Origin of the sequence: Roseomonas populi (genome assembly GCF_024594815.1) — a bacterium.
Lineage (GTDB): Bacteria > Pseudomonadota > Alphaproteobacteria > Acetobacterales > Acetobacteraceae > Roseomonas > Roseomonas populi.
Window position 1 is genome coordinate 1 of the sequence record NZ_JANJOU010000003.1, and the last position, 216804, is coordinate 216804.

The window sequence follows — 216804 nt, forward strand, 5'->3', positions numbered from 1 at the left end:
TTACTTCTGGATGCTGGCGACGACGCCGGCGCCGACGGTGCGGCCGCCCTCGCGGATGGCGAAGCGCAGGCCCTGGTCCATGGCGATCGGGGCGATGAGCTCCACGTCCATGGCGACGTTGTCGCCCGGCATCACCATCTCCACGCCCTCGGGCAGCTTCACCACGCCCGTCACGTCGGTCGTGCGGAAGTAGAACTGCGGCCGGTAGTTCGTGAAGAACGGCGTGTGGCGACCGCCCTCCTCCTTCGTCAGGATGTAGGCCTCGGCCTTGAACTGCGTGTGCGGCGTGATCGCGCCGGGCTTGGACAGAACCTGCCCGCGCTCCACGTCCTCGCGCTTCGTGCCGCGCAGCAGCGCGCCGATGTTGTCGCCCGCCTCGCCGCTGTCCAGCAGCTTGCGGAACATCTCGACGCCCGTCACCGTCGTCTTCACGGTGTCCTTCAGGCCGACGATCTCGACTTCCTCGCCCACCTTGACGATGCCGCGCTCAACGCGGCCGGTCACCACGGTGCCGCGGCCGGAGATCGAGAACACGTCCTCGATCGGCATCAGGAACGGCAGGTCCTTCGGGCGCTCCGGCTGCGGGATATAGGCGTCCACCGCCTCCATCAGCTTCAGGATCGCCTGCTCGCCGATCTCGGGCTGCTTGTCCTCGAGGGCCATCAGCGCGGAGCCGTGGATGATCGGGATGTCGTCGCCCGGGAACTGGTAGGAGGAGAGGAGCTCGCGCACCTCCATCTCGACCAGCTCCAGCAGGTCGGGGTCGGCCATGTCGACCTTGTTCAGGAACACCACCAGCGCCGGCACGCCGACCTGGCGGGCCAGCAGGATGTGCTCGCGCGTCTGCGGCATCGGGCCGTCGGCCGCCGAGACCACCAGGATCGCGCCGTCCATCTGCGCCGCACCCGTGATCATGTTCTTCACGTAGTCGGCGTGGCCGGGGCAGTCCACGTGCGCGTAGTGGCGGTTGGCCGTCTCGTACTCGACATGCGCCGTCGAGATCGTGATGCCGCGCGCGCGCTCCTCGGGCGCCTTGTCGATCTGGTCGTACGCCGTGAACGACGCACCACCCGACTTCGCCAGAACCTTCGTGATCGCCGCCGTCAGGGACGTCTTGCCGTGGTCAACGTGACCAATCGTCCCGATGTTGCAGTGCGGCTTGTTCCGCTCGAACTTCGCCTTCGCCATTGTCGTGCCTCTGCCCGGATGGGTCTTCTATGGGTTACCAGCGGTAGTGGCTGAAAGCCTTGTTGGCTTCGGCCATCCGGTGAGTGTCTTCGCGCTTCTTCACGGCAGAGCCGCGGTTGTTCGCCGCATCCATCAGCTCGGCGGAGAGACGATCCTCCATCGTGTGCTCGCCACGCTTGCGGGCGGATTCGATGATCCAGCGGATCGCGAGGGCCTGCCGGCGTTCCGGGCGAACCTCGACGGGCACCTGGTAGGTGGCGCCGCCAACGCGACGGGAGCGCACCTCGACGGCCGGCTTCACGTTGTCCATTGCCTCGTGGAACAGGCGCAGCGGATCGCTATTGGCACCGCCACGCTTCTTCAGCGTGTCCATGGCGCCATAGACGATGCCTTCGGCGATGCTCTTCTTGCCGTCGTACATCAGCACATTCATGAAACGGCTGAGCACGAGATCCCCAAACTTCGGATCCGGCAGGACCTCGCGCTTCTCTGCGCGGTGACGACGCGACATCTCTCAGTTCCTCACTTCGGCCGCTTGGCGCCGTACAGCGAACGGCGCTGGCGCCGCTTGGCGATGCCCTGGGTGTCGAGCACGCCGCGCAGGATGTGGTAGCGAACGCCCGGAAGGTCCTTCACGCGGCCACCGCGGATCAGGACGACCGAGTGCTCCTGAAGGTTGTGACCCTCGCCGGGGATGTAGGACACCACCTCGTAGCCATTCGTTAGGCGCACCTTGGCGACCTTACGAAGAGCCGAGTTCGGCTTCTTCGGCGTGGTGGTGTAGACGCGCGTGCAAACGCCGCGCTTCTGGGGGCAGCTCTGCAGGGCCGGCACCTTGTTGCGGCTCGGCTTCGGCTCGCGCCCCTGCGCGATAAGCTGGTTGATCGTCGGCATGACGCCCCTTCGTGACCCTTCTACGTCCGACTTCATTCCAAGCGAAGGCGCCCGCCTGACCGCGCATGCGGCCCTGCGGGCTACTTCTCCGTCCCCGGCCTGACCCGCCCATTGAACCCGGTCTCGTTGGACCGTGTCCTTCTTGGAAGGCGGTGGCTACGGCGACGCTGAATGTCGTCGTCCAAACCCGTTCGAACCCGTGACTCAACCCAGGGGGCGATGCCGGTAGGTCCGTAGAGGGGCGGACACCTACCCCCCCTGCCCCCATGAGTCAAGCATATTACGCAAAGTGAGTCGGGCGGGGCCGGGATACCATCCCTGCCCCGCCCGATGCCGGTCCGGCCGCCCAGAAGGGCGGCCGGATTCAACGCGGTTACAGGTACTTACTCGGCGGCCTGCTGCTCGCCACCGGGCAGGGCCGGCTGGCCGGCGGGCAGGCGCCCCTTGTCCCGCTGGGCCGCCAGGGACCGCAGGCGGTTCATCACGGAGCCCGTGCCCGCCGGGATCAGGCGCCCGACGATCACGTTCTCCTTCAGGCCCTCCAGGCGGTCGACCTTGCCGGCCACGGCCGCCTCCGTGAGCACCCGGGTCGTCTCCTGGAAGGAGGCGGCCGAGATGAAGGAGTTGGTCTGCAGGCTCGCCTTGGTGATGCCCTGGAGCACCGGCTCGGCCCGGGCGGGCCGCTCCTTCAGCGCCAGCCGCTTCTCGTTCTCGATGTCGAACTCGATGCGGTCCACCTGCTCACCGATCAGGTAGGTCGTGTCGCCCGGCTCGATGATCTCGACCTTCTGCAGCATCTGGCGAACGATCACCTCGATGTGCTTGTCGTTAATCTTCACGCCCTGCAGCCGATAGACGTCCTGGATCTCGTTCACGAGGTAGTTCGCGAGAGCCTCGACGCCCAGCACGCGCAGGATGTCGTGCGGCACGCGCGGGCCGTCCACCAGCGGGTCACCGGCGCGGACATAGTCGCCCTCCTGGACGGAGACGTGCTTGCCCTTGGGCACCAGGTACTCGCGGGAGGCCGGCTGCTCGTCGCCGACAGCCTCGGGCACCACCACGATGCGGCGCTTGGCCTTATAGTCCTTGCCGAACTCCACCCGCCCATCGATGTCGCTGATGATGGCGGCGTCCTTAGGCCGGCGCGCCTCGAACAGCTCCGCCACGCGCGGCAGACCGCCCGTGATGTCGCGGGTCTTGGACGACTCGCGCGGCAGGCGGGCGATGATGTCGCCAGCATGGACTGTGGCGCCGTTCTCCACGTTCAGGATCGAGGCCGGCTGCAGCGCGAACTGCGCCACGACCTTCCCGCCCTCGCGGAGCACGATGCTCGGACGGAGGTTGGCGTTCTTCGCCCGCTCCACCGGCTCGCGCACCACCTTGGAGGACAGGCCCGTCACCGGGTCCGTCTCCTCGTAAAGGGTGAAGCCCTCGATTAGGTCCGTGTACTCCACCGTGCCGGCGCGATCGATGATGATCGGCAGGGTGAAGGGGTCCCACTCCGCCAGCTTCTGGGCGCGGGTCACCTCCGCCGTGTCGGCGATCAGCAGCCGCGCACCGTAGGGCACGCGGTAGCGGGCGCGCTCGCGGCCCTGCGCATCGCTCAGCACGATCTCGCAGTTGCGGCTCATCACGATCGAGACGCCCTCGGAGTTCGTGACGACCTGCTTGTTCAGCACCTTCGCGGTGCCGTCGCCGGTCGCCTCGACATGCGCCTGCTCGGCCGAGCGCTGCGCCGCGCCACCGATGTGGAAGGTGCGCATGGTCAGCTGCGTGCCCGGCTCGCCGATGGACTGGGCGGCGATGACGCCGACAGCCTCACCGGTGTTCACCGGCGTGCCGCGGGCAAGGTCGCGCCCGTAGCACATGCCGCAGACGCCCTGCCGCGCGTCGCAGGTCAGGACGGAGCGGATATAAACCTCCTCCACCCCGGCCTTCTCGACGGCGTCGGCCATCACCTCGTCCACGAGCGAGTCCCGCGCCGCGACGACCTCGCCGGTCTCCGGGTTGGTCACCTCGCGCTGGATCGTGCGACCCAGGATGCGCTCGGAGAGGGACGAGACGACCTCGCCCCCGTCCATCACGGCGCGAACCGTGATGCCGCGCTCCGTGCCGCAATCCCGGTCCACGATGATGCAGTCCTGCGCCACGTCCACCAGGCGGCGGGTCAGGTAGCCCGAGTTCGCGGTCTTCAGCGCCGTGTCCGCCAGGCCCTTGCGGGCGCCGTGGGTGGAGTTGAAGTACTCGAGGACGGTCAGGCCTTCCTTGAAGTTCGAGATGATCGGCTGCTCGATGATTTCGCCCGAGGGCTTGGCCATCAGGCCGCGCATCCCGGCCAGCTGGCGCATCTGCGCCGGCGACCCACGCGCACCGGAGTGGGACATCATCCAGACGGAGTTCGTCTGCTTGCCCATCTCCTGGCGGGAGATCTCCTTCATCATGGCGCCCGCCACCTCTTCCGTGGCGCGCGACCAGGCATCGACGACCTTGTTGTACCGCTCGCCGGCGGTGATGAGGCCGTCGAGGTACTGCTGCTCGAACTCCTTCACCTCGCCCTTGGTGCGGTCAATCATCTCGGCCTTGGAGGCCGGGATCATCATATCGTCCTTGCCGAAGGAGATGCCGGCCTTCGCCGCGTTGCGGAAGCCCAGCCCCATCAGGCGGTCGGCGAAGATCACCGACTCCTTCTGGCCGCAGTGGCGGTACACCGCGTCGATCACGTCGGAGATGCTGCGCTTCGTCAGCTGCCGGTTGATGATCGCGTAGGGCACGTTCGGGTGATGGGGCAGCAGCGTGCCCATCATCAGGCGGCCCGGCGTGGTGATCACGGTCTCGCGGGCGGGCTGACCGTCCCTGAAGCCCGGCACGGCGGCCAGGATCGCGGTGTGCAGCGTGACAGCGCCAGCGGCCAGCGCCTGCTCCACCTCACCCAGCCCGTCGAACACGGTCGGGCGGAAGGAGAGCGCCGCCTTCTCGTCCTCGTTCAGCTGGTCGGCGGACTTGCCGGCGGTGCCAGCGATCAGGGCGCGCTTGGCCTCGATCTCGGCCTTGTCCTGCCGGAACTCCGGCGTCTCCAGGCTGAGGTAGTAGAGGCCCAGCACGATGTCCTGGGACGGCACGATGATCGGCTTGCCGTTCGCGGGGCTGAGGATGTTGTTCGTGGACATCATCAGCACGCGCGCCTCCAGCTGGGCCTCAAGGCTCAGCGGGACATGCACGGCCATCTGGTCGCCGTCGAAGTCCGCGTTGAAGGCGGTGCAGACCAGCGGGTGCAGCTGGATCGCCTTGCCCTCGACGAGGATCGGCTCGAAGGCCTGGATGCCCAGGCGGTGCAGCGTCGGCGCCCGGTTCAGCATCACCGGGTGTTCGCGGATCACCTCCTCGAGGATGTCCCACACCTCGGGACGCTCCTTCTCCACCATCCGCTTCGCGGCCTTGATGGTGGTGGCGTGGCCGTACTTCTCGAGCTTCGAGTAGATGAAGGGCTTGAACAGCTCCAGCGCCATCTTCTTCGGCAGGCCGCACTGGTGCAGCTTCAGCTCGGGACCCACCACGATGACCGAACGGCCCGAGTAGTCCACGCGCTTGCCGAGCAGGTTCTGGCGGAACCGGCCCTGCTTGCCCTTCAGCATGTCGGAGAGCGACTTCAGCGGGCGCTTGTTGGCGCCCGTGATCGCGCGGCCCCGGCGGCCGTTGTCGAACAGCGCGTCCACGGCCTCCTGCAGCATGCGCTTCTCGTTGCGCACGATGATGTCCGGCGCGCGCAGCTCGATCAGCCGCTTCAGGCGGTTGTTGCGGTTGATGACGCGGCGGTACAGGTCGTTCAGGTCGGAGGTCGCGAAGCGGCCGCCGTCCAGCGGGACCAGCGGGCGCAGCTCGGGCGGGATCACCGGGACGACGTCCAGGATCATCCACTCCGGGCGCGCGCCGCCCTCGTTGAAGCTCTCGATGAGCTTCAGCCGCTTCACCAGCTTCTTGCGCTTGGCCTCGGAGGTGGTCTCCTTCAGCTCCGCGCGCAGCCGGGCGCTCTCCTTGTCCAGCTCGATGCCGGTCAGCATCGTCTTCACCGCCTCGGCGCCGATGCCGACAGTGAAGGCGTCCTCGCCGAACTCATCCATCTTGGACTGGTAGGCGTCCTCAGTCAGCAGCTGGTGCAGCTTGAGGTCGGTCAGGCCCGGCTCGAGAACCACGTAGCTCTCGAAATACAGGACCTTCTCCAGCTCCTTCAGCGACATGTCGACCATCAGGCCGACGCGGCTGGGCAGGGACTTCATGAACCAGATGTGCGCGACGGGAGAGGCGAGCTCGATGTGGCCCATGCGCTCGCGGCGCACCTTGGCCAGCGTCACCTCGACACCGCACTTCTCGCAGATGATGCCGCGGAACTTCATCCGCTTGTACTTGCCGCACAGGCACTCGTAGTCCTTGATCGGACCGAAGATGCGCGCGCAGAAAAGCCCGTCCCGCTCCGGCTTGAAGGTGCGGTAGTTGATCGTCTCGGGCTTCTTGATCTCGCCATAGGACCAGGAACGGATCTGCTCCGGGGAGGCGATGGTGATCTTGATCTGATCGAAGGTGACGGCCTGGCCGGTCTGGCCAAGGATCTTCATCAGCTCGTTCATGGGGCCTTCCTTCTAAGTCCAGCCTGCCACGCTCTCGCGCGGCGAAATCAGCGGCCGGCCCCGCTGGGAAGGGGCCGGCGCGATCCTTGTCAGACCTTAGCCGCGGTTCTCGAGGTCCACGTTCAGGCCAAGGGACTTCAGCTCCTTGGTCAGAACGTTGAAGCTCTCGGGGATGCCGGCCTCGAAGCTGTCCTGGTCGCGGACGATCGCCTCGTAGACCTTGGTGCGGCCGGACACGTCGTCCGACTTCACCGTCAGCATCTCCTGCAGCGTGTAGGCGGCGCCGTAAGCCTCCAGCGCCCAGACCTCCATCTCGCCGAAGCGCTGGCCGCCGAACTGCGCCTTGCCGCCCAGCGGCTGCTGGGTGACGAGCGAGTAGGGGCCGATGGAGCGGGCGTGGATCTTGTCGTCCACCAGGTGGTGCAGCTTCAGCATGTAGATGTAGCCGACGGTGACCTTGCGCTCGAACAGCTCGCCTGTGCGCCCGTCCACCAGCTGCATCTGGCCGGAGGTGTCCAGGCCTGCCTTCTCCAGCAGCCCCTCAATGTCCGAGATGCGGGCGCCGTCGAAGACCGGCGTCGCGATCGGCACGCCGCCGCGCAGGTTCTCGCCGAGCTCGAGCAGCTGGTCCTCGCTCATGTTGACGATGTCACGGTCCGTGATCTCGTCCCCATAGACCTCGCGCAGCTTCTCGATCAGCGCGTCCCGGGCGGCGCCGGCGCGGCGGTAGTCCTCGACCACCTCGCCGATCTGCTTGCCGATGTTCGCGCAGGCCCAGCCCAGGTGCGTCTCGAGGATCTGCCCGATGTTCATGCGCGAGGGCACGCCCAGCGGGTTCAGCACGAGGTCCACCGGCTGGCCGCTCTCGAGGAACGGCATGTCCTCGATCGGCACCACGCGGGAGACGACGCCCTTGTTCCCGTGACGACCGGCCATTTTGTCGCCCGGCTGCAGCTTGCGCTTCACCGCCACGAACACCTTGACCATCTTCATCACGCCGGGCGGCAGCTCGTCGCCGCGCTGCAGCTTCTCGACCTTGCTCTCGAAGCGCTTCTGCAGCCGCTCCACCGCCGCGTCGAACTCGCGCTTCAGCGCCTCGAGCTGCGCCTGGGCCGCGTCGTCGGACACGGAGATCTGGCGCCAGGTCATGCGGTTGAACTCGCCCAGCACCTCGTCGGTGATGACCGTGCCCTGCTTCACGCCCTTGAAGCCGCCGCCCGCCTTGCGGTTCAGCAGGATCTCGCGCAGCCGCCCCGTGAAGGAGCGCTCCTGGATGGCCCGCTCGTCGTCGCGGTCCTTCGCCAGGCGCTCGATCTCGGCGCGCTCGATCGCCATGGCGCGCTCGTCCTTGTCCACGCCGCGGCGGGAGAAGACGCGCACGTCCACGATCGTGCCGGAGACGCCCGGCGGCAGGCGCAGCGACGTGTCGCGCACGTCGGAGGCCTTCTCGCCGAAGATGGCGCGGAGAAGCTTCTCCTCCGGCGTCATCGGGCTCTCGCCCTTCGGCGTCACCTTGCCGACCAGGATGTCGCCCGGCTGCACCTCGGCGCCGATGTAGACGATGCCGGCCTCGTCGAGGTTGCGCAGCGCCTCCTCACCCACGTTCGGGATGTCGCGGGTGATCTCCTCCTGGCCCAGCTTAGTGTCGCGGGCGGAAACCTCGAACTCGTCGATGTGGATCGACGTGAACACGTCATCCTGGGCGATGCGCTCGCTGATCAGGATGGAGTCCTCGAAGTTGTACCCGTTCCACGGCATGAACGCGACGAGCGCATTCCGGCCCAGAGCCAGCTCGCCCAGCTCCGTGGAGGGACCGTCGGCAATGATGTCGCCGGCGCCCACCTCGTCGCCCACGCGGACCAGCGGGCGCTGGTTGATGCAGGTGGACTGGTTGGAGCGCTGGAACTTCCGCAGGCGGTAGATGTCCACGCCCTGGGTCGTGCCGTCCTCACCGGTGGCGCGCACCACGATGCGCGCGCCGTCGATGCTGTCCACCACGCCGTCGCGGCGCGCCACGATGCTGGCGCCGGAGTCCCGCGCCACCGCGGCCTCCATGCCCGTGCCCACGAGCGGGGCGTCGGACTTCACCAGCGGCACGGCCTGCCGCATCATGTTGGACCCCATCAGCGCGCGGTTGGCATCGTCGTTCTCAAGGAACGGGATCAGCGCCGCGGCAACGGAAACCAGCTGCTTCGGCGAGATGTCGATCGCCGTCACCTCCTCCGGCTTCACCAGCCGGAAGTCACCGGACTGGCGCACGGAGACCAGCTCGGAACGGAACTCGCCCGTCTCGCGGTCCACCTCGGCATCAGCCTGGGCGACGACGAGCTTCTCCTCCTCCATGGCGGAGAGGTAGCGCGGCTCGCCCGTGATCTTGCCGTCCTTCACCATCTGGTACGGCGTCTCGATGAAGCCGTACTTGTTCACCTTGGCGAAGGTGGCGAGGCTGTTGATCAGGCCGATGTTCGGACCTTCCGGCGTCTCGATCGGGCAGATGCGGCCGTAATGCGTCGGGTGCACGTCGCGCACCTCGAAGCCGGCGCGCTCGCGCGTCAGGCCGCCCGGGCCAAGCGCCGAGAGGCGGCGCTTGTGCGTCACCTCGGACAGCGGGTTGGTCTGGTCCATGAACTGGGACAGCTGGGAGGAGCCGAAGAACTCGCGCACCGCGGCCGCCGCCGGCTTGGCGTTAATGAGGTCCGTCGGCATCACCGTGTCGATGTCGACCGAACCCATCCGCTCCTTGATGGCGCGCTCCATGCGGAGCAGGCCGACGCGGTACTGGTTCTCCATCAGCTCGCCAACCGAGCGCACCCGGCGGTTGCCGAGATTGTCGATGTCGTCGATCTGCCCCTTGCCGTCCTTCAGCTCCAGCAGGGTCTTCACAGTCGCCAGGATGTCCTGCTTGCGCAGGGTCCGCAGCGTGTCCGGCGCCTCCTCCAGCGTGAAGCCCAGGCGCATGTTCATCTTCACGCGGCCGACTGCGGAGAGGTCGTAGCGCTCGCCGTCGAAGAACAGGCCGCGGAACAGCGTCTCGGCCGTCTCCGGGGTCGGCGGCTCGCCCGGGCGCATCACGCGGTAGATATCCATCAGCGCGTCGTCGCGGCTGGTGTTCTTGTCCACCGCCAGCGTGTTGCGCATCCAGGGGCCGACCGTGGAGTCGATCGCCAGGGTCGGCAGCCGGTCGTAACCAGCAGCCTCAATGGCGGCCAGCTTCGCCTCGGTCAGCTCCTCGCCCGCCTCGGCGTGGATCTCGCCGGTGGACATGTCCACCAGGTCCTCAGCAACGAAGCGGCCCAGCAGGTCGGTGCGGGAGACGAGCACCTCCTTCGTGCCCTCCTCCGCGATCTTGCGGGCGGCGCGCGGGTTGAGCTTCGTGTCCTTGGCGGCGACCACCTGGCCGGTGGCGGCATCCACCAGGTCCTCGGTCAGCTTCAGGCCGCGGAAGGCGTCCGGCTCATAGGGGCGCGACCAGCCCTGCTTGCCGTGCGCGAACAGCACCTGGTTGTAGAAGGTGCCGAGGATCTCCTGCGCGTCCATGCCGCGCACCTCGCCCGGCTCCAGCGGCATGTCGCGCTCGGCGCGCTTCGCCTCCGTATCCGAGGAGTCCAGGGCATAGAGCAGCGTCGTCGCCGGCAGCTTCCGCTTCCGGTCGATACGGACGTAGCAGATGTCCTTGGCGTCGAACTCGAAGTCCAGCCAGGAGCCGCGATAGGGGATCACGCGGGCGGCGAAGAGGTACTTGCCCGAGGAGTGCGTCTTGCCCTTGTCGTGGTCGAAGAACACGCCCGGGGAGCGGTGCATCTGGGAGACGATGACGCGCTCGGTCCCGTTGACGATGAAGGTGCCGTTGTCCGTCATGAGCGGGATATCGCCCATGTAGACGCCCTGCTCCTTGATGTCGCGGATGGAGCGGCTGCCCGTGTCCTCGTCGATGTCCCAGACGATCAGGCGCAGATGGGCCTTCAGCGGGGCGGCATAGGTCAGCCCGCGCTGGATGCACTCGTCCACGTCGTACTTCGGCTCCTCGAACTCGTAGCGCACGAATTCCAGGCTGCCGCGGCCGGCGAAGTCGTTGATCGGGAAGACGCTCTTGAAAACCTCCTGCAGGCCGGAGTTGGAGCGCATCTCCGCCGCCACTTCCATCTGCAGGAATGCCTCGTAGGAGGCGCGCTGCACGTCGATGAGGTTCGGCATCGGCGCCACCTCGGGCAGCCGCCCGAAGGACTTGCGGATGCGCTTCCGCCCCGTGAGGCCCCTGCCCTCGAAACCACCCTTCGAGATCGCGTTCATGCCAGCCCTGCGTCCCTTCGTCGTTCGGGGAGACCCGGGCGCCGCCGCGCGCCCCGCCCTCCCCGCATCACCACCGGCCCGCACCTGCGACCCGGCGAAAAGCGGGCGCGGGCGGAAACCCGTAGGTCTCCGCCCGGCCCTTAACCACTCTGTTCCCCCGCCCCGAGAGGCGGGGGATAGCCGACCGAGGTCTTACTTGACCTCGACCTTGGCGCCGTTCTCCTCGAGGACCTTGCGGATCTTCTCCGCCTCGTCCTTGGAAACGCCTTCCTTCACGGTCTTCGGAGCGCCCTCGACCAGGTCCTTGGCCTCCTTCAGGCCCAGGCCGGTGATCGTACGGATCTCCTTGATCACGTTGATCTTCTTGTCGCCGCCGTTGGCGAGAATGACGGTGAACTCCGTCTGCTCCTCAGCGGCCGGGGCAGCAGCCCCACCGCCGGCAGCCGGGGCCGCGGCCACGGCGACGGGCGCCGCGGCGGAAACGCCCCACTTCTCCTCGAGCATCTTGGAGAGCTCAGCGGCCTCCAGGACGGTGAGGGAGGACAGCTCGTCAACGAGCTTCGCGAGATCGGCCATGATGATGTCCTTTGATCTAATGGCTTGACTTGACGTTTGCAACCCCGGGTGCCGCCTTTATGGGCAACCCACCCGGGGATACGGCGTTTCAGGCGGCTTCCGCGCCCTCGGAGGACCCATCCTTGTCGGCATAGGCCTTGAACACCCGCGCCAGCTGCCCGGCCGGAGCCTGCAGCACGCCCGCGATGCGCGTCGCCGGGGTCTGGATCAGACCCAGCAGCTGCGCCCGCAGCGTCTCGAGCGAGGGCAGCTCGGACAGAGCCTTGACGCCGTTGACGTCCAGGGTCTGCGTCCCGATCGCCCCGCCCAGGATCACGAACTTGTCGTTACCCTTGGCGAACTCCACGGCGGTCTTCGCCACGGCCACCGGATCCTTCGACCACGCGAGCGCGGTCGGGCCCTTCAGCAGCGGCGAGATGCCCTGGAAGCGGGTGCCTTCGAGGGCGAGATTGGCCAGCCGGTTCTTCGCGACCTTGTACGTCGCACCGGCCGCCCGCATCCGGCGCCGCAGATCATCCACCGCCGCGACCGTCAGCCCGTTGTTCTGGGCGACGAGCACGAAGGAGGTGTCGGCGAACACCGAACCGAGGGTGGCGACGAACTCGCGCTTCTCCGTACGGTCCATTCCCGTCTCCTACGAAAAGCCGGTGCCTGGTGGAGGGGCCCCGGCCGGTTCACACGGGGGCGACCCTGCAAGGAGCCACCCCGGTTCGCCTGTCAGATGAAAGCCGGAAGCCAAGCCAAGCCCGCCAGGGTAGTCCTGGCAGATCATCGTCTCTGGCACCCCGTCTCCCCGTTGCGGGCTCTCGCCCATTAAGGTCCTACCTTCGCAGAAGGATCGGCCACACCAGGTCTCGGACAGGTCGGGCGGGTTTCCCCGCCCTGCCCGCCCACCCTCGCGGGGTGGGCGAATTTCACGCCCCGGGCCGTAGCCCCGGGCAAAAACTCAGGCGGAGAGGCTCGCCACGTCCACCTTCAGGCCGGGCCCCATGGAGGAGGACACGGCCACCTTCTTCACGTAGGTGCCCTTGGCGCCCGTCGGGCGGGCGCGCTGGATGGCGTCCACGAAGGCCTTGGCGTTCTCGAGCAGCTTGTCGGCCTCGAAGCTCGCCTTGCCGATGCCGGCGTGCACGATACCCGCCTTCTCCGCGCGGAACTCCACCTGGCCGGCCTTGGCGGCCGAGACGGCGCCCTTCACGTCCATGGTAACCGTGCCGAGCTTCGGGTTCGGCATCAGGCCGCGCGGGCCGAGAACCTTACCGAGGCGGCCCACCAGGCCCATCATGTCCGGGGTGGCGATGCAGCGGTCGAAGTCCATCGTGCCGCCCTGGACCGTCTCCATCAGGTCCTCGGCGCCCACGATGTCGGCGCCGGCCGCGCGGGCCTCGTCGGCCTTCGGGCCGCGGGCGAACACGGCCACGCGCACGGTCTTGCCCGTGCCGTTCGGCAGGCCCACGACGCCGCGGACCATCTGGTCGGCGTGGCGCGGGTCGATGCCGAGGTTCATCGAGATCTCGATGGTCTCGTCGAACTTGGCGTTGGCGTTCGCCTTGGCGGTCGCGATGGCCTCGGCCAGCGCGTAGTTCTTGTCGAGGTCAGTGCCCTCGGCGATCTTGCGGAGACGCTTGCCCTGCTTGGCCATCGATCAGCCCTCCACCACGCTCATGCCCATGGCGCGGGCGGAGCCGGCCAGCATCCGAACCGCGGCCTCTTCGGTCTCGCAGTTCATGTCCTTCATCTTCACCTTGGCGATCTCGGCCAGCTGCGTCTTCGTCACGCGGCCGACGACGCCACCCTTGCCCGGGGTCTGGCTGCCCTTCTCGATCTTCGCCGCCTTCAGCAGGAAGTAGGTGTTGGGCGGGGTCTTGGTGATGAAGGAGAAGGTGCGGTCCGAGTAGGCGGTGATCACCACCGGCGTCGGGGTCCCGGGCTCCATGCCCTGGGTGGCCGCGTTGAATTCCTTCACGAACTGCATGATGTTCAGGCCGCGCTGACCCAGCGCCGGGCCCACCGGCGGGGACGGATTCGCCTTGCCCGCGGGGATCTGCAGCTTGATGTAGCCGACGATCTTCTTCGCCATCTCTGGCACCTCTCTCGATCAGAGGCCCGCGGTACCGGCGGCCCGCCCCATAAGTCCGGGGCGCTGGCCTCCCGCGTTCCTGAAAACGCGCGGCGGCCGGGCGGGGAAAACCCCCGGCCCGGCCGGCGCGGGGGCGGCTTATAGGCGGCGCGGCCTCGCGAGTCCAGCAATAGTTTCATCCCCGGGCGGCACGGAGCGGGCAGGAGCTGCCGGCACCCTCGCCCAACCAGGCCCGCTCCGGCCGCTTGTTGTCGGGCCGGTCAAATCACGTCCCGGTTCACGTCCTTGTAAAGGAGGTACTCACAGACCTCGTTCCCCGTCGCGTAGATCTGCTGCGGCACGTAGGGCCCCATCCACACGAAGTCGCCGGTCCAGAGCTCGTGCCAGTCCCGCCCCAGCAGCTGCAGCGCCTGCCCCTGGAGCATGACCATCCCGTGCTCCATCACATGCGTCTCGATGCACCAGAAATGGGCGCCGGGCGCGTAGCACATGATGTTCATCTCGAAGTCCATGGGCATCTCGCGCAGCCCGATGAGGCAGTACCGCCAGCGCGGCCCGCTCTCCTCCTTCAGCGCCGTGTCCCGGTGCCCGACGATGACCTTCGGCCGCGGCACGCCGGCCGCGGGCTGATAGGCCTTGCGGACCCAGATGGCCCGCGCCTCCCCCTCCCCCGCATTCCGCACGGCGTAGGGCACGCCCTGCGGCACATAGACATAGGCGCCCACGCCCAGGGCATGGGTCTCCCCCTCCACCGTCACCTCCAAAGCTCCGGCCTGGACGTAGAGGAAGGCCTGGACCCCCTCGTCCACCGCCCCGGCGCTGCCGGTCCCGGGCGGCAGGATCAGCATCGCCTGGGCGAAGCGCGCACCCATCTGCCGGCTGGTTTGGAAACGCACGACAACGCCCGGCCAGTTCGGCAGCAGGCTGTCCATGATCCCCTCGGGCGGGAAGACGCAGTAGTTCGGCGTCAGCATCGTCCGGTTGTGGCCGATGATGCCGGGCGGAGGGTTCGGAGTGGGAACGCGCATGGACCTGCCTTGAGAGTGATGGGCGTGGGCACCACGCCAGCCCTGTGCCGTCTAGCAAGTCGCCTGCCGCGCGTCCCGCATGAGTGCCCGGAATCGAAAGGGCCGCGCCGGAGAACCGGCGCGGCCCTGAAAGGCAGCGGGGCGTTGCGCCCGGGATCAGGCCTTCTCGACCTGCCCGTACTCCAGCTCCACCGGCGTCGCGCGGCCGAAGATGGAGACGGAGACCTTCACCCGGCCCTTCTCCTCGTCCACTTCCTCCACCACGCCGTTGAAGCTGGTGAAGGGGCCGTCCGCCACGCGCACGTTCTCGCCCACCTCGAAGGTGATGGCGGGGCGGCGCGGCTTCTCCACCGTGTCCTGCACCTGCTGGAGCATCCGCATCGCCTCGCGCTCCGGGATGGGGCTGGGCTTGTTGCGGGCGCCGAGGAAGCCGGTGACCTTCGGCGTGTCCTTGACGAGGTGCCAGGCCTCGTCGGTCATCTCCATCTTCACCAGCACATAGCCCGGGAAGAACTTGCGCTCGGTGTTCACCTTCTGGCCGCGCCGCACCTCGACCACCTCCTCGGAGGGGACCAGCACGTCCTCGATCCGGTCGGCCAGCCCCTTCTGGGCGGCCTGCTCCTTGATCTGCTGGGCGATCTTCTTCTCGAAGCCCGAGTAAACGTGGACCACGTACCACTTTTTGTCGGCCATGGCCGCGAAGCTCCCGATCTTTGGCGCCGCCGCCTCCGGCCGGGGTATCCCTAGGGCCTCCCCTGGGGCATCCCCTGGCCTCCGGCGCGGCGCGGAGAAATTGCCGTCAGGCGAATCCGAACAGCAGGCGCATGCCGGTTTGGATCACCCAGTCCGTCACGAGGAAGAACACCGCCGCCAGCGCCGACAGGGCAAGCACCAGCCCGGTGGTGATCAGCGTTTCCTTGCGGCTCGGCCAGGTGACGCGCCCGATCTCCTGGCGGACATCACGGAAGTAGCCCACAGGATTGAAACCGGCCACGTCAGGCCCCCTCCCGGCGCGGGGCCCTCTGGAGAGGCCCAGGGACGGTCCGGCGCCATGCCGAAAATGGTCATGCGCGGCCCGCCCTGGCAGGGGCGGAGGGTCTCGAACCCCCAACCTCCGGTTTTGGAGACCGGCGCTCTAGCCAATTGAGCTACGCCCCTAAGGCAGGACCGCGCAGGGGGCGTGCCTTACGGCAAGGCGCGCCCGCTGTCGAGAGGGCGTGATCAGCCAACCGCCAAACGATGCCCCGTGGCCCCCAGCGCGGCGCCCCAGGCAACCGGATCGCCGCGCCATCCATGCCCGTCCGTCTCCGTCACGGTGATGGCCTCGATGCCCTCCGGCACCGCATCCGGCGGGTAGTTCACGGCCAGAAGGTGGAAATCTCCGCCCGGCGCCACCCCCTCCAGCGCCTCCCGCAGCCGCGCCAGCGCGGCCGGGTCGTCGCTCTTGTGCCGTTCCCGCACGTAGAGCACCGGCCCCTCCGCCGCGGCCTTCCGCATCCGCCCGGCGAGATTCGCGAATCGCCCGGCCGCTCCGGGGATGTGCTCCTCCCACCCCGCCAGGATCGGCTGCCCCTGGCCCGAGGGGAAATCGTGCTGGTGCAGGATGCCCAGGCGCGCGTTCCGCACGGTCTGGATCACCCCCTTGTCGTCCTTCACCGGCTTGAGCTGGGCGGCGTCGAAGACCCGCGCGGCGTCCAGCCCCTCCTCCAGGCAGGTGATCAGCCCGGCCAGGGGCAGGATGAACCAGTCGAAGGGGTACTTCCCCTCGTGTCCGAAATGCAGGCGCAGGTTGTGCGTCAGGCGGCAGCGGGAGCCGAGGGGGATGACATGGCGGAATTCCATGCTCAGCGCGGCACCCTCTCCATGTAGTCCTGGCACAGCACGCGCAGCACAGCCCGCTGGAAGGAAACCGGGTCGCGCGTGTCGATCCCGTACTGGTTCAGCGCCAGGAACAGGTAGCGCCGGATGAAGCCCGGATCATGCCCCGCCACCGCCGTGGCCAGCGCGGCGGGCGCCGCATCGGGGTCGGCCAGCTCCGTTGCCGCCACCCGGTACTCGGCCTTTCCCGCCGCGACCACGGGCTTCCCGTGCAGCAGCGCCTCGAACCCCACCCCGGAATTGACGGTCAGCACCGCCCGCGCCCGCGAGATGAGCGCGTGGACTGATGCCCGGCTGACCGAGACCGGCCCCTCCGGCAGTGCCTCCAGGAAGCGGCCTACCGCTGGGTCCTTGCAGTGCGGGTGGCGCTTGATCACCACCGGCACGCCGGCCCCCGCCAGGGCCGCGACCATGCGCCTCACCCCATCCAGGTAGGGCGCCTCGAAGAGCTTCAGCGCGATCACCGAATCATTTGGTAGTTGAAGGGGCAGGAAAATGAACCCCTCCCCCTCCACCGGCACGGAGGCGTCCTGCCGGTACTTGGACCGCCCCTCGGCCAGCCAGGGCCGGGTCCGCGTCTCGTGGAAGGCATCCGCGATGGCGGCATCCACCGCCAGCACGTCCCGCCGCTCCAGCCCCGCCAGCTCCGACCAGCCGGAATAGCCCAGCCGGTCGAAGGAGAGCATGTGCGGCAGGGCACCGGCCTTGTAGTGCCAGCGGCCCGTCGCCTTGCCGTTGCTGTGCCAGGTTAGCCGGACCGGCGGCCTCTCCGCATCGCCCCCGGGCAGCGGCTCGTGCGGGGAGTGCAGGAGCAGGGGCGCGTTCGCCTCCGCCAGCACCGGCAACACCCCGTCCCGCAACTGCCGGTATTCCGGCGCCTCCACCCGGTGCGCCATGGTCCAGAGCGGCCGCGTCACCCCCTGCAGGATGCGGATGGCGGGCATGGGGTCCGCCACGCGCCAGGTCTCGCGGACCATCTTGCGGACCACCGGCCAGAAATCCGTCCGCCCCTTCCAGAACACCGCCTCCAGCGCCGCCCCTTCGGGGATCGCCAGCGCGGATTCATCGGTCAGGGGCATGGCGCGCCTCAGTCCCGCGGGGGCGGGTCCTGCACCACCAGGGTGCGGGCCAGCCGGTCGTGCCAGCACTGCCGGCGCGGGTCCCAGAGCATCCAGAGATAGCCCAGCCCCAGCGGAAGGCCGGAGACGATGTAGCCGATGTAGCGGGCCACCAGCCGCGGAAAGGGCGGCATACCCCCCGTATCGGCATCCACGACCCGCAGCCGCATGACCAGCTTGCCCGGCGTTGCCTGCCGCGTGACCCAGAAGAGGAGGATGATGAGCGCGGAGATGAGCTGGAGCAGCAGGTCCGCGCCGGGCGAGAGGTCCTGCCCGCCGCGAAGCCCCTCTCCCATCACGGAGAGGATCAGCCCCAGCGGCAGCATCCAGGCGGCATCGATCAGCTGCGCCGCCACCCGCGGCCAGAACCCGGCCAGCTCCACACCGCGCCCATCGGACATGCCGCCCTCCACCCCGGCTCTTCTCCGTGGCGCGGCGGGGCTTGTCCAGCCCTGCCGTCGGCGCCCTGCGTCGTCAGCCCACCGGCTCCGGCGCTTCCAGCAGGGCGCGCCACGGCCCGGGCCGGGCGGCCAGCTCGGCGGGGGATCCCTGCTCCCGCACCTGCCCCTCGCCCACCACAACGATCCGGTCGAAGCCCCGCAGGGTGGAGAGGCGATGCGCCACCGCGATCACGGTGCGCCCGCGCATCAGCCGCTCCAGCGCCGCCTGCACCGCCTCCTCGGATTCCGTGTCCAGGGCGGAGGTCGCCTCGTCCAGCAGCAGGATCGGCGCGTCCTTCAGCAGGGCGCGGGCGATCGCCAGCCGCTGCCGCTGCCCGCCGGAGAGACGGGCGCCGCGCTGCCCCACCTCCGTCCGGAAGCCCTGCGGCAGCGCCTCGATGAACTCCCGGCAGTGGGCGGCCTCGGCGGCGCGCAGGACCTCCGCATCCGTCGCGTCCGGGCGGCCGTAGCGGATGTTCTCCAGCACGGACCGCTGGAACAGGGAAACATCCTGCGGCACCACCGCCAGCATGGCCGCCAGGCTCGCCTGGGTGGCGCCGGCGATATCCTGCCCGTCGATCAGGATGCGCCCGGATCCCGGCGCCCCAAGCCGCTGCAGCAGCGCCAGCGCCGTGGACTTGCCCGAGCCGGAGCGCCCGACCAGCCCGACCCTCTCCCCCGGCGCGATGGAGAGGTCGAAGTGCCGCAGCACGTGGCCGCTGCCGGGATAGGCGAAGGAGACGTCCTGGAAGGACACGGCCCCGCCCCGCGCACTGATCGGCGCCGCGTCCTCCCGGTCAGCCAGGGCATGCGGCACCAGCAGCGCCCGCACCGCCTCGGACAGGCGCGCGACGTGCTGGGTCAGCTCCACCAGCGCCACAGCCAGATCGCGGGTGCCGTGCAGGATCACGAAGCCCAGGCCGCAGGCCATCACCACGTCGCCCGTGGTCGCCCGCCCGGCCTGCCAGAGCAGCAGCGCCCAGCAGAGCAGCCCCACCGTCAGCGCCACCGTCGCCACGGCATGGGCCAGGCGCAGCTTTTCCAGGTAGCGCAGGCTGCGCTTGCGGGAGGCGACCTCCTGCCCGACCGTCGTGCCGAAGCGCTGGCGCTCCCGGATCGTGGCGCCGAAGGCGCGGACGAGGCCGATGTTCTGCACCACGTCCACCAGTTCCCCATCCACCGCCGCGGCTTTCGCGGCGTAGTCCTGGTGCAGGTCGCGCCCGCGCCCGGCGGCCCAGGTGAGCAGCGCGGCCATCCCGGCGGCGATCGTGAACAGCACCCCGGCCATCACCGGATCCACCCCCGCCAGGAAGGCGATGGCGACGCAGACCGCGACCATGGGCGGCAGCGCGTTCCAGGTGATGGTGGAGAGAACGGTCCAGGCGGCATTGGCGGTGGCGCTGATCCGCCCGGCCATCAGCCCCGGCGAGCGCTCCGCGAAGTAGTCCGGCGCGTGGCCTGAGAGGTGGTGGAACAGGTCCGAGCGCAGGTCGCCCGTAACCCGCGTGAAGCTGTCCGCTGCGATCCAGCCGCCGAGGCGCCAGAGGAGGTTGTCCCCCGCCACGATGGTCCCCAGCACGCCCAGCGCCATCCAGGGGGCGCCGCCCGCCCCGGGCCCGGCCGCGAGCGTGTCCACCAGGTGCTTCACCGCGTATTGCGAGCCCACGGAGCAGCCCACCGCCGCCAGCACGGCCGCCAGAACCACGGCGTGCGCCGCCCGGTGCAACAGCACGTAGCGCAGCAGGAAGGCGATGGGCCTCTCGGCATAGGGCAGCAGCGCCACACGGTCGTCCTGGGATTCGCGTGCAGGAGGGCGGACCAGGCTCTCGGGCCGGGTGGTCCGGGAAGCGCCGAAGACGGTTGCCGACATGCAGAGTCCTTCTCGCCCGGTCCCGACGGAGCCGGGACGCGATCCTTCCGAGAGACGTGCCTTCCCTCCCCTTCCAGCCGCCGCGCGCGGCCGGACCGGCCCTTGCCGGGCCCTGCGGAAGGGCAAAGCGCCTGGAACGGCATCAGTTTCTGGCGGGATTGGGGTGCAACTGCCCCTTTTCAGCCGCATTCCCTGCGTTGGGAGGCAGAAGACAAGAAAAGTTAAGCGGCGGGAGGCGCCCCTTGCAGGAGAAGCCGTGATGCGTATTGCCCAGGTTGCACCGCTGCACGAGGCCGTTCCCCCCAAGCTCTATGGCGGGACAGAGCGGATCGTCTCCTTCCTCACGGAAGCGCTGGTGGAGCGCGGCCACGAGGTCACGCTCTTCGCGACCGCGGACGCGGTGACGAAGGCGAACCTCGTCCCGATGCGCGACAAGGCCCTACGCCTGGACCCCACAGTTAGGGACTGCTGCGCCCCCCACATGCTGATGCTGGAGACGGTGGCGCGCCGGGCGGCGGAGTTCGACGCCATCCACTTCCACCTGGACTACCTGCCCTTCTCCCTCTTCAGCCGGCAATCCGTGCCCTGGGTGACGACGCTGCACGGCCGCCTGGACCTGCCGGAGCTGGAGCCGGTCTTCGACGCCTTCCCGGAGGCGCGGGTGGTCTCCATCTCCGACGCCCAGCGCCGCCCCCTGCCCCGGGCCAACTGGGCCGCCACGATCCACCACGGCCTGCCGCGCGACCTGCTGACGCCCCAGGGGAGCCCATCCGGCGATGGCTCGGATGGATATCTCGCCTTCCTCGGCCGCATCTGCCCGGAGAAGCGGCCTGACCGCGCCATCAAGATCGCGTCCCTCTCCGGCGTGCCGCTGAAGATGGCCGCAAAGGTGGACAAGGTGGACGCCGAGTACTTCGCGAAGGAGATCGAGCCCCTGCTCGGCGGCGCCGACGTCGATTTCGTGGGCGAGATCTGCGACATCCGGAAGCCCGGCTTCCTCTCCGGCGCCCGCGCCCTGCTGCTGCCGATCGACTGGCCTGAACCCTTTGGGCTGGTGATGATCGAGGCAATGGCCTGCGGCACCCCCGTGATCGCCTATCCCGCCGGCTCCGTGCCGGAGGTGGTGGAGGACGGGCTGACGGGCTTCATCGTCCGCAACGAGGAGGAGGCCGCCGCCGCCGTGGCCCGGCTGCCCACCCTGGACCGCGCCCGCATCCGCCGCCGCTTTGAGGAGCGCTTCACCGCCGACCGCATGGCCGCGGACTACGAGGCGCTGTACGAGCGGATGATGACGGAGACCCGCCCGCGCATCCGTCTGGCCGCCGGGGACTGAGGCAGCTCCGGCTCAAGGCCTCACGCCGAAAGGCAGCGCCCTACAGCGTTGCCTCCTGAAGGGGCGGTAGGGCCAGCCGGCCCTCCAGAGCCCGGCCCAGCGCTTCCTCCAGCCCCCAGGGCGCAAGGGTGAAGCGCTGGTGCCGCGCTGCCAGCGGGTCGTCCGCCGGCGGCTCGCCGATAGCCCGAGGATCCACGTCCGTCACGGTGGAGCGGTCAAGGTAATCCCAGCTCGCCCCGGCGCGGGGGTGATGAAAGGTGATGGTCGGCCGCCGCAGCAGCCAGGAAGTGATCATCGCCCCCGTGCCGCGTGTGGTCAGCGCCAGGTCGCAGCGGGCCAGCACCGGCACCTTCCCCGCCGCGGACCGGCCGAAGATCCGCATCTGCTCCGCCAGCGGCACCTCCAGCCCTTCCGTGATGGCGGCAGCCATGGCTTCGATCCGTCCCATCACCTCCTTGTCCTTGGGGGTGGGCGGGCCGGAAAGGGTCCAGCCGTCCCACACCACCTCCAGCTCCAGCCCCGCCGCCGCGCAGGCGGCGCCGAGGCGGCGGAGGACGTAGCGAAAAGCCTCCACCGCGTTCACCACGCGCTGCCGCTCCGCATCCAGCGAGATCATCACTCGGAACCGTCCTGACGGTCCGGGCGGCACGCCCTCGATCAACGGTGCCAGCCGCACCGAGAGCCAGGCCGCGTCCGGATAGCCGCCGAAGCGATAGACGCGATGCGCGTCCAGCCCGGAGAGGAGGACGGTGTCCGTCAGGCGGTCGCTCCCCACGCTCAGCCGGTCCAACGACGCCAGGGTGGGAAAGACCGCGAAGGGGTCCATGGCGCAGAGGTCCGGCGCCACGAGCAGCATCCCGCCCTTCTCCCCGAAGCCGAGGATGGCCGCCTCCTGCTCGTCCAGATAGGCCAGGCTCTGGCGGAGGTAGTGGCTCGGGCGGTTGTCGCCGATCAGAAAGGCCCGGCGCAGCCCGCCCCGCGTGGCCCGGCGGAGCCAGCCCGCCCAGGGCAGCGGGCGGAGCAGGAACCCTTCCAGCACGGTCCGCAGCGTGCCGCGCATGTCCAGCCGGAAATCGGTGAGGACCAGGAAGAGCCGCTCAACCGGGTGGAACAGGCCCACGGGCATGTAGCCGATGGAGACCAGCAGGAGCAGCCGCCCCCCGTCCAGGCAGGGCGTGATCTGGAGGTGCTGGAACGGCACGCTGCCGAGGACCAGCGCCTCCTGCCCCGAAACCGGCGCGGGAATGCTGCGCCCGTCCTCATGCACCAGGAAGGCGGCGTTCAGGGCCTTGTAGCGGGCCATCCAGGTGCGGTGGGCGTAGGCGGCCCGGATCCGCCCGTGCAGCGCCTCGTCCTGGCCATGCGGCCCATCCCCGGGGCCGAGGGGGCCGAAGAGGTCCACCACCTCGCAGGCCGCGGTGAGGGCCGCTGGCCCGTACTTAGGGTCCGGCTCCCGCCCGGGGTAGCGGAAGTGCCGCAGGTCCAGCCCGCAGAGCGCGGCCATGTCGCGCGCCGCCCGCAGCGCCGCATCGCGCCGGGCCTGCCCTGAGAGCGCCGGCGCCGCGGGGATGATCGGGTCGGGGCCGGGTTCCTCCATTCGCGCAAACTGGCAGGAGGGGTGGGAACGGGAAAGGGCGCGCCTCGGCCTGCGCAGAAGGCTTTACTAACCGGCCGCCAGCTCTCCGCACCGCACCCAGGCCCGCCGCATTTCCGGGACGAGGCTGTCGGGCGAGCGGATGCCTCTCCGACGCGTCGCGGACGAGGCCTCCGTCATCGGCCTTCCGGCGGCGGGTGGGTCGGGCGGATATCCAGCCGGGCACCAGCCGCGCGGCGCAGGGCGTCCTCCACGCCCCAGGGAGCGAGGAGGACGCGGTTCCCTCTGTCCTCCCCGGGGGCATCGGCGAGGGCACGGGGGTCGATCTCGTGCGCCGTGGCCTCGTCCAGCTCGACGCGCCGGGCGCCGTTGCGGGCCCAGGTGATGGTCGGGCGGCGCAGCAGCCAGGAGGAGAGCTGGGTGATGACGCCTTGCGCCGAGACGACGAGGTCGCAGCGCAGGATCTCCGGCAGCTTCTCAAGGGGGGAGAGGCCGAAGACGCGCCGCTGCTCCCCGATCGGGGCGTCCAGCCCGTCGAGGATGGCGGCGACGAGGGGTTCGGCACGCCCGGCGACCGTATCCGCCTCCCAGGGGCGCGCGGGGGCTGCCCAGGCATCCCAGACAAGGTCGAGGGCGCTGCCATCCCTCGCGCAGGCCTCGGCCAGGGTGCGCAGAAGGGAGCGGAGGGCTTCCGGCTCGTTCGCGGTGCGGCGGCCATCCGCGTCGAGGGAGATCATGGCGCAGTAGCGCCGCCCCGGCGGGGGCGGCGGGGCGGCGGCGATCAGCGGTGCGAGGCGGCGGCGCAGCCAGGCGGCGTCTGGGTAGAAGTTGGCGCGATAGACGCGGTGCGCGTCGTAGCCGCCCGCGAGCAGCGCGTCGGTGAGGCGGTCCCCGGGGAGGGTGAGGCGGTCGAGCTGGGCGAGAGAGGGAAGCACCGCGAAGGGGTCGAGGGCGCAGAGGTCCGGCGCCGCCACGAGAAGCCCGCCGTCGCGCACGAAGGCGCGGATCGCCGCCTCCTCTCGGTCGAGCCAAGCGAGGCTTTGGCGGATGAAGTGGCCGGGGTGCTGGTCGGCGATGACGAGGGCGCGGCGCAGGCCGGCGCCGGTGGCGCGGCGCATCCAGTCGAGCCAGAGGCCCGGGCGGGAAAGTAGGTGCTCGAGGAGGGTTCGCAGCGCGGCGCGCGGGTCGGGCGCATGGGCGGAGAGGACGAGGAAAAGGCTGTCGGCGGGGTGGTAGAGGCCGACCGGCACGGGGCCGAGGGCGACGAGGAGGAGTGGCCGGTCGCCGTCGAGAAGGAGCGACACCTGATACTGCCCCAGGGGCAGGCTGCCGAGCAGGGCGGCCTCCCCGCCGCTCAGGGGAGCGGGGATGTGCCGGTGCGGGACATGCGCGAGGAAAGCCTCGTTGAGCGCCCGGGCGCGCTCTAGCCAGGCCTTGCGCGCCCAGGCTGCGCGGATGCGGGCACGAAGAGCCGGGTCAGCGCCGTGCGGGCCAGCGCCGGGGCCGAGAGGGCCGAGGACGTCCACCACCTCGCAGGACCCGACCAGGGCGGCGGCGCCGGGCTTCGGGCGGGAAAACTGGCCGGGATCGATGCCGAGAAGGGAGGCGAGACCTTCGGCGGCGTCGCCCGCTACCGCCTTCTCGCGGCGGCGGGCGGCCTCCACGGCGTCGGTCCAGCCCTGCACGAGACCCTGCGGCTCGGCCAGCAGGGCGACGCCGGCGGCGGTGCGCGCGACCGTCGCGGCATCGCCCTCGGGGTCGTGGTGGCGGTGCCGGAGCGTGGCGCGGTGGGCGATCCAGCGGCGGAGATCGAGGCGGGCGGCCTCGCGGAAGGCGCGGGCGTCCCAATGGGGGGCGAGGTCGATTCCGAGGCGCTCCCCGAGCATCGGGAGGAGACGGTCGGGGTCGAGGGCCGTGATGCCGGTGCCAGCATCGGGCAGGCCGTCGCGCCGCATTCCCTCCACCTGGCCCGCGGTTGCGTCGAGCCAGGCGGCGTCTGGGGAGCGCGCGGAGACGGCGGCCTCGGCCATGCGCTCCCCGGGGCGGCGAACGAGGACGTCGACGGACGCGGCGACGCGGCCGACAAGCTGCAAACCGTGCAGCGCGGACCCTTCGGAGAAGAGGAGGCGGCCGGCGGAGCGGTACAGGCGGATCTGCGCGGCGACCGGCAGGGCCTCGGGATGGGCCACGACAACCCCGGCCGCGGCAAGGACGGAGTCGATGAAGGCCTCCCCCGCGATCCTGCCTTCAAGGCTCCGCGGCGTGACGCGCGCGCGGGAGAGGAGGACGGTGCGGCCGGCGAGGTCGGGGTCGGCCGGGCCGGCGACGGCAGCATCCAGCAGGTCGAGATAGGCGGGGTCGGGGGGCGGGCCGTGCATCCGCTCGGCCTGGGGGAGGACGTGGAGGGTGCGGACCGTCACCGGCTCCCGCACGAGAACGACGCGATCGCGCCCGACGCCCCAGGCGTCCAGGATGGCCCAGAAGAAGCCGGGCGGGCTGTCGCCACGCGGATCCGGCGTGAAGAGGAGTGGGAGGCCGGGCCAGCTTCGGGCGGAAGCGAGAATCCGCATGCCGAAATCGACGATCGCGTGGCCGAAATGGAAGCACCAGGGGCCGCACCAGGCGGCTTCCGCGATGGCGGGAAGAGGGCCGGCGGGCGGGTCGGGCGCGGTGTCGTAGGGAGTGGGGTGAAGGCCGCGGCAGTGGCGCGCGTCCACCTGGGCAGCGAAGTCGGGCCAGATCGGGCCGGTCTTCAGCTCGTGGGGCTCGGGCCTCCAGCCCATGGCGGCGGTCGGGGCGACGATGACGTCGCGAAAGCTCGGCATCGCCGGAGATGAGGAGGGGCGGCGGTGCCGCCCCTCCTCGGTCGGATTACTTCTGGATGCTGGCGACGACGCCGGCGCCGACGGTGCGGCCGCCCTCGCGGATGGCGAAGCGCAGGCCCTGGTCCATGGCGATCGGGGCGATGAGCTCCACGTCCATGGCGACGTTGTCGCCCGGCATCACCATCTCCACGCCCTCGGGCAGCTTCACCACGCCCGTCACGTCGGTCGTGCGGAAGTAGAACTGCGGCCGGTAGTTCGTGAAGAACGGCGTGTGGCGACCGCCCTCCTCCTTCGTCAGGATGTAGGCCTCGGCCTTGAACTGCGTGTGCGGCGTGATCGCGCCGGGCTTGGACAGAACCTGCCCGCGCTCCACGTCCTCGCGCTTCGTGCCGCGCAGCAGCGCGCCGATGTTGTCGCCCGCCTCGCCGCTGTCCAGCAGCTTGCGGAACATCTCGACGCCCGTCACCGTCGTCTTCACGGTGTCCTTCAGGCCGACGATCTCGACTTCCTCGCCCACCTTGACGATGCCGCGCTCAACGCGGCCGGTCACCACGGTGCCGCGGCCGGAGATCGAGAACACGTCCTCGATCGGCATCAGGAACGGCAGGTCCTTCGGGCGCTCCGGCTGCGGGATATAGGCGTCCACCGCCTCCATCAGCTTCAGGATCGCCTGCTCGCCGATCTCGGGCTGCTTGTCCTCGAGGGCCATCAGCGCGGAGCCGTGGATGATCGGGATGTCGTCGCCCGGGAACTGGTAGGAGGAGAGGAGCTCGCGCACCTCCATCTCGACCAGCTCCAGCAGGTCGGGGTCGGCCATGTCGACCTTGTTCAGGAACACCACCAGCGCCGGCACGCCGACCTGGCGGGCCAGCAGGATGTGCTCGCGCGTCTGCGGCATCGGGCCGTCGGCCGCCGAGACCACCAGGATCGCGCCGTCCATCTGCGCCGCACCCGTGATCATGTTCTTCACGTAGTCGGCGTGGCCGGGGCAGTCCACGTGCGCGTAGTGGCGGTTGGCCGTCTCGTACTCGACATGCGCCGTCGAGATCGTGATGCCGCGCGCGCGCTCCTCGGGCGCCTTGTCGATCTGGTCGTACGCCGTGAACGACGCACCACCCGACTTCGCCAGAACCTTCGTGATCGCCGCCGTCAGGGACGTCTTGCCGTGGTCAACGTGACCAATCGTCCCGATGTTGCAGTGCGGCTTGTTCCGCTCGAACTTCGCCTTCGCCATTCGCGTCGCGTCCTATCTCTCCGGGGGCCGGGCAGGCCCCCTGCCTGCGGGTGCAGGGCCTGTTGTGATCGCTAGGTGGTGATGAAGGCGGCGCTTTTCAGGCCCCGGGAAGGGCCGGGCCGCCTAGCAGCGCGGTTGGAGCGGGTGACGGGAATCGAACCCGCATTGCCAGCTTGGAAGGCTGGAACTCTACCATTGAGTTACACCCGCCGACCGAACCCGCCGGCCCGGGATGGACCGCCGCGCGCGCACCGCGCCGAACAGGGGGATGGGACACATGGAGGGGGTTGGATTCGAACCAACGTAGGCGCGAGCCAACGGATTTACAGTCCGTCCCCTTTAGCCACTCGGGCACCCCTCCACAGGGTGTCCCCAACCCTGACGGGCGGGAGCCGGGGGACTATCCGAGAAGAGGCGGCCCTGTCAACGCATGTGGATCATGCGCGGTGCGTTCCGTAGGATGCCTTGCGGCGGGCGCCGCGATTTGCAGGATGCCGCCATGTCACCGCCCCGCAGGCCCCACGGCCCCCGTTCTTCCAATGCCTCGGGCAATCCCCCCGGCGGTCCCGGCACCGGCAAGCCCAGCCGCCCCCGCGCCTTCGACGGCAAGCGGGGCTGGAAGGGCGGGGAGCCGCCCGCCCCCGGGGAACGCGCGCCCGGCAAGCCGCCCGTGGCCCCGCGCCAGGCCCGCCCCGGGTCGCGCCCCGAATTCCAGCGGCCAGAGTTCCCGCGGCAGGAGTTCCATCGCGGCGAATCCGGCCCGCCGACACGGCGCGATTCCGCTTCCCCTTCCGCCGGCCGCGGCCGCCCGGATTCGCCGCGCCCGGACCGGCGCGAGGAGGACCGCGCCCCCGCCAACACCCTGTGGCTGCACGGGCTTCACGCGGTGGCGGCGGCCTTGCTGAACCCCCGCCGCCGCCTGCGCCGCCTGCTGCTGACGGCGGATGCCGAGGCCGCGCTGAAGGAGCGCCTGCCGGAAGGCACCTTCGCCGCCCGCAAGCTCCAGCCGGAGCGGGTGGAGGACCGCGCCCGGTTCCACACCTTCCTGCCCGAGGATTCGGTCCACCAGGGCGCCGCCCTGCTGGCGGAGCCCCTGCCCCAGGTGGCGCTGGACGATGCGCTGAAGGCCTCGGACGGCCCCGTGCTGCTGCTGGACCAGGTGACGGACCCGCGTAACGTCGGCGCCATCCTGCGCGCCGCCGCCGCCTTCGGCGCAGCCGCCGTGGTGGTGCAGGACCGCCACGCCCCGCCGGAGACGGGCGCCCTGGCCCGCGCCGCCTCCGGCGCGCTGGAGATCGTGCCGATGGTGCGGGAGGTGAACCTGTCCCGCGCCATCCGCCACCTGCAGGATGGCGGCGCGTGGGTGCTGGGCCTGGCCGGCGAGGCGGGGCGCACCCTGGCCGAGGCGAAGCCGACGGACCGGCGCGTCGGGCTGGTCCTCGGCGCCGAGGGCGGTGGGCTGCGGCGCCTGCAGCGCGAGACCTGCGACGAGCTGGTGCGCCTGCCGATCACGGAGGCAATGGAGAGCCTGAACGTGGCCTCTGCCGCCGCGGTCGCCCTATACGAGTTGCGTCGGGCGTGATTACCGGGCGTTAACCCCCGGCGCCGTAGGTTGGGACCAGCACCCGAGAGGGGCCGTCCCGTGCCAGAAGGGCTTTCCGGAGGAGGAAACCCTTCATGCAGCCCAACTCCCGCCGTTTCGGAGAAGCCGTGGCTGTCCCCGGCGCCTGGCACGACCTGCCGGACGACCTTCAGCTCACCCTCGCCCGCGAGGCGCTGCGGCGCGCGGCGGAAACCCTTGCAGAGCACGCGGAACTCCTGGCCGCGGAGATGGAGAATGGCACCCTGCTGGATCAGGGCGGGCCGGAGGCGCTGCGCCTCTTTGCCGCCGTGGTGCGGGCCACCAACCGGGATGGATTCGCAACTGTTGGGAATGCGTGAACCGTAACCCCACCCGTCCGGCACGCCTGCCCTCCACTTCCTGCATGCATGAAAACCTGGACATGCTGCAATGCAGCATCCACCTTGCGTGTGGGGATAGGGAGGAACAGAAGCAAAAGGTTCTGTCCCATGATGATCGCCTCTGCCTTCGCTCTCGTTGGCTTGGTGGCCGCTCGTATGGCCACCCACATTGTGGTCGGGCACTCCGACGAGATCCGCCACCTGCCGCGCCTCTCGCAGGACGCCTGATCCGAACCGTACCGCGCCCGGGACCTTCCCGGGCGCAGGTCGGCCGATCCCTATCGCAGCACCTTCGAGCGCAGGCCGGCGGAGCGGATGAGCCCGGTCACCTCGCCTGCCCTTAGGGGCGCCGGGCTGAGGAGGACATTCAACAGGGCGGTGAGGATTCCGGCCCTCTTCAGGTCCTGCGTTACCCCATGACCGCTATCCGCGATCACATGAATCTGGGTTCTCGGCGTCGCTACGCCCAGCAGGCGGTGGGCGTGCCTGAGTTCCCACTCATTACCCCCGAACAATGCCACGTACTCCATATCGGCCCGCGCATGTTCCAGGGCGTGCGTGACGGTATGGACCTGTATCGCCGCCCTGTAAGGCTGCCACCGGTGCTCTTCGGGCGGAATGTGGTCGGGATGAACGCTGAACTGAGGCGAGAAGGCGATGGCGCGCCGGCAGCCCGGAATCATGGAAGCGAAATAAAGGGCGCCGAAGCCTCCCATGCTGTTCCCCAGCGTGACCGTGTCCGCCTTCGGCAGGCCCTGGAAGTGGTCCAGCACTGCCTGCCTGATGTCGTTGTACCAGGAGCGTCGCTTGTCCGTGACATAGGTGACCGTCGCGGTCCGGCCGGCAAGGCTCTGGCGCCATTCCTCCACCTGGATACCGCCCATCCCCAGGCCGATGCCCGTGAAGGAGACGACGCGCCGCTCCGGATTGCCGACAGACCGGGTGATCCGCAACGCCTCGTCCTCGACCAGGGTCTCGAAGGGGCTGACCTCTGACGCCATCGATCCTCGCCGCAAGGGGCCAAGATTTAGCCGGCGGGAGGGCTCCGCCGCGCCTGGTCGGGGTAAGAGGTGGTGCCGGGTGAGGGGATCGAACCCCCGACCTTCGGTTTACAAAGACTTACGTCTAGTGGTTGCTAGTACAGTAGCCACTAAGACGCAGCTTAAGTGACGCCAAAATGGACTTGACGCCTTAAAGGCCTTGTGGACTTGATTTGTGGTGCTGGCGCTCGGAATCGAACCGAGGACCGCTCGATTACAAATCGAGTGCTCTGCCAACTGAGCTACGCCAGCCCTGCACCAAATTCTAAGCCATTCCATGGACTTGGGAAGGGGTTAGTGCAACGTACTGCGAGAACGTTACGCTACTGTCTTACAAAACCGCTGCACTACCGCTGTGCTAACCCGGCCCGTACCCGGACATCTCGTCTCCAGGCGGCACTCCACCACGCCCCTCCCCCGCCATCCTGCCCCGTAGGCCTGAATGGCGCGGGCTCGCCGCGGTTAGGTCAGTCTAGCCCGGGATCACGGAGGCGTCATCCCCGCTCCTCGCCACCCGCCGCGACGATTCGGAATCCTGCTGTAACCGGCCGCTGTCCACCCTATGTTCCCGCGGTCATGGATACCCTGCCGCCCGTCCTCTTCCAGCCCATTCGCCGCCCCGCCCCGCAGGGCGGCAAACCGCTGAAGGTCGTCTCCCCCTACGAGCCGGCGGGCGACCAGCCCACGGCCATCGCGGACCTGGTGGAAGGGCTGCGCGCGCGGGGTGAGCGCGACCAGGTGCTGCTCGGCGTCACGGGATCGGGCAAGACCTTCACCATGGCGAAGGTAATCGAGGCGGTGCAGCGCCCGACGCTGATCCTGGCGCCGAACAAGACCCTGGCCGCCCAGCTCTACGGGGAGATGAAGTCCTTCTTCCCCGAGAATGCCGTGGAGTACTTCGTCTCCTACTACGACTACTACCAGCCGGAAGCCTACGTCCCTCGGACCGATACCTACATCGAGAAGGACGCCCAGATTAACGAGCAGATCGACCGGATGCGCCACTCGGCCACCCAGGCGCTGCTCGAGCGGCGGGACGTGGTGATCGTCGCCTCCGTCTCCTGCATCTACGGCATCGGCTCGGTCGAGACCTACGGCAACATGACCGTGAAGCTGGAGGTCGGCGGCAAGATCGACCGCGACGTGCTGGTGAAGGCGCTGGTGGAGCTGCAGTATCGCCGCAACGACACCGCCTTCCAGCGCGGCACCTTCCGCCTGCGCGGCGAGACGGTGGATGTTTGGCCCTCCCACCTCGAGGACCGCGCCTGGCGCATCTCCCTGTTCGGCGACGAGATCGACGGGCTGCGCGAGTTCGACCCGCTGACGGGCGAGGTGGCCGGCGAGATGGAGCGCGTGGCGATCTACGCGAACAGCCACTACGTCACGCCCCGCCCGACGCTGATCCAGGCCATCCGCGACATCAAGATCGAGCTGAAGGAGACGCTGGCCCGCCTGCAATCCGAGGGCAAGCTGCTGGAGGCGCAGCGCCTGGAGCAGCGCACCACCTTCGACATCGAGATGATGGAGACGACCGGCGCCTGCAAAGGCATCGAGAACTACTCCCGCTACCTCTCCGGCCGCGGCCCCGGCCAGCCGCCGCCGACGCTCTTCGAGTACCTGCCGGAAGGCGCCCTGCTGATCGTGGACGAGAGCCACGTCACCGTCGGCCAGATCGGCGGCATGGCGCGCGGCGACTTCGCGCGGAAGTCCGTGCTGGCGGATTTCGGCTTCCGCCTGCCCTCCTGCATGGATAACCGCCCCCTGAAGTTCGAGGAGTGGGAGCAGTTCCGGCCAGACACGCTCTTCGTCTCCGCCACGCCCGGCGCCTGGGAGATGGAGCGCACCGGCGGCACCTTCGCCGAGCAGGTCATCCGCCCCACCGGCCTCATCGACCCGCCCGTGGAGATCCGCCCCGTGGAGGGCCAGGTGGACGACCTGCTGGCCGAGTGCCGCGACGTGATCGCGGCCGGCGGCCGCGTGCTGGCCACCACGCTGACCAAGCGGATGGCCGAGGACCTGACGGAGTACATGACGGAGACGGGCATCAAGGTCCGCTACCTCCACTCCGACGTGGACACGCTGGAGCGGATCGAGATCATCCGCGACCTCCGCCGCGGCGTCTTCGACGTGCTGGTCGGTATCAACCTGCTGCGCGAGGGGCTGGACATCCCGGAGTGCCGGATGGTCGCCATCCTGGACGCCGACAAGGAGGGCTTCCTCCGCTCCACCACCTCCCTCATCCAGACCATCGGCCGCGCCGCGCGCAACGCGGAGGGGCGCGTGATCCTCTACGCCGACCGCATGACGGACAGCATGCGCCGCGCGATTGAGGAGACGGATCGCCGCCGCGCCAAGCAGGTGGCCTACAACACGGAGCACGGCATCACCCCGCAGACCATCCGGCGCGACATCGCGGACGTGCTGCAATCCGTGTACGAGCAGGACTACGTCACGGTGGAGGCGGTGGAGGACGACGCCTCTTCCCACTTCATCGGCCACAACCTGCGCGCCAGCATCTCGGAGCTGGAGCGCCGGATGCGCGCCGCCGCCGCCGACCTGGAGTTCGAGACCGCCGCCCGCCTGCGCGACGAGATCAAGCGGCTGGAGAACCTGGAACTGGGCCTGGACGCCCCTCCCCCCTCCGGGCACGAGGCCCGGAGCAAGGCGGACTGGAAGCCCAAGCCGCTGGGCCCCGGCGGTGGCGGCTACGATCCGGACAAGCGCAGCACCCGCACGGCCTCGCGCGGGGCGCCTCGGCGGAAGAAGGCGGGTTAGTAGGTCATCCCGGTCGGCGCGCTGGGCGTCACGAGCCCGCCGCCGTCGAAGGCGCGCAGACTGGGATCGTCGGAGACGGCCATCACCCCCGTGCCGTAGCCGCCCGAGGAGTAGCCACCCGAGTAGGAGCCCGCCGCCGCCTCCGCCCAGACCCCGTCCATTGCCACCGGCGTGCCGAGGTTCGGCACCACCTTGGCGAGGTAGTTCACCGTCTCGTCCGGCAGGATCATGGCGCCGGAAAGCACGCCCTCCACCCGCAACGGCCCCGCATTGTAGGCGGCCACGAAGCCCGGCGCGCCGAAGCGGTCCGACATCTCCCGGATGTATGCGGCGCCGGCCAGGATGTTGTCGCGGGGGTCGTAGGGGTCGTCCCCCAGCCCGTGCAGGTCGCGCAGCCGCTCATAGGTGCGCGGCATCACCTGCATCAGCCCCATGGCGCCCACGGGCGAGGTGATGGGCAGGCCGTCCGAGCCGTTGATCCGCCCGCCCGTCTCCTGCCGCATGATGGCGCGGACCCAACCCTCCGAGATCTGATAGCGGTTCGCCGCCTCCCGGATATGCGGCCCCCAGGGATCGCCCGGCGGGCCGGGCACGCGATAGCGGCGCCTGGCCGCCTGGGCACGGTAGGCCCGGGCCGCGGCGCGGCTGGCCGCGCGGTCGTCCACCGGCGAGGCGCCGGAGGAGGCATCGTAGCCGGCCTCCGGGGCATAGGCCTGCGGGGCGGGCGCCGGCGTACCCGCGCAGGCGGCGAGCAGGCCGAGGCCGAGAAGCGGGGCGGCGGAGCGAAAGGGGCGGAACCGGACCATGCCCCTATCCTGCCCTATCCAGCGCCGGCCTGCGGCGGCCCCACAGCATCCGGCCGCCGGATGTGGCGGCCGGGCCACACGGGCAGGGTCAGTTGTCCAGCCGCACGTCCGCGTTGCGCGCCACCTCCCGCCACTTGGCGATCTCCGCCCGCACGAAGGCGTTAGCCTCCGCCACCGTCTGCGGCGCGGGCGCCCCGCCCAGCTGCACCACCCGCGCGGCGAAGGCCGGGTCTCGCAGCAGGGCCGTGACGTCGGCGTTCACCCGGTTCACCACCGCCTCCGGCGTGCCAGTGGGCACGGCGATCCCCGCCCAGCCGATCGCCTCATAGCCCGGGATGGCCTCGGCGATGGCGGGCACCTCCGGCAGCTGCGGCGCGCGTGCCGCGGAGGTGACGCCGAGCGCCTTGATCCGGCCCCCGCGGATATGCGGCAGGGCACTCGCCACGCTGTCGAACATCATCGGGATGTTGCCCGCCAGCAGGTCCGCCATGGCCGGCCCGCTGCCGCGATAGGGCACGTGGGTCAGCTTCACCCCGGCCTTGGAGCAGAACAGCTCCGCCGACATGTGCTGGGACGTGCCGGGCCCGCCGCTGCCGTAGGAGATGCCTCCCGGATCCGCCTTTGCCGCCGCGATCAGCCCCGCGATGTCGTTCGGCGCGAAGGAGGGGTGTGCCACGATCATCAGCGGCACGGTGAACATCAGCGTGACGTAGTTGAAGTCCTTCTCCGCGTCGTAGGGCAGGCTGCGGATCACGCTGGGGTTGATCCCGTTCGTCCCTGACGTGGAGGCCACCAGGGTGTAGCCGTCCGGCGCCGCCCGTGCCCCGGCCTCCGTGCCCACCACCCCGGCGCCGCCGGCCCGGTTCTCCACCACCACGCGCTGCGGCCACTTGGCGGAGAGGGCCTCGGCCAGCACGCGCCCGATCGTGTCCGTGGCCTGCCCCGGCGGGAAGGGGATGAGGAGGCGCACGGGCCGCGCGGGCCAAGCCTCCTGCGCCAGGACGGGGCGGAGCGCCGGCAAGGCCAGGGCGGTGCCCAGCAGGCCGCGGCGGGCAATGTGGTTGTTCATGGCGTGGCCTCCCCGTTCGGTGCAGCCGGCCATAGGGCGCCGGAGGGGGCCGGAGCAAGCTATGCCACGCGCATGCCCGATCCGCACAACAATCTTACGGCTGGGGGTGACTGCCGGACAGAAACTCACCCAGTGTCACACCCGCCGGGGAGCGCTGCCCGGGGCTGCAACCCGACCGCGCCGTCCGTCTTTCACCTGCATCGAAGAACGGGGAAGAACGATGCTCGGTCGGGCCTGGCGCCTCACGAAGGACGCCGTTCTCGGCTTCGTGGACCACGAGGCGATGACGCGGGGGGCGGCGATCGCCTGCTACACCCTTTTCTCCATAGCGCCGCTCCTGGTCCTCGCCGTTGCCATCGCTGGCTTCTTCTTCGGCCGGGACACGGTCAGCGAGGCCGTTTCCGCGCAGCTCACCGGTCTCGTCGGGCAGGAAGGCGGCAAGGCCATCGTGGAGGTGATGAAGGGCAGCCAGGAGAGTTCGAGCGGCAAGGGCTTCGCCGCGCTGATCGGCTTCGGCGTCCTCTTCGTCACCGCGTCCGGCGTGTTCGCGGAGTTGCAGGGCGCGCTCAACGTCATCTGGCAGGCGGAAGCGAAGCCCGTCTCCGTCGGCGCCCTGGTGAAGGCGCGCGCCCTCTCCATCGGACTGGTGGGGGCAACGGGCTTCCTTCTCCTCGTCTCCCTCATGGTCAGCGCCCTGCTCTCGGCCTTCGGCTCCTGGCTCACGGGCTTCGTGCCGGCGCTGGAAATCCTGCTGAAGATCGTGAACTTCGTGGTCGGCGTCGGGCTCACCTCGCTGCTCTTCGCCGCGATCTACAAGATCCTGCCGGACCGCCACCTGGCCTGGCGGGACGTGGCAGTGGGTGCCGTCATCACCTCCTTCCTGTTCAGCGTCGGGAAGACGGTGATCGGCTGGTACATCGGCGGCAGTGGCATGACGCAGAGCTACGGCGCGGCCGGCGCGCTGATCGTGGTGCTGGTCTGGGTCTACTACTCCGCCCAGGTCTTCCTGCTCGGCGCCGAGTTCACCCGTGCCTGGGCCGCGCGGGAGGGCGCCTGGAAGGGCCATATGCCCGCGCGCAGCACCCCCGAGCCGATCGGGGCTGACGCGCCCTGAAGCAGGCTGCAGCCTCAGCCGGTGGCTTTGGCCAGGGCTGCGCTCCACCGTCGCTCTGCGTGCGAGAGGTCACCCGACAGATATGGCCGGTCGTTCGGCGACGTACGCCACCCGTCTCCCCGGAACGAAGCCCAGCGTCTCGTAAAAGGCGTGAACCCGCGGATCCGCACGCCCGCTTTGCATCAGGACGTGGTGGCAGTCCTCTGTCCAGGCCCGGGCAAGCGCAGCCGCAACAACCGCCCGCCCATGCCCCCGCCCCTGGAAATTGGGATGTGTGACGACGTTCTCCAGGAAGCCGTGTCGTCGCCCGCCACGGAGGAGGTTGGGTGCGGTGACGAGCATGCAGCTTGCCGCGATGCACCCCGGCCCATCGGACACGAAAACATGGACACCCGGATGCGCCAGGGTTTCTTGCCAGACGCGCTCGGCCGGCGTCCCGGATTCGACGGTGCGACTGACCTCGGATGCCGCGAACAGCGCCAGGAGTGACGAAAGATCGGAGGCAAGAGCCAGGCGTGCGGTGGGCATTCCCGTCATCTCGCTGATGAGGGTACGACCGAAAAGGGTAGATTTTTGTCTGTGTGGCTGAACGGCTTCTGAGGCGCCTTACAGCCGCGGACCGGGCAGACTAGGGCAGCAACACGCTCAGGGCGTCTCCTCACCTCCCTTAGGCGCCACGGGCCAGGCGAACATCAGTTCATGCTTGTTGTGCGCGCCGTGGAACACCGCCCCGCCAGGGATGGCCGCGAAGGCGGCCGCCGTCTCGTGGTCCGTCTCGCCCTGGAACTTGATGGTGACGACAATGTTCTTCGCCGCCCCGGCCTCCATCCAGCGGCGGACCAGTCCCAGCAGCCGCGCCGGGTAGCAGATCACGTCGCTGAACAGCCAGTCCACGGGGAATGGATCCAACCCGAAGGCGCTCTCCCGCCGCACCGTCACCTCAGGCATCGCGGCCACGCGCGGGTCCATCTCGGCCTTGTCCACCGCCGTCACGCGGGCGCCGAGCTCCGCCAGGGCCCAGCTCCACCCGCCCGGCACGGCGCCGAGGTCCAGGCAGTGCTCGCCGGGCTGCGGCCAGCGGCCGATGCGGACCAGTGCCTCCCACAACTTCAGATAGGCCCGGCTGGGCGGTCCCTCACGGTCTTCCACGAAGGCCGGGGCGCCGTTGATGAAGGGGCTGCTCTTGGTCGGGCTCGCCAGCATCCGGTCCGGGGCCAGCAGCGTCCAGCCGCCGAGGTGCGAGGCGGGCGGCAGGGCGGGGAAGGTGATCGGCTTCGGCCGCAGCACCGGCAGGGCATCCCGGATCAGCGCGGCGCGGCGATGGTGCGCCACGTCCAGCAGCCCCCAGTTGCGCTGGATCGCCCGCAGCGCGTCGGCGGCGGCCTTGATGGAGGGCACGGGCATTTCCCGCGGCGCGTCCCAGACATCCAGCGCCCAGGGGGTGGCGTTTGGCCCATCGGGCACCGGATCCGGCGAGAGCGCCAGCGGCCCGTGCCACCCGCCGATGCGGCGCCCGGCGCGGCGGAGGTCTTCTTCCAGCTCCGCCTCAAACCCCTCGGCCGCCAGGTAGGCGGAGCGGATCATGCGCGCTGGAACAGGGCAGAGATCGCCAGCAGCAGCCAGCCCAGCATCAGCAGCATCCCGCCCGTCGGCGCCACCGGCCCGAGGCTGCGGCCCGTGGTGGCCACGTACCAGACGGCCCCGCAGAACAGGATCATCCCGGCCAGGAAGGCCAGCCCTGCTCCGTTAATGGCCCAGCCGCCCCAGCGTTCCGCCAGGATGCCGGCCGCGATCAGCGCCAGCGCGTGCCAGCCCTGCTGGGTCAGGGCGTTGTCGATCATCCGCGTGCGGGCGGGATTGAGGGCGAGCCCATGCGCCGCATAGGCGGAGAGGCCAACGGCGAGCAGCCCGGCCAGGGCGCCGGCCGCGATGAAGAGACGGGACATGCCCGAGGGTTAGCAGAAGCCGGCGCCCATAGGGAGGCACGGCGCTTGCCGGGTAGCGGGCCGCCACCTATCCCAATTGCCTCCCTGCCCCGGAAGATCGACGCCATGATCACCCTCGCCAGCCGCCTGGACACCGTCGCCCCCTCCGCCTCGGTGGTGATGACCCAGCGCTCGCGGGAGCTGGCGGCCTCCGGCGCGAAGGTCATCGCCCTCACCCAGGGCCAGCCGGACTTCCCCACCCCGCCCCACGCCATCGAGGCCGCGAACCGCGCGGCACTGGAAGGGCAGACGAAGTACCCGCCACTGGCCGGCACTGCCCCGATCAAGGAAGCCATCCGCCGCAAGTTCAACCGGGAGAACGGGCTGGACTACGAGCTGGACGAGATCCTCGTCGGCAATGGCGGCAAGCAGATCCTCTACAACGCCATGATGGCCACGCTGAACCCGGGGGACGAGGTGATTATCCCCCGCCCCTTCTGGATCAGCTACGCCGACATGGCCCGCCTCGGTGGCGCCACCCCCGTGCCGGTGGACTGCCCCCAGTCGAACGGCTTCAAGCTGCGGCCGGAGGAGCTGGAAGCCGCCATCACCCCCCGCACCCGCTGGGTGGTGCTGAACTTCCCCAACAACCCCACCGGCGCCGCCTGCACCTGGGCGGAGATGCGCGCCATCGCCGACGTGGTCCTGCGCCACCCGCAGGTGATGGTGCTGAGCGACGACATGTACGAGCACCTGCTCTACGACGGCTTCGAGTTCTGCACGATCGCCCAGGTGGAGCCGGCGCTGCGCGACCGCGTGCTGACGGTGAACGGCGTCTCCAAGACCTACGCCATGACGGGCTGGCGCGTGGGCTATTGCGGCGGCCCGCGCGCCCTCATCAAGGGCATGACGAACATGCAGGGTCAGTCCACCGGCGGCGCCTCCTCCATCGGGCAGGCGGCGGCGGTGGCGGCGCTGGACGGGCCGCAGGACTTCCTGAAGGAGCGGGCGGAGTCCTTCCGCGTGCGCCGGAACCTCGTGGTGGAGATGCTGAACGAGGCGCGGGGCGTCACCTGCCACAAGCCGGAAGGCGCCTTCTACGTCTTCCCCGACATCTCCGGCTGCATCGGCCGCACCACGCCCGGCGGGCGGCGAATCACCACGGACGCGGAGTTCGCCATGGCCCTGCTGGAGGAGGCCCATGTCGGCACCGTCTATGGCGCCGCCTACGGCATGAGCCCGCATGTGCGGATCTCCTACGCCATCAAGCCAGACGACCTGCGGGAGGGCTGCGCGCGGATCCAGGAATTCTGCCAGGGCTTGCGCTGAGGGCTGGCGCATCGCTTGCTTTCCCTCCGGCGGCGGAACCTTCCGCCCGGGCAAGGGGAGAGCGGGGATGGCGAAGCATCGCGCACGGCGCTGGATCGGGGCGGCCCTGGCCGTGGCGGGGTTCGTGCTGCCGATGGCGGCCTCGGCCCAGGTGGCGCCCGGCCCCACCGTTTCTTACGTGCGCTCCAAGGGCTACCTGGATTGCGGCGCCAATCCCGGCTCCGCCGGCTTCGGCGTGCCGGACAGCCGGGGCGAGCACCGGGGCATGGACCCGGATTTCTGCCGCGCCATCGCCACCGCCGTGCTGGGCGACCCTTCCCGGGTCCGCTTCACCGTCCTCACCAGCCAATCGCGCATCCCCTCGCTGCAATCCGGCCAGGTGGACGTGGTGGCGCGCACCTTCACCTGGACCATGGCGCGGGAGGTGTCCTCCGGACTGCAGTTCGGCCCCATCACCTTCCATGACGGCCAGGGCTTCATCGTCCGCCGCGCCGCAGGGATCGAGCGCGCGTCTCAGCTGGAAGGGGCGACGATCTGCGTCTCCGCCGGCTCCACCAACGAGCTGAACCTGGCGGACTGGGCGCGCACCAACCGCATCTCCATCCGCCCCCTGGTGTTCGAAAGCAACGAGGACACCCGCAAGGCCTATGCGTCCGGCCGCTGCGACAGCTACTCGCTGGATGCCAGCCAGCTCGCGGGCTTCCGCACCACCTTTGCGGACCCGAACGAGCACATCATCCTGCCGGACATCATCAGCAAGGAGCCGCTCGCCCCCGCCGTCCGCAAGGGCGATGCCCAGTGGTACGACGTGGTGCGCTGGACGATCTACGCGCTGATCCTGGCCGAGGAGCTGGGCGTGACCCAAGCCAATGCGGAGACGATGCTGGAGAGCCCGAACCCCGATATCCGCCGCCTGCTCGGCGTGACCGGTGATTTCGGCCCCTCCATGAGCCTCGACCGCCGCTGGGCCTACAACGCCATCCGCGCCGTGGGGAACTACGGCGAGATCTTCGAGCGGCACCTCGGCTCGAAGAGCCCCATCGGCCTCCAGCGCGGGTTGAACGCGCTGTGGAACCAGGGCGGCCTGCTCTACGCGCCGCCCATCCGCTAGCGCGCGCCGCGCTTCGCCATCGCGCTGCCCGCCGCGCCCGCAAGGGCCGCGACGGTCAGCGCGCCCAGCAGGGCGCCGGCCATCACATGGGTGGCCAGCACCGCGCCGGCGTGAAGGCCGAGCAGGGTGGTGCGAACGGGCCGGAAGGGGTTGGGCAGCATCACATCCGCCCCCCGGCCATCCGCATCGCCCCGCCCGCGAGGAGAAGCCCGCCCGCCGCGGCCATGCCGAGCGGGACACCAATGCTCAGCCCCGTCAGCGAGAGGGCGATGGAAGCGAAGATGGGCATGCGCGGCACTCCCTTGTCCGCCGCGCATCTGGCCCCGGGGCGGGATTTGGAAAGGGTGCCCCCTCCCCGCCCCTGATCAGAAACTCACCGTCATCAGCAGCCGCACCGTCCGCCCGGGCAGCAGAACCTCGTCCTTTTTGAAGGAGGCGACGTTGCGGATGTCGGAGTCCAGCAGGTTGGTGCCGACCAGGGAGAAGTTCGCGCTCCGCAGGTCGTCCAGCCGCGCCGTGTAGCCGATCCGCGCGTTCAGCAGCTCGTAGCCCTTGGTCGGCGTCTCGTTCTCGCCCACCCGGTTCTGGTTGAAGGCGTGCAGGTAGTCCACGCTGCTCTGCACCCGGCCGTCCCGCCAGAACACGCCGCCGCCCAGCCGGTGGGGAGGGATGCGCGGCAGGTTGCCGCCGCCGCTGGAGAACTGGGCTCGCACAAAGTCGTAACGGCCGGAAACGCCCACACTCCCGTCCCACAGCCGGAACAGGTCCTGCTCCGCCTTCGCCTCCACCCCGTAGAAGCGGGCATCGCGCTGGCCATAGGCGGTCTGCAGGAACTCCCCGTCCCTCCCTGCCGCGCAGGATCCGAACCCTTCGCCGCAGCTGTTGCCGGTCAGCGCCCGGAAGATGAAATCGTCGAAGTGGGAGACGAAGGCGCTCGTGTCGAACCGGAAGGAGCCGGCGGTCCGGGCCAGGCCCAGTTCCGCCGTTGCGGCGGATTCCTTGCGCAGGCTGGGGTCGCCAACGTCGAAGGTGCCGGAGGCGTCGTGTGCCCCGCGGGAGAAGAGCTCGGCGGCACTCGGCGAGCGCTGCACGTACTGCCCGGTCACGCGCGCCTGCACCGCCCAGGGCAGGTCATAGAGGGCACCGAGACTGACGCTGAAGGGCGTGTAGCTGCGGCGGCGCCCGGTATTCTCCAGCTCGGCATCGGGATCGGCCGGCAGGTTGTCCCCGGGGAAGGTCGCGGTTGAGCCGGTGATGCGCGCGAACTCCACCCGCCCGGCGGCCTGTACTCGCAGGCGGGGCGTGAGCGTCAGCTCCTCGAAGAGATACCCGGCGTAGCGGCTGGTGCGGGCGGGCGGCAGATATTCCAGGAACTCCCCGGTGGTACGGAGCCGCTCATGCTCGAGGGAGAGGCCGAAGGTGCCGTTCAGCGGGCCGATGCCGGTATCGACGGGCACATGCTGCAGTTCCAGCCGGGCATCCCAGCTGCGGTTGCGGAACCCGCCATGGACCACCCGGCCGCCCGCCGCCCCGATCTCCTCCTCCGCGCCATGATCATGGTCATGATCGTGGTCGTGGCCGTGTTCCGCCCCGATCTCCTCGTGGTGGTAGGTGGTGAAGCCCAGCCAGCCGCTGATGCGCTGGATCGGCCCGGACCCCGGGCGGTATTCGCCCCGGGTGGACCAGCGCACCTGCTCGGCGTCGATCGCCGTGCGCGCCTCGGCCTCCTCGCCACCGGGGATCTCGTAGAGGCTGCGGAAGTGCGAGACGGAGGTGCCGATGAAGCCCTGGTCGAAGATGTAGCTCAGGCCGGCCGATTTGCCGTCCGTCCGCACGCCGCTGTTCTCCTGCCGGCGGCCGCCGGGGATGCGGTAGTCGCTGTCATAGCGGCCGAACATGTCGAAATGCGCGACCCAGTTGCCCACGCGCACGTCGGTGGTGCCCACCCCGTTCCACCCGCGGGAGCCGCTGTTCCAGCCGCCGGTGATGCGGCCCTGCACGGTGCGGTCCGGAAGCACCGTGGGGATGCGGTTGTTGATGACGTTCACCACGCCGCCGATCGCCTGCGATCCCCAGCGCAGCGCCGCCGGGCCGCGCACCACCTCGATCCGGTCCGCCGAGAGCGGGTCCAGCGGCACGACATGGTCCTCGCCGAAGGCGGAGACGTCGCCGGAGAGGAAGCCGTTCTCCTGCAGCCGGACGCGCACGCCCTCCAGGCCGCGGATGATGGGCCGGCTGGCGCCGGGCGCGAAGGTGCTGGAGGTGATCCCCGGCTCGGTGAACAGCACGTCGCCGAGGGAGCGGGCCGGCTGGACCGCGATCTGCTCCTGCTCCAGCGTCGTCACCGGCAGGAAGCTGCCGAGCTGGTCCGTGCTGATCGGGCTTGCCGTGACCGAGACGGGAGGCAGCACGACGGCCGGCGTGGAAGCGGGCGGCGTGGAAGCCGACGCCGCGTCCTGCGCGGAGACCTGCCGGCCGGTCCCGACACAGGCGAGCGCCGCGACGGTGGCCAGGAGTGCTGCGCGGTGTGAGATCGCCATGGAACCCTCTGCATCCGGTGCCGGCCAGCAGGGCGGTCACCGCGTCAGTTGAAACGTTATAATGTTGCCTTGCCGCGGCAGCCTTCGTCCCAGGTGGTGGGCGGCGCCCGGTCCTGCCGTCGCCCGAGGGCGAACCGCTACCCCTCGCCCCGCATCGCCGGTACCAGGAGGGCGGTGTTGTGGCGGATCAGCGCCTCGTACGTCGCGGCAGGACCGTCGGGCGGGGAGAGGGCGTCGGAGTAGAGCCGCCCGCGCACGCGCACCCCCGCTTCCCGTGCCAAGCGGTCCAGCGTGGTGCCTTCCGCCATGTTCTCCAGGAAGACCGCGGAGATCCCCTCGGCGCGCACCTGCCGGATCAGCCGGGCGACATTGGCGGCCGAAGCGTCGGCATGGGTGCTCACGCCCTGCGGCGCCAGGAAGGTGATGCCGTAGGCGTCGCCGTAGTAACCGAAGGCGTCGTGGCTCGTGATCACCCGGCGCTTGCCTTCGGGCACCGTGCCGATGGCGGCCCGCACCTCGGCATCCAGCGCCGTCAGGCGGGCGGAGAACCCCTCCGCATTGCGGGCGTAGAGCGCGGCGTTCCCCGGATCGGCGGCGGAGAGCCCGGCCGCGATATTGCGGGCGTAGATCCGCGCGTTGCGCGGGTCGCCCCAGGCATGAGGATCGGGCGCGCGGGCCGCTTCGCCCCCCCGGCCGCGCCGGCCCTCGCCGTGCGAATGGCCGTGCCCCCCGGCCTCCGCGGGGCGGGTGGTCACGCCATCGGCCGCCGTCACGGTGGTGCCGCGGAAGCCGGCGGCGCCTGTCAGCCGGTTCAACCAGTCATCGAAGCCCAGCCCGTTGCGGACCAGCAGGGCGGCGCCGCGAAGCCGCTCCGCATCCGAAGGCCGGGGCTGGAAGTCGTGCGCATCCCCGTCGGGCCCGACGAGGACGGAGAGCGCGAGGGGCCGATCCCCCGCGACCTGCCGCACCAGGTCCCCGAGAATGGAGAAGGCCGCCACCACGGGCAGCACCGCTTGTGCGGCGGCCGGGCGGATGGCGGGAAGCGCGAGGACGGCGGCGAGGAACGTGCGGCGCTGCATCGAAATCTCACTACGTTATAACATAACGTAGAGCAGCGCCGACGTGATCTTGCAAGGCCGAAAACGGGACCTACCGATCCCGGCGCCACAACCGGCGAAGTCGCTCCCACCAACCCGGCCCGTCCCGCCGGGCGATGCTGGAATGCGTGGCGTGCGGCCGCCGGGCCGGCGGCGGCAGGGCGCTGGCCACGGTGTGGCGGCCGGCATCCCGCAGCGCGATCAGCCGCTGCTCCAGCGCGATCACCCCTGCCACCGCCTCCGCCGGGTGGGTCGAAGCAAGTTGCTCCGCCGTCGCCGCCGCATCCTCGAAGTTCTCGGCCCGGCGCAGCGCGTCCACCACCCGCACCGTCTGCTCCGTGTCCAGCGGGGGGCCGGCGCGCCACAGCGCGACCGCCTCTCCCCGCCAGGCACGGGCCAGGTCGGGCTTGCGGGCATCGTCCGCCGCCCAGGCCGCCTGCAGGGTCGCCTCCGCCGCTGCGTGCAGCGCCCCCGTCTCCTCCAGCACATAGGCGTAGGCGAGGAAGCGGCGGCTGAGCGGCGGGTGGGTGGAGTCCGCGATCAGGGCGCGAAAGGGCGCGGTGCCCACCGCCTCGATCGCGGCGGGGTGAGCGCGCGCGATCTCCGGCGCCACGTAGCCGCAATGCGGGCACTGCTGCAGCCAGGCGGACATGGTGCCCCGCAAAGGCTCGCCCGGGCGCAGGTCCAGGTCCGGCGCACCTTCGGGCGGCACGGGGCGGAAGCGGGATTGCAGGCTCTCCGTGCCGCAGACGGCGCAGCGCACCTCCGCCATGCGGGACGCGCCCGCGCGCGGGCCGGGCTGGGGGCCGTTGCGGGCGGCGTGGGGGCCAGGGATGGGGCGGGACATGATCCTCCAAAATAGGCGCGCCGGGCCGCCGCGCGAAGAGTATTCCCACGGGAAAACGCCGCGCAGCCCCGTTGCATCCCGCCCGCACCATGCGCCAAACAGGGACTATGCCGCGTGGCGACCTCTTCCCCGACATCGCGCCCTATGAGACGGGCCTGCTGCCCCTGTCCGCCGCCTCGGCGGGCGGGCCCGCGCACGTGATGTACTGGGAGCAGGTGGGCAACCCGCGCGGCCAGCCCGTGCTGTTCCTGCACGGCGGCCCGGGCGCCGGCGCGGGCGCCGTGCACCGCCGCTTCTTCGACCCGCTGCACTGGCGCGTGGTGATCTTCGACCAGCGCGGCGCCGGCCGGTCCCGCCCCCTGGGAGAGCTGCGGGACAACTCCACCCCGAAGCTGGTGGAGGACATCGAGACGCTGCGCCGCTTCCTCGGCATCGACCGCTGGCTGCTCTTCGGCGGCTCCTGGGGATCTACCCTCGCCCTGGCCTACGCGCAGGCGCATCCGGACCGCGTGGCGGGATGCGTGCTGCGCGGCGTGTTCCTGGGGCGGCAGGACGAGGTGGACTGGTTCCTCTACGGCCTGCGCCGCGTCTTCCCCGATGCCTGGGCCGCCTTCGCGGAGCACGTGCCGCCGGAGGAGCGGGGCGACCTCCTCTCCGCCTATCTCCGCCGCCTGACGGACCCGGACCCGGCCATCCACCTCGCCGCCGCCCGGTCCTGGAGCAACTACGAGGGGCTGTGCAGCACCCTGCTGCCGAGCCCGGAGACCGTGGCCTCCTTCGCGCAGGACCGTTCCGCCCTCGGCCTCGCCCGGATCGAGGCGCACTACTTCGCCCACAACCTCTTCCTGCCGCATGACGGGCTGCTGGCCCGCATGGGCCGGCTGGCGCACGTGCCGGCGGAGATCGTGCAGGGCCGCTACGACATGGTCTGCCCACCCACCTCCGCCTTCGAGCTGGCGGAGGCTTGGCCCATGGCACGGCTCACCGTGGTGCCGGATGCCGGCCACTCCGCGCTGGAACCGGGCGTGCGGACCGCGCTGGTAAGCGCCGTGGAGCGGTTCCGCCGGCGCCCACCCGGATTCTGAACGCCGTTCAGGCGGTTCGCCGCAGCCACTCCGAGGCCGTTGCGATGGAGCGCCGCGCGGCCGCCACATGGTCCCGGGCGCGGAGAAAGCCGTGCAGCGTGCCGGGGAAGGTCTCCTCCTCCACCTCCACGCCCGCCTCGCGCAGGGCGCGCACCATGTCCCTGTTCTCGTAGGACAGCACGTCCAGCTCCGCGATGTGCACCAGGCAGGGCGGCAGGCCCCGCAGGTCCGCCCGGATCGGCGCGGCGAAGGGCGAGGCGCGGTCCGCCGGGCGTGGCGCGTAGCAATCCCAGTAGAAGCGCATGCGCTCCGCCGTCAGCCCGTAGCCGTCCGCGAACTCGGCGTAGCTGGGGGTGGCCATGCGGTCGTCGAAGACGCCGTAGTTCAGCAGCAGGCCGCGCAGTGCGATGGCAGGATCGGATTCCCGCAGCAGCAGCGCCGCGCCCAGCGCCAGGTTCGCCCCGGCCGAATCCCCGCCCAGCACGATGCGCGCGGGATCCAGCCCCCACTCCCCGCCATGCGCGGCGATCCACCGCACCACCCCCACCATCTCCTCCAGCGCCTGGGGGAAGACCGCCTCGGGGCTCAGCGCGTAGTCCGGGCCGACAACCGCGCAGCCGGAAGCCTCGGCGTAGCAGCGCATCAGCGGGTCGTGCGTGTCCACGCTGTTCCATACCCAGCCGCCGCCGTGCAGGTAGATCAGCACCGGCAGGGGTGCGTCCGTGCGCGGGCGGTGCAGGCGGCACAGCACCCGGCGGCCATTCGCCAGCACCCACCGGTCGGCACTCTCCGCCATGCGCGGCTCGGGGCTGAACAGCGTCATGTTCAGCGCGTCATTCACGGCGCGGGAGGCGTCCAGCGGGCGCTCCAGCCGCTGCGGCGGGTAGCCGGCGGCGCGCTCGGTCATCATGGCCGTGAAGGCGGCCATCTCGGGGTCCATGCGGGGGTCTTCGGGCATGGCGCCAGTTGAGGCCGGTTCCCGATGCGCCTCAAGGCCCCCTGGAAGCGGCCCCCAAGGCGGGGGCTTTGCCCGGCGCGGGCGGGGCGCTAGGGTGGCGTCGCGTGTCTCCGTAGCTCAGCAGGATAGAGCACGGGATTCCTAATCCCGGGGCCGTGGGTTCGAATCCCGCCGGGGACACCAATGAAAGCCGGGCTTTCCACCCATTGCGGCATTGAGCCCCTTTTCCTGCCCGGACACGCGGGCGCAAGCCTCCACTCGGGACGCCGTCAGTCCGCCAGTCGAAGGCGCCGCAGATGGCCTGACCAAGCGCCGGGCGCTCCGTCCAATCCCGGCCCCACTCATCCGGCACCCACCTGCCAGAGGTGTTTCCCAACTTCGTAGCTCTCTCCCCGCATGTGCCCCTCCACGCCTCCTTCCCCCACGGACTCTGAGGTCATAGGCCAGGGCACAAGCGGGACCGCCTCCGCTCTCGGATGTTGGGCCACCCACCGGCGCATCTGGCCGCCCGGCCCAGCCTCCTGACCGAGGTTGGTGCTGAGCTTCCACCGTTATGGATGCGGCAGGACCAGGCGCCTGCCGTGGTCGGGCCGGAGAGGGGTTCGTCGCTCGGAAGCGCAGGATCGTAATCGGGGCGGTTTGAACGCATTGTGCCGCGGTTACCGGCAACCGCCTTATTTGACGCCGCAGTTCCGCCAAGCTTGATCGGCAGAAACCGAAGCGAGTGTTGCTGCGCGGGAGCGGGGAGAGTGTCTGAGGAGCGTGAGCCATCTGCCTGGTCGGCGGCCGAAGCGGCATTGGCAACCCTCACGCAGATCGTGGAGGACCACGCCCATCGCGCCGAGCTGCTCCGGCGCTGGGACCTGCTGGACCGCGACGAGCGAAGGCGGCTCCTGACACTGACCCGGGCCATGGCTGGGGGCGAGCAGGCGTGATCTCAATCGACTCAGGCTTGTTCAGAGTTTCCTAGGTCGCTTCCCTCCCCGCCCGCGGCTTCCTGGAAGCTGTGGAGCGCTGAGGACGGAAAGGAGAAGCGCCTCGGTGTGGGCAGACACCCTCATGGCCGCCAGCGATAGACGAGGCAGGCAACTACCCGGAGAGGCCAGGGAATGGAGCCCGTCGCCAATCTGTTGCCGAGTGGGCGACGCGGGTACGCCCCCACCGGCTTCTTTCAAACGTTGCCAAAAGCCAATATTATGCTCACATTGGCGTGAGGGGCACATCCGGGAAGGCCATCGTGACAAGACTTTCAGGCCTGGACGGACATGACGGCCGGCACTCGCCCAACTATGCGGCCCTCGGCTTCTTGATCGTTGTCGTCTCGTCCGTAGCGCTCTGGTCGTTGATCTGGGCTCTGATTTCAGCCCTGATTTCGTAGCTCCTCCAGGGTGCCGGACGGCAGGGCGGGCCATACAGCCGACCTCATCAGCCATGCTGCCAGCACTGCCGCCACGCTCCGCGCCGAGGCCAGCCGAGGCCGTTAGTCGCGTCCGCCGTTTTCTCTCTCAACGCTCTCGGACTCTGGCCGGAGCGAGAGCTTTGCCTCTTTCTGATCCAGCTTCTTCTGCTCCTTAGCCTGAGCCTTCGCGGCCTTGTTCCGCTCGCGCTGCATGCGATCCTGGTTGTAGTTCGGCTTTTTCAATGCTGCTTCCTCTCACTTGCGTCGTGCTGACGTGCTGGCCTTCTCAGGCGCACCCGCCCGGCCACCTTCCCCGCCATGAGCTTTATGCCCACGCAGGGGAAAGCGCTCGGGAACCGCCAGGCGGGAAACCGGGTGGACTGCGAGGCATGCTCCTACACCAAAGTTTAGCATCAGCATCATCAAGGGCATGACAATGATTGGCCATGCCCACCAGGATCTCGGGCGGTGCAGAGATTGATCTATTGCGGCGCCTTTGACGGCCAAAGCCGACCGGGCAATCGAGGTCGGCACAACGGTGAATCATAGCCCGCCTGCATCATCACGTCGGACCGCCCCGACCTCGTGCCATAAGCCGTAGCTCAGAAGGCCTGGGCCATGATCCCCAGGGGAACCGAACACGTGTTCAGCCCTGGTCATTGATCGGCTGTCTTCCACCGCCTCTCTCCGCTACCCGGAACGATGCCCACCCCTGCCGTTTCATTCGTCCCATGGATGTAGGGCATCCATCTCCTGCGTTGGAGTTCTCGCACGCACGAGCGCATCTCTTGATCAACGAAGGGCGGCACCCCGCCGCCCCATCCACCCAGGACATGCAGCCATGATCAACCTTCGCACCCTCGCCCTCGCCGCCGCCGTGATCGGTGGTGCGCTGACCTCCGCTCCGGCCTTCGCCGACCAGGACCGTGTGCCCGAGGGCGCCACTGCCTCCGGCCGCTGGGTCGCCGCGGAGGGCCGCACCCCGCTCGCCAGCTCCACCTCCAGCGCGCAGCAGAACTTCCTGGCCCTGAGCGGCGCGACGGGCGGCGCCGGCCAGCACTCGTAAAGAGCCGCGTCAGAGAGAGCCCAGGTTCTTGTCCTGGGGTCTGGGCCTCGATGGCCCGAGAGGGGCTGCCAGAGACATCTGGCGGCCCCTTCCTTCATTCCAGGCTCGGCAAAGCTTGAGATCGTCCCGGCGCTGGGTCAGGCACCACAGTGGATGCCGGAAGAGGTGCTCCACACGCTTACACAAGCCCTCATCCCAATCGAGGAGGGCGCAGGATCCACGAGAGGGCCGGAGGTGGTCCCGCCGCCCTGCCCCTCTCAGCCCAGGACCGAAACCACCGTGCAGCACCAAACCAAATCAGGTCCTTCGCACGGACTGGCCGGACGTGGTGTCGGGAATCCTGACAAGTGATGGCTTGGCTGCCGCACGCCGGGTTCAAGTCACTCGAAACACGAACAAAAAACGGGCGGCACGAGGTTTGCAATGGACGTCAAGCCGGAATGAACCGGTAACGAAAGTACATAGGTAGCAGTGAACCTGATTGAGACACAAGGGAAAAAGAGGAGATGAAGTTATGGCTTCGCGACACCTCGCATTCCTGCCTGCACTGGCCGTTGTCGGACTAGCCCTCGGACCCTCCCCCGCACGAGCCGCGCTCCAGCTCTTCGCGGATGTCGGTGGGACCACGTTCAGCTGCTTCGACAACCAGGCGTGCGACACTAACCCGACCACTGGCGTCCTCTCGCTGGGTAATGCGGTGAACATCAACGGGGTCGTGGTTAACGGCTCGATCCAGACCTCCACAGGAAATCCGGCGACCCCCGGCCTGGTCAACGTCCTGAACAGCTCGGCGCTGACCGTCACCAACACGAACGCCACCTCGACCTCGGCGACGGTCGCGATCAGCGACACGGACTTCACCGGTCCGGCGAACAGCTACTCGACCTCAGGATCGGGGACCTTCCAGGATGCTGTCGGGTCCTTGATCACCCTCAACTGGTTCAACGACGCGAACAACGCCCAGGGGGCGGACAGCGCCACCGACACCCCAGGCACCCTGGTCGACACCTTCACCTACAACGTGACCCGCGTCGCTGACTCCTTTGCCCACAGCGAGACGGGTGCGGCTTCCGATCCCGGCGCCTTCTCCATGACGCTGCAGTTCCTCTACACGCTGACACCGGGCGGCCAGCTGCTCAGCCGTGGCATGACCGAGTTGAAGCCCCGCGTCGTGCCCGTGCCGGAACCGGCCTCGCTCTCCCTGATGGGGGTCGGCCTGCTCGCACTGGGTCTCATGGCCCGCAGGCGGATGGTCTGACCTCCGCCCTGTCCTTCGAGGCTGAAGGCGACGCCCCTCTCCGGGCGCCGCCTTCCCGTCAGGCGGAACCGTCCACGGCCGGCCTCTGATGCCGGCGGAACAGCGGAGCCATCGCGCGAGCCGCCGTTGATCCGCATCACCTCGACAACACCACCGCAGGTCGCGGGACGCCGGCCGCGGACGCTCAGCCGCGCTCATTCGGAACACGGCGGCACTTTCCTCATTGTGCGAGGTGCAACCCGGGAGTTTCCTTACCGCTAAGGAACATCCCATCCCCGGCGGCTCAAAAGATGCCATACGCCCCAGCAACGCCCGGACAGGTGGAACTGATCCGGACGCGCGGTCCGCTCAGTGGACCGTCCTTCCGGTATCGCGGCGCTACGATCCATGCGGATCCGGCGGGCACGGTGTTCCAGGTCGCCCTGCCCGGTCTCCCGCTCGATGGATGGAGGGACCGCTGCACCATCTGGGACGTGATCGCGCTGGTGGATCACTCCCTGCGCATTGCCGGTGAAAAGGGAATTGCCCCTGCTTCCGTGGCCGGGCCTTTCCCCGCACCGCCCCACGAACCGGCACGGCCGTAGAGCCCTGCCGCCCCCTCAGCCTTCCCCGCGCCGGCCCGGCGTGTATCTTGCCGGCCATGCCGTGGAGAGCGCACCTGGAGGATTTGACCGACCGCGCGGGCGTCCGACTGGGGCGGGCGCTGGACGCGTTGATCGACGTGGTCGGGTCTGATCGTCAAACATCCCTCATGGTGCTGGGGCTGACCCTTCTGGGCATGCTGATCCTGACGGCGAAGAGCTTCTACCGGTTGCTGACCCTGTAGGGGCGCGCCACGCCCGCCCGGCACATGGGTTTGTCAGCAGTTCCTGCCCCGGCCCACTGCGCTCTGCCGGCCAGCGTTCAGCACAGCCGGTATCCGCGGAGCGCAGCACCGGGGAATGCCCGCATAGGCCCAGCCCAGGTCCCTGCTGCCGCGCGGCGCTAGTACGGCCTGCGCCGCGCCGCCCAGACCAGCGGCGCCACGGAAAGGATGATGCTGGAAACGAGCGCGCCGACAGCCATCAGGCCGCTCGACGAGATCTGGAGCTCGGCCCTGGCGGATACGTGCTGGCCGAGCTGCAGATCGACCTTGGCCAGGTGCTTCCGTCCTTCCGTCTCGTCCATCCCGCTGGGCCTCCCGTTGTGGCGCGGGATGAACGCCGGAGGCGGACGGACTTTGCGTCTCTCCGACGCCTCACTGCTCGCCAGAGTCCGGAATCGGCGCATCCCGCGGTGGTGACCGGAGGGAGCGCGATCGTGATCCTGCCTCGCCCGTCCATTCCCTATCTCTGCCCCCCGGCCCGATCAGGGGCGACCCCCGGCACGAGCGGGAGCGCAGCGATTGGCGGACCGCGATCGCGGCGCCGGAACCGCAGGGGATTGGCTATTGGAGGAGAACTGGATTTGAGGGGACTGCGTATCCTGCTGGCCTGCGTCGCCGGGCTTCTTGCCCTGCCGGATTCCACGATGGCAGCCGATGCGCACCGCGCGCACCCCCGCCTGGAGCGCCAGCGGCATCACCAGGCAGCGCACAAGGGGGAGCACCGGGAGGCCCGCCACCGCGCCCACCATCGAACGGCCCGCCTCCATCCCCGCCGCGCCCAGGCGCGGGCCGCGGGGCACACGCAGCGGGGCCATGCCTCGGTCTATGCCCGTAGCCTCGCCGGCCGACGGATGGCGGATGGCAGCCGCTTCGACCCCGGCGCCAGCATCGTCGCGAGCCGAACCCTGCCGCTGGGAAGCCACGCCCGGGTGACGAACCTGCGGAACGGCAGGAGCGTCATCGTCCAGGTGCGCGACCGCGGTCCCCACAGGGGCCGCCGCATCGTGGATCTCAGCCCCGGCGTCGCGTCCCGACTGGGCATGGCGGGCGGAACGGCGCCCGTCACCGTCACGCCGCTGCTCCTTGCATCCCGGGCGGAAGCGGCCCCCGCGAGACGGCGATAGGCCCGTCCGGCCAGGGCTGGCGGCTATTCTGTCGGGGGGGCTTGCCCCTCGCCGTCATCCGCCTGGCCCAGCCTCTTCTCGAAGGCCGCCGCCAAACGCGCCCGCACGGCGATGGCGTCCACCGGCTCGCCCTCAATGGGCGCCTCGGCGAGGCACTCGCTCAGTTGCGCCCGCAACCGTGCGAGGATCTCGTCCCTGCGCTCGGGCGGCGTATCGGCCAGCATTCGGTCCAGCACCTGCCCGATGATGGCGTCCAGGTCGGACGTGTCGGTTGGTGTCGTATCTTCAGGGCTCATGGAGATACGATCTTCTGTTCTGGAATTTGGTGAACGCTTCTTCGGTGGCCTTGGCCGCACCTGGCCCGCGCCGGACCGGCCGATCGCAGTTCACATCTTCAGCCTGACGCGCGCGCGCCGGCCCGGATAGTCAGGTTTCATGCTTACAGCTGACTTTCGTCCTGCTCATGATCCGGAGGACACCAGAGCCACCGCCGGAGATGCAGAACTGCCGGCGGGGCGGCCCCGCCGGCAGTACGCACTTCGGACGTCCGCGCCGAACAGCCCCGAGGCGGGCGCCCTACTTGCCCGCCGGGGCATCTGGCGGGGTCGCCACCGTAACGTCCGCGCCCGTCCCGGGCTGCATGGGATGGGTGCATCCCCGGCCGGAAACATCGTCGCGCGGGCTGGCACGGCGACGGAAGGCGGTTACTCTCCCCACCGCCCTCAGGAAGGGCGCCCCGACCGATCGACTGCGGCCAGAGCCGGCGAGGAACATTCCTGTCCATGCAAGACGCGCCACCTAACCCTCCGGACCTCTCGCCGCTGAGGCGCTTCCGGCCGGGCGACCCGGTGCCGCGCTTTCACGCGGTGAACGACCGCAATCCCCGCTACGCCTTCGATAGCGTTGCCGGGCGCTACGTGATCCTGGCCTTCCTCGGTTCCGTCAGGGCCCATGCCCAGACCGAGGCGGCCTGGGGGGCGCTGCGCTCCGCCCAGGCGGAGGGCCTGCTGGACGACGACCGGGCCTGCGCCTTCGTCGTCACCGCCGACCCGCCCCCGCCGGAGGGAGGGGCGGGCGGGGCCGGTGCCGTCCGCGACCACTACCCGGGCTTGCGGGTGTTCCGGGACCGCGATTTCGCCATCAGCCGCCTCTTCGGCGCCTGCGTGCCGGATGGCGAGGCGCGGGTGAGCTACCACGGCTTCGCACTCCTGCTGGATCCCGCGCTGCGCGTGCTGGCCGCCGCCCCCCTGCCCGGGATGGCCGACCTGCTGGGCCAGCTGCGATCGCTCCCGCCACCGGACCGGCACGCCGGCGCCAACATGATCGCGCCGGTGCTAACTCTGCCCCGGGTGCTGGACCCTGAGTTCTGCCGGGAGCTGATTGCCCTCTACGAACGGCATGGCGGCCAGGAGAGCGGCTTCATGCGCGAGGTGAACGGGCGCACGGTCGGGATGCTCGACGCCTCTCACAAGCGCCGGCGCGACCACGAGATCGCGGAGGAGCCCCTGCGCGCCGCCCTGCGCGCCCAGATTCAGCGCCGCCTGCTGCCCGAGATCGAGAGGGCCTTCCAGTACAAGGCCACGCGCATCGAGCGCTACATCGTCGCCTGCTACGACGCGGCGGATGGCGGCCATTTCCGGGCGCACCGGGACAACACCACCAGGGGCACGGCGCACCGGCGCTTCGCGGTGACTATGAACCTGAACGACGACTTCGACGGCGGGGAGCTGTGGTTCCCGGAATTCGGCCGGCAGCGCTACCGCCCGCCCGTGGGCGGCGCGGTGGTGTTCTCCTGCTCCCTCCTGCATGAGGCAACGCGAGTGACGCGCGGTACCCGATACGCCACCTTGCCCTTCCTCTACGACGAGGAAGCGGCGCGGATCCGGGCGGAAAACGTCGCGTTCCTCGGCGAGTCAGCTGGCGCCGAGCAGAGGGCCTGAACACCCCGCGCCGGGCGCGGTGCGGGCGCCCGGGCCGCGATCACATCTCCTTGGCTTCGCATTAGTTATACGGGCGGGCGCATTCCGGCCGGGGATTCCATCGGTCTAACCTCCCGCGCAAATGGCAGGGGGACGGACCCATTTCCACGACGACCCGGCGCGCCCGCGCCACGCTGAGCCTCGTCGCCACCACCGTGCTGCTGCCGCTGGCCGTGCTGGGCCTGGGCCTTTGGGAAGCCAGCCGCGCCGAGGCGGACCTGGCGGCCACCGAGCTGAATCGCGCCCGCGCTGCCAAGGCCGTCTCCCTGCTCGAATCGCGCCCCGCCCCGGCGAATGGCCGCCCTGACTTCGGCGCGCAGTTCCGCCGCAACGGGCAGACCTATGCCGGCCCCCTCGCCTTGGACCAGGCGCGGGACGCGCTGGGCGACGCCGAGCGAGCCGTCACCCTCTCCCACATTCGCGGCCACCTGCCGCCGCTGGTGATGCTGGCAGGCGGCCTCGCCGCCGCGCTCTCGGTCACCGTGCTGCTGGCGGCGGCGTTGCTCGGCAGGGCCGGCCGTGCCTCGCGCGAGGCCCTGCTGCGCGGCTTCTCCCTTGCACGGCGCGCCCTGCCCGGGGTGCTCGGCGCGCAGGTGGTGCTGTTCGCCCTCGGCGTCGTCGGCATCACGGGGTTCGAGGCGCTAGGCATCCTGGAGGCGGACAACCTCTCCTCCGGGGGTGCGAAGCTGCTCGGCATCCTCGCCCTCGTGATCGGCGCCAGCCTCTGGATCGCGGGCAAGGCCGTGTTCCAGCTCCGGCGGGCGCTGGACCTCTTCGCCCCCGATCCGCTGCCGATCCTCGGCCGCCCCGTCACGCCCGATGAGGCGCCAGGCCTGTGGCGTTTGCTGGACGACCTGGCCGGGCGCTTGGGCGCCCTGCGGCCAGATAATGTGGTGGTGGGCCTGACCGGCGGCTTCTTCGTCAGCTCCGGCCCGAAGGTGCTGGAACCCGGCGGCGCGGCGCTGGGCGGCCGAACCCTCTACCTCCCCCTGCCCTACCTGCCCCTGCTGCGAGAGGACGAGGTGGCGACGATCATCGGGCACGAGCTGGCGCACTTCTCCGGCGGGGACACGGAATACAGCCTGCGCTTCGTGCCGATCTACGCCGGCGTCTCCCGCTCGCTGGACGCGGTGGTGACGGCAGGGGCGGACGTGAACGGCTCCGTCTCGCCCCTGATCCGGCCAGCACTGAACCTGGGCATCTTCGTAATGGACCAGTTCCACCACGCCGTTCGGCACTGGAGCCGGTTGCGTGAATTCGCGGCCGACGCGGCAGGGGCCAGCGTCACCTCGGCAGATGCCTCAGCGCGGGCCCTGCTGCGGACCTCCGCGATCCATCCGCGCATCGAGGCCGTGCTGGACGCCGCCGCCGAGGCGCCCGCCTCCGCCCCGCCCGACCTGGTGGACGCCACCCTCCGCCTCGCCGCCGAGCAGGGGCTGGACGATCCCGCCAAGCACCTGGAGGAGGAGCAGCCCCACCCCACCGACACCCACCCGCCCACGCGCCAGCGCATCGCGGCCCTGGGCCGGGAACCGGATGCCGCCCTGCTGGCCGAGGCCGCCGCGCCGCCGCCGCCGCCGTCGCCCGGGGCGATGTCGCGCCTCTCCGCCCTCTTCGCCGCCCCGGAGGCGCTGTGCCGAGCGGCGACGGAGGATTTTCTGGCCGTTGTCCGCAGCAACGCCCTGGCCCGGCGGAACGCGCTGGAGGCCGCCGCCGCCGGCGTCGCGCCCGATGCGACGGTGCTGGGCGAGAACACGCGCGGCGGCGGGATATTCCTCCTCTGCTTCGGCGGGATTCTCGCGGTGGCAATCCTCTTCGTCATGGCCGTTGACGTGCCGGGCTTCGGCCCGACGGAGAAGGGGATCGTCTGCGGCTCCGCGGGCGTCCTCGCGCTTGTCTTCCTCGTCGCGGGCTACCTCATGCTGCGCCGGCACGACCGCACCTTCCTGGTGCTGCGGCCGGAGGCGCTGGAGATCCCCGGCCTGGACCGCCCCATCGCCTGGGCCGACGTGGCGGACCTGGACATGACCATGGACCGCGGCTCCATCATCACCCGAATGCTGCTCCCGCCGCAGGCCCCCTTCCCCACCCGCCTTCCCGGCGCCGGGCGCCGTGTGAAGCTGGACACGAAGCAGCGCATCGTCACTCTCCGATCCGGCCTGCCGTGCGGCATGAAGCCGGAGGGACTGGCGGAGCTGATCGGCCGCTACAGGCAGGCCGACCTCGCCCGGCGCCTGCTGGCCGAGGAGAGGGCCGCTGACCAGAACGAAGCCGCACATGTAACCGGCGTGTGACTTTGCGCTTCTATCGCCGAAGCTAGGATCGCCGCATGCAAACCCAGACCGAATCCCCGCCGCAGCTCACCTTGCCTCCGCAGGGCGGCGGCTGGCGGGAAACCTTCTTCTCCTTTCTCGGCACGCTGATGTTCGGCGCCATGCTCGTCGCGCTCTCGATCTACACCGTGCCCAACCTGATCACGGACTGGCAGGTGCGCGGCGTGGCGGAACCGGTGGCCGAGGGCCGCGTCACGGACGGCTCCTGCAGCTCCCGCCTCATGCTCAACATCTGCGACGCGACCCTCTCGATTATGACGAAATCGGGCCGCGTCACGCGCGACGTGAACTACATCTTCGCCGACGTGCATTCCGGCGACTACTCCGTGGCCGTCCTCGCCGACCCCGCGCACCCGGAACTGGCGACGACGGATATGGGGCTGAACATGCTATGGAACCGCACCATCACCCTGCTGGTCGGGGGCGGCATCCTGCTGGCACTGACGGTGGCGCCGATCATCGCCCTGTTCCGCCGCATGCGCGCCCGACGGGAGGCGGCGGCGGCCTGACGGTCCGCCGTTGACCCCCTCGACCCCGCATGGCACGCCGGGGCCCATGCCCCAGCTCCAGGCCGCCCAGATCCCGGTCACGCCCTTCCAGCAGAACTGCGCCCTGATCTGGGACGTGGAGACGGGGCGCGGGACGGTGATCGACCCCGGGGGCGACGTGCCGCAGATCCTGGCCGCGCTGGACAAGGCCGGGTTCACGGTGGAGCGCATCCTCCTCACCCACGGCCACCTGGACCATGCCGGCGGCGCGGCCGAGCTGAAGCGGGAGTTGGAGGCGCGCCAGGGCGGGCCCGTGCCGATCGAGGGCCCGGACAGCCGCGACGCCTTCCTGCTGGAAGGGCTGACCGAGCAGGGCGCCCGCTTCGGCATCGAGGGGATGGAGAGCGTGACGCCCGACCGCTGGCTGACGGAGGGCGAGACGATCTCCATCGCCGGGCAGGACTTCGCGGTGCTGCACTGCCCCGGGCACACGCCGGGGCACCTGGCCTTCGTAGCCACCGAGCTCGGCTTCGCGGTGGTGGGGGACGTGCTGTTCCGCGGCTCCGTCGGCCGCACGGACTTCCCTTATGGGGACCACGCTGCCCTGATCGCCGCCATCAAGGACAAGCTGCTGCCGCTGGGCGATGGGATCCGCTTCCTCTGCGGCCACGGCCCGGGTTCCAGCTTCGGCGAGGAGCGCCGGTCCAATCCATTCCTCAACGGCCGGGGCTGACCATGTCCGACGTAACCGACAACACTGCCCGCCAGCGCTTCGAGCTGGACGTCGGCGTGGGCGAACCCGCCTTCATCGCCTACGAGCGCGACGGCGGGACGATCACCCTCGTCCACACGATCGTGCCGGAGGCCGCATCGGGCCAGGGCGCGGGATCGCGGCTGGTCCGCGGCGCGCTGGCGATAATCCGGGTGCAGGGGCTGCGCGTGGTGCCCCAGTGCTCCTTCGTCGCCGCCTACATGGAGAGGCACCCGGAGGAGCGCGACCTGCTGGCCTGACACGGCGTTGAAGGGGCGACACCAACCCGCTTCAAGGAGCTCCTCCCGATGCAGGACATCACGCCCGAGGCACGGGACCGCCTGCAGGAGATCGCCGCCCGCCACGGCGTGAGCACCGATGCCGCCACCACCCTTCTGCGCGCCCTGGCCGCCGGCGGTGGCACGATGGCGCAGTTCAGCCATCCCGAACTTGGCGGCATGGGCCAGTGGTCCCGCGGCGGGATGGTCATGGTCGGCGACATGTTCAACAACGCCCTGGCGGCGCGCGTGGACGCTCTCTGCACCGAACTTTCGGCCCTTTTCGGCGGCGATGGCCCCTGGCGGGCGGGCAGCACCTCCTCGTCCTGGTGGCCCGCCGATCTCGGCAGCCCGGCCTGGAGCGGCGCGCAGAACGACATGCGCTACGCCTACTTCCCCGCCATCCACCGGCTGGCCGTTCAGGTCGGCGGGCAGGTGACGCTCTATGATACACAGGGCCACCGGGTCGGCGGCGTCTCTCAGCAGCAGGGCGGCAGCCAGGTCCTGAGCCTCTCCTCGGACCGCGGCACCATCCGGCTGGAAGATCTGCAGCGGGTGGAAGCGGCCGCGGGTGCGCCCAAGGCGCCCGCCAGCCCCCCGTCCGATACCCCCGCAGCCCCCGCGCAGGCCGGCGACCCGCTCGCCTTGATCGAGCGGCTGGCCGAGTTGCACGGGAAAGGCATCCTCTCGGACGAGGAGTTCGCTGCGAAGAAGGCGGAGTTGCTGCGCCGCATCTAGGGTGTTGCAACAGATCGGAACGGCCCGCGTTGCACCGCACGCAATCCCTCCTCTGAAGGCCCGGCGCATGCGGCTGTTCAAGTGCCAGAACTGCGAGCAACTCCTCTACTTCGAGAACACCCATTGCGAGCGGTGCAAGTACCGCCTCGGCTACCTGCCGGACGGCGCCGTGCTCTCCGCGCTGGAGCCGGAGGGCGACGGCTGGAAGCCCCTCGCCGCCCCTGACACGCAGCGCCGCTTCTGCGCCAACGCGGAATTCGACGTCTGCAACTGGACCATCCCCGCCGATTCGCCGGACACCTACTGTGCGGCCTGTCGGCACAACCACCTCATCCCCGACACCACGGTGACCGAGAACATGCAGCGCTGGCGCCTGCTGGAACTCGCCAAGCACCGCCTGTTCTACACCCTCGTCCGCTTCTGCCTTCCCATGCCCACCCGCAACGAGGATGCGGAGGGGCTTTCCTTCGACTTCCTGGCGGACTCCCCCGATCCCAACGGCCCGAAGGTGATGACCGGCCACGACAACGGCCTGATTACCATCGCACTGAAGGAAGCGGACGACGCCGAGCGCGAAAGGATGCGGAAGAACATGGGCGAGCCCTACCGCACCCTGCTCGGCCATTTCCGCCACGAGGTCGGCCACTACTTCTGGGACAGGCTGGTCCGCGACGGCGGACAGTTGGAGGCCTGCCGCGCCGTGTTCGGCGACGACAGCCAGGACTACGGCGCCGCGCTGCAGGCCCACTACAACAGCGGCCCGCCGCCGAACTGGCAGGAGAACTACGTCAGCGCCTACGCCACCACCCACCCGTGGGAGGATTTCGCGGAGACCTGGGCGCACTACCTGCACATCGTGGACACGCTGGAAACCGCGGCCTCCTTCGGCCTCAGCGTGAAGCCCAGGATCGACAAGGCCGGCGACCTGCACGCCGTGATCGACTTCGATCCCTACAAGGAGCCGGACTTCCAGCGCATCATCGATGACTGGCTGCCCCTCTCCTTCGCGGTGAACAGCCTGAACCGCAGCATGGGCCACCAGGACCTCTATCCGTTCGTGCTGTCCCCCGTGGTGATCAAGAAGCTGGAGTTCATCCACGGCCTGGTCCGGAATGCCGGCGTGCCGGCCTGATCGGCTCGCACCCTTGGCCCGAGGGGGCACCTGGACCTGCATCGGGCTGCCGTGGGGACAGACCTGAGACGTGGCGCTGATGACCAGGGCTTGATCCTGCCCTTGCAGTCGCCTCGGGTCATCGACCCGAGGCGCATCGTCAGCGACGTTCAGGCCAACTGATAGAAGAGGATGATGATGAGGGGTCCCGGGAGAGGAGGAATTCCATCTTCCTCTCCCGGGGATGTCCCTTCATTCAAGGATCAAGCGCCATCCCGCCGCAGGTCCAGGCTCCGCGGCGCCTCGCGCGAGACCTCCAGCGGCGGCTCCCCCATCGGCCCCGGCGTGTGCCCGAAAGGCTGGAACCGGATGCGCCGCCGTGCCTCCGCCTCGTTCGCGTTGACAGGCAGCGTCTCGTAGTTCCGCCCGCCGGGGTGGGAGACGTGGTGCGTCAACCCGCCCAGGCTGCGGCCGGTCCAGCGGTCGTAGATGTCGAACACCAGCGGCGACTGCGCGCGCACCGTCGGGTGCAGGGAGGAGGGCGGGTTCCACGCCTTGAAGCGCACCCCCGCCACGTACTCGCCCTGGCGCTCCGTCGGTGTCAGCGGCACGGCGCGACCGTTGCAGGAGAGGACGAGGCGCTCCTCCACCCAGCCCGTGACCTTCGCCTGCACGCGCTCGGTGGAGCTGTCCACGTAGCGCACGGTGCCGCCGGCGGCGGGTTCCTCGCCCAGAACGTGCCAGGGCTCCAGCGCGTGGCGGACCTCCAGCCCCGTGCCGCGGACGGAGACCTCGCCGATTTGCGGGAAGCGGAACTCCAGGAACGGGGCGAACCAGGCGGGGTCCAGCGGGCAGCCCAGCATGGCCAGCTCGTCCAGCACGTCGTGGAAATCCTGCGCCACGTAGTGCGGCAGCATGAACTCGTCGTGCAGCCGCGTGCCCCAGCGCACCAGGCGGCGGTCATAGGGCGTATCCCAGAAGGTCGCGATGGCGGAGCGTAGCAGCAGCACCTGCACCGCCGACATGCGCGCGTGCGGCGGCATCTCCGCCGCGCGCCACTCCACCAGGCCGAGGCGGCCGGAGCTGCTCTCGGGCGCGTAGAGCTTATCGACGCAGAACTCCGTCCGGTGGGTGTTGCCCGTCATGTCCACCAGCAGGTTGCGGAACAGGCGGTCCACCAGCCAGGGCGGCGTCTCCACGCCGGGCTGAATGCGGGAGAAGGCGACCTCCAGCTCCGCCACGCTGTCCATCCGCGCCTCGTCCACGCGCGGGTGCTGGCTGGTGGGGCCGATGAACAGGCCGGCGAACATGTAGGAAAGGCTGGGATGGTTGTGCCAGAAGCCCAGCAGGGACTTCAGCAGGTCCGGCCGGCGCAGGAAGGGGCTCTCGGCCGGCGTCGCCCCGCCCATCACCACGTGGTTGCCGCCGCCCGTGCCGACATGGCGGCCGTCCAGCATGAACTTTTCGGAGGCCAGGCCGACCTGCCGCGCCTCCTCGTACAGCTCCTCCGTCCGCTGCACGCCCTCTGCCCAAGAGGCGTAGGGATGCACGTTCACCTCGATCACGCCCGGATCGGGGGTGACGGAGAAGCTCATCAGCCCCGGATCGCGCGGCGGCAGGTAGCCCTCCAGGATCACCTTGCGCCCGGTCTCCTTCGCCGTCGCCTCCACGGCGGCGGCGAGATCCAGCCAGTCCACCGCCTCATAGAGCGGCGGGAAGAAGACGTGGATGATCCCGCCACGCGCCTCCACCGTCAGCGCGGTACGGACCACGTCCGGGTCGCTCTTACCCACCTCCGGCGGGCTCTGCGGCACCGGCCGGAAGCCCTCCGCCCCGCCGGCATAGCTGGTGCCGTTGCCGGAGCCGGGCACGCGCTGGAAGGCCTGGTAGGGCGGCAGCGGCGCACCCGCCACGCCATCCGGCGGCGCGTGGTGCAGGCCGGGCGCGGGGTGGTTGCCCATGGGGCGTGCCAGGGCAGGGTGCGGCGGCAGCGGGGCGCGTGGCGCGAAGGGATCGGGCTCCACGTCGAAGTTATTTGCCGCGTCCGTCTCCGACATCCAGGGCAGGCTCTGAAGCGGCAGGCGGAAGCCGATGGCGCTGTCCCCGGGCACGAGGAAGAGGTGCTCGCCCCGCAGGAACCAGCGGCCGGATTGCCAGCGCCGCACCCCGTCGCGGAACACGCGGCGGATCGGCAGCACGCTGCCCACGGAAGCGGAAAGCCCCCCGCCGTAAACGCGCGCCAGCCGCGCCCGCTCCAACGGGTCGCGCAGCTTCGCGTCCTCCACCACCACGTTGGCGGGCAGGCGGTGCTCCCGCCACAGGTAGTAGTGGATGTCCTCATAGGCCGGGGTCACCAGCCCAGGGTCCACCTGCAGCCGCTCCGCCAGCGAGGCGGCGAAGCGCGCCGCGTCATCCGCCGTGGCGTTGTCCCTGTCGTCGTCGGAGGCCAGCAGGGACGGATCGCGCCACACCGGCTCCCCGTCCTTGCGCCAATGGCAGAGCAGCGCCCAGCGCGGCAACTGCTCGCCCGGGTAGTGTTTGCCCACCGCATATTGGAGGGCCGCCCCCGGCGCCCAGCGATCGGCCAGGCGGCGCAGCAGGCGGCCGGCATAGGCGCGCTTGGTCGGGCCCAGGGCGTCGGTGTTCCACTCCGCCGCGTCCATGTTGTCCGCGGCGATGAAGGTGGGCTCGCCGCCCATGGTCAGGCGGATGCCGCCCGCCGCCAGCTTGCGGTCCACCTCCCGCCCCTGGGCGAGGATCGCCTGCCACTGGGCTTCCGTGTAGGGCTTGGTGACGCGCGGCGTCTCCACCACCCGCTTCACGTGCATCTCGAAGCCGAACTCGGTTTCGGCCGGCTCCACCATGCCGGAGATGGGCGCGGCGGAGGAAGGCTCCGGCGTCGCCGCCAGCGGGATATGCCCCTCGCCCGTCAGCAGGCCGGAGGTCGGGTCCAGGCCGATCCAGCCGGCGCCGGGCAGGTAAACCTCGGCCCAGGCGTGCAGGTCGGTGAAGTCCTCCGTCGGGCCCTGCGGCCCCTCCAGCGGCTTCACGTCCGGCACGAGCTGGATGAGGTAGCCGGAGACGAAGCGCGCCGCGTAGCCCAGGTGCCGCAGCGCCTGCACCAGCACCCAGGCGCTGTCCCGGCAGGATCCCTTGCACTGGCCCAGCGTCTCCTCGGCCGTCCAGACGCCCGGCTCCATGCGGACGACGTAGGACACCTTCGCCTGAAGCCGCTGGTTCAGCGCGACCAGCATCCCCACCGTGGCCTGGCCCTCGTGCTGCGGCGTCTCGGCCAGGAAGGCGGAGAGAAGAGGCCCGGCGGGCTCCACGCGGCGGAAGGGCGCCAGTTCCGATTCCAGCACCGGGTCGTAGGCGAAGGGCCAGGTCTCGGCTTCCGGCTCCAGGAAGAAGTCGAAGGGGTTGATGGTGGCCATGTCGGCCAGCAGGTCCACGGTCACGTCGAAATGCGTCACGCGCTCGGGGAAGACCACGCGGGCCTGGAAATTCCCCTGCGGGTCCTGCTGCCAGTTCACGAAGTGGCCGGCGGGCTCGATCTTCAGCGAATAGGAAATGATGGGGGTGCGCGCGTGCGGCGCCGGCCGCAGGCGGATGACCTGCGGGCCGAGCGAGACCGGCCGCTCGTACTTGTAGCTGGTGCGATGCGTCAGGGCGACGTGCAGGGGCATGGGTCGGGCTTCACCGTCGTCAGGGCGCGAAGGGAACGGGGCAAGGCCATGCAAGCTTCACGCCCGGGCGGGAACCACGGCCGGGGCCGTGGCGGCGGCGGCCCCGCGCGGGGGCGATCGGCCGGCTGATAAACCGCGGCCGGGGCCCTGTCCAACGGCTTCGGCCCCGGATCGATGCCCCGGGGGAACATGCCCTTGCGCGAAATTTGCATGTGGCGGGATGCCACGGCCGCATGCCCGTGATCCGGGCGGCCCGGCTGCCCTCAACCCGGCATCCAGTTCCCGTGCAGCCCCTGCGGCACGCGCTGGGGCATGCGGATCACGGCCACCGGCGCCTCCTCGATCCGCGCGGCGTCGAGCAGGAGGAGGTCGCTCGTTCCCGTCGAGGGGTCGTAGGCATAGGTGATGAGATAGCCGTCATCCTCCGCCCCGCTGGCCGCACGGGGGATGAAGACCGGCTCACCGAGCACGCGGTTGCCTGCATCGTGCTGCCGCGTGGCGCCCGTTTCGGCATCCACCTTCACCACGGCGTTGAAGGTCGAGGAGGGCGGGCGCTCCATCGCCAGCGTGCCGGTGCGGGTGGGCAGGTAGATGAAGCGGGACTCCCGGGCGGTGCGCGCGTCGTTGATGCGCGGGAATTCCGTGACGAAATCGGCGAGCCGCTCCTCGCGGAGGCTGCGGGCGGCGGGGTCGATGACCATCCGGTGCAGCATCGGTGGCGGGACCGGGCCGGAGGAGGGACCGACATGCAGGCCGTCGTGCCGCACATAGTCCAACACGATCCGGCGTCCCCGCTCGAAGCCGTTGGCGAAGTGGAAGACGAAGAAAGGCTCCGCCTCCAGCCATGTCACCGCCCCGCCATCCAGGGGCACGAGGCCGATCCGCGTGCCGAGGGACGGCCGCCATTGCAGGAAGGATCCGCCCTTCCCGGCCGCCTCCATGTCGAACACGGCGGGGCCGATGAGCAGGACGAGGTGCCGCTCCGTCAGCACGAAGTCATGGATCATGCTGGGCGCGGCGAGCGGCACGGGAAAGCTGTCCCGCAGAGTGCCGGCCGCGTCGATCCGATGCACCCGCACCACCGGCTCCAGCGCGGAGTAGGCGATGGCGTAGAGGTCGCCCGTCACGGGATGGCGGCGGTTGTGCGCGCCCATCTCCACCACCTCGCCCGTGCCGGCGGTCCATTCGCCGATCGTGTCGAGTTCCATGGTCATCTCATAGGCGGGCTGCGCCTCACCGAAGGCGATCAGGTGTCCACCATGCTGCAGCACGTTGATGAAGGCGCCGGTCTTGATCGGGCCGGGCTCGCCATCCTCGCCGAGAAGGGCGGGATCGACGGGCACGGGATGGAACAGGCTTCCGTAGAGCGCGCGGCCGGCCCGGCGCTCCGCCGCCAGCCCGCGGGTGCGGACGTAGCGGTTGCGGTAGCGGGCGCGGCCGCCCTCGAAGAAGACGGCGTGCACCATCCCGTCCCCGTCCATGGGATAGGCATAGGCGATGGGCTTGAAGCGCGGGTTCGGGCCGTTCCGCATATGGGCGCCGCGGAGGTCGGGCGGAATTCGCCCGGCGGTGACGGGCAGGTCCGCGGCGTCGATCTCCGGCCCGATGGGGGCGAAGTTGCCGCTGAGGTGCGGGTCCTCCGACACCCAGTCTATGGCCGCGGTGTCGAGCGGCGGCATGGCCGTGCCGGCAAGGGCGGTGCTCATGCGGGCGGACTCCCCTTCGCCGGGCGGTGCTTCAGGCCCGCTGGCGCCTGGATGCGGCGTAGCTCTTCGTGAAAAGGATCGCCCCGGCAAGGGCAAGGACGATGACCACCACGCCGGCATTCGTCGGCAGGCCCGGCACCAGCAGCAGCGCCGCTTCCGCCGCCACCATCACCGCGAAGGCCAGGGCCCAGGCGGCGGAGATGATGTTGTTGGTGCGGAGGAAGCCCGGGCTGTCCCAATGCTCCCGCGGCACGCTCTCCCGCGCGTAGCTCATGGTGAAAGGCCGGCCCAGCGCGATGGAGAGGAGCACGATGGCGAGCAGCCCGGCATCAATGACAAGGCGCGTGGCAATGATGGAGAGCGCGCCGCCGGACAGCCAGGTGTAGGCAGCCACGGCAACGAAGAGGATGCAGGTCCCGACCTCCAGGATCCGCATTCCCGTACCCTGGCGCCTGGCGCGGAAGACGAGGAAAGCGGCGACGGCGGCCCCCGCCAGCAGCGCGGGCAGCGGCCCGGCATGGTTCGAGATCACGGCGAAGGCGATGAAGGGCGCGAAGGCGAGCAGGATGCCCATGATGGTGTTCTCCCGTGTTCCGTTCCGGCGTCAGGCGAGGCGGACGGCGCCGAGCACCGCCTCCGCGAAGGCGAGTTCATCAGGTGGCCCCGGCAGGGCGCCGAGGGTTCCCTTCAGCCGCCCGTCGAGCATCAGCATCGCGTAGCCATGGACGAGTGACCAAAGGGCGATCCCCTCCGCCGCGCGCTGCAGGGGCGATGCCGGCGGCGCATCGGGGCGCCCGGACAACGCGCTGCGGAGCACCTCCCGCGCGGCCGCGATCGCGTCCCGCAGGGCCGGGCGCATCGCGTCCAGCCGCTCGCCCCGGAACATGAGGAGGAAGAGCTGCGGGTTCTCCCGCGCGAAGGCGACATAGGCGCGGCCCATGGCCAGCGCGCGGGCGCGCTGCTCCTCGCCCGCCGCCGCCACCGCCGCCGAGAGCGCGGCGGCGAAGCGGCGGTAGCCCGAGGCGGCCAGCTCGCTCAGCAGGCCGGAGAGGTCGCCGAAATGGTTGGCGGGCGCCGCGTGCGTCACCCCCGCGGCGCGGGACACGGCGCGCAGGGTCAGCCCCTGCAGCCCCTCGACCCGCAGCAGCGCCTCCGCCTCCGTCAGCAGGGCCTGCTTCAGGTCGCCATGGTGATACGAACGGCTCTGAAGGATCGGGCTCGCCATGCCCGAATGTTTACGCTGGTAAGTTTACACCGTCAACATGAATCCGGAACGTTCTCGCGGCGGCCCGCCCTTCCATGGCGGGGCCGCCGCGACCCCTGCCGGCTATGCCTGCGCCGCCAGCTTGTCCTGCGTCCGCGTTTCGAAGTCCGAGGCGTCGTGCCGCTCGTGCAACTGGCCGGAGGGCTCGCCGGTCACGCGGTTCACCATGCGCCCGCGCTGCACCGCCGGCCGCGCCAGGATGGCGTCCGCCCAGCGCAGCACGTTCTTGTATTCCCCCACGCCCAGGAACTCGGCCGCGCCATAGGACCAGCCCTTCACCAGCCCGGCATACCAGGGGAAATTCGCCATGTCGGCGATGGTGTAGTCGGGCCCGGCCACGTACTCGCTCTCGCCCAGGCGCGTGTCCAGCACGTGCAGCAGCCGCTTCGTCTCCATGGTGAAGCGGTCGATCGCGTACTCGATCTTCGTCGGCGCGTAGGCGTAGAAGTGGCCGAAGCCGCCGCCCAGATAGGGCGCGCTGCCCATCTGCCAGAACAGCCAGGAGAGGCACTCGGCCCGCGCCGCGCCCTCCTTTGGCAGGAAGGCCCCGAACTTCTCGGCCAGGTACATCAGGATGGCGCCGGATTCGAACACGCGCACCGGCTCCGGCCCGCTGCGGTCCATCAGGGCGGGGATCTTCGAATTGGGGTTCACCCCCACGAAGCCGCTGCCGAACTGGTCGCCATCCCCGATCTTGATCAGCCAGGCATCGTATTCCGCGCCGGCGTGCCCGAGGGCCAGGAGCTCCTCCAGCAGGATCGTGACCTTCTGCCCGTTCGGCGTCGCCAGGGAATAGAGCTGCAGCGGGTGGCGCCCCACCGGCAGCTCCTTCTCATGCGTAGCCCCGGAAATGGGCCGATTAATATTGGCAAAACGGCCGCCATTCCCGGGGTTCCAGGTCCAGACCTTGGGCGGCGTGTACTCGGGCGCGTCGGCCATAATTTCGGATCCTTCCGAGTCTCGATTGCCCCAAGACTATGCGCTGCCCGGCGCCGGGGCAGCCCGCCCCGGCCTTCAACCGCCCGCGAGCGCTATTCCTCCTCGGCCTCCCCGGCCAGGAAGTCGAAATCCACGCCCTTGTCGGCCTGCATCACCGTGTCGTGGAACAGCTTGGCGTAGCCGCGCTTCGGCGCGGGCCGCGGTGGGGTGAACCCGGCCGCGCGGCGCTCCAGCTCAGCCTCGTCCACCAGCAGCTCGATGCGGCGATTGGCTGTGTCCAGCCGGATGCGGTCGCCGTCCCGCACCAGGCCGAGCGGGCCGCCCACCGCGGCCTCGGGCGTGATGTGCAGCACGATGGTGCCGAAGGCCGTGCCGGACATGCGGGCATCGGAGATGCGGACCATGTCCTTCACCCCGGCCTGGGCAAGCTTCCTGGGAATGGGCAGGTAACCCGCCTCCGGCATCCCCGGCGCGCCCTTGGGGCCGGCGTTCTGCAGCACCAGCACGTCGTCGGCCGTCACGTCCAGATCCGGGTCGTCGATGCGATTGGTCATGTCCTCGACGCTGGTGAAGACGACGGCGCGGCCCTCATGCTGGAGAAGCCCGGGCGTGGCGGCGGCGTGCTTGATCACGGCACCGCCGGGGCAGAGGTTGCCGCGCAGCACGGCCATGCCGCCGGTGCTCTTCAGCGGGTTGCTGCGCGGGCGGATGACGGTCTGGCCCGGCACGTCCTCGGCCAGGTTCATGTAGTCGCGCAGCGTGCCGCCCAGCACGGTCGGCGCGTCGAGGTCGAGGAAGGGCTCCAGCTCCTGCAGCAGCCGCGGCACGGCACCGGCATGGTGCAGGTGCTCCATGTAGTGATCGCCCGAGGGCTTCAGGTCCACGAGCACGGGCACCTCCCGCCCGATCGCGTCGAACTCCTCCAGGTCCACCTCCAGCCCCGCACGGCCGGCGATGGCGGCGAGGTGGACGAGGCCATTGGTGGAGCCGCCGATCGCCTGCAGCACCACCATCGCGTTGCGGAGGGAGCCCTTCGTGACGAGTGCCTTCGGCGCCGGCCCCTGGCGCCGCGCCATCTCCACCGCCACGCGCCCCGTTGCCTCGCCGCAGCGCAGCCGTTCCGCGTGCGGGGCGGGGATGGCGGCGGAATAGGGCAGCGAGAGCCCCATCGCCTCGATCATGCAGGCCATGGTGCTGGCGGTGCCCATCACCATGCAGGTGCCGACAGAGGGCGCGAGCCGCCCGCTGATGACCTCGATCTCCGCCTCGTCGATCTTGCCGGCCCGGTGCTGGCCCCAGAGGCGCCGGCAATCCGTGCAGGCGCCCAGCACCTCGCCCCGGTGGTGCCCCACCACCATCGGACCCACGGGCAGCACCACGGCGGGAATGCCGGCGCTCGCCGCCCCCATGATCTGCGCGGGCAGCGTCTTGTCGCAGCCGCCGATCAGCACCACCGCGTCCATCGGCTGGGCGCGGATCATCTCCTCCGTGTCCATGGACATGAGGTTGCGCAGGTACATGGAGGTGGGGTGGGAGAAGCTCTCGTGGATCGAAATGGTCGGGAAGGCCATCGGCAGCCCGCCCGAGAGCATCACGCCGCGCCTGACAGCCTCGATCAACTGCGGCGCGTTGCCGTGGCAGGGGTTGAAGTCGCTCGCCGTGTCCGTGATGCCGATGATCGGCCGGTCCAGCGCGTCGTCCGAGTACCCCGCCGCCTTGATGAAGGCCTTGCGCAGGAACAGCGAGAACCCCGCATCCCCGTAGCTCGTCAGTCCCTTGCGGAGCCCTTGCGCCATTCGTCCCGTTCCCGTCCCTCGCGGCTCTCAGACCGCCGGGTGCATGAGCCAACCCCCGCACCGCCTTGTCAACGGAGCGTGGCTTGCCGCGTCCTGGCCGCGCCGATATAGCCGAACGGGAACAACGACCGGGTAACTCCCATGCGTCGCAAGCTTCTCTGCGCCGTCGCCGCCACCCTGGCGCTCGCCGTCACGGGGCTTCCAGCCCGTGCGCAGGAGGGACCGACCGTCTTCGCCGCGGCCAGCCTGACGGACGCGATGCGCGCCCTTGGCCAGGCCTGGGCCGCCAAGGGCAACCCCGCCCCGCGCTTCTCCTTCGCCGCCTCCTCGGCCCTGGCCCGCCAGATGGAGCAGGGTGCGCCTGCCGACATCTTCGCCAGCGCGGACGAGCCCTGGATGGACTACGTCCAGCAGCGCGACCTGATCGTGAACGGCACCCGCGTCTCGCCGCTGGCCAATGCCCTGGTCCTCGTCGCCCCGGCCGATAGCCGGCAGGCGCCGGTCACCATCGCGCGCGACACGAACCTCGCAGCCCTCCTCGGCGCGAATGGCCGCATCGCGACCGGCGACCCCTCCAACGTGCCGGTGGGCAAGTACGCGCAGGCCGCGCTGACCTGGATGGGCCAGTGGGACGCGCTGAACCCCCGCATCGCCCGCGCCGACAACGTCCGCTCCGCCCTGTTGCTGGTGGAGCGCGGCGAGGCCCCGCTCGGCATCGTCTATGCCACCGACGCCGCCGCCTCCCGGGGAGTGAAGGTGATCGGCACCTTCCCGCGCGAGAGCCATCCGGCCGTCACCTACCCCTTCGCCCTCGCCCGCCGCGCGGAGGGCAACCCGCAGGCCCGCGCCTTCCTCGCCTTCGCCACCGGGCCGGAAGCCGCCGAGACCTACCGCCGCCTCGGCTTCGCGCTGCGCGGCGAATAGGTGCTGACGCCCGAGGAATGGGGCGCGGTCCGGCTCAGCCTCTCCGTCGCCCTCCGCTCGGTCGCCTTCGGCCTGCCGCCCGCGGTGCTGGCGGCCTGGCTCCTCGCGCGCGGGCGCTTCCCCGGCCGCGCGCTGCTGGACGCGCTGGTCCACCTGCCCCTGGTGATGCCGCCGGTGGTGGTGGGCTGGCTTCTCCTCGTCACCTTCGGCGTGCGCGGCCCGGTGGGCGCGCTGCTGCACGAATGGTTCGGCGTGCGCCTCGTCTTCACCACCGCCGGCGCGTCGCTGGCCACCGCCGTCATGTCCTTCCCGCTGATCGTACGCGCGGTGCGCCTTTCGCTGGATGCCGTCGATCCCGGCCTGGAAGCGGCGGCGCGCAGCCTCGGCGCGGGGCCGGTGGACCGCTTCGTCACCGTCACCCTGCCGCTGATCGCGCCTGGCATCCTCTCCGGCGCCATCACCGCCTTCGCCGCGGGGCTGGGCGAGTTCGGCGCCGTCATCACCTTCGTCTCCAACATCCCCGGGGAGACGCAGACCCTGCCGCTGGCGATCTACAGCGCCACCCAGACTCCGGGCGGGGAGGCGACGGCCGCGAAGCTCGCCGCCATCTCCTTCGCCCTCGCGGTCACGGGGCTCCTGCTGGCCGATCTCGCCGGCCGCCGCCTCGCCACCCTCATCGGCCGCGCCCCGCGCTGATGCTGGAAGTCACGATGCGCCACCGCTTCCCCGGCTTCGCGCTGGATGCGGCCTTCGCCTCGCCGACGCCCGGCGTCACCGCCGTCTTCGGTCCCTCCGGCTGCGGCAAATCCACGCTGCTGGCCGCCGTCGCCGGGCTGCTGCGCCCGGAGGCAGGCCGCGTGGCGCTGGACGGCACCGTGCTGCTGGACACCGCCGCAGGGGTGGACACCCCCGCGGAACGGCGCCGCTGCGGTGTCGTCTTCCAGGACTCCCGCCTTTTCCCCCATCTCTCCGTGGACACGAACCTCCGCTACGGCCTCCGCCGCGCGCCCCGTGACGCCAACGGGGCAGGCTTCGAGGAGGTGGTGGACCTGCTGGGCGTCGCGCACCTCCTCTCCCGCCGCCCCGCCGCGCTCTCGGGCGGGGAGAGGCAGCGCGTCGCCCTCGGCCGTGCCCTCCTTTCCCGCCCGCGCCTGCTGCTGATGGATGAGCCGCTGGCCGCGCTTGACGCGCCCCGCCGCGCGGAGGTGCTGCCCTTCCTCGCCCGCGTGCGGGACCGCTTCCGCGCGCCGATCCTCTACGTCACCCACGCGCTGGACGAAGTGGACCGCCTGGCCGACCACCTCGTGCTCATGGAAGCCGGCCGCGTCCTCGCCGCCGGCCCGGCGGAGGCGCTGAGCACCCGCGCGGACCTGCCGCTCCTCGCCGCCCGCCGCGATGCCGGCGCCCTGCTCTCCTGCGCCGTGCTGGAGCACCACCCCGCGCGCGGCCTCACCCACCTCGGCTTTCCCGGCGGCGAGCTGCTGGTGCCGCTGCGCGAGGATGCGCCGGGCGTACGGCTGCGCGTCCGCGTCCGCGCGCGCGACGTCTCCATCGCCACCGAGGAGCCGCGCGGCCTCTCCGTGCAGAACGTCCTGCCGGCAATGCTGGAATCGCTTTCGCCGGCCGCGCCGCACGAGGCGATGCTGCGCCTGCGCGTGGGGGAAGCGACCCTCCTCGCCCGGGTCACCGAGGATGCCGTGGCGCGCCTCGCGCTGCGGCCCGGCCAGCGCCTCTGGGCGCTGGTGAAGTCGGCCGCTTTCGCGGCCACCACCCCTGCACAGGAAGCTCCGCCATGAGGCTGTCTGCCCGCAACGTCCTCGCCGGCAAGGTGGTCGCCGTGACCAAGGGCCAGACCACGGCGCATGTGAGGATCGAGCTGTCCGGCGGCGCCGTCGTCACCGCCTCCATCACCAACGAGGCGGTGGACTCCCTGGAGCTGAAGGTCGGCGACGAGGCCTCGGCGATCATCAAGGCCTCCGACGTCATCGTCGGGAAGGCCTGACCCGCCCGAGCCCTCTGCTCGCGCCTCCGTGCGGGGCGCGGCTCATGGCGCCCCGCGCGGCGGCCCGGTATGCTGGCGCCGAGTCCCGCCCGTCCCTTCCATGACGGCACCGTCCCGGATCCGGGGCGCGCCGGCGGGACGGATCGGGGGTTCAGGGCAACGATGGCGCTGGTGAAGACAACCGAGCTGGCCGGGCGCGCCGCCGCCCGCGCCGCCGCGCCATCCACCTCGCCCTCGCCCCCCATCTCGCCCGAGCCGGCCACGGCCAGCCAGCGCCGCGCGCAGGACCGCAGCCGTGCCCGGCGCGAGAAGGCGGCCGAGCGCATCGGCGCGGCGAGCGAGGAGCTGGCCGCCGGCATCACCCAGGCCGCCGCGGCGGCGGAGGAACTGGGCCGCGCCCTCGCGCAGATCTCCGCCGCGGCCGAGGAGGCGGCGGGCGCCGCGCAGGAGTCCCAGGGAAACATCGACTCCCTCGGCGCCGTCTTCACCCAGGCGCGGGACCGGGCCGAAGCCTCCCAGCGCCGCACCAGCGCGCTGCAGGCCGCCCTTATCGAGCTCGGCGCGGCGATCGAGGGCGCGGCGGGCGCGGTGGAGGAGAACGCCGCCCGCCAGCTCCGCTCCGTGGAAGTGGTGTCGGCGCTGGAGGCCGGTGCCGCCCGCATCGGGGAGATCACCACCGCCGTCGCCGACATCGCCGAGCAGACCAACCTTCTCGCCCTCAACGCCGCGATCGAGGCCGCGCGGGCGGGCGATAGCGGCCGGGGCTTCGCCGTGGTGGCCGAGGAGGTGCGCGCCTTCGCCGAGAGCTCCGAGGCGAGCGCGCGCGAGGTGCGGGCCCTGGTGGAGACGGCCCGGGCCGAGGTGCAGAGCGCCGCCACCCGCATCCGCGCTGCCGCGGGGGCTGCGGGAGACCAGGCGCGGGACGGCCGCGCTGCCGTTGCCACGCTGGACCAGGTGCGGGCCGCGATGGGCGCCATCACGGAGGGCGCGCAGGCGATCCTCATCGCGACCGTGGAGGCCGAAGGCGCGGCGCGGGAGGCGCAGCGCGGCGCCGAGGGCGTGGCCAGCGCCGCCGAGGAGCAGTCTGCCGCAACCGCGGAGGCGCAGCGCGCCGTGCAGCAGCAGGGCGCAGCCCTGGACGATAGCCAGCGCACCGCGCAGGCCCTGGCCATGCTCGCGGAAGGCCTCCAGGCCGGCAACGCCGCCTCCGCCGAGCAGGTCGCCTCCGCCGCCGAGGAACTCTCCGCCACGGTGCAGGAACTGTCCGGCGCGGCCGGGCAGATCAACACGGCGCTGGACGAGATCGGGCGCGGCGCCGCCATCCAGGCCGCCGCCACGCAGCAGGCGGCCGCCTCCATGGCGGAGATCGAGCGCGCTGCCGCCGGCACGCGCGCCGCCGCCGCCGCATCCGTGGAGCGCCTGGCCGAGATCGCGCCCCGGCTGGAAGGCGGCCGCGCCGCCATCGCCGCCCTGGGCGAGGGCATGTCCGCCGGCCTTGAGGATACGCGGGGGCTGGCGGCCCTCATCGGCGGGCTGGAAACCTCCGGCCGCCGGATGGAGAAGATCGTGGACTCCATCGCGCTCGTCGCGGTGCAGACGAACATGCTCGCCGTCAGCGGCTCCGTGGAGGCGGCGCGGGCGGGGGAGGCGGGGCGCGGCTTCGCGCTGGTGTCCACCGACATCCGTGCCCTGGCCCGCGACGCCGCCGCCAACGCGGACCGCATGAAGGACGTGGTGCGCGACATGCGCGACGGCGCAGCGCGCGTGCGCGCCGAGCTGGAGGCCGTGGCCGCCGCCGGGGCCGGGGAGGCCGGGAAGAGCCGCGCCGTGCAGGACCGCCTGGCCGCGGCCGGGGCGGACCTGGCCGATCTGCGCCAGGGCTCCGGCGAGGTGCTCGCGGGCACGGACCGGGTCCTGATGGCGGTGCGGGAGGTGCTCTCCGGCACGCGCCAGATCGCCGCCGCGGCCGAGGCCGCGAGCGCCGCCGCCGCCCAGGCCTCCACCGCCGCCGGCCAGCAGGCCCGCGGTGCGGAGGACCTGGCCGCCGCCATCGAGGACATCGCGAGCCTCGCCGACGAGTTGCGCCTGGCGGGGAGCTGACGGGGTGCCCGCCGGGGCCCTGACCGTCCGCGTGGCCGGGGAGGCCTATGCCCTGCCCGCCCCCGCAGTGCGGGAGGTGCTGCGCCCCGTCCCCCTCACGCGCGTGCCCCATGCCCCGCCGGGCCTGCTCGGCCTCGCCAGCCTGCGCGGCGCCGTGCTGCCCGTCCTCTCCCTCGCCCGCCTGCTGGGGCGGGACGAACCCGCCCCCTCCCCTGCCGCGCGGGTGGTGGTGGCGGAAGACCCGCCTCTCGGCCTGCTGGTGGAGGAGGTCACCCGTCTCGGCACCGGGGAGGGCGCGCACACCATCGACCTGCCCGCCCTGCTGGCGCGCGGCTTCGGAGCCGGCCATGCCCGCCCCAGCGCCCAGGTGACGGCCCGCCCCGTCCCGTCGGACGCGCCGGGCGGATCATCCGGCGAGGCGGCGGAGGCCCGCGTCGCGCTTCTCGCCTTCGCCCTCGCCGACCAGGACTACGCCCTGCCGCTGGAGAGCGTCGCCGGCGTCGCCCGCCTGCCCGGGCGGATTACCGCCCTTCCCGGCGCGGAGCCCGCCATGCTCGGCGCCGCCCCGTATCGCGGCGGGCTGCTGCCGCTGGTCTCCCTGCGGGCGCTGCTCGGCCTGCCCGCCGCGGCGGAAGCCGGTTCGCGGCTGGTGGTGGTCCGCATCGGCCATCTCCTAGTGGGCCTCGTGGTGGATGCCCTGCGCACCGTGCTGCGCCCCCCGCAGGCCGCGCTGGACCCGGTGCCGGCGGTCCTCACCCGCGGGACGGGCGAGGTGCGGGTGCAGGCGATCGCACGGCTGGACGGGGACCGCCTCGTCTCCGTCCTCTCCCCCGGCGCGCTCTTCGACGAGGAGACCACGGCGCGCCTGCTGGCCGCTTCCCGCCCGGAGGCGGAGGGCGCGGCCGGGCTCCAGGCGGAGGCGGCGGAGCGCCTTGTCGTCTTCGACCTGGGCAAGGAGCGCTTCGGCCTCCCCCTTACCGCGGTGGAGGAGGTGGTGCGCCATCCCCGCCACCTGGCCCGCATCCCCCGCGCCCCGGACTTCGTGGCGGGCGCTATGACGCTGCGCGGCGCCGCCCTGCCCGTGATCGACCTTCGCCGGCGCTTTGGCGGCGCGGGCACCGGGGACCCCGGCCGCGTGGTGGTGGTGGGGGCGGAGGGGCTGCGCGCCGGCCTCGCGGTGGACGCGGTGTCGGGAGTGCTGCCCGTCGCCGACCTCCTGCCCGCGCCGGAGCCAGCCGGGACCGGCGCCGAGGTCTTCGACCGCGTGGCGCGGGTGGAGCGGGACGGCCGGATGATCCTCGTCCTCGCACCCCGCGCCCTGCTGGAGGCCGCCGGGCGCGACCTGCTGGCCGCTGCGGGAGAGGTGGACAGAGCCGGCGGGGGGGCCGGGCCTGCCCCGTGACGCGCGTCCTCGTCGTCGATGATTCCGCGCTGATGCGCCGCCTGCTGGGCGAAGTCCTCTCGGCGAACGGCTTCCAGGTCTCCTTCGCCCGCGACGGGCTGGAGGCGCTGGACGCCATCGCCGCGGACCCGCCGGACGTGGTGACGATGGACGTGCAGATGCCCCGCATGGACGGGCTCGCCGCCCTGGACCGCATCATGCTGGAGCATCCCGTGCCCGTGGTGATGCTCTCCTCCCTCACTGGTGCCGGGACGGAGGCGACGCTGGAAGCCCTGCGCCTGGGCGCGGTGGACTTCCTGCCCAAGCCCGCCGGCGCCGCCTCCCTCTCCATGAACGAACTGACCCCGGTGCTGCTGGAGAAGCTGCGCGCGGCCACAGGCGCGCGGCTGCGCCGCAGCCATCGGCTGGCGGAGCGCGTGCGGCTTCGCGCCGGCCTCCCCGCCGGGCCGGGCCCGGCCCGGTTCGATGCGCCTGGCCCGGTCCAGTCCGATGCGCTCCGCCCGGCCCGATCCAGCGCGCCCGGCCCAGCCCAGCCCTCCGCGCCCGCGGCGGAGCCCGCGCGCCCAGCCCTGAGAGGCGATCCGCCGGGGATTGTCCTCGTCGGCTGCTCCACCGGCGGTCCGCCGGCGCTGGACGCGCTGCTGGCCCCCCTGCCGGCGGACTTTCCCTGGCCCATCCTCATCGCCCAGCACATGCCCGCAGGCTTCACCGGCGCCCTCGCGCGGCGGCTGGACCGGCTCTGCGCCCTCACGGTGGAGGAGGTGTTGCGCCCCGTGCGGCTCCTGCCCGGCCACGCCTATGTCGGGCGGGGGGACGCGGACCTCATCCTCGGCCGCCGCCCGGCGGGGCTGGTTGCCATGGCCGCCCCCGCCGATCCCTTGCACCGCTGGCATCCCAGCGCGAACCGCATGGTGGAGAGCGCCATGGCCCTGCTGCCCGCCGCGCGCCTGATCGGCGTGCTGATGACGGGCATGGGCGACGACGGCGCGGCCACCATGGCCCGGCTGCGCGCCGCCGGCGGCCGCACGATCGCGGAGGCTGAGGAGACCGCCGTGGTCTGGGGGATGCCCGGCGCGCTGGTGCGGGCAGGCGGCGCGGGCGCCGTGCTGCCGCTCGGCGGCATCGCCGGCGCGCTGCGGAGATGGCTGGCATGAGCACCCCCGCCCTGGCCCCGGACGACCTCCGGCGCCTCTGCGACTTCATCTACCGCCGCACGGGCATGCTCTACGGCGAGGGCAAGCGCTACTACGTCGAGCGCCGCCTGACGCAGCGGATGGAGGGCACCGGCACCGCCTCCTTCGCCGCCTACATGGGCCTGCTGCGCGCGAGCCCGGACGAGGCGGAGCGGCTGGTCAACAGCTTCACCGTGAACGAGACCTACTTCTACCGGGAGGAGCACCAGCTCCGCGCCCTCTCGGGCGCGATCCTGCCGGAGATCGTCGCCGCGCGCGGCCCGGGCGACCGCGTGCGGATCTGGTCCATCCCCTGCTCCACGGGGGAGGAGCCCTACTCCGTCGCCATCTGGCTGCTGGAGAACTGGGCGATGGTGGACGCCTACAACATCGAGATCGTCGGCTCCGACATCGACACGGATGCGCTGGCCGCGGCGAAGGCAGGTCTTTACGGCGAGCGCTCCCTCGGGCGCCTGCCGCCCGCGCTGCTGGGCCGCTACTTCGACCCGCCGCGCGGCGGGCTGCGCCGGATCATCGAGGACCTGCGGGAATCCGTGCGCTTCACGCCGGCCAACCTGGTGGACCAGGCCAGCATGGCCCCGGAAGGGCGCTTCGACGTGATCCTCTGCCGCAACGTCCTCATCTACTTCGACGGGGCATCCCGCGCCGGGGCCGCGCGGAACCTGCACGACGCGCTCGCCCCCGGCGGCTTCCTCCTGCTCGGCCACACGGAATCCATGGGCAGGATCAGCGACGGCTTCGCCACGCGCCGCTTCGGCGACGCCGTGGCGCACCAGAGGCCGGCGGCATGAGCGAGCTGCTGGAACAGTTCCTGGTGGAATCGCGGGAGCTGGTGCAGGCCGCCGCGGACGACCTGCTGGCGCTGGAGAGCGCCCCAGGCGACCCCGCGCGGCTGGACGGGGCCTTCCGCGCCGTCCACACGCTGAAGGGCTCCGTCGCCCTCTTCGACCTCGCCCCGATGGGCGCCGCGCTGCACGCGGGGGAGGACCTGCTGGACGCGCTGCGCCGCGGCGCCGTCGCGCCGGACCGCGCGGCGATGGACGCACTGCTCGCCCTGCTCGGCGCCAGCGAGGCCTGGCTGGATGCCTTCGCCGCCGATGGCCGCCTTCCCGACGCGGCCGCGGCGGATGGCCGCGCGCTGGAGGCCGCGCTGCGCGCCCGCCTGCCGGGGAACGCGCCCGCACAGCCCGCCCCGCTGCCGGCCGCTTCCCCGGACTGGCTCCCCGCCCTGCTGGAACGGGAGGCGGCGGCCATCGCGCCGGCCCGGGCGGAAGGGCGCACCCTCGCCGCGCTACGGTACGTCCCCTCGCCGGACTGCTTCTTCCTCGGCGATGATCCCATCGCGATCATTCGCGCCCTGCCCGCCCCCGTCGCGCTCCACCTCGCCCAGCGGGAGCCCTGGCCCGCCGACGGCCCCGATCCCTTCACCTGCAACCTCGTCATCGAGGCCGTCTTTGCCGCCTCGGAGGCCGAACTCCGCCAGGGCCTGCGCCTGGTCGCCGACCAGGTGGCGCTCGCCCCGGTCCCCGCGCCCGCCGCACCGCCCGCCCCCTCCTCGTCCTCCCGCGGCCTGCGCGTGGACGCCGCCCGCGTGGACGCGCTGGTGGATCTGGCGGAGGAGCTGGTGGTGGCGCGGAACGGCCTTGCCCACCTCGTCGCCCGGGTTGGGGAGGAGAACCCGGCCCTCGCCCGCGCCCTGGCCGAGAGCGAGGCCGGGATCGGCCGCCTAGCCGAGCGGATGCACCGCGCCGCCCTCGGCCTACGCCTCGTGCCGCTCGGCCGCGCCTTCGCCCGCCTGCCGCGCCTGGCGCGGGAGACGGCGGGCGGCCTGGGCAAGGAGATCGCCCTCTCCGTGGCCGGAGAGGCGGTGGAGGCCGACCGCGCCGTGGTGGACGGCCTGTTCGACCCCCTGTTGCACCTGCTGCGGAACGCCATCGACCACGGCATCGAGCCGCCCGAGGTCCGCGAGGCCGCCGGCAAGCCCCGCGCCGGCCGCATCGCCCTCTCCGCCGCGCGGGAGGACGGGTGGATCGCCGTCACCCTCTCCGACGACGGGCGGGGGATGGACCCGGCCCGCCTGCGCGCGGCGGCGAAGGCGCGCGGCGTGGCGGATGACGCCGCCATCGACGCGATGGACGACGCGGCGGCGCTGGACCTCGTCTTCCGCCCTGGCTTCTCCACGGCCGGCACCGTCACCGCCATCTCCGGCCGCGGCGTGGGAATGGACGCGGCGCGCGCGGCGGTGGACTCCCTCGGCGGCCGCGTCGCGATCCGCAGCGCACCCGGCGAAGGCACCACGATCCGCCTCCTCCTGCCCGCGGGCGCCGCTGTGACCGGGGTGCTGACCGTGCGCGCGGGTGGGGAGCTCTACGGCATTCCCGTCGATGCCGTTGCCGAAACCGCCCGCCTGCCCGCTTCCGCCATTCTGCCGCTCGGCGCCGGGGAGGCCTTCGTGCTGCGCGGCCGCACCCTGCCCTTGCTCCGCCTGGCCGGGCTGCTGGGGCTGAAGCCCGCCCCGCGCGGCGGAACCGCCCGCCTCCTCGTCACCGGGGGGGCGGAGCGCGCGGCGCTGGAGGTGGAGGGCTTCGGCGGCAGGCTGGACGTGCTGCTGCGCCCCCCACAGGGCCTGCTGCGCGGCCTGCCCGGGCTGGCGGGCACGGCGCTGCTCGGCGATGGCAGCGCGCTGCTGGTGCTGGACCTGCCCGACCTCCTCGCGCGCGGAGGTGCCGCGTGAGCGTCCGTCTCGACGGCGACGCCATTCGCCTGGACGGCCCGGCGCGGGTGGAGGACGCGGAGCCTCTCCTCGCCCTCCTGCACGAGGGCCCGGGCCGCACGGTGGACCTGGACGGCGCCGGCCCCCTGCACGCCGCCGTGGTGCAGGTGCTGCTGGCCCTGCGCCCGCCAGTCCGTGGCACCCCCGCCGATCCCTTCGATGCCCGCTGGCTGCTGCCCCTGCTTGGGCCGGGCAGCTGAGCCGCCGCGCGGTGGTGCTCCCACCGGCCCGGCCCTATGAATGCGACCGCGCGGCCCCGCCGCGCCACACCGGGAGTACAGCATGGCGACCACCGTCCTGATCGTCGACGACAGCAAGCTGGCCCGGATCGTGGCCGGCAAGGCGATCGCCGCGCTGCAGCCGGACTGGACCCGCGCCGAGGCCGGCAATGCGGAGGAGGCGCTGGCCCGCCTGGCGCAGGGCGGCATCGACCTGGCAGTGCTGGACTACAACATGCCCGGGAAGGACGGCCTCACCCTCGCCGCGGAGATTCGGGCGATGCACCCGGCCATGCCCATCGCCGTCATCACCGCCAACGTGCAGGACGAGGTGGTGGCCCGGGCCCGCGCCGTGGGCGCGACCTTCGTGCCGAAGCCGGTCACAGAAGAGGCCCTGCGCGGCTTCATCTCCGGCGCCGCGCTCCGCCTCCGCGCCGGCCGGTAGCGCCGTGACCGTCCCGCCGGAAGCCGCGCTGAGCGACCTGGAGCGCGACGCGCTGACGGAGCTGGTGAACATCGGCGTCAGCCGCGCCGCCGCCAGCCTGCGCCAGATGGTAGGGGGCGAGGTGCTGCTTTCCGTCCCCTCCGTCGAGATCATCGAGGAGCGCATCGCCTCCACCCTGATCGAGGAGCGCGAGGGCAGCGACCTCGTCGCCGTGCGGCAGGACTTCACCGGCGCCTTCAAGGGCCGCGCGCTTCTCATCTTCCCCCAGTCCAGCGGGGCGGAGCTGCTGCGCGCCGTGGTGGGAGACGAGATCCCGCCCGAGGAAGCGGCGGAGATGGAGCGGGAGGCCCTGGCTGAGACGGGCAACATTATCCTCAACAACTGCCTCGCCACCATGGCGAACATGCTGCGCCGCTCCTTCAACATGTCGCTGCCCCAGGTGCTGCGGGGCGACGGCCGGATGCTGCTGGAGGGCACGCAGGAGGGCGGCGAGGGGCTCGTGCTGTTCCTCTACATCAACTTCGCCGTGCGGGACCGCAGCCTGCGCGGCTACATCGCCATGGTGATGGACCTGCCCTCGCTCGGCGCGCTGCGGCGGCTGGTGGCGGACTTCATCGAGCGGGTTATGGACGACGACGCGGAAGCGGCCCCGCGATAGGCCGCTTCAGCCTCGCGGCGCGCCGGCCAGGATCAGCCCCAGCTCATAGGCCTCCCGGTCCTCCGGCCGCCGGAACGGGTAGGTCTCGGCGAAGCCGCGCACGTTGAACTCCGGCTCGATCCGCAGCAGCGCGGCCAGCAGCGGCTTCGCCTCCTGCTGCATCCCCAGGTGGCCGAGGGCGGAGAGCACGGGCTTGTAGCCGTTGACGAAGCCTGGCGCCGCCCGCACCGCGCGCTGCCCGAAGGCCAGCGCCTTGGCGAAATCCCCGCCCAGCGTGTACGCCGTGGTGAAGACATGGCCGAGGATGCGGTCATGTGGGTGGAAGGGCGCCAGCGCGCGGTAGCGCTCCATCCGCCGCAGCGCCTCCTCCGGATGCCCCGAATAGGCCTGCGTCGCCGCCGAGAGCGCCCAGGACGAGGCCTGGTGCGGGTTCAGTTCCAGCGATCGGTCCAGGTAGTGGATCGCGCTGTCGAAGTCCTTGTGGAGAAAGGAGGCGACGTGGCCGTAGATGGCCGCCGCCTCCGCGCTCTCGGGATCCAGGCTCATGGCCAGCACTGCCAGCCGCTCCGCCTCCTCCAGGGCCGCGCCGGGGTCGGGGGCCCAGCCCTGGCCGATCTGGAACACGTGCCACTGCGCGGCCCAGGCGGCGGCCATGGCGTTCTCCGGCTCCCGCGTCACCGCGTCCGCCAGCATCTTGCCCGCGCGGTGGAAGCTGCCGCCCTCCATGCTGAACAGCAGCGGCATGGCGCGGATCACGATCTCGCTCGCCTCGCCGGGGCGGCGGGGCACCGGGCGGGTTCCCTCCGCGTGCAGGATCACCGGCTCCAGCCGCGCCACCAGCCGGCCCACCACCTCGGCGTCCACCCCGCCCGCGCGGAGGTCGATCTCCGCGCGCCCGCTCCAGACCGCGCGGGGGGGGCCGGAAAGGTCGACGAGCGAGACCTGCAGCCGCAGCCCTCCCCATTCCTCCCGCACGGCCACGCGCACGGCATAATCCAGCGCGAAGGCGGTCAGGGTACCGGGCGCGCGGAGATCCACATCCTCCAGCGCCGGGGTCTCCAGCACGTCGAAGTGGCGATACCGCGCCAGTTCCAGCGCTGCCTCCTGCGCGTAGGCCAGGGCGAGCTGCGGGGCGGCGCCAGCACCGGCCTGGCGCAGCGGCATCACCCCCACGCGCAGCCGGCGCTCGGCAGGGACGGGCGGCGGGGGCGGCAGCAGGGCCGGCCGGGCGGGCGCGCGCAGGCCGCGGGCCAGCGCCTGGGTCTCGGCCGCGGGCTCCGCCTCCACCACCCGGCGCAGCGCGGCCTTGCAGCGCTCGTACTCGGCCAAGGCGCCGGCGCGGTTCCCAGCCGCGGCCAGCAGGCGCATCAGCGCACGCCAGCCCTCCTCCTCCGCGGGGTCCAGGGCCAGCAGGCCACGCGCGGCCTCCAGGGCCTCCTCCCGCCGATCAGGGTCGGCCTCCAGCGCCGCCAGCGACGCCGCCTGCCGCCCCTTCAGGGCGACCCGCAGCGCCTCGCGCTCGGTGGCCAACCACTCGTCGAAGGCCTCCCCGATGCCCTCCAGCCCGTCCATCAGCGGGGCCATGGCGCTGCTCCCGGGCACCGTGCCCGGGATCGAGCCCTCCCCGGCCAGCAGTTCCAGCACGTCAGTCTCGCAGAGGGCGGGATCGGCCCGCAGGCTCTCCCCGTCGCGCCGCACCAAGTCGCCGAGGGCGCGGGAGAGGCCCAGCACGGCCTGGCGCAGGCTGGCGCGCGCCTCCGCCTCTCCGGACCGTTCCCAGAGCAGTGCCGCAAGGCGCGGGCGGCCGACCGGACGGCCCCGGGCGAGCAGCAGGATGCCCAGCAGGGCGCGCGCCCGCCGCGTCGGCAGAGCGATCTCGCGCCCGTCCGCCTCCCACGCCCGCACGGGGCCGAGAAGGGCCACCCGGAGGGGCGGCGCGGACGGTGACCCGTCCGGCACGGGGGGCGACCGGGCCCTCACGGCCGGGGCGCGACGCCCAAGGGGGGACCCGGCGGGTGACCCAAGGGATCCCGGGGAGGGCCGCTGGAGTGCGGATGCATGGCGCGCGCATTATGCGCGCCCGGAGCCGGCCGATAAACTGCCTCCCGCAGTCTCACGATCGATCCGGCGCCTGGGCGGCGATCGGGCCGGCCTGCCGCAGCAGCGCCTCCGCCACCAGCTGCCCCGGCAGGAAGGGCATGGCTCCCGTTCCCTTCATGGCCCAGGGGCTGGCCGCGACAACGCCCCTGCCCTGTCCCCGGCGCGGCCCGTGCCCGCCGGCGGGGCCGCCGGCGGGGTCGCCGCCCAGCAGGGCCCGGAACAGGCCGAGCGGCGTGAAGCGATCCCCGTCCGGCAGGCTCAGGTCGCCCAGGGACCAGTCTGCCTCCTCCGGCACCGCCGCCTCCAGCCGCCGCGGCGGGCGGCCGGGCCCCTCGCGCCGGGAGGCGCGCAGCACCTCCGCCGTCACGTCCCGCCCGCCGTGGAAGAGGAGCCCGCGCTGCGGCACCGGCCCGGTGAGGCGGAGGCGGTCGCCCGCGCCGGGCCGTGGCGCCGCCGCGAAGCCGGCCGCGGCGGAGCCGTTCAGGTGCACCGCCCCGCGCACCGTGTTCCAGGCGTTCAGCGGATTGTAGCTCCCGGCCGGAAATGCCGGCTCGTACCCATCCGGCCCGCGGAGGTAGACGTCGGCCCGCCAGACCAGTTCCTCCGCCCGGATCTCCGGGCGGCCGAGGATGCTGCGGTACAACGCAGCCACCGTCCCCGGCGCCTCCTGCGCCAGGGCGGTCCAGTCCTCCAGCGCCTCGAAGGTGTAGGAGACGGCACGCAGGAGGCCGGCGACCCGGCGGCTGTGCCACTCGCATCCCGGTATCTGCTGGCGCCGGTGGACGGGGACGCGGATGAAGGCACTGCCGCGCCGCTCGAACAGGCAGCCCAGCGCCAGCGTCTCGGAGGCCAGGTGAAGCAGCGCCGCGCCCGGCCAGCCTCTTCCGGAGATGGTAGGCTCGCGTCGGTGCGGCATCGTCTGTCCCCTCGCTCAACTCTCCCCGGGGTTCGCAGGGCCCGGGCGTGACGGAGCGCGCGGGCGGCACGGGACGCCCGAGACGGCGCCCCGGAAGGAAGGCACGGCGCCGAGCCGCCCGCCCGCCGCAGGCTTCAGGATTGGTCCGGGATGGATCCGGGCTGAAGGCTCAGTGGCTCTGGGCGCAGCGCGGCGCCCGCTCCTGCTGGGCCAGGGCGTCGCGCAGGGCTTCCAGCAGCCCGCCGGCGGTGTCGCGCCCCGTGGACCGGGCCGTGACGGCGAGGCTCTCAATTACCCGCGCCAGTTGCGCCTGCCCGGTGGGAAGCTCGAGATCGATCATGCGCCTTTCCTCTGTCATGGGTTGGAGGCCTATCCCGCAGCCATGCCGCGGCGCCAGGAGAGCAGAAGCCGTATCCGGCGTAGGGCGGGGGCACAGGCGCCTAGCCGCGCCCGGTACCCTGCGCCGTGAACGGGAGGGGAAGACGGCAGGGTGGAGAGCACCGCGCCCGCCACCATGGCCGCGATGGCCGTCAGCGCTTCCGGCGACGGCACCTCCCCCAGCAGCGGCACGGCGATAGCGGCCGCGACGCCGGGAACGAGGGAGAGGCATACGGTGGCCGGCGCGGGGCCGAGCAGCGCGATGGCGCGGTTCAACGCCACCATCGTCAGCACGCCCACCAGCAAGCCCTGGAAGCCCGCCTGCACCAGCAGCGCGTGCGGCGCCACCTGCGCGAGATGAGGAAGCCTGCCCGTGACGGCCAGCGCCGCTAGCCCGCCCAGCCCTGAGAGAACGGCGACGAAGGCCGCCCCCTGAGCCGCCGTGAAGCCCGAGGCCCGCAGCCGCACGAAGTAGATCCCGCCCATGACGGCCGCGAGGACGAACATGCCGTAGCCCAGCAGCGCGGAGCCGCCATCGCCCGCATCCGCCACGGCCAGCAGCGCCGCCCCGGCCGCGATCAGCACGGCGCCGAGGGCGGCGTTGCGCCCCGGCCGGCGCCCGGCCACGAGGCCGAGGAGGAGGGTGATGGCGGGCATCAGCCCGAGCGTCAGCGCCGCCCCGTGCGCGGCCGGCGCGTGAACAAGGCCGGCCGCGATGAGGGCTGCCAGGGGCGTGCCCTGGCAGAAGGCGAGGAGGGCGGCCTCTGCCCAGCCCCGCCGGTCCAGCCGCAGCGCGCAGGGGATGAAGACGGGCAGCAGCACCGCCCCCGCGACCAGGAAGCGCAGCGTGGCCAGTTCCAGCGGCGTCATTGCCTGCTGGGTCACGCCCATCCGGGTGATGGCGGGATAGGTGGCGGCCACGAGCACGGCCACCAGCGCCCAGGCCAGGCCGCGCAGCCGGTCCGGCGCGGCCAGCGTCATGAACCGGACTCCTCGCGCTTCTTCCCCCTGCGAGATTCGGCGGCATAGGCCCCGCGGCGGCGGTTGGGATCCTTGTTCGGCTTCACCACCGTCCGGCGGAAGGCGTCCCAGTCCGCATCGGTGAAGGAATCCAGCCCCTCCGACACCGCGTAGTTGTCCAGGGTGGGGTCCAGCACCGTCGCCCGCCGCACGGGCTGCACCTGCATCAGCGGGTAGCCGGACTTGAAGCGCACGGGAATGTCGGTGCGCGTCAGGCGGACGTTCAGCAGCAGCGGGCCGAACCAGCGGTCCGTCTCCACGATGCCCTCGTAGTGCTCGTAGCCCAGGTCGCGCGGGACGTTGGCGGGCGGGCGGATCAGCAGGTTCCAGCCGGGCGCCGTGCGCGCCACCACGCCGGACCAGATCTGCACCACGCCGGGCTCGATGAAGTTCGCCAGGAATGGGGGCGAGAAGCCCTTCGCGTCCTCCGGCGCCGCCTCGTCGAACTCATCGGCGAAGTGGGGAAACTGGGCGACGTCCAGCGGGTACCAGCCCTCGGCCTCGGGGTAGGTCCACTGGATCCCCGTGCCGCCATCCCAGACCAGTTCGAAATCCATCGGGGGGAAGACGTGCCAGCCGAAGGCGGCGGCGGAGCACAGCGCCTCGCAGTAGCGGTAGGCGCGGATGGGGATAGTGCCGTAGCCGTCGCGGCCCGCGCGCTGGGGCGGGCGGCAGCCCGGGAAGAGGTTGTGGAACCGGACGATCGGCTCCTGCGACGCGCCGGGCGCGTCGCGCGGGACAGAGACGGCTTTGTCCGTCAGGTCCTGGTCCATGATGCCATCCGCTGCCTCCCCTCAATCCCCGGCCGCCGCGGGAGGCGGAGGCGGCCAGCTCCGTCCGTGCCGCGCCCGTGGTGGCCCCGGGTGGCGACCCCGGACGGAGCGCGGTTGGCGCGATCAGATCGCCCGCTGCAGGCCGCCCGTGGAGACGCGGCCGGAATCGGCCACCGCCTTCGGCGCGGTGCGCACGATCGTGCGCTGCAGGCCGCCGGTGGAGACGCGGCCGGAATCAGCCACTTCCTTCGGGGTGGTGCGGATCACGGTGCTCTTCTCGGTCATGGAGTTCGTCCTGTGCTGAGAGCGGCCTGCCCGGTTTGGCGCACCAACCCGGGCTGAAAGGGTCCGGCATCGGGCCGGGTAGCCAACGGGAGCACAGGCGCCGGAAGATGCCGTCAGGCCAGCGTCAAACAGGCGTCAAATCGAGGAATGCCGCGCCTTCGCCGGACGCGGTCAGTGCCCCACCGGCTCCATCCGCACCACGGTCGGAGCGGGGGTCGGCGGGGGCGGCGGCTCCGGCCGGACTGGCGGCTGCCGGAAGGCGGAAACCGGGTCATCCCCTGCCATCGCCATGCTCGGCATCGGCCGCCGCATGCAGCCCCGCACGATCAGGGCGCAGACGCCGTCCTGCCCCACGGGCCGATCGTTGTTGCCGGCGTAGGAGAGCCCGCTGACGTGCCCATCGGTCAGGCGGAAGGTAGCCGTGCAGGCGTTGCCGCTGCCGCCGAAGGTGAAGTCCCCGCCGATCACCGGCAGAGTCACCTGGAGCCCGCCCGTCGTATCGTTCTTCACGGCGTAGCTGAACAGCTCCGTGCGCGCGTCCAGCCTCTTGGTCTTGTCGGGGATGCCGGCGCAGGCCTGCAGGTCCGCGGCGGTCATGCCCTGCATGCTCAACTGCGCCTCGTGCGCCATGTGGGAATCCGCGTAGCCGCAAGCGGCAAGCAGAAGAAGGAGGGAGAGGGCGGCAGGGCGGTTCAAGCGGCCTCCGGCAACGGGCAGCGCCCCTGGCCAGCCGGCGGACGCCGGCGGCGCGGGCACGGAACCGCCCCGGGCAGGCCGCGCGGGCCCCGGGAACGGCATCGGGGGATACAGGACGCATCCGGGGGAGGCCGGCTTCTGGCGTGCCGGTCCTGCGAAACGGGCCGTGCCCGCCGCCCCGGCGAGGCCGGGGCTGCCCCCCTACCCCGCCCGTCGCCCCGGCCGCAAGACCGCCGGGGCCGCGATGACGCGGGCGTTATTGCAGGCCCTAGTGCCGGCCGCCGCGCCCGCCGAAGCCGCGCGGGCCGCCGAAGCCGCCATGGCCGAAGCCGCGACCAGGGCCGCCGCGCCAGTACCCACCCCGCCCATGCCAGTAGCCCGGCCCGCGCCAGCCCGCGCGATACACACCGCCCCAGCCCCAGCCGAGGCCCAGCCCCCAGCTGCCACCCCAGGCGTAGAAGGGCGCGCCATAATACCCGTACCATAGGGGATCACCCCACAAGCCCGGGCCGTAGCCGGCATAGAAGGGGTCCGTGTAGTAGGCCGGGTAGCGCGCCACCGGTGCGGCAGCGACGGTGTTCCCGCGCGAGGCCATGCACTGGAGATACAGGTCCTCCGGCAGGGCCGGGGCCGGCGTGGCCGCCGCGCCGGTGGCGGGCGCCGCTGCCGGTGTTGCCGTGGCGGGCGTCGTTCCCGATACCGTCGCCGCCGGGGCGGATGGGGCAGCGGGCGCGGCCGCTTGCTGGCGGCACGCGGCGTCGTCCTGCTGCATCGCCTCGGCGGTCTTGTTCGGGCCGGGATAGGCGACGAGCGGCTCCGGCGCGACCGCGCAGCCGGAGAGCACGCCTGCGGCAAGCAGGGCGGAGAGGATGGGGAGCCTGGAGCAACTCATGGGCGTCGCCGTGCTGATAGGGGGAGAACACGGCAAGAACGCCTGGAGGCCGTGCTTCGTCTATCGACGAAAGGTAACACTTCGCGGCACGGATCGGTTGGAGCGGGCGATGGGAATCGAACCCACGACATTCAGCTTGGGAAGCTGACGTTCTACCTCTGAACTACGCCCGCGCTCCGAGGTGACCCACACCTAGCGCAGCGCCGCCCCCCGCGCAATCCGCGCCGACGAGGTCAGCCCTGGGGCCGGCTACAGCAGCCCTTCCCGCCGGAAGGAGAGGTGGCGGCCGTTGCCGATGATCAGGTGGTCGTGCACCACCACGGAGAAGATCTCCCCCGCCCGCCGGATCTCCATCGTCATCTCGATGTCCGACCGGCTCGGCGTCGGGTCGCCGCTCGGGTGGTTGTGGACGAGGATCAGGGCCGTCGCGTGCAGGTCCAGCGCCCGCCGGATCACCTCCCGCGGATAGACCGGGGTGTGGTTCACCGTGCCCTTCGCCTGCGCCTCGTCCGCGATCAGGCGGTTCTTGCTGTCCAGGAACAGGATGCGGAACTGCTCCACCTTCTCGCGGGAGATGGCGGCGTTGAGGTAGGCGAGCAGGCGGTCCCAGTTGTTCAGCACCGGCATCTCCGCCACCTCGGCCTTCGCCAGGCGCAGTGCCGCGGCCTGGACGAGCTTGAGGGCGGAGACGCTGTGCTCGCCAAGCCCGCGCGTGGCCATCAGATCGGCCTGCGGGGCGGCCAGGACGGCGGCGAAGCTGCCGTAGCGGTTGATCAGGGACTTCGCGAGCGGCTTGGTGTCGCCCTTCTTGAAGGCGAAGAAGAGCAGCATCTCCAGCAGCTCGTAATCCGCCAGCGCATCCGGCCCGCGCTCCAGCAGCTTCTCCCTCAGGCGGCCGCGGTGGCCTTGCGGGCCCGTGCTGGCGAAAGGCCGTTCGGGAAAGGACCGGTCCGTGTCCCGGCTGAACCGTGCGCCCCGCCAGCCGCCCCCTTGCCCCCTCCCCTGGGGCCGCGTCGAGCGGGAGCCTTCCTCCGCGAGGTCATGCACGCCGCCGAAGGCGCCGAGATCCTCGGCGAAGCCGGGCGGGCGTGCCCCGGACCGGAGCGGCGGCGCCGAACGCCGGCGGAACAACTTCTCCAGCCACATGTCCCGCGGAACCCCACCCCGAGTCGTCGGCCGCCATGCTGGAAGCCCGCGATCATGATCCCGTGAGCACCGGCACCGCTCAAGGTGGCATCGGCATCGTTCCGTATCCGGACCGGGGCTTGTTGCGCGCGGCCCCGGGGACTAGCTTCCCGCCACCTGCCCTTCCCGGCCTCGCCGGGCGGCCGGTGCTCGCGATTTGTCGGCCAGCTTGCGGCGAGCCTAAAGAAACGCGCTAAACGGCCGTGGCGGGGGGCTCCCTCCCCGCCCGACCGGGCCATCCGCGACTGCCCGGCCCAACCGGGCCGTCGCCGATTTGATGGAACGCCCGCGATGCCCAGGACCCTTCCGGATACCCCGCTCCGCCCCGCCACCCTCCTCGTGCGCGGCGGCCAGAACCGCTCCTCCTTCGACGAGATGTCGGACGCGCTGCACCTCACCTCGGGCTTCATGTACGAGACGGCGGGGCAGGCCGAGGACACCTTCCTCGGCAACATCCAGCATTACCAGTACTCCCGCTTCGGCAACCCGACGATCGAGGCGCTGCAGAACAAGCTGGCGGCGCTGGAGGGGGCGGAGTCCTGCCGCGTCACCGCCTCCGGCATGGCCGCCGTCCACTCGGCGATGCTCTCCCACCTGAAGGCGGGGGACCGGGTCGTCGCCTCCCGCGCCCTCTTCGGCTCCTGCCACTGGATCGTCTCCACCCTGCTGCCGCGCTACGGCATCGAGACGGTGTTCGTGGACGGCACGGACCTCGACCAGTGGCGCGACGCCTTCAAGAAGCCCGCCGCGCTGGTGCTGCTGGAGACGCCCTCCAACCCCATGCTGGAACTGGTGGACCTGCCGGCGGTGGCCGAGATGGCGCACGCCGCCGGCGCCATCGTGGTGGTGGACAACGTCTTCGCCACGCCGCTGCTCCAGAAGCCGCTGCAGCTTGGCGCGGACGTGGTGGTCTATTCCGCCACCAAGCACTTCGACGGCCAGGGCCGCGTCCTCGGCGGCGCCGTGCTCGGCACGAAGAAGTGGGTGGACGAGGTACTGCAGCCCTTCATCCGCAACACCGGCCCGTCCATCTCGCCCTTCAATGCCTGGGTCATCCTGAAAGGGCTGGAGACGCTGCACCTGCGCATCCCCGCCATGTGCGCGAATGCGGAGAAGCTGGCCGCTTTCCTCGCCACCCGGCCGGAGGTCTCCCGCACCCTCTACCCCTTCATGGACAGCCATCCGCAGCAGGCGCTGGCGAAGAAGCAGATGTCGGCGGGCGGCAGCCTCGTCACCTTCGACATCGATGGCGGGAAGGAAGCCTGCTTCCGCGTGCTGGACGCGCTGAAGCTCATCGACATCTCCAACAACCTCGGCGACGCGCGCAGCATGGTCACGCACCCCGCCACCACCACCCACATGAAGGTTGGGCCGGAGGAGCGGGCGCGGCTGGGCATCACGGACGGCACGGTGCGCTTCTCCGTCGGCCTGGAGGACCCGCAGGACCTGATCGACGACCTGACCCAGGCGCTGGACGGGCTGCGCGCGACCGGTGGCGGCAAGGCGGGCGGCGTGGCCCGCGCGGCCTCGCCGGAGCGCTGATCCGCCATCCGGCAGGCGCCGCCGCGATGGACGCGGCGGCGCGGCCGGTGGCAGGCTGGGCCGCCTGAAGGTCACACGAAGGGCAACGCCGATGAGCATCGAGACCTGGCTGGCCTTTCTCGCGGCCGCGGCGGCCATGCTGGTCATCCCCGGCCCCACCATCCTGCTCGTGCTCGGGCAGTCCCTGGGCGGCGGGCGCCGCTCGACCCTGCCGCTGGTGGCCGGCGTCGCGGCCGGGGACGCGCTGGCGATGAGCCTCTCCCTCGCCGGACTCGGCGCCCTCCTCTCCGCCTCCACCCTCGCCTTCGAGGCGCTGCGCTGGGCTGGCGCGGCCTATCTCGTCTGGCTCGGCGTGAAGCTCTGGCGCGCCCCGGTGGAAGGCGTGCCCGCGCCGCTGCCGCCGCGCCGCGCGGGAATGCAGGCCTTCCTCGTCACCGCCACCAACCCCAAGGGCATCGCCTTCTTCGTCGCCTTCGTGCCGCAGTTCCTGGATCCCGCCCGGCCCTTCCTGCCGCAGGCGGGGCTGCTGGTGGCCAGCTTCGTCACCCTCGGCGCGGCGAACGCGCTGGGCTACGCGCTGCTGGCCGGGCGGCTCTCCGGCGCCGTGCGGCGGCCGGCGGTGCGGCGCGTGCTGAACCGCACCGGCGGCACCATGCTGGTCGGCGCGGGGCTGGCCACGGCCCTGCTGGGGCGGCGCGCATGAGCGATCCCGGCGCCTTCACCGCCGTCACGCGCGGGCTGCGCGTGACGGTCCGCACCTTCTACCTGGCCGACAAGTCGGAGCCGGAGGAGGGCCGCCACATCTGGGCCTATCGCGTCCGCATCACGAATGAGGGGCGCGAGACGGTGCAGCTCCTCAAGCGCACCTGGCACATCACGGACGCCATGGGGCGCACGCAGCACGTGCACGGAGACGGCGTGGTGGGGGAGCAGCCCGTGCTCGAGCCCGGCGAGGCCTTCGAGTACACCTCCGGCACCCCGCTCGCGACGCCTTCGGGCTTCATGCGCGGCCAGTACCACATGGTAGTGCCCGCCACAGGCGAGGCCTTCGACGCCGAGATCCCCGCCTTTAGCCTGGATAGCCCGCACGGGCAGGTGACGCTGAACTGAGGCGTGCGGGCGGCGCGCGGCGGCCCCGCGCGCCCCCCGCTTCCGCTCCCGGAGCACCTATCCCATGTTGCGGTGGCACCGCCGCGCCCGAGGAGCCGAGCCTTGACCGAGCCGAAGACCGACCACGAAGCCCTCGCGGAAGCCCAGATCCTCACCCCCGCCGAAACCTCCGGGCATGTCCGCCCCAGCCAGGCCGAGGCCGAGGCGGCGGTCCGCACCCTTCTCCTCTGGGCCGGGGACGACCCGGGCCGCGAGGGGCTGCTGGACACGCCCAAGCGCGTCGCCAAGTCCTACCTGGAGCTGTTCAACGGCTACCGCACCGACCCCGTGCAGCTCCTCCAGCGCTCCTTCGAGGAGGTGGCGGGCTACGACGAGATGGTCGTGCTTCGCGACATCCGGCTGGAGAGCCATTGCGAGCACCACATGGTGCCCATCATCGGCCGCGCCCATGTCGGCTACCTGCCCCGCGGCCGCGTGGTGGGGATCTCCAAGCTCGCCCGCGTGGTGGACGCCTTCTCCAAGCGCCTGCAGATCCAGGAGAAGCTGACGGCGCAGATCGCGAACGCCATCAACGACGTGCTGGACCCGATCGGCGTGGCGGTGGTGGTGGAGGCCGCGCACCAGTGCATGACCACGCGCGGCGTCCACAAGCACGGCGTGACGATGGTCACCAGCACCATGCTCGGCGCCTTCCGCGACGATCACGCGACGCGGCGGGAGTTCCTCTCCATCATCAACGGCCGCTCCGGCACCTTCGAGGGGTAGCTCACCCCGCCATCCTGGCCAGGGCGTTCGCCAGCCCGGCCAGGCCGATGAAGCCCATCGCCTCGTCCCAGCGATTGAGGCTGCCCGCCATCGGCCACTCCCGATGGGCGGCCGCGAAGCCGGCGGCCACGCCCGCCGCCGTCACCAGCATCGGCACGGGCGTGACCGGGCGCGCGGTGATCAGGTGGATCAGCGCGCACCACAGCCCCGCGAAGCCGAGGAAGAGAAAGAACCGCGCGAGAGTCCGGACCGAGGCGGGGTCCAGCCGCGCGGCGCTGCTTTCCTCCATCCTAGGCCACCTGCCGGATGCGCGGCGCGCGCTCCGCCGCCACCGCCTCCTCCATCGCCATCACCCCAGCCATGGCGCGGGAGAGGCGCGCGGCCGTCGCGGGCTCCGCGCGCGTCAGCGGCAGGCGCGGATGCGGCGCGCAGAGCCCGAGCAGCCCGAGCGCCGCTTTCACCGGCACGGGGTTGGTCTCGGCGAAGAGCGCGGCGTCCAGTGGCGCGAGCAGGTCGCGGATCTCCGCCGCGAAGCCCATGTCCCGCGCGGCGAAGGCCGATTGCAGCGCGCTGCACAGGGCCGGCGCGACGTTGGCGGTGACGGACACGCAGCCCTGCCCGCCCATGGCGAGATGCGCCAGCGCCGTCGCGTCGTCGCCGGAGAGCTGCACCAGCCCCGGCCCGCAGAGCCGCGCCAGGCGCGGCGGACGGGACAGGTCGCCGCTGGCGTCCTTCAGCGCCGTGATCAGCCCGTCGTCGTAGAGCCGCGCGACCGTCTCGTCCGCGAAGGCAACGCCCGCACGGGATGGCACGTCGTAGAGCACGACCGGCAGCCCCGTCGCCGCTGCCACCGCGCGAACATGGGCGCGCAGCCCCTCCTGCCCTGGCTTCACATAGGGCGGGGCGGAGACGAGCAGCGCGGAGGCGCCCACATGCTCCGCCGCGACCGCGAGCGCCACCGCCGCCTCGGTGCAGGGCGCACCCACGCCGGCCACCACGGGCAGTCCGCGTGCCGCCTCCACCACGCAGGCAACGGCCTGGGCGTGCTCCACGGCGGAGAGCGCAGGCGACTCCCCCGTGCTGCCGCAGGCCACCAGCCCGCCCACCCCGCGCGCGGCGGCGCGGGCCGCGAGGCGCGAGAGGGCGGCGCGGTCGATCGTGCCGGCATCCCCGGCGAAGAACGGCGTGACGAGGGCGGGGATCGCGCCCCTCAGGCCCGGAGGAGGGCGCATGGTCAGCGCTCCTTCCCGGCAGCGGAGAGGCGATAGACAAGGAGCACTCCCTCGGCCTGCCCGCACAGCCGCACCCGCTCGAAGCCGTAGGCGCGCAGCCGGGCGGCGACGGAGCGCGCGATCGCCGCCGTGCCCCCGCCGATCAGGCGCAGCGCCAACCGCCCGCCCGAGGGCAGGGCGCGGCGGGCGCAATCCGCCACCGCCCTTCCCGCTTCCTCGGATCGGATGGCGGGAGCGACGACGACCTCCACCGGATCGGGATGGGCCGGAGGCTGGCGGAAGGCGGAGCCGCCACGGCAGCCCCGGTTCAGTACGTCGCACAAGGTCTCCGCGCCGGCCTCGCCGAGGCAGAGGACGCGGTCCTCGCGCCCTGCCCCCGCGGCGTCCAGCAACTCGGCGCCCGCTCGGCGCGGCGCGGCGTCCAGCGCGCGCAGGCTCGGCGGCCAGGGCGGCGCGCCCCGCGTTGGCCCCTTGGCAGTGGCCTTGGCGGCAGGGAGTGGCAACGCGATGCCCGCCGGTTCAGGCATTAGGATGGCAAGATGGGCCATGTGATCCTCCACGCCGCAAAGCTGCGGAGGCGGCCATAAAATCGCGATGCGAGACGCGGCGGCCGGGCATAAAGGGCACGCAAAGCCGCCCGCGGAACGCAAAGGGCCGCCGACCCTCCTCGGATCGGCGGCCCCTGGCCTCCTAAGCCCTTCCGGGCTCCGGCGCTCTGCTCAGCGGCAGTCGCGCCGGTAGAAATCCGCGGAGCGCTGCGCCCGCGCTGCGTCGGCGTAGGTGCCGGTCATCGCGGCCTGCTGCTGCGTGCCCGCGGCATTGGCGTAGGCCTCCCGGCAATACGGGTCCACCGCCGCCGCGTAGGGCACGGCGGGCGCCGCCGCGACAGGCGCCTGGCCGACATAGGCCGGCATGGAATCATTGCGGTAGGTCGGCGGCACCGTGGCCACGGCCGGCGGCGGCACGGTGTAGTAGCCCTCCGCCGGGTAAGGCGCGCAGGCGGCGAGGCCACCGGCGAGCGCCAGGGCGGGCAGGATCGCGAGGCGAAGGCTCTTCATCGGCTTGGCTCCTTCCAGATTGGAAGGTGAAGCGCCCGAGCCCCCGGGGCGGTTGCGCCCAGCCCTTCTCAGCCGGCCCTTATCAGCCAACCCTTATCAGCCCCGGGGCAAGTCCTGGCGCTCAATCCCCTCCGGACTGTCCACCGGCGCCACGGGGGCGGCGGGGGTGGTCTCCAGCAGCCAGTCCCGCAGGTTGCGGCGGACCTGCAGCTCGAACTCCACGTTCAGGTCCTCCATGGCGCCCACCATCACCGTCTCGGCGGCGCGGGCTCGGGCGGCGGCGCTGCTGCCGAAGCCGCTGAGGCTGCGCCGCGCCTCGGCCTGCGCGAAGGCCACGCGCCTGCCGCTGCCGTCCATCACCTCCAGCCGCGCGCGCAGAAGCACGGAGACGGAGTCGCCGGAACGGAGGAGGGTCGCCGCCTCCACCACGAAGCGCCCCTGCCCCGTGGTACCGGAGGGAATGACGCGGTCCCGCCCCATCCGCGCCACTTCGGCCGCGGGCAGGATCGGCGCGGGCGGATCGACGCGGCCCTCCACGGGGGTGTCGATCACCTCCAGATCCGCCACGTTCAGCCGCAGCGGCGTCAGCCAGGCGTAGCCGGCCGGCCGGGGCGGCAGCGGCGGCAGATCCCGCCCACCGCAGGCAAGCAGGAGGAGCGGCGCGCCGAGCGCGAGGCGCCGCCCCATCACGGGTCGTCCGATCATGGTTCCCTGTAACCCCCGATGGCCGGATTCCGCGTTAGCCGATCGGGGCCGCTTCCAGAAGGGGCGCATTCAGGCCCGCCCTGAAGGGGCGTGGTTCAGGCCCTTCCCGCGCCGCCCTTCACCTCGGCCCGGTCGAAGCGGAAGCCGAGGTTGCAGAACTCGCAGGTCATGGTGATGTGCCCGTGCTCGGCCATCTCATCCAGGTCGCTGTCCGGGAAGCCCTGCAGCACCCCCGCCAGCCGCGCGCGGGAGCAGCGGCAGCCGTAGGAGAGCGCGCGCGGGCGGTCCACCAGCAGCCCTTCCAAGTGGAACAGGCGGTGCAGGAGCTGCTCCGGCGCCAGGGCGTCGTCCAGCATCTCCGCCTCCGTCACCGTGGCGGCCAGGGTGGTTGCGGTGTGCCAGGCATCGTCCGCCGCCTCGGTGTTCAGCCCGTCGATGCCGCCTTCCGCGGCCACGCGCTCCAGGATCAGCGCGGTGGCGCGCCAGCCCTCCGGCGTGCGGCGGCAGGCCAGGCGCACGAAGGCCTGAAGCTGCTCGGAGGTGCGGAAGTAGGCGTCCGTCATCTCCGCCAGCGTCCCGCCCTCGATCGCCACGATGCCCTGGTAGCGGTCCATCTCCGGCCCCTGGTCGCAGGTGAAGGCCAGGTAGCCCTTGCCCAGCAGCGCCCCGGCCTCGCCCTGCGGCATGCCCTCGGCACGGGCATAGCCACGGATCTCGCCCGCATCCGTGCAGTCCGCCAGCAGCATCGGAACCGGCCCGTCCCCCTTCGCCTGGAGGGAGAAGGAGCCGCGGAACTTCAGGGCCGCCGCGAGCCCGGCCGTCAGCGCCAGGGCCTCGCCCAGAAGGCGGGATGCATCCTCGGACAGCTCGTGCCGGGGGATCAGCGCATCGGCCAGGCCGCCCAGCCGCACCAGCCGGCCGCGCACGGGCCGCCCTTCCAGGTGGAAGGGCAGGATGGCCCGCGGCACGACCATGTCCGGCACGGGCGGACGGTCATGGTTCAGGAGATCGGGGGTGTCGGAGGGGCGGGTAACGTTCTGCACCGGCCCTAGATAGGGTCCGTCCGCCCCGCGTCACAGGGTGGTTGGGCCGCGCCGGGCGCATGGCCCGGCTGCGGCTTATTGTACGCCACCCTGGACGGATTCAGTTCCCGCCAAGCGCCCAGAGCAGCACGCCCTTCTGCGCGTGCAGCCGGTTCTCCGCCTCGTCGAACACCACGCTCTGCGGGCCGTCGATCACCTCGTCCGTGATCTCCTCGCCACGATGCGCCGGCAGGCAGTGCATCACGATGGCGTCCGGCGCGGCGTTCCGCAGCAGGGCGGCGTTCAGCTGGTAGGGCGCCAGCATGTTGTGCCGGTTCCGCATCTCCCGCTTCTCGTCGCTCATGGAAATCCAGGTATCCGTCACCACGCAGCGCGCGCCGCGCACCGCCTCGGCCGGGTCGCTGAACAGCTCCACCGTCGCGCCCTGCGCCCGCGCCCAGGCCAGCAGCTCGGCCGGCGGCGCCAGCTGCGCGGGGGTGGCGAGGCGAAGGGTGAAGTTGAACCGCGCCGCCGCCTGGATGAAGGACTGGGCCACATTGTTGCCGTCCCCCGTCCAGGCCACGACCTGCCCGGCAATTGGCCCGCGATGCTCCTCGAAGGTCATCACGTCGGCCATCAGCTGGCAGGGGTGCGAGACGTCCGTCAGGCCGTTGATCACGGGCACGGTGGCGTATTCCGCCAGTTCCCGCATCTTCTGCACGTTGTCGGTCCGCAGCACGATCGCATCCACGTAGCGGGAGAGGACGCGCGCCGTGTCCGCCGGCGTCTCGCCACGGCCGAGCTGCGTGTCCTTGCTCGTCAGCGTGGTCACGAAGCCGCCGAGCTGGCGGATGCCCACCTCGAAGGAGACGCGGGTTCGCGTGCTCGGCTTCTCGAAGATCAGCGCGACCGTCTTGCCGGCCAGCGGCCTCTCCGCCACCTCGCCGCGCTTGGCGCGGTTGCCGAGGTCCAGCATCCGCCGCAGCGTCGCCGTGTCGAAGTCCATCAGTTCCAGGAAATGGCGGGGGGCCGGGCGGCCCCCCTCCATGCTCTTGAGCGCGGCGCTCACTTCGCGGCCGCCTTCGCGTTCCCGGGCGTCATGCGCAGGCAGGCGCGATCCAGCAGGCGCAGCGCCTCGTCCGCCTCCGCCTCGGTGATGATCAGCGGCGGCGCCACGCGCAGCACGTTCATCCCCGCCGCCACCGTCAGCAGGCCTTCCGCCACCGCGGCGCCCTGCATTTCGGTGTTGGACACGGCCTCCTGCAGACGCAGGCCCAGCAGCAGACCGGCGCCCTGCACGCCCGCCACCACCTTCGGGTGCCGCGCGGCGAGGTCCTGCATGCCGCGCCAGAGATGGCGCGCCACGCGGTCCACGTTGTCGAGGAAGCCCGGCGCCAGGATCACGTCCAGCACCGCGTTCCCCGCCGCACAGGCCAGCGGGTTGCCGCCATAGGTGCTGCCATGCGTGCCGGGCTTCAGGTACTGCGCCACCTTCTCCCGCGCGAGCGTGGCGCCGAGCGGGAAGCCGCCGCCGATGCCCTTGGCCGAGGAGATGATGTCCGGCTCGATCCCGGACCACTGATAGGCCCAGAGCTTGCCGGAGCGGCCCATGCCGGTCTGCACCTCGTCAAGCGCGAGCAGCAGCCCGAACTCGTCGCACACCGTGCGCAGCTCCTGCAGGAAGCGCAGGTCGGCCGGGCGCACGCCGCCCTCGCCCTGCACCGGCTCGATCATGATCGCCGCCGTCTCCTTCGTGATCGCCTGGCGCACGGCGTTCATGTTGCCGAAGGGCACGTGGTCGAAGCCTTCCACCGGCGGGCCGAAGCCCTCCAGGTACTTCGCGTTCCCCGTGGCGGAGATCATGGCCAGCGTGCGGCCGTGGAAGGCGCCCTCGAAGCAGATGGTACGGTACCGCTCGGGATGGCCCTCGGAGGCGTGGTACTTGCGGACCGCCTTCACCATCGCCTCGTTCGCCTCGGCGCCCGAGTTGGAGAAGTACACGCTATCCGCGAAGGGCGTCGCCTCCACCAGCCGCTGCGCCAGGCGCTCGGCCTGCTTCACGCGGTAGAGGTTGGAGGTGTGCATCACCCGCGCCGCCTGCTCAGCGATGGCCTGCACGAGGTGCGGGTTGCCGTGGCCGATGCTGGAGGTCGCGATGCCCGCGCCGAAATCCAGGAATCGTCGCCCCTGCTCGTCCCACAGCCAGGCGCCCTCGCCCCGCTCAAAGACGAGGTCGGCGCGGTTGTAGTTCGGCATCAAGGCGGGGATCACGTGGCGTGGCCCTCCGGTGGTCCCGCGGGCGATGCGGGTGTCGCGGCGCCGGGCGGGAGACGACGGAAAATGGAGGAAAGGCGCCGCCGGGTCAAAGGATCCGGGGCGTGGAGCCCTGCGATGGGGGCAGGGAAGCCCCCGGCAAACGGCAGGGGCGCCGCCTTTCGGCGACGCCCCGCATCCGCTGGCCATTGGAGCCGGATCAGTGACCCCGGATCAGTGACCCCGGATCAGCGGTCCCGGATCAGCGACCCTGGGTGCTCAGCGTGTTCGGCGCGGAGCCCGGGCTGGCCGGGTTCGTGTTCGGCGCCGTGCCGACCGGGCTCGCCGGCGTCATGCTGCCCGTCGAGTCCGTGCTGGCGCTCGCCGGGGTGGTGCGGCGGGGCGAGCGGTGGTGATGGCGGTGCCGGCTGCTGCGGCTCGCCACGGGGCGGCAGTCGCTCGGGTCGGTGGTGCCGAGGGAGCGGGACACCGCGGTGCCGGGCGGGTTGCCGGGGGTGCAGTCCGGGCGGCCATCGACGTTCAGCGGGTCACCGATACGGTCATTGGCGCGGGAGACGGCAGTGCCCGGCGGGTTGCCCGGCGTGCCGTCCGGCCGGCCGGAGGTGTTCAGCGGGTCGCCGGCCCGCGCATTGGCGCGGGAGACCTCGGTGCCCGGCGGGTTGCCGGGAGCGCCATCCGGACGGTTGGCGGTGTTCAGCGGGTCGTTGCTGCAGGCGGCCAGGGCGCCGACAGAAAGGGCCAGCGCGGCGGCGCGAAGGGTTGTGGAAAGCATCCTCTGCTCACTCCATCGGATTGTTCTGGCCGCGCATGCTGCGGGGCCTGCCGGGGCAACGCCGCATTCACGCGCGGGTTCCTCATGGGATGAGCCGTTCGGATGAAATTCCGAACGGAATCCCAGAGCGCCGATTCGCTGCCGCAGATGCGAAAAAGGCCCGGGCGCGACGCGCCCGGGCCCCACTTCGGAAAGCGCCCCGATCAGCCGCGGCGGGCGGAGTCGTAGGAGTAGGCCGGAAGCGACGTCAGGCTCTCCTTCGTCGCGCCCGTGATGGTCCAGCGGTTGTCGGCCGCCGACCAGCGCAGGTCAGACATCGGAACGGCCACCAGCTTCGCGCCGATGCCGAGGAACCCGCCCACCGAGATCACCGCCAGCGGCGATGAATTGCCGCTCGGCAGGATCACGTCGTCCACCGATCCGATGGACTCGTTGCGCTCGTTGTACACGCTGGAGCCGATGATGCGGCTCACCCGGTCCGTCTGGGCCACCGGCGCCGTCGCCGCCGGGCTGGCCGCGGTGGTCGAGGCGGCGCGGTTGGTCGTGCCCGTGTTGTTGGCCGGCGCGCCCGAAGGGCCAGAGGGATTGTTCGGGGCAGTCCCGGCCGCCTGGTTCTGCAGCGGCGCGCTCATGGTCCCGGTGCGGGCCTGGCTGCCATCCGGCATGGTGTTCACCGGGCCGGGCTGGCCGCCCTGCGACCGGGCCGCGCCGGAAGTGTTCGCCCCGGAGTTGCCGTTCTGGGCCGTCATGCCGCCGGACGCGTTGTTGTTCGTGGTGTTGTTATCCGCGGTGGCGCGATCCGCCGCGCGGCCCACGGCGGTGCCGGGCGGGTTGTTCGGCGTGCCGTCGGTGTTCTGCGGGAAGGCACCGGACATGTTGGTGCCCAGCGCGCGGTCCAGGCCGCGCGTCACGGCGGTGCCGGGCGGGTTGCCGGGCGTGCCGTCCGGGCGATTCTCGGTGTTCGCCGGGTCGCCCGCGCGCTGGTTGGCGCCGGACACGCTCTCGCCCGCGCGGTCCAGCGCGCGGCCCGCCGCCGTACCGGGCGGATTACCGGGCGTGCCGTCGGGCCGTTTCTGCGTGTTCAGCGGGTCACCCGCGCGCTGGTTGGCGTTCGCGGCGTTCTCGCCGGCGCGGTCCACCGCGCGGCCCAGCGCCGTGCCGGGCGGGTTGCCGGGGGTGCCGTCCGGCGGGGTGCGGTTTCCCGTCACGCTGTCCGCCGCGCGCTGCGTCGCGGTGGAGGGCGGGTTGCTGGCCGTACCGTCGCGCGGGGTGGCTTGGCCCTGGGTCTGGGCGAGAGCCGGCAGCGCGAGAAGCGCCGCAGCGGCCGTCATTCCCAGCAGGCTCGACTTGTTGGACCGGATCGTCATGCGGCGCCTCCTTTGGTGATCCTCGACTTGGCGGAGCAACGCCAGCCGCCAGAAGCGGGTTGCGGGCTCCTCCACCGCGCGGCCTCTCCATGGGGCCTCTCCACGGGGCCTCTCCACGGGGCCGGCCGCCAGTGCCACATTCCCGGCATGGCCGAGAGCACATCGCCGCCCCGGCGCCCCCGGAGGGAGAGGCGCCCCCCCACCGCCGGCCCTGCCCCCGACGAAGCGCGCCTGCACGAGGCGGCGCTGAACCACCTGGCCCGCTTCGCCGCCACGGAGGCCGGGCTGACCCGCGTGCTGCAGCGCCGCGTGGCCCGCTGGGCGCAGCGGGCGGAGCGCGAGGGCATGGCGCCGGAGGTTATCGCCCCCATCGTCGCCCGGGGCCGCACCGCGGCGGCCTCCGTCGCGAAGCGCATGGTCGCAGCCGGCGCGGTGGACGATGCCGCCTTCGCGGCCGCCCGCACCCGCCGCCTCTCGCGCGCCGGCCGGTCCCGCCGCGCCATCGCCGCCCACCTGGCCGCGAAGGGAGTGGGCGGGGAACTGGCCTCCGGCACGCTGGAGGAGGCCGCGACGGACGAGGTGGCGGCCGCGCTGTCCCATCTCCGCCGCCGCCGCCAGGGCCCCTTCGGCCCCACCCCGCCGGAAGAGCCCGAGGAGGCCCGCGCCGCCCGGATGAAGGCCCTGGCCGCCCTTGCCCGCGCCGGCTTCCCGCGGGAGGTGGCGCAGGCCGCGCTGGACCTGGACCGCGAGGAGGCGGAGGCGCGGATCATCGAATCCCGGCGGGGCTGAACCACCCCGCCGAAGCACCACTGGCCGGCCAAGGATCGTGCGGGATCTCGGATGCCGATGGCGGATCAGAACGGAGTCTTACGAACTCGCATCGAATCCGATGCCATTCCGGCCGGCATGACCGTACCCTCACGGCCGGCGAGGTTATGCGGGTGCTCCGATGCTCGGGTCAGAGGCGCTGGAGATAGCGGTCGGCTTGGTGCTGGTCTTCCTGCTCATCAGCCTGCTGCTGACAGCCCTGACCGAGATCATTGAGGCGGTCCTCAAGACCCGGGCCGCCGACCTGGAGCGGGCGATCGGGCTGATGCTGCAGGACCCGGTCGGCGGTGGCGACAAGGCCGTCGCACGCTTCTACGAGCACCCGCTCGTCTTCGCGCTCTTCAACGGCAGGTACGAAGCCAGCAGATCGAGCTGGTTCTTCACTCGGGAAACCGGCGGCAGCCTGCCTTCCTACATCCCCCGCGACATCTTCTCGGCGGTGGTGCTGGACCTGGAAAGCGCGGGCACCGCGGGTAACGGCCTATCAGGTGTCGTCGAGAGCTACCGGCGCATCTACGGCGGGGACATCGCCACGCTAAAGGCCAATCTCGAGAGCTGGTACGATGGCGTGATGGACCGTGCCGCGGGCTGGTACAAGCGGCGCACACAGAAGCTCCTGTTCTGGCTCGGCCTCACCCTGGCCGTCGCGCTCAACATCAACCCGGTCATCATCGGCCAGCACCTCTCCGCCATGCCCGAAGCGCGCGCGGAGATGGTGAGGCTCGCGCAAGGTGCGCTCGACGAAGGCCCTCCGGCTGCGGGCGACGAGGAACGGCTGCGCCGGCTGGATACGGCCGTTCGGCAGGTCGGCCTGCCGATCGGCTGGAACGAGTTCGCCATCAGCCGCTCCTTCCCTCCGGGCAACGGGCCGGGCGGCTGGGCGCTGGCGATCCTGCTCGCCCTGCTCGGTTGGCTGGCCACCGCCGTCGCCACGACGCTGGGCGCGCCATTCTGGTTCGACGTGCTCAACAAGCTGATGGTGATCCGCGCAACGGTGAAGCCGAAGGAGAAGAGCCGGGACGAGGCGTCGGAGGACCGTTCCCGCACGGACCGCCGGATCGAGGCGGCCGTGGTGCTTCCCGGCCGCCCGGCCGCAGGGGCCGCGGGCGATTCCATGCCCGGCGCCTCGGCGGATCCGGCCGCGCCGAGGACGTGATGCGCCACCGCGCCGCGGGAGTCCGGCCGGGGGACATGCCGAGCCCCGGGGCGCCGCCGCATGGCGCCCGCCCCCCTTCCCACCTATACCCGCCGCCATGCCGGTCATCTTCACCCGAAACGGGGTGCGGCGCGGGGTGCTTCGGGGCATCCCCCTGCTCCTGGGAATCGCGCCCTTCGGTGTCGTGGTCGGCGTCATCGCCCTGCGCCACGGGCTGACCCTCGCCGAAACCCTGCTGATGAGCGCCCTGGTCTTCGCCGGCGCCTCCCAGCTCCTGGCGCTGGAGCTCTGGACCAATCCGCCGGACATCCTCGCCGTCGCCATCGCCGCGCTGGTGGTGAACATCCGCATGGTGCCGATCGGCGCTGCGCTTTCCTTCTGGCTGGACCACATGCGGGGCTGGCGCCTCTGGACCTCTCTCTTCGTCACGGTGGACCACTCCTTCGCCCTCTCGGTCGCGGAGCACCGGGCCGGGGGCCGGGACGCGGGGTTCCTCCTCGGCCTCGGCGTCCTCACCTGGATCGCCTGGGTCGCCGCTACCGCCGCCGGCCACGTGCTGGGCGCCGCCATCTCCCTCGCCGACGACAACCCCATCTTCTTCGCGGCCCCGGCGAGCTTCGTCGCCATCCTCGCGGCGCTGTGGCGCAGCGCGCGTCAGGACGTTCCGCCCTGGCTCCTTGCCGCCGCTACCGCACTCGGCGCCCAGGCCTTGAGCCTGCCCGCGCCGATGCCCCTGCTGGCCGGCGCCTTCGCCGGCGCCGCCCTCGGCGCCTGGCGGGAAGGGCGGGAGGCGCGGCCATGACCCCAACCGCCATGACCCTGCGGCTGGACGTCACCCTCGCCATCATCGCGATGGGGCTGGTGACCTATTTCTGCCGCGCCGGCGGCTACGCCATCCTGCGCGCCATGCGCACGCCGCCGGTGGTGGACGCGCTGCTGCGGAACCTGCCGGCCCCGCTCTTCGCGGCCTATGTGGCGCTCTCCCTCTCCCGCCAGGACATGGCGGCGGTGCTGGCGAGCATTCCCTGCGCCGCCGCGCACATGCGCTGGGGCAATTTCGGCCTGTCGATCGTCGTGGGCGTCGGCGCCGTCGCCCTGCTGCGCTGGGCGGGGATCTGAAGGCCTCGCCCGGTCAGTCCAGCAGGGCAACCCCGGCCGAGGAAACGGCCATCCCGATCAGGATCCGAAGCACTGCCCAGAGCGGCTCGTCGCCGAACAGGGGGGAAGGCGGCGCCATGTTCGCCAGGATCACCGGCAGGCCGCCGAGCAGAAGGGCAAAACCGAACCAAGATGCCATCCTGACCTCCCTGGCCTGGGCATCCCGGCACCCGATCCCGGCCGCCGGCATCCCCTGCCCATCCTCCGGACGGTGAGACACGACCGCGGGCGCACCGGGCCGCGATCGCATCCGGACCGTCCGAGAACGCTTAATACAACCCAGGGTTGTTTTGCCAGGGATTTCTCCCGCCGCCCTGGCGGTGCGCTACAAGCCCGCGAAGAGAGCCGTGGACAGGTAGCGCTCCGCGAAGCTGGCGGCGATGCCAACCACCAGGCGCCCTTCCATCGCCGGCTCCCGCGCCACCTGCAGGGCCGCGTGCAGCACGGCGCCGGAGGAGATGCCGATCGGCAGCCCCTCCTCTCGCGCGCAGCGTCGGGCGGCGGCGATCGCCTCGCGCTCGGAGACGCGGAGGACGGCATCCATCCGCTCCAGCTCCAGGACAGCGGGGCGGAAACCGGCGCCGATGCCCTGGATGTCGTGCGGCCCCGCCTCGTCGCCGGAGAGCACGGCCGATTCCGCCGGCTCCACCGCGATCACGCGCAGCCCCGGGCGGCGCGGCTTCAGCGCGCGGGCGATCCCGGTCAGCGTGCCGCCCGTGCCCACGCCGCCCACCACCGCGTCCACCTCCCCGCCCGTATCCGCCCAGATTTCCTCGGCGGTGGTGCGGGCGTGGATGGCGGGATTGGCGGGGTTGTCGAATTGCCTGGGCATCCAGGCACCGGGCGTGGCGGCGACGATCTCCTCCGCCCGCCCGATGGCGCCGGCCATGCCGCGCTTCGCGGGCGTCAGCACCAGTTCCGCCCCTAACAGCGCCATCATCTTCCGGCGCTCCTCGCTGGCGCCGTCCGGCATCACCACGATCAGCCGATAGCCCTTGGCGGCCGCCACGAAGGCCAGCGCGATGCCCGTGTTGCCGGAGGTCGGCTCGACGAGGGTGGATTCCCCCGGCCGGATCAGCCCTGCCGCCTCCGCTTCCTCCACCATGGCCAAGCCGATCCGGTCCTTCACGGAGGCCAGCGGGTTGAAGAACTCGAGCTTCAGCGCAAGCCGGGCGGGCAGCCCCTCGGCCGCCTCGATCCGGGGCAAGCGCACCAGGGGCGTCGCGCCCACCGCCTCCAGGACGCTGCCGTAGAGGCGACCGCGAGAGGCCGGAGTCAGGGTTCCTGTGGACATCGGGGCCGGGCTTATCGCGGGGGCGGGATGACGTCCATCGCCAACCCACGCCGCAGGGGAGGATCATCCCCCGGATTGCCCGAAGATTGATCGTTCCATTTCATCGACACGCACCGGTCCCGCGTTGAATCATGGGCCATCGGCAACACAGACGCGAGGAGGCCCGGACGGTGCCCGCGATACGGAACGGGGAAGGCTGTCGGCGCTGAGCGCACGCCTTCCAACCCAGAACCTCCCCCTTCCCGGCCCCAGGCCGGCCCCGGAGACGGCCCATGATCCGCATCGCCACCTCTTCCCGCGCCGCCAGCGCCTTCCGCTCGCTGATGGCACGCCTCTTTCCCCGCACCCCCGCGCCGCCGCGCCAGTCCGACATCGAGCGCGCCCTGCTCCGCGCGCTGGGAGGGCTGTGACGGTGCTCGCCTCACGCCCCATCAGCGTGGAAGGCCGCTTCGTCGGCGTCGCCGTGGCGCGCGAGGCCGACTGGCTCTTCCTCGCCACCGATCCCGTGCTGGAGGACCTGGAGGGCGCCTCCTTCCCCAGCCCGGCCGAGGCCTCGCGCGTGGCGCGGCTGGTCCTGCTGCGCGGCCAGGGCCGGCGGGAAGCGGCGTGATGCCGCGCCTGGCGGACCTGTCGCTGCGGGCGGCGCTCCTCCTCGGCAGCGTACTGCTGCTGGCGCACATGGTCGCGGGCTGACCGGCCCGGCCCGTCGGAAGAACCCCGGGGAGCGATCCCCGGGGTTTTGCGTTTCTAGCGACGGAACGCGCGTGGAGGCGGCATGGCCGGCCTTATCGGGCGGGTGGCGATCACCCTCGGCGCTTGGCTGGTCTTCCTGGCCATCGGCCTGCTGGCCGCCGATTCCGTCCCCTATCCCGGCCCCGCCACCAGCTTCGACATGGTGTTCAGCCGCTACGCCGAGGATGTCTGGGCCATCGCCTCCGCCGGCCTCATCCCCGGCACCATCCTGGCGAGCCGCTGGCGGCGGGACCGCGATCCTGCCCCCCTGCGCCGCGACCAGAGCATCGCGACCGGCATCGTCATCCTGCTGCTCTGGACCGCGCTCGTCGATTCGGCCTGACGCGCACAAGAAAAAACCCCGGGGATCGCTCCCCGGGGTCCTCTCGCTTCGCGGGATGGTCCGATCAGTCGCTGGACTGGCGGACGCCCATGAACTGCAGCAGCAGCTGGAAAAGGTTCACGAAGTTCAGGTACAGCCCCAGCGCGTCGAAGACGGAGCGCTTGGCCGCCTCATCGGAACCCTCCGCATAGGCGTACTCGACGTAGTCGTTCTTGATCCGCTGCGTGTCGTAGGCGGTGAGACCGGTGAAGATCACCACGCCGAGGACGGAGATCGCGAACTGCAGCGCCGTGCTGCCGATGAAGGCGTTGACCAGCCCGGCGATGACGATGCCGATCAGGCCCATCATCAGGAAGCCGCCCATCCGCGTCAGGTCGGCGTTCGTGGTGTAGCCGTAAAGGCTGACGGCCGCGAACATGCCGGCGGTGACGAGGAAGGTGCTGGCGATCGAGGTGCCGACATACACGGCGAAGATGTTCGCCATGCTGGCGCCCATCGCCAAGCAGAAGGCCCAGAACAGCGCCTGCGTCGCGCCCTTCGAGAGGCGGTTGATGCCGAAGCTCAGCACCAGCACGAAGGCGAGCGGGGCGAAGATCGCCACGAAGCCGAGGATGGTCGGCTGCGTCGCCAGGCCGCGCGGGGTGCGCACGACGTTGAAGAACAGCTCGGCCAGCTGCGTGTTCGCGATGACGTAGGCGGTGATGGCCGTCAGCGCGAGGCCGGACGCCATCCAGTTGTACACGCGCAGCATGTAGGCGCGCAGACCGGCGTCCAGCGTCGCGGCGTCGGTGGCGGCGCGGCCCATCGGCTGCGTCCAGGCGGACTGGCCGCTCTGGAAACGGTTGTCGGGACCGAAGGCCATGTCTGTCAGAACTCCTTCCGGGGAGGGCACTCGCCATCCCCGCACGCCGATATATGGACTTCCTGTAATCCAAATCAAGCGGGCAACCTGCGTGACAGGATTTCGTAAGGTTTTCAGGCCCCGCCCCCGGCCGGTGGCCCCGGCCGCGCAGCGCACCGCCCCTTCTGGATGCCCGAAGCGGCGATTCGCTCGGAACTGCCCGAGAGCGGGGCGGGGAAGCGGGGCCCGAACAGGCCACGCCCCCTTCCGCACCGAACGCCTACTCGTTCCGCAGCAGCGGCGCCGCCTTCGCGCGCAGCGCCAGTGCGGTTCCGGCGTAGCCCATGGCCAGGGTTAGAACGACGCAGAACAGGATCGTCCCCGCCAGCGTCCCGGGCAGGAACACCCAGTCCGTGCGCATCACGAAGCGCGTCACTCCCCAGGAGGCCGCCGTGCCCGCGCCGGCCGCCACCAGCCCCGCCACCAGCCCCAGAAGGCCGAACTCCACCAGCCAGGCCCGCCGGATTTGCGCCCGCGTGGCGCCCAGGGTCTTCAGCACCACCGCGTCCCGGATCCGCCGCCTCTGCCCCGCCGCCACCGCGCCCGCCAGCACCAGCAGGCCGGAGAGCAGCGTGAGCCCGGCGGTGGAGGTGAGCGCCGAGCCGAGCTTCGTCAGCAGCGCCGCCAGAGCGTCCAGCGCGTCCCGCACACGGATGCCCGTCACGTTCGGGAAGGCGTCCGTCACCGCCCGCAGCAGCTGGGCGTCCCGCGCCGGGTCGCCCCGCACGGTAGCGATATGCGTGTGCGGCGCCGCCTCCAGCAGCCCGGGGGAGGCGATCATGGTGAAGTTCAGCCCCAGCCCCCGCCACTGGATATCCCGGGTGGAGGTGACGCGCAGCGGAATGTCCCGCCCCAGCACATTCACCACGATGGTGGAGCCAAGGCCGGCGTTCCACCCGCGCGCCAGGTTGTCGTCCAGCGAGACGAGCGGCTCACCCCGGTAGTCCGGCGCCCACCATTGCCCCTGCACGATCCGCGTCCCCTCCGGCGGCGCGGCGGAATAGGTCAGGCCGCGGTCGCCGCGCAGCGCCCAGCGCGTCTCGTCCGTTGCCTGCACCTCCTCCGCCGGAACCCCGTTCACGGAGACGATCCGGGCACGGAGCGAGGGCACGCGCCGCACCTCGTTCACCCCCGGCACGCCCTTCGCCACCTCGTCGAACCGCGCAGCCTGATCGGACTGGATGTCGATGAAGTAGAAGGAGGGCGCGGCATCCGGCAGGCTCTCCGTGATCTGGGCGCGCAGGTTGCCCTGGATCAGCGCGATGGCCGCCAGCGTGGTCAGCCCGATGCCGAGGGAGACGAGCATCAGCGAGGTCGGCGCCCCCGGCCGGTGCAGGTTCGCCAGCCCCAGCCGCAAGGAGGGCCGGCGATAGGCCGGGATGCGCCGCGCCACCGCCTGCAGCCCGGCCGCGGCTAGGCGGAACAGCGCCAGCGTGCCCAGCGCCGCCCCGCAGAAGGAAAGGGCGAAGAGCGGCCGCTCCGCCGTGAAGACCACCAGCGCCACCAGCACGGCCACCGCCGCCGCGTTCGCCAGGATCAGCCCCGGGCGTGGCCGGGCGGCGCCGGGCTGCACGCTGTCCCGGAACAGGGCGGCGCCGGGAATGTCCCGCGCCCGGCCCAGGGGCCAGAGGGCGAAGGACAGGGCCGTCAGCACGCCATAGGCGGCGGCCAGCAGCAGCGGCAGGGGGTAGAAGCCCAGCCTCGGCGGCACGGGCAGCGCATCCGCCAGCATCGAGGCGCCGGCGAGGGTCAGCCCGTAGCCCGCCACCAGCCCGATCGCGATCCCCAGCAGCGACAGCGCCATCACCTGGATCAGGTAGGTGGCGAAGATCGCCCCCGCCGGCGCGCCGAGGCAGCGCAGGGTCGCGATGGTCCGCCCCCGCTGCTCCAGCCAGGAGCGCACGCCGGTCGCCACCCCGATCCCGCCCACAAGCAGGGCCGTCAGCCCGGCCAGGGTGAAGAACGAGGCCGCCTGGTCCAGGAAGCGGTTCACCCCCGGCTGCCCCTGCGAAGCGTCGCGCACCCGCCAGCCGCCATCGGCGAAGGGCGCGGTCCGCAGCGCGCCCGCCAGGGCGCGGGCATCGGCCCCGGGCGCCAGGGCGGCGCGCAGTTCATAGGTCACGAGGCTGCCGGGCTGGATCAGCCGCGTCGCCTCCAGCGCGGAGAGCGGGATGATGGCGCGCGGGCCGAGCACCGCCGGCCCTGCCACCTTGTCAGGCTCGGAGACGATGGCGCCGCGATAGGCGAAGCGCTCCTCCCCGATCCGCACCTCGTCGCCGGGGCGGAGGTTCAGCCGCTCCGCCACCAGCGGGTCCATCACCACGGGCGCGCGGCCCTCGGCACCTGTGCCAAGCGGCCCCGGCGGGTCCAGCTGCAGCTCGCCGTAGAGCGGATAGGTCGAATCGGTCGCCTTCAATTCCACCAGTGTCCGTTCACCCCCTGGCGCCACGGCCATGGCGCGCATGGAGACCTGATCGGCCACCCGTGCCCCGCGTGCCTCCAGCCAGGTCCGCGCCTCCGGCGGGAAGGGCCGGGAATTGGCGGCCGCCACGTCCCCGCCCAGCAGCCGCGCCCCTTCCGAGGAGAGTCCGGCATCAATCGCCGCGCGCAGCGTGCCCACCGCCGCAATGGCGGCAACCCCCAGCGCCAGGCAGGCCAGCACGATCCGCAGCCCGCGCACGCCCCCGCGCAGCTCCCGCCGCGCCAGGCGCCAGCCCATGGCGAGATTGCTCATGCCCTGAGGCCGCTGTCGGAGACGATCCGGCCATCCTCCACCCGAACCTGCCGCTCGCAGCGGGCCGCCAGGGCCGGGTCGTGGGTGATGAGGACGAGGGTGGTGGAGAACCGTTCCCGCAGGCCGAAGAGGAGGTCCATCACCTTCTCCCCCGTCGCCCGGTCCAGGTTGCCCGTGGGCTCGTCCGCCAGCATCAGCGCGGGCTCCGCCACGAAGGCGCGGGCGAGCGCCACCCGCTGCTGCTCCCCGCCCGAGAGCTGCCCGGGATAGTGGGAAAGGCGGTGCCCCAGCCCGACGGAGCGCAGCGCCTCCGCCGCCCGGTCGAAGGCGTCGTCCCGCCCGGCGAACTCCAGCGGAATCGCCACGTTCTCCAGGGCGGACATGGTGGGGACGAGGTGGAAGGCCTGGAAAACGATGCCGAGGCGGTCCCGCCGGAAGCGGGCCAGCGCGTCCTCGTCCATGCCGGCCAGGTCCTGCCCGGCCACGCGAAGCGTGCCGCCCGTCGGCCGTTCCAGCCCCGCCAGCAGCATGAGGAGCGAGGTTTTGCCCGAACCCGAAGGCCCGACGATGCCCACCGCCTCCCCCGGCCGGACCGAGAGGTCCACCCCCCGGAGGATGTTGACCTCTCCTCCGGCCCCCACCACCCTGAAGGCCAGTGCGCGAGCATCGATCAGGGGCGAGCCGGCCGTCGCGTCAGCGGCGGCCGGAATCTGGGTCAGGGAATCCGGCATGAAGGCGAGATTGGGGCGCCGGGGCTTCCTGAATAGGGGCGCGGGAGTTTCCGTTCTGTGTCTGGCGGGTTTTCCCGCCCTGGCCCAGGCGCGCCCGCTAAAGCTGCTGATGCTCGGGGACAGCATCACCGCCGCCTATGGCCTGGCGAAATCCGATGGACTGCCGGCCAAGCTGGAGGCCGCGCTGAAGGCCAAGGGGCAGGCGGTGACGGTGATCGACGCCGGCGTCTCCGGCGATACCACCGCCGGCGGCCGATCCCGCCTGGAATGGTCCCTGGCCGACAAGCCCGATGCCGTAATCGTCGCCCTCGGCGGCAATGACGGGCTGCGCGGGATCGAGCCGCGCAACAGCGAGGCCAACCTGCGCGCCATCCTGGAAGCACTGAAGGCCCGGAACATCCCCACGATGATCGCAGGGATGCTGGCACCGCCGAATCTCGGCGCCGATTACGGGCGGGAGTTCGCGGCGGTGTTCCAGACCTTGCACCGCGACTTCCCCGATGCCGTCTTCTACCCCTTCCTGCTGGACGGCGTGGCCGGAGAGGCCGCGCTGAACCAGCCCGACCGGATCCATCCCAACCCGCAGGGCGTCGAGGAGATGGTGCGCCGCATGGTGCACGCCGTCGAAACCCTGCTCAGCAAGGCGAGGCCCGCTTAAGCCCCCATGGTCCGGCTTTTCGTCGCACTCGCCCTGCCGGAGACGCTGCGGACGCAGCTCTCCATGCTCACCGGTGGCATCCAGGGCGCCCGCTGGGTGCCGCCTGAGAACTACCACCTGACGCTCCGCTTCATCGGCGAGGTGGAGGGATGGCGGGCCGACGAGGTGGACGAGGCCCTCTCCTCCATCCGCTGCAAGCCCTTCGACCTCTCCCTTCGCGGCGTGGGCACTTTCGAGAAGGCGGGGAAGATCGAGACCCTCTGGGTCGGCGTGGAGAAGTGCGAGGGGCTGACCCACCTGCAATCGAAGATCGAGACGGCGCTGCAGCGCATGGGCCTGGACCCGGAGCGCCGCCGCTTCGCGCCCCACGTGACGCTGGCGCGGACGGGCAAGGCGCCCTCCCACAAGCTCGTGGAGTGGGTACAGTCCCACAACCTCTTCCGCGCCCTGCCCGTGCCGATGGAGCACTTCACCCTCTTCTCCTCACGGCTCGGCAAGGAGAGCCCGGTCTACATCCCGGAGGTGGAGTACGAGCTTGCCTGACCGTGGGGATCGCAGCAGGGCGCAGCCCGGAGGCGTGAAGCCCCACGCAGCCACGCCGCCATCGATCGTCGTGCTGACCGGCGCCGGGATCTCGCGCGAATCCGGGCTGCACACCTTCCGCGACCCGGACGGCATCTGGGCCCGCCACCGGATCGAGGACGTGGCGACGCCGGAGGCCTTCGCCCGCGACCCCTCCCTGGTGCAGGGCTTCTACAATGCCCGCCGCACGCAGCTGCGCGAGGCCGGCGTCCAACCCAATGCCGCCCACGCCGCGCTGGCGGAGCTGGACGCGCGTTGGCCGGGCGAGTTCCTCCTCGTCACCCAGAACGTGGACGACCTGCACGACCGCGCCGGGTCCCGCCGCCTGATCCACATGCACGGCGAGCTGATGAAGGCTCGCTGCCTGCGCTGCGGCGCCGTCTCCCCCGCGCCCGGCGACCTCTCCGCCGAGACCCCCTGCCCCGCCTGCAGCCGCGCGGGCGGGATGCGCCCCCATGTCGTCTGGTTCGGCGAGATGCCGCTGGAGATGGAGCGGATCGGCGCCGCGCTGGAGCGGTGCGACCTCTTCGTCTCCATCGGCACCTCCGGCGCCGTCTATCCGGCGGCGGGCTTCGTGCGGGAGGTGCGCGACCGCGCCGACACGCTGGAGCTGAACCTGGAGCCGAGCGAGGGCAGCCACCTCTTCGACGAGGCGCGCCACGGGCCCGCCACGCAGCTCGTCCCCGCCTTCGTGCGCGAGATCCTGGCGAAGTGGACCTGATCCACGGCCCGCTCGGGCCTCAGTAGCCCGCCAAAAGCCCCAGCAGCCGCTCCAGCTCCCGCAGGTTCGCCGCGCCGGTCTTCTCCAGGATCACGCGCACCTGGGACCGCACCGTGGCGGGCCCCACGCCCCGGGCCGCCGCCGCGGCCTCCGTGCTCACCCCGCCGGCCAGGGCCAGCGCCACCTGCGCCTCGGCGGGGCTAAGCCCGAACAGGTCGCAGAGCACCGAGGCCACCGGCCCCCGCGCCCCACCCAGCGGCCGGGCCATGACGAGCACCTGGCCGGAAAAGGCGTTGTGGGATGTCCGGCCGTTCAGAGACGCCTCCAGCCCTGGCGGAAGCGCGGTGACGAGGACCGCGACGGAGGCGGGCACCCCGCCCTCCCCGCCCCCGTTCAGCCGCAGCCCGCCGCCCGAGACCTGCCGCGCCGCCACCGCGCGAACCATCCGAAGCAGTGCGGCGGTCTCGCCCGGGCTCTCCGCCCCGATCGATGCCGGCGAGGAGGGCGGGCCGGAGCGGGCGATCCGCAGGCCGATCCCCTCGCGCCCCAACGCCTCCGCGGCGGGATTCGCGTAGGTCACGCGAAGGCTCCGGTCCACCACCAGCACCGCGAGCGGAAGCGTCTGCAGCGCGGCGGCGGCCAGCGCCTCCCGCGCCCGCAGCCCGGCCTCGCGCAGGCGGTACTGGAGCCGCACGGCGCGCCGGAGATGCGGGAAAACCGCCTCCAGGGCGGCGCGGTCCGCCTCGGTGAAGGGGGAGGCGCGCTCCGGGCGGTGCAGGCCGAGCGGCATGATGCCCGCATCGCCCAACGGCAGCACGCTGCCGATGATGTGGTACAGGCCGATCCCCCGCCCGAACTCGGCGTAGAACTCGGATCGGCGATAGGCCTCGTAGTCCAGGTAGAGAGGGCCAGCCAGCACCCGCGGCTCCGGCCCTACGGGGTTGCGCGCCATGTACTCCGCGTAGCCGGCGACGAAGGGATCCTGCGCGTAGTACCGCACGGCGTAGGCACGCTCGGCCTCGGCCGGGATGTTCTCGGCGTAGAGCATCTCCACCCGGCCCGCCGCCGGATCGCCGGCCCAGAGCGTGGCGGTGTTGGCGCCCACCAGCCCCTTCAGGGCAAGACCCACCGCGTGCCAGGGAACAAGGCCGGTCGCGGCTTCGTAGGCGAGGTCGGCCACGTCGGGCACGGGTTCTATGGCCAATGTCGCCCCGATTCGGTGAAGCAACAACGGTGACGTCCCCGCATCCACCGTCAATGCCGGACGGGAAGATGCCTCCGGTCGGACGGCGGGACCCTTGACCGCCCCTCGGGATCGGCGGACCTGCGCCGGGATGGGCACGCCTCCCCTTCCCCGCCCCGCCGGCGCGCGCGACCCCGGCATCCCGCCCGCCGCCACCATGGCGGAGGCCGCGGCGGCCGCCCGCGCCTGCACGGTCTGCGCCCCGCACCTACCGCTCGGCCCGCGCCCCATCCACCAGCTGCACGCGCGGGCCCGCATCCTCGTCACCAGCCAGGCGCCGGGGACGAAGGCGCACCTCTCCGGCATCCCCTTCGAGGACGCCTCCGGCGAGCGCCTGCGGGACTGGCTCGGCCTGGGACGGGACCTGTTCTACGACCCGGAGGTGCTGGCCATCCTGCCCATGGGCATGTGCTACCCCGGCCGCCTGCCGCGCGGCGGCGATGCCCCGCCCCGGCCGGAATGCGCGCCGCTCTGGCACCCCCGCATCCTGCCGCGCTTCACCAACCTCCGGATCCGCCTCCTCGTCGGTTCCCATGCTATCCGCCACGTCCTGGGCCCGCGCATGCCGCTGGCCGAGCGCGTGGCGCGTTACGCGGAGGCCCTTCCGGCGCACTTTCCCCTGCCCCACCCTTCCTGGCGCACCCTCGTCTGGGCGAAGAGGAACCCATGGTTCGACACCGAGGTCATCCCCGCCCTGCGGCGCGAAGTGGCGCGGGCGCTGTCGGACTGATCGCGGCACTCCTCGCACTGGGGCTGCCCGGCCTCGCGCCTCCCGTCGCTGCGGCGCCGCTGGAGCGGGCGGAAGCCCTCGAGTTCCTCGTGCAGTCCGCCTGCCTGGATCCGGCGGGCCAGCCCATCCCCGGCCGCCTGCCCTTCGATCCAGGCTGCGACCGCCGCCGCCCCATGCGCGCCGGGGAGGCCCTGCCCTGGCGCAAGACGGACTGGCCCGGCCTCGCCCACATCGCCACCCAGCCCGAGGGCTACATGGCCTCGGACGCCCTGCTCGGGAACCTGCAGGGCCGGGAGGCGGCGATCCAGACCTTCGACTTCGGCGGCGGCAGTGCCGCCTTCGGCCGCTTCGACCCCGCCTCGGACGGCGGCCAGGTCGCCGTCCTCATCGCCGGCCGCGCGGAACTGGCCGTGACCCAGGATGGCGGGCGCCCCGGCCAGCTGCAGTGGTTCCTCTCCCCGGATTGTCGCCCCGGCGCCCCGGCGGCGGCCGGCTGGCTCGTCTTCGGCACGGAGGTCCCGACGGGCTGGTGGGGCCAGGCCGTCGCCCGCCTCCGCATCGCCCCAGCCTCCGACGCCTGCCCCACGGGCTTCGACCAGGCCCTGACGCGCTGGCGGCGGGAGAGGATCCCCATGCCCGTCCGCTTCCACGACGACCCGCGCGCCCGCGAGGTACCGATGGACGTCATCGTCTCCGAGCACTTCGGCGGCCCCACGGTGGCCGAGGGCGCCCATCTCGAACGCTTCTGGTACGCGCGCGGCCTCGGCATGGTCCGCTGGGAGAGGTGGGAGGACCCGGCCCGCAACCCGCGCGTGAAGGAGCGGGCGGAGTGGTTCGCCGGCACCGCCCGCTGCCGTCCCGCCCCCTTCTCCGAGCGGCCCGCGCCCGGGTGGGGGCTGGTGGATTGCCGCAGCTGGACCAATTTCCGCCGCCCCCGCGCAGGCGAGGTGCTGCACAGCACGGGCTGGCCCGGGCAACGTTGAGCGGCCCGGCACCTTTCGAGACGATCGCCATCGCGTGCAAACTTGCGCGCGGGCCGAGTGCTCCCCCTCGCGACCGTGAACGGTCTACCTATGTTAACTCGTTGCTGGCCGTACGAGATCCGACGTAGAGGACCAGGCATCGCTGGCCGCACCCTTGGCTGACGGCGACTGATGGCCTGGGTGCCGTCTCCACCTCGCCGCGATGCAGGTCATGCCCCGATACTTCTTCCACCTCCGCGACGGTAAATCGTTGCCAGATCGAGCCGGAACCGAGCTTCCGGACGTCGGTGCGGCGAAGTTGCGCGCCGTGCGGCTGGCCGGAGAGAGGCTGAAGGAGGATGACGGCGCGTTCTGGAAGGGCGAGGAGTGGCAGATGGAGGTGGTGGACTGCACCGGCCTCGTCCTGTTCACGCTCGACTTCATCGCCACCGAATCGCCGGCCATGCGCGCCGCCCAGAAGGTGGCGGATTAGGCGAAGCCGCGGGGCTACGATGCCGGAATGGCAGCGGGGCGTGGCGGGCCCCGCCTGCCTCAGCCCGCCGAGAGATCCGCCATGATGGCCGGGATTTCCGCCAGCAGTTCCCGCGCCAGGAAGCCGAGCGTGCCCATCCGGCGCGCCAGCCGGTGCCCGGCCTCCGCGTGCAGCCAGACCGCCCAGGCTGTCGCCCGCACCGGGTCAGCGCCCCGCGCCAGCAACCCAGCGAGGATGCCCCCCAGCGTATCGCCGGAGCCGGAGGTGGCCAGGCCGACATGGCCGTGGGTGCAGAGCAGGGCTTCGCCCTCCGGCCCCACCACCCAGGTCCGTGCCCCCTTCATCGCCACCACGACGCCGAGCATCTCGGCGGCGCGGCGCGCGGCGGCCAGCGGATCGGCCGAAACCGCGTCCCGCTCCATCCCCAGCAGACGCGCCATCTCCCCGGCGTGGGGCGTGATCACGCAGCGGCCGTGATGGCGGCGCAGGGGATCCGGATTCGCTGCCAGGTCACCGAGGGCGCCCGCGTCGATCACCACCCCCGGGCCCGGCTCCATATGCCGCAGCAGGGCATGCAGGAGCGCCGTAGCCCCGTCCTCCGGCATCCCCGGCCCGACGAGGAGGGACGCGCAGCGGGACAGGCGCGGCAGCAGGGCGCGCTCGGCGCCGGGGGCGATCAGCCCATCCTCCGTCTCGTCCAGGGCGATCACCAGCGCCTCCGGCACGGCGATGGCGAGGTGAGGTGCGACGGAGCGCACGCTTGCCAGGCGCAGCTTGCCCGCGCCGGCGCGCAGCGCGCCCTCTCCAGCCAGCAGCACCGCGCCCGGGATCTCGGCGCAGCCGCCCACCACCTGCACCGTACCGCGCGCGGACTTGTCGTCGTCCTCCGCCGGGATCGGCAGGGGATGAGCGCGTAGCCAGGCCGCGTCGATCACGGTGCCACAGCCTTCGCGTCGGGCTCCGCCGTTACCGGCGTGCCCTCGCGCAGGAGCGGCGCGACGAAGTTGTAGCGCGCCAGCTTCAGCGCGCCGTTCGGCCCCGTGCCGGGATCGAAGCGGTACTCCGTGATGCCGCAGTTCGGCACGTCGCCCTCACGGTCCACCGCCAGGATCTCCTCCTCCGTCATGTTCTCCAGCAGGTAGCGCAGGCAGAGCACCACCACTTGGTGCCCGACGATCGCGACGCGCCGCCCGGCATGGTGCAGGCTGACCGTGTCCAGGGCGGAGCGCAGGCGCAGGATCACGTCGCACCAGGATTCCCCCCCAGGCGGCCGGTGGTAGAACTTGCCGAGGATGCGCCGGAACTCCGCCTGCTCCGGCATCTCCTGGCGGATGCCGAAGCTCGTCAGCCCGTCCAGGACGCCGAACTCCTTCTCCCGCAGCCGCTCGTCGATCACGAAGTCCTCGGGGGCCACGGGCAGCCCGCCCGCCTCGTGGATCAGCCTCGCCGTCTGCCGGGCGCGGCGATAGGGGGAGCAGAGCACCACCTCCGGGCGCTCTCCTTCCGGCATGGAAGCGAACCAGTGTCCGAGGGAGAGGGACTGCTCCTGCCCCAGCGCGCTGAGCGGCACGTCCACGTCCCGCCCCTCCAGCGCGATGCGGGCGGCGTTGCTCCGGTGTGCGGCGTCCCGCGCGACATTCCCGGCGCTCTCGCCGTGGCGGATGATCCAGAGTGTATCGGGCCAGCGCTGGACCTGGGGCATGGGGCGAGGCCTCCTTCCCAGCCCCAACGCAACGGCCGGGGGCGGGTTGGGCTAGCCCTCCCCTTCCAGCCGCGCGATCCCTTCCTCGGAATAGCCGAAGTGGTGGGCGATCTCGTGGACCAGCACGTTCCGCACCAGCCGGAACAGGTCCTCCCCGCTCTCCACCCATTCCACCAGGATGGGTTCGCGATAGAGCAGGATGGTGTCCGGCAGCGCCGGCGCGTCCAGGCCGGACTTCTCCGTCAGCGGCACGCCGCGGTAGAGGCCGGTCAGCTCCCAGGGGTGCTCCAGCCCCAGCTCCGCCAGGGTTTCGTCGTCCGGGAACTCCTCCACCAGGATGGCGGCGCCGCGCACCGCGTCCCGGAGGGGTTCTGGGATAGCGGCGAAGGCGGTCTCGGCCAGCTCGGCCAGATCCTCGGCCGTGGGCGGGGCGCCCCAGCGGGCTCCGTGGCTCATCTCGGTGTTCGGCATCGGGCAAGGGCGCCATAACGGGGCCCCAGGTCAAGGAAAAGCGCCGTGCCGAAGGTCGATCCTCTCTCCCCCGCCCGCCGCGCCGAGCTGCCGGCGCTGCTGCCGCTCTGGTCCATGGCGGAGGGGCGCGACGCGATCCGGCGGGAGTTCCGCTTCCGCGACTTCTCCGAGGCCTTCGGCTTCATGGCGCGGGTTGCCCTGCTGGCGGAGACGCAGGACCACCATCCGGAATGGTCGAACGTGTGGAACCGGGTGGAGATCGCGCTCACCACCCATGATGCCAATGGCCTGAGCGAGCGCGACCTGCGGATGGCCGCCGCGATCGACGGGCTTCTTCCCTAGCGCCGGACTGTTCCGTTCGGGAAACTTCGGCGGGCGAATCGATCAGGCCCGCCGAGACCCAGGAGCGCCCCGTGCCCGAGACCATCGATTTCGGTTCCCTCACCCTTCGTTTCCTGCGGGACAAGCACGACACGGGCGGCGGCCTCGACATGTTCGAGATGACGCTCTCCCCGGAGGGGCGGATGCCCGTGCCGCACTACCACGAGGGCTGGGACGAGACGGTCTACGGCCTCTCCGGCACGGCCACCTTCACGGTGGGTGGCGAAACCCGCGATCTCACGCCGGGCGAGGCGCTCTTCATCCCGCGCGGCGTGGTTCACGGCTTCCAGAACCGCAGCGGCGCCACGGCGAGATGCCTCTGCGTCCTCACGCCGGGCGTCCTCGGCCCGGAATACTTCCGGGAGCTCGCGGCGCTGCTCCGCGCCGGCGCGCCGGATCCGGCCAGGGCGGGCGAGATCATGCGCCGCCACGGGCTGATCCCCGCTCCACCGGGCTGACCGGGCCCGATGCAAACGGGCGTTGCAAGCGGCGCCCGCCTCGCGCAGCCTCGCGGCAAGGGCCGCCGAAGCGGCCATGCCGGAGGAACACGATGCCCATCACCCGCCGCGCCGCCCTGGCCGCCCCCGCCCTTCTCGCCGCCCGGCCGCTGCTGGCGCAGGGGAGCAACCAGGGGAGCGGCTTTCCCAGTCGCGCCGTTCGCATGGTGGTGCCCTATACCCCCGGCGGCGTCTCCGACATCACCGCCCGCCTGATCGCCGAACCGCTCGCCGCTCAATGGGGCCAGCCCGTGCCGGTGGAAAACCGCGCGGGGGCGGACGGCATCATCGGCACCGAGGTCGTCGCCAAGTCGGCGCCCGACGGCCACACCCTCGCCCTCGTCTCGGTCGGTCATCCCGTGAACGCCGCCTTCTACCGGCTGCCCTATGACACGATGCGGGACTTCTCCTTCGTTACCCTCACCACGAAAACCCCGCTCGTCCTCGTCGCCGGCAAGGGCTTCCAGGCGAGCACGCCCGCGGAGCTGGTGGCGCGCGCCAAGGCGGGCGGCCCGGGTAGCGTCACCTTCGCCGGCACCTCCGGCGTGGTCCGCCTCGCCCCGCTCCTCTTCGCCCAGCGCGCGGAGATCGAGATGACCTACGTGCCCTATCGCGGCTCCACCCAGGCACATCCGGACCTCATGGCCGGGCGCGTGGACGTGATGTTCGACACGGTCCCGGCCGCGCTCGCCCATATCCAGTCCGGCAGCTTCAAGGCGCTGGCCACCACCGGCGCCGCCCGCGCGCCGCAGTTGCCGGACGTGCCAACGCTCGGCGAGGCCTTCATGCCGGGCTTCGAGGCCTCCACCTGGGGCATGGTGATCGGCCCGGCCGGCATCCCGGAGGCGGTGCTGAACAAGCTCTCGGCCGATTGCGGCGCGGCAGTGATGCGCCCGGACGTGGTAGCGCGCCACGCCACGCTGGGCGCGGAGGTGATCCGCTCCACGCCCGAGGAGACCCGCCGCTTCGTGCAGGCGGAGCTGGAGAAGTGGGGCGATGCCGCGCGCAAGGCCGGCATCCAGCCGCAGCAGGCCGGATAAGGCAGGATGAATGGAACGCACATGCCCATCCCCCGACGCACCGCGCTCGCCGCGGGTCTTGCCATGACGGCGGGCACGGCAGCGGCCCAGGGACCCTCGCCGGAGGCCGCCGCGGTCCTTGCCCCGGGCGGGGTGCTGCGGGTGGCGATCAACTTCGGCAACCCCGTCCTCGCCCAGCCCGATCCCGCCACGGGGGAGCCGCGCGGCGTCTCCGCCGCCCTGGCGCGGGAGCTGGCGCGGCGCCTGGGCGCCACGATCCGCTTCTCCACCTACGACGCGGCGGGAAAGGTCACCGATGCCGGCAAGCGCGGGGAATGGGACCTGTGCTTCCTGGCCATCGACCCCGTGCGCGCGCAGGGCATCGCCTTCACCGCGCCCTATGTGGTCATCGAAGGCACCTACATGGTGCCGGAGGGATCGCCCCTGCGCGCGATCGAGGATGTGGACCGCCCGGGCATCCGCGTGGCCGTCGGCCGGGGCAGCGCCTACGACCTCTACCTGACGCGCGCGCTGAAGTCGGCGGAGCTGGTGCGGGCGCCGAGCTCGCCGGAGGCCATCGACCTCTTCCTGCAGCAAAAGCTCGATGCGGCGGCCGGCGTCACCCAGCCGCTGGTCGCCTATGCCGCCGTGAATCCGGGGATGCGCGTGATCCCCGGCCGCTTCATGGTGATCGAGCAGGCCGTGGGCATCCCCCAGGGGCGCGAGGCGGCGCTGCCCTATCTCCGCGCCTTCGTGGAGGAGATGAAGGCGAGCGGCTTCGTCGCGCGCGCGCTGGCCGAGAGCGGGCAGAAGGACGCGGCGGTGGCCCCGCCCGCCAGCTGATCGCCCGCCACCTGATCGCGGTACGGCAGAAGCTGCGCTAGGGTCGCGCCATGCGCAGCCTCCGCTTCGTCACCGTCGATGTCTTCACCACCCAGCGCTTCGGCGGCAATCCGCTCGCCGTCTTCCCCGACGCGCGCGGCCTCTCGGACGCCGAGATGCAGGCCCTCGCCGCCGAGTTCAACCTCAGCGAGACCACCTTCGTCCTGCCGCCGGAGGACCCCGCCAACACCGCCCGCGTCCGCATCTTCACCCGCAAGTACGAGATGCCCTTCGCCGGCCACCCGAATGTCGGCACGGGCTGGGTGCTGGCGCAGGATTCCGCCGCGCGCCGCCTGGTGTTCGAGGAGATCGCGGGCCCGGTGGAGATCGCGGTGGAACGCGCGATGGGCGGGGCGGAGGACGGGGCGGTGACGAACGTCACCATCGCCGCCCCGCAGCCGCTCTCCCTGGGGGAGCGATTCGATCCCGCTGCCATCGCCGCCTGCGCCGGGCTCGCGGCGGCCGAGGTGCTGACGGGCGCCCATCCGCCGGTCCATGCCGGCACCGGCAACCCCTTCATCCTGGCGGAGGTGACGCCGGACGCCCTCTCACGCGCCCAGCCGGATTTCGGCGCCTTCCGCGCCCTCGCCGCGGCGAATCCCGAGCTGCAGGGCCGGGTCGGGCTCTACCTCTACGCCCATGACGGGGCCGGACGCGCCCGGGCGCGCATGTTCGCGCCCCTCGGCGGCACGGTGGAGGACCCGGCCACCGGGAGCGCCGCCACGCCGCTCGCCGCCCTGCTGCTCTCGCTCTCCGGCGCCGCCGAATCCCGCCTGGACATCACCCAGGGCGTGGAGATGGGCCGCCCGAGCCTGCTGCGAACCACCGCCCGGCGCGCGGCGGACGGCATCCGGGCCACGGTGGGCGGCACCTGCGTGCCGGTGCTGCGCGGAGAGGCGATCCTGTAGGGCCCGGGGCCCCGCGCCCTCAGCCCTCCCCGCCGGAGCGCGACGCCAGGAGCGCCTCGAGCGCGCGGAGCAGGCCGCGCTGTGTGACCGGCTTCTCCAGCCGCGTCCGGCACTGGTAGTTCGGCTCGTCCACCAGTCGCACGTCGCCGGTGGCGAAGAGATAGGGCACGCCGAGTTCATCCAGCCGGTCGGCGATGGGATAGGCCGTCTGGCCCTCGCCGAGATTCGCGTCCAGCACCGCCAAATCGAGGGCGCCGGCCTCCCTCTCAATCAGGTCCAGCGCCTCTTCCACGTCCGGCACCGGCCCGAGGACCAGCACGCCCGCCTGGCGCAGCCATCCGTCCATCTCATCCGCGATGATGTACTCATCCTCGACGAGGAGGACGCGGCAGCCCGCGAGCGGGCCTGCGGCAAATGGCATCGAGGCGGTCATCCGGAACAGGTTGTGCGGTAGGCCGGCCGCCCTTTGCCTTAACCTGCATTGGGGCGAAGTCACACCGTGAGACTTATCGCATTAAGGTGATTGCGCCCGCCGCCCAGGCCTGGCCACACACTCAGGCCAGAGGCAGCTCGATCCGGCAGCGCACCCCCTCCGCGTCCAGCGCGTACTCGGTCCTCGCGCGCAGGGCATAGGACAGGGCCTTCTCGATCAGCTCGCGGCCATATCCGCGCCGCCCCGTCTCCGGCGGCACCTCGTAGCCCGTCTCCACCCACTCCAGCGCAAGGGACCCGCGCCCCTTCCCGGTCCGGCCGACGGACCAGTGGACGGAGAGCTGCCCCGCCTCACCCTTCAACGCCCCGTATTTCACCGCGTTCGTGGTCAGTTCGTGCAGGGCGAGGGCGAAGTTCTGCACCTGGCGGGAGGTAAGCCTCACGCGCGGGCCGGAGATGACGACCTTCGGCGGCCCGGCCTCCGCATAGGCCTCCAGCTCCGCGCGGACGAGGGCACCCACCTCCACCGTGTCGCTGCCGGACTGGCTAAGCAGCCCCTGCGCCCGGCTGAGCGCCTGCAGGCGGCTCCGGAAGTGTTCCACGTCGCCGGCATGCCCCAGCGTCCTGCCCGCCACCGCGGAGACCACGCCCAGCAGGTTGCGGCCGCGGTGCTGCAGCTCCGCCACCAGCACCTCCAGCCGCGCGGCGCTCGCCTTCTCCTCCGTCACGTCCTTGGCGATACCGGCCAGGCGCCGCACGCGGCCGGCATTGTCCAGCAGCGGAAAATCGGTGTTGCGGATCCAGCGGAGTTCGTTGTCCGAGGGGCGGATGATGCGAAACTCGAAGTTCGCGCGCGCTCCGTCCCGCACGCTCAGCAGTTGCTGCACCGCCAGCTCGCGGTCATCGGGATGGATCAGCTCGGTCCAGCGCTCCAGCGTGTTCCCGGCCAGCTGCTCCTCGCGGCTCCGGCCATAGATCGGCTCGAAGGCCGGGCTGAGATACTCGAAGGCCAGGGTCGGCGCGTCCCGCATCCAGATCAGGTCGGAGGAGGCCTCGCCGAACTGCCGGAAGCGCTCCTCGCTCTCGCGCAACCGCTCCTCGGCCGCGCGGCGCTCCGTCGCGTCCCGCCCGATCTTGAGGAAGCCCCGCAGCTCGCCGCCCCCGTCGTGCAGCGCGCGGACCGATCCCTCGATGAAGACACGGGACCCGTCCTTGCGGATGTGCCAGCGGACATTGGGGGCGACGCCATCCGCCCGCGCCATCTCGATCTCCCGCTCGGGCTGGCGGGCCGCCCGGTCCTCAGGGGTGAAAAGTATGCCGCCGTGCTGCCCCACCGCCTCCTCCGCCGTCCAGCCGAAGACGGCGGCGGCGCCCGGCAGCCAGTCCGTGATGCGGTCCTCCTCGTCTGTCACGAAGATGGCGTAGTCCAGCGCGGTCTCGACCGTCAGGCGGAAGCGTTCCTCGGCGGCGCGCAGCTGGCGCATCTTCAGCAGCCGGTCGATCACCGGCCCGAGGATCATGGTGTAGGTACGGAGGAACTCCGTATCCTCCTGCCCGAAGTCGCGGGGCTTTGTGTCATCCACCTGAAGCAGGCCGAAGGTGCCGCCACCCGGTAGCAGGATGGGCGCGTTGACGAGGGCGACCACCCCGGCCTTCCTCATGAAGTCCGGGACGTCGAAGCGCTTCTCCTTGCTGATGTCCTGCGTAATCACGGGCCCGCGGGAACCGATGGAGTAGCTCTCGGAGGAGCGCTCGCTCATGGTCAGGCTCAGATTGCCCACGATGCCCGGGTCCCAGCCGATGCCGGCACGGACGAGAAGGAGCTGCCCGCCCTCCTGGATTTCCAGGACCTTGGCCCGCTTCGTCCCCAGGGCCTCGCTCACGAGGCGGCAGGCCTCCTGCAGGACCTCGTCCAGGTTTTCGGAGCGCAGGGCAAACTCGCCGAAATCGGCCAGCAGCCGCTGCCGCCTCATCGTCGCGTCCTGGTCAGCCATCGAGGCTCCGCTCCCTGGCGCCATCCAACGCGGAGCGCCGGCCCCTCCGCCCGGGCCAGGTCCTGTCCGGCATGTCGCAGGGGTGAACGCCCCCGGGGCCATTCCGATGCCCACTGCCCGGCGCGGAGCGGGCAATCCGGCCAGGCCGGCCCCTAGACGCCCGCCATCGCCCGTACCGCCGACGGGTCCAGACCTTCCGCGCGCAGCTCGCGCAGGCTCCTCGCCCCGTCCCGCTTTGCCAGGCGGCGCCCGTCCGGCCCCAGCAGCAGCGGGTGGTGGCGATAGGCGGGCTCCGGCCAGTTCATCAGCGCTTGGAGCAGCCGGTGCAGGTCGGTGGCGGCGCGCAGGTCCTCCCCCCTCGTCACCAGCGTCACCCCCTGCAGCGCGTCGTCATGGGTCACGCAGAGATGGTAGGAGGCGGGAGTGTCCTTGCGCGCCAGCACGGCATCCCCGAAGCGCGCGGGGTCGCAGCGCAGGCGCCCCTCCCCCACCTCCTCATAGGTGAGCGGCCCGTCCACGGCCGCCAGCGCCGCCCTCATGTCCAGCCGCAGGGCGTAAGGCTGCCCCGCCGCGATCCGCGCCGCCCGCTCCGCCGGGAGGAGCCGCCGGCAGGTGCCGGGGTAGAGCAGCCCTTCCGGTCCATGGGCCGGCCCGTGCGGCGCCGCCCCGATCGCCGCCACCTCCCGCGCGATCTCCGCCCGCGTGCAGAAGCAGGGATAAAGCAGCCCCCGCGAGGCGAGGGAATCCAGCGCCGCGCCGTATTCCCGGAAGTGGGCGGACTGCACGCGTACCGGCCCGTCCCAGTCCAGCCCCAGCCAGGCCAGGTCCTCCGCGATGGCGCCCGTGAACTCCGGCCGGCAGCGCGTGCGGTCGATGTCCTCGATCCGCAGGAGGAAGCGCCCGCCCGCCTCCCGCGCCGCGCGCCAGGCCAGCAGGGCCGAATGGGCATGGCCGAGATGGAGGTAGCCGGTCGGGCTGGGCGCGAAGCGCGTGGTCGGTCTTGCTGCCATCGCGCCCAACGGGTTAGCGGGGGTAAGCACCGAAGGGAAGCAGGATGGCCGAGCTGGATGGACCGCGCTGGGGGCCGGCGAGCAAGGGGAAGCCGAGGCAGGTCGTGTTCCTGCTGCACGGCGTGGGCGCCGACGGCAACGACCTGATCGACCTTGCGCCGCAATGGGGCCGCGCCGTGCCGGACGCCCTGTTCGTCGCGCCCCACGCGCCCTTTCCTTATGCGGGTGCCCCATTCGGCCGGCAGTGGTTCGACCTGACCGACCGCACCCCCGCCCGGATGGAGGCCGGGGTTCGCGCCGTGGTCCCGCTGCTGGACGCGCTGATCGCGAGGGAATGCGCGGCCGCCGGCCTGCCCGAGACCCACGTGATGCTCATGGGCTTTTCCCAGGGCGCGATGACCGCCCTGTTCTGCGGCCTGCGCCGCGCGACCCCGCCAGCCGCGATCCTTGCCTATTCCGGCCTCCTCCTCGCCCCCGATTCGCTCGGCGCGGAGCTGCGCGCCCGCCCGCCGGTGCTCCTCGTGCACGGGGAGGCGGATGAGGTGGTGCCCGCCGCCGGCAGCCGTGCCGCGGAGCGCGCGCTGCGCGATGCCGGGATTCCCGTGGAAGCCGCCTATTCCCCGCGACTCGCCCACGGCATTGACGATACGGGCCTCTCGCTCGGCGCCCTCTTCCTCCAGCGCGCCGCCGCGGGGCTGCCCGGGACCTGAAGGGCCGCGTGAATCCTGTGTGAATCCGCGCGCCCGGCCCCGGCACCGCCGGGGCGCGTGAGTTGCGCCCCCCGCGCCCCGCTGTCATCTTCACCTGCGTTACGGGCGGCGCCACTTGATCTGGGGCCCGACCGCCCGGCCGAGCCCCAGCGCTTGTGATCGCCGCGTCTCCGGCAGGGAGCAGCGCGTGCCAGACGGTTCACACGGCGGCCCAAGTTTCGGCGGGATCGATGAACTGCCGGTCTTCGGCGGCCCCGGGACGCGCAACTTTCCTGCCCTGGTGCTGAACGCCGACTTCCGGCCCCTGTCCTACTTCCCCCTCTCCATCTGGTCCTGGCAGGACGCCGTGAAGGCCGTGTTCCTGGACCGGGTGAGCGTGCTGAACGAGTACGAGACCGAGGTCCACTCCACCAGCCTGACCATGCGCCTGCCGAGCGTGATCGCGCTGAAGGAGTACATCCCCGCCGCGCGCCGCCCCGCCTTCACCCGCTTCAACGTCTTCCTGCGCGATCGCTTCGCCTGCCAGTACTGCGGGCAGGAGCACGCGGCCCCCGACCTCACCTTCGACCACGTCATCCCCCGCAGCCGCGGCGGCCGCACCACCTGGGAGAACGTCGTCGCGGCCTGCGGCCCCTGCAATCTCCGCAAGGGCTCCAAGCTGCCGCGCGAGATCGGGATGCTGCCCCGCCAGGTCCCCTGCCAGCCCACCAGCTGGGAGTTGCAGGAGAATGGCCGGGCCTTCCCGCCCAACCACCTGCACGAGAGCTGGCGCGACTACCTCTACTGGGACACCGAGCTGGAGAGCTGAGCACCCGCGTTGGACAGACTCCTCTTCTTCATGTGGCGCGTCTGGCGTAACCCGCCCTCGCGCACGGCCCTTCTCGTGATGCTCGGCGCCCTGGCCCTCTCGATCGGGCTCGTCCTCATCGAGCGGGGCCTGGGCTGGCCCGACTGGCTGCGGGCCGACCGCGTTCCCCGCCAACGCCTGCCGCATCTCTGACCCGACGCCCCGGTCCTACCGCCCGCCTGCCCGGCAGGCTAGAAGGCCGCATGCTCCGCCGGGCCGCCCCGCTCCTCGTCGCGCTCCTCCTCGCCGCCTGCGGTGGCCGTACCCCGCCCGGCCTGAGCGCGGAGGAAGCCTTTTCCCGCCTGCCCGAGGAGATCGCCGGCTTCCGCAAGCAGCGCCCGGACAAGGGCGCCGGCCGGACCACCATCGCCCGCTACGCGAGCCCGACCCACGCCGCCGCCTCCATCCACGCGCTGGACCCCACCCCCCGCCCCGGCGCCCGGGACGGGGAGGATGGGCCGGAGGTGGGCCAAGCCGTGGAGGTCTTCGCCCGCGCCGCCGCCGTGGACGCCGCATCCCGCCGGGAGAATGCCACCCTGCGCCACTTCGGTGCCCGCGTGGCCGAGACCGGCCCCGCCGCCCGGTGCCTGGACGTGCAGGTCCGCGGCGAGCTGCCCCGCCGCCAGATCGGCTGCGCCACCATGCTCGAGCGCCGCGTCTTCATGGTGATGATGATGGCGCCGGAAGCCGCCGATACCCGCCGCGGCGCGCGCGACCCGCTTCTTGCCGTCACTCTTCGCCTGATCGGGGCGCTCTCCGGCATGCCGCCGGAGCCCGAGCCGGCCGCCGTGGAGCCGGAAGCCCCGGCCCCCGTCGTCGCTCCTCCGCCCCCAGCCCCCCGCCCGCCGGCGCCGCGAAGGCCGCGCCCGAGGCCGGCACCCTCCGGGCCGATGTGGCGGGCCTGAGCCGCTCCGTTTCCCCAAGCGAAATCAAACCCGCTTCGTGCAACCGCAAGTCGTCGTGAGGTGGCGTGCCCGGCGCGTTGAATGCACCCCAGCCCTCTATAGAGTCGATCCTGGAATGATGGATTCGCCGATTTCCGGTTGCCATCAGGCCAGCCCTGGGGCGGCCGGCTGACCTCTTCGGGGCACGATCCTGACCAGGGGCCCACCCTGTCGCGACGGGGCGGCCTGAAGCCCGAAGGAGGCACCTTATGCCGAGCATCCCGCGTATCATGCTGCATGCAACCGGCCTCGTGATCGCCGGCGCGCTTCTTCTCCCGGCCATGGCGGCCGAGCCCCACTCACGCTCCCGCTCCGCCCGCTCCGGAGCGTCCTCGGGGGCGTCCTCGCAGGACATGATGGCGGACCAGCTGAACGCCCAGTCCCTGCAGCGCGCGCAGTCCGGCCAGGGCGCGCCCGGCCCGGGCCCGGACACCACCGGCAACCTGAATCGGATGAGCGAGCAGGACGCGGCGCGCGGGCGGGCGATGCAGCAGCCGCCCATGCCCTTCCGCTGATCCGGCCCGGCGGGGCCGGGGCCAGGCGCCCCGGGCCCGCCCCTTCCTAGATCCGCTCGCTCACCTTGATGGCCACCTTGCACCCGGCCTTGATGGCCGCCGCCAGCAGCTTGTAGGCCGGGGCCAGCTCCGCCTCGTTCTCCAGCCCGATATCACGGTGCTCCAGCTCCTCCAGCCGGAAGCGCTCGATCTCGTCCCGCAGGGGCTGCTCGTCCGCTCCCAGCGTGGCGTGCTGGTCGGCGTAGTGCTCGTCGATCGCCTCCTCCACCGCCACGGTGCAGGCCATGGCGCCGCGATGGCCGATCAGGGCAGTGGCGGCGCCGAGCGCGAAGCCGGCCACGTGCCAAAGCGGCAGCAGCGCGGTCGGCCGCACCCGCCGCTCCGCGATCAGGCGGGAGAAGGTGTCGAGATGGACCTGCTCCTGCTCCTTCATGTGCTCCAGCAGCGGCCCGTACTTGGTGCGGCCGAGCACGGCGAGCTGCCCCTCGTAGATGCGCTTCGCCCCATATTCCCCGGCATGGTCCACGCGGATGGTGCGCGCCACGTACTCGCGCGGGGTGGGGTCTCCGGGCAGGCGGTCCTGCAGGGTGGTGCGGCGTTCGGCCTGGCTCATGCGCGGGCTCCTCTACGGGCCCAGGTAAGGGCCAGCGCACCCAGCGCAAGCGCGTAGATCAGGTTCATCGCCGCCAGCGAGACGGGAAGGCCGGGGATGGGATAGGCCGCGGCGTCGCAGGGCTTGTCCGGCTTCGGGGCCAGGCTGCGCAGCAGGTCATCCACGCTCGTGGCCGCCCCCACATCCGGCGCGGCGCAGGACGCGAGCGGGCTGGGCCACCACCCCTGCTCCACCCCCACATGCAGCCCCGCGATGGCGCCGGAGGCGAGCACGGCCACCCCCGCCAGCGCCAGCAACGCGCGGGAGCGGAGGCCGGCCGCCAGCACAGCGAGCACCGCCGCCGCCCAGTAGGGCCAGCGCTGCCACAGACAGAGGGCGCAGGGCGCCATGCCCAGGAAGCGTTCCGAAGCCATGGCCGCCACCGGGGCGGCGGCGGAGAGAAAGGCGACGAGCGCCGCGTGTTGCCGGGTGGTCATGCTCGGCGCAGGCTGGTCCCGGGCTCCGCCCCCCGCAAGCCCCGCCCGCGCATGGCGGTGATGGCCGGGGTGAATGAAGGGCAACAGGAGGAAACATGCGGACAACCGTCAGCAAGGCGCGTGGCGCCACCTACGATGCCGGCCTGCGCGGCTTCTTCGCCTACCGGGACCTCGGCGCCAAGGAGGCCACGGGCGGCACCCATGCCGCCCACATCATCCGCGCCGTCCCCGGCGAGGGCCCGAAGCCCCAGTGGCACACGCATGAGCTGGGCTTCCAGCTCGTCCTCGTCCTGCAGGGCTGGGTGCGATTCGAGTACGAGGACATCGGCGAGGTGCTGCTGGAGCGGGGCGACAGCGTCCTCCAGCCCCCCGGGGTCCGCCACCGGGAGGTGGAGCATTCCGACGACCTGGAGATGCTGGAGGTTACCTCCCCCGCGGCCTTCCGCACGGCAGAGGCCGAGGCGCCGCCCCAGGCCGCCTGAAGCACGGGCCGACCTGAAGTGGAGGTCAGGCCACGGCTGGACGGGGTGCCCCCTGCCGTGGCATCTGAACCGGGCGCGGGTGTGGCGGAACGGTAGACGCGGCGGACTCAAAATCCGCTTCTGGCAACAGAGTGCCGGTTCGAAACCGGCCACCCGCACCAGTTGTACCGGGTTTCTCCGCCCCCCGGATTGTCACAATTCTCGCCCTGGACTGTCATCGATCCAGGCATGAACGGACTCTTAACGGCCAGTAACCCCTCGCCCGAACCGCAACGCCTGCGGGGGGAGAGATCACATGGCCACCATCGCTTCCGAACTCCTCTGGACGAAGGACAGCTCCAGCTCCGCCGCCGGCGGCGCCGAAGTCATCGCCTACGACGCCGCCAATGAGCTCGTCCTCGTCCTCGGCGCCAATGGCGTGGAGGCGCTGGATGCCGCCACCGGCGCGCTCCGCTTCGCGCTGCCCTCCTCCGACCTGGGCACCCTCGGCACCGGCAACAGCGTGGCCGTGTACGGCGAAGTGATGGCCGTGGCCTATGACAACGCGACGGACGGCGGCAACGGCACGGTGGCGATGTACCGCATCGCCGCAGGCGGCACGGGCGCGACCCTGATCCGCCAGGTCGAGGTCGGCGCGGTGCCGGACATGGTCACCTTCACCCCGGACGGCGCCCGCCTCCTCGTCGCGATCGAGGGCGAGCCGAACGACAACTACGGCGTTGACACCTCCGGCGACCCCGTGGGCGGCGTCGCCGTGATCGACGTGGCCACGGGCGCCAGCACCTTCCTCGGCTTCGAGGGCTTCGACACCGAGGCGCTGCGCGCCGCCGGGGTCCGCATCAAGGGTGTCGAGGGCGTCACCGCCGCCACCGACCTCGAGCCCGAGTACATCGCGGTCTCCGCCGATGGCAGCCAGGCCTTCATCACCCTGCAGGAGAACAACGCGATCGCGGTCCTCGACCTCGACACGCTGGAATACCAGGGCGTCTACGCCCTGGGCACGAAGGACCACTCCATCGAGGGCAACGGCCTCGACACCTCCGACCGCGACGGCGGCATCAACATCGAGACCGCCCCTGTCCATGGCATGTACATGCCGGACGGCATCGCGACCTTCGAGCAGGGCGGCCGCACCTACCTCGTCACCGCGAACGAGGGCGACGCCTCCGAGTGGGGCGACTACAACGACGTGGTCCGCCTGAAGAACGCCAACCTCGACCTTGAGGCCTTCGGCGGCCAGGCGGCGGTGGACGCGCTGAAGGCCGATGCCGAGCTGGGCCGGCTGAACATCTCCGCGGTAGACGGCGACACGGATGGCGACGGCGACATCGACGTCATCCACACCCTCGGTGCCCGCAGCTTCTCCATCTGGGAAGTGACGGAGACCGGCCTGACCCTGACCTTCGACTCCGGCGACATGATCGAGAGGATGCTGCTCGCCAACCGCCCGGACCTGCTGGACGACACCCGCTCCGACGACAAGGGCCCGGAGCCCGAGAGCATCACCCTCGGCACCATCGACGGCCAGCTCTACGCCTTCGTCGCCCTGGAGCGCTCGGACGCGGTCATGTCCTTCGCCATCACCTCCCCGACCTCCGCCGAGTACGCAGGCATCATCCAGACGCAGGACGCCCCGGAGGTGATCCACTTCGTCTCCGAGGAGGACGCGCCGGCGTCCGTGGGCGGCCCCATGCTGCTCTCCCCCAGCGAGGGCAACGGGCAGACCACCGCCCATGAGCTGACGGCCGAGGCCGGGAACGGCAACTTCACCCTGCAGATCCTGCACGCCTCCGACTTTGAGGCAGGCCTGGCCGCGACCACCCGCGCCGCCCAGTTCGCCGCCATCATCGACAAGCTCGAGGATCAGGCGGCGAACAGCATCACCCTCTCCTCGGGCGACAACTACATCCCCAGCCCCTTCAACGCGGCCGAGACCGACCCGACGGTCAAGGACGAGCTGATCGACCTCTACGCCTGGCTGCTCGGCGTCCCCGCCGCCAGCCTCTCCGGCCTGACGCTAAACCCGGCCGCCATCGACATCGCCATCATGAACGCCCTCGGCGTCCAGGCGAGCGTCTTCGGCAACCACGAGTGGGACTTCGGCTCCACCGCCGTGGCCAACGCCATCGACTTCGCCAAGGGCAGCGGCACCACCTCCGCCGCCGTGACCTCCATCGGCGCGATGTTCCCCTACCTCTCGTCGAACCTCGACTTCAGCAACGACGCCGCGATGCGGAACCTGTTCACCGCCGCGCTGCGCGACGCCTCCAGCTACGCGACCACCGCGGCCGACCTGGCCACCCCGGAGGCGCTGAACGCCGAGGCGGCGGACGCGCAGGTCTCCCCCTGGACGGTCATCACCGAGAACGGCCAGCAGATCGGCGTGCTCGGCGTCACCACCCAGCTGCTGGCCTCCATCTCCTCCGTCGGCGGCGTCACGGTGAAGGACCCGGCCGGTGACGGCGGCGTGGACAACATGGACGAGCTGGCGGCGATCCTGCAGCCGCTGATCGACCAGATGACGGCCCAGGGCCTGAACAAGATCATCCTGCTCAGCCACCTCCAGCAGTACCAGAACGAGCTGGAGCTCGCCGGCAAGCTCAGCGGCGTGGACGTGATCATCGCGGGCGGCAGCCACGCCGTCTTCGCGAACGAGGGCGACGCGCTGAACCCCGGCGACACGGCCAGCGAGACCTACCCCGTGATCGTCGAGGGCGCGGACGGCAAGTCCACCGCCATCGTGAACACGGGCAACGAGTACTCCTATGTCGGCCGCCTGACCGTCACCTTCGACGAGAACGGCGACATCATCCCCGACAGCATCACCGAGGAGAATTCGGGCGCCATCGCGGTGAACGACGAGACGGTCGCCGACCTGTGGGGCAACGAGGACGCCTACGCCGAGGGCACGCGCGGCGGCGAGGTAAAGGCCGTCACCGACGCCATCGCCGACGTCATCTCCGCCAAGGACGGCAACGTCCTCGGCTACACGGACGTGTACCTGGAAGGCCGCCGCGGCGAGGTCCGCACCGAGGAGACGAACCTCGGCAACCTCTCCGCCGACGCCAACCTCTTCGTCGCCAAGCAGGTGGATGCGGGCGTGACCGTCTCCATCAAGAACGGCGGCGGCATCCGGGCGGAGATCGGCTCCTACGGCCTCGGCGCCGACGCCCCCGAGCTGCCCCCGCAGGGCAACCCGGATGCCGGCAAGCCGGTGGGCGGCGTCAGCCAGCTCGACATCGAGAACTCGCTGCGCTTCAACAACGCCCTCTCCATCGTCACCCTGACGGCGGAGGAGCTGGAGCGGGTCTTCGAGCACGCGGTGGCCGCCACGGCGAACGGCGCCACCCCCGGCCAGTTCGGCCAGTTCGGCGGCGTCTCCTTCAGCTTCGATGCGACGCTCCAGGCCCAGCGCCTGAACGCGGATGGCAGCGTGGCCCAGGAAGGCGAGCGCGTCCGCAACCTCGTCATCCTCGACGAGAACGGGAACGTGCTGGACACGATCGTGCGCGACGGCGAGCTGGTGGGCGATGCCAACCGCGCGATCAAGGTGGTGACGCTGAGCTTCCTGGCGGACATCCCGGGCGGCGACAGCTATCCCATCGGCCTCTACGCCGACAGCCGGGTGGACCTGCTGAACAACGCCGCCCTCTCGGACGGCGCGGCCAACTTCGCCGCCAAGGGCAGCGAGCAGGACGCCCTGGCCGAGTACCTGAAGGCGAACCACGGCACCAAGGAGACCGCCTTCGACCAGGCCGACACGACGCCCGCGGGCGACGAGCGCATCCAGAACCTCGGCGCCCGCGAGGACACGGTGCTCGGCACCCTCGTGGACGGCGACGGCATCGACCGCGTGCTCGGCAGCGCCGGCCGCGACAACATCCAGGGCGGCGAGGGCAACAACACCCTCATCGGGAATGCCGGCGACGACTACATGGTCGGCGGCGCGGGCAACAACCGTCTCATCGGCGGCTCCGGCAACGACACCATGGTCGGCGGCGTGGGCGATGACGGCTACGAGGTGATGGAGGCCGGCGACCAGGTCGTCGAGGCGGCGAACGGGGGCTACGACCGCGTCACCGCCTGGATCGACTACACCCTGGGCGACGATGTCGAGAAGCTGATGATGGCCGGAACGGCCGTCCGCGGCACGGGCAATGCCCGGGACAATCGGATGCTCGGCAACGACGCGGCGAACATCCTCTCGGGCCTGGATGGCAACGACAACATCCACGGCAATGGCGGGGACGACACGCTGATCGGTGGGACCGGCAAGAACCACCTCTTCGGCGGCGAGGGGGCGGACACCTTCCGCTTCGACGCCCCGGCCGGCGCGGGCAACTTCACCCGCCTGATGGACTTCGCCGCGGCCGAGGACCGGATCGAGCTGGACCGCACGGCCTTCGCGGCCCTGACGGCCACGGGTCAGCTCGACGCCGCCTCCTTCGGGACGGGCAGCGCCGCCACCACGGCGGAGCAGCATGTCCTCTTCGACGCGGCCACCAGCGCGCTCCTCTACGACGCGGACGGCGCCGGCGGTGCCGCGGCCATCCGCTTCGCCACCGTCCAGGCGGGGGCGGTCGTCACCGCCGCCGATATCTGGGTGGTCTGAGCCGCCCCGATACCGCCGGCCGGGGCCTGCCCCAGCCGGTACGGAGCGCCCGCCCCGCCCCCCGGGGCGGGCGTTTCTTTTTCAATCCTTTCAAAGGGCAAGGGGGCGCTGCCCCGGCACCGCCGCCCGCGGCCCCTGGACTTTCCACCCCATTCCGGTCCATGACCCGCGCCGATCATCCAGACCCACGCCCCTGCCCGGCCCCGCGGCCGCGCCCGGCGCGCCTGACCAGGAGCCGCCAGATGGCTGCCGACACCTCCGCGACCTTCGACAAGGTCGCCGACATCATCGCCGAGAACAGCGAGGTCTCCCGCGAGAGCATCACGCCGGAGAGCCACGTGACCGAGGACCTGGGCATCGACAGCCTGGACTTCCTCGACATCGTCTTCGCCATCGACAAGGCCTTCGGCATCAAGGTGCCGGTGGAGAAGTGGACGCAGGAGGTGAACGCCGGGGAGAAGCCCGCGGAGCACTACTTCGTCATGAAGAACCTCGCGGCCCGCATCGACGAGCTGGTCGCCGCCAAGGGCGCCTGAGGCGCCGATGCGCCTGGAATATTTCCAAATGATCGACCGCGTGGTGTCGCTGGAAGGCGACGCCATCGTGGTGGAGAGCCGCGTGCCGCAGGAAAGCCCCGTCTTCGAGGGCCACTTCCCCGGCCATCCCCTCGTGCCCGGCGTGCTGCTGGTGGAGACGATGGCCCAGGCCAGCGGCTGGCTCATCCTCGGCCGCAACGGCTTCGCCCAGATGCCCTTCCTGATGTCCGTCAAGGAGGCGAAGTTCCGCAACTTCGTCGGGCCCGATGCCCCGCTGGATGTCACCGCCAAGGTCACCCATGACGGCTCCGGCTACACCGTGACCGAGGCGCGGGTGAGCAGCGCCGGCAAGCGCATCGCGGACGCCGAGATCCTGCTGCGCTCCATGCCCTTCCCCCACCCGGACCTGCAGGCCGCCATGCGCGCCAACGCCGCCCGGATCGGCTTGCCCGGGCACGCCGCATGACCCGGCACGAGGTGGTGGTCACCGGCATCGGCCTGGTGACGGCGCTCGGCGAGGGCCCCGACGCCCACTGGAACGCCCTTTCCGCCGGCACCGCGCCGGTGGTGGACGAGGCGACCTATGCCCCCTGGCCCGTCCACCCCCTGCCCGCCCTGAACCTGGACGCCCAGATCCCCAAGAAGGGCGACCAGCGGCAGATGGAGCCCTGGCAGCGCCTGGGCACCTACGCCGCCGGCCTCGCCATCGACGACGCGAACGCGCGCGGCCTGGTGGAGGACATGCACCTGATCGTCGCCGCCGGCGGCGGCGAGCGCGACCTGGCGCTGGACGAGCAGGTGAACGCGGAGCTCGCGAACCGCAACGACGGCGGCGGCGACCGGCTGAACGAGCTCCTGGCCACGGGCCTGCGCCCCACCCTCTTCCTCGCCCAGCTCTCCAACCTGCTGGCGGGCAACATCTCCATCGTCCACGGCGTCACCGGCTCCTCCCGCACCTTCATGGGCGAGGAGAGCGCGGCGGCCGACGCGGTGCGGATCGCCCATGCCCGGCTGGCGGAAGGCCGTGGCGGCATCGCCCTCGTCGGCGGCGCCATGACGGCCCAGCGCTGGGACCTGCTGCTGCTCTACCGGGGCGGCGAGGGCATGTACCAGGGCGCCTTCAAGCCGCTCTCGGCGCGTCAGGGCATGGTCCTCGGCAGCACCGCCGGCTTCCTCGTGCTGGAGACGGCGGAGCACGCCGCCGCCCGCGGCGCCCGCGTGCTGGCCCGGCTGGACGCCGTGGCGAGCGACACCACCCGCCGCGCCGCCCCCGGCGATTCCGCCGCCGCCGCCCGCGCCCTGCTGCCCCGCGTGGCGCCAGATGGCGTGGACGCCGTGATCTCCGGCAACTCCGGCTCCCCCGCCGCCTCGGCCGAGGAGGAAGCCTTCCTCCGCGAGTTGAAGCTGCCGGTCCGCCGCCCCGCCAGCCTCATCGGCCACGGGGTGGAGGGCGCCTTCCCCGCCCATGTGGCGCTGGCCGCCCTCGCCCTCTCCCGCGGCGGCTTCTACGCGCCGATGGACCCCGCCGATTCCGGCGAGGCCGCCTCCCCCAACCGCCTCCTCGTCACCGGCTTCGGCCAGTGGCGCGGCGAGGCCCTGGCCACCCTCTCCCGTGCGGAGGCCACCTGATGCGCGACCATCTCGGCCGCCCCGTCGTCGTCGTCACCGGGCTGGGTGCCGTCACCGCCCTCGGCTTCGGCGTGAAGGATAACTGGTCCCGGCTCCTCGCCGGTCAGTCCGGCATCCGCCGCATCACCCGCTTCCCGACCGAGCACCTGAAGACCACCATCGCCGGCACGGTGGACCTGCCGGGCGATGAGGGCTTCACCAGCCCCGAGCGCGTGGAGCGGATGGCCGCGATGGCGATCGAGGAAGCGGTCGCCGAATCCGCGATCGGCACGAAGGGCGCCTTCCCTGGCCCCCTCTTCCTCGGCATGCCGCCGGTTGAGGTGGAGTGGCCCCACCGCTTCTCCCTCGCCCGCGCCGGCGACCCCACCTATCCCGGGATGACCGCCGCCGCTGCCGGCCGCGCCGACATCTACGAGACCTGCCTCTACGGCGGCGTGGGCGAGCGCCTGGCGGCCCGCTTCGGCACGCGCGGCGCGCCGATCACCACCACCACGGCCTGCGCCACCGGCGCCACCGCCATCCAGTTGGGGGTGGAGGCGATCCAGCGCGGCGAGACGGAGGCCTGCATCGCCCTCGGCGCGGATGGCACGGTGCAGCCGGAGGCGCTGATCCGCTTCTCCCTCCTCTCCGCCCTGTCCCAGCGGAACGACGATCCCACCAAGGCCTCCCGCCCCTTCGAGAAGAACCGCGCCGGCTTCGTGATGAGCGAGGGCGCGGCCGCCCTGGTGCTGGAGAGCTACGAGGCCGCCCGCGCCCGCGGCGCCACGATCCTCGGCATTGTCGCCGGTGCCGGGGAGCGGGCGGACAACTTCCACCGCACCCGCTCCAACCCCGATGGCCGCGCCATCGTCGGCGCGATGAAGAATGCCCTGGCCGATGCGGGCCTGGAGCCCGGCGACATCTCCTACGTGAACGCCCACGGCACGGGCACGCCGGAGAACGACAAGATGGAGAATTTCGGCATGCGCGCCGTCTTCGGCGAGGACGCGCCGCCGATCTCCTCCAACAAGAGCATGATCGGCCACACCCTTTCGGCCGCCGGCGCGCTGGAGGCGGTGTTCTCTCTCCTGACCATCCGCGACGGCCGCCTGCCCCCGACCATCAACTACGACGAGCCCGACCCGAGCATCACGCTGGACGTGGTGCCCAACGTGGCGCGGGACGCGACGGTGAAGCACGTGCTCTCCAACTCCTTCGGCTTCGGCGGGCAGAATGTCTGCCTTGTTCTCTCGGGAGAGCCGCGCTGATGCGTGCCCTTCGCCTGCACGGCGACCGTGACCTGCGCCTGGAAAACATCCCTGAGCCCCCGCCGCCCGCCCCGGGCGAGGTGCGGCTGCGGATGCGCGGCATCGCGCTGAACCATATCGATGTCTGGGGCTGGCGCGGCATGGCCTTCGCCCAGCGCAAGCTGCCGATCTGCGTCGGCGCGGAGGCGGTGGGCGAGATCGACGCGCTCGGCGAGGGCGTGGAGGGCTGGAAGGTCGGCGACCGCGTGGCCCCCTACGGCGCCCAGACCTGCGGCCATTGCCATGCCTGCCTGGAGGGCCGCGACAACCTCTGCGAGAACGTCGCGGGGGTGAAGGGCTTCCACCTTGATGGCTTCGCGGCGGAATACGTGAACCAGCAGGCCCGCCTTCTCGTCCGCGTGCCGGATGCGGTGGACACGAACGACGCCGCCTGCGCCGCCATCACCTTCTCCACCGTCGAGCACATGCTGTTCGACAACGCCCGCCTGCAGCCCGGCGAGACGATCCTGGTCCACGCCGCCGGCTCCGGCATCGGGACGGTGGCGATCAAGGAGGCGAAGGCGCTGGGCTGCACGGTCGTCGCCACCGCCGGCGACGACGAGAAGTGCCAGAAGGCCCTGGCCCTCGGCGCCGACCATGTCGTGAACTACAGCGAGAAGAACTTCTCCTCCGTCGCCCGCCGGGTCACGAACAAGCGCGGCGTGGACGTGGTGTTCGAGCATGTGGGCGCCAGCACCTGGGCCGCCTCCCTCCTCTCGCTCAAGATGGGCGGCCGGCTCGTCACCTGCGGTTCCACCTCCGGCGTCTCGGCCGAGACGAACCTGATGATGATCTTCCAGCGCCAGCTGAAGATCTTCGGCAGCTTCGGCGCCTCCATGCGGAACGTGGCTGATGGCCTCGCGAAGATGGCCGGCGGCATGTCCCCCGTGCTGGACCGCGTGATCCCGCTGGAGAACTTCGCCGAGGGCCTGGACCGGCTGGAAAGCCGCCGCGTCTTCGGCAAGATCGTGGTGACCATCTAGGAATGGCGAAGAAGGGTGGTGGTGCCGCGGACGCCGCGCTGTCCGCCCTGACGGGGCTGGGCTTCGCCGTGCCCCGCGCCCTCGGCCCCGATCTCGGCCCGCGCGTCGGCTCCGCCCTCGCCCGCCGCCTGGGGCCGCTGACCAAGGCGCACCGCATCGCCATGGAGAACATCGCCGCCGCCTTCCCGGAGAAGGACACGGCCTGGCACCGGCGCATCGCGGACGAGGCCTGGGACAATCTCGGCCGCACCGCTGCCGAGTACGTCCACATCAACACTATCTGGGACCTGACTGAGGCGCGCGATCCGAAGGCCCGCATCCAGATCGACGACGCCACCTTCGCCCGCTTCGCGGAGATCCGCGAGCAAGGCGGCCCCTGCCTCGTTTTCGCCGCCCATCTGGCGAACTGGGAACTGCCGGCGGTGGCCGCCGCCAAGCACGGGCTCGACGCGGCGGTTCTCTACCGCACCCCCAACAGCAAGCCCGTGGCGGACGCCATCCTGAAGCTCCGCAAGGGCATGATGGGCGAGCTCATCCCCGCCGGCCTCACCGCGCCCACGAAGCTCGCCAAGGCACTGCAGCGCGGCGCGGTGGTCGGCATGGTCGTGGACCAGCGCTTCGGCCGCGGCCCGGTGGTGGATTTCCTCGGCCGCCCGGCCCACGCCAACCCGCTTCTGGCCAACCTGGCCCGCCGCTTCGATTGCCCCGTGCGCGGCGCCCGCGCCATCCGGCTGGAGGGCGGCCGCTTCCGCCTGGAACTGACCGACCCCATCCCCATGCCCCGCGACGCGGAGGGCCTGATCGACGTGAACGCCGCCACCCAGGCGGTGAACGACGTGATCGCTGGCTGGGTGCGCGAACACCCCGGGCAGTGGCTCTGGATGCACCGCCGCTGGCGGTGATCCCGCCTCAGCCCGGCGCCAGCGGCCAGAAGAAGGCGATCAGCGGCACCCCCGCCAGTACCACCAGCACCGAGAGCGGCAGCCCCAGCCGCGCGTAGTCGCCGAAGCGGTAGCCGCCAGGCCCCATCACCAGCGTGTTGCATTGGTGACCGATGGGGGTGAGGAAGTCGCTCGCCGCGCCCAACGCAACCGCCATCAGGAACGGGTCGGGGCTCAGCCCCAGTTGCTTTGCCAGCGTGGCCGCGATCGGCCCCATCACCAGCACCGTCGCCGCGTTGTTCAGGAAGGGCGTGACCGCCATGGCCAGCACCATGGTCACGCCAAGCGCCACCATTCCCGGCAGCCCCTGCACCACCGTCGTCAGCCAGCCTGCCAACAGGTCCGTGCCGCCCGTGTGCTGGATGGCCCCGCTCACCGGGATCAGCGCGGCCAGCAGAACCACCACCGGCCAGTCCACCGCCTCGTAGGCCTCGCGCGTCGTCATCACGCGAAGGGCCAGCAGCGCCACCACAGCGCCAAAGAAGGCCACGCCCACGGGCAGCAGCCCGAAAGCCACCAGCAGCATCGCCCCGGCCAGCACCCCCAGCGGGATCCAGGACCGCCGCCCCCGCCCCAGCGCCATCCCGCGCTCGGCCAGCGGCAGAACCCGCAGCTCGCCCAGGTTGTCCGGCATCGTCGCGGCAAGGCCTCGCAGCAGCACCACGTCGCCCGTCCGCAGCCGCAGCTGGGAAAGGCTCTCCCGGATCTGCTGGCGCCCACGGCGGCTCACCGCGAGCAGGGACACGCCGTGGCGGCTCCGCAGCGTCAGCGCCGCGGGGGTGCGGCCGACCAGCGGGCTCTCCCCGGTTACCACGCCCTCCACCACCTTCTGGTCGTCCGCGTCGGATTCCGGGTCGTCCGGCACCGCGCGGTCCTCGTCTAGCTCCAGCCCGGCGCGGGCCACCAGCCGCTCCAACTCCTCCGGCTCGCCGCGCAGCAGCAGGCCCTCGCCCGCTTCCAGCCGCCGCTCCGCAGTTGGCATCGCCGTGATCGGTGCCACGCCGGAACCCAGCTCGCCTGTCGCCGGCCCCGTCCCCTCGGCCGGCAGGATGGCGGAGACCTTCACATCCCCCTCCGCCAGCCCTTCCAGCTCAGCCACGGTCATGCCCACGGCCTCGCCCTCGCGCGGCACCCGGGCCTCGATCGTGTACTCCCCGATCTGGAACGCCGCCTCCATGGAAGCCGCGCCCTTCCGCCCGCCCGGCAGCAGCCGCCACCCGATCGCGAGGAAGGCCAGCGTTACCACGCAGACGCCCAGTCCCACCGGCGTGTAGTCGAACATGCGGAACGGCTCGCCCGTCAGCTCGCCTCGCACGCGGGCCATGATGATATTCGGCGCCGTGCCCACCAGCGTCACCACCCCGCCCACCATGGCGGCGAAGGACATGGGCATCAGCATCGCGGCCGCCGGCGTGCCCGTGCGCCGCGCCAGCTGCAGCGCAACCGGCATCATGATCGCAAGGGCCCCGACGTTCTTCGTCACCATCGCCAGCAGCATGGTGCAGCCCGCCAGCACCGGCACCTGCAGCGCGGCGCCCTGCAGGTGCGGCACCAGCGGCCGCATGATCGTTTCCACCGCGCCGGACTTCGCCACGGCGTGGCTGATCACCAGCGCGGCGGCCACGATCACCACCACGTCGTCCGCGAAACCCTCGAACACCTTGTCCGCGGGCACCACGCCGATCAGCACACCTGCCAGCAGGGCGCCCAGCGCCACCGCGTCGTAGGCGAAGCGCCCCCAGAGGAAGAGGCCGATGGTCACGCCCATCAGCCCGAACGCCAGACCCTGGTCGAGTGTCATGAAGCCTTTGCCGCAATACCCGGGCGAACGGGCATCCCCCCTGCCGGCGGCCCCGATCGGCCCCGCAGGGGCCAGAACCGGGCGGCGCATCAGGGGTTGCGGCACCGCCTAGTCCATGGCCGGGAAGCGACCCCGCGCCTCCCCGGACGGCCGCGCCTGCACGACCAGCGCACCGATGGCGGCGCCGATCAGCAGCACCGCCCCGACCGCCCTGCCGAAGCCGCCGAAAAGGAAGATGGATGCCAGCCCTGCCGCGCCGGCGAGAGTGATGGTGGTATAGGCAACGAGCGGCCTCACGCTGTCCTCCGTGTCGAGCGGCCGGCCGGAGTCCGGCCGGCGCCGACAATCGGGGCGCGGGGCTTACCAGAACGTTATGGGGCCGGCGGAATTCGCGCCCGCCCCGCAGGGCCGGTCACCCGCCCTCCTCACCCCTGAGCATGCGGATGATCCCGGAGAAGTCCGTGTCCCCGCCGCCCGCCTCCACGAAGCGCCGGTAGAGATCCAGCGCCCTGGCCCCCATCGGCGTCTCCAGCCCCACCTCCGACGCCGCCTGCTGGGACAGCCCGACATCCTTCACCATCAGCGCGGCGGCGAATCCCGGCCGGTAGTCCCGGTTGGCCGGGCTGCCCGGCACCGGCCCGGGCACGGGGCAGTAGGTGGTCAGCGACCAGCACTGGCCGGACGACTTGGACGCCACCTCGAACAGCGCCTCGTGGGAGAGGCCAAGCTTCTCCGCCAGCACGAAGGCCTCGCAGGTCCCGATCATGGAAATGGCAAGCAGCATGTTGTTGCAGGCCTTCGCCGCCTGCCCGGCCCCGGACCCGCCGCAATGCACCACCGTGCGGCCCATGGCTCCCAGCACCGGCTCGGCCCGGCGGAAGGCTTCGTCCGGCCCGCCCACCATGAAGGTCAGCGTCCCCGCCTCCGCGCCCATCACCCCGCCGGAGACGGGCGCGTCCAGGAAGGGCCGCCCGCAGGCCTCCGCCACGCCGCGCGCGGTGCCGACATCAATGGTGGAGCAGTCCAGCAGCACCGCGTCCGGCTCGCTCGCGGCGGCCATGCCGCCCTCGCCGAGCCAGGCCTCGCGCACATGCTTGCCGGCGGGCAACATGGTGATGACGAAGCCGGCACCCTTCGCCGCATCGGCGGCGGAGCTGGCGCGCCGCGCCTCCTCCACCCGCCCCATCGCCTCCACCGAGAGGTCGAAGACCGCCACGTCATGCCCGGCGCGCGCCAGGTTGCGTGCCATCGGCGCACCCATGTTGCCGAGCCCCACGAAGCCGATCCGGGCCATCGCTCCCTCCATCCCTTGTTCCGGGAAGGCTAGGACGCGGCCCGGAACGGGTCCACCTCGGCAGTCGCCCCCCTTCAGTATCCCACGGTGAAGCGGCGCCGGCTGTGCTTCGGCGCCTCCAGCTCGTCCACCAGGGCGATGGCGAAGTCCTCGAAGGAGATCCGGCTCTCGCCCTTCGCGTCCACGAGCAGGCTGTCGCCGCCCAGGCGGAAGCTTCCCGTGCGCTCGCCCGGCACGAAGAAGGCGGAGGGCGAGAGGAAGGTCCAGTCCAGCACATCCTCCTGCCGCAGCCGGTCCAGGAAGGCGGCCCCGGCCGTCGCCTCGGCCTTGTAGGCGGCGGGGAAGTCCGGCGTGTCCACCAAGCGCAGGCCCGGCGCCACCTCCAGGCTACCCGCGCCGCCGACGACGAGGTAGCGCGCCACCCCCGCCGCCTTCACCGCGGCGATCAGCTTCTCCGCGTCGCTGGCCGTGAAGTGCACGCTGCTGACCACCGCGTCGTGCCCACGCAGAAGCGGTGCGAAAGCCTCCGGATCATTAGCATCCCCGGCCTGGAACCGCGCACCCTCCGGCAGCGCGCCGGGCGCCTTGCGGGCGATCGCCGTCACCTGGTGGCCGCGCCGGGACAGTTCCGCGAGGATGCGGGAGCCCGCATTCCCGGTGGCGCCGATCAGGGCGATGTTCATGAGTGATTTCCCATTCAGGTTTCCGATGGGAACCAGCTATCTTCCGTGCACCCTGGTGTGAAGAAGGCACTTTGCAGTGCCCAGGTCACCCAGGGGTGACCACCCGGGAGACCCGCTCATGCAGCCTGACGCCTACAACCCCGCCTGCGCCACCCGGCTGGTTCTGGACCGCATCGCCGACAAGTGGGCCGTGCTTATCCTCGGCCTGCTTGCGGGGCGGCCCACGCGCTTCAACGCCATCCGCCGCGCCGTGCCGGGCCTCTCGCAGAAGGTCCTGGCCGAGACGCTGCGGCGGCTGGAGCGCGACGGGCTGCTGACCCGCACCGCCTTCGCGACGGTGCCCGTGACCGTCGAGTATGCCCTCACCCCGCTCGGCGAGACCCTGGCCGAGACCGTGGACGCGCTGCGCGTCTGGGCGGAGACGCATATCGTTGCCGTCCAGGCCGCCCAGCGCGCCTACGACGCGCGCATCGCCGACCAGGCCGCCTAGACCGGCACCTCCCCCGGCGGCTTCAGCGCGGTCAGCACGAAGGAGGACTTCGTCTCCTTCACCCCGGGCATCCGCAGCAGCGCCTTCATCGCGAAATCCGCGTAGGCCTCGAAATCCGCCGCCAGGATGTGCAGCAGGTAGTCCATCTCCCCGCTCATGGCGTAGGCCGCGAGCACCTCCGGCCGGGCCGAGAGCGCCTTCTGGAACCCTTCCACCACCTCCTCCGCGTGGCTGGACAGGGCCACCATGACGAAGGCCTGCAACGGCAGGCCCACCCGCCCGGGATCCAGCACGGCGGCGTAGCGGGCGATCACGCCCTCCTCCTCCAGCCGCCGCACCCGCCTTTGGCAAGGCGTGGGGGAGAGCCCCACCCGCTCCGCCAGCGCGACCACGGGCAGCCGCCCGTCCCGTTGCAGCGCCCGCAGGATCCGCCGGTCCGTCCCGTCCAGCGCCGGAGCGTCTTTCACCAAGGAACATCCCTCCCGCAGGCCCTTTCCGCTCAACCTAGCGGCCCGGCCCACGCATTTCGCCCGTTTTCCCCTCGCTGGACATCGCTAGCCTCTTCGCCAACGAGAGGAACGGGAGACGACACCATGGAAGGGACCATCCAGCCGGCGGACGGCATCATCGGCACCGCCACCCTGCTGACGGGCCTGCGCGGCGACTACCACCGCGCCGCCGCCGACGGCACGCTGCCGGAGAACGACATCCAGCGTTCCGAGGCCGACCACGAGACCTGGCGCACCCTCGTCTCCCGCCAGCGCGCCATCTACCCGGGCCGCGCCGCCACCGCCTGGCTCGCCGGCCTGGACCGCCTGCGCTGCGACGCGGCCGTGCCCACCCTGCGCGACGCCTCCGCCATCCTGCGGGATGCCACGGGCTGGTCCCTCGTCCCCTGCCCCGGCCTGCTGCCGGACGCGCAGTTCTTCGCCCTGCTGGCGTCCCGCCGCTTCCCCGTGACGGAGTGGATCCGCCGGCCGGAGGAGTTGGACTACATCGTGGAGCCCGACATCTTCCACGACTTCCTCGGCCATGTCCCCCTGCTGACCCAGCCCGACTACGCCGGCTTCTTGGAGGCCTACGGCCATCTCGGCCTCGAGGCCGAGCGCCGCGGGGCCCTCGCCCCCCTGGCCCGCTTCTACTGGTTCATGGTGGAGTTCGGCCTGATCGCGGAGCCCGGCGGCCTGCGCGCCTACGGGGCCGGCATCCTCTCCTCCCGCACGGAGACGCTGCACGCTCTCTCCGGCGCGCCCCGCCGCCTTCGCTTCGACATGGCGCGCGTGCTCCGCAGCACCTACCGGATCGACGACGTGCAGCCCGTGTACTTCGTGATCGAGAGCTACGCCGAGCTCTTCGACGCCATTGCGAAGGCCCCCGCCCTGCTCGACGAGGCGCTGACGGCCGAGCCCATTCCCCCCGGCGGCGCCACGGCCGGGGACGAGCCCTGGCGAGGCTGAGCCGCATCTGGGATCAGGGCCGGGATGCCCGGCCCCGATCCCGGGCCACGCCCGCCTCGTCCAGCACCTGTCCCTCCGCCCGCAACGCCGCGCGCCGAGCCTCCGCGGCACGTAGCGCGGCTAGGTCCTCCACCGCGCGCTCCGCCGCCCGGGCCGCGCCCAGCCCGATCGCCGCCTCCTCCGCCCGCGCATGCGCGCAACGCACCGACTCCTCGGCAGCCTCTCGCATCGCCAGCCCGCGCGGCAGCCAGGCCGCGTGATCCGCCCCGCCGATCGCCGCCTCCCTCAACAGGGCCTCGCCAGCCTCCATCGCCCTCGCCTCCGCCAAGGCGCGCACCGAGGCCGCCTCCGCCACCCGCCGGCGCGCCTCCATCACCTCCGCCCCGCGCAGCCGCGCCAGGACCGCCAGAGGATCGCGCCTCACGCGCCCGGCCCCATGGCGACCGCCAGCGCCGCGAAGGCGCCAGCCACGCTTCCCGCCTCGTCCTTGCCCTGGCGCAGCACGTCCTCGATCAGCGGCGCCAGCCGCACTGCCTCGTCCACCGCCGGGTCGCTGCCCGCACGGTAGGCGCCGAGCCGCACCATGTCTGCCATGTCCCGGTGCAGGGACAGGATGCGCCGCGCCCGCGCCAGGATGGCCCGCTCCGGCGGCTCCAGGCAGCCCGGCACGGTGCGGGACAGGCTGCGCAGCACGTCCACCGCCGGGTAGCGCCCGCCCTCGCCGATGCGCCGGTCCAGCACCACGTGGCCGTCCAGGATCCCGCGCACCGCGTCCGCCACCGGCTCGTCGTGGTCGTCCCCTTCCACCAGCACGGTGAAGAGCCCGGTGATGGAGCCGGCGCAGCCCTCCGGGCCCGGCCCCGCCCGCTCCAGCAGCCGCGGCAGCTCCGCGAACACGCTCGGCGGGAAGCCCCGCGTCGCCGGCGGCTCCCCCGCCGAGAGCCCGATCTCCCGCAGCGCCAGGGCGAAGCGCGTCACGCTGTCCATCATCAGCAGCACGCGCTTTCCCAGGTCCCGGAAGTGCTCCGCCACCGCCATGGCCGCCAACGCCGCGTCCCGGCGCATCAGCGGCGCCGAGTCGGAGGTGGCGCAGACCACCACGCTCCGCGCCAGCCCCTGCGGTCCCAGGTCGTCCTCGATGAATTCGCGAAGCTCCCGCCCGCGCTCCCCCACCAGCCCGATCACCGCCACATCGCAATCCGCGTGGCGCGCCAGCATAGACATCAGGCTGGACTTCCCCACGCCGGACGCCGCGAAGAGCCCGAGCCGCTGCCCTCGCCGGCAGGTCGCAAACGCGTCCATCGCCCGCACGCCGAGGTCGATTCGCGGCCCCAGCCGGGCCCGAGTGCCCGCCTCCGGCGGCACCGCGCGCAGCGGTTGCGCCAGTGGTCCGCGCGGCAGCGGCCCGCGCCCGTCCAAGGGCCGCCCCATCGGGTCCACCACCCGCCCCAGCCAAGCCGCGCAGGGGTGCAGCACAACGGGCCCTGCATCCTCCACCCGCGCGCCGACGAACACCCCTTCCAGGCCGCACCGCGCAACCGCCATCGCCGATCCGTCGCGGACAGACACAACCTCCGCGTGTATCTTTCTGCGAGACGGGCTGATGATCTCTATACAACCGCCGATAGGTGGCGTGGGGTGCAAACCACCGATCTCCAAGGAGAGCCCCTGTACACCCCTGACCCTACCATGGCGCATTATTCCGTTGAAATGCACGGACATACGTCCTCCCTGCGCAGCTTTCGAACAGAAGTCTCTAGAGGGTCGTATCATTTTTTGATCCACCGTCTCGCATATTAATACACTTAAATGGTGAAAATACCCCTTCACCATTCGCGCAAAAGTTGTCCTAATACTCGCAGAACGAGAGGAGAACACAGGATGCGTGTCCTGCTGGTCGAGGATGACCTGACCACCGCCCGCGGCATCACCTTGATGCTGAAGACACAGGGCATGATCGTGGATGCCGCCGATACCGGGGAGGAGGCGCTGGAACTCGCCCGCCTCTACGACTACGACATCGTGGTCCTGGACATCATGCTGCCGGACATGGAGGGCTACGAGGTGGTCCGCCGCCTCCGCGCTGCCCGCCGCGCGACCCCCGTCCTCATTCTCTCCGGCCTCTCCCGCCCGGGCGCAAAGGTGAAGGGCTTCGGCCTGGGAGCCGACGACTTCATCGTCAAGCCCTTCGACAGCGGGGAGCTGATCGCCCGGATCCAGGCCATCGTCCGCCGCACCAAGGGCTTCTGCCAGCCGAGCGTCGCCGTGGGCAACCTCACCCTCGACCTCGGCGCGCGCGAGGCGAGTGTCGATGGCCGCCCTGTGCACCTGACGGGCAAGGAGTACGCGATCCTCGAACTCCTCACCCTTCGTAAGGGCATGGTGATGACCAAGGAGGCTTTCCTGAACCACCTCTACGGCGGCATGGACGAGCCCGAGGTGAAGATCATCGACGTCTTCATCTGCAAGCTCCGGAAGAAGCTGGCGCAGGCCGGGAGCGACGAGCTGATCGGCACCGTGTGGGGCCGCGGCTACGTCCTGCGTGATCCCTCCGCCTCGACCATCCGCAGCGCCGCCGCCCTGCGCGCGCCTGAGACCCCGGCCGCCCACGCAGCGGCCTGATCCCTACCAGGCCTCTCCGGCACGGCCCGGGCGACTCCTCCTTCGGAAAGAGGGAGGACCGCCCAGGCCCGGCTCCATGCCCAGCGGCGTTTCCGCCAGGCCGTGCGAGGAGGTCGCTCCGCTAGCCTGCCAGGGCCATCCGGGGCGCCAGCGCGTAGACGCCGCGCTCCCCCTCCACCATCGTGAACCGGTCCGTCAGCCCTAGCACCGTCTCCGCCCCGCCGAGATAGAGCACCCCATCCGGCGCCAGCCGGTCCGCCAGGGCGGCAAGCACGCGGCTCTTGGTCGGCGCGTCGAAGTAGATCAGTACGTTGCGGCAGAAGATCACGTCGAACATTCCCAGCGGGCGCAAATCGGCCAGCAGGTTGCCCATCTCGAACCGGGCCGCCGCGCGCAGTGCCTGGGATACCCGCCACTGCCCGCCCTCCTGCCGGAAGTGCTTGACCAGCATCTGCACGGGCAGCCCGCGCTGCACCTCGAACTGGGAGTAGGTCCCCTCCCGCGCGCGCCGGACCACCTCGCCGCTCAGATCCGTGCCCAGCACCTCCAGCCGCGGCAACAGCCCCAGCGAATCGGCCACCATCGCGACCGAGTAGGCCTCCTGCCCCGTGGAGCAGGCGGCGGAGAGCACGCGCAGCCGCTGCCCCGCCCCTCGCACCGCCACGATCCGCGGCAGCAACCGCTTCAGGTGCTCGAAGGGCTTGCCATCTCGGAAGAAGAAGGACTCGTTGGTGGTCAGCGCCTCCGTCACCGCCGCCGCCAGGCGCTCGCTGCCCGGCGCCCGCAGCTTTGCCGCGAGCGCGTCCAGGCCCGCGATCCCTTCGGACCGCATCAGCCCGCCCAGCCGCGTGTCCAGCATGTAAGCCTTGTCCGCCCCCAGCACGATTCCCGCGCGCGCGCGCACCAGCGCCGCGACCGTCTCGAACGCTGCGCTCACGACGCCATCCTTCCCGTTCCCGCGGCCAAGGCCGCCACCCGCGCCGCCAGCCGCTCCGGCGGTCCAAGCTCCCGCGCGATTCCGGCCCGCGCCACCGCGCCCGGCATCCCCCAAACCACGGAGGACGCCTCATCCTGCGCGAGCACCACCGCCCCGCCCGCGGCCAGCGCCCGGCAGCCGGCCAGCCCGTCCTGCCCCATGCCAGTCAGGATCACCGCCAGCACCCGGCCGTCGCAGGCGCGCTGCGCGCTGCGGAGCATCGGGTCCACGGCCGGCCGACAGAAATGCTCCGGCGGGTCGTCGCGCAGGCGCGCCACGAGCCCCGACGCGCCCCGCTCCACCAGGAGGTGCCGATCCCCAGGCGCCAGATAGGCCCGACCGGGCCGCAACGGCTCGCCATCCCGCGCCTCCGCCACGCGCAGCGGCCCCACCCGGTCCAGGTGGTCCGCCAGCATGGCCGTGAAGCCCGCCGGCATGTGCTGCACGATCACCACGGGCACATCCGGTAGCGGGCTCAACGCCCGGAGGAACGCGGCCAGTGCCTGCGGCCCACCCGTGGAGGACCCCACCGCGACCAACGCCGGTGGCGCTGGCGGCCGCACAGCCAGCACCGGCGCCGTCGCCCGGCTTACCGGCAGCGATACACGGCCCGCGGGCGCGTGGCGCATCCGCGCCCAGCCCTTCACCTTCTCCAGCAGCTCCGCGCGGAACACCGGGTCCATCGCCCCGCCCCCGCCCGCACCCGGCTTCGGGATGTAATCGGATGCCCCCGCACGCAGCGCAGCCATCGCCGCCGCGGCGCCCCGCTGCGTTAGCGCGCTCGCCACGATCACGCTCGGCCGTGGCTCTGCCCGCAGCAGCAGCGGCAGGGCCGTCATGCCGTCCATCACAGGCATTTCCAGGTCCAGCAGCACCACGTCCGGCCGGGCAGAGGGCAACGCGTCGAGCGCCTGCCGCCCGTCACCGACCCGCGCCACCACCTCGATCCCGGGGTCCGCCCCCAGCAGCCGCGCCAGGATGCCTCGCACCGTCGCGCTGTCGTCGCAGATCATCACGCGCACCGGCCGCACCTCCGGTGCCAACCCCGGCGGCGCGCCGGGATCCGGCCCGCTCACGCGGCCTCGTCGGGCAGGAGCCCCAGCACCTCGAGCTTGCTCGCGAGGATCGCGTCATCGAAGGGCTTCATGATGTATTCCTGCGCCCCGCCCTCCAGCGCCACGACGATGCGGGAGAAGTCGCTCTCCGTCGTGCAGAGCATGATCTGCGGCTCGTCCGGCCCGAACTCCTCCCGCGCGTGGCGCAGGAAGGTGATGCCGTCCATGACCGGCATGTTCCAGTCCAACAGCACCAATGTCGGCATGGCCGCGCGGCAGGCCTCCAGGGCCTGCTTCCCGTCCTCCGCCTCGCGCACGGAGAAGCCCCGCGCCTCCAGCATCCGCCGCGCGACGCGCCGCACCGTCCGGCTGTCATCCACCACAAGGCATTCCCGCATCGCCCGCCCCCTCAGCCGATGTCCAGTACGCGCTCGACGTCCAGCATGATGAGCAGCCGCGTACCCGCCTCTGGGCCGCCGACCGCGTGCTGGTGCACCCCGGCGCAGACCTCCCGCCACAGCGGGTCCAGCGTCGGGGGGTTCGGGGCCAGGCCGGCATCCGGCAGGGCCAGCACCTCGCCCACCGAATCCGCCAGCAGCGCGTAGAGCTCGCCGCCCCCCTCCACCACCACGCTCATCGGGAAAGGCGCGCCCGGCTCGCGCGCAGGCAGGCCCAGGCGGCGGCGCAGGTCCACCGCCGTCACGATGCGGCCGCGCAGGTTCAACCCGCCAGCCACCTCCGGCGGCGCCAGCGGGATGGGCGTGATCGTCTGCGGCCCCAGGATGTCACGCACCCCCAGCACCGGCACGCCGCAGAGCTGCCCCGCGACAGTGAGGGTGAGGACGGAGGTGTCCGTGTGGGCGGGCGCGGCGGTGCGCCGGGCAGGCGCCTTCGTTGCGATGGCGAGTTCCATGTCTCGTCCTCCTCCTTCAGTCCTGCGCGGCGGCTAGGCAGCCGCGCAGCGCGTCGAGCAGCGCGTCGCGGTCGAATTTCGGCACGTGCCGGTCGAAGCCGGCCTCCCGGCTGCGGCGAACTGCCGCCTCATCGGTGTGAGAGGTAAGCGCGACGAGCGGCATCTCCTGCCAAGCCCCGCCATCGCGCGCTGCGCGTGCCAGCCCCAGCCCGTCCAGCTCCGGCATCTCGATGTCGGAGACCACGGCGTCGAAGCGCTCCCCCGCCTCGCGCAGCCTCAGCGCCTGCGCGCCCGTGCCGGCCGTCACCACCTCGAACCCCGCTGCGCCGAGGGCGGGAACCAGCATGTTGCGGAAGAAGGCGCCGTCCTCCACCACCAGCAGCCGCGGGCGGCGCGCATCGGCGGGGCGCTGCGGCCCGAACCAGTCCTCACCGGCCTGGCGCAGCCACCAGGCGCAGTCGATCACCTCCGTCGCGCGCCCCGCGATCACGGCCGTGCCGAGATAGCCGGGCCGTTCCTGCCCGCTCTCGATCCGCAGGAATTCCTCGACGACGTCGAGGATCTCGTCCACGGCCAGTCCCATGGCGCGGCCGCCATCGTTGAAGACGAGCACCGCCTGCCGCCCGCCCGGCGCGGGGGCCACCCAACCGTCGTTCATCGGGATCAGCGGCATCAGCGCGCCGCGATACTGCACAACGGGCTGGCCGTGCGACATCTCGATCCGCTCCGCCGGCAGGTCCTCCAGCCGCGCCACCAGCCCCAGCGGCACCGCGCGCGGCCCGCCCTCCCCGGCCCGGAACAGCAGCAGCGACATTCGCTCGGCGGAGGAGGCGCTGACCACCGCGGCCCCGCGCCGGTCCTCCTGCACGCTCTCGGCCCCCACGCCCGTGCCGCGGGCGATGCCGTTCGGGTCCAGGATCATGATCACCGAGCCATCGCCGAGGATCGTATTGCCGCTGAACATCGTCACGTGGCGCAGGATCGGCGCCACCGGCTTCACCACGATCTCCTCCGTGTCGAAGACGCGGTCCACGATGATGCCGAACAGGTTCTGCCCGACCTGCGTGACGACGACAAAGCCGCCATCCTCCGTTCCCCCCTTCTCCTCCAGCCGCAGCAGGCGAGAGAGGGAGACGAGCGGCAGCAGGCGGTCCCGCAGGCGCAGCACCGGCGCGTCCTTGATATGCGTCACGCCGTCACCCGCGCGCACCAGCTCCACCACGCCAATCTGCGGGATGGCGAAGCGCTCGCCACCCGCCTCCACGATGAGGGCGGAGACGATGGCGAGCGTCAGCGGGATCTTGATGAGGAAGGTGGTGCCCTTCCCCGCGCGGGAGCGCAGGTCGATCGTGCCGCCGATCTTCTCGATGTTCGTCTTCACCACGTCCATCCCGACGCCGCGGCCGGAGACGGAGGTGACGGCGGCGGCGGTGGAGAAGCCGGCGCGGAAGATGAAGCGCTGGATGTCGCGCTCCCCCATCGCCGCCAGATCCCCCTCCGTCGCCAGCCCCTGGGACAGCGCCTTGGCGCGGATCTTCTCCACCGCCAGGCCGCGGCCGTCGTCGCCCACCTCGATGATGATGTGCCCGCCCTCGTGGTAGGCATCGAGGATGATGCGCCCGGCCTCCGGCTTGCCCGCCTCGCGCCGCTCCGCCGGGCCTTCCAGCCCGTGGTCGCCGGAATTGCGGACCATGTGCGTCAGCGGGTCGCGGATCATTTCCAGCACCTGCCGGTCCAGCTCCGTCTCGGCGCCGCGCATCTCCAGCTCAATCTTCTTGCCCAGCTCGCGCGAGAGGTCGCGGACCAGCCGCGGCAGCCCCTTCCACGCGTTGCCGATCGGCTGCATCCGCGTCTTCATCACCCCCTCCTGGAGCTCGGAGGTGATGTGGGAGAGGCGCTGCAGCGGCCCGCTCAGCGCGCCGTCATTCCGCGCGCGAGAGAGCTGGAGGAGCTGGTTGCGCGTCAGCACCAGCTCGCTGACGAGCGTCATCAGGCTCTCCAGCACGTCCACGTTCACGCGCAGCGTCTGCGCCACCGCCACGGCCTCGGCCGTCGCTCCGCCCTCGGGCGCCGTGGCAGGAGGGGGCAGGATGGCGGGTTCCGTCGGGGCAGAGGCCACGACCGCCGCCACTTGCGGCTCGGCGGCCCGGCGCGGCGCCGCGCGGCGGCGCTTCGGGGCAGGCGAAGTCGCGGGGACCGCCACGGTCGCCTCGGGCGCCGGCACCTCAGGATCCGGCTCCGGCTTCGGTGCCTCAAGCTTGGCCGGGGCGGGATCGGGCCCGGGAAGCGCCACGGCCTTCCTGCCCCGCCGTGAAGGCCGCTTCCGCTCCGGCATGGGCACTGCGGCGGCGGGCACCGCATCCTCCGGCGCCACCGCCCCGGTGAACACCGCGTCCAGCTCCGCGATGATGGCGGAATCGTCGCCCGCCGGCTCCGCGCCGGTCGCCTCCAGCCCCGCCATGATGTCCCGCACCCGGTCCACCACCCGCAAGATCAGCGAGACGCCACCCGAGGTGACGGTCAGCGAACCGTCCCGGTAGCGGCCCAGCACGTTCTCCCCGGCATGCGCCACCTTCTCCAGCCGGGAGAGGCCGAGGAAGCCGCAGGTGCCCTTGATGGTGTGGATCAGGCGGAAGATCTCGCCGATCGTCTGCGGGTCGTCCGGGTGCCGCTCCAGGCGCAGCAGGGCGGCGTCCAGCCCTGCCAGCCCTTCGCCCGTTTCGGTCAGGAAGTCGGCGATCAAGTCGTCCATCGGATCCCCGCAAGGCTTCAGCGGGGGTCAGGATCGGATCGCCGGGCGAAGATTCGGTAAAGCCCGGCGGGGAAATCCGCCGGGGCGGCTCAGCCCCGCGCGGGCAGCAGGGTCAGCGGCGCGATGGCCCCGCCCGCGCCCATGGCGAGGGACAGGTCCATCCCTGCCGCCTCCGCCAGCTGCCGCAGCAGCGGTGCCAGCACGTCGCGCGGGCCAGGAACCGTGTCGCCAGCCAGCACGGCGGTGAGCCCCGCGGGCCACGCGGCGTTGCGCCCCTCCGGCCACACCGCCACCCCGCCCTCCTGCCCGGCCAGATGCACGGTGCCGCCCCGCGGCAGGGCCTCGCTCCCCAGCATCGCCGCGGCCAGCACAGCCTGGGAGAGCGGGGCGGGAAGCGCCGCTTCGGGAAGGCCGGAAAGGTCCACCGCCACGCGGCCGTTCGGCAGGGCGCCTTCGAGCAGTTCCGCTAGCCCCTCGCGCCCCAGCGGGCCCGTGCCCGCCCCGGCTGCGGCCCGCCAGAGCCGCAGGCGCCGCCGCAAAGCCTCCGCCCCTTCCCGCGCAACGGAGAGCGCCTCCTCCGGCGCCTCACCGGCCAGGTCCAGTGCGCCGGACAGGGCCCCCAGCGGGCCACCGAAATCGTGGCAGATGCGGGCACACACGTCCTGTGCCAGCGAAAGGGGATCCATTCCGACGCTCCTGCTGGTGGAAGCCGCTTTTGCCACGCGCCTCATTGATGCCTAGTAAAGTCGCGCGGCAGGGGAAAGCGCCGCCGCGCCACTTCGGTCTGAAAAGAGAATTGTTCCGAATGCCGGATTCGATCTTCGAGCCAGGTCAGATCGTCCGGCACCCCGGCCGCCCGGATTGGGGGACGGGGCAGGTCCAGTCGGTCGATGGCGATCGCGTGACCGTCAACTTTGAGCACGCGGGAAAGTTGCTGATCAACGCCGCCAACACAACCCTGGATATAGTAGACGACGCCTGACCCGGCGAAATCGCCCCTCCCGCCCGGCCCGGCCCTTGCGCGGCGGCGCCCCCCTCGCCCACATCTTGTTCAGCCCCAGGAGCACCCAGACCCATGCTCGATCCGTTCGACCGGCGGATCTCCTATCTCCGCGTTTCGGTGACGGACCGCTGCGACCTCCGCTGCGTCTACTGCATGGCGGAGGACATGACCTTCCTCCCGAAGAAGGACCTCCTCACGCTGGAGGAGCTGGACCGGCTCTGCGGCGCCTTCATCGACCTTGGCGTCGACAAGATCCGCCTCACGGGCGGCGAGCCGCTGGTGCGCCGCGGCGTGATGCAGCTCTTCCAGAGCCTGGGCAGCCGGATCGGAGGAGGCGGGCTGAAGGAGCTGACCGTCACCACCAACGGCACCCAGCTGCCGAAAATGGCCGAGGACCTGTTCAAGGCCGGCGTCCGCCGCATCAACGTCTCGCTCGACACGCTGGACCCGACGACCTTCGCCAACGTCACCCGCTGGGGGAAGCTGGACCAGACCCTGGACGGCATCTTCGCCGCTAAGGCCGCTAGCCTGGCCGTGAAGATCAACGCCGTGGCGCTGAAGGGCGTGAACGAGCACGAGTATGACCGCATGATCGCCTGGTGCGGCGAGCACGGCTTCGACCTCACGCTGATCGAGACCATGCCCATGGGCGACATCAGCGGGGACCGCACGGACCAGTACCTCCCCCTCTCGGAGGTGCGCCGCCGCATCGCCCGCAACTGGACCCTTCTGCCGAGCAGCCATGTCACCGGCGGCCCCGCCCGCTACGAGACGGTGCAGGAGACGGGCCGGCGCATCGGCTTCATCACGCCGATGACCCACAACTTCTGCGAATCCTGCAACCGCGTGCGCCTGACCTGCACCGGCACCCTCTACATGTGCCTCGGGCAGGAGGACGCGGCCGACCTGCGCGCGCCGCTCCGCGACCCCACCGTGGACAATGCGGGCTTGCAGGACGCCATCCTCTCGGCCATTGCGCGGAAACCCAAGGGCCATGATTTCGTCATCGGGCGGTCTCAGCGTCCTTCCGTCGGCCGCCACATGAGCGTGACGGGCGGCTGAGGAGCCCCCGCCGGGGCGATCCGCGTGGCCCGCATGATCTTGAGGTAGGCGCGTGCTGAATTCCGAACTCGTCTCCAGGCTGGCGATCCCGGGGCTGCCCGAGTGGAGCGGCCTCGTCATCCTCCTGCTGGGACTGCTCTTCGTCATTGCTTTCGTGATGATGCCCTTCAGCGTCTTCGGCCTGAAATCCCGGCTGGACGCCATCGAGGCCCAACTGGACGACGTGCAGCAGGAGATCCGCAGCCTGGCCCTGCGCCTGCCCGAGCCCGCCGCGCTCCGCCGCCGCGCCGCCGGCACGGACGAGATCTACGAGGAGCCGGCGATGCCTCCGCCGCGCCCGGAGCCGAGCTTCCGCGAGGACAGGGCGCCGCGCATGACGCCCCCGATCCCCCCGCCGCCTACCTGGCCCGAGGACAATCGCGGCCCCGCCCGCCGCACCGAGCCGCGCCTGGGTGGCCCGCGGCGCTGAGTGGTTATTCGCCCGCAGGCAGCCGGGCCAGCACCGAGGAGACGAGCGCCCCCACCGGCGCGGACGAATCCAGCCGCAGCACCGGCACGGTCCGCGCCGAGAGCCATGCCTCCTGCGAGGCCCGGCTGCGCTGCTCCGGGCCCGCCGTGTCGTAGGCGGCGGCCCAGGCCAGGAAGGCGGCGCTCCCCTCCGCCATGTCGCCGCCCGGAGCCAGGCGGGCCCCGTAACGCCCCTCCTCCCGCCGGCGCAGCCGCTCCATCCGCAGCGCCGGGTCCAGGGTGAGAAAGACGATCAGGTCGTAGAGCGGCACCAGCGGATCGCCCCATTTCAGTGCCGAGCCCGAGAGCACCCAGCCCGGAAGCGGGGAGAGCTCCCCCAGCAGCATCCCCAGCCGCTCCGCAACGGGGCGCTGCGTGGTGAAGGGCGGATCTGTCGGCATCCAGAAGACGGCGTCGGTGTCGAGATGCGGCACGCCCAGGCTTCCGGCCAGCGCCGCGCCAAGCGTCGTCGTCCCCGATCCGGAGGCGCCGAGGATGTGGATGCGGGCCACCTGGGCACCCCCTGGAGAAGCGGCCCTCGCCTATACTGCCTGGGCCATCCGCGGCCCAAGCCACCGGGCGGCCAAGCCACTGGGCGGAGGACCGCCCTTCATCCCGGGTTAGCCAGGGCCCAGCGCGCATCCTGGGTGCGGCCGCCATAGCCGTAAGCGTGGCCATCGGCGGCATGGACGAGGATGTAGCTCTCCTCATGCACCGGGCCGAGCAGCGCTTCCATCGCCGCAAAGCCCTCGCGCAGGAACGCGGCCATTTCCGCTTTCGTGTTCGTGCCGGCGGTGATCTTGATGTCCAGCCAGAAGGCCGAGAGCCCGGCCTCGGCAAGGCTCCGGCCTCCGGCGAACCAGCCCTCCGGGTCTGCGGGTTCCACCAGCACGGCCGTAACGGCCGGATCCTTTCCCAGTCGCTCCTGGGCAAGGCGAGAGGCCAGTTCGGCCAGGGCTTTGCGCGGGACGCTCCGTCCATCAGGGGTGGCGTAGCGCAAGGTGATCATCGGCATGGGCTGCTCCCTTCATCAAGGTGGCCCCAGGCTGCATCACACGCCGTCATACTGGAATTGCATGATCGAGTGTTTTAGCCATAGCATATCGCGATCATGCTCGACCTGGAATCCGTCCGCCTGTTCGTCCTGGCCGCCGAGTTCGGGAATCTCACCCGGGCCGCGGAAGCGGCCGGCACCGTCCAACCCGTGGTCAGCCAGCGCCTGAAGGCGTTGGAGGCAAGGCTGGGCCGGCGGCTGCTGGACCGCTCCCCACGGTTGGTGCGGCTGACCGCGGATGGAGCCGTCTTCCTCACCTCGGCCCGCGCCCTGCTCGCGGCACACGACGCGGCCCTGCGCCCGCCGGATCTGCGGCCCCTCCGCTTGGCCATTGGCATCAGCGACCACGCGGCCGGGCTGGGCCTCCCTGCCCTGCTTGCCCGGCTGCGCGCCGCCCTGCCGGCCCATGTGGCATTGGAGCTCCGCAGCGGCGCCTCCATCCCGCTGCGCGCGGATTTCGATGAGGGGGCGCTCGACGCCGTGCTGGTCCGGCGGGAAGCCGGGGGCAGCGAGGGGGAGGTTCTGGGAGAGGACCCGCTGGGCTGGCGCGGTGCGCCGGATCTCGTCCTCCCGCCGGGCGCCCCTGTTCCTCTCGCCCTGCTCCCCCCGCCCTGCGGCGTCCGCGCCGCGGCGGAGCGCGCGTTGGAGGCCGCCGGGCGCCCCTGGCGAGAGGCCTTCCGCGGCGGCAGCTGCGCGACCCTGCTAGCCGGCGCCAGGGCCGGGCTGGGCCTTGCGCCCATGGGCCGGATCAGCGCCGGTGGGGCGCCGGACCTCGGCCCGGCCCTGGGGCTGCCGCCGCTGCCCCCTTCGGAGATCGTCCTGCATGGCCGCGCGGCCTCGCCGGAGGCGGGGGCGGCGCTGCGGGCACTGGCGGCCGGGATGCGCGCGGCGCTGAACTAGCCCGGCAGGATCTCCTTCACGCGCTCCGCCGGCCGGCAGAGCCGCACGCCGGCGGGGGTGAAGACAAAGGGCCGCTCGATCAGCGCGGGATCGGCCGCCATGGCGTCCAGCAGCGCCGAATCGTCCAGCCCGGGATCGGCCAGCAGCGCCGCTCCCTCCTTCTTCCGCATCGCCTCTCGCGGCGTCAGCCCGGCGGCCTCGATCGCGGCGGCCAGCGCCTCCCGCCCCGGCGGCTCGCGCTTGTACTCCACCACCACCGGCTCGATCCCCGCTGCCCGGATCGCTTCCAACACGGTGCGGGAGGTGCCGCAGGCCGGGTTGTGCCAGATCGTCGTCGCCATGCTGCCTCCAGGGTAACCGCCTCCCTCATAGGCCGGGGCGACGCGTGGGGCGAAGGGGCTACCCCATCGAAGCGCCGCCCGCCCTGCCCTATCCTCCCGCCATGCCACCCCGCCGCCCTGCCGCCGACCAGGACCTCTTCGGCGCCCCCGAGCCCCCGCCCATGCCCGCGCGCGAGACGCAAGCGGGACCCCGCCCGCTCGCGGACCGCCTGCGCCCGCGGAACCTGTCCGAGGTGGTGGGCCAGGACCACCTTCTGGGCCCGGAGGGCGCGCTGCGCCGGATGCTGGACCGGGGCGCGCTGGCCTCCCTCATCCTCTGGGGCCCGCCGGGGGTGGGGAAGACCACCATCGCCCGATTGCTGGCGGAGGAGGCGGGGCTGCGCTTCACCGCGCTCTCGGCCGTCTTCTCCGGCGTGGCCGACCTCAAGCGCGCCTTCGACGAATCGCGGATGCGCCGCCAGAACGGCCAGGGCACGCTGCTCTTCGTGGACGAGATCCACCGCTTCAACCGCGCCCAGCAGGACGGCTTCCTGCCGGTGGTGGAGGACGGGACCGTGGTCCTCGTCGGCGCCACGACGGAGAACCCCTCCTTCGCCCTCAACGGCGCCCTTCTCTCCCGCTGCCAGGTGATGGTCCTCAAGCGCCTGGACGACGCCGCGCTGGAGCTGCTGCTGGCCCGCGCCGAGGCCGAAGGCGGCCGCCCCCTGCCCGTGGACGAGCCCGCCCGCGCCACGCTGCGCGCCATGGCGGATGGCGATGGCCGCTACCTGCTGAACCTCGCCGAGCAGCTGCAATCCCTGCCGGACGGAACGCCCCCGCTGGACGTGGCCGGCCTCTCCTCCCTGCTCGCGAAGCGCGCCGCGCTCTACGACAAGGACCGGGAGGAGCATTACAATCTCATCTCCGCCCTGCATAAGTCGCTGCGCGGATCGGACCCGGACGCGGCGCTCTACTGGTTTGCCCGCATGATCAAGGGCGGCGAGGACCCGCGCTACATCGCCCGCCGCCTGGCCCGCTTCGCCTCCGAGGACATCGGCGCCGCCGATCCCGGCTCCCTCACCCTCGCCCTGGCTGCCTGGGAATCCTACGAGCGCCTGGGCAGCCCCGAGGGGGAGCTGGCCCTGGCCCAGCTCGTCCTCCACCTCGCCGCCGCGCCGAAGTCCAACGCCGCCTATACGGCCTGGAAGGCCGCGCAGGTCCTGGCGGCCGAGACGGGCAGCCTCATGCCGCCCGCCAATATCCTCAACGCGCCGACGAAGCTGATGAAGTCCCTCGGCTACGGCCGCGACTACGCCTACGACCACGACACGGAGGAGGGCTTCTCCGGCGCCAACTACTTTCCGGACGGCATGGAGCGCACCCGCCTCTACCGCCCGACGGAGCGCGGCGCGGAGGGCCGCGTGGCGCGCCACCTGGAACGGCTGGAGGCGCTGCGCGAGGAGCTCCGCGCCGAGAAGCCCTGATCTAGCTCTTCGGCGCCTTCTTTCCGTGGCTCACATCCGGCGTGCCGCGGAATAGCGACATGTGCGTGTGCGTCGCCACCCAGGGATCGCCCACCCTCTCCCGCGCCAGGGACACGGTGGTGCGCCCGGGCCGGTCGAAGGGCGTGCCGTCCTCGCGGTAGCCCGTGGAATCCCACACCGCCATTCCCGTGGCGTGGAGCCGGTCCGGGGAGACGATCGCCTGCACGTTATCCAGCCGGTAGGTGAAGCCGTCGATGGTCGGCCACACCTTGCGCCACTGGTTCCCTTCCGTGTTGTCCCGCCCGACCAGAAAATCACTGTAGGTGCCGAAGGCGATGAAGTCCTCGGCGAAGATCGCCCGTGCCGGGACGAAATCCACGGCTCGCACATGCTCGGACAGGATGCGGAACCAGTCCTGAACCTTGGCCAGGTCGTCGGGGTCCACGGGGGCGGTGGCCTTCACGGGCATGGGTTGGGCTTCATCCGGTCTCACGGCCGATTGAAGCCCGCGGGTCGCGCGGCGCAAGCCCTCTTAACTCTTCAAAAGCCTTCCGGGGTCATCCTGCCGCCCCCGCCGCAGGATGCAGCACCATGGAAAACGGATCGCCGGCCGACCTCTTCCCGGTCGAGCCCCTCACCTTCAGCGCCACGGGCTTCCGCCTGCGCCACGTCTTCCCCACGCCCCTGCTGGTGGCCCCGGTGAACGACGCGGCGGCGCTGAACGCCCGGCTGCGCCCCGCCATCCTCGCCCGCGCCGCGCGGGAGGGCGGGGTGGTTCGCAGCAACGACGGCGGCTGGCAGTCCACCGATGACTTCTGGTCCTGGTCCGGCCCTGCCGGCGCCGCCCTGCTGGAGGCGGCGACCAGCCTGGCGAACCGCTTCACCGCCCTCCGCACGCCCGAAGGCGCGGCGCGTGGCGGCGTGGTGAACTGGCGCAGCAACGCCTGGGCGAACGTGAACGGGGAAAGCCACGCCAACCACCCGCACCACCACCCCGGCGCCTTCTGGTCCGGCGTGTACTGGGTGGATGCCGGGGACGAGGCGCCGGAGGATGGCGGTGAACCCGGATTCGGCGGCGAGTTCGAGATGCATGATCCCCGGGGCATCCTGCCCGGCTTCTCCGCCCCGCAGCTCCGCATGGCCATCCCGGGCTGCCTCAGCGCCGGGCTCACGGACTACGTGGCGCCGCAGACCGGCACGATGCTGGTCTTTCCCGCCTGGCTCGTCCACGGCGTGCGCCGCTACACGGGCATCCGCCCCCGCATCTCGGTCGCCTTCAACCTATCCGCCTGATCCCGGGCGCCACCCGGGCCGAAAGCGAGGACTCCTTACTCGACGCGCGCCCCCGCCATCGCTACCTGCACCGCCATGCCCGCCACACTTGCCACCGTCGCTGCCGACGAGGCCGATCTCCGTCTGGACCGCTGGTTCCGCCGCCACCACCCCCAGCTCACCCAGGGCGCGCTGCAGAAGATGCTGCGGACCGGCCAGATCAAGGTGGACGGCAAGCGGGCGGAGACGAACACCCGCCTGCTCGCCGGCCAGCAGATCCGCGTCCCCCCGATGCCGGAAGCCCCGCCCCCGCCGCCGGACCGCCCCGCCGTGTCCGAGCGGGACGCGGCGATGCTGGAGCGGCTGATCCTCTACCGCGACGATTCCGTGATCGCGCTGAACAAGCCCCACGGTCTGCCGGTGCAGGGCGGCCCCAACATCGACCGCCACCTGGACGGCATGCTGGACGCGCTGCGCTTCGGCGCCGAGGACCGCCCACGCCTGGTCCACCGGCTGGACCGCGACACCTCCGGCGTCCTCCTCCTCGCCCGCAGCGCAGGCGCCGCGGCGAAGCTCGCCTCCGCCTTCCGCGGCCGGGACGCGAAGAAGACTTACTGGGCGCTGGTGGTCGGCCGCCCTCACCCCCTGGCCGGGCGCATCAACATGCCGCTGGCCAGGCAGGGCGGCCCGCGCGGCGAGCGCACCGCCCCCGCCGAGGAGGGGGAGGAGGGCGCGCACGCCATCACCGACTTCCAGGTGGTGGACAATGCCCGCAAGCACGTCTCCTGGCTGGAGATGTACCCGCTGACCGGCCGCACCCACCAGTTGCGCGTCCATGCCGCCGCGGCGCTGAAGACCCCCATCCTGGGCGATGGCAAGTACGGCGGCGCCGCGGCCCATCTGGAGGGGATGTCCAACCTCCTCCACCTCCATGCCCGCTCCATCGAGCTGCCGCACCCGGAGGGCGGCACCCTCTCCGTCTCCGCGCCCCTCCCGCCCCATATGAACGAGAGCTTCGAGTTCCTCGGCTTCGACCGACCGCGCACCCCGCCCGCGCGCCGCACGCGCTGACCGTTCCGCCGAAGCCAGACCTGGAAGGCCCCGCATGAGCGAATCCGCGCGCCCCCGCCGCCGCCTGCGCCCCTGGCTGATCGGCCTCGGAGTGGTCGTTGTCGGCCTGCCGCTCGCCGGCTACGCCGCCCTTTGGGCCGTGGTGCGATCCGACGCGATCCGGCCCCGGCTGGAGGCGGCGGTGGAGGCCTCCACGGGCCGTCGCCTCACCCTCTCCGGCCCCGTCACCCTGCGCCCGGCCCTGGTGCCGACCATCGCGCTGGAAGGGCCGGTCCTCGCCAATGCCCCCGGCGGCTCCCGGCCGGAGATGCTGCGCGCCCGCCGGATCGAGGCCGAGGTCGCCCTGATCCCCCTCCTCTCCCGCGAGGTGCAGATCCGCCGGATCGCCCTGGTGGAGCCCGACCTGCTGCTGGAGGTGGACGCGGAGGGCCGCGGCAACTGGCAGTTCACCCGCCCCCGCCCGGACGCGCCCGCGCCCACCAGCCCCATCCCCGCCGAGCCCTCCCGCCCCTTCGGCATCGCCGTCGAGGCGGTGACGATCGAGAGGGGCCGCATCACCTGGCGCGCACCGGGGCAGGAGGAGACAGTGGACCTCCCCCGCCTCGTCCTCCGTGCCTCCGACAAGGCGATCCTGGCGGAGGGCCAGGCCGTCGCGCGCGGGCTCACCGCCACGATCAACGGCGGCACCGGTCCTCTCGCCGCCCTGTTGGCCGACAGGCCCGGCGACTGGCCCTTCCGCCTCGGCCTCTCCGTGCCGGGCATGAACGCGGAGGCGAGCGGCGCCCTCACCCTGCCCTTCGCGGCCAACGGGTGGCGCGCCCGGCTAGCCGCCACGGCGGACAATGCGGCCCGCCTCGCCCCTCTCGTCCCGAACGTCCCCCTGCCGGACGCGCGCAACATCTCCCTCGTCGCGGAGGCCGATGGCGCCCGGGGCCTGTCCAGCCTCCACGCCTCGGTGGCGGAGGCGCAGGTGCCGGCGGGCGGCCGCCCGCTGTCGCTCGGCCCCATCCAGCTGGACGCGGCGGCGCCGGACGCGCCGGTCACCCTCACCGGCACGCTGCGCCTGGGCGAACTGCCCCTCACCCTCAACGCCACCGGCCCGGCGCTCGCCGCCGCTCGCGGCGAAGGGCCGCTCCCCCTGGCCGTGCGACTGGAGGCCGAGGGCCTGGCCGCCTCCGCCGAGGGCGCCCTGGCGCCGGGCCGGCAGGTGGCGGGCACCGCGTGGTCCGTCTTCCTCCGTGCCGAGGACCTGCGCGCCCTCGGTGCCCGCGCCGGCACCCCGAACCTGCCCCCGCTGCACCAGGCGCAGGCCACCTTCCGCCTGCACCTCTCCGCCGATGGCGCCGACGCGCCGGACCTCGCCCTCACGGCGCGGGAGGCAGCCGGGCGCGGCGCGCTCGCCTGGCGCCGGGCCGATCCTCTTCCCCGCGTGACCCTGCGCGCCGCGCTGGAGCGCCTGGACCTGGATGCTCTCCGGGCCGCCCCGCCCGCTGCCGCGGCGCCGGCCCCCACCGCCACGCCGCCGGCTACACCGCCGGCCACCCCGGCGCCGCCCCCCGCCGCGCAGGCCCCCGCCCGGCCGGATGAGCGGGTCATCCCCGACCAGCCGATCAACCTCGCCGCCATCCGGGACGCGCCGCTGGCCCTGGACGCGGAGGGAAGCATCGCCGCCTTGCGCCTGCACGGCGCGGACTGGCGGGACGTCTCCCTGCGCGCCGTGCTGGACGGCAAGGCCCTGAACGTGCAGCGCTTCGCGGCCTCCACCCCCGGCGGCCCCGTCACCGGCGCCCTCTCCGCCGAGGCCGGCGGGGCCGCGCCGCGCCTGGCCCTCGATCTCCGCAGCGGCGAGGGTGGCGTGGACCCGGCCCCGCTGCTGGCCGCCTTCGGCATCGCCTCACCGGTCGCCGGCAAGGGCGCGCTGGACCTCTCGCTGCGCGGCGAGGGCGCGGGGACGCGGGCGCTCGCCGGCACCCTCGCCGGCCATCTCGGCCTGGCGATGACGGGCGGGCGGATCGAGCCCCGTCTTCTCGCGGGCGCCACCCAGGCCCTGCGAGGCATCGTGCCGGAGAGCACGGCGGGAAGCGCGGCGGAGATCCGCTGCCTCGCCCTCCGCTTCGATCTGGAGAAGGGCGTGGCCCAGTCCCGCGCCCTGCTCGTGCAGACCGGCGTGGCCAATATCGGCGGCGCCGGCGCCGCCAACCTGGGGGACGAGACCCTGGCCTTCCGCCTGCGCCCGGTGGTGCGGGTGGGGGATGTCTCGCTGACCACCCCGCTCGGCATCACCGGCCGCTTCGGCAACCCGCGCTTCTCGGTGGACCCGAACGCGGCCACGGCGGCGGCGATGGGGGTGCTGGGCGGGCTGGCGCAGCGCTCGAGGGACGAGAACACGGCGGCCGTCGGCGCGCTGGTGGAAGGGCTGCTGGGCGGCCGCAACGCAGCGCCGCCGGCCGCCGACTGCGCGGGGCAGCTCGCCGTGGCGCGCGGCGCGGCCCCGGCCGTGGGCACGCCGCCCGCCGCCCCGGCGGAAGCGCAGCGAGAGCGCCGGCCGCAGGTGCAGGACCTGCTGCGGGGGCTGCTGGGGCGGTAGGGGGTTACGAGGGCCGGAGGGCGTAGTCCGCGCCTCCGCGAAGCGACCGGATGGGCCGGGCAGGAATCGAACCCGCAACCAAGCCGTTATGAGCGGCCAGCTCTAACCGTTGAGCTACCGGCCCATCCACGCGGTTCCATAATGCAGCGTCAGGTTCCGAGGAAGGTGCGGATCGCCCGATCGGCCTTCGCCATGCCGGCCACGCCCTCCAGGTGGCCGAGCCCGCCCTCCAGCTCCACCAGGGTCACGGGCCGCCCGGCCTTCCGGACCGCCTCCGCCAGCTCGCGCCCATAGGTCACGGGGAAGATGCGGTCGCCCACCGCGGGCAGCACCAGCCAGCTCGCCCGGCTGCGGGCCAGGGCGGAGGCGGTGTCCGGGTACTCGTTCAGGAAGAGCTGGTTCGCGCGTGTCAGATAGAGGAAGGCGTTGGCGTCCGCCGTCTTGGCGCGGGCGGTCGCGGCGTCGTCCAGGAACTTCTCCACGGCGAAGCTGTCGCCCATCCTGCGGGCCGGGTCCTGGCCATCGATCGGCCTGCGGCCGAACTGGGTGAGCGAGCCGCGGTCCCGCGCCTGCAGGGTGACGATCTTCAACGCCTCCGCCAGGCCGCGCGTCGGCGCTTCCCGGCCCTGGCCATAGTAGTCGCCCCCGCGCCAGTTGGGGTCCGTGCGGATCGGAACCTCCCAGATCTCCATCCACCCCATCAGGAAGGCGTCGAACTCGCCCGTGCAGACGGCGGGCATCACGCGCTCCACCATCTCCGGATAGGCGCAGGCCCATTCGATGGCCTGCAGCGAGCCCATGGAGGGGCCGGCGACGAGGGCGAGCCGCTTCACGCCGAGGCTGTCCAGCAGCAGCTTCTGCACCTCGATGAAGTCCCGCATGGAAACGACCGGGTAGTTCATCCCGAAGGGCCGGCCGGTCTTGGGATCGATGGTGGCGGGGCCGGTGCTGGTGGTGCCGGGATTGGTGCTGTTCCCGTCGTTGATGTTCAGGTTCACCAGCGTGTCGGAGGAGACGACGAAGAAGCGGTTCGTGTCGATCGCCTTGCCCGGGCCCACGATGTCGTCCCAGTAGCCCGCCGGGCCGCCGGGGGCGTAGCGCCCGAAGGCGTGGCTGTTGGCGGAGAAGAAGTGGGCGATCAGCACGGCGTTGTCGCCCGCCGCGTTCAGCGTGCCGGCCGTCTGGTAGCCGATGCGCGCGTTCGGCACGGTGCCACCGCCACGGGTGCGGTACTCCCCAGCCTCGAAGACCTGCTTGCGGACGATCAGGGGCTCCGCGGGCGCTGGGGCGGCAGGCGTGGCCGACGGCATGGCACCGGGCGCAGCCCCGGGCGCGGCGCCAGGCGCGGCACCCTGGGCCGCCGCGCGCCGGATGGCCGAGGCGGCGCCGGCGGCGAGCAAGGAGGCCGCCATCAGGGCGCGGCGCAGGACAGGTGCGGACAAGTCTTCCCCTCCCATCGGGTGTTTGCGGGCATGCTGGGGGCGGCGGCGCCGCCCGTCCAGCGCACGAATTGCGGGAGAAAGCGGGCGCTGCTAAGGCGCGACGACATTTCGTCGCATTCCGCGCCGATGCGCCACAGCAGATCCAGGATCGCCGCATGAACCCCAGCCTGATCCCGACCGGCAAGGCCCCGCCCCACGACATCAACGTGGTGATCGAGATCCCCGAGGGCTCCTCGGTGAAGTACGAGCTGGACAAGGACACGGGGGCGGTGGTGGTGGACCGCTTCCTCTTCACCCCCATGGCCTATCCGGCGGCCTACGGCTTCGTCCCCGGCACCCTGGCGGCCGATGGCGACCCGACCGACGCCCTGGTGCTGATCCCCGCCGCCGTGGTGCCGGGTTGCGTGATCCGCTGCCGCCCGATCGGCGTGCTGCTGATGGAGGACGAGGCGGGGCAGGACGAGAAGATCGTCTGCGTGCCGCACGACAAGCTCCACCCCTACTTCTCCGACATCAAGTCCTGCGACGACCTGCCGAACATCACCCGGCAGCAGATCGAGCACTTCTTCTCCCGCTACAAGGACCTGGAGCCGGGCAAGTGGGTGAAGATCACGGGCTGGGGCAGCGCCGAGAAGGCCGCCGAGCTGATCCAGGACGGCATCAAGGCCGCCGCCAAGTAGCGTGCCGCAGGGGCTGCCCCCCGGGATCGGGCCGGGCCGCCCCAACCGCCTGGGGCGGACGGGCCTCATCATCCTGGTGGTGGTGACCCTCGTCGCCTGGGCGCCCGTCCTCTCCGTGCTCTTCACGGCCGCGGTGGCGGGCGCCCTGGACTGCCGCGTGCACGAGGGATTCATCAATCCCTGCCCCAGCCCTGTCGGGGATCTGGGCGAACTGCTCTACGCCACCGGGGTGATGGGCTGGCTGATGCTGGCGACAGCCCCCTTCATGCTCGCCACGGGCGTGATCTGGCCCGTGCTGCTGCTGGCGTGGATCTGGCGCCGCATCCGCCGCTGATCCTCCGGGTTGCGGCGCGCCGGCGGCGAGCGGATGATCCCCGGCGGAACGATCCGGGGGACACACCCATGCGCCTTGCCATGATTCTCGGCGGCCTCGCGCTCGCCTTCACCGCGGGCCTCTACGCGGACCGTGTCCTGCCGCACGCCGAGGCGCAGCCCGCGGCGGCCACCGCGATGTCGCCGCGCATCGTCAACCTCCTGGCCCTGACCGACGACGAGATCGGGCCGCTGATCAACAACACCGACCTGCGCTCCCGCCTCCTCGTCTCCGCGCCGGAGGGGACGGTGGCCGTGCAGAGCGGGAACGTTCTGAAGCACTTTCACGCCAACGCGGACGAGATCCAGTACATCCTGGACGGCAGCGGATCCTTCTGGCTGGGTGACCGGGAGGTGCAGATCAAGCCGGGCGACTTCATCGTCATCCCGCGCGGCACGCACCACGCCGGCTCCCGTGCCAGCACGGGGCGCTTCCGCGCCATTGCCATCAAGCTGCCGCCGCAGCAGGCCGGGGACACGCACCCCGTCCCCTAGGGCTTTTCGGCGCCGCCCTTCTGCTCCGGCTCACCCGACCACTCGTCGGTGATCATGGACTGCTCCTCGCTCATCTGGTCCAGCTCCTCCTTCGAGGGCGGGCGCGGGATGTGGGCGGGCCTGGCGTCATCCGGCCCGTAATCGGCCTTGGGGCCTTCCGGCGGCCTGTCGCTCATGCTGGTCTCCTCCGTCCCTGTCCCGCTTCAACGGGCCGGGGCGCGGCAGGGTTTTCCCTGACGTTCGAGGAGGAGAAGACGATGAGCGCGCAGCCCCTGCGGATGAACGGCGCCTGCCACTGCGGCGCGGTGCGGTTCGAGGTGGAGTTGTCCGATGGCCTCAGCACCGCCCGGCGCTGCAACTGCTCGATCTGCCGGATGCGCGGGGCGGTCGCCGTCTCGGCGGCCCATGGCGGGGTGCGGGTGCTGTCCGGCGAGGAAGCGCTGGGCACCTACAGCTTCAACACCGGCACGGCGAAGCACCATTTCTGCACGCGCTGCGGCATCTATACCCACCACCAGCGCCGCTCGACCCCCGGGCATTTCGGCGTGAACCTGGCCTGCCTGGAGGGAATGAGCCCCTTCGACCTGGAGGAGGTGCCGGTGCTGGACGGCATCAACCACCCCTCCGACAACGACGGCAAGGCGCGCCTGGCCGGGGTGCTGCGCTTCATCCCGGCCGATTAGCGGCGGACCAGACCCCCGGCCGCACCCCGGCGGCGATGAGGAGGCCGTAGGCGGTGATGCCGAGGGCAACGGCGAGGAACTGGCCGTCCAGCCCCATGCCCAGCACGTCACCCAGTAGCCAGCCGCCGCCCACCGCGACCCCGATCCGCGCCAGCCCCGCCGCCAGCGGCCAACCCATGCGCCCGGCGCCCTGGGAGGCGAAGTAGAGGGCCATGCCGAGGCCGAAGCCGCCGAAGGCGAAGCCCGTGTAGGACAGGGCACGGGCGGCCATCTCCACCACGGCCGGATCGGCGGTGAAGAATCCGGCGAAGGCGCGCGGGGCGGCGGCAACGAGCAGGCCGATGAGGCCGGTGACCACGAAGGCCATGCCGCCGCCCGTCCACGCGATCCGCCGCGCCCCCGGCCAGTCCCCCCCGCCCACGGTGCGCCCCACCAGGGCCGTGAGGGCGGAGCCCACGCCGAAGGCGATGGGGATCATCAGGAACTCCAGCCGGGCGGATATGCCGTAGGCGGCAACGGCCACGGGCCCGTGCACGGCCAGCCGGGCGGTGACGAAGATGGTGGTCAGGTTCGCCACCCCCGCGAGCAGTGAGGCGGCCAGCCCCACCGAAAGGATGCGCCAGAACATCGCGCCGGAGAGGCGCACGCGCAGCCCCGGCCGGAACCCCGCCCCGCCCCGCAGCACGACCCAGCCCATGGCCAGGGTGGAGCCGAGGAAAGCCACCGCCAGCGCCGCGCCGATGCCCGGCAGGCCCATCCCCACCGGCTCCGCCAGCAGCCAGGCGAGCGGCGGGTAGGTCGCCCAGGTGATCACCAGCACCCGCGCCGCCAGCGCGTGCCGCCCGCCGCCGCGCAGCACGGAGGCGAGCGTGTTGGCGAGCCAGACGGGCACGGCACCGAGGCCGAAGAGCCAGATGGCGTAGGGCGCCGCCGCCTCCGCCGCCGCCGCGCCGCCGACGGCGCCGAGAACGGGGCGCGGGAAGCCGGCCAGCAGCACCGCAAAGGCTGCCCCGGCCAGCACCGCGATGAGCACGGCGTGAAGGACGAGCGCCGAGGCCTCCTCCCGCCGCCCGGCGCCGAGGGCGCGGGCGATGGCGGAGGAGACGCCGCCCCCCATGGCGCCCGCGGACATCATCTGCATCAGCAGGGAGAAGGGCAGCACCACGGACCAGCCCGCGAGCGCCGCGGTGCCCTGGCGCGCGGCCAGCCAGGTCTCGGCAATCTGGGCCGCGGCCTGGAGCACGGCGCTGAGGGCAGTGGGGGCGGCCAGCGCCAGGATCTGCCGCGAGACGGAGGGGCGCGGCGGCGCGCCGAGGAGGGTCTCAGCCACGGGCGGCGCCCGGGAAGCGGCGGCGCATCGCATCGCTGGCCGCGGGGCCGGGCACCAAGCGGATCGTCTCAGGGGTCACGGGCCTCCCGGCGGAATCCACGGGCGGCGGGCAGGCGATCTCCTCGCCCGTCAGCGGGTCCAGCAGGCACATGGCCTGGCCTTCGGGCCCCGCCATCCAGCGGTCGGCCCAGCCCTTCAGGGAGAGGAAGACGGGGAAGAACTCCCGGCCCTTCTCCGTCAGGTGGTAGGCGTGGCGGGCGCCCTCCGGCACGCGCTCCAGCAGCCCGTGCTCCACCAGCTTGCCGAGGCGGGCGCTGAGGATGTTGGTAGCAATGCCGAGGTGGCGGGCGAAGTCGTCAAAGCGGGTCGTGCCGTAGAAGGCCTCCCGCATCACCAGGATCGACCAGCGCTCGCCCAGCACCTCCATGGCGCGGGCAATGGGACAGCGCATCCTCGCGAAGTCGGTCCGGGGCATGGGGGCATCCGTTCGGGTTGCATCATGCAAGCCGATTCGGTTGCTTTCTGCAAGCCAAGATCTGGAAAGGGGCGCCACCAGGGTGGGCGGCGCCTCTCACACCGTCAGTAGAGGCGGATCGCCTCCACGTTGTCGAAGCGCAGCGTCTCCCCGCCGATGGAGAACTGGCCGCTGAAGGTCGCGGGCTGCCCGGCGGCGTTGGTGAAGCTCACCGAGTTGTCGCCGGCCACATGCATCTGCAGGCCCTGGTCATAGACCTGCAGCCCGCCGCGGAGCTGGTCCATGCTGACGCCCATCAGAGCGACGCTGTCCTGGCCCTGGCCGCCCTCGAAGTAGTCGTTCCCGCTCCCGGGCTGCCAGGCATAGAGGTCGTTGCCGGCCCCGCCGAAGGCCGAGTCCGCCACGTGATCCGGGACGGAACTGCCCATCAGCGTGTCGTTGCCATCGCCGCCATCAACGAAGTCCACGCCGGCGCCGCCGTTGATGTTGTCGTTGCCCGTGCCGCCGACCAGAGCGTCCTGGCCGTCGCCGCCGTAGAGCACGTCGTTCCCGGCATTGCCCTCCACGTAGTCGTCGCCGGCATCGGCATTGACGTAGTCGTCGCCATCACCGGCCAGAACGGCGTCGTTCCCGGCGCCCGCCTGGATGTTGTCGCTTCCGCCGCCGCCCTGGACGTAGTCGTTGCCGCCATAGGTCATGATCAGGTCCGCCCCGGCGGTGCCCTGGACGCTGTCGGCTCCCTCGGTGCCCTTGAGGTAGGAGCCGCTGCCGCCGACCACCTTGTCGAGGGACTTGGCGTCAACGGGGGTCTTGGTCGGTTCGCTCATCTTGGTCCTCCTGGTCGTTGCATGACCGGTAGGGGAACCATGCCGGGAGTGGGGCAATCAGGGAACGGGCACGCTCTCTATTTCTGCGATCGGTCACACCAATGGCGACAAGCCGTGTCACGGCGCGCAACACCGGCAGAAGCCAGCGATTTCAACCCCGTCCAATCGCCCGCCGGACGCGAAGGCCCCATCCGGCCATCCGTGCGTTCACGGAAGCCTCTAATGACTCAATTTTTGAGACGGCTCCGGGCCAGCGCCCGGTGACCCAGGCCCAGCGATCGGCGGCCCAGACATACTGGTCCCGCAGCACGAAAACGCCGAGCGCGAGGAAGAGGAAGCCCTGCAGGAAGGGCAGGATGAGGCCCAGCACGCCCAGGACAATGAAGAACCAGCCCAGCGCCTTCCGGCCAGGCCGGGGCTTCAGGGCAATGAAGGTGGAGGTTTTGTCATCCATCCACCGCCAGATGGCCCGCGCGCCGGGCGGATCAAGTCGGGATCACGCCGGGCGCGCGGCCGGATCTCAGATGTGGATGGCGCGGCCGTCCACGGCCAGGGCAGCTTCCTTCACCGCCTCGCTCAGCGTCGGGTGGGCGTGGCAGATGCGGGCCACGTCCTCGGCGCTGGCGCCGAACTCCATCGCCGTGACCATCTCCGCGATCAGGGCGCCGGCATCGGGGCCGAGGATATGGGCGCCCAGCACGCGGTCCGTGGTCTTGTCGGCCAGGATCTTGGCGAAGCCGTCCGTGTCACCCATGGCGCGGGCGCGGCCATTGGCGGTGAAGGGGAACTTGCCGACCTTGTAGGCGACACCCGCGGCCTTCAGTTCCTCCTCGGTCGCGCCCACCGCGGCCACCTCGGGCCAGGTGTAGACCACGCCGGGGATGGCTGCGTAGTTCACGTGGCCATGCTGGCCGGCCAGGATCTCGGCGATCGCCACGCCCTCGTCCTCGGCCTTGTGGGCCAGCATCGGGCCGACGATCACGTCGCCGATCGCGTAGATGCCCGGCACGTTGGTGGCGAAGTGGTGGTCGGTCTTCACCCGGCCGCGGTCATCCAGCGCGACGCCCGCGGCCTCAAGGCCCAGGCCCTCCACATAGGCGCGGCGGCCGATGGCCACCAGCACCACGTCGGCCTCGATGCTCTGCGCCTCGCCGCCCTTGGCGGGCTCGACGGAGAGGGTGACGCCAGCCTCGGACTTCGTCGCGCCCGTCACCTTGTGGCCGAGCTTGAACTTGAAGCCCTGCTTGCTCAGCACGCGCTCGAACTGCTTGGCGACCTCGTTGTCCATGCCCGGCAGGATGCGGTCGAGGAACTCGATCACCGTCACCTCGGCGCCCAGGCGGCGCCACACGCTGCCCAGCTCCAGCCCGATCACGCCGGCGCCGATGACCACCAGGTGCTTCGGCACTGCCGGCAGCTCCAGCGCGCCGGTGGAGGTGACAACCTGCTTCTCGTCCACCTCGACGCCGCGCAGCGGCACGCTCTCGCTGCCCGTGGCGATGACGATGCTCTTCGTCTCATAGGTGGTGCCGGCCACTTCCACCTTGCCCTGGCCGAGGATCTTCCCCTCGCCCTTGAGCCAGGTGACCTTGTTCTTCTTGAAGAGGAACTCGACGCCCTTGGTGTTGGCCGTCACCACCTCGCCCTTGCGCGCCTGCATCCGGGCGAGGTCGAGCTTCACGCCCTCCACCGTGATGCCGTGGTCGGCGAACTTGTGGGCGATCTCCTCGAAGTTCTCGGAGGACTGCAGCAGCGCCTTGGAGGGGATGCAGCCGATGTTGAGGCAGGTGCCGCCCAGCGTCTCCCGCTTCTCCACGCAGGCCACCTTCATGCCGAGCTGGGCCGCGCGGACGGCGCAAACATAGCCGCCGGGGCCGGCGCCGATCACGATGAGGTCGAAGGAGTCGGCCATGGCGTGGAGGTCCTGCAATGATCTTCGCGTGGCAGGTAGCAGGCCAGGGCCCCCGATTGAAGGGTGCTGACACGGGCAAATCGGGGCTGGCAGGGTTGCCCCGGCCGCAGCCCGGAATGAGGGAGGAGAGGTTATGCCGGAGGTGACCATCCGGGAGCTGCCACCCCTGCGGCTGGCGGTGGTCCCGCATCGCGGCGACTACAGCCGGATCGGGCAGGCCTTCGAGACCCTGCTGGGCTGGGCAAGGCCGCGCGGGCTGGCCAGGCCGGGAACGCGGTTCTTCGGCCGCTACCTCAGCGATCCCACGGCAGTCCCGATGGAAGAGTGGCTCTCGGAGGCCGGGCTGACCGTGCCGGAAGAGGTGAAGGCCGAGGGGCCGGTCCTCATTCGTGACCTGCCGGCGCAACGGGTGGCCACGCTTCGCTTCAAGGGGCCCTATTCCGAACTGGGCCGCGGCTACGACGCCATCTACCGGGACTGGCTGCCCCGCAGCGGAGAGGAGCCCGCCGGGGCGCCGCCGATGGACGAGGCGCTGAACAACCCGCGGCAGCTGCCGCCCTCGGAATGGCTGACGGATATCTTCGTGCCGCTCCGGCCCCGCTCGGCCGGCACCTGAAACGCGAAGCGCGCCGGAGGGTCTCCCCTCCGGCGCGCCAGGCCTTCGTCTCCGAGGCGATCAGAGGCCGAGCAGCAGGCGCCGCGCGTCCTCCACGCTCTCCTTCACGCGCACGAGGAAGGACACCGCCTCCTTCCCGTCCACGATCCGGTGGTCGTAGGACAGGGCGATGTACATCATCGGGCGGATCTCGATCTTGCCGCCCACCACCATCGGCCGCTCCTTGATCGCGTGCATCCCGAGGATGCCGGACTGGGGCGGGTTCAGGATCGGGGTGGACATCAGGCTGCCGTAGATGCCGCCATTGGTGATGGTGAAGCTGCCGCCCGCCATCTCCTCAAGCTTCAGCTGGCCGGCGCGGACGCGCTTGCCGAAGTCGCCGATCGCCTTCTCAATGTCCGCAAAGGACATGTCCTGCGTGTTGCGCAGCACGGGCACGACGAGGCCGGAGGGCCCGCCCACCGCGATGCCCATGTTCACGAACTGCTTGTAGATGATCTCGTCCCCGGCGATCTCGGCGTTCACGGCCGGGAACTCCTGCAGGGCGGCCACGCAGGCCTTCACGAAGAAGGACATGAAGCCGAGCTTCACACCGTGCTTCTTCTCGAAGGCGTCCTTGTACTCGGAGCGGAGCGCCATCGCGTTCGTCATGTCCACCTCGTTGAAGGTGGTGAGCATGGCGGCGGTGTTCTGCGCCTCCTTCAGCCGCCGCGCGATGGTCAGGCGCAGGCGGGTCATCTTCACCCGCTCCTCGCCGGCCTCGGCCGCGCGCGGGGCAGCCTTCGCGGCGGGGGCCGCCGCCGGGGCGGCCGGGCGGGAGAGGAACTCCAGCACGTCACCCTTGGCGATGCGGCCGTCCTTGGCGGAACCCGCACCGATCTGCTCGGCCGAGACGCCCTTCTCCGCCATCATCTTGGCGGCGGCGGGCAGCGGGGCGTGGGAGGAGGTCGCGCTCGTCGGCTCCGCGCCGCCGGGGCGGGAAACCGGGCCAACGACAGGCTTGGGCTCCTCCACCTTCGGAGAGGCGGCAGGGGCGGCCGCCGCGGGAGCGGCGGGCTTGGCCGCCGGCGCACCGGCGCCGGCACCGAGCGTGCCGAGCAGGCCGCCGACCTCGACCTCGGCGCCCTCATCGGCGGAGATGCTCTCGATGGTGCCGGCGGAGGGGGCGTTCACCTCCACCGTCACCTTGTCCGTCTCCAGCTCAACCAGCGGCTCGTCGGCCGCGACGGACTCGCCCACCTTCTTCAGCCAGCGGGCCACCGTGGCCGTGGAAACGCTCTCGCCCAGGGTGGGCACCAGGATCTCGGTCATCTGTCTTTCCTCAGCCCAACCCGCTCAGCCCAAACCGAGCGCCTGGCGAACGAGCGCTTCCTGCTGCTGCGCGTGGACCTTGGCAAGCCCCGTCGCGGGGCTGGCGGCGGCCGGGCGGCCGACATAGCCCGGCCGCGTGGCCTTCCCGCCCACGATCTTCAGCGTGCCCTCGATCTTGCGGTCGATGTAGGTCCAGGCGCCCATGTTCTCAGGCTCCTCCTGGCACCACACGACCTCGGCGTTCTTGTAGGGCGCCAGGACCTTGGGCAGGGAGATCGCGGGGAAGGGATAGAGCTGCTCAACCCGGATGATCGCCACGTCCTTCACGCCCTTGTCCCGGCGCTCCTGCAGAAGGTCGTAGTAGACCTTGCCCGTGCAGAGGACGACGCGCTTCACCTCCTCCGGCGCCACCAGCGTGTCGATTTCCGGCAGCACGGTCTGGAACCGGCTGCCCGGGCCGAAATCGGCGAGCGGGGAGACGGCCAGCTTGTGCCGCAGAAGCGACTTCGGCGTCATCAGCACCAGCGGCTTGCGGTAGTTCGCCTTCATCTGGCGCCGCAGGGCGTGGAAGTAGTTCGCGGGGGTCGTGATGTTGCCCACCCGCATGTTCCGCTCCGCGCAGAGCTGGAGGTAGCGCTCGAGCCGGGCGGAGGAGTGCTCCGGCCCCTGCCCCTCGTAGCCGTGCGGCAGCAGCATCACGAGGCCGGACATGCGCAGCCACTTCGTCTCGGCAGAGGCGATGAACTGATCGATGATCACCTGCGCGCCGTTGGCGAAGTCGCCGAACTGCCCTTCCCACAGCACCAACGTCTGCGGGTCCGCCAGGGAGTAGCCGTAGTCGAAGCCCAGCACCCCGAACTCCGAGAGGAGGGAGTTGAAGGCCTCCAGGCGCTTCTGGCCTTCCCGGATGTTGTTCAGCGGCACGTACTCGGCCTGGGTCTGCTGATCGATCAGGTAGGCGTGGCGCTGGGAGAAGGTGCCGCGCTGCACGTCCTCGCCCGAGAGGCGGACACGGTGGCCCTCCACCAGCAGGGTGCCGAAGGCCAGCGCCTCGCCGGTCGCCCAGTCGATGCCCTCGCCCGTCTCGATGGCCTGCTTCTTCGCGTCCAGCTGGCGCAGGATCTTCGGGTTGGCCCCGAAGCCCTCCGGCACGCGGGAGAGGGCGGCGCCCACCTCCTTCAGCACCTCGGTCTGCACCGCCGTCTCGGTGTCGGTCTCGGGCTCGTCGTTGCCCGGCGCCTTCAGCCCGGTCCAGTGGCCCTCCAGCCAGTCCGCCTTGTTCGGCTTGAAGGTCTGGCTGGCCTGGAAGGCCTCGTCCATCTTCGCGAAGAAGGCGTCCTGGATGGCCTTGGCCTCGGCCTCCGGCACGCTGCCCTCGGCCGCCAGCTTCTGCGCGTACTTCGTGCGCGTCGTCGGCGTCTCCTTGATGCGGGCGTACATCAGGGGCTGCGTGAAGGCCGGCTCGTCGCTCTCGTTGTGGCCGTGGCGGCGGTAGCAGACGATGTCCAGCACCACGTCGGTCGCGAACTGCATCCGGAACTCGGTGACGAGCCGCGCAGCGAAGACCACCGCCTCCGGGTCGTCCCCGTTCACGTGCAGGATCGGCGCCTGGACGGACTTCGCGATGTCCGTGCAGTAGAGGCCGGAATAGGCGTGGGCCGGGGTGGTGGTGAAGCCGATCTGGTTGTTCGTCACGACGTGCACCGTGCCGCCGGTGCGGTAGCCGATGAGCTGGCTCATCGCCATCGTCTCATAGACCACGCCCTGGCCGGCGAAGGCCGCGTCGCCGTGGAGCAGGATGCCCATCACGGAGTGGCGGGTCTTGGTGTCGCCCGCCATGTCCTGGCGCGCGCGCACCTTGCCCGCGACCACCGGGTCCACCGCCTCGAGGTGCGAGGGGTTGGGCTGGAGGGAAAGGTGGACTTGGCGGCCCTCGATCTCGACGTCGGTGGAGGTGCCCAGGTGGTACTTCACGTCGCCGGAGCCCTGCACGTCCTCCGCATGGCCGGCGCCCTTGAACTCGGCGAAGACCTGGGTGAACGGCTTCTTCACCACGTTCACCAGCGTGGAGAGACGGCCGCGATGCGCCATGCCGATGGCGATCTCGTTCACGCCGCTCTTCGCGGCCTCCGAGATCACGGCCTGCACGGCGGGGATGGTGCTCTCGCCGCCCTCAAGCCCGAAGCGCTTCGTGCCCACGAACTTCTTCGCGCAGTACGCCTCGAAGCCTTCGGCGGCGGTCAGCTGCTCCAGGATGGTGCGCTTGCCCTCGGCGTTGAGGGCCTTGGTCCAGGGCGCGCCCTCGATCCGCTGCTGGATGAAGGCCTTCTGCTCGGGATCCTGGATGTGCATGAACTCGACGCCGATCGAGCCGCAGTAGCTGGCCTTCAGGATCGCCAGGATCTCGCGCAGCGTAGCCGTCTCGCGGCCCAGCACCTTGTCGATGAAGATCGGCCGGTCCAGGTCGGCGTCCGAGAAGCCGTAGGTCTTGGGGTCCAGCTCCGGGTGCAGCTTCTTCTTCTGCAGGCCCAGCGGGTCCAGGTCCGCCTCCAGGTGGCCGCGCACGCGATAGGCGCGGATCAGCATCAGGGCACGAAGCGAATCCACCACCTGCTGGCGGTTGGCGGCCGGGTCGGCCGAGACCGCCGCGGCCGGGGATGCCGCGGCGGGGGCGGCAGCCTTGTCGCCCTTCGCGCCCTTGGCGGGGGCGGGCGCCTCCGGCTCCGGCGCGAAGCCGCCGCGGGGGCGCGGGGCCCAGGAAGCGCCGGTGGCATCCTCCAGCACCGCGCGGGCATCGTCGTTCAGCGCCGCGAAGAGCTCCGCGAAGGAGGGGTCCACGCTGTCGGGGGCCTGCACCCAGCGGGCATAGAGGTCCGCGAGGAAGGTGGCGTTCGCCCCCGTCATCGCGCTGGCTAGGATATCCACTCCGGGCATGGTCTTCCGCTTCTCGGCTTCGGGCTGGGGGATTTAGGCGGGGATCGGGGCAGGTCTGTGGCAGGGGGCCATGATGGGGACCATGGGCGAAGCCACGGAGGGCGCCATCGCCGGGATGACCCGGCACGCAATTTCTGGACCTGCTTCCGTTGTCATTCCGTTTCTCCCGGGGTCTGGACCCGGGCTCCCGCGCACCAATTGGGCTTCGGCGCGCTGCTTGTCACCCGTCTTACCGGCATGTCAGGCAGGCGCAAGGCGGGTACAGCCAACAAAGCGCGGAGATGCGAGAAGGCCGCTCCCCGAGGGGAGCGGCCCGCGCCGGATGGGGCGGTTCAGGCGACCGGCAGCGCCTCATTCATCCGGACGATGCGGGCATACCCGGCCACCAGCGTCTCCGTGACCCGCCCGGGGGTGAAGTCCTGGTCGCCGATGCGGCGCACGGGCGTCACCTCGGCCGCGGTGCCGGTCAGGAACACCTCCTCCGCCCGCCCGATCTCCTCCGGGGCGATGGTCCGCTCCACCACCTTCATCTGGCAGGCGCGGGCCAGCTCCATCACCGCGCGCCGGGTGATGCCATCGAGGAAGCCGATCGGTGCGGGCGTGTGCACCTCGCCGTCGAACACGAAGAAGGCGTTGGCCCCCGTCGCCTCGGCCACGTCCCCCTTCCAGTCCAGCATCAGCGCGTCGTCGAAGCCCGCCTCCTCCGCGGCGTGCTTCGAGAGGGTGCCGGTCATGTAGAGGCCGCTGGCCTTGGCCTCGGTCGGTGCCGTCTCCGGCGAGGGGCGGCGCCAGGGGGCCATCGCCAGGGCGATCCCACGCATCCGGTCCTCCCCGAACAGGTTGGGCCAGGGCCAGGCGGCGATCGCGATATGGGTACCGCCGCCCCGGGCCGACACGGCCAGCCGCTCCGATCCGCGCCAGGCAACGGGGCGGATATAGGCGTCCGTCAGTCCGTTCCGGCGAAGCGTCTCCTCGCAGGCCGCGTCGATCGCCTCCGCGCTGAAGGGGATATCGAAGCCCATGATGCGCGCGCTGTTGAACAGGCGCTCCGTGTGCTGGCGCAGGCGGAAGATCCGGCCGCCATAGGCGCGCTCGCCCTCGAATACGGCGCTGGCATAATGGAGGCCATGGGAGAGCACATGCAGCCGCGCTTCGCGCCAGGGGACGAAATGGCCGTCGAACCAGATCCAGCCGTCGCGGTCGTCGAAGGAGGGGGTCAAAGCGGTCGTTTCCTTCTTCAGGATGTTGATGACTGCCTCGAAGCAATTTTCTTACAATCAACAGAAGAACCGTAAAATGGTCGGCATATTTGAGTCAATGACGCTGACCAAACCAGGGAGCAGGGCAGCCATGTCAGAAGGGGCGGACACGCGGGGGGGCGCCGCCGGGCGGAACCTCCTTTTCCTCAGGGAGGAGGAGCTGCGCCTGGCGCAGGACCTCCTCTTCTTCGGCTATCGCGACTTCACCGCGGGGCCGGACGCCATCCTGGCCGAGATGGGCATGGGCCGGGCGCACCACCGGGTGCTGCACTTCCTCGGCCGCCGCCCCGGGCTGACGGTGGGCGAGCTGCTCTCGATCCTCGCCATCACCAAGCAGTCCCTCTCCCGCGTGCTGACGCCGCTGGTGGAGGGAGGCTTCGTCGCCCAGGCCCCGGGCCGGGCGGACCGGCGGCAGCGGCACCTCTCCCTGACGCCAGCGGGCGAGGCGCTGGAGCGCCGCCTCTTCGAGCGGCAACGCGAGACGGTGACGCGCGCCTACCGCGAGGCCGGGCCGGTGGCGGTGGAGGGCTTCCGCCACGTCATGCGCGGGCTGATGGAGCCGGAGGCCCGGCGGGCGATGGAGCGGCTGGGGGCACCGGACCGGCCCTCGGTCCGCGCCGTGCCGCTGGGCAAGCCGGGCCTCGGAGGAAAGGCGCCTTGAGCGACGCCGCGCACCTGCTGGTGGTGGACGACGACGCCCGCCTTCGTGCCCTTCTCCAGCGCTTCCTGGCAGAGCAGGGCTTCCGCGTCTCCGTCGCCGCCGACGCCGCCGCCGCACGGCAGGCCTTGGCGGGGATGGAGTACGACCTGATGGTGCTGGACGTGATGATGCCCGGCGAGACAGGGCTGGAACTGACCGAGAGCCTTCGCCGCGACGGCCAGGACGTGCCGATCCTGATGCTGACCGCCGCCGGCGCGCCGGACGACCGGATCGCCGGCTTCGAGCACGGGGCGGACGACTACCTGGCCAAGCCCTTCGACCCGCGGGAGCTGGCGCTGCGGATCCGCACCATTCTCCGCCGCGCCGCCCCGCCGGCCTCCGCCCCCCTGCCCCCGGTGCAGCTCGGCCTGCGCTGGTTCGACGCGGAGCGGGGCGAGCTGCGCGGGCCGGAAGGGGTGACGCGGCTGACAGGCGGGGAGGCGGCACTGCTGGTCGCCCTGGCACGGCGCGGGGGCGAGGTGCTGTCGCGCGAGGAGATCGCCGCCGCCATGGGCAGCCCGGAGGCCGGGGAGCGCGCCGTGGACGTGACCGTGACCCGCCTGCGCCGGAAGATCGAGCCCGACCCGCGCGAGCCGCGCTTCCTGCACACGGTGCGCCACAAGGGCTATGTGTTGCGCCCCGGCTCCTGAAAGCACCTGGGAAGACCCACATCGAAGCCGGGAGGGCCGCCATGGCACCGGATATCGGCACGCCCGAGATCGGACAGAACGGGGCGAGACTGCCCGAGGCGCCCGAGGCGACGCCGCGCGCCTGCCCGCCGGCCTGGGCGCGGCGGCGGCGCCTGCGCGGCCTGCTGCACGGCCTGCTGCGCCCTCTGGTGCCGCGCGGCCTGCTGGCCCGCGCGCTTCTCATCATCCTGATCCCCCTGGTGGTCACCCAGGCCATCGCGCTGCAGATCTTCTACGGCACCCACCTGGACGTCATCTCGCGCCGCCTGGCGTCGGGGGTAGCGGGCGACGTGGGCATGGTGGTGGAGCTGCTCACCCGCTACCCGCGCGGCGCGGACGGAGAGGGCGAGCGCGGCTGGATCTTCCGCGAGGCCGCCTGGCGCATGGACCTGTCCCTGGCCTTCGAGCCGGGGGCGGACCTGGGCCCGCCCGCCTTGCGCCCGGCCAGCCTGCCCCTGCTGCCCCTGGAGGAGGACCTGGACCGCGCGCTGAAGGAGCGCGTGCGCCTGCCCTTCGACACGGACTGGCAGACGGACCCGCGCAGCGTGATCATCCGCGTCGGCCTGCCGGACGGCGTCCTGCACGTGGAAGCGTCACGGAAGCGGCTCTTCTGGGGCACGATCTACCTTTTCTTCATCTGGCTCGTCGGCGCCTCCCTCCTGCTCTTCGCCGCGGCGGCGCTGTTCATGAAGAACCAGGTCCGGGCCCTGCGCCGCCTTGCCGGGGCGGCCGAAGCCTTCGGCAAGGGGCGCGACACCGGGCCCATCAAGCCGGAAGGGGCGAGCGAGGTGCGGCAGGCCGGGGCGGCTTTCAACGGCATGCGCGCCAATATCCGCCGCTTCGTCGCGCAGCGCACGGAGATGCTGGCGGGGATCAGCCACGACCTTCGCACCCCCCTCACCCGGCTGCGCCTCGGCCTGGCCATGCTGCCCGCGGACGCCCAGGAGGACGCGGCGGCGATGACCCAGGACGTGGAGGAGATGGAGCGCATGGTCGCCTCCTATCTCGCCTTCGCGCGCGGGGAGGTGCTGGAGGCGCCGGAGCCGACCGACCTCGTCGCCCTGGTGCGGGAGATGGCCGAGCGGGCCCCCGCCGAGGGCGGGGAGGTGGTGGTGGAGGCCCCCCCTTCCCTTACGCTGCCGCTGCGGGCGGATGCGCTGCGGCGCTGCCTCGGCAACCTGCTGGACAATGCCCGCCGCCACGCCGCCCATGTGGCGATGACCGTGCACCCCACCCCCGGCTGGGCAGAGGTGCATGTGGACGATGATGGCCCGGGCATTCCCGCCGGAACGCGGGAGGGGGCCTTCAAGCCCTTCGCCAGCTTCTCCGCCGGCGGCACGGGGCTGGGGCTGGCCATCGCGCGCGACATCGCCCGCGCCCATGGCGGGGAGATCGCGCTGGGGGAAAGCCCGATGGGCGGCTTGCGCGCCACCGTCCGCCTTCCGATGTGAGGCTGCCCCGCAAAACCGTGCAGGGACAGGCGGGGATGCGCCCGCTATGGGATGCGTGTCCCCTGGGAGCGGCATGATGGACCGGTTCGAGATCGACGCGGGGGCCGAGGCCGGGTTCGACCCGCCATCCGGCCAGGAGGCGCTCTGGGCCGCGTTGCGGGCCGAGGCCGCCCGTGCCGCCGAAGCGGAGCCCGCGCTGCGCGGGTTGCTGGAACTCTCCGTGCTGCGCCACGAATCGCTGCGCCACGCCCTGGCCGCCCTGCTGGCCCGCAAGCTGGCCGAGACGCTGATGCCGGCCGAGCGGCTGGAGGACCTGGTGCGGGAGGCCGGCCCGGCCCTGGTGGAGCTGGCCGCCGCGGACCTTGCCGCGAATCGCCGGCGCGATCCCGCCGCGCGCGGCTGGCTGGCGCCCTTCCTCTACTACAAGGGCTTCCACGCCCTGACCTGGCACCGCGTGGCGCACGGCCTCTGGCTCGAAGGGCGGCAGGACCTCGCCCTCTACCTGCAGAGCCGCTGCGCCCTCGTCTTCGGCGTGGACATCCACCCCGCCGTCCCCGTGGGGCGCGGCGTGTTCATCGACCACGCGACGGGCGTGGTGGTGGGGGAGACGGCGGTGATCGGCAACGACGTCTCCATCCTCCAGGGCGTCACGCTCGGCGGCACGGGCAAGGAAAGGGGCGACCGCCACCCGAAGGTGCGGGACGGCGTCCTGCTCTCGGCCGGCGCGACGGTGCTGGGCAACATCGAGGTGGGGCGCGGCGCGAAGGTGGGCGCGGGCAGCGTGGTGCTGGCGAGCGTGCCGCCCTGCGCCACAGTGGCTGGCGTGCCCGCGCGCGTGGTGGGCTGGTGCCGGGAAGCGGTTGCGGCCCTCTCGATGGACCAGAGCCTGCCATCCGAGTCCTCCCCTTCCGCCTGATTCGTTACCAGGGGCGCATGGATGGGAATTTAGGGGACGGCAGCTACATACGCTGCCATGCTCATCTTCACACACCAAAGAAAGATGAGACCCCAAAGCGTTGGATTCTCGGTGCGTTTTTCGTCGCCGCCTTCGCCGGCATGGCCAGCACGGGCCATGCCGTCACCCCGGGTGCCGTCACGGCTTCCGTCTCGTCCGCGCGCGAGGCGGGCGTGGCCACGCAGGAGGTGGCGTATCGCCGCCACCATCACCGCCGCCCCCGGCATCACCACCACCGCCATGTGATGCCGCGCTGAGATCATCCCATCCGGCAGATGGAGGAAGGGCCCGGCGGGAGACTGCCGGGCCCTTCTGATTCGTGCTTCCCGTCAGACGTTGAAGCGGAAGAGCAGGATGTCGCCGTCCTTCACGACGTACTCCTTGCCTTCCACCCGCATCTTCCCGGCCTCCTTCGCCCCCTGCTCCCCGCCGAGCGCGACGAAGTCGTCATAGGCGGTGGTCTCGCAGGCGATGAAGCCGCGCTCGAAGTCGTTGTGGATCACGGCGGCGGCCTGCGGGGCCTTGGTGCCCCTCGTGATCGTCCAGGCACGGGCCTCCTTCGGGCCCACGGTGAAGTAGGTGATCAGGCCCAGCAGCTCGTGGCCGGCACGGATGATCCGATCCAGGCCACTGTCCTTCAGCCCGAGGCTGTCCAGGAACTCCACCCGGTCGTCCTCGGCCATCTGGCTGATCTCCGCCTCAATGGCGGCGGAAACGATGACGGCCTTGGCGCCCTGCGCCTTCGCCATCTCCTCCACGCGGGCGGAGAATGCATTGCCCGTGGCGGCAGATCCTTCCTCCACGTTGCAGACGTAAAGCACGGGCTTCGTCGTCATCAGCTGCAGCCGGGCGGCGGCGGTCTCCTCGCCCTTCGGCACGGCGGTGCGGGCGGGCTTGCCGGCGGAGAGAGCGGCGACGATCGGCTCGGCCAGCGCTACGAAAGCGGCGCTCTCCTTGTCGCCGTTCTTCGCCTTCTTCTGCGCGGGGATCAGGCGCTTTTCCAGGCTGTCCAGGTCCGCCAGCATCAGCTCGGTCTCGACCGTCTCCGCGTCCCGCACCGGGTCCACGCTGCCCTCGACATGGGTGATGTCCCCGTCCTCGAAGCAGCGGAGGACGTGGACGATGGCGTCCACCTCCCGGATGTTCGCCAGGAACTGGTTGCCCAGCCCCTCCCCGCGGGAGGCACCGCGGACGAGGCCGGCGATGTCCACGAACTCCAGGCTCGTCGGCACCTTCTTGGCGGACTTGCCGATGCGCGCCAGCTCGTCCAGCCGCGGGTCGGGCACGGCCACGCGGCCCACATTCGGCTCGATGGTGCAGAAGGGATAGTTGGCGGCCTGGGCGGCGGCCGTCTGCGTCAGCGCGTTGAAAAGGGTGGACTTGCCCACGTTGGGCAGGCCCACGATGCCGCAGTTGAAGCCCATGGCGGGGTGCGTCCGTATAGGTCGGGGGGTTGGGCGCTGCCCTTACGCCAGCCGGGGCGGTGATGCCAGCCCTGGAGGCCGGCGGAACCTGCCCGGCATCGCCCGTGTCGACATCACGAGACGCGAATTTTGTCGATAATCTGATTGCCTGCCCGCGTCCTGTCGCTAATCTCCCGCCGCCGCCAGACGTCCCGGCGCGCCACGTGACAGCCCGAAGGGCGCGCCAGGAGGAACGAGCCATGACGTCGAGGCGTCGGATTATCGGCGGCACCGTCGCCGCGGCAGCGCTGCTGCCCTTCTGGCCGGCGCGGGCCCAGGGCGCGCCGCTCTCCGTCATCGCCTTCCAGGGTGCGTCCAACTGGCCGATGTGGGTGGGGCTGGAGCGCGGGCATTTCCGCGACGAGGGGCTGAACGTCACCCTCGCCATCACCCCGAACTCCGTGGAGCTCGCCCGCGGCCTCTATGACGGCCGCCACCAGATCGCGCTCACGGCCGTGGACAACGTCGTCGCCTATGCCGAGGGCCAGGGCGAGGCGCAGCTTCCCGGCCCCTCCGACTTCTTCGCCTTCATGGGCATCGACGATGGCGTGCTGACGCTGATGGCCGAGCCCGGCATCAACTCCGTCGCCGATCTGCGCGGCCGCGGTCCCTTCGCGGTGGACGCGCTGACCACCGGCTACGCCTTCGCGCTGCGCGAGATGCTGCGCCGCGCCGGCGTGCCGGATGAGGAGGCGCCCTTCCAGCGCGTCGGCGGCCACGCCCTCCGCCTGGCCGCGCTGAGGGAGCGCCGCACCCGCGCCACCCTCCTCACCACGCCGCTGGACCTGATCGCCGCTGCCGACGGCTTCCGCCCCCTCGCCCGCGCGGCCGAGTCCCTTGGTGCCTATGCCGGGGTTACGGGCAACGCCCGCCGCGCCTGGGCGGTGGAGAATCGCGACACGCTGGTCCGCTTCATCCGCGCCTGGCGGCGCAGCGTGGACTGGATCGTGGCGCCGGAGAACCGCGCGCAGGCCGTCGCGCTGTTCCGGGAACGTCTCGGCGGCAACCTGGATCCGGCCATCGCGGAGGGCTCCACCGCCGTGCTGCTGGACCCGCGCCGCGGCATCCGCCGCGACCTCTCCATCGATCCTGCGGGCTTCGAGACGGTGCTGCGCCTGCGCTCCGAGCAGGCCGAGCCGCGCCGGGCCCTGCGCGACCCCTCCCGCTACATCGACCTCTCCTATCTCGAAGCCGCAGGCCGCGGCTGAGACCTGGCACGGACACCCGCATGACCGACGCGACCATCACCCACCCCGACGCCCTGCGCGCGGGCCAGGACTTCCGCTTCCCCAACGGGGCGCGGGTCGGGATCATCTTCAACATCGCCTTCGAGGGCTGGTCGCCCGGGCAGGTGCCGGGCATCGGCCCCATGGGCAACGTGCTGAAGCCGGGCTTCCACGATTCGAACGCCGAGTCCTGGGCGCGCTACGGCGCCACGCGCGGCATCTGGCGCGCGTTGGAAGTGGCGGCCCGCAACGACATCCGGACTAGCGTGATGACCAACGGCGTGCTGGCCGAGTTCTGGCCGGACACGGTACGCGCCGTGCACCGCGCGGGCCACGAGATCGTCGCCCATTCCTACGGCATGGACGTGATCCCCGTGTACCTGGACGAGGCCGGGCAGCGGGAGAACATCCGCCGCAACACCGGCCTGATCGGAGACCTGACCGGCGAGGCCCCCCGCGGCTGGATCAGCCCGCGCGGCACCGGCAGCCCCATCCACAGCCGCCTGCTGGCCGAGGCCGGCTACCTCCATCACGGCGACTGCAACGATGACGACCTGCCCTACCTGCTGCGGGAGCAGGGGGCGGAGATCGTCGCCATCCCCCTCATCATGGACGTGAACGATCTGCCGAGCTCCATCCGCTACGGCAACAGCGGGCGCGTGATGCTGGAGCAGTTCCAGGACGCCTTCGACGCGCTGCGCGAGCGCGAGACGCGGCCGGTGATGCTGGACGTGACGATCCACACCCATGTCTATGGCCGCCCTGCCGGCGCCTGGGTCTTCGACGAGATCATGCGCCAGGTGAAGGCGGCCACCGACGTGTGGCACGGCACCCGGCTGGAGGCGGCGGAGCACCTGCTGGCGAATCGCGGCTCGCTGACGGCCACGCCGCATGGCTGACCTCGGCACCTCCCGCCGCGCCCTGCTGGCGGGGCTGGCGGCTGCCCCGGTGCTCGGTGGGCGGGCCTTTGCCCAGGGTTCCTCGGGCCAGGGCGCATGGCCCGACCGGCCCGTGCGCCTCGTCGTCTCCTTCGCGCCTGGCGGGCCGGCCGACATCGTCGCGCGCATCGTGGGGGAGCGTCTCTCCCAGCAATGGGGGCAGGCGGCGGTGATCGAGAACCGTGCGGGCGCCGGCGGCAACGTGGGCGCCCAGCTCGTCGCCCGCGCCCGGCCGGACGGCACCACCGCCCTCGTCACCACCAGCGCCTTCGCGGTGAACCCCAGCCTGTCCCGCAGCAGCGGCTACCGGCCGGAGGAGCTGGCGCCCGCCGCCCTCCTCGCCTCCACCCCGAACCTGCTGGCGGTGCGTCCGGACTTCCCGGCGCGGAACATCGCGGAGCTGGTCGAGTACGCGCGCCAGAAGCCCCTGAACTTCGGCACGGCGGGGGTGGGCACCACGCCCCATCTCTCCGCCGAGCGCCTGTTCCGGACGCTGGCGAAGGTGGACGCGCAGCACATCCCCTTCACCGGCGCCGGCCCCGCACTGACGGCCGTGCTGGGCGGGCAGCTGGAGATGGCAAGCGTCGCCCTGGCCGCTGGGATGGAGATGGTGCGCCAGGGCACCGCCCGCGGCCTGGCCGTCACGGGCGCGCAGCGCTCCGCCGCCCTGCCGGACGTGCCGACCCTGGCCGAGCAGGGCTTCCCCGGCGTGGACGACGTGACCTGGACGGCCCTGTTCTTCCCCGCCGGCACTGCGCCCGCGATCGTCGCCAAAGCCAACGCGGACTGCGCGGCGGCCGTGGCCGACCCCGCGACCCGGCGCCGGCTGGAGGCGGTGGGGTTCGACGCCATGCACGGCAGCCCGGAGGAGGCAGCGCGCTACGTGGCCGAGGAGGTGCGCCGCTGGGGCGACCTGGTGCGACTGATCGGCGTGACGGTGGATTAGGGCAGGACGCGGCGGGGGTTTTCCGCCCCGCCGCGATCCGCCCTAGGCGGGCTGCGTCAGCAGCGCCACTCTCGTCATGAACTCCTCCGGCCTGTCCTCCGCCAGCAGCGGGCAGGCATCCGCCACCGCGTCCAGCAGCCGATCCAGCCACTCCGCATCCACCTTCGCGAAGTTGCCCAGCACGTGCCCATGCACCCGGTCCTTGTGGCCGGGATGGCCGATGCCCAGGCGCACGCGCCAGAAATCGGGGGAGGAGAAGGCGCGCTGCATGTCGCGCAGCCCGTTGTGCCCGGCGGCGCCTCCGCCCTTCTTCACGCGCACCTTGCCGGGGGCGAGGTCCAGCTCGTCGTGGAAGGCGGTGATGTCGGAGAGGGGGATCTTCAGGAAGGCGGCGGCGGGCTGCACGGAGTTGCCGCTGTCGTTCATGTAGGTCTGCGGCTTCAGCAGGACGATCCGCTGGCCGGAGATCGTTCCCTCGCTCGTCTCGCCCTTGAAGCGGCTGCGCCAGGGGCCGAAGCGGTGGCGGGACGCGATGCGCTCCAGCGCCATGAAGCCGATGTTGTGGCGCTGCTTCGCGTGCTCGGCGCCCGGATTGCCCAGGCCCACCCAAAGACGCATCCGGGGGTCTCCCAAACGGATGGGGCGCGCCGCTTGCGCGAGCGCGCCCCAAACTTGCGGTCAGCAGAGGCCAGGGCGAGTGAGCGCCCCGGCCCCGTGGCTTACTTCTTCTTCGCGGGCGCGCCCTTGCCGCCCTTGCCCTTCGCGTCGGCCGGGGTCGCGGCCGGGGCGGCCACGACGACCTCCTCAACCACCACCGGCGGGGCGACGGTCAGCACCACGAAGTCGCGCGGGATCGTCGGGCTGGTGCCCTGGTGATCCTTCACGTTGCTCCAGCGCAGCGTGTCACCGATCTCGGCCGCGGAGACGTCGAGCTCGAAGCGCTCCGGCACGTTGTCCGGGTCCGAGAGGACCTCCAGGTCGCGGCGGACCAGGTTCGGCACGCCGCCGGCCTTGATGCCCGGGGACACGTCCTCGCCCAGCAGCACCACCGGCACCTTCACGCGGATCTTCTGCCCAACGGCGAGCCGCTGGAAGTCCACGTGGATGGGCTGGTCGGACACGGGGTGGAACTGCACGTCGCGCATCAGGCAGCGCACGGGCGCCGCGCCGGCCACCGCCACCTCGTACAGGTGGGACTGCCAGCCGCCCTTGTGCAGCTCCTTCATCACGTCACGGGGGTCGAGGGAGAGGAGGGTCGCCTCCTGCTTCGCCCCATAGATCACTGCGGGGACAGAGCCCCCACGCCGGGTCGCGCGCGCCGCCCCCTTACCGGCCCGCTCGCGCGCCGCGGCCTCGATCCGGATGGTCTGGACCATTGCCGTCATTCCTTCGCACGTTGGGTTGTGTCATTCCGCGCTGCCGTGCAGGCGCGCGAAAGCTCGCCGGCCTCCAGGGGTGCCGGCGCGGGCGGGGTTTAGCGGCCTGGGGGGCGAAGGGCAAGCCGGAACGACCCCCCTCCCCGCCCCGGGACCGCCGGCGGTCAGTCCAGCTTAATCCCGCCCTCGCGGATCACGCGGCTCAGTCGGTCGGTCTCGTCCTGCAGGTCCTTCGCCGCCTCGGCCACGCCGCCGCCCACCGGCACGCCGCCGACCTCGATGATGCGCTGCCGCAGGGCGGGCTCGGCAAGCGCCCGGCGGAAGGCGGCGTTCAGCGTCTCGATCACCGCGGGCGGGGTGTTGGCGGGCGCCACCACGCGGAGGCGGGCGGAGTATTCCAGGCCCGGCACACCGGCCTCCCCCATCGTCGGAATCTCCGGCAGCTGCGGCGCGCGCTCGGCGCCCGTGACGGCCAGCGCGACCACCTCGCCGGAGCGGACCTGCGGCAGGGCGCTCGCCAGCGTGTCGAAGTAGAAGGCCACCCGCCCCGCCACGATGTCCGTCAGCGCCGCGGCGCCGGAGCGGTAGGGGATGGCCGTCATCTCCTGCCCGCTGGCCCGGCGGAACACCTCGGCGGCCAGGTGGTTGGAGGAGCCGGCCCCCGGCATGGCGTAGGAGAGGCCGCCCTGCGTTTCCTTCCCCTTGCGGATCAGGCCCTGCACGTCGGTCACGCCCAGGCCGCGCGGCACCACCAGCACCAGCGGCAGGTCGGCGATGGAAACCACAGGGGCCAGGGCGGCGCCGCGGAAGGGCGGCGGATCGTAGAGCGCCTCCACCGTGGCGCAGATCGGGGGGCAGACGGCCAGGGTGTAGCCGTCCGGGCGGGCCTGGGCGAGCGCGATGATCCCCACGGTCGCGCCGCCGCCGGCCCGGTTCTCCACCACCATTCCCTTGCCCAGGGCCTGGCCCGCCTGCTCCGCGAAGACCCGCGCCATCAGGTCCGTGCCGCCGCCCGGCCCGAAGGGGACGATCAGCCGGATGGGCCGGTCAGGGAAGGCCTGCGCCACCGCGGTGGTGGCAAAGCCGGTGAGAAGAGAGAGGCCGAGCACCAGGCGGCGCAGCTTCGGGGAACGGGGGAAGGGCATGGGTAGAGAACCTCGATGAAAGGCCGGCGGGCCGGCGCGGCGCCCGGCGTCATCAGGGCGCCGCGCTGGGTGCTCGGCCGGTGCCACGGGCCGGGCCCTGGTGTGGGGCCGCGTCGTTCAGCACGGGAAGGTTGCGTCAGCAAGCGTCGGGTCAGCAAGCGCCGTGCCGCCGCGGCACCCCGCGCCCATGGCTGGGTTCAGGCCGCCGCCCGTCCCCGCGTCTCCGGCATGGCGAGAAGGACCGCCAGCACGGAGAGCAGCCCCACCCCCGCCAGCATGGCGAAGGCCGTCGCGGCGCCGAACCACTCAACCGCCAGCCCCGCCAGGGTGGTGCTGAGCGTGCCTCCGATCCCCACGGCCAGCCCGAAGAGGCCGAGGCAGAGATTGAAGCGGTTCGTCCCGCGCGTCAGGTCCGCCGCCAGCAGGGGCAGCAGCACGCCCAGCCCGGCGGCGCTGATCCCGTCCAGCGCCTGCACCAGGATCAGCCAGGCCGGTCCCTCCACCAGCATCAGCAGCAGCCCGCGCACCGGCAGGGCCGCGAAGCCGATCAGAAGGGCGATCCGGCGCCCCCGGCTCTCCGCCAGCCGCCCGACCCCCGGCGCGATCAGCGCCATGATGAGCTGCGGCGCGATGATGCAGGCGGCGATGATGAGGTTCGCCTCGTCCCCCGCATTCCGCGTGACCTGCGTGCCGGCGAGCGGGAGCATGGCCGCGTTGGAGAGGGTGAACAGCCCGCAGCACAGGGCGAAGACGAGCACGCCCCGGTCCCGCAGCAGGGTGCCCAGCCCGCGCATAGCCCCCGCCTCCCTCTCCTGCGGCTCCGGCGGGTGCAGGTCCGCCCGGCGGATGGTGGCGAGCGCGACGAGGCTCGGGGCGCAGAGCAGGGCGGTGAGCCAGAAGACCGAAGCGCCGGAGAGCCAGGCCCCCGCCGCCCCGAGGAGCCCGGCCGCGACGCCGCTGCCCACCGCCGCGTAGCGCGCGTTGCGCCCGAGACGCTCCCCCAGATGCTCCCGCCCCACCAGGGCGAGGCTGATGGCGGCGATGGAAGGCCCCAGCACGCAGGAGGCGAAGCCGTGCAGCACCTCCGAGACCATCACCGGCAGGGTTTCCGGCCACAGGGCCAGCAGCAGCGCGGAGATGGCGATGGCGAGGAGGGCGGCGGCCGCGGCGAGGCGCTTGTTCGGCGTGGCGTCCACCAGCGCCCCGGCCGGCACCTGCATGACCATGGTGACGAAGGCACCGACGCTGAGGGCGAGGCCGATCTCCAGCTCCGTCCAGGCCTGTGCCGTGAGGTACACGGCGATGAAGGGCCCGAATCCCGTCTGGACGTTCGACATGAAGAAATTCAGCCAGTCGAGCCCCCGCCCGCTGCGCCCTGCCACCTGCATGTCGCCCCGGTCAGTTGCTCCGGGGTTGAGCGCCGCCGGGCGTGGGGGGTTGCGTCGCCGCCGGGGGCGGGGTGTCCGGGCCGGATAGGTCGTTGGGCCCGCCGTTCGGGGCCTCACCGGGGGCGCCAGCCGGAGTGCCAGCCGGAGTGCCAGCCGTTCCCGGCTCGGCGGGCGGGGCGGCGACCACCACCGGCTCGCCCTCCTTGTAGTCGGGGAAGGCGCGCATCTGGTCCCGCGTCAGCTCCAGCCGCACGATCTCTGGCGAGAAGCGCAGCGTGCGCCAGGCCACCGCCACGCGGCGCCGGCCGACGCCGAGGAAGCCGCCATAGTCCAGCACGGCCGCACGGGGCTGGCCGCCATCGTCCAGCAGCACGTTCACGATCCGCCCGACCACATCGCCGGACGGCCCGGTCACCTCCCGCCCGACGATGCGCTGCGAGGCCTGGCGCGGGAGTTCCTCCCGCGCGGCAGCCGGGCGTTGTGGCTGGGGCGCCTCCAGTGCCGGGGCGGCTGCCGGTGGAGGGGAGGTCTGCGCCATCCCTGCCGGCGCCTCGGCAAGGGCGAGCAGGAAGGCGAGCCGCAGGGCGCGGCGGTGGGGCGGAGCGCGCATGGCGGGCAGCCTAGCCCATCCCAGCCCCGGCACCGAAGGGGCGCGACGGCGGCGGCCCGCGATGGGTGCCGTGGCCGCATCGTTCAGGGGAGCGGCCCCTTGGGGAATGGCTTGCGTGGGCCGCCTACCGGTCCAACCACGGCAAGACAGGCGTGTGACAGGGGAATTGGGCCGGGCGAGGGCGGGATCGTGGCAGAACCGCAGGGCCGCCCGGGAGTGACGGCGGAGGGAGCCCCCCCCGCCGACACCCGGACAGGCCGGAGGATCAGGCCTCGGCGGGAACCTTCACTTCGGTCATCCAGCCATGCGGGTCATTGGACTTGCCGTACTGGATGGCCACGATCGCGTCGTAGAGCTTCTGGGTCAGCGGACCGGTCTTCCCGCCGCCGATGGTGATCGTCTCGCCCTTGTAGGCCAGCTCCCCCACCGGGGAGACGACGGCGGCGGTGCCGGTGCCCCACATCTCCTCCAGCGTGCCGTCGCGCCCGGCCGCCATCACCTCGTCGATGGAGACCTTCCGCTCGCTCACCTTCAGGCCCCAGTCGCGCATGAGCTGGAGGGTGGAGGCCCGGGTCACGCCGTCCAGGATGGTGCCGGCCAGCGGAGGCGTGATCACCTCGTCGCCGATCTTCATCATGATGTTCATGGTGCCGACCTCGTCGATCCACTTCCGCTCGACGCCATCCAGCCATAGCACCTGGGTGTAGCCCGCGCGCTCCGCCTCCTGCTGGGCGGAGAGGGAGGCGGCGTAGTTGGCCGCCGTCTTCGCCTCGCCCAGCCCACCCTGCACGGCGCGGACATGCGTGTCCGTCGCCAGGATGCGGACGGGCTTCACCCCCTCCTTGTAATAGGAGCCGACGGGGGAGCAGATGACGAAGTAGGTGTAGCGGTGCGCGGGGTGGACGCCGAGCATCACCTCCGTCGCCACCACGGTGGGGCGGATATAGAGGGAGGTGCCAAGCGCGCGCGGCACCCACTCGTGGTCCGCCGCCACGATCGCCTCGAAGGAGCGGCGGATCAGCTCCTCGTCCATCTCGGGGATGCAGAGGGCGCGGCAGGACTTGTTCAGGCGGCGCGCGTGGCGCTCGGCCCGGAAGATCTTGATGCTGCCATCGGCCTGGCGGAAAGCCTTCAGCCCGTCGAACACCGCCTGCCCGTAGTGCAGCACGGAGGTGGCCGGATCCATCTGCATCGGCGCGTAGGGCACCACGCGCGGGTCGTGCCAGCCCTGGCCCTCATCATACTCCATGACGAACATGTGGTCCGTCAGGACCTTGCCGAAGGAGAGCGAGGTGTCGTCGGGGCGCGAGAGCGGCGTCCGGGTGCGGGTGAAGGGGATGTCCATGCTGCTCATGACGCCGATATCCGCAATATTGTTGCTTGTGGGCCGATGCTAGCGCAACGCGCCGCCCGCCGGAAACCGCATCGGAGCATCCCACCCATGCGTCAGGGCAAGTGACCTAAGTAGCCGGCGCCGGCTCGTTGCCGGGGTCCAGCAGATCAGGCGGCAGGTCGCGGAGCACCCCCGCCAGCTCCCTCAGCAGCGGCGTGAGCGCCGAGGTCTTGCGCCAGAACAGGCCGATGCGGCGGCTGGGGCGGCCATCCTCGAAGCGCAGCAGGTGGAGGCGGTCGGAGTAGGCGGCCATGCCCTTCACGGCCAGGGCGGGCATCAGCGTCACGCCCAGCCCGGCCAGCACCATCTGGCGCAGCGTCTCCAGGCTGGTGGCGCGGAACTCGGACCCCTCCCCGGCGCCGGCAAGCTGGCAGACCTCCAGTGCCTGGTCGCGCAGGCAATGCCCTTCCTCCAGCAGCATGAGGGTGTGTTGCGCCAGCTCCTCCACCCGCAGGCTCTCCCGCGCGGCGAGGGGGTGATCGCGCGGCACGGCGAGAAAGAAGGGCTCCTCGAACAGCTCCTCGCAGTGCAGCCCGGCCTCGTGCACCGGCAGGGCGAGAATGGCGGCGTCCAGCTTGCCCTCGCGCAGGCGGGCGACCAGCGCGTCGCTCTTCTCCTCCGTGAGGAGGAGCCGCAGGTGCGGGAAGCGGGCCCGGACCTTCGGCATCACCTCCGGCAGCAGATAGGGACCGAGGGTAGGAAAGACGCCGAGGCGGGCCACGCCCTCCTCGGGCCTGCTGAGGCGCCGCGCCGCCTCCCGCATCCCCTCCATCTCCGAGAGGATCCGGCGCGCGCGCGCCACCGCGTCGCCCCCCGCCGGGGTCAGCATCACCTTGCGGCGCGTCCGCTCGAACAGCGCGACGCCCAGCTCCTCCTCGAGCTTGCGGATCTGGGTCGAGAGGGTGGGCTGGGCGACCAGGCATGCCGCGGCGGCGCGCCGGAAGTTCCGGTGGTCCGCCAGGGCCACGAGGTACTGAAGTTCACGCAGGTTCACGCACGCCTCTCCCGCCCTCCCTCCCCGGCTACTCCGGGGAGGGGACCCGAACCGCCGCTGCCGGCGGCCCTACGTCAGGCGGCCTTGGCCTGCAGCGGCTCCGAATCCTCGGCCGGGGCCGAGGTGCGGATGAGGTGGTCGAAGGCGGAGAGCGCGGCCTTCGCCCCCTCGCCGGCGGCGATGATGATCTGCTTGAACGGCGTGGTCGTGCAGTCGCCGGCCGCAAAGACGCCCGGCAGCGAGGTCTGGCCGTGCGCGTCCACGATGATCTCGCCGCGCGGGGAGAGGTCCAGCGTGCCGCGCAGCCACTCCGTGTTCGGGAGCAGGCCGATCTGCACGAAGATACCCTCCAGCGCGATCTCGTGGATCTCGCCGGTCACGCGGTTCTCGTAGGCGAGGCCCGTCACCTTCGTCCCGTCGCCCTGCACCTCGGTGGTGCGGGCGGAGACGAGCACCTCCACGTTCGGCAGGCTGCGCAGCTTGCGCTGCAGCACCTCGTCGGCGCGCAGCTTGGTGTCGAACTCCAGCAGCGTGGCGTGCTTCACGATGCCGGCGAGGTCGATCGCCGCCTCCACGCCCGAATTGCCGCCGCCGATCACCGCCACGCGCTTGCCCTTGAAGAGCGGGCCGTCGCAGTGCGGGCAGTAGGCCACGCCCTTGTTCTTGTACTCCTGCTCGCCCGGCACGTTCATCTGCCGCCAGCGGGCGCCGGTGGTGAGGATCACGGTCTTGGCCTGCAGCGTGGCGCCGCCGGCCAGTCGGAGGGAGGCCATGCCGTCCTCCACGTTCAGCTCCTCGGCGCGCTGCAGGTTCATGATCTTCACCTCGTTCTCGCGAACGTGGTGCTCCAGCGCCTGGGCGAGCTTCGGCCCCTCGGTGTGCGGCACGGAGATGAAGTTCTCGATCCCCATCGTGTCCAGCACCTGGCCGCCGAAGCGCTCGGCCGCCACGCCCGTGCGGATGCCCTTGCGCGCGGCATAGACCGCGGCGGCCGCGCCGGCGGGGCCGCCGCCGACGATCAGCACCTCGAAGGGCTCCTCGGCGTTCAGCTTCTTCGCCTCGCGCTCCGCGGCACCGGTATCCAGCTTGGCGACGATCTCCTCGACGCCCATGCGGCCCTGCCCGAAGACCTGGCCATTCAGGTACACGGTCGGCACGGACATCACCTGCCGCTGCTCGACCTCGGCCTGGAACAGCGCGCCGTCGATCGCGACGTGGCGGATGTTGGGGTTCAGCACCGCCATCAGGTTCAGCGCCTGCACCACGTCCGGGCAGTTCTGGCAGGACTGGGAGAAGTAGGTCTCGAAGGTGAACTCCCCGTCCAGCTCCTTCACCGCGTCGATGACGGCCTGCTCAACCTTCGGCGGGTAGCCGCCCACCTGGAGCAGCGCGAGCACCAGCGAAGTGAACTCGTGCCCCATGGGCAGGCCGGCGAAGCGGAGGGAGATGTCCTGGCCCGGGGAGGAGAGCGCGAAGGAGGGGGCGCGCTCGCCGTCGCGGGTCTCGGTGACGGTGATCTTGCCGGAGGCCGCCTGGATGTCGGACAGCAACTCCATCATCTCGCGCGACTTGGGGCTGTCGTTGACGGAGGCCGTGATCTGGATGGGCCGGACAGCCCGCTCCAGATAGGCCTTGAGCTGCGTCTTAAGGTTGGCATCCAGCACGGGGCGGGCTCTCCGGTCGGTAAGGGGGCGAGGGGCTGGTCGGGGGGATGCTGCCCGCCCCGGGAAAGGGGCGGGCAGCGGTACGCAGGTCAGATCTTGCCGACGAGGTCGAGCGACGGCGCGAGGGTGGCCTCACCCTCCTGCCACTTGGCCGGGCAGACCTCGCCCGGGTGGGCGGCGACGTACTGGGCGGCCTTGATCTTGCGGACCAGGTCCTCGGCATTGCGGCCGATGCCCTCGGCGGTGATCTCGACGGCCTGGATCACGCCCTCGGGGTCCACGATGAAGGTCGCGCGGTCGGCCAGGCCCTGGCCTTCACGCAGCACGTCGAAGTTCGTGGTGATCTGGTGGTTCGCGTCGCCCAACATCGTGTACTGGATCTTGGCGATCGTCTCGGAGGCGTCGTGCCACGCCTTGTGGACGAAGTGCGTGTCGGTGGAGACGGAGTAAACCTCCACGTCCATCTTGCGCAGCGTCTCGTAGTGGTCGGCCACGTCGCCCAGCTCGGTCGGGCAGACGAAAGTAAAATCGGCCGGGTAGAAGAAGAACACGGCCCAGCTGCCGAGCACGTCGTTTTCGGACACCTCGATGAACTTGCCCTGCTTGTAGGCGGTCGTCTTGAAGGGCTTGATCTTGGTGTTGATGTTGGCGGCCACTAGCGATCTCCTTTGCCTCAACGGCCCGGTCTTGCCGGTTCGCAGGTGCAAAATAGGTCAGGTCAGGATCACTTCCAAATAGATAAGTTTTCCGACGTTGATAGCCACCGTCTATCGATGGCGGCGCGGAGTAACTCTCGCGTCGTTCAGGGCAGGCCTGCCCTGGCCAAGGGTCCGCAGGGGCCGGCGCGCCTTCCCGAGTGAGCCGTTACAGGCGCCCCGGGCTGCGTCCCGTCCCCAAGCCAACTGGCTGCCCTCAACAGGAAATTGCGCGGCTTGATGCGGGTTCAGCGGCTTTCGCCGGACTCAACCCAGGCCCAGGGCTCCGTCCTCATCCGCCCGGCGGATGATCTCGGCGAACTCCGAGAGCGCGGCATCCGCGCGTGACGCGAGAAGATCCCGCGCCCGCTGGGTGGGCCGCAGCACCTTCAGGCGCCCCTGCTCCGAGACTGTCAGTTCCGCCAGCAGCAGTCCGCCCTGCTCCAACTCAGACACCACCCGCGACAGGGTCGGCGCGCTCAGAAGCCCATTGGCCCGCACGACGAGGTCCCGCAACGCAAGCTGCTCCCCGTGCAGCTCGGCCTGGATCACCTCAAGGCTGACCCAGAGGGCTTCGCGAGCCCTGTGCGGCGGCTCCGCCCCGAAGATCTCCCGGATCGCGACGAACTGGCGGCGAAGGGCTGCCAGATGCACGGCGACGACCGCCCGGGACGCGGCCGTGTCAGCGGCTCCAGCGTCATCGACGCTCGGCGGATTATCGGTGTCGGGCATGTCGGCGCGGGAGGTGGGGATAGATTTCTCTTTGGGAAGGCGCGTGAGTGCGGCCCGCCCCCATGGGGCTTCGGCGCACAACGCCGGAGCTGCCCCGAAGCATCACAGGACGGCGCCTTGGACTGATAACGGATTCGTTACATCTTTGTGAGCACCACCAAAGATGTTTGTTCATTTTGAACAACGTGGGTTAAAACCGAGGAGCCGGCGCCCCGAGAGAGTTGACGCGCCAGCAATCCCTGCAGTCAGCGGGAAGAGTTCAGTTCCATGGAGTCTAGCAAGATGCAGGAGAATCTAATCGGCAAGTCCACCGGATTGCAGGTCGACGAAACAGGCCGGTCTGATGCGCTTCATTACTGGCCGGGAAGAACATGGCCCCTGCCCGCTACTGCCGCGACATCACAAGCAACAGAGCACGCACTCCAGCTTTGCCGCAGCCTCTTCTCGGCCAATCAGGCGGCCGCGGATGCGTTCTATGATACGGCACGGCGCCAGCAGGAACTCACCTTTAAGCTGGCGCGCACGGCCCTGGATGCCTTCTCCCCTGCGGCGAATGGCAGCGCCGAGGAGCGCGGCCTCCCGTGGTCGAGGGTCATGGCCGGCTATGTGGAAGCCTATCACGCCGGCCTTGATGTCAGCCGGACAGTGGCCGGCGCCACTTTTCAGGCGATGCAGCGGACTCCGGCCAAGCTGACCGGTGGCAGGGTGGATGGAGCGGCGGCCTCATGATCCAGAGCTTCCTGCTTCACTCCGGCACCACGGTCCGGGAGCCCTCTTCCCTGGATTCCATCAAGATCGGTGCCTGCCTGGACCTGCAGCCCAACGGCCGCAGCCGGGTGGAGGTGCGGACGCCCGATGGGCGGCCGCTGGGGTGGCTACCGCCCGAGGATGCGCAGATGGTCACTGACCTGATCCACCACGGCGCCGTGACCACGGCACGGGTGATGGGCCTGATCCCAGCCTATGGGCGGTCCCGCGTGCAGATCAGCATCGAGGTCCAGCCCCAGGCCGGTTCCCTGCAGTGAGCGGAGCCCGGCAGCAACGCGGAAGCCAGGTACAAACCCGTTGAGGCCTGCGGCCAGGACGTGGCCGCGAGAACCGGCGCCGGCGTTGGACCGGCCTACAGAATCGAAGGCGCCGCCGGAGTCCCCCCCGGCGGCGCCTTGCCGTTCAGCGATGCCAGCCCTGGATCAGGCCGCGATGGCCTTCACCATGGTCGAGCCCAGGGAGGCCGGGCTGTCGGCCACGTGGATGCCGGCGGAGCGCATGGCGTCCATCTTGGCTTCCGCCGTGTCCTTGCCGCCGGAGATCACGGCGCCCGCATGGCCCATGCGGCGGCCCGGGGGGGCCGTGGCGCCGGCGATGAAGCCGACCACCGGCTTGTAGTTGGCGGAGCCGGGCTTATTCTCGCGGCCCAGGAACTCGGCCGCGATAATCTCGGACTGGCCGCCGATCTCGCCGATCATGACGATCTGCTTCGTCTCGGGGTCGGCCAGGAACATCTCCAGCACTTCCTGGAAGTCCGTGCCCTTCACCGGGTCGCCGCCGATACCGACGCAGGTGGACTGGCCGAGGCCGGCCGCCGTGGTCTGCGCCACCGCCTCATAGGTCAGCGTGCCCGAACGGGACACGATGCCGACCGAGCCGCGCTTGTGGATGTGGCCGGGCATGATGCCGATCTTGCAGGCTTCCGGCGTGATCACGCCCGGGCAGTTCGGCCCGATCAGGCGGGACTTGGAACCGGCCAGGGCGCGCTTGACCTTCACCATGTCCAGCACCGGGATACCCTCGGTGATGCAGATCACCAGCGGGACCTCGGCCGCGATCGCCTCCAGGATGGAGTCGGCCGCGAAGGGCGGCGGCACGTAGATGACGGAGGCATCGGCACCGGTGGCCTCCACGCACTCGGCCACCGTGTCGAACACGGGCAGGCCGATATGGGTCTGGCCGCCCTTGCCCGGCGTCACGCCGCCCACGTAGTTCGTGCCGTAGGCGATGCCCTGCTCGGCGTGGAAGGTGCCCTGAGACCCAGTGAAGCCCTGGGTCATGACCTTCGTGTGCTTGTCGACGAGAATGGCCATGTCAGGCAGCCTTCTTCACGGCGGCGACGACCTTCTGCGCGGCGTCGGCCAGGTTGTCGGCGGGGATGATCGCCAGCCCGCTCTCGGCCAGGATCTTCTTGCCCAGCTCGACATTCGTGCCCTCAAGGCGGACCACCAGCGGCACGGAGAGCGAGAGGTTCTTGCTCGCCGCCACGATGCCCTCGGCGATCATGTCGCACTTGGCGATGCCGCCGAAGATGTTCACCAGGATCGCCTTGACGTTGCTGTCCGAGGTGATGATCCGGAAGGCTTCCGTCACGCGCGCGGCGTTCGCCGTGCCGCCGACGTCGAGGAAGTTCGCGGGCGACGAGCCGTAGAGCTTGATGATGTCCATGGTGGCCATCGCCAGCCCGGCGCCGTTCACCATGCACCCGATCTCGCCGTCCAGCGCGACGTAGTTCAGGTCGTTCTTGACCGCGTCCAGCTCCTTCGGGTCCATCTCCGTGTCGTCACGGAGGGCCTCCAGGTCCTTGTGGCGGAACAGGGCGTTGTCGTCGAAGGACACCTTGGCATCCAGCGCGACGATCTCGCCCGCACCGGTCACGACCAGCGGGTTGATCTCGACGATCGCCATGTCGAGCGCCGTGTAGGCCTCGTACATCGCGGTCACGAACTTCACGAAGGTGCCGACCTGCTTGCCCTCGAGGCCCAGCCCGAAGGCGAGCTTGCGGGCGCCCCAGGGGAAGAGGCCGGAAGCCGGGTCCACGGCAACCTTCAGGATCTTCTCGGGGTGGTTCTCGGCCACCTCCTCGATCTCCATCCCGCCCTCGGTAGAGGCCATGATGGTGACGCGAGAGGTCTCGCGGTCCAGCAGGATGGAGAGGTACAGCTCGCGCTTGATGTCGCAGCCGGCCTCAACATAGACCTGGTTCACGACCTTGCCCTCGGGCCCGGTCTGCTTGGTGACCAGCGTGTGGCCGATCATCGCGGCGGCGGCTTCCTTGGCGGCCTCGGGCTTGACGACGCGCACGCCGCCCTTGCCGTTCGGGTCGTCCTTGAAGCGGCCGGCGCCGCGGCCACCGGCGTGGATCTGGCTCTTCACCACCACGACCGGCCCGGGCAGCTTCTTCGCCGCCGCCTCGGCCTCCTCGGGGGTCTTGGCCACATAGCCGTCCAGAACTGCAACGCCGTAGCGCTTCAGCAGCTCCTTGCCCTGGTATTCATGGATGTTCATGCGGGAACTGCCCCTCTGATCCGAAAAGGGCCGGGGTTTCCCCCGGCCCCGCTACCCTCGATCTTTCTCAGACGCCGAGCTTCTTGAAGTCCTCGACGAGCTTCTTCACCGCGTCGCAGGACTTCTCGAAGGCGGCCTTCTCCTCCGGCTGGAACTCGACCTCGACGATCTTCTCCACGCCGCCGGCACCGATCACCACGGGCACGCCGACGTAGAAGTCCTTCATCCCGTACTCGCCGTTCAGCATCACGGCGCAGGGCAGGACGCGCTTCTTGTCCTTCAGGTAGGCCTCGGCCATCGCCACCGCGGAAGCGGCCGGCGCGTAGAAGGCGGAGCCCTTCTCCAGCAGCTTCACGATCTCGCCGCCGCCGTTCGCGGTGCGGTTGACGATCGCGTCGATCTTCTCCTGCGTCGTCCAGCCCATCTTGATCAGGTCGGGGATGGGGATGCCGGCAACGGTGGAGTAGCGGGTCAGCGGCACCATCGTGTCGCCGTGGCCGCCGAGCACGAAGGCCGTCACGTCCTCGACCGAGACATTGAACTCCTGCGCCAGGAAGAGGCGGAAGCGCGCGGAATCCAGCACGCCGGCCATGCCGACCACCTTGTTCGCGGGCAGGCCGGACTTCTGCTGCAGCGCCCAGACCATCACGTCCAGCGGGTTGGTGATGCAGATGACGAAGGCGTTCGGGGCGTACTTCTTGATGCCCTCGGCCACCTGGCCCATCACGCCGGCATTCTTCGTCAGCAGGTCGTCGCGGCTCATGCCGGGCATACGCGGGAAGCCGGCGGTGACGATGATGACGTCCGCGCCCTCGATCGCTGCGTAGTCGGAGCCGCCGGACATGGCGCTGTCGAAGGAATCGACGGGGCTGGACTGCATGATGTCCAGCGCCTTGCCGGCCGCCACGCCCCCGAAGACGTCGAAGAGCACGACGTCGCCGAGCTCCTTCAGGCCGATCAGGTGGGCGAGCGTGCCGCCGATGTTGCCGGCGCCGATGAGCGCGATCTTGTTGCGGGCCATGGGGGGTCCTTCGAAGAGGCCACGTGGAAGGGGCCAAGGGGCCTGGGGACGTTCCGGCAGTGCCGTTTGCGGCACCTGCGAACGGGACGCGGGGTGGATAGACCCGGATTGGCGGCCCGGCAAGGCGGGACCCCTGAATGCGGTGCGGGCGCGGCCAGGGGGATCAACCCTGGGGCGGCGCCCGCCCCTGCCCTAGCGCTCCAGCCGGCTGACCAGGTCCCGCAGCAACCGATTGGTCTCGGCCTGCGCCTTCACCATCTCCGCCATGTGGTGGACCAGCTCGGCCATCATCATCTCGACGGAGCGGGTGGCGATCTCGGACATGACATTCCTCCGGGGTAGAGGAGAGAGCATCCCCACTCAGCGCAAACCCCGCAACTGACGATTGCGCGCTGCGGGCGGGCCTCAATCATCGGCCCGCCCGAATTGTTCTCAGATAAACCGGGTGTAACCGGGCCGGCTCACATCGGCATGCAGCGGAAGGTGTCGGAATGGCCGCGGGCCAGAACGGCCATGGTGCCGGCGGGGCAGTCCATCTGCTCGCCATCGGCCGCGGGCAGGCCGGTGAACCACACGCCGGAACGGCGCGGCGCCCCCTCGCCCCGCGCGCGGGACGGCTTGCCGGACTTCCAGCCGTTGGACGGCAGGGTGGAGGCGGAGGCCGGGGCGGAGAAGAGACCGACCGTGCGGAAGCCCGGGCGGCCGTGCAGCGCCACCTGGCGGCGCCCGGCAAAGTTGAAGACCTGGGCGCGGCTGGAAGCGATGCGCGCCTCGCGCCGGCCGGCGGCGCGGGCCTGGATGCGGCCTCCGCGGCTGGCGGTCACCACGCGCTCGGAACCCCGGGTGGCGGTGCGGATGGTGGCGCGGCCGGCCGAACGGGCCGGGGCGGCGCTGGCCGAGCGGCTCCGCGGCGCGGCCACGACCGGGCGGCGCGAGGCCGCGACGACCGGGCGCACGGCGGCGCGGGTCGGGGCGGCGACGCGGGCCGCCTTGCCGTGGGCGCGGGCCTCGGCGCGGCCGCCGGCGGCCTCGGCCGGCTGGGCGGCGGCAAGGGCCAGGATGGTGGCCGCCGCGATGGCGGCGCCCGGGACGCGGAACAAGCGCAGCATGTGAATTCTCCCCCGTTGTCCGGAACCGGATCCCCTCCCGGCGCCCTGCCCCCTCAGGCTAGCGCCGGCAAATCCGGTGCCGGGTTACGTCACGTCAGATGCGGCAGGGCCAGGTAATCCTGGCTCTGCATTTCCATGAGGCGGGAGGCGGTGCGCTGGAAGATCGCCGCCCCCTCACCCCTCTCGTAGAGCTGGTCCGGCTCGGCCTCGGCCGAGGCGACCAGCTTGCACCGATGCTCGTAGAGCGTGTCGATGAGCGTCACGAAGCGGCGGGCCCGGTCGAAGTTCTCCGGCCCCAGCCTGGGCACGCCGTCCAGCACCAGCGTGTGGAAGTGGGTGGCGATGGCGAGGTAGTCCGCCGCGCCGAGGAAGACGCCGCACAGCGCCTCGAAATCCGCGCGGGCCACGCCCCGGTGGGCCTGCGGCACCTGCACCTGCCGGCCGAGCACCGCGATCGAGCAGGGCTCGCCATGGGCCACGCCGGACAGCTCCAGGAAGGCAGCGTCCAGCGCGCGCGTGGCGCGGCCATCCACCGGCGTGTGCCAGGTGGGCAGGCCTCGGATGCGGTCCCGCCGATAATCCTGCAGCGAGGCGAGGTGCAGCACCTCCAGCCGCTTCTGGATCATGGCGATGAAGGGCAGGAAGGCGTCGCGGCCCGGCTTGCCCTTGAACAGGTCGGCCGGGGCCGTGTTGGACGTGGCGACCACCACCACGCCCCGGGCGAAGAGCGCCTCGAAGAGTCGGCCGAGGATCATGGCATCGGTGATGTCATGCACCTGGAACTCGTCGAAGCAGAGCAGCGCGGCATCGGCCACGATCGCGTCCGCCAGCGGCGGGATGGGATCGGCATGGGTGCCGTTCGCCTGCCGCCAGGCGTGGATGCGCCGGTGCGCGGACTGCATGAAGGCGTGGAAGTGCTCGCGCCGCTTGCGCCGCACGTCCGCCGTCTCGAAGAACAGGTCCATCAGCATGGACTTGCCGCGCCCCACCTCGCCGACGAGGTAGAGGCCGAGCGGCGGGCCGTCCGGCTGCTCGTCCACGGGCTTGCGGCGGAAGAAGCGGGAGAGCAGGCCGCCCGGCTCCTCCTTCGGCGCCTCCGGCTTCGGGTCGTAGCCGCGCAGGCGGCGCCACAGGTCCTGCAGCACCTCCGCCGCACGCTCCTGCGCGGGGTCGGCACGCAATGCGCCCGCCGCCACGCGGGCGCGGTAAAGGGGAAGCGGACCCTGGGAGACATCCGCCTTCACGGTCTGGGCCGGGGCGGAGGCAAGGGCCGGTGTGGGCGTGGTGCCGTCCATCGGGGCCCCGGTCTAGCCCGGTTACCCGGCCGCTCGCAACGCCGCGAGCCGTGTTGATTGGGTTTCAGTGTTGCAGGAAAGCCGTGAGGGTGGCGTGTCAGGAATGGCGGCTAAGCGCCTGTCACCACACCGCATTCCCGAAGGCGGAACAAGGAAGACCCCGCCGGGCGGGCCCGGCGGGGCATCCTTACTGCCACCATACGAAGGACGCGTCAGGCGTCCTGGAACTGCTTCATCGCGTCCATGTGGTTCATGGAGGTCTTGGCCTTGTTGCCCTCCACGGAGGCGATGGCCGAGAGCGGCAGGTAGTGATGCTTGCCGTCCTGGCTGTCGTTCTTCGTCAGCTTGATGCGGCTGCCTTCGACGTGGTCCACCGTGCCGACATGGTTCCCGCAGGAACCGACGACTTCCATGTGCTCCTTGATCTGCGAAGCATCGACCATGCTGCTCTCCTTCTTGCCGTGTCGGCGGTAGGAACGCGCCAGGGCCGGAAGGGATGCTCTCAGTCCGCCGTGATGCCTGCTTTCTGGACCACGGGGGCCCAGCGGGCGCGCTCGGCGGCGATGAAGCGGCCGAACTCCTCCCCCTTCATCGGGTAGGGCACCGCCCCCTCCCTCTCCAGGCTGGAGACGAGGTCCGGCGTGCCGAGGCTCGACAGGATAGCCTCCTCCAGCCGCGCCCGGATCGGCTCCGGCGTGCCGTGGGGCACGAGGATCCCGTACCACGCGGTAACACGGTAGCCCGGCAGGGTCTCCGCCACGGCCGGCACGTCGGACATGGAGGGCACGCGGCGATCGCCCGTGACGGCCAGCGCCCGCAGGTTGCCGCCCGCCACCAGCCCGGCGACCGATGGCAGGGTGGAAATCATGGCGGGGATATGCCCCGCGGCCACGTCAGTCAGCCCCGGGGCGGCGCCACGAAAAGGAACATGGGTTCCCTCCACCCCCGCCTCTTGCAGCAGCAGCGCCATGGCCAGATGCCCCGCCGCGCCATTACCGGGTGAGGCGTAGGTCATCGACCCTTTCGCCGCGCGGTACTCCTCGATCAGTGCGGCGAGGGAGCCCGCCTTCGTGCCGGGCCCGACGACGAGGACCAGCGGCGTCTCCGCCACCATCGCCACCGGGTCCAGCGCCATGCCCGGGTCGATCTTCAGGTTGCGGCCGAACAGGGTGGGGTTCACGGAGATGGGGCCCTGGTTGCCCATCAGCAGGGTGGTGCCGTCCGGCCGGGCGCCGGCCACCAGTTCCGTCGCCAGGTTACCGCCGGCGCCCGGGCGGTTCTCCACCACCACGGGCTGGCCCAGCGCGGCGTTCAACCGGGCGCCCAGGGCGCGCGCCACGGCATCCGTGCCGCCGCCCGGGGTATAGGGCAGCACCAGCCGCAGCGGGCGGTCCGGCCAGCCCGCCGGCGCCTGGGCCAGGGCCGGATCCGCGATGGCCGCCGCCAGCAGGCTCATCAGGAAGGCGCGGCGGGACGGGTGCATGGACGTGCTTTTCAGGGGTTCCTCTGCCACCAGCATGAAGGGAAAGGCGGCGGGGATGGCAAGCCCCGCCGCCCCTGCCCCTACTCGCGCCCGCCCACGGGCATGTAGAGCTGGCCCCCGTCGCGGTACTTCCGCGCCATCGCCTCCATCCCCTCCTTCTGCGCCTCCGCCCGCAGATCATGAGAGATCCGCATGGAGCAGAATTTGGGCCCGCACATGGAGCAGAAATGCGCCGTCTTGTGCGCCTCCTTCGGCAGGGTCTCGTCGTGGAAGGAGCGCGCCGTGTCGGGGTCCAGCGAGAGGTTGAACTGGTCCTCCCAGCGGAACTCGAAGCGGGCGCGGGAGAGGGCGTCGTCCCTGACTTGCGCGCCAGGATGGCCCTTCGCCAAGTCCGCGGCATGGGCGGCGATCTTGTAGGTGATCACGCCCGTCTTCACGTCGTCCCGGTCCGGCAGGCCAAGATGCTCCTTCGGCGTGACGTAGCAGAGCATCGCCGTGCCGAACCACCCGATCATGGCCGCGCCGATGCCTGAGGTGATGTGGTCGTAGCCCGGCGCGATGTCCGTCGTCAGCGGGCCGAGGGTGTAGAAGGGCGCTTCCCCGCAGACCTTCAGCTGCTTGTCCATGTTGGCCTTGATCTTGTGCATGGGCACGTGGCCCGGGCCCTCGATCATCACCTGGCAGTCCTTCGCCCAGGCGATCTTCGTCAGCTCGCCCAGCGTCTCCAGCTCCGCGAATTGCGCGGCGTCGTTGGCGTCCGCGATGGAGCCAGGCCGCAGCCCGTCGCCGAGGGAGAAGGAGACGTCATAGGCGCGGCAGATGTCGCAGATCTCCTCGAAGTGCTCGTAGAGGAAGCTCTCGCGGTGATGGTGCAGGCACCAGCTCGCCATGATGGAGCCGCCGCGGGAGACGATGCCGGTGGTGCGCCCCACCGTCAGCGGCACATGCGCCAGCCGCACCCCGGCATGGATGGTGAAGTAGTCCACGCCCTGCTCGGCCTGCTCGATCAGCGTGTCCCGGTAGACTTCCCAGGTCAGGTCGGGGGCGATGCCGCCCACCTTCTCCAGCGCCTGATAGAGCGGCACGGTGCCGATGGGGATCGGCGCGTTGCGGATGATCCAGTCCCGGATGTTGTGGATGTTGCGGCCGGTCGAGAGGTCCATCACCGTGTCCGCGCCCCAGCGGATGGACCAGACCATCTTCTCCACCTCCTCCGCCATGGAGGAGGTGACGGCGGAGTTGCCGATATTGGCGTTGATCTTCACCAGGAAGTTGCGGCCGATGACCATCGGCTCCAGCTCCGGGTGGTTGATGTTCGCGGGGATGATGGCGCGGCCGCGCGCGATCTCGTCCCGCACGAATTCCGGCGTCACGAAGTCGGGGATGGAGGCGCCGAAATCCTCCCCGTCCCGCGCCTCCGCCGCCGCGCGCTCGCGGCCCATGTTCTCGCGGATCGCGGCGTATTCCATCTCCGGCGTGATGATGCCGGCGCGGGCATAGGCGAGTTGCGTCACCGCCGCCCCGCCCTTCGCGCGGCGCGGCGCGTTGCGGATCGGGAAGGCGGGCGTCAGGCGCTCGCCGGTGGCGAAACCATTGTCCTCCGGCCGCACGTCGCGGCCCGCCACCGCCTCCGTGTCGCCGCGCGCCTCGATCCAGGCCGCGCGCGCCCGGGGCAGGCCGCGGGCGATGTCGATCACCGCCGCAGGATCCGTGTAGGGGCCGGAAGAGTCATAAACGGCGACGGGCGGCTCCCCCGCGCTGGGATGCACCGCGATCTCGCGCAGCGGCACCCGGATCTCCGGGTGCAGCTTTCCGGGGATGTGGACCTTGCGCGATGCCGGCAGCGGGCCGGTGGTGACGCTCGGGGTGGGGGTGAGACTATCGGGCATGGTGTCCTCCGAAAGGACCCAGCGCCGGAATCGGAAAAGGGTGGAATACGGCCATGGGGGGCCGCAGACCGCACCGTCCCTACGCCAGCATGAACTGGATCAGGTTCATCGGGTCACGGCGCTGCTTTCGCCAGCCGTATCTCAGCCCCTTGTCGGGACACCCCTGGTGAGGCGCCGACACTCCGCCCGCCGGGCGGCCCCTGTCAACCTAAAGCCCGGCCCCGCCATCGATCCCGATCGCCTGCCCCGTCACGTTCCGCGCGGCCGGGGAGAGCAGATAGGCCGCCATCGCCGCCACCTCCTCCGCCGCCGTGATCCGGCGCGTGGGCGTGCCGGCGGCGGCGGCCCCGGCATCCATCCCCAGCTCCCGCCAGCGCGCCCGGGCCATGTCCGTCTCCACCCAGCCCGGGCAGAGGGCGTTCGCCGTGATCCCGCGCGGCGCCAGCCGGAGGGCCAGGGCCCGCATCAGCCCGATCACCCCGTGCTTGGCGGCGGAATAGGCCACCTGGTCCGGCACGGCGCGCAGCCCGAGCACGGAGGCGAGGAACACGATCCGCCCCTCCCCGTCCGGCAGCACGGCTGCGGCGGCCTCCGCGCAGCGCCAGGCGCCGTCGAGGTTGGAGGCCATGATCCGGCGCCAGTGGCCCTCGTCCGGCTCGGGCGGGTCGCCGCCCGCCACGCCCGCGGCCAGGATGGCGGCGCCAATCGGACCGGCGGCCCCGAACAGGGCGCGGACGGAGGCAGGATCGGCCACGTCGCAGGGGATAAACTGCACGCCCTCCGCCAACGGCTCCTCCGGCGCGCGTCGGGCGGCGGCGATCACCGCCCTGCCCTGCCCGGCCAGAAGCCGCGCGCAGGCCAGCCCGATACCCCGCGTGCCGCCGGTGACCAGCACCGCGCTCATGCGGCGGTCGTCCCGCCATCCACGGGCATGACGATGCCCGTGACAAAGCTCGCATGGTCGGAGAGGAGGAAGGCCACCACTGCCGCGATCTCCCGCGGGTGGGCGAAGCGGCGCTGCGGCACGGCCTCGGTATAGACGTCGTCGCTGGCTACCCCGCCGCCCCCGCGCGCGGCCAGGTCGGCCAGCACGGCGCGCAGCATCGCCGTATCCGTGCTGCCCGGCGCGATGGCGTTGAAGCGCACGCCCCTTGCGGCGAAGTCCAGAGCCGCCGATCGCGTCATCTGCGCCAGCGCGGCCTTGGAGGCGCCATAGGCGGCGCTGGCGGGCTTGCCGATTAGTGCTTGGTCGGAGGCGATGTTCACCACCGCCCCGCCGCCCTTCAGCAGGTGCGGCAGCGCGGCCTGCATCACCGCGAAGGGCGCCAGCCAGTTGATCCGCATGATCCGCTCGGCCTCGGCCAGCGGCGTGTCCAGCAGCGTGCCGATGATCGTGTCGCCGGCATTGTTCACCAGCAGGTCCAGCCCGCCCATGCGCGCGGCGGCGGCCTCCACGGCAGGGGCGATGGAAGGGATGTCCAGCAGGTCGTGCTCCGGCCGGTCCAGCCCCTCCACAGTCGCGCCGCTGGCCTCCAGCGCCGCGACCACCGCCGCACCGATGCCGCCGCGATGGCCGGTGACGAGGGCGCGCTTGCCCTCCAGTCCTGTCTGCCGGATCTCCGTCATGACACCCCCCGATTCCGCCGCGGATGGAGCGGCGGAGCCGGGAGGGCGTCAAGCCGGGTCAGTCGGCGGCGGCAAGGACCACCGGCCGCCGCTCCCGCAGCAGCGCCGGGCCGGCGGCGAGGATGGCGGCCACCGGGAAGGCAAGCGCCACCCAGGGCAGGGCGCCGAGGCCGAGCCCGTAGTCGATGGCCAGCCCGCCCGCCCAGGCACCGAGCGCGTTGCCCAGGTTGAAGGCGGCGATGTTGAGGCTGGAGGCGAGGCTCTGCCCCGCGCCCTCGGCCTTCCGCAACACCCAGATCTGCAGCGGCGCCACGGTGGCGAAGCCCGCCGCACCGAGCAGGGCAGCGATCACCACCGTCGCAACCTGGCTGTGCATGGCCGGCGCCATGGCCGCCAGCACGGCCGCCAGCGCCGCGAGCGAGCCCAGCAGGGCCAGCGGCAGGTTCCGGTCCGCCACGCGCCCGCCGACGATGTTCCCCACCACCAGCCCGGCCCCGAGGACGAGGAGGATGGGCGAGACCGCCGCGTCGCTGAACCCCGCCAGCTGCGTCAGCATCGGCGCGATATAGGTGAAGACCGCGAAGACCCCGCCGAAGCCGAGCACGGTGGTCAGCAGCGCCAGCAGCACCGGCCCGCGCGCCATGGCCCGCATGTCCGCGCGCCAGTCGGAGGGCTCGGGCGCCCCGTCCTCCTTCGGGATGAAGCGGGCGATCACGGCAATCGCCGCCAGGCCGACGATCGTCACGGCCCAGAAGGTGGCGCGCCAGCCCAGGTGCTGCCCCAGCCAGGTACCGGCTGGCACGCCGAGGATGTTGGCCACCGTCAGCCCCGTGAACATGGTGGCGATGGCGGAGGCCCGGCGGTCCGGCGCCACCAGCCCCGTGGCCACCACCGATCCCACCCCGAAGAAGGTGCCATGGGCGAAGGCCGTCAGGATGCGGGCGGCCATCAGCGTCGTGTAGTCCGGTGCCAGCGCGCAGGCGAGATTGCCGACCGTGAAGATCACCATCAGCCCGAGCAGCGTGGCCTTGCGCGGCCAGCGCGCCGTGACGGTGGTCAGGATCGGCGCCCCGACCACGACGCCGAGCGCGTAGCCGGAGATGAGGAGCCCGGCAGAGGCGAGGGAGACGCCGAGATCGCCCCCCACCTCCACCAGCAGCCCCATGATGACGAATTCGGTGACGCCGATGCCGAAGGCACCGACCGTCAGCGCGTAGAGAGCGAGAGGCATTGGGATGGTTCCTGCGTGACCGACACCGGGCCGGCCGTTCGCGAGGCCAAATGGACGCCCCCGGCCCCGTGCCATAGACTATCGATCGGCAAATCACCTGTGACGTGAACTCACATGCCCCGATCGGAGGTAAACCGCGCCGCGGAGATGGAAGTCTTCGCGCGCGTGGTGGAGGAAGGCGGCTTCTCCGCCGCCGCGCGGGCGCTGGGGCTCACGCCCTCGGCCGTCAGCAAGCTTGTGGCCCGGCTGGAGACACGGCTCGGCGCCCGGCTGGTGCAGCGATCCACCCGGCAATTCGCCCTCACGCCCGAAGGCCAGGCCTTCCACGAGCGCGCGGTGCGGATCCTGGCGGAGATGGAGGAGGCGGAGCGCGCGGCGGCGGCCGGGGAGACGCCGGTGGGGCTGATCCGCGTGAACACCAGCGCCACGGTGAACACCCACCTCCTCGCTCCGGTCCTGCCGGAGTTCCTGGCCGCCCACCCCGGCATCCGCCTGGACCTCGTCCTGACGGACCGGGTGATCGACCTGGTGGAGGCGCGGGTGGACGTGGCAATCCGCGCCGGGCCCATGCCTGAATCCCGCCTGCGCGCCCGCAAGCTGGGCGAGACCCGGCTGGTGGTCGTGGGCTCCCCCGCCTATCTCGCCGCCCGCGGAATTCCGCGCCGCGCGGCCGACCTGGCCGCGCACGAGCTGCTGGGCTTCGGCTACGCCCGCGCCGTGCAGGACTGGCCCTTCATGGAGGACGGGCGGCGGGTCGGGGTGAAGGTGGCGGGGCGCCTGCGCGCCAGCGACGGCGAGGGGCTGCGGCAGCTCGCCCTGCATGGCGCCGGGCTGGTGCGGATGGCGGGCTTCTGCGTGCGGGAGGACATCCTGGCCGGCCGGCTGGTGCCGGTGCTGGAGGAGGCGAGCGCCGGCGACCTGGAAGCCTTCCACGCCGTTCATGCCGGGGGCACCGGGCCGATGCCGGCCCGGGTGCGGGCCCTGCTGGACTTCCTGGCCGCGAATGTCCGCATCCCCGACGCGCCGGGGCTGGCGGTCTGACCTCCCCGAGCGCGGCCCGGCACCCTATCTGCGGTGGCGCATGAGCATCCCCGACGCCATTCCCCGAACGGCCCTCGTCACCGGCGGCGCCAAGCGGATCGGCCGCGCCATTTCCCTCGCCCTGGCCGGGGCGGGCTTCGACGTGGCCCTGCACTACCATGGCAGCGCCGGGGAGGTGGAAGGCACGGCCGGTGACATCCGCGCCCTCGGCCGCCGCGCCGCGACCCTCCGCGCCGATCTGGGGCGGGAGGAGGAGGTGGAGTCGCTGATCCCAGATGCCACCGCCAAGCTCGGCCCGGTGGGCGTTCTGGTGAACAACGCCTCTCTCTTCGAGCGGGACGAGTGGGACACGGCCACGCGGGAGAGCTGGGACGCCCATATGGGCCCGAACCTCCGCGCCCCCTTCGTGCTGACCCAGGCCATGGCCCTCGCCCTGCCCGATGGCGCGGAGGGCGCGGTGGTGAACATGCTGGACCAGCGCGTCCTCTCCCTCACCCCGCATTTCGTCTCCTACACGATCACCAAGGCCGGGCTCTGGGCGCTGACCCAGACCATGGCGCTGGCGCTCGCGCCCCGAATCCGGGTGAACGGCATCGGCCCCGGCCCCACGGTGGCCAGCGCCCGCCAGAGCGAGGCCCAGTTCCGCGCCCAGTGCGAGAGCACGCCGCTGCGCCACGGATCGAGCCCCGAGGAAGTGGCGCGGGCGGTGCTGGCCATCCTTTCCCTGCCGGCGATGACGGGGCAGATGATCGCCCTCGACAGCGGCCAGCACCTCCAGTGGTCGCCCGCCCGCGCCCAAGGGGGGCCAGAAGAGTAGATGCCAGGAATGACGGCCTATATCCCGGACGCGGCCCGCGGCCTGCGCCGCGTCTTCGTGCGGGACCTGATGGTAGAGGCACGGCTGGGCGTGCTGCCGAAGGAGGTGGTGCCCCAGCGCGTGGTGATCGGCATCGAGCTTCTGGTACGGGACGACGCGGCCCCCGCCGGCATCGGCCCGGACCGGCTGGAGCGGGTGGTGGACTATGGCGTGATCGCTGACCGGGCGCGTGCGGTGGCGACCACCGGCCACACCCGCCTGGCGGAGACCCTGGCCGAGCGGATCGCGGTGGCCTGCCTGGAGGACTCCCGGGTGGAATCCGTCCGGGTCACGGTGGAGAAGCCGGATATCCTGCCCGATGTGGGCGCGGTGGGGGTGACCGTAGAGCGCCGCCGAAACTGACTCGGGACTGTCACGGGCCTGACTTTGTCAATGGCATCGCGCCGAAGTGACGGCAAACCATCCCCCGGCCGGAAAGATTGGGCAGGGGGGCTGGCGGAACGGCCTCGTGAGGTCAATGTGAACGAAGCATGAAAGCCGGAAACTATCGGAGACGTCGCGAAATCAACAGCTTATGTGATTGCATAGAATCTGGGCAGGCGCGTCAGGACCCCTTATCTGCCTTGGCCTTCGACGCTCACGCGACCTCCCTTCCACAGGGTTATCCACAGGAGTCGGGGACAACCCCGGGAGACCCGAGAGAAACCCAACGGAAACAAGCCTGATGGCCTTCTCCAACGAGCAGACCACGCCCCTGGCCCCCATGGAGGGTCGTGAGGTGATCGAGCGGGCGCTTCTCACCCTGCCCTTCTCGCCGGGCGTCTACCGGATGCTCGATGCCAAGGGGGACGCGCTCTATGTCGGCAAGGCGCGCAGCCTGAAGAAGCGCGTCTATGCCTATACCCAGGTCCATAAGCTGCCGGACCGGCTGAAGCGCATGGTCTTCGAGACGCGGCACCTCGAAGTCATCACCACGGCCTCCGAGGCCGAGGCGCTGCTGCTGGAGGCGAACCTCATCAAGCGGCTGCGGCCGCGCTACAACATCGTCCTGCGGGACGATAAGTCTTACCCGTGGCTGGTGATCACGGAAGATCATCCTTACCCGCAGATCTCCAAGCATCGGGGTGAGCGGCGCAAAGGCGCCTCCTACTGGGGCCCCTTCGCCTCCGCCTGGGCGGTGAACCAGACCCTCACCGCACTCCAGCGCGTCTTCCTGCTGCGCTCCTGCCGGGACTCGGTCTTCGACAACCGCACCCGCCCTTGCCTGCTCCACCAGATCCGCCGCTGCTCCGCCCCCTGCGTCGAGCGCGTGACGAAGGAGGAGTACGGGGAGCTGGTGCGGGAGGCGACGCAGTTCCTCTCCGGCGAGACCCCCTCCATCCAGAAGCGCCTGGCGAAGGAGATGGAGGAGGCGGCCGAGCGGCTGGAGTTCGAGCGCGCGGCGGCCATCCGGGACCGCATCCGAGGCCTGACCCACGTTCAGGGCCGCGACCGCATCAACATGGAGAATGTGGGCGACGCCGACGTGGTGGCGTTGCACATGGCGGCCGGCCAGGCCTGCGTGCAGGTCTTCTTCTTCCGGGGCGGCCGCAACAACGGCAACCGCCCCTTCTTCCTGAGCGGGATGCGGGCGGACGCGGAGCCGGCGGAGGTGATCACCGCCTTCCTCGGCCAGCTCTACGACGACCTGCCGCCCCCGCCGATGGTCCTCGTCTCCCACGAGCTGCCGGAGGCGGCGCTGGTGGCGGAGGCGCTAACGCTTCGCGGCGACCGCAAGGTGGAGGTCCACCACCCCAAGCGCGGCGACAAGCGGTCCGCCGTGGAGCACGCCCAGACCAACGCGCGGGAGGCACTGGAGCGCAAGCTGGCGGAGGGCGCCGCCCAGGGCGAGCTGCTGGAGGGGGTGGCGAAGGTCTTCGACCTGTCCTCCACCCCCGAGCGGATCGAGATCTACGACAACTCCCACATCCAGGGCACAAACGCCTACGGCGTGATGGTGGTGGCAGGGCCGTCCGGCTTCCTGAAGAACGCCTACCGCAAGTTCTCCATCCGGGGTGAAGGCGTGGTGCCCGCCAAGGGCAGGAAGGCGGCGGATGCCACGGGCACCGAGCCCCTGGCGGGCGAGGACGTGGCCGCCCTGGCCCACGACGCCGCCGGCCGCACCGCGCTGAAGTCCACCGGTGGCCCGCGCGGCGGCGACGACTTCGCCATGATGCGCGAGGTCTTCGAGCGCCGCTTCGGCCGCGCCCTGAAGGAGGACCCGGAGCGCGAGAGCGGCACTTGGCCGGACCTCGTGCTGATCGATGGCGGCCTGGGCCAGCTGAGCGCGGCGCGGGAAATCCTGACGGAGATGGGGATCCACGACATCCCCCTGGTGGCCGTGGCCAAGGGCCCGGACCGCGACGCGGGGCGGGAGTGGTTCCACCGCACGGGCCATGACCCCATCCAGCTGCCGCCGCGCGACCCCGTTCTCTACTACCTGCAGCGGTTGCGGGACGAGGCGCACCGATTCGCCATCACCACCCACCGCGCCGGGCGGTCCAAGAGCCTCGTGAAGAGCGAGCTGGACGACATCCCCGGCGTGGGCACGGCGATCAAGCGGGCCCTGCTGAACCATTTCGGCTCGGCCCGCGGGGTGCGGAATGCGGCGCTGGAGGACCTCCAGAATACCCCGGGCATCGGGCCTTCCGTCGCGAAGCGGATCTACGAGCACTTCCACCCCGGCACGACCGGCCCGCTGGAGCCGGTGCGGCCGCGCGGCGGAAGGCGGGCCAAGGCGGCCGCCGTGGACGCGATCGCGGAAGCACCGGACGAGGCGCCGCCGGGGGAGGCGGAGCCCCCTCCCCTGGCACCGGACGCGGCGGGGCACGAGGTGGAGGGATGAACCCACCCCGCGTTTCCCCCGGCGCCGATCTGGGCTAGGGGTTCTGCAAGGAGCCGCGGATGCCCACCGACCTGCCGAACCTGCTGACGCTCTCCCGCATCGCGGCGATCCCGCTGCTGGTGGCGCTGATGTTCCTGCGCTCGCCGGTGGGGGACCTCCTCGCCTGCGCCGTGTTCTCGGCCGCCGCCATCACGGACTACTTCGACGGCAAGATTGCGCGTGAAAGGGGCTCCCTGACCGCCTTCGGGCGGATGCTGGACCCGATCGCGGACAAGCTGCTGGTCGGCGCGGCGCTGATGCTGCTGGCGGGGATGGACCGGCTCTCGCCGCTCGGCCTGCTGCCGGCCATCGTGGTGCTGCTGCGTGAAATTCTCGTTTCCGGCCTGCGGGAGTACCTGGCGGGGCTGCGGATCGGCCTGCCCGTGACCCGGCTGGCCAAGTGGAAGACCGGGTTCCAGATGGGGGCCATCGGCACCATCGTGGCAGGGGATAGCGGGGCCTCGGTCATCGGGCTGGGCTTCCTGCCCGTCTCCTGGCTGGGCGAGGCCGGGCTCTGGGTCGCGGCCGCGCTCACGTTGCTGACGGGGTGGGACTACATGACGGCCGGGATGCGCCATGCGGCGGCCGAGGACCTCTCCCGCCCTCCCGCCCGGCAGGAAGGCGGGCGGGCCGGGTAGAAACCGGCGCGGCGGAGGGGCATCCTGCGCCGAACGACTCAACAGGACACGCGGCCGGCCTTTTCTCTCCGGGCCGGCCGGAAAGGGTACCAACCATGG

220 protein-coding genes, 8 tRNA genes, 1 pseudogene and 2 riboswitches (1 of these 231 only partly in view) are annotated in these 216804 nt (G+C 71.6%); of the genes and pseudogenes, 100 read left to right on the forward strand and 129 right to left on the reverse strand.

The genetic code is table 11. From position 1 onward, the window contains the following. From tuf (NRP21_RS05125) to NRP21_RS05205, 17 genes are all read right to left on the reverse strand, one after another. Window positions 1-1188: an elongation factor Tu gene (tuf, locus tag NRP21_RS05125; RefSeq protein WP_257715108.1), complete on the reverse strand. Its 1188-nt coding sequence runs from the start codon at window positions 1186-1188 to the stop codon at window positions 1-3. A gap of 34 nt (window positions 1189-1222) precedes the next feature. Further along, a complete protein-coding gene (rpsG, locus tag NRP21_RS05130) occupies window positions 1223-1699 on the reverse strand; it encodes a 30S ribosomal protein S7 (protein WP_209375117.1) in 477 nt (158 codons plus the stop codon). A gap of 11 nt (window positions 1700-1710) precedes the next feature. Continuing rightward, the gene (gene rpsL / locus NRP21_RS05135) at window positions 1711-2082 is read right to left on the reverse strand and encodes a 30S ribosomal protein S12 (protein WP_073139794.1); all 372 of its coding nucleotides are present in this window, start codon (window positions 2080-2082) and stop codon (window positions 1711-1713) included. Between the two features lie 383 nt (window positions 2083-2465). Continuing rightward, on the reverse strand, window positions 2466-6704 hold the full coding sequence (rpoC, locus tag NRP21_RS05140; RefSeq protein ID WP_257715109.1) for a DNA-directed RNA polymerase subunit beta': 4239 nt from the start codon (window positions 6702-6704) through the stop codon (window positions 2466-2468). A gap of 96 nt (window positions 6705-6800) precedes the next feature. Beyond that, window positions 6801-10994 carry a DNA-directed RNA polymerase subunit beta gene (gene rpoB / locus NRP21_RS05145; RefSeq protein ID WP_257715110.1) on the reverse strand — a complete coding sequence of 1398 codons (4194 nt, stop codon included), beginning with the start codon at window positions 10992-10994 and terminating at the stop codon, window positions 6801-6803. Between the two features lie 192 nt (window positions 10995-11186). Continuing rightward, complete coding sequence (rplL, locus tag NRP21_RS05150) at window positions 11187-11570, reverse strand: 50S ribosomal protein L7/L12 (protein WP_257715111.1); 384 nt, start codon at window positions 11568-11570, stop codon at window positions 11187-11189. 88 nt (window positions 11571-11658) lie between these two features. Then, complete coding sequence (gene rplJ, locus NRP21_RS05155; RefSeq protein ID WP_257715112.1) at window positions 11659-12195, reverse strand: 50S ribosomal protein L10; 537 nt, start codon at window positions 12193-12195, stop codon at window positions 11659-11661. A 321-nt stretch (window positions 12196-12516) separates the two neighbouring features. Further along, window positions 12517-13212, reverse strand: a complete 696-nt coding sequence (gene rplA, locus NRP21_RS05160; RefSeq protein WP_257715113.1) for a 50S ribosomal protein L1 — start codon at window positions 13210-13212, stop codon at window positions 12517-12519. 3 nt (window positions 13213-13215) lie between these two features. Then, on the reverse strand, window positions 13216-13650 hold the full coding sequence (gene rplK / locus NRP21_RS05165) for a 50S ribosomal protein L11 (protein ID WP_209375111.1): 435 nt from the start codon (window positions 13648-13650) through the stop codon (window positions 13216-13218). Window positions 13651-13910: 260 nt separating this feature from the next. After that, a complete protein-coding gene (gene allE / locus NRP21_RS05170) occupies window positions 13911-14678 on the reverse strand; it encodes a (S)-ureidoglycine aminohydrolase (protein WP_257715114.1) in 768 nt (255 codons plus the stop codon). A 156-nt stretch (window positions 14679-14834) separates the two neighbouring features. Continuing rightward, window positions 14835-15371, reverse strand: a complete 537-nt coding sequence (gene nusG / locus NRP21_RS05175) for a transcription termination/antitermination protein NusG (RefSeq protein WP_257715115.1) — start codon at window positions 15369-15371, stop codon at window positions 14835-14837. 106 nt (window positions 15372-15477) lie between these two features. Next, a complete protein-coding gene (gene secE, locus NRP21_RS05180; RefSeq protein ID WP_257715116.1) occupies window positions 15478-15672 on the reverse strand; it encodes a preprotein translocase subunit SecE in 195 nt (64 codons plus the stop codon). Window positions 15673-15759: 87 nt separating this feature from the next. Next, window positions 15760-15836: transfer RNA gene (locus tag NRP21_RS05185), tRNA-Trp, on the reverse strand. A 63-nt stretch (window positions 15837-15899) separates the two neighbouring features. Then, window positions 15900-16520: a papain-like cysteine peptidase gene (locus NRP21_RS05190; RefSeq protein ID WP_257715117.1), complete on the reverse strand. Its 621-nt coding sequence runs from the start codon at window positions 16518-16520 to the stop codon at window positions 15900-15902. A gap of 2 nt (window positions 16521-16522) precedes the next feature. Beyond that, window positions 16523-17635: a capsular polysaccharide export protein, LipB/KpsS family gene (locus NRP21_RS05195; protein WP_257715118.1), complete on the reverse strand. Its 1113-nt coding sequence runs from the start codon at window positions 17633-17635 to the stop codon at window positions 16523-16525. A gap of 8 nt (window positions 17636-17643) precedes the next feature. Next, complete coding sequence (locus NRP21_RS05200; RefSeq protein ID WP_257715119.1) at window positions 17644-18075, reverse strand: RDD family protein; 432 nt, start codon at window positions 18073-18075, stop codon at window positions 17644-17646. 73 nt (window positions 18076-18148) lie between these two features. Beyond that, the gene (locus NRP21_RS05205; protein WP_257715120.1) at window positions 18149-19984 is read right to left on the reverse strand and encodes an ABC transporter ATP-binding protein; all 1836 of its coding nucleotides are present in this window, start codon (window positions 19982-19984) and stop codon (window positions 18149-18151) included. A gap of 259 nt (window positions 19985-20243) precedes the next feature. Here NRP21_RS05205 and NRP21_RS05210 point away from each other — a divergent pair, with 259 nt between their 5' ends. After that, window positions 20244-21317, forward strand: coding sequence for a glycosyltransferase family 4 protein (locus NRP21_RS05210; RefSeq protein WP_257715121.1), 1074 nt, complete (start codon window positions 20244-20246; stop codon window positions 21315-21317). A gap of 40 nt (window positions 21318-21357) precedes the next feature. Here the strand turns inward: NRP21_RS05210 and NRP21_RS05215 are convergent, their stop codons facing one another. The 5 genes from NRP21_RS05215 to NRP21_RS05235 all read right to left on the reverse strand — a co-directional run bounded on the left by NRP21_RS05215 (window position 21358) and on the right by NRP21_RS05235 (window position 27331). Continuing rightward, window positions 21358-22914, reverse strand: coding sequence for a hypothetical protein (locus NRP21_RS05215; RefSeq protein WP_257715122.1), 1557 nt, complete (start codon window positions 22912-22914; stop codon window positions 21358-21360). A 173-nt stretch (window positions 22915-23087) separates the two neighbouring features. Next, on the reverse strand, window positions 23088-25736 hold the full coding sequence (locus NRP21_RS05220) for a glycosyltransferase family 61 protein (RefSeq protein WP_257715123.1): 2649 nt from the start codon (window positions 25734-25736) through the stop codon (window positions 23088-23090). A 46-nt stretch (window positions 25737-25782) separates the two neighbouring features. Beyond that, window positions 25783-26970: an elongation factor Tu gene (tuf, locus tag NRP21_RS05225; RefSeq protein WP_257715108.1), complete on the reverse strand. Its 1188-nt coding sequence runs from the start codon at window positions 26968-26970 to the stop codon at window positions 25783-25785. 136 nt (window positions 26971-27106) lie between these two features. After that, window positions 27107-27180 (reverse strand) — tRNA-Gly (locus NRP21_RS05230). 68 nt (window positions 27181-27248) lie between these two features. After that, window positions 27249-27331: transfer RNA gene (locus tag NRP21_RS05235), tRNA-Tyr, on the reverse strand. Window positions 27332-27832: 501 nt separating this feature from the next. Between NRP21_RS05235 and NRP21_RS05240 the strand changes: the two genes are divergently transcribed. Both NRP21_RS05240 and NRP21_RS05245 read left to right on the forward strand, forming a co-directional pair. After that, window positions 27833-28552, forward strand: a complete 720-nt coding sequence (locus tag NRP21_RS05240; protein WP_257715536.1) for a TrmH family RNA methyltransferase — start codon at window positions 27833-27835, stop codon at window positions 28550-28552. A gap of 95 nt (window positions 28553-28647) precedes the next feature. Next, the gene (locus NRP21_RS05245) at window positions 28648-28911 is read left to right on the forward strand and encodes a hypothetical protein (RefSeq protein WP_257715124.1); all 264 of its coding nucleotides are present in this window, start codon (window positions 28648-28650) and stop codon (window positions 28909-28911) included. 299 nt (window positions 28912-29210) lie between these two features. On the opposite strand, the gene NRP21_RS05250 is transcribed toward NRP21_RS05245, so the two are convergent. Together NRP21_RS05250 and NRP21_RS05255 are read right to left on the reverse strand one after the other, a co-directional pair. Further along, the gene (locus NRP21_RS05250) at window positions 29211-29933 is read right to left on the reverse strand and encodes an esterase family protein (RefSeq protein ID WP_257715125.1); all 723 of its coding nucleotides are present in this window, start codon (window positions 29931-29933) and stop codon (window positions 29211-29213) included. Window positions 29934-30148: 215 nt separating this feature from the next. Beyond that, a tRNA-Thr gene (locus NRP21_RS05255) sits at window positions 30149-30224 on the reverse strand. Window positions 30225-30548: 324 nt separating this feature from the next. Here NRP21_RS05255 and uvrB point away from each other — a divergent pair. Then, window positions 30549-32747 (forward strand): excinuclease ABC subunit UvrB, encoded by a 2199-nt coding sequence (uvrB, locus tag NRP21_RS05260; protein ID WP_257715126.1) that lies wholly within the window; start codon window positions 30549-30551, stop codon window positions 32745-32747. Here the strand turns inward: uvrB and NRP21_RS05265 are convergent. Both NRP21_RS05265 and NRP21_RS05270 read right to left on the reverse strand, forming a co-directional pair. Then, complete coding sequence (locus tag NRP21_RS05265; RefSeq protein ID WP_257715127.1) at window positions 32744-33553, reverse strand: lytic transglycosylase domain-containing protein; 810 nt, start codon at window positions 33551-33553, stop codon at window positions 32744-32746. The two genes, uvrB and NRP21_RS05265, sit on opposite strands and share 4 nt — an antisense overlap. A gap of 88 nt (window positions 33554-33641) precedes the next feature. Then, window positions 33642-34622 (reverse strand): Bug family tripartite tricarboxylate transporter substrate binding protein, encoded by a 981-nt coding sequence (locus NRP21_RS05270; protein ID WP_257715128.1) that lies wholly within the window; start codon window positions 34620-34622, stop codon window positions 33642-33644. 220 nt (window positions 34623-34842) lie between these two features. Here NRP21_RS05270 and NRP21_RS05275 point away from each other — a divergent pair, with 220 nt between their 5' ends. Continuing rightward, window positions 34843-35736 carry a YihY/virulence factor BrkB family protein gene (locus tag NRP21_RS05275; protein WP_257715129.1) on the forward strand — a complete coding sequence of 298 codons (894 nt, stop codon included), beginning with the start codon at window positions 34843-34845 and terminating at the stop codon, window positions 35734-35736. 69 nt (window positions 35737-35805) lie between these two features. On the opposite strand, the gene NRP21_RS05280 is transcribed toward NRP21_RS05275, so the two are convergent. From NRP21_RS05280 to NRP21_RS05290, 3 genes are all read right to left on the reverse strand, one after another. After that, on the reverse strand, window positions 35806-36264 hold the full coding sequence (locus tag NRP21_RS05280) for a GNAT family N-acetyltransferase (RefSeq protein WP_257715130.1): 459 nt from the start codon (window positions 36262-36264) through the stop codon (window positions 35806-35808). Between the two features lie 117 nt (window positions 36265-36381). Beyond that, window positions 36382-37320 (reverse strand): SAM-dependent methyltransferase, encoded by a 939-nt coding sequence (locus NRP21_RS05285; RefSeq protein ID WP_257715131.1) that lies wholly within the window; start codon window positions 37318-37320, stop codon window positions 36382-36384. After that, a complete protein-coding gene (locus NRP21_RS05290) occupies window positions 37317-37682 on the reverse strand; it encodes a DUF423 domain-containing protein (RefSeq protein ID WP_257715132.1) in 366 nt (121 codons plus the stop codon). The genes NRP21_RS05285 and NRP21_RS05290 overlap by 4 nt, the downstream gene beginning before the upstream one ends. Before the next feature lie 105 nt (window positions 37683-37787). On the opposite strand from NRP21_RS05290, the gene NRP21_RS05295 reads away from it, so the two are divergent. Together NRP21_RS05295 and NRP21_RS05300 are read left to right on the forward strand one after the other, a co-directional pair. Then, window positions 37788-38990, forward strand: a complete 1203-nt coding sequence (locus tag NRP21_RS05295) for a pyridoxal phosphate-dependent aminotransferase (RefSeq protein WP_257715133.1) — start codon at window positions 37788-37790, stop codon at window positions 38988-38990. Window positions 38991-39057: 67 nt separating this feature from the next. Continuing rightward, on the forward strand, window positions 39058-40101 hold the full coding sequence (locus tag NRP21_RS05300; protein WP_257715134.1) for an amino acid ABC transporter substrate-binding protein: 1044 nt from the start codon (window positions 39058-39060) through the stop codon (window positions 40099-40101). On the opposite strand, the gene NRP21_RS05305 is transcribed toward NRP21_RS05300, so the two are convergent. From NRP21_RS05305 to NRP21_RS05325, 5 genes are all read right to left on the reverse strand, one after another. Further along, complete coding sequence (locus tag NRP21_RS05305; RefSeq protein WP_257715135.1) at window positions 40098-40262, reverse strand: hypothetical protein; 165 nt, start codon at window positions 40260-40262, stop codon at window positions 40098-40100. The two genes, NRP21_RS05300 and NRP21_RS05305, sit on opposite strands and share 4 nt — an antisense overlap. Beyond that, window positions 40262-40390, reverse strand: coding sequence for a hypothetical protein (locus tag NRP21_RS05310; RefSeq protein WP_257715136.1), 129 nt, complete (start codon window positions 40388-40390; stop codon window positions 40262-40264). The genes NRP21_RS05305 and NRP21_RS05310 overlap by 1 nt, the downstream gene beginning before the upstream one ends. A gap of 76 nt (window positions 40391-40466) precedes the next feature. Continuing rightward, a complete protein-coding gene (locus tag NRP21_RS05315) occupies window positions 40467-42641 on the reverse strand; it encodes a TonB-dependent receptor (RefSeq protein WP_257715137.1) in 2175 nt (724 codons plus the stop codon). Window positions 42642-42778: 137 nt separating this feature from the next. Further along, complete coding sequence (locus NRP21_RS05320; protein WP_257715138.1) at window positions 42779-43720, reverse strand: metal ABC transporter solute-binding protein, Zn/Mn family; 942 nt, start codon at window positions 43718-43720, stop codon at window positions 42779-42781. Window positions 43721-43790: 70 nt separating this feature from the next. Continuing rightward, window positions 43791-44585 carry a hypothetical protein gene (locus NRP21_RS05325; RefSeq protein WP_257715139.1) on the reverse strand — a complete coding sequence of 265 codons (795 nt, stop codon included), beginning with the start codon at window positions 44583-44585 and terminating at the stop codon, window positions 43791-43793. A gap of 107 nt (window positions 44586-44692) precedes the next feature. On the opposite strand from NRP21_RS05325, the gene pip reads away from it, so the two are divergent. Further along, on the forward strand, window positions 44693-45670 hold the full coding sequence (gene pip, locus NRP21_RS05330) for a prolyl aminopeptidase (RefSeq protein ID WP_257715140.1): 978 nt from the start codon (window positions 44693-44695) through the stop codon (window positions 45668-45670). Between the two features lie 7 nt (window positions 45671-45677). Here pip and NRP21_RS05335 read toward each other — a convergent pair whose 3' ends face one another. Further along, a complete protein-coding gene (locus NRP21_RS05335) occupies window positions 45678-46610 on the reverse strand; it encodes an alpha/beta hydrolase (protein ID WP_257715141.1) in 933 nt (310 codons plus the stop codon). 124 nt (window positions 46611-46734) lie between these two features. Between NRP21_RS05335 and NRP21_RS05340 the strand changes: the two genes are divergently transcribed. Both NRP21_RS05340 and NRP21_RS05345 read left to right on the forward strand, forming a co-directional pair. After that, a tRNA-Arg gene (locus tag NRP21_RS05340) sits at window positions 46735-46811 on the forward strand. A gap of 566 nt (window positions 46812-47377) precedes the next feature. Next, window positions 47378-47563 carry a hypothetical protein gene (locus NRP21_RS05345; RefSeq protein WP_257715142.1) on the forward strand — a complete coding sequence of 62 codons (186 nt, stop codon included), beginning with the start codon at window positions 47378-47380 and terminating at the stop codon, window positions 47561-47563. A 545-nt stretch (window positions 47564-48108) separates the two neighbouring features. Here NRP21_RS05345 and NRP21_RS05350 read toward each other — a convergent pair. Continuing rightward, window positions 48109-48270: a hypothetical protein gene (locus NRP21_RS05350; RefSeq protein WP_257715143.1), complete on the reverse strand. Its 162-nt coding sequence runs from the start codon at window positions 48268-48270 to the stop codon at window positions 48109-48111. 598 nt (window positions 48271-48868) lie between these two features. On the opposite strand from NRP21_RS05350, the gene NRP21_RS05355 reads away from it, so the two are divergent. The 3 genes from NRP21_RS05355 (at window position 48869) to NRP21_RS05365 (ending at window position 51177) form a co-directional block, all read left to right on the forward strand. Next, window positions 48869-49093 (forward strand): hypothetical protein, encoded by a 225-nt coding sequence (locus NRP21_RS05355; protein WP_257715144.1) that lies wholly within the window; start codon window positions 48869-48871, stop codon window positions 49091-49093. A gap of 514 nt (window positions 49094-49607) precedes the next feature. After that, window positions 49608-50351: a PEP-CTERM sorting domain-containing protein gene (locus NRP21_RS05360; protein WP_257715145.1), complete on the forward strand. Its 744-nt coding sequence runs from the start codon at window positions 49608-49610 to the stop codon at window positions 50349-50351. A gap of 667 nt (window positions 50352-51018) precedes the next feature. After that, window positions 51019-51177, forward strand: coding sequence for a hypothetical protein (locus NRP21_RS05365; protein WP_257715146.1), 159 nt, complete (start codon window positions 51019-51021; stop codon window positions 51175-51177). A gap of 158 nt (window positions 51178-51335) precedes the next feature. On the opposite strand, the gene NRP21_RS05370 is transcribed toward NRP21_RS05365, so the two are convergent. Continuing rightward, window positions 51336-51518 carry a hypothetical protein gene (locus tag NRP21_RS05370; RefSeq protein ID WP_257715147.1) on the reverse strand — a complete coding sequence of 61 codons (183 nt, stop codon included), beginning with the start codon at window positions 51516-51518 and terminating at the stop codon, window positions 51336-51338. A gap of 279 nt (window positions 51519-51797) precedes the next feature. Between NRP21_RS05370 and NRP21_RS05375 the strand changes: the two genes are divergently transcribed. Next, window positions 51798-52340: a septal ring lytic transglycosylase RlpA family protein gene (locus NRP21_RS05375; RefSeq protein ID WP_257715148.1), complete on the forward strand. Its 543-nt coding sequence runs from the start codon at window positions 51798-51800 to the stop codon at window positions 52338-52340. 23 nt (window positions 52341-52363) lie between these two features. Here the strand turns inward: NRP21_RS05375 and NRP21_RS05380 are convergent, their stop codons facing one another. After that, the gene (locus NRP21_RS05380; RefSeq protein WP_257715149.1) at window positions 52364-52636 is read right to left on the reverse strand and encodes a hypothetical protein; all 273 of its coding nucleotides are present in this window, start codon (window positions 52634-52636) and stop codon (window positions 52364-52366) included. 486 nt (window positions 52637-53122) lie between these two features. Here NRP21_RS05380 and NRP21_RS05385 point away from each other — a divergent pair, with 486 nt between their 5' ends. The 7 genes from NRP21_RS05385 (at window position 53123) to NRP21_RS05415 (ending at window position 60039) form a co-directional block, all read left to right on the forward strand. Next, the gene (locus NRP21_RS05385; protein WP_257715150.1) at window positions 53123-54280 is read left to right on the forward strand and encodes a 2OG-Fe(II) oxygenase; all 1158 of its coding nucleotides are present in this window, start codon (window positions 53123-53125) and stop codon (window positions 54278-54280) included. Between the two features lie 194 nt (window positions 54281-54474). Next, window positions 54475-56613 carry a M48 family metallopeptidase gene (locus tag NRP21_RS05390; RefSeq protein WP_257715151.1) on the forward strand — a complete coding sequence of 713 codons (2139 nt, stop codon included), beginning with the start codon at window positions 54475-54477 and terminating at the stop codon, window positions 56611-56613. Window positions 56614-56648: 35 nt separating this feature from the next. After that, window positions 56649-57161, forward strand: coding sequence for a hypothetical protein (locus NRP21_RS05395; RefSeq protein ID WP_257715152.1), 513 nt, complete (start codon window positions 56649-56651; stop codon window positions 57159-57161). Window positions 57162-57207: 46 nt separating this feature from the next. Continuing rightward, window positions 57208-57873, forward strand: a complete 666-nt coding sequence (locus tag NRP21_RS05400; RefSeq protein ID WP_257715153.1) for an MBL fold metallo-hydrolase — start codon at window positions 57208-57210, stop codon at window positions 57871-57873. 2 nt (window positions 57874-57875) lie between these two features. Further along, entirely contained in the window at window positions 57876-58151 is a 276-nt protein-coding gene (locus tag NRP21_RS05405; protein ID WP_257715154.1) for a GNAT family N-acetyltransferase, read from the forward strand. A gap of 48 nt (window positions 58152-58199) precedes the next feature. Continuing rightward, complete coding sequence (locus tag NRP21_RS05410) at window positions 58200-58907, forward strand: SHOCT domain-containing protein (RefSeq protein ID WP_257715155.1); 708 nt, start codon at window positions 58200-58202, stop codon at window positions 58905-58907. Between the two features lie 67 nt (window positions 58908-58974). After that, window positions 58975-60039, forward strand: coding sequence for a zinc-binding metallopeptidase family protein (locus NRP21_RS05415; RefSeq protein ID WP_257715156.1), 1065 nt, complete (start codon window positions 58975-58977; stop codon window positions 60037-60039). Window positions 60040-60281: 242 nt separating this feature from the next. On the opposite strand, the gene NRP21_RS05420 is transcribed toward NRP21_RS05415, so the two are convergent. The 6 genes from NRP21_RS05420 to NRP21_RS05445 form a co-directional block, all read right to left on the reverse strand. Then, window positions 60282-63704, reverse strand: coding sequence for a transglutaminase family protein (locus NRP21_RS05420; RefSeq protein ID WP_257715157.1), 3423 nt, complete (start codon window positions 63702-63704; stop codon window positions 60282-60284). A 263-nt stretch (window positions 63705-63967) separates the two neighbouring features. Continuing rightward, window positions 63968-65410 carry a carotenoid oxygenase family protein gene (locus NRP21_RS05425; RefSeq protein ID WP_257715158.1) on the reverse strand — a complete coding sequence of 481 codons (1443 nt, stop codon included), beginning with the start codon at window positions 65408-65410 and terminating at the stop codon, window positions 63968-63970. A gap of 31 nt (window positions 65411-65441) precedes the next feature. After that, the gene (locus NRP21_RS05430; protein ID WP_257715159.1) at window positions 65442-65984 is read right to left on the reverse strand and encodes a hypothetical protein; all 543 of its coding nucleotides are present in this window, start codon (window positions 65982-65984) and stop codon (window positions 65442-65444) included. A gap of 30 nt (window positions 65985-66014) precedes the next feature. After that, a complete protein-coding gene (locus NRP21_RS05435; RefSeq protein WP_257715160.1) occupies window positions 66015-66635 on the reverse strand; it encodes a TetR/AcrR family transcriptional regulator in 621 nt (206 codons plus the stop codon). A 102-nt stretch (window positions 66636-66737) separates the two neighbouring features. Further along, complete coding sequence (gene yghU / locus NRP21_RS05440; protein ID WP_257715161.1) at window positions 66738-67613, reverse strand: glutathione-dependent disulfide-bond oxidoreductase; 876 nt, start codon at window positions 67611-67613, stop codon at window positions 66738-66740. 92 nt (window positions 67614-67705) lie between these two features. Continuing rightward, a complete protein-coding gene (locus NRP21_RS05445; protein ID WP_257715162.1) occupies window positions 67706-69409 on the reverse strand; it encodes an IlvD/Edd family dehydratase in 1704 nt (567 codons plus the stop codon). Window positions 69410-69550: 141 nt separating this feature from the next. On the opposite strand from NRP21_RS05445, the gene modA reads away from it, so the two are divergent. The 12 genes from modA to NRP21_RS05505 all read left to right on the forward strand — a co-directional run bounded on the left by modA (window position 69551) and on the right by NRP21_RS05505 (window position 81124). Next, window positions 69551-70333 (forward strand): molybdate ABC transporter substrate-binding protein, encoded by a 783-nt coding sequence (gene modA / locus NRP21_RS05450; protein WP_257715163.1) that lies wholly within the window; start codon window positions 69551-69553, stop codon window positions 70331-70333. Beyond that, on the forward strand, window positions 70334-71029 hold the full coding sequence (gene modB / locus NRP21_RS05455) for a molybdate ABC transporter permease subunit (RefSeq protein WP_257715164.1): 696 nt from the start codon (window positions 70334-70336) through the stop codon (window positions 71027-71029). It begins immediately after the preceding gene. A 14-nt stretch (window positions 71030-71043) separates the two neighbouring features. Further along, window positions 71044-72129, forward strand: a complete 1086-nt coding sequence (gene modC / locus NRP21_RS05460) for a molybdenum ABC transporter ATP-binding protein (protein ID WP_257715165.1) — start codon at window positions 71044-71046, stop codon at window positions 72127-72129. Next, window positions 72126-72335 (forward strand): TOBE domain-containing protein, encoded by a 210-nt coding sequence (locus tag NRP21_RS05465; RefSeq protein WP_257715166.1) that lies wholly within the window; start codon window positions 72126-72128, stop codon window positions 72333-72335. Before modC ends, NRP21_RS05465 begins: the two co-directional genes overlap by 4 nt. A gap of 171 nt (window positions 72336-72506) precedes the next feature. After that, the gene (locus tag NRP21_RS05470) at window positions 72507-74435 is read left to right on the forward strand and encodes a methyl-accepting chemotaxis protein (RefSeq protein WP_408639600.1); all 1929 of its coding nucleotides are present in this window, start codon (window positions 72507-72509) and stop codon (window positions 74433-74435) included. A 4-nt stretch (window positions 74436-74439) separates the two neighbouring features. Then, window positions 74440-75837, forward strand: a complete 1398-nt coding sequence (locus NRP21_RS05475) for a chemotaxis protein CheW (RefSeq protein WP_257715168.1) — start codon at window positions 74440-74442, stop codon at window positions 75835-75837. Beyond that, window positions 75834-76991: a chemotaxis-specific protein-glutamate methyltransferase CheB gene (gene cheB, locus NRP21_RS05480; RefSeq protein ID WP_257715169.1), complete on the forward strand. Its 1158-nt coding sequence runs from the start codon at window positions 75834-75836 to the stop codon at window positions 76989-76991. The genes NRP21_RS05475 and cheB (NRP21_RS05480) overlap by 4 nt, the downstream gene beginning before the upstream one ends. After that, a complete protein-coding gene (locus tag NRP21_RS05485) occupies window positions 76988-77821 on the forward strand; it encodes a CheR family methyltransferase (RefSeq protein ID WP_257715170.1) in 834 nt (277 codons plus the stop codon). The genes cheB (NRP21_RS05480) and NRP21_RS05485 overlap by 4 nt, the downstream gene beginning before the upstream one ends. Next, a complete protein-coding gene (locus tag NRP21_RS05490; RefSeq protein ID WP_257715171.1) occupies window positions 77818-79764 on the forward strand; it encodes a chemotaxis protein CheA in 1947 nt (648 codons plus the stop codon). The genes NRP21_RS05485 and NRP21_RS05490 overlap by 4 nt, the downstream gene beginning before the upstream one ends. Next, the gene (locus NRP21_RS05495) at window positions 79761-80003 is read left to right on the forward strand and encodes a hypothetical protein (RefSeq protein WP_257715172.1); all 243 of its coding nucleotides are present in this window, start codon (window positions 79761-79763) and stop codon (window positions 80001-80003) included. The genes NRP21_RS05490 and NRP21_RS05495 overlap by 4 nt, the downstream gene beginning before the upstream one ends. Window positions 80004-80085: 82 nt before the next feature. After that, window positions 80086-80466: a response regulator gene (locus NRP21_RS05500; protein WP_257715173.1), complete on the forward strand. Its 381-nt coding sequence runs from the start codon at window positions 80086-80088 to the stop codon at window positions 80464-80466. A 4-nt stretch (window positions 80467-80470) separates the two neighbouring features. Continuing rightward, complete coding sequence (locus NRP21_RS05505) at window positions 80471-81124, forward strand: chemotaxis protein CheX (protein WP_257715174.1); 654 nt, start codon at window positions 80471-80473, stop codon at window positions 81122-81124. Between the two features lie 6 nt (window positions 81125-81130). Here NRP21_RS05505 and NRP21_RS05510 read toward each other — a convergent pair whose 3' ends face one another. The 10 genes from NRP21_RS05510 to radC all read right to left on the reverse strand — a co-directional run bounded on the left by NRP21_RS05510 (window position 81131) and on the right by radC (window position 89315). Then, window positions 81131-83083, reverse strand: a complete 1953-nt coding sequence (locus NRP21_RS05510; protein WP_257715175.1) for a BTAD domain-containing putative transcriptional regulator — start codon at window positions 83081-83083, stop codon at window positions 81131-81133. A 154-nt stretch (window positions 83084-83237) separates the two neighbouring features. Then, window positions 83238-84140 carry a hypothetical protein gene (locus tag NRP21_RS05515; RefSeq protein ID WP_257715176.1) on the reverse strand — a complete coding sequence of 301 codons (903 nt, stop codon included), beginning with the start codon at window positions 84138-84140 and terminating at the stop codon, window positions 83238-83240. A gap of 169 nt (window positions 84141-84309) precedes the next feature. After that, window positions 84310-84480: a hypothetical protein gene (locus NRP21_RS05520; RefSeq protein WP_257715177.1), complete on the reverse strand. Its 171-nt coding sequence runs from the start codon at window positions 84478-84480 to the stop codon at window positions 84310-84312. 29 nt (window positions 84481-84509) lie between these two features. After that, the gene (locus NRP21_RS05525; RefSeq protein WP_257715178.1) at window positions 84510-85499 is read right to left on the reverse strand and encodes a DMT family transporter; all 990 of its coding nucleotides are present in this window, start codon (window positions 85497-85499) and stop codon (window positions 84510-84512) included. Continuing rightward, complete coding sequence (locus NRP21_RS05530; RefSeq protein WP_257715179.1) at window positions 85496-86311, reverse strand: DUF6065 family protein; 816 nt, start codon at window positions 86309-86311, stop codon at window positions 85496-85498. The genes NRP21_RS05525 and NRP21_RS05530 overlap by 4 nt, the downstream gene beginning before the upstream one ends. A gap of 123 nt (window positions 86312-86434) precedes the next feature. Next, window positions 86435-86596 (reverse strand): hypothetical protein, encoded by a 162-nt coding sequence (locus NRP21_RS05535; RefSeq protein WP_257715180.1) that lies wholly within the window; start codon window positions 86594-86596, stop codon window positions 86435-86437. Window positions 86597-86767: 171 nt separating this feature from the next. Further along, window positions 86768-87292, reverse strand: coding sequence for a hypothetical protein (locus NRP21_RS05540; protein ID WP_257715181.1), 525 nt, complete (start codon window positions 87290-87292; stop codon window positions 86768-86770). Between the two features lie 268 nt (window positions 87293-87560). Further along, a complete protein-coding gene (locus NRP21_RS05545; RefSeq protein WP_257715182.1) occupies window positions 87561-88184 on the reverse strand; it encodes a hypothetical protein in 624 nt (207 codons plus the stop codon). Between the two features lie 98 nt (window positions 88185-88282). Beyond that, window positions 88283-88357 (reverse strand) — tRNA-Gly (locus tag NRP21_RS05550). Between the two features lie 76 nt (window positions 88358-88433). Next, on the reverse strand, window positions 88434-89315 hold the full coding sequence (gene radC, locus NRP21_RS05555; RefSeq protein WP_257715183.1) for a RadC family protein: 882 nt from the start codon (window positions 89313-89315) through the stop codon (window positions 88434-88436). A gap of 193 nt (window positions 89316-89508) precedes the next feature. Next, a riboswitch (SAM riboswitch) is annotated at window positions 89509-89586 on the forward strand. A gap of 74 nt (window positions 89587-89660) precedes the next feature. Between radC and metZ the strand changes: the two genes are divergently transcribed. The 4 genes from metZ (at window position 89661) to folE (ending at window position 92786) form a co-directional block, all read left to right on the forward strand. Beyond that, the gene (gene metZ, locus NRP21_RS05560) at window positions 89661-90911 is read left to right on the forward strand and encodes an O-succinylhomoserine sulfhydrylase (protein WP_257715184.1); all 1251 of its coding nucleotides are present in this window, start codon (window positions 89661-89663) and stop codon (window positions 90909-90911) included. Window positions 90912-91002: 91 nt separating this feature from the next. Further along, entirely contained in the window at window positions 91003-91614 is a 612-nt protein-coding gene (locus tag NRP21_RS05565; protein ID WP_257715185.1) for a LysE family translocator, read from the forward strand. Then, window positions 91611-92021: a Co2+/Mg2+ efflux protein ApaG gene (gene apaG / locus NRP21_RS05570; protein WP_257715186.1), complete on the forward strand. Its 411-nt coding sequence runs from the start codon at window positions 91611-91613 to the stop codon at window positions 92019-92021. The genes NRP21_RS05565 and apaG overlap by 4 nt, the downstream gene beginning before the upstream one ends. 147 nt (window positions 92022-92168) lie before the next feature. After that, window positions 92169-92786 carry a GTP cyclohydrolase I FolE gene (gene folE, locus NRP21_RS05575; RefSeq protein ID WP_257715537.1) on the forward strand — a complete coding sequence of 206 codons (618 nt, stop codon included), beginning with the start codon at window positions 92169-92171 and terminating at the stop codon, window positions 92784-92786. 1 nt (window position 92787) lies between these two features. On the opposite strand, the gene NRP21_RS05580 is transcribed toward folE, so the two are convergent. From NRP21_RS05580 to NRP21_RS05625, 10 genes are all read right to left on the reverse strand, one after another. After that, window positions 92788-93075 (reverse strand): hypothetical protein, encoded by a 288-nt coding sequence (locus NRP21_RS05580; RefSeq protein ID WP_257715187.1) that lies wholly within the window; start codon window positions 93073-93075, stop codon window positions 92788-92790. Window position 93076: 1 nt separating this feature from the next. Beyond that, the gene (gene dapA / locus NRP21_RS05585) at window positions 93077-94018 is read right to left on the reverse strand and encodes a 4-hydroxy-tetrahydrodipicolinate synthase (RefSeq protein WP_257715188.1); all 942 of its coding nucleotides are present in this window, start codon (window positions 94016-94018) and stop codon (window positions 93077-93079) included. A gap of 2 nt (window positions 94019-94020) precedes the next feature. Continuing rightward, window positions 94021-94566 carry a hypothetical protein gene (locus NRP21_RS05590; RefSeq protein WP_257715189.1) on the reverse strand — a complete coding sequence of 182 codons (546 nt, stop codon included), beginning with the start codon at window positions 94564-94566 and terminating at the stop codon, window positions 94021-94023. Window positions 94567-94737: 171 nt separating this feature from the next. After that, window positions 94738-95076: a hypothetical protein gene (locus tag NRP21_RS05595; RefSeq protein WP_257715190.1), complete on the reverse strand. Its 339-nt coding sequence runs from the start codon at window positions 95074-95076 to the stop codon at window positions 94738-94740. Between the two features lie 96 nt (window positions 95077-95172). Beyond that, window positions 95173-95781 carry a hypothetical protein gene (locus NRP21_RS05600; RefSeq protein WP_257715191.1) on the reverse strand — a complete coding sequence of 203 codons (609 nt, stop codon included), beginning with the start codon at window positions 95779-95781 and terminating at the stop codon, window positions 95173-95175. Window positions 95782-95876: 95 nt separating this feature from the next. Continuing rightward, the gene (gene hslO / locus NRP21_RS05605) at window positions 95877-96824 is read right to left on the reverse strand and encodes an Hsp33 family molecular chaperone HslO (protein WP_257715192.1); all 948 of its coding nucleotides are present in this window, start codon (window positions 96822-96824) and stop codon (window positions 95877-95879) included. Between the two features lie 100 nt (window positions 96825-96924). Further along, complete coding sequence (gene argF / locus NRP21_RS05610) at window positions 96925-97851, reverse strand: ornithine carbamoyltransferase (RefSeq protein ID WP_257715538.1); 927 nt, start codon at window positions 97849-97851, stop codon at window positions 96925-96927. Window positions 97852-97868: 17 nt separating this feature from the next. Further along, window positions 97869-99074 (reverse strand): aspartate aminotransferase family protein, encoded by a 1206-nt coding sequence (locus NRP21_RS05615; RefSeq protein WP_257715193.1) that lies wholly within the window; start codon window positions 99072-99074, stop codon window positions 97869-97871. Window positions 99075-99318: 244 nt separating this feature from the next. After that, window positions 99319-99849 carry a hypothetical protein gene (locus tag NRP21_RS05620; RefSeq protein ID WP_257715194.1) on the reverse strand — a complete coding sequence of 177 codons (531 nt, stop codon included), beginning with the start codon at window positions 99847-99849 and terminating at the stop codon, window positions 99319-99321. A 203-nt stretch (window positions 99850-100052) separates the two neighbouring features. Continuing rightward, window positions 100053-101216, reverse strand: a complete 1164-nt coding sequence (locus NRP21_RS05625) for a PRC-barrel domain-containing protein (RefSeq protein WP_257715195.1) — start codon at window positions 101214-101216, stop codon at window positions 100053-100055. A gap of 147 nt (window positions 101217-101363) precedes the next feature. Between NRP21_RS05625 and NRP21_RS05630 the strand changes: the two genes are divergently transcribed. The 4 genes from NRP21_RS05630 to NRP21_RS05645 all read left to right on the forward strand — a co-directional run bounded on the left by NRP21_RS05630 (window position 101364) and on the right by NRP21_RS05645 (window position 104319). Further along, entirely contained in the window at window positions 101364-102005 is a 642-nt protein-coding gene (locus tag NRP21_RS05630; RefSeq protein ID WP_257715196.1) for a RecX family transcriptional regulator, read from the forward strand. Window positions 102006-102165: 160 nt separating this feature from the next. Continuing rightward, entirely contained in the window at window positions 102166-103200 is a 1035-nt protein-coding gene (locus NRP21_RS05635; protein WP_257715197.1) for a hypothetical protein, read from the forward strand. 97 nt (window positions 103201-103297) lie between these two features. Further along, window positions 103298-104002: an AzlC family ABC transporter permease gene (locus NRP21_RS05640; RefSeq protein WP_257715198.1), complete on the forward strand. Its 705-nt coding sequence runs from the start codon at window positions 103298-103300 to the stop codon at window positions 104000-104002. After that, window positions 103999-104319, forward strand: coding sequence for an AzlD family protein (locus NRP21_RS05645; RefSeq protein WP_257715199.1), 321 nt, complete (start codon window positions 103999-104001; stop codon window positions 104317-104319). The genes NRP21_RS05640 and NRP21_RS05645 overlap by 4 nt, the downstream gene beginning before the upstream one ends. A 13-nt stretch (window positions 104320-104332) precedes the next feature. Here NRP21_RS05645 and NRP21_RS05650 read toward each other — a convergent pair whose 3' ends face one another. Both NRP21_RS05650 and cysK read right to left on the reverse strand, forming a co-directional pair. Next, the gene (locus NRP21_RS05650; RefSeq protein ID WP_257715200.1) at window positions 104333-104497 is read right to left on the reverse strand and encodes a hypothetical protein; all 165 of its coding nucleotides are present in this window, start codon (window positions 104495-104497) and stop codon (window positions 104333-104335) included. Between the two features lie 186 nt (window positions 104498-104683). Beyond that, window positions 104684-105652, reverse strand: coding sequence for a cysteine synthase A (gene cysK / locus NRP21_RS05655; protein WP_257715201.1), 969 nt, complete (start codon window positions 105650-105652; stop codon window positions 104684-104686). 272 nt (window positions 105653-105924) lie between these two features. On the opposite strand from cysK, the gene NRP21_RS05660 reads away from it, so the two are divergent. The 3 genes from NRP21_RS05660 (at window position 105925) to NRP21_RS05670 (ending at window position 106727) form a co-directional block, all read left to right on the forward strand. Further along, complete coding sequence (locus tag NRP21_RS05660) at window positions 105925-106062, forward strand: hypothetical protein (RefSeq protein ID WP_257715202.1); 138 nt, start codon at window positions 105925-105927, stop codon at window positions 106060-106062. Between the two features lie 2 nt (window positions 106063-106064). Then, window positions 106065-106262 (forward strand): hypothetical protein, encoded by a 198-nt coding sequence (locus tag NRP21_RS05665; RefSeq protein ID WP_257715203.1) that lies wholly within the window; start codon window positions 106065-106067, stop codon window positions 106260-106262. A 165-nt stretch (window positions 106263-106427) separates the two neighbouring features. Further along, window positions 106428-106727: a hypothetical protein gene (locus NRP21_RS05670; protein ID WP_257715204.1), complete on the forward strand. Its 300-nt coding sequence runs from the start codon at window positions 106428-106430 to the stop codon at window positions 106725-106727. Window positions 106728-106791: 64 nt separating this feature from the next. Here the strand turns inward: NRP21_RS05670 and NRP21_RS05675 are convergent, their stop codons facing one another. From NRP21_RS05675 to NRP21_RS05685, 3 genes are all read right to left on the reverse strand, one after another. Beyond that, the gene (locus NRP21_RS05675) at window positions 106792-107589 is read right to left on the reverse strand and encodes a Bax inhibitor-1/YccA family protein (RefSeq protein ID WP_257715205.1); all 798 of its coding nucleotides are present in this window, start codon (window positions 107587-107589) and stop codon (window positions 106792-106794) included. A gap of 259 nt (window positions 107590-107848) precedes the next feature. Beyond that, the gene (locus NRP21_RS05680) at window positions 107849-110362 is read right to left on the reverse strand and encodes an ABC transporter permease (protein ID WP_257715206.1); all 2514 of its coding nucleotides are present in this window, start codon (window positions 110360-110362) and stop codon (window positions 107849-107851) included. Beyond that, window positions 110359-111093: an ABC transporter ATP-binding protein gene (locus NRP21_RS05685; protein WP_257715207.1), complete on the reverse strand. Its 735-nt coding sequence runs from the start codon at window positions 111091-111093 to the stop codon at window positions 110359-110361. The genes NRP21_RS05680 and NRP21_RS05685 overlap by 4 nt, the downstream gene beginning before the upstream one ends. Before the next feature lie 109 nt (window positions 111094-111202). Between NRP21_RS05685 and NRP21_RS05690 the strand changes: the two genes are divergently transcribed. The 3 genes from NRP21_RS05690 to cobB are packed head-to-tail and all read left to right on the forward strand — an operon-like array spanning window position 111203 to window position 113054. Continuing rightward, the gene (locus NRP21_RS05690; protein WP_257715208.1) at window positions 111203-111751 is read left to right on the forward strand and encodes an arylesterase; all 549 of its coding nucleotides are present in this window, start codon (window positions 111203-111205) and stop codon (window positions 111749-111751) included. A gap of 6 nt (window positions 111752-111757) precedes the next feature. After that, window positions 111758-112294: an RNA 2',3'-cyclic phosphodiesterase gene (gene thpR, locus NRP21_RS05695; protein ID WP_257715209.1), complete on the forward strand. Its 537-nt coding sequence runs from the start codon at window positions 111758-111760 to the stop codon at window positions 112292-112294. 34 nt (window positions 112295-112328) lie between these two features. Next, on the forward strand, window positions 112329-113054 hold the full coding sequence (gene cobB / locus NRP21_RS05700; RefSeq protein ID WP_257715210.1) for a Sir2 family NAD+-dependent deacetylase: 726 nt from the start codon (window positions 112329-112331) through the stop codon (window positions 113052-113054). Between the two features lie 19 nt (window positions 113055-113073). Here cobB and NRP21_RS05705 read toward each other — a convergent pair whose 3' ends face one another. After that, window positions 113074-114243 (reverse strand): helix-turn-helix transcriptional regulator, encoded by a 1170-nt coding sequence (locus NRP21_RS05705; RefSeq protein WP_257715211.1) that lies wholly within the window; start codon window positions 114241-114243, stop codon window positions 113074-113076. Window positions 114244-114388: 145 nt separating this feature from the next. Between NRP21_RS05705 and NRP21_RS05710 the strand changes: the two genes are divergently transcribed. The 3 genes from NRP21_RS05710 to NRP21_RS05720 all read left to right on the forward strand — a co-directional run bounded on the left by NRP21_RS05710 (window position 114389) and on the right by NRP21_RS05720 (window position 116482). Then, a complete protein-coding gene (locus NRP21_RS05710; RefSeq protein WP_408639602.1) occupies window positions 114389-115027 on the forward strand; it encodes a uracil-DNA glycosylase family protein in 639 nt (212 codons plus the stop codon). Beyond that, a complete protein-coding gene (locus NRP21_RS05715) occupies window positions 114964-116010 on the forward strand; it encodes a hypothetical protein (protein ID WP_257715212.1) in 1047 nt (348 codons plus the stop codon). Before NRP21_RS05710 ends, NRP21_RS05715 begins: the two co-directional genes overlap by 64 nt. Window positions 116011-116221: 211 nt before the next feature. Continuing rightward, window positions 116222-116482: a DUF6894 family protein gene (locus NRP21_RS05720; RefSeq protein WP_257715213.1), complete on the forward strand. Its 261-nt coding sequence runs from the start codon at window positions 116222-116224 to the stop codon at window positions 116480-116482. A 59-nt stretch (window positions 116483-116541) separates the two neighbouring features. On the opposite strand, the gene NRP21_RS05725 is transcribed toward NRP21_RS05720, so the two are convergent. The 3 genes from NRP21_RS05725 to NRP21_RS05735 are packed head-to-tail and all read right to left on the reverse strand — an operon-like array spanning window position 116542 to window position 118640. After that, window positions 116542-117417, reverse strand: coding sequence for an NAD(P)H-hydrate dehydratase (locus NRP21_RS05725; RefSeq protein ID WP_257715214.1), 876 nt, complete (start codon window positions 117415-117417; stop codon window positions 116542-116544). Next, window positions 117414-118184: a histidine phosphatase family protein gene (locus NRP21_RS05730; protein WP_257715215.1), complete on the reverse strand. Its 771-nt coding sequence runs from the start codon at window positions 118182-118184 to the stop codon at window positions 117414-117416. The genes NRP21_RS05725 and NRP21_RS05730 overlap by 4 nt, the downstream gene beginning before the upstream one ends. Window positions 118185-118235: 51 nt before the next feature. Next, entirely contained in the window at window positions 118236-118640 is a 405-nt protein-coding gene (locus tag NRP21_RS05735; protein ID WP_257715216.1) for a metallopeptidase family protein, read from the reverse strand. Window positions 118641-118700: 60 nt separating this feature from the next. Between NRP21_RS05735 and NRP21_RS05740 the strand changes: the two genes are divergently transcribed. The 5 genes from NRP21_RS05740 to NRP21_RS05760 all read left to right on the forward strand — a co-directional run bounded on the left by NRP21_RS05740 (window position 118701) and on the right by NRP21_RS05760 (window position 122342). Further along, window positions 118701-118997, forward strand: coding sequence for a 4a-hydroxytetrahydrobiopterin dehydratase (locus NRP21_RS05740; RefSeq protein WP_257715217.1), 297 nt, complete (start codon window positions 118701-118703; stop codon window positions 118995-118997). Window positions 118998-119068: 71 nt separating this feature from the next. Next, window positions 119069-119494, forward strand: coding sequence for a cupin domain-containing protein (locus tag NRP21_RS05745; protein WP_257715218.1), 426 nt, complete (start codon window positions 119069-119071; stop codon window positions 119492-119494). Between the two features lie 92 nt (window positions 119495-119586). Continuing rightward, window positions 119587-120573 (forward strand): tripartite tricarboxylate transporter substrate binding protein, encoded by a 987-nt coding sequence (locus NRP21_RS05750; protein WP_257715219.1) that lies wholly within the window; start codon window positions 119587-119589, stop codon window positions 120571-120573. Window positions 120574-120594: 21 nt separating this feature from the next. Continuing rightward, the gene (locus NRP21_RS05755) at window positions 120595-121395 is read left to right on the forward strand and encodes an ABC transporter substrate-binding protein (protein ID WP_257715220.1); all 801 of its coding nucleotides are present in this window, start codon (window positions 120595-120597) and stop codon (window positions 121393-121395) included. 50 nt (window positions 121396-121445) lie between these two features. Continuing rightward, entirely contained in the window at window positions 121446-122342 is an 897-nt protein-coding gene (locus NRP21_RS05760) for a PhzF family phenazine biosynthesis protein (RefSeq protein ID WP_257715221.1), read from the forward strand. Between the two features lie 19 nt (window positions 122343-122361). On the opposite strand, the gene NRP21_RS05765 is transcribed toward NRP21_RS05760, so the two are convergent. The 3 genes from NRP21_RS05765 to gluQRS all read right to left on the reverse strand — a co-directional run bounded on the left by NRP21_RS05765 (window position 122362) and on the right by gluQRS (window position 125778). Then, window positions 122362-122763, reverse strand: coding sequence for a response regulator (locus tag NRP21_RS05765; protein WP_257715222.1), 402 nt, complete (start codon window positions 122761-122763; stop codon window positions 122362-122364). Between the two features lie 133 nt (window positions 122764-122896). Then, on the reverse strand, window positions 122897-124768 hold the full coding sequence (locus tag NRP21_RS05770) for a PAS domain S-box protein (protein WP_257715223.1): 1872 nt from the start codon (window positions 124766-124768) through the stop codon (window positions 122897-122899). Between the two features lie 152 nt (window positions 124769-124920). After that, window positions 124921-125778: a tRNA glutamyl-Q(34) synthetase GluQRS gene (gene gluQRS / locus NRP21_RS05775; RefSeq protein ID WP_257715224.1), complete on the reverse strand. Its 858-nt coding sequence runs from the start codon at window positions 125776-125778 to the stop codon at window positions 124921-124923. Between the two features lie 44 nt (window positions 125779-125822). Between gluQRS and NRP21_RS05780 the strand changes: the two genes are divergently transcribed. The 5 genes from NRP21_RS05780 to NRP21_RS05800 all read left to right on the forward strand — a co-directional run bounded on the left by NRP21_RS05780 (window position 125823) and on the right by NRP21_RS05800 (window position 128794). Further along, entirely contained in the window at window positions 125823-126488 is a 666-nt protein-coding gene (locus NRP21_RS05780) for an alpha/beta hydrolase (RefSeq protein WP_257715225.1), read from the forward strand. Window positions 126489-126723: 235 nt separating this feature from the next. Next, window positions 126724-127296 carry an HNH endonuclease gene (locus NRP21_RS05785; RefSeq protein WP_257715540.1) on the forward strand — a complete coding sequence of 191 codons (573 nt, stop codon included), beginning with the start codon at window positions 126724-126726 and terminating at the stop codon, window positions 127294-127296. Window positions 127297-127305: 9 nt separating this feature from the next. Continuing rightward, the gene (locus NRP21_RS05790) at window positions 127306-127488 is read left to right on the forward strand and encodes a hypothetical protein (protein WP_257715226.1); all 183 of its coding nucleotides are present in this window, start codon (window positions 127306-127308) and stop codon (window positions 127486-127488) included. A gap of 50 nt (window positions 127489-127538) precedes the next feature. Beyond that, entirely contained in the window at window positions 127539-128240 is a 702-nt protein-coding gene (locus NRP21_RS05795) for a hypothetical protein (RefSeq protein WP_257715227.1), read from the forward strand. 248 nt (window positions 128241-128488) lie between these two features. After that, the gene (locus NRP21_RS05800) at window positions 128489-128794 is read left to right on the forward strand and encodes a hypothetical protein (RefSeq protein ID WP_257715228.1); all 306 of its coding nucleotides are present in this window, start codon (window positions 128489-128491) and stop codon (window positions 128792-128794) included. A 46-nt stretch (window positions 128795-128840) separates the two neighbouring features. On the opposite strand, the gene NRP21_RS05805 is transcribed toward NRP21_RS05800, so the two are convergent. Both NRP21_RS05805 and NRP21_RS05810 read right to left on the reverse strand, forming a co-directional pair. Next, window positions 128841-129407, reverse strand: a complete 567-nt coding sequence (locus NRP21_RS05805; RefSeq protein ID WP_257715229.1) for a demethoxyubiquinone hydroxylase family protein — start codon at window positions 129405-129407, stop codon at window positions 128841-128843. Continuing rightward, on the reverse strand, window positions 129404-129883 hold the full coding sequence (locus tag NRP21_RS05810) for a disulfide bond formation protein B (RefSeq protein ID WP_257715230.1): 480 nt from the start codon (window positions 129881-129883) through the stop codon (window positions 129404-129406). The genes NRP21_RS05805 and NRP21_RS05810 overlap by 4 nt, the downstream gene beginning before the upstream one ends. A gap of 95 nt (window positions 129884-129978) precedes the next feature. On the opposite strand from NRP21_RS05810, the gene NRP21_RS05815 reads away from it, so the two are divergent. The 9 genes from NRP21_RS05815 (at window position 129979) to NRP21_RS05855 (ending at window position 140313) form a co-directional block, all read left to right on the forward strand. Next, entirely contained in the window at window positions 129979-130365 is a 387-nt protein-coding gene (locus tag NRP21_RS05815) for a cupin domain-containing protein (RefSeq protein WP_257715231.1), read from the forward strand. A gap of 75 nt (window positions 130366-130440) precedes the next feature. Then, window positions 130441-130526 (forward strand) — tRNA-Leu (locus tag NRP21_RS05820). 134 nt (window positions 130527-130660) lie between these two features. Then, window positions 130661-134977, forward strand: coding sequence for a choice-of-anchor I family protein (locus tag NRP21_RS05825; RefSeq protein WP_257715232.1), 4317 nt, complete (start codon window positions 130661-130663; stop codon window positions 134975-134977). 242 nt (window positions 134978-135219) lie between these two features. Then, window positions 135220-135513, forward strand: coding sequence for an acyl carrier protein (locus NRP21_RS05830; RefSeq protein ID WP_257715233.1), 294 nt, complete (start codon window positions 135220-135222; stop codon window positions 135511-135513). 28 nt (window positions 135514-135541) lie between these two features. Further along, window positions 135542-135979 (forward strand): 3-hydroxyacyl-ACP dehydratase FabZ family protein, encoded by a 438-nt coding sequence (locus NRP21_RS05835; RefSeq protein ID WP_257715234.1) that lies wholly within the window; start codon window positions 135542-135544, stop codon window positions 135977-135979. After that, entirely contained in the window at window positions 135976-137142 is a 1167-nt protein-coding gene (locus tag NRP21_RS05840; RefSeq protein WP_257715235.1) for a beta-ketoacyl-ACP synthase, read from the forward strand. The genes NRP21_RS05835 and NRP21_RS05840 overlap by 4 nt, the downstream gene beginning before the upstream one ends. Next, window positions 137142-138389: a beta-ketoacyl-ACP synthase gene (locus NRP21_RS05845; RefSeq protein WP_257715236.1), complete on the forward strand. Its 1248-nt coding sequence runs from the start codon at window positions 137142-137144 to the stop codon at window positions 138387-138389. The genes NRP21_RS05840 and NRP21_RS05845 overlap by 1 nt, the downstream gene beginning before the upstream one ends. Further along, window positions 138389-139411: a zinc-binding dehydrogenase gene (locus NRP21_RS05850; RefSeq protein ID WP_257715237.1), complete on the forward strand. Its 1023-nt coding sequence runs from the start codon at window positions 138389-138391 to the stop codon at window positions 139409-139411. Before NRP21_RS05845 ends, NRP21_RS05850 begins: the two co-directional genes overlap by 1 nt. Before the next feature lie 2 nt (window positions 139412-139413). Next, complete coding sequence (locus NRP21_RS05855) at window positions 139414-140313, forward strand: lipid A biosynthesis lauroyl acyltransferase (RefSeq protein ID WP_257715238.1); 900 nt, start codon at window positions 139414-139416, stop codon at window positions 140311-140313. A gap of 7 nt (window positions 140314-140320) precedes the next feature. Here NRP21_RS05855 and NRP21_RS05860 read toward each other — a convergent pair whose 3' ends face one another. From NRP21_RS05860 to NRP21_RS05875, 4 genes are all read right to left on the reverse strand, one after another. After that, a complete protein-coding gene (locus tag NRP21_RS05860) occupies window positions 140321-142153 on the reverse strand; it encodes an SLC13 family permease (protein WP_257715239.1) in 1833 nt (610 codons plus the stop codon). Window positions 142154-142261: 108 nt separating this feature from the next. Next, window positions 142262-142450 (reverse strand): hypothetical protein, encoded by a 189-nt coding sequence (locus NRP21_RS05865; RefSeq protein ID WP_257715240.1) that lies wholly within the window; start codon window positions 142448-142450, stop codon window positions 142262-142264. 115 nt (window positions 142451-142565) lie between these two features. Beyond that, window positions 142566-143459 (reverse strand): 3-hydroxyisobutyrate dehydrogenase, encoded by an 894-nt coding sequence (gene mmsB, locus NRP21_RS05870; RefSeq protein ID WP_456300229.1) that lies wholly within the window; start codon window positions 143457-143459, stop codon window positions 142566-142568. Window positions 143460-143521: 62 nt separating this feature from the next. Further along, window positions 143522-144130 carry an NAD(P)-dependent oxidoreductase gene (locus tag NRP21_RS05875; RefSeq protein WP_257715241.1) on the reverse strand — a complete coding sequence of 203 codons (609 nt, stop codon included), beginning with the start codon at window positions 144128-144130 and terminating at the stop codon, window positions 143522-143524. Between the two features lie 118 nt (window positions 144131-144248). Between NRP21_RS05875 and NRP21_RS05880 the strand changes: the two genes are divergently transcribed. After that, complete coding sequence (locus tag NRP21_RS05880; RefSeq protein WP_257715242.1) at window positions 144249-144620, forward strand: winged helix-turn-helix transcriptional regulator; 372 nt, start codon at window positions 144249-144251, stop codon at window positions 144618-144620. Here NRP21_RS05880 and NRP21_RS05885 read toward each other — a convergent pair. Continuing rightward, window positions 144617-145087 (reverse strand): Lrp/AsnC family transcriptional regulator, encoded by a 471-nt coding sequence (locus NRP21_RS05885; RefSeq protein WP_257715243.1) that lies wholly within the window; start codon window positions 145085-145087, stop codon window positions 144617-144619. The genes NRP21_RS05880 and NRP21_RS05885 overlap by 4 nt on opposite strands. A 126-nt stretch (window positions 145088-145213) precedes the next feature. Between NRP21_RS05885 and phhA the strand changes: the two genes are divergently transcribed. After that, the gene (gene phhA / locus NRP21_RS05890) at window positions 145214-146077 is read left to right on the forward strand and encodes a phenylalanine 4-monooxygenase (RefSeq protein WP_257715244.1); all 864 of its coding nucleotides are present in this window, start codon (window positions 145214-145216) and stop codon (window positions 146075-146077) included. Window positions 146078-146090: 13 nt separating this feature from the next. Here the strand turns inward: phhA and NRP21_RS05895 are convergent, their stop codons facing one another. Next, window positions 146091-146501 carry a hypothetical protein gene (locus NRP21_RS05895; protein ID WP_257715550.1) on the reverse strand — a complete coding sequence of 137 codons (411 nt, stop codon included), beginning with the start codon at window positions 146499-146501 and terminating at the stop codon, window positions 146091-146093. Beyond that, window positions 146498-147874 (reverse strand): FliI/YscN family ATPase, encoded by a 1377-nt coding sequence (locus NRP21_RS05900; protein WP_456300231.1) that lies wholly within the window; start codon window positions 147872-147874, stop codon window positions 146498-146500. The genes NRP21_RS05895 and NRP21_RS05900 overlap by 4 nt, the downstream gene beginning before the upstream one ends. Before the next feature lie 84 nt (window positions 147875-147958). Between NRP21_RS05900 and ctrA the strand changes: the two genes are divergently transcribed. Continuing rightward, window positions 147959-148699, forward strand: coding sequence for a response regulator transcription factor CtrA (gene ctrA / locus NRP21_RS05905; protein WP_257715246.1), 741 nt, complete (start codon window positions 147959-147961; stop codon window positions 148697-148699). Window positions 148700-148820: 121 nt separating this feature from the next. On the opposite strand, the gene NRP21_RS05910 is transcribed toward ctrA, so the two are convergent. The 6 genes from NRP21_RS05910 to NRP21_RS05935 all read right to left on the reverse strand — a co-directional run bounded on the left by NRP21_RS05910 (window position 148821) and on the right by NRP21_RS05935 (window position 155081). Further along, on the reverse strand, window positions 148821-149636 hold the full coding sequence (locus NRP21_RS05910; RefSeq protein WP_257715247.1) for a CheR family methyltransferase: 816 nt from the start codon (window positions 149634-149636) through the stop codon (window positions 148821-148823). Further along, window positions 149633-150751 carry a chemotaxis-specific protein-glutamate methyltransferase CheB gene (gene cheB / locus NRP21_RS05915; protein ID WP_257715248.1) on the reverse strand — a complete coding sequence of 373 codons (1119 nt, stop codon included), beginning with the start codon at window positions 150749-150751 and terminating at the stop codon, window positions 149633-149635. The genes NRP21_RS05910 and cheB (NRP21_RS05915) overlap by 4 nt, the downstream gene beginning before the upstream one ends. Then, window positions 150748-151128 carry a response regulator gene (locus NRP21_RS05920; RefSeq protein ID WP_257715249.1) on the reverse strand — a complete coding sequence of 127 codons (381 nt, stop codon included), beginning with the start codon at window positions 151126-151128 and terminating at the stop codon, window positions 150748-150750. Before NRP21_RS05920 ends, cheB (NRP21_RS05915) begins: the two co-directional genes overlap by 4 nt. 11 nt (window positions 151129-151139) lie before the next feature. Then, complete coding sequence (locus NRP21_RS05925; RefSeq protein WP_257715250.1) at window positions 151140-151643, reverse strand: chemotaxis protein CheW; 504 nt, start codon at window positions 151641-151643, stop codon at window positions 151140-151142. A 16-nt stretch (window positions 151644-151659) separates the two neighbouring features. Continuing rightward, on the reverse strand, window positions 151660-154395 hold the full coding sequence (locus NRP21_RS05930) for a hybrid sensor histidine kinase/response regulator (RefSeq protein ID WP_257715251.1): 2736 nt from the start codon (window positions 154393-154395) through the stop codon (window positions 151660-151662). Window positions 154396-154484: 89 nt separating this feature from the next. Beyond that, window positions 154485-155081 carry a histidine phosphotransferase family protein gene (locus tag NRP21_RS05935; protein WP_257715252.1) on the reverse strand — a complete coding sequence of 199 codons (597 nt, stop codon included), beginning with the start codon at window positions 155079-155081 and terminating at the stop codon, window positions 154485-154487. A gap of 119 nt (window positions 155082-155200) precedes the next feature. On the opposite strand from NRP21_RS05935, the gene NRP21_RS05940 reads away from it, so the two are divergent. The 3 genes from NRP21_RS05940 (at window position 155201) to NRP21_RS05950 (ending at window position 156929) form a co-directional block, all read left to right on the forward strand. After that, on the forward strand, window positions 155201-155377 hold the full coding sequence (locus NRP21_RS05940; RefSeq protein ID WP_257715253.1) for a DUF3553 domain-containing protein: 177 nt from the start codon (window positions 155201-155203) through the stop codon (window positions 155375-155377). A 93-nt stretch (window positions 155378-155470) separates the two neighbouring features. Then, window positions 155471-156460 carry a GTP 3',8-cyclase MoaA gene (gene moaA, locus NRP21_RS05945; RefSeq protein ID WP_257715254.1) on the forward strand — a complete coding sequence of 330 codons (990 nt, stop codon included), beginning with the start codon at window positions 155471-155473 and terminating at the stop codon, window positions 156458-156460. A 52-nt stretch (window positions 156461-156512) separates the two neighbouring features. After that, window positions 156513-156929 (forward strand): hypothetical protein, encoded by a 417-nt coding sequence (locus NRP21_RS05950; RefSeq protein WP_257715255.1) that lies wholly within the window; start codon window positions 156513-156515, stop codon window positions 156927-156929. 4 nt (window positions 156930-156933) lie between these two features. Here NRP21_RS05950 and NRP21_RS05955 read toward each other — a convergent pair whose 3' ends face one another. Continuing rightward, the gene (locus tag NRP21_RS05955; protein ID WP_257715256.1) at window positions 156934-157479 is read right to left on the reverse strand and encodes a P-loop NTPase family protein; all 546 of its coding nucleotides are present in this window, start codon (window positions 157477-157479) and stop codon (window positions 156934-156936) included. Window positions 157480-157577: 98 nt separating this feature from the next. After that, window positions 157578-157982: a tautomerase family protein gene (locus NRP21_RS05960; protein ID WP_257715257.1), complete on the reverse strand. Its 405-nt coding sequence runs from the start codon at window positions 157980-157982 to the stop codon at window positions 157578-157580. Between the two features lie 96 nt (window positions 157983-158078). Here NRP21_RS05960 and NRP21_RS05965 point away from each other — a divergent pair, with 96 nt between their 5' ends. After that, on the forward strand, window positions 158079-158921 hold the full coding sequence (locus tag NRP21_RS05965; RefSeq protein WP_257715258.1) for a LysR family transcriptional regulator: 843 nt from the start codon (window positions 158079-158081) through the stop codon (window positions 158919-158921). On the opposite strand, the gene arsC is transcribed toward NRP21_RS05965, so the two are convergent. After that, window positions 158918-159262 (reverse strand): arsenate reductase (glutaredoxin), encoded by a 345-nt coding sequence (arsC, locus tag NRP21_RS05970; RefSeq protein WP_257715259.1) that lies wholly within the window; start codon window positions 159260-159262, stop codon window positions 158918-158920. The two genes, NRP21_RS05965 and arsC, sit on opposite strands and share 4 nt — an antisense overlap. A 101-nt stretch (window positions 159263-159363) precedes the next feature. Here arsC and NRP21_RS05975 point away from each other — a divergent pair, with 101 nt between their 5' ends. Further along, window positions 159364-160725 (forward strand): replication-associated recombination protein A, encoded by a 1362-nt coding sequence (locus tag NRP21_RS05975; protein WP_408639609.1) that lies wholly within the window; start codon window positions 159364-159366, stop codon window positions 160723-160725. Between the two features lies 1 nt (window position 160726). Here NRP21_RS05975 and NRP21_RS05980 read toward each other — a convergent pair whose 3' ends face one another. Then, on the reverse strand, window positions 160727-161194 hold the full coding sequence (locus tag NRP21_RS05980; protein ID WP_257715260.1) for a YybH family protein: 468 nt from the start codon (window positions 161192-161194) through the stop codon (window positions 160727-160729). 122 nt (window positions 161195-161316) lie between these two features. Here NRP21_RS05980 and NRP21_RS05985 point away from each other — a divergent pair, with 122 nt between their 5' ends. The 3 genes from NRP21_RS05985 to NRP21_RS05995 all read left to right on the forward strand — a co-directional run bounded on the left by NRP21_RS05985 (window position 161317) and on the right by NRP21_RS05995 (window position 165655). Then, window positions 161317-162018, forward strand: a complete 702-nt coding sequence (locus tag NRP21_RS05985) for a 2OG-Fe(II) oxygenase family protein (protein ID WP_257715261.1) — start codon at window positions 161317-161319, stop codon at window positions 162016-162018. Window positions 162019-162093: 75 nt separating this feature from the next. Further along, window positions 162094-163068 (forward strand): RluA family pseudouridine synthase, encoded by a 975-nt coding sequence (locus NRP21_RS05990; RefSeq protein ID WP_257715262.1) that lies wholly within the window; start codon window positions 162094-162096, stop codon window positions 163066-163068. A gap of 34 nt (window positions 163069-163102) precedes the next feature. Next, window positions 163103-165655 (forward strand): AsmA family protein, encoded by a 2553-nt coding sequence (locus NRP21_RS05995; RefSeq protein WP_257715263.1) that lies wholly within the window; start codon window positions 163103-163105, stop codon window positions 165653-165655. A 51-nt stretch (window positions 165656-165706) separates the two neighbouring features. On the opposite strand, the gene NRP21_RS06000 is transcribed toward NRP21_RS05995, so the two are convergent. After that, window positions 165707-165779 (reverse strand) — tRNA-Ile (locus NRP21_RS06000). Window positions 165780-165804: 25 nt separating this feature from the next. Then, window positions 165805-167097 (reverse strand): E22 family MetX-like putative esterase, encoded by a 1293-nt coding sequence (locus tag NRP21_RS06005; RefSeq protein ID WP_257715264.1) that lies wholly within the window; start codon window positions 167095-167097, stop codon window positions 165805-165807. A 155-nt stretch (window positions 167098-167252) separates the two neighbouring features. Between NRP21_RS06005 and ppa the strand changes: the two genes are divergently transcribed. From ppa to NRP21_RS06020, 3 genes are all read left to right on the forward strand, one after another. Then, window positions 167253-167777 carry an inorganic diphosphatase gene (ppa, locus tag NRP21_RS06010; protein WP_257715265.1) on the forward strand — a complete coding sequence of 175 codons (525 nt, stop codon included), beginning with the start codon at window positions 167253-167255 and terminating at the stop codon, window positions 167775-167777. Window position 167778: 1 nt separating this feature from the next. Further along, on the forward strand, window positions 167779-168111 hold the full coding sequence (locus NRP21_RS06015) for a hypothetical protein (RefSeq protein ID WP_257715266.1): 333 nt from the start codon (window positions 167779-167781) through the stop codon (window positions 168109-168111). A 68-nt stretch (window positions 168112-168179) separates the two neighbouring features. Continuing rightward, on the forward strand, window positions 168180-168644 hold the full coding sequence (locus NRP21_RS06020) for a cupin domain-containing protein (protein WP_257715267.1): 465 nt from the start codon (window positions 168180-168182) through the stop codon (window positions 168642-168644). On the opposite strand, the gene NRP21_RS06025 is transcribed toward NRP21_RS06020, so the two are convergent. Then, window positions 168641-168820, reverse strand: a complete 180-nt coding sequence (locus NRP21_RS06025) for a hypothetical protein (RefSeq protein WP_257715268.1) — start codon at window positions 168818-168820, stop codon at window positions 168641-168643. The two genes, NRP21_RS06020 and NRP21_RS06025, sit on opposite strands and share 4 nt — an antisense overlap. A gap of 81 nt (window positions 168821-168901) precedes the next feature. Between NRP21_RS06025 and NRP21_RS06030 the strand changes: the two genes are divergently transcribed. Further along, complete coding sequence (locus NRP21_RS06030) at window positions 168902-169327, forward strand: GFA family protein (protein WP_257715269.1); 426 nt, start codon at window positions 168902-168904, stop codon at window positions 169325-169327. Here the strand turns inward: NRP21_RS06030 and NRP21_RS06035 are convergent. The 5 genes from NRP21_RS06035 to lpdA form a co-directional block, all read right to left on the reverse strand. Continuing rightward, window positions 169311-170657, reverse strand: coding sequence for an MATE family efflux transporter (locus NRP21_RS06035; RefSeq protein ID WP_257715270.1), 1347 nt, complete (start codon window positions 170655-170657; stop codon window positions 169311-169313). The two genes, NRP21_RS06030 and NRP21_RS06035, sit on opposite strands and share 17 nt — an antisense overlap. Then, on the reverse strand, window positions 170650-171132 hold the full coding sequence (locus tag NRP21_RS06040) for a winged helix-turn-helix transcriptional regulator (RefSeq protein WP_257715271.1): 483 nt from the start codon (window positions 171130-171132) through the stop codon (window positions 170650-170652). Before NRP21_RS06040 ends, NRP21_RS06035 begins: the two co-directional genes overlap by 8 nt. Before the next feature lie 104 nt (window positions 171133-171236). Further along, window positions 171237-171959 carry a calcium-binding protein gene (locus tag NRP21_RS06045; RefSeq protein ID WP_257715272.1) on the reverse strand — a complete coding sequence of 241 codons (723 nt, stop codon included), beginning with the start codon at window positions 171957-171959 and terminating at the stop codon, window positions 171237-171239. A 151-nt stretch (window positions 171960-172110) separates the two neighbouring features. Then, window positions 172111-172413, reverse strand: a complete 303-nt coding sequence (locus NRP21_RS06050) for a PGPGW domain-containing protein (RefSeq protein ID WP_257715273.1) — start codon at window positions 172411-172413, stop codon at window positions 172111-172113. Window positions 172414-172479: 66 nt separating this feature from the next. Then, window positions 172480-173871: a dihydrolipoyl dehydrogenase gene (gene lpdA, locus NRP21_RS06055; RefSeq protein ID WP_257715274.1), complete on the reverse strand. Its 1392-nt coding sequence runs from the start codon at window positions 173869-173871 to the stop codon at window positions 172480-172482. Between the two features lie 133 nt (window positions 173872-174004). Between lpdA and NRP21_RS06060 the strand changes: the two genes are divergently transcribed. Further along, window positions 174005-174487: an AraC family transcriptional regulator gene (locus NRP21_RS06060; protein ID WP_257715275.1), complete on the forward strand. Its 483-nt coding sequence runs from the start codon at window positions 174005-174007 to the stop codon at window positions 174485-174487. Window positions 174488-174547: 60 nt separating this feature from the next. Here NRP21_RS06060 and odhB read toward each other — a convergent pair whose 3' ends face one another. The 3 genes from odhB to NRP21_RS06075 all read right to left on the reverse strand — a co-directional run bounded on the left by odhB (window position 174548) and on the right by NRP21_RS06075 (window position 179952). Next, complete coding sequence (gene odhB / locus NRP21_RS06065) at window positions 174548-175798, reverse strand: 2-oxoglutarate dehydrogenase complex dihydrolipoyllysine-residue succinyltransferase (RefSeq protein ID WP_257715276.1); 1251 nt, start codon at window positions 175796-175798, stop codon at window positions 174548-174550. A 24-nt stretch (window positions 175799-175822) separates the two neighbouring features. Next, complete coding sequence (locus NRP21_RS06070) at window positions 175823-178732, reverse strand: 2-oxoglutarate dehydrogenase E1 component (protein WP_257715277.1); 2910 nt, start codon at window positions 178730-178732, stop codon at window positions 175823-175825. A 332-nt stretch (window positions 178733-179064) separates the two neighbouring features. Then, window positions 179065-179952, reverse strand: a complete 888-nt coding sequence (locus NRP21_RS06075; RefSeq protein WP_257715278.1) for a branched-chain amino acid aminotransferase — start codon at window positions 179950-179952, stop codon at window positions 179065-179067. Between the two features lie 130 nt (window positions 179953-180082). On the opposite strand from NRP21_RS06075, the gene NRP21_RS06080 reads away from it, so the two are divergent. The 4 genes from NRP21_RS06080 (at window position 180083) to cysE (ending at window position 183747) form a co-directional block, all read left to right on the forward strand. Then, window positions 180083-180652: a MarR family winged helix-turn-helix transcriptional regulator gene (locus NRP21_RS06080; protein ID WP_257715279.1), complete on the forward strand. Its 570-nt coding sequence runs from the start codon at window positions 180083-180085 to the stop codon at window positions 180650-180652. Further along, window positions 180649-181341 carry a response regulator gene (locus NRP21_RS06085; protein WP_257715280.1) on the forward strand — a complete coding sequence of 231 codons (693 nt, stop codon included), beginning with the start codon at window positions 180649-180651 and terminating at the stop codon, window positions 181339-181341. The genes NRP21_RS06080 and NRP21_RS06085 overlap by 4 nt, the downstream gene beginning before the upstream one ends. Before the next feature lie 41 nt (window positions 181342-181382). Next, window positions 181383-182831, forward strand: a complete 1449-nt coding sequence (locus NRP21_RS06090; RefSeq protein ID WP_257715281.1) for an ATP-binding protein — start codon at window positions 181383-181385, stop codon at window positions 182829-182831. A 73-nt stretch (window positions 182832-182904) separates the two neighbouring features. Continuing rightward, a complete protein-coding gene (cysE, locus tag NRP21_RS06095; RefSeq protein ID WP_257715282.1) occupies window positions 182905-183747 on the forward strand; it encodes a serine O-acetyltransferase in 843 nt (280 codons plus the stop codon). Between the two features lie 368 nt (window positions 183748-184115). Here cysE and ychF read toward each other — a convergent pair whose 3' ends face one another. After that, window positions 184116-185210, reverse strand: coding sequence for a redox-regulated ATPase YchF (gene ychF / locus NRP21_RS06100; RefSeq protein ID WP_257715283.1), 1095 nt, complete (start codon window positions 185208-185210; stop codon window positions 184116-184118). A gap of 239 nt (window positions 185211-185449) precedes the next feature. Here ychF and NRP21_RS06105 point away from each other — a divergent pair, with 239 nt between their 5' ends. From NRP21_RS06105 to NRP21_RS06115, 3 genes are read left to right on the forward strand one after another with little or no spacing between them, the layout of a single operon-like run. Next, window positions 185450-186457, forward strand: a complete 1008-nt coding sequence (locus tag NRP21_RS06105; protein ID WP_257715284.1) for an ABC transporter substrate-binding protein — start codon at window positions 185450-185452, stop codon at window positions 186455-186457. Window positions 186458-186477: 20 nt separating this feature from the next. Continuing rightward, on the forward strand, window positions 186478-187374 hold the full coding sequence (locus tag NRP21_RS06110; RefSeq protein ID WP_257715285.1) for a polysaccharide deacetylase family protein: 897 nt from the start codon (window positions 186478-186480) through the stop codon (window positions 187372-187374). Continuing rightward, window positions 187367-188359, forward strand: coding sequence for a tripartite tricarboxylate transporter substrate binding protein (locus tag NRP21_RS06115; protein ID WP_257715286.1), 993 nt, complete (start codon window positions 187367-187369; stop codon window positions 188357-188359). The genes NRP21_RS06110 and NRP21_RS06115 overlap by 8 nt, the downstream gene beginning before the upstream one ends. A 42-nt stretch (window positions 188360-188401) precedes the next feature. Here the strand turns inward: NRP21_RS06115 and pth are convergent, their stop codons facing one another. From pth to NRP21_RS06165, 10 genes are all read right to left on the reverse strand, one after another. Further along, window positions 188402-188977, reverse strand: a complete 576-nt coding sequence (gene pth / locus NRP21_RS06120; protein ID WP_257715287.1) for an aminoacyl-tRNA hydrolase — start codon at window positions 188975-188977, stop codon at window positions 188402-188404. Between the two features lie 101 nt (window positions 188978-189078). Next, the gene (locus tag NRP21_RS06125; protein WP_257715288.1) at window positions 189079-189735 is read right to left on the reverse strand and encodes a 50S ribosomal protein L25/general stress protein Ctc; all 657 of its coding nucleotides are present in this window, start codon (window positions 189733-189735) and stop codon (window positions 189079-189081) included. Between the two features lie 164 nt (window positions 189736-189899). Continuing rightward, window positions 189900-190880, reverse strand: a complete 981-nt coding sequence (locus NRP21_RS06130; RefSeq protein WP_257715289.1) for a Bug family tripartite tricarboxylate transporter substrate binding protein — start codon at window positions 190878-190880, stop codon at window positions 189900-189902. A gap of 197 nt (window positions 190881-191077) precedes the next feature. After that, the gene (locus NRP21_RS06135) at window positions 191078-192217 is read right to left on the reverse strand and encodes an MFS transporter (RefSeq protein ID WP_257715543.1); all 1140 of its coding nucleotides are present in this window, start codon (window positions 192215-192217) and stop codon (window positions 191078-191080) included. A gap of 61 nt (window positions 192218-192278) precedes the next feature. Beyond that, on the reverse strand, window positions 192279-192878 hold the full coding sequence (locus NRP21_RS27865) for a PRC-barrel domain-containing protein (protein WP_308219864.1): 600 nt from the start codon (window positions 192876-192878) through the stop codon (window positions 192279-192281). A gap of 265 nt (window positions 192879-193143) precedes the next feature. After that, window positions 193144-194232 (reverse strand): branched-chain amino acid aminotransferase, encoded by a 1089-nt coding sequence (locus NRP21_RS06145; RefSeq protein WP_257715290.1) that lies wholly within the window; start codon window positions 194230-194232, stop codon window positions 193144-193146. Window positions 194233-194338: 106 nt separating this feature from the next. After that, window positions 194339-195265, reverse strand: coding sequence for a LysR substrate-binding domain-containing protein (locus tag NRP21_RS06150; RefSeq protein ID WP_257715291.1), 927 nt, complete (start codon window positions 195263-195265; stop codon window positions 194339-194341). 74 nt (window positions 195266-195339) lie between these two features. Beyond that, window positions 195340-196929 (reverse strand): alkyl hydroperoxide reductase subunit F, encoded by a 1590-nt coding sequence (gene ahpF / locus NRP21_RS06155; protein ID WP_257715292.1) that lies wholly within the window; start codon window positions 196927-196929, stop codon window positions 195340-195342. Between the two features lie 89 nt (window positions 196930-197018). After that, window positions 197019-197585 carry an alkyl hydroperoxide reductase subunit C gene (ahpC, locus tag NRP21_RS06160; RefSeq protein WP_257715293.1) on the reverse strand — a complete coding sequence of 189 codons (567 nt, stop codon included), beginning with the start codon at window positions 197583-197585 and terminating at the stop codon, window positions 197019-197021. A 306-nt stretch (window positions 197586-197891) separates the two neighbouring features. Then, the gene (locus NRP21_RS06165; protein WP_257715294.1) at window positions 197892-198356 is read right to left on the reverse strand and encodes a hypothetical protein; all 465 of its coding nucleotides are present in this window, start codon (window positions 198354-198356) and stop codon (window positions 197892-197894) included. Between the two features lie 282 nt (window positions 198357-198638). On the opposite strand from NRP21_RS06165, the gene NRP21_RS06170 reads away from it, so the two are divergent. Together NRP21_RS06170 and NRP21_RS06175 are read left to right on the forward strand one after the other, a co-directional pair. Further along, window positions 198639-199085 (forward strand): hypothetical protein, encoded by a 447-nt coding sequence (locus NRP21_RS06170; protein ID WP_257715295.1) that lies wholly within the window; start codon window positions 198639-198641, stop codon window positions 199083-199085. After that, window positions 199082-199381, forward strand: coding sequence for a hypothetical protein (locus NRP21_RS06175; RefSeq protein WP_257715296.1), 300 nt, complete (start codon window positions 199082-199084; stop codon window positions 199379-199381). The genes NRP21_RS06170 and NRP21_RS06175 overlap by 4 nt, the downstream gene beginning before the upstream one ends. A 165-nt stretch (window positions 199382-199546) precedes the next feature. Here NRP21_RS06175 and sucD read toward each other — a convergent pair whose 3' ends face one another. The 12 genes from sucD to NRP21_RS06235 all read right to left on the reverse strand — a co-directional run bounded on the left by sucD (window position 199547) and on the right by NRP21_RS06235 (window position 211286). After that, window positions 199547-200437, reverse strand: coding sequence for a succinate--CoA ligase subunit alpha (gene sucD, locus NRP21_RS06180; RefSeq protein ID WP_257715297.1), 891 nt, complete (start codon window positions 200435-200437; stop codon window positions 199547-199549). A 1-nt stretch (window position 200438) separates the two neighbouring features. After that, window positions 200439-201632, reverse strand: coding sequence for an ADP-forming succinate--CoA ligase subunit beta (sucC, locus tag NRP21_RS06185; protein ID WP_257715298.1), 1194 nt, complete (start codon window positions 201630-201632; stop codon window positions 200439-200441). 67 nt (window positions 201633-201699) lie between these two features. Then, on the reverse strand, window positions 201700-202653 hold the full coding sequence (mdh, locus tag NRP21_RS06190; RefSeq protein WP_257715299.1) for a malate dehydrogenase: 954 nt from the start codon (window positions 202651-202653) through the stop codon (window positions 201700-201702). A gap of 192 nt (window positions 202654-202845) precedes the next feature. Next, window positions 202846-202977: a hypothetical protein gene (locus tag NRP21_RS06195; RefSeq protein ID WP_257715300.1), complete on the reverse strand. Its 132-nt coding sequence runs from the start codon at window positions 202975-202977 to the stop codon at window positions 202846-202848. 137 nt (window positions 202978-203114) lie between these two features. After that, a complete protein-coding gene (locus tag NRP21_RS06200) occupies window positions 203115-203762 on the reverse strand; it encodes a hypothetical protein (RefSeq protein WP_257715301.1) in 648 nt (215 codons plus the stop codon). An 89-nt stretch (window positions 203763-203851) separates the two neighbouring features. Then, window positions 203852-205057 (reverse strand): cell division protein ZapE, encoded by a 1206-nt coding sequence (gene zapE / locus NRP21_RS06205; protein ID WP_257715302.1) that lies wholly within the window; start codon window positions 205055-205057, stop codon window positions 203852-203854. A gap of 212 nt (window positions 205058-205269) precedes the next feature. Continuing rightward, a complete protein-coding gene (locus tag NRP21_RS06210; RefSeq protein ID WP_257715303.1) occupies window positions 205270-205500 on the reverse strand; it encodes a DUF2171 domain-containing protein in 231 nt (76 codons plus the stop codon). A gap of 59 nt (window positions 205501-205559) precedes the next feature. Continuing rightward, window positions 205560-206540, reverse strand: a complete 981-nt coding sequence (locus NRP21_RS06215; protein ID WP_257715304.1) for a Bug family tripartite tricarboxylate transporter substrate binding protein — start codon at window positions 206538-206540, stop codon at window positions 205560-205562. Between the two features lie 80 nt (window positions 206541-206620). Continuing rightward, the gene (gene thiC / locus NRP21_RS06220; RefSeq protein WP_257715305.1) at window positions 206621-208429 is read right to left on the reverse strand and encodes a phosphomethylpyrimidine synthase ThiC; all 1809 of its coding nucleotides are present in this window, start codon (window positions 208427-208429) and stop codon (window positions 206621-206623) included. A gap of 58 nt (window positions 208430-208487) precedes the next feature. Then, window positions 208488-208604, reverse strand: a riboswitch (TPP riboswitch). 33 nt (window positions 208605-208637) lie between these two features. Further along, complete coding sequence (locus NRP21_RS06225) at window positions 208638-209333, reverse strand: SDR family NAD(P)-dependent oxidoreductase (RefSeq protein ID WP_257715306.1); 696 nt, start codon at window positions 209331-209333, stop codon at window positions 208638-208640. After that, window positions 209330-210055, reverse strand: coding sequence for an SDR family NAD(P)-dependent oxidoreductase (locus NRP21_RS06230; protein WP_257715307.1), 726 nt, complete (start codon window positions 210053-210055; stop codon window positions 209330-209332). The genes NRP21_RS06225 and NRP21_RS06230 overlap by 4 nt, the downstream gene beginning before the upstream one ends. A 58-nt stretch (window positions 210056-210113) precedes the next feature. After that, the gene (locus NRP21_RS06235) at window positions 210114-211286 is read right to left on the reverse strand and encodes an MFS transporter (protein ID WP_257715308.1); all 1173 of its coding nucleotides are present in this window, start codon (window positions 211284-211286) and stop codon (window positions 210114-210116) included. 114 nt (window positions 211287-211400) lie between these two features. On the opposite strand from NRP21_RS06235, the gene NRP21_RS06240 reads away from it, so the two are divergent. From NRP21_RS06240 to NRP21_RS06265, 6 genes and pseudogenes are all read left to right on the forward strand, one after another. Continuing rightward, window positions 211401-212327, forward strand: coding sequence for a LysR family transcriptional regulator (locus tag NRP21_RS06240; RefSeq protein WP_257715309.1), 927 nt, complete (start codon window positions 211401-211403; stop codon window positions 212325-212327). A gap of 40 nt (window positions 212328-212367) precedes the next feature. Continuing rightward, window positions 212368-213144 carry an SDR family oxidoreductase gene (locus NRP21_RS06245; protein ID WP_257715310.1) on the forward strand — a complete coding sequence of 259 codons (777 nt, stop codon included), beginning with the start codon at window positions 212368-212370 and terminating at the stop codon, window positions 213142-213144. Further along, the gene (locus NRP21_RS06250) at window positions 213145-213546 is read left to right on the forward strand and encodes a dihydroneopterin aldolase (RefSeq protein ID WP_308219865.1); all 402 of its coding nucleotides are present in this window, start codon (window positions 213145-213147) and stop codon (window positions 213544-213546) included. A gap of 322 nt (window positions 213547-213868) precedes the next feature. Next, window positions 213869-215875, forward strand: a pseudogene (gene uvrC / locus NRP21_RS06255) (excinuclease ABC subunit UvrC); the annotation flags it as partial. Between the two features lie 212 nt (window positions 215876-216087). After that, window positions 216088-216705 (forward strand): CDP-diacylglycerol--glycerol-3-phosphate 3-phosphatidyltransferase, encoded by a 618-nt coding sequence (gene pgsA, locus NRP21_RS06260; RefSeq protein ID WP_257715312.1) that lies wholly within the window; start codon window positions 216088-216090, stop codon window positions 216703-216705. Between the two features lie 95 nt (window positions 216706-216800). Then, window positions 216801-216804: the beginning of a hypothetical protein gene (locus tag NRP21_RS06265; RefSeq protein WP_257715313.1), read on the forward strand. 707 nt of this gene lie beyond the right edge of the window; the window shows 4 of its 711 coding nt (coding positions 1-4); its start codon is at window positions 216801-216803; its stop codon lies beyond the right edge, outside the window.

What these genes read in the sequence shown, in the direction of transcription:
- NRP21_RS05710 (WP_408639602.1), top strand. Translation starts at nt 114,389, where the DNA reads ATGGGCACGCCTCCCCTTCCCCGCCCCGCCGGCGCGCGCGACCCCGGC.
- NRP21_RS05595 (WP_257715190.1), bottom strand. Translation starts at nt 95,076, where the DNA reads ATGAAGAGCCTTCGCCTCGCGATCCTGCCCGCCCTGGCGCTCGCCGGT.
- NRP21_RS05400 (WP_257715153.1), top strand. Translation starts at nt 57,208, where the DNA reads ATGCCCCAGCTCCAGGCCGCCCAGATCCCGGTCACGCCCTTCCAGCAG.
- NRP21_RS06080 (WP_257715279.1), top strand. Translation starts at nt 180,083, where the DNA reads ATGTCAGAAGGGGCGGACACGCGGGGGGGCGCCGCCGGGCGGAACCTC.
- NRP21_RS05735 (WP_257715216.1), bottom strand. Translation starts at nt 118,640, where the DNA reads ATGAGCCACGGAGCCCGCTGGGGCGCCCCGCCCACGGCCGAGGATCTG.
- NRP21_RS05355 (WP_257715144.1), top strand. Translation starts at nt 48,869, where the DNA reads ATGATCAACCTTCGCACCCTCGCCCTCGCCGCCGCCGTGATCGGTGGT.
- NRP21_RS05220 (WP_257715123.1), bottom strand. Translation starts at nt 25,736, where the DNA reads ATGCCGAGCTTTCGCGACGTCATCGTCGCCCCGACCGCCGCCATGGGC.
- NRP21_RS05720 (WP_257715213.1), top strand. Translation starts at nt 116,222, where the DNA reads ATGCCCCGATACTTCTTCCACCTCCGCGACGGTAAATCGTTGCCAGAT.
- NRP21_RS05425 (WP_257715158.1), bottom strand. Translation starts at nt 65,410, where the DNA reads ATGAGCACCGCCCTTGCCGGCACGGCCATGCCGCCGCTCGACACCGCG.
- cysE (WP_257715282.1), top strand. Translation starts at nt 182,905, where the DNA reads ATGATGGACCGGTTCGAGATCGACGCGGGGGCCGAGGCCGGGTTCGAC.
- NRP21_RS06025 (WP_257715268.1), bottom strand. Translation starts at nt 168,820, where the DNA reads ATGAGCGACAGGCCGCCGGAAGGCCCCAAGGCCGATTACGGGCCGGAT.
- NRP21_RS05525 (WP_257715178.1), bottom strand. Translation starts at nt 85,499, where the DNA reads ATGACGCTGGCCGCGCCGGACCGGCTGCGCGGCCTGGCCTGGGCGCTG.
- odhB (WP_257715276.1), bottom strand. Translation starts at nt 175,798, where the DNA reads ATGACCGAGATCCTGGTGCCCACCCTGGGCGAGAGCGTTTCCACGGCC.
- thpR (WP_257715209.1), top strand. Translation starts at nt 111,758, where the DNA reads ATGGTCCGGCTTTTCGTCGCACTCGCCCTGCCGGAGACGCTGCGGACG.
- NRP21_RS06090 (WP_257715281.1), top strand. Translation starts at nt 181,383, where the DNA reads ATGGCACCGGATATCGGCACGCCCGAGATCGGACAGAACGGGGCGAGA.
- ctrA (WP_257715246.1), top strand. Translation starts at nt 147,959, where the DNA reads ATGCGTGTCCTGCTGGTCGAGGATGACCTGACCACCGCCCGCGGCATC.
- NRP21_RS06050 (WP_257715273.1), bottom strand. Translation starts at nt 172,413, where the DNA reads ATGGATGACAAAACCTCCACCTTCATTGCCCTGAAGCCCCGGCCTGGC.
- lpdA (WP_257715274.1), bottom strand. Translation starts at nt 173,871, where the DNA reads ATGGCCGACTCCTTCGACCTCATCGTGATCGGCGCCGGCCCCGGCGGC.
- yghU (WP_257715161.1), bottom strand. Translation starts at nt 67,613, where the DNA reads ATGGCCGACGCGCCCGAGTACACGCCGCCCAAGGTCTGGACCTGGAAC.
- NRP21_RS05925 (WP_257715250.1), bottom strand. Translation starts at nt 151,643, where the DNA reads ATGGAACTCGCCATCGCAACGAAGGCGCCTGCCCGGCGCACCGCCGCG.
- NRP21_RS06200 (WP_257715301.1), bottom strand. Translation starts at nt 203,762, where the DNA reads ATGCTGCGCTTGTTCCGCGTCCCGGGCGCCGCCATCGCGGCGGCCACC.
- NRP21_RS05370 (WP_257715147.1), bottom strand. Translation starts at nt 51,518, where the DNA reads ATGGACGAGACGGAAGGACGGAAGCACCTGGCCAAGGTCGATCTGCAG.
- NRP21_RS05795 (WP_257715227.1), top strand. Translation starts at nt 127,539, where the DNA reads ATGCTCCGCCGGGCCGCCCCGCTCCTCGTCGCGCTCCTCCTCGCCGCC.
- NRP21_RS05845 (WP_257715236.1), top strand. Translation starts at nt 137,142, where the DNA reads ATGCGCGACCATCTCGGCCGCCCCGTCGTCGTCGTCACCGGGCTGGGT.
- NRP21_RS05580 (WP_257715187.1), bottom strand. Translation starts at nt 93,075, where the DNA reads ATGGAGGAAAGCAGCGCCGCGCGGCTGGACCCCGCCTCGGTCCGGACT.
- NRP21_RS06030 (WP_257715269.1), top strand. Translation starts at nt 168,902, where the DNA reads ATGAGCGCGCAGCCCCTGCGGATGAACGGCGCCTGCCACTGCGGCGCG.
- ppa (WP_257715265.1), top strand. Translation starts at nt 167,253, where the DNA reads ATGAACCCCAGCCTGATCCCGACCGGCAAGGCCCCGCCCCACGACATC.
- rplJ (WP_257715112.1), bottom strand. Translation starts at nt 12,195, where the DNA reads ATGGACCGTACGGAGAAGCGCGAGTTCGTCGCCACCCTCGGTTCGGTG.
- NRP21_RS05930 (WP_257715251.1), bottom strand. Translation starts at nt 154,395, where the DNA reads ATGGACGACTTGATCGCCGACTTCCTGACCGAAACGGGCGAAGGGCTG.
- NRP21_RS05360 (WP_257715145.1), top strand. Translation starts at nt 49,608, where the DNA reads ATGGCTTCGCGACACCTCGCATTCCTGCCTGCACTGGCCGTTGTCGGA.
- NRP21_RS05960 (WP_257715257.1), bottom strand. Translation starts at nt 157,982, where the DNA reads ATGCCGATGATCACCTTGCGCTACGCCACCCCTGATGGACGGAGCGTC.
- NRP21_RS05860 (WP_257715239.1), bottom strand. Translation starts at nt 142,153, where the DNA reads ATGACACTCGACCAGGGTCTGGCGTTCGGGCTGATGGGCGTGACCATC.
- NRP21_RS05335 (WP_257715141.1), bottom strand. Translation starts at nt 46,610, where the DNA reads ATGGACCCCGAGATGGCCGCCTTCACGGCCATGATGACCGAGCGCGCC.
- gluQRS (WP_257715224.1), bottom strand. Translation starts at nt 125,778, where the DNA reads ATGGCAGCAAGACCGACCACGCGCTTCGCGCCCAGCCCGACCGGCTAC.
- NRP21_RS05840 (WP_257715235.1), top strand. Translation starts at nt 135,976, where the DNA reads ATGACCCGGCACGAGGTGGTGGTCACCGGCATCGGCCTGGTGACGGCG.
- NRP21_RS05920 (WP_257715249.1), bottom strand. Translation starts at nt 151,128, where the DNA reads ATGCGGGAATGCCTTGTGGTGGATGACAGCCGGACGGTGCGGCGCGTC.
- NRP21_RS05780 (WP_257715225.1), top strand. Translation starts at nt 125,823, where the DNA reads ATGGCCGAGCTGGATGGACCGCGCTGGGGGCCGGCGAGCAAGGGGAAG.
- NRP21_RS05645 (WP_257715199.1), top strand. Translation starts at nt 103,999, where the DNA reads ATGACCCCAACCGCCATGACCCTGCGGCTGGACGTCACCCTCGCCATC.
- sucD (WP_257715297.1), bottom strand. Translation starts at nt 200,437, where the DNA reads ATGGCCATTCTCGTCGACAAGCACACGAAGGTCATGACCCAGGGCTTC.
- NRP21_RS05405 (WP_257715154.1), top strand. Translation starts at nt 57,876, where the DNA reads ATGTCCGACGTAACCGACAACACTGCCCGCCAGCGCTTCGAGCTGGAC.
- NRP21_RS05430 (WP_257715159.1), bottom strand. Translation starts at nt 65,984, where the DNA reads ATGGGCATCCTGCTCGCCTTCGCGCCCTTCATCGCCTTCGCCGTGATC.
- phhA (WP_257715244.1), top strand. Translation starts at nt 145,214, where the DNA reads ATGGAAGGGACCATCCAGCCGGCGGACGGCATCATCGGCACCGCCACC.
- metZ (WP_257715184.1), top strand. Translation starts at nt 89,661, where the DNA reads ATGCCCAGGACCCTTCCGGATACCCCGCTCCGCCCCGCCACCCTCCTC.
- NRP21_RS06060 (WP_257715275.1), top strand. Translation starts at nt 174,005, where the DNA reads ATGCCGGAGGTGACCATCCGGGAGCTGCCACCCCTGCGGCTGGCGGTG.
- NRP21_RS06170 (WP_257715295.1), top strand. Translation starts at nt 198,639, where the DNA reads ATGCAGGAGAATCTAATCGGCAAGTCCACCGGATTGCAGGTCGACGAA.
- NRP21_RS06115 (WP_257715286.1), top strand. Translation starts at nt 187,367, where the DNA reads ATGGCTGACCTCGGCACCTCCCGCCGCGCCCTGCTGGCGGGGCTGGCG.
- NRP21_RS05625 (WP_257715195.1), bottom strand. Translation starts at nt 101,216, where the DNA reads ATGACGATCCGGTCCAACAAGTCGAGCCTGCTGGGAATGACGGCCGCT.
- NRP21_RS06225 (WP_257715306.1), bottom strand. Translation starts at nt 209,333, where the DNA reads ATGAGCGCGGTGCTGGTCACCGGCGGCACGCGGGGTATCGGGCTGGCC.
- rpsL (WP_073139794.1), bottom strand. Translation starts at nt 2,082, where the DNA reads ATGCCGACGATCAACCAGCTTATCGCGCAGGGGCGCGAGCCGAAGCCG.
- NRP21_RS06125 (WP_257715288.1), bottom strand. Translation starts at nt 189,735, where the DNA reads ATGGTCCAGACCATCCGGATCGAGGCCGCGGCGCGCGAGCGGGCCGGT.
- NRP21_RS05805 (WP_257715229.1), bottom strand. Translation starts at nt 129,407, where the DNA reads ATGAGCCAGGCCGAACGCCGCACCACCCTGCAGGACCGCCTGCCCGGA.
- NRP21_RS05620 (WP_257715194.1), bottom strand. Translation starts at nt 99,849, where the DNA reads ATGCTTTCCACAACCCTTCGCGCCGCCGCGCTGGCCCTTTCTGTCGGC.
- NRP21_RS05965 (WP_257715258.1), top strand. Translation starts at nt 158,079, where the DNA reads ATGCTCGACCTGGAATCCGTCCGCCTGTTCGTCCTGGCCGCCGAGTTC.
- NRP21_RS05755 (WP_257715220.1), top strand. Translation starts at nt 120,595, where the DNA reads ATGCCCATCCCCCGACGCACCGCGCTCGCCGCGGGTCTTGCCATGACG.
- NRP21_RS06235 (WP_257715308.1), bottom strand. Translation starts at nt 211,286, where the DNA reads ATGCCTCTCGCTCTCTACGCGCTGACGGTCGGTGCCTTCGGCATCGGC.
- NRP21_RS05215 (WP_257715122.1), bottom strand. Translation starts at nt 22,914, where the DNA reads ATGGAGGAACCCGGCCCCGACCCGATCATCCCCGCGGCGCCGGCGCTC.
- NRP21_RS05850 (WP_257715237.1), top strand. Translation starts at nt 138,389, where the DNA reads ATGCGTGCCCTTCGCCTGCACGGCGACCGTGACCTGCGCCTGGAAAAC.
- rpsG (WP_209375117.1), bottom strand. Translation starts at nt 1,699, where the DNA reads ATGTCGCGTCGTCACCGCGCAGAGAAGCGCGAGGTCCTGCCGGATCCG.
- rpoB (WP_257715110.1), bottom strand. Translation starts at nt 10,994, where the DNA reads ATGAACGCGATCTCGAAGGGTGGTTTCGAGGGCAGGGGCCTCACGGGG.
- NRP21_RS06045 (WP_257715272.1), bottom strand. Translation starts at nt 171,959, where the DNA reads ATGAGCGAACCGACCAAGACCCCCGTTGACGCCAAGTCCCTCGACAAG.
- NRP21_RS05825 (WP_257715232.1), top strand. Translation starts at nt 130,661, where the DNA reads ATGGCCACCATCGCTTCCGAACTCCTCTGGACGAAGGACAGCTCCAGC.
- NRP21_RS06175 (WP_257715296.1), top strand. Translation starts at nt 199,082, where the DNA reads ATGATCCAGAGCTTCCTGCTTCACTCCGGCACCACGGTCCGGGAGCCC.
- moaA (WP_257715254.1), top strand. Translation starts at nt 155,471, where the DNA reads ATGCTCGATCCGTTCGACCGGCGGATCTCCTATCTCCGCGTTTCGGTG.
- NRP21_RS05770 (WP_257715223.1), bottom strand. Translation starts at nt 124,768, where the DNA reads ATGGCTGACCAGGACGCGACGATGAGGCGGCAGCGGCTGCTGGCCGAT.
- NRP21_RS05565 (WP_257715185.1), top strand. Translation starts at nt 91,003, where the DNA reads ATGAGCATCGAGACCTGGCTGGCCTTTCTCGCGGCCGCGGCGGCCATG.
- apaG (WP_257715186.1), top strand. Translation starts at nt 91,611, where the DNA reads ATGAGCGATCCCGGCGCCTTCACCGCCGTCACGCGCGGGCTGCGCGTG.
- NRP21_RS05320 (WP_257715138.1), bottom strand. Translation starts at nt 43,720, where the DNA reads ATGCAGCGCCGCACGTTCCTCGCCGCCGTCCTCGCGCTTCCCGCCATC.
- NRP21_RS05730 (WP_257715215.1), bottom strand. Translation starts at nt 118,184, where the DNA reads ATGCCCCAGGTCCAGCGCTGGCCCGATACACTCTGGATCATCCGCCAC.
- NRP21_RS06230 (WP_257715307.1), bottom strand. Translation starts at nt 210,055, where the DNA reads ATGACGGAGATCCGGCAGACAGGACTGGAGGGCAAGCGCGCCCTCGTC.
- NRP21_RS06245 (WP_257715310.1), top strand. Translation starts at nt 212,368, where the DNA reads ATGAGCATCCCCGACGCCATTCCCCGAACGGCCCTCGTCACCGGCGGC.
- NRP21_RS05985 (WP_257715261.1), top strand. Translation starts at nt 161,317, where the DNA reads ATGGAAAACGGATCGCCGGCCGACCTCTTCCCGGTCGAGCCCCTCACC.
- NRP21_RS05200 (WP_257715119.1), bottom strand. Translation starts at nt 18,075, where the DNA reads ATGTCCGATGGGCGCGGTGTGGAGCTGGCCGGGTTCTGGCCGCGGGTG.
- NRP21_RS05295 (WP_257715133.1), top strand. Translation starts at nt 37,788, where the DNA reads ATGATCACCCTCGCCAGCCGCCTGGACACCGTCGCCCCCTCCGCCTCG.
- NRP21_RS05520 (WP_257715177.1), bottom strand. Translation starts at nt 84,480, where the DNA reads ATGATCGATCTCGAGCTTCCCACCGGGCAGGCGCAACTGGCGCGGGTA.
- NRP21_RS05435 (WP_257715160.1), bottom strand. Translation starts at nt 66,635, where the DNA reads ATGGCGAGCCCGATCCTTCAGAGCCGTTCGTATCACCATGGCGACCTG.
- NRP21_RS05590 (WP_257715189.1), bottom strand. Translation starts at nt 94,566, where the DNA reads ATGGCCCATCTTGCCATCCTAATGCCTGAACCGGCGGGCATCGCGTTG.
- NRP21_RS05940 (WP_257715253.1), top strand. Translation starts at nt 155,201, where the DNA reads ATGCCGGATTCGATCTTCGAGCCAGGTCAGATCGTCCGGCACCCCGGC.
- tuf (WP_257715108.1), bottom strand. Translation starts at nt 26,970, where the DNA reads ATGGCGAAGGCGAAGTTCGAGCGGAACAAGCCGCACTGCAACATCGGG.
- rplK (WP_209375111.1), bottom strand. Translation starts at nt 13,650, where the DNA reads ATGGCGAAGAAGATCGTCGGCTACATCAAGCTGCAGATCCCCGCGGGC.
- NRP21_RS05290 (WP_257715132.1), bottom strand. Translation starts at nt 37,682, where the DNA reads ATGTCCCGTCTCTTCATCGCGGCCGGCGCCCTGGCCGGGCTGCTCGCC.
- NRP21_RS05855 (WP_257715238.1), top strand. Translation starts at nt 139,414, where the DNA reads ATGGCGAAGAAGGGTGGTGGTGCCGCGGACGCCGCGCTGTCCGCCCTG.
- pth (WP_257715287.1), bottom strand. Translation starts at nt 188,977, where the DNA reads ATGCGTCTTTGGGTGGGCCTGGGCAATCCGGGCGCCGAGCACGCGAAG.
- NRP21_RS05760 (WP_257715221.1), top strand. Translation starts at nt 121,446, where the DNA reads ATGCGCAGCCTCCGCTTCGTCACCGTCGATGTCTTCACCACCCAGCGC.
- NRP21_RS05300 (WP_257715134.1), top strand. Translation starts at nt 39,058, where the DNA reads ATGGCGAAGCATCGCGCACGGCGCTGGATCGGGGCGGCCCTGGCCGTG.
- NRP21_RS05800 (WP_257715228.1), top strand. Translation starts at nt 128,489, where the DNA reads ATGCCGAGCATCCCGCGTATCATGCTGCATGCAACCGGCCTCGTGATC.
- NRP21_RS05685 (WP_257715207.1), bottom strand. Translation starts at nt 111,093, where the DNA reads ATGCCGGATTCCCTGACCCAGATTCCGGCCGCCGCTGACGCGACGGCC.
- NRP21_RS05935 (WP_257715252.1), bottom strand. Translation starts at nt 155,081, where the DNA reads ATGGATCCCCTTTCGCTGGCACAGGACGTGTGTGCCCGCATCTGCCAC.
- NRP21_RS05315 (WP_257715137.1), bottom strand. Translation starts at nt 42,641, where the DNA reads ATGGCGATCTCACACCGCGCAGCACTCCTGGCCACCGTCGCGGCGCTC.
- NRP21_RS05465 (WP_257715166.1), top strand. Translation starts at nt 72,126, where the DNA reads ATGAGGCTGTCTGCCCGCAACGTCCTCGCCGGCAAGGTGGTCGCCGTG.
- uvrB (WP_257715126.1), top strand. Translation starts at nt 30,549, where the DNA reads ATGGATACCCTGCCGCCCGTCCTCTTCCAGCCCATTCGCCGCCCCGCC.
- NRP21_RS05600 (WP_257715191.1), bottom strand. Translation starts at nt 95,781, where the DNA reads ATGATCGGACGACCCGTGATGGGGCGGCGCCTCGCGCTCGGCGCGCCG.
- NRP21_RS06250 (WP_308219865.1), top strand. Translation starts at nt 213,145, where the DNA reads ATGCCAGGAATGACGGCCTATATCCCGGACGCGGCCCGCGGCCTGCGC.
- NRP21_RS06070 (WP_257715277.1), bottom strand. Translation starts at nt 178,732, where the DNA reads ATGCCCGGAGTGGATATCCTAGCCAGCGCGATGACGGGGGCGAACGCC.
- NRP21_RS05205 (WP_257715120.1), bottom strand. Translation starts at nt 19,984, where the DNA reads ATGTCGGCAACCGTCTTCGGCGCTTCCCGGACCACCCGGCCCGAGAGC.
- NRP21_RS05515 (WP_257715176.1), bottom strand. Translation starts at nt 84,140, where the DNA reads ATGCCGCACCGACGCGAGCCTACCATCTCCGGAAGAGGCTGGCCGGGC.
- thiC (WP_257715305.1), bottom strand. Translation starts at nt 208,429, where the DNA reads ATGCCCGATAGTCTCACCCCCACCCCGAGCGTCACCACCGGCCCGCTG.
- NRP21_RS05545 (WP_257715182.1), bottom strand. Translation starts at nt 88,184, where the DNA reads ATGAGTTGCTCCAGGCTCCCCATCCTCTCCGCCCTGCTTGCCGCAGGC.
- NRP21_RS05835 (WP_257715234.1), top strand. Translation starts at nt 135,542, where the DNA reads ATGATCGACCGCGTGGTGTCGCTGGAAGGCGACGCCATCGTGGTGGAG.
- NRP21_RS06040 (WP_257715271.1), bottom strand. Translation starts at nt 171,132, where the DNA reads ATGCCCCGGACCGACTTCGCGAGGATGCGCTGTCCCATTGCCCGCGCC.
- arsC (WP_257715259.1), bottom strand. Translation starts at nt 159,262, where the DNA reads ATGGCGACGACGATCTGGCACAACCCGGCCTGCGGCACCTCCCGCACC.
- NRP21_RS05380 (WP_257715149.1), bottom strand. Translation starts at nt 52,636, where the DNA reads ATGAGCCCTGAAGATACGACACCAACCGACACGTCCGACCTGGACGCC.
- nusG (WP_257715115.1), bottom strand. Translation starts at nt 15,371, where the DNA reads ATGGCCGACAAAAAGTGGTACGTGGTCCACGTTTACTCGGGCTTCGAG.
- NRP21_RS27865 (WP_308219864.1), bottom strand. Translation starts at nt 192,878, where the DNA reads ATGCGCGCTCCGCCCCACCGCCGCGCCCTGCGGCTCGCCTTCCTGCTC.
- NRP21_RS05670 (WP_257715204.1), top strand. Translation starts at nt 106,428, where the DNA reads ATGGCCGGCCTTATCGGGCGGGTGGCGATCACCCTCGGCGCTTGGCTG.
- NRP21_RS05530 (WP_257715179.1), bottom strand. Translation starts at nt 86,311, where the DNA reads ATGGACCAGGACCTGACGGACAAAGCCGTCTCTGTCCCGCGCGACGCG.
- NRP21_RS05280 (WP_257715130.1), bottom strand. Translation starts at nt 36,264, where the DNA reads ATGCCCACCGCACGCCTGGCTCTTGCCTCCGATCTTTCGTCACTCCTG.
- NRP21_RS05395 (WP_257715152.1), top strand. Translation starts at nt 56,649, where the DNA reads ATGCAAACCCAGACCGAATCCCCGCCGCAGCTCACCTTGCCTCCGCAG.
- modC (WP_257715165.1), top strand. Translation starts at nt 71,044, where the DNA reads ATGCGCCACCGCTTCCCCGGCTTCGCGCTGGATGCGGCCTTCGCCTCG.
- dapA (WP_257715188.1), bottom strand. Translation starts at nt 94,018, where the DNA reads ATGCGCCCTCCTCCGGGCCTGAGGGGCGCGATCCCCGCCCTCGTCACG.
- NRP21_RS05325 (WP_257715139.1), bottom strand. Translation starts at nt 44,585, where the DNA reads ATGTCCCGCCCCATCCCTGGCCCCCACGCCGCCCGCAACGGCCCCCAG.
- pip (WP_257715140.1), top strand. Translation starts at nt 44,693, where the DNA reads ATGCCGCGTGGCGACCTCTTCCCCGACATCGCGCCCTATGAGACGGGC.
- NRP21_RS05490 (WP_257715171.1), top strand. Translation starts at nt 77,818, where the DNA reads ATGAGCGAGCTGCTGGAACAGTTCCTGGTGGAATCGCGGGAGCTGGTG.
- NRP21_RS05675 (WP_257715205.1), bottom strand. Translation starts at nt 107,589, where the DNA reads ATGGCCTTCGGTCCCGACAACCGTTTCCAGAGCGGCCAGTCCGCCTGG.
- NRP21_RS05535 (WP_257715180.1), bottom strand. Translation starts at nt 86,596, where the DNA reads ATGACCGAGAAGAGCACCGTGATCCGCACCACCCCGAAGGAAGTGGCT.
- NRP21_RS05270 (WP_257715128.1), bottom strand. Translation starts at nt 34,622, where the DNA reads ATGAACAACCACATTGCCCGCCGCGGCCTGCTGGGCACCGCCCTGGCC.
- NRP21_RS05640 (WP_257715198.1), top strand. Translation starts at nt 103,298, where the DNA reads ATGCCGGTCATCTTCACCCGAAACGGGGTGCGGCGCGGGGTGCTTCGG.
- NRP21_RS05815 (WP_257715231.1), top strand. Translation starts at nt 129,979, where the DNA reads ATGCGGACAACCGTCAGCAAGGCGCGTGGCGCCACCTACGATGCCGGC.
- NRP21_RS05880 (WP_257715242.1), top strand. Translation starts at nt 144,249, where the DNA reads ATGCAGCCTGACGCCTACAACCCCGCCTGCGCCACCCGGCTGGTTCTG.
- zapE (WP_257715302.1), bottom strand. Translation starts at nt 205,057, where the DNA reads ATGGACGGCACCACGCCCACACCGGCCCTTGCCTCCGCCCCGGCCCAG.
- NRP21_RS05410 (WP_257715155.1), top strand. Translation starts at nt 58,200, where the DNA reads ATGCAGGACATCACGCCCGAGGCACGGGACCGCCTGCAGGAGATCGCC.
- NRP21_RS05980 (WP_257715260.1), bottom strand. Translation starts at nt 161,194, where the DNA reads ATGCCCGTGAAGGCCACCGCCCCCGTGGACCCCGACGACCTGGCCAAG.
- NRP21_RS06130 (WP_257715289.1), bottom strand. Translation starts at nt 190,880, where the DNA reads ATGCCCTTCCCCCGTTCCCCGAAGCTGCGCCGCCTGGTGCTCGGCCTC.
- allE (WP_257715114.1), bottom strand. Translation starts at nt 14,678, where the DNA reads ATGCGCGTTCCCACTCCGAACCCTCCGCCCGGCATCATCGGCCACAAC.
- NRP21_RS05715 (WP_257715212.1), top strand. Translation starts at nt 114,964, where the DNA reads ATGGTTCGACACCGAGGTCATCCCCGCCCTGCGGCGCGAAGTGGCGCG.
- NRP21_RS05750 (WP_257715219.1), top strand. Translation starts at nt 119,587, where the DNA reads ATGCCCATCACCCGCCGCGCCGCCCTGGCCGCCCCCGCCCTTCTCGCC.
- mdh (WP_257715299.1), bottom strand. Translation starts at nt 202,653, where the DNA reads ATGGCCCGCAACAAGATCGCGCTCATCGGCGCCGGCAACATCGGCGGC.
- pgsA (WP_257715312.1), top strand. Translation starts at nt 216,088, where the DNA reads ATGCCCACCGACCTGCCGAACCTGCTGACGCTCTCCCGCATCGCGGCG.
- NRP21_RS06165 (WP_257715294.1), bottom strand. Translation starts at nt 198,356, where the DNA reads ATGCCCGACACCGATAATCCGCCGAGCGTCGATGACGCTGGAGCCGCT.
- NRP21_RS05245 (WP_257715124.1), top strand. Translation starts at nt 28,648, where the DNA reads ATGCAGCCCAACTCCCGCCGTTTCGGAGAAGCCGTGGCTGTCCCCGGC.
- NRP21_RS05305 (WP_257715135.1), bottom strand. Translation starts at nt 40,262, where the DNA reads ATGCTGCCCAACCCCTTCCGGCCCGTTCGCACCACCCTGCTCGGCCTT.
- NRP21_RS05265 (WP_257715127.1), bottom strand. Translation starts at nt 33,553, where the DNA reads ATGGTCCGGTTCCGCCCCTTTCGCTCCGCCGCCCCGCTTCTCGGCCTC.
- NRP21_RS05385 (WP_257715150.1), top strand. Translation starts at nt 53,123, where the DNA reads ATGCAAGACGCGCCACCTAACCCTCCGGACCTCTCGCCGCTGAGGCGC.
- NRP21_RS05500 (WP_257715173.1), top strand. Translation starts at nt 80,086, where the DNA reads ATGGCGACCACCGTCCTGATCGTCGACGACAGCAAGCTGGCCCGGATC.
- NRP21_RS05285 (WP_257715131.1), bottom strand. Translation starts at nt 37,320, where the DNA reads ATGATCCGCTCCGCCTACCTGGCGGCCGAGGGGTTTGAGGCGGAGCTG.
- NRP21_RS06215 (WP_257715304.1), bottom strand. Translation starts at nt 206,540, where the DNA reads ATGCACCCGTCCCGCCGCGCCTTCCTGATGAGCCTGCTGGCGGCGGCC.
- NRP21_RS06020 (WP_257715267.1), top strand. Translation starts at nt 168,180, where the DNA reads ATGCGCCTTGCCATGATTCTCGGCGGCCTCGCGCTCGCCTTCACCGCG.
- NRP21_RS05445 (WP_257715162.1), bottom strand. Translation starts at nt 69,409, where the DNA reads ATGGCGCAAGGGCTCCGCAAGGGACTGACGAGCTACGGGGATGCGGGG.
- NRP21_RS05765 (WP_257715222.1), bottom strand. Translation starts at nt 122,763, where the DNA reads ATGCCATTTGCCGCAGGCCCGCTCGCGGGCTGCCGCGTCCTCCTCGTC.
- NRP21_RS05630 (WP_257715196.1), top strand. Translation starts at nt 101,364, where the DNA reads ATGGCCGAGAGCACATCGCCGCCCCGGCGCCCCCGGAGGGAGAGGCGC.
- NRP21_RS06105 (WP_257715284.1), top strand. Translation starts at nt 185,450, where the DNA reads ATGACGTCGAGGCGTCGGATTATCGGCGGCACCGTCGCCGCGGCAGCG.
- NRP21_RS05975 (WP_408639609.1), top strand. Translation starts at nt 159,364, where the DNA reads ATGCCACCCCGCCGCCCTGCCGCCGACCAGGACCTCTTCGGCGCCCCC.
- sucC (WP_257715298.1), bottom strand. Translation starts at nt 201,632, where the DNA reads ATGAACATCCATGAATACCAGGGCAAGGAGCTGCTGAAGCGCTACGGC.
- NRP21_RS05990 (WP_257715262.1), top strand. Translation starts at nt 162,094, where the DNA reads ATGCCCGCCACACTTGCCACCGTCGCTGCCGACGAGGCCGATCTCCGT.
- NRP21_RS06110 (WP_257715285.1), top strand. Translation starts at nt 186,478, where the DNA reads ATGACCGACGCGACCATCACCCACCCCGACGCCCTGCGCGCGGGCCAG.
- NRP21_RS05995 (WP_257715263.1), top strand. Translation starts at nt 163,103, where the DNA reads ATGAGCGAATCCGCGCGCCCCCGCCGCCGCCTGCGCCCCTGGCTGATC.
- ychF (WP_257715283.1), bottom strand. Translation starts at nt 185,210, where the DNA reads ATGGGCTTCAACTGCGGCATCGTGGGCCTGCCCAACGTGGGCAAGTCC.
- mmsB (WP_456300229.1), bottom strand. Translation starts at nt 143,459, where the DNA reads ATGGAGGGAGCGATGGCCCGGATCGGCTTCGTGGGGCTCGGCAACATG.
- cysK (WP_257715201.1), bottom strand. Translation starts at nt 105,652, where the DNA reads ATGTCCACAGGAACCCTGACTCCGGCCTCTCGCGGTCGCCTCTACGGC.
- NRP21_RS05650 (WP_257715200.1), bottom strand. Translation starts at nt 104,497, where the DNA reads ATGGCATCTTGGTTCGGTTTTGCCCTTCTGCTCGGCGGCCTGCCGGTG.
- rplA (WP_257715113.1), bottom strand. Translation starts at nt 13,212, where the DNA reads ATGGCCAAGCAGGGCAAGCGTCTCCGCAAGATCGCCGAGGGCACTGAC.
- modA (WP_257715163.1), top strand. Translation starts at nt 69,551, where the DNA reads ATGCGTCGCAAGCTTCTCTGCGCCGTCGCCGCCACCCTGGCGCTCGCC.
- NRP21_RS06195 (WP_257715300.1), bottom strand. Translation starts at nt 202,977, where the DNA reads ATGTCCGAGATCGCCACCCGCTCCGTCGAGATGATGATGGCCGAGCTG.
- NRP21_RS06210 (WP_257715303.1), bottom strand. Translation starts at nt 205,500, where the DNA reads ATGGTCGATGCTTCGCAGATCAAGGAGCACATGGAAGTCGTCGGTTCC.
- NRP21_RS06145 (WP_257715290.1), bottom strand. Translation starts at nt 194,232, where the DNA reads ATGAGCAGCATGGACATCCCCTTCACCCGCACCCGGACGCCGCTCTCG.
- NRP21_RS05420 (WP_257715157.1), bottom strand. Translation starts at nt 63,704, where the DNA reads ATGCCCCTGCACGTCGCCCTGACGCATCGCACCAGCTACAAGTACGAG.
- NRP21_RS05415 (WP_257715156.1), top strand. Translation starts at nt 58,975, where the DNA reads ATGCGGCTGTTCAAGTGCCAGAACTGCGAGCAACTCCTCTACTTCGAG.
- NRP21_RS05830 (WP_257715233.1), top strand. Translation starts at nt 135,220, where the DNA reads ATGGCTGCCGACACCTCCGCGACCTTCGACAAGGTCGCCGACATCATC.
- NRP21_RS05875 (WP_257715241.1), bottom strand. Translation starts at nt 144,130, where the DNA reads ATGAACATCGCCCTGATCGGCGCCACCGGGAATGCGGGCTCCCGCATC.
- NRP21_RS05210 (WP_257715121.1), top strand. Translation starts at nt 20,244, where the DNA reads ATGCGTATTGCCCAGGTTGCACCGCTGCACGAGGCCGTTCCCCCCAAG.
- argF (WP_257715538.1), bottom strand. Translation starts at nt 97,851, where the DNA reads ATGGAGGGGGGCCGCCCGGCCCCCCGCCATTTCCTGGAACTGATGGAC.
- NRP21_RS05690 (WP_257715208.1), top strand. Translation starts at nt 111,203, where the DNA reads ATGCTCGGGGACAGCATCACCGCCGCCTATGGCCTGGCGAAATCCGAT.
- NRP21_RS05275 (WP_257715129.1), top strand. Translation starts at nt 34,843, where the DNA reads ATGCTCGGTCGGGCCTGGCGCCTCACGAAGGACGCCGTTCTCGGCTTC.
- NRP21_RS06240 (WP_257715309.1), top strand. Translation starts at nt 211,401, where the DNA reads ATGCCCCGATCGGAGGTAAACCGCGCCGCGGAGATGGAAGTCTTCGCG.
- tuf (WP_257715108.1), bottom strand. Translation starts at nt 1,188, where the DNA reads ATGGCGAAGGCGAAGTTCGAGCGGAACAAGCCGCACTGCAACATCGGG.
- NRP21_RS05485 (WP_257715170.1), top strand. Translation starts at nt 76,988, where the DNA reads ATGAGCACCCCCGCCCTGGCCCCGGACGACCTCCGGCGCCTCTGCGAC.
- NRP21_RS05195 (WP_257715118.1), bottom strand. Translation starts at nt 17,635, where the DNA reads ATGCCCCTGACCGATGAATCCGCGCTGGCGATCCCCGAAGGGGCGGCG.
- NRP21_RS05810 (WP_257715230.1), bottom strand. Translation starts at nt 129,883, where the DNA reads ATGACCACCCGGCAACACGCGGCGCTCGTCGCCTTTCTCTCCGCCGCC.
- NRP21_RS05310 (WP_257715136.1), bottom strand. Translation starts at nt 40,390, where the DNA reads ATGCCCATCTTCGCTTCCATCGCCCTCTCGCTGACGGGGCTGAGCATT.
- NRP21_RS05190 (WP_257715117.1), bottom strand. Translation starts at nt 16,520, where the DNA reads ATGGAATTCCGCCATGTCATCCCCCTCGGCTCCCGCTGCCGCCTGACG.
- rpoC (WP_257715109.1), bottom strand. Translation starts at nt 6,704, where the DNA reads ATGAACGAGCTGATGAAGATCCTTGGCCAGACCGGCCAGGCCGTCACC.
- NRP21_RS05660 (WP_257715202.1), top strand. Translation starts at nt 105,925, where the DNA reads ATGATCCGCATCGCCACCTCTTCCCGCGCCGCCAGCGCCTTCCGCTCG.
- rplL (WP_257715111.1), bottom strand. Translation starts at nt 11,570, where the DNA reads ATGGCCGATCTCGCGAAGCTCGTTGACGAGCTGTCCTCCCTCACCGTC.
- NRP21_RS06135 (WP_257715543.1), bottom strand. Translation starts at nt 192,217, where the DNA reads ATGTCGAACGTCCAGACGGGATTCGGGCCCTTCATCGCCGTGTACCTC.
- NRP21_RS05635 (WP_257715197.1), top strand. Translation starts at nt 102,166, where the DNA reads ATGCTCGGGTCAGAGGCGCTGGAGATAGCGGTCGGCTTGGTGCTGGTC.
- NRP21_RS05680 (WP_257715206.1), bottom strand. Translation starts at nt 110,362, where the DNA reads ATGAGCAATCTCGCCATGGGCTGGCGCCTGGCGCGGCGGGAGCTGCGC.
- NRP21_RS05250 (WP_257715125.1), bottom strand. Translation starts at nt 29,933, where the DNA reads ATGGCGTCAGAGGTCAGCCCCTTCGAGACCCTGGTCGAGGACGAGGCG.